Below are 195,033 nucleotides of genomic sequence, written 5' to 3'. Positions count from 1 at the left end.
GGGCTTTCCTCCGGGCGCTTCCCTTCGGTGTTTCATTTTGTCTTGCTGTCTTGCGTTTCCGACTCTATCAGACTCTTTCGTGTCCGATTTCCTCGGTGCCTTTCCGGTTCCCGCTCCGGCCTTTCGGCTTTCGCGTTTCCCTTTCCGACGAGTCCGACTCTACCAGATCCTTTCGGGCCTGATTCCCAGTCAGCGGGGTTTGTCTTTGCGGCTGTTGGGCCGTTCCGACGAGTGAGACTTTAGCGGAATCCTGGCTCCCGACCTAATCGGGGGCGTCCTTTCGAACGCGGATTCCTCATTTCGCAAAAGCGCATGAAAACGAGCAGACGACGGGGCATCGAAGATGACACGGCATCGATCGTTTGAATGGTTGTGCGGAATGGTTGTTCGGGGACCGACCAGGGGTCGGCGCTCACGCCGGACAACTCGGAGAACACTACGTACGCGGTCTAGGCGTGTCAACCCTGGTACGCGGCCCCCTGCGAGGGCTACCGTTGGGGCCGTGACTACACATGCGCATACCCAGCTGTGGTGGGCCGCCTGACGGCGGCCGTACATGCGCATGTACTCAACGGCTGCCGACCTGGCGGCCGTTTCTTGTTTCTCCCCCTGGAGGACCCGGAGCCCGGTCGTCGGGCCGGCGGGCCTGACCAGGAGGCGGAGAGATGACGAGGATCTTCAGCGGGATCAAGCCGACGGGGCACCTGACCCTGGGGAACTACCTGGGCGCCGTGCGCCAGTGGGCAGAAGTTGATCAGCACCGTGCCGAGTCGCTGTTCAGCGTCGTCGACCTGCACGCCCTGACCGTGGACCACGATCCCGGCCGGGTGCGCAGGCTCAGTCGGCAGGCCGCGACGCTGTTGCTCGCGTCGGGGATCGATCCCGGGCGAGCCACCGTGTTCGTACAGAGTCATGTGGACGAGCACGCCAGGCTGTCGTATCTGCTCGAGTGCGTCGCCACGGACGGCGAGATGCGGCGGATGATCCAGTACAAGGAGAAATCCGTCCTTGAGCGGGCGCGGGGCGGGAGTGTGCGGCTGTCGTTGCTCACCTATCCCGTGCTGATGGCGGCGGACATCCTGGCGTACGGGGCGGACGAGGTGCCGGTCGGGGACGACCAGGTGCAGCACGTCGAGCTCACCCGGGATCTGGCGGTGCGGTTCAACCAGCGGTACGGACACACGTTCGTGGTGCCGCGGGCCACGTATCCCAAGGTGGGGGCGAGGGTCATGGATCTGCAGGACCCGGCGTCGAAGATGGGGAAGTCCGGCGATGCGGGGGCCGGGATCGTCTATCTCCTGGACGAGCCGGACGTCGTGCGGAAGAAGATCATGCGCGCTGTCACGGACAGCGGGAGCGAGGTCGAGTACGACCGCGAGGCCAAGCCCGGGATCGCGAACCTGCTGGAGATCCTTGCGGCCTGTGAGGGTGGGAACCCGGAGGGCTTGAGCGGTGTATATGAAACGTACGGGGCTTTGAAGAAGGACACCGCTGACGCCGTGGTGGAGCTCTTGAGGCCCCTGCAGGAGAAGCACAAGGAGCTGGTTGCGGATCCCGCGTATGTGGAGGAGGTGTTGCGACGGGGGGCCGAGCGGGCGAGGGCGATGGCCAGGCCGACGGTGGACACCGCCTATCGCGCGATCGGGCTGCTGCCGCCGGTGGGCGTAGCGCTGTAGGGGCGTGCAGCGCTCGGGGTGTGCGGGGCCGCGTCCGGGCGCGGCCCCGGGCCCCTGTGCTCGGCGGTCAGTTGGTGTTGCCGGAGGCCAGTGCGCGGCTGCGGTCGCGGGCGGCTTCGAGGGCGGCGATGAGGGCTGCTCGTACGCCGTGGTTCTCCAGTTCGCGGATGGCACTGATGGTGGTGCCGGCAGGGGAGGTGACGTTCTCGCGGAGCTTGACCGGGTGTTCGCCGCTGTCGCGGAGCATCACGGCGGCGCCGATCGCGGCCTGGACGATGAGGTCGTGGGCCTTGTCGCGGGGCAGGCCGAGGAGGATGCCGGCGTCGGTCATGGCTTCGACCAAGTAGAAGAAGTACGCCGGGCCCGAGCCGGAGAGGGCCGTGCAGGCGTCCTGCTGGGTCTCGGGGACGCGCAGGGTCTTGCCGACGGCGCCGAAGATCTCCTCGGCGTGGGCGAGGTGGGCGGCGGTGGCCCGGCTGCCCGCGGAGATGACGGACATGCCTTCGTCCACGAGGACCGGGGTGTTGGGCATGACGCGGACGACGGGGGTGCCTTCGGCGAGGTGCTCCTCGATGAAGGAGGTGGTGATGCCGGCGGCGGCGCTGATGACCAGGCGATCGGGGGTGATGTGCGGTGCGAGTTCTTCGAGGAGGCGGCCCATGTCCTGCGGCTTGACGGCGAGGATGAGGGTGTCGGCCTGCTTGGCGGCCTCGGCGTTGCTCACGGGGTCGACGCCGTAGCGGGTGCGGAGTTCGGCGGCGCGTTCGGAGCGGCGGGTGGTGACCAGGAGGTCGGCGGGGGCCCAGCCGGCCCTGATCATTCCGCTGAGGAGGGCTTCGCCGATCTTGCCGGTGCCGAGGACTGCGACGGGCTGGGGCATGTGTGGGTCACCCTCCGGGTGCGGGTCAGCGGGTCGTTCTCTCCCGGTCATCCTCGCACTGGTGGGTCAGGCCGTGCGGCGACGGAGGGTGGCGGCGCCCAGGGCGAGGACGAGCATGGCGCAGCCCGCGACGACGACGGCGTCGCGCACGAAGTCGCCGGTGACGGAGGAGTGGCGGAGGACTTCGTTCATGCCGTCCACGGCGTACGACATGGGGAGGACGTTCGAGATCGCTTCGAGGACCGGCTGCATCGTGTCGCGCGGGGTGAACAGGCCGCAGAGGAGGAGCTGGGGGAAGATCACGGCCGGCATGAACTGGACGGCCTGGAACTCGGATGCCGCGAAGGCGGAGACGAAGAGGCCGAGTGCCGTGCCGAGCAGGGCGTCGAGGAGGGCGACGAGGAGCAGCAGCCAGGCGGAGCCGGTGACGTCGAGGCCGAGGGCCCACAGGGCGAGGCCGGTGGCGAGGAGGGACTGGATGGCGGCGAGGAATCCGAAAGCGAGGGCGTAGCCCGCGATGAGGTCGCCCTTGGCCAGGGGCATGGCGAGGAGGCGTTCCAGGGTGCCTGATGTCCGTTCGCGGAGGGTGGCGATGGAGGTCACCAGGAACATCGTGATGAGGGGGAAGATGCCGAGGAGTGAGGCGCCGATGGAGTCGAAGGTCTGCGGGTTGCCGTCGAACACGTAGCGCAGGAGGAGCAGCATCACGCAGGGGACGATCAGCATCATTGCGATGGAGCGGGGGTCGTGGCGGAGCTGTCGCAGGACACGGGCCGCGGTGGCGAGGGTGCGGTAGGTGTTCATCGGCTGCTCCTGGTGGGGGCGGTGCTCTCGGTGGGGGTGATGGTGTCGGGGGTTTTCTGGGTGCCTGCTGCCTCGTCGACCAGGTGGAGGAAGGCGGCTTCGACGGTGTCGGTGGCGGTGCGGGTGCGCAGGGCCTGAGGGGTCTCGTCGGCGAGAAGTTCGCCTTCGCGCATCAGGAGGAGGCGGTGGCAGCGTTCGGCCTCGTCCATGACGTGTGAGGAGACGAGGATCGTGGTGCCTCGGTCGGTGGCGATGGCGTGGAAGAGGTTCCACAGGTCGCGGCGGAGTACGGGGTCGAGGCCGACGGTGGGTTCGTCGAGCACGAGGAGTTCCGGGGCGCCGAGGAGGGCCACCGCCAGGGAGACGCGGCTGCGCTGGCCGCCGGAGAGGTTGCCCGCGAGGGCGTCGGCGTGGGTTGTCAGGTCGACGTCCTCGATGGCCTGGGTGACGTGCTCGTGCCGGCGGTGGGCGGCGGGGCCTCGGCCGGGGTCGAGGACGGCGGCGAAGTAGTCCAGGTTCTGGCGGACGGTGAGGTCGTCGTAGACGGAGGGGTTCTGGGTGACGTAGCCGATGCGGGAGCGGAGGGCGGGGGCGCCGGCCGGCTGGTCGAGGACCTTCAGGGTGCCGGTGACTTTGGCCTGGGTGCCGACTGTCGCGCGCATCAGGGTGGATTTGCCGCAGCCCGAGGGGCCCAGGAGGCCGGTGATCTGCCCTTTCGGGACGGTGAAGTCCAGGCCTCGGAGGACTGTGCGGGGGCCTCGAACGACGGTCAGATCCCTCGCCTCGATGGCGGGCGACTCCTCGTTATTCATCATGTGATGATTATTGCGCCTCGGAAGCCCGGGGCGTCAAGGTCGAGGGTGGGCCGCGCCTCCCCGGCCGGGGCCGCTGCTACCGCGAGGGGCGCAGGTTGCGTACGGCCGTGAGGTCCACGGCGTATGCCTCCTCCACCGTCCCGTCCGGGAAGAGGTCGAGCAGATGCGCGCGCTCGGCCGCGAGGATCGGCGCGGACTCGTCCGGGCCGAGGGCGGGGCGGGAGGGTGCCGGGGTGTGGATCCGGGTGGGCGTTTGCGGCCGGGCCTGGAGCCGCGTTTGTGGCCTGCGGCTGCGCAATGACCGACCGCGCATGATCCGCTTGTGCTCGGGCGGCTCCTGGAAGTCCCCCGTGTGCGTCGCACGGGTGCGCGCTGGCCGGGAGCGCGTCGGGCTGACGGGGGTCAGCGGGTCTTCTTTTTGCGGGAAGGGTTACCCGTGCGGCGGGATGTGCGGTTTTTGTACTGTTCGCGGGACGTCTCGTACTCCTCGCGGTGGAGTTGTTCGCCGGGGGCCTCGGTGAGGCTGCGGAAGAAGTACGCCAGGAAGACGCCCACGAAGCCGATCGTCATGAGGCCGCGCATCGACGACTGGGATGCCGGGTCGTGGCGGCGGGTGAAGCCCTCCCATGTGCGACGGAAGGCGATCGCGCTGCAGATCGAGAACATGATGAGGACGAGGAAGTTCACGAACGACCCCACGTCCGCGATCGCCATGCCCTCGTACGCGAAACGCAGTACGAAGCAGCCGGCCGCCGCGGCGAGCAGCGATCCCACCGCGACACCCGCGCGGCGCGCGCCGTAGCCGTTGTCGTGGGCGACCCAGGTCGTGCCGAAGAAGCGGAGGGGCTCGGGCTGCGGGCCGGGGGCCGTCGCCGCGGACGGGGAGGTCGCGGGGGTCGCGGGGGTGCTGGAATCTGCGCTCACCCTTCGAGTATCGCCCGGGACGGCCGCGGCGCGGCGACGCAGGGCGGGCACACAGGGCGGGCGAGCCCTATTCGTCCCCCGCCTTGCCCTGCCGTACCACTCGGCGGCTAGTTTGTGGGGCAGGACAAGTGAACGGGCCCATGCGAGAACCGGTGCACGCGGGACGGGAGGTCGGGGAGAGTGTCGCTCCGCGGAGGTGATCCAGCCGAGATCGGCGGCTACCCGCTAGAGGCACGCCTCGGCTCGGGCGGCATGGGCACGGTCTATCTGGCGCGTACGGCGTCGGGGCGGCCCGTGGCGATCAAGCTGATCCACCAGCAGTTCGCGGGGGACGAGGAGTTCCGTATCCGCTTCCGGCAGGAGGTGGCGGCGGCGCGGCGGGTGAGCGGCGCGTTCACCGCTGCCGTGGTCGACGCCGATCCGGAGGCCGAGCACCCGTGGATGGCGACGGCCTATATAGAGGGGCACACGCTCGCCCAGCAGATCGCCAAGACGGGCCCGCTGGCGGGCGCGGAGCTGCGCACGCTGGCCATCGGTCTGACGGAGGCGCTGCGTGACATCCACCGCGTGGGCGTCGTGCACCGTGATCTGAAGCCCTCGAACGTGGTGCTCTCGCCCGAGGGGCCGCGCGTCATCGACTTCGGCATCTCGCGCGCCGCGGACCAGCAGACGCTGACGATGACGGGGCGGGTCATCGGTACGCCGCCGTTCATGTCGCCGGAGCAGTTGCAGGCGCCGCGCGGCGTCGGGCCGCGGTCCGACGTCTTCTCGCTGGGCACGCTGCTGGTGTACGCGGCGACGGGGCAGGGGCCGTTCGACGCGGACAGCCCGTATATGACGGCCTATCAAGTGGTCCATGAAGCGCCGGAATTGGACGCCGTCCCCGCCGCCCTGCGTGCCGTGGTCGAACCCTGCCTCGACAAGGACCCCGACGCGCGCCCTTCGGCCGACCAGCTTCTTGAGCGGCTGCGGGACCTGCCGAACGAGATGGGGGACGCGGCGGGGCTGCGGGGCAGTCGCACTCGGGACGTCGATACGCAGCATCATCAGGGGTCGTCGCTCGGGGGCGGGGCCGCGGACGGCCCCGCCAACAGCCCGCGACCGCACCGCCGTTGGCGTCCCGCGCTCGCCGCCGCCGTCGCCGTCGCCGCCCTCGGCGGTGGGATCGCGGCCCTCCAGCTCGGCTCATCCGACTCATCCGCCGGAGACAGCGGCGAGGACGGCAAGGACCGCACGGCCGCCGCCGCCGAGGCGCCCCTGCCCGACGGCTTCCGGCCCTGGCGCACCACCGTGCCCAACGACAAGGGCATCCCGGACGAGGTGCGTTGCGTGCCGCGCGGGGACGCGTTGTTCTGCGGGGGCGGCGGAGTCGTCGCGACCCGGCTGCGGATCTCCGACGGCAAGGAGATCTGGAAGGTGAAGAGCCCCGGCGTGCCCATGCAGGGCATGCACATCGCGGGGGTCACGGACGACACCGTCCTCGGCTACCGCATCCCGGACGACGTGGCGTCATCCGGGAAGCCGGTCCAGCTGGTGGCCCTGGACGCACGGACCAGCAAGGAACTGTGGTCGCGGCCGATCAGCGGGCAGTCCCAGATCTACACCGGGCGGTCGCAGGACGCGGTCGTCTCCGGCTCCACGGTCCTGTCGGTCGAGCCGGGCCGTAAGCGGGTCGAGGCCAGGGACGCGCACAGCGGGCGCATGCTCTGGTCGACGCCGGTGCCCGCGGGCTCGGAGTGCACGCCGGTCCCGGCGGGGCAGCGGATGTACGCGATGTGCGCGCCGGTCGCCCAGGTCGCGAACATCGAGGTGCGCAATCCTGTGCTCCACACCCTCGATCTCAAGTCGGGGACGTTGGGCAAGGGCATCCCCGTCGCGGGGCCCGTGCATCCGGTGGGTGGTGGGACCGGGGGTGGGCTCGTCCTTCTTCACCAGCGGCTGAAGGGGCCCGAGTTCCTCGGGTACGACAAGGCGCTGCGGGTCGATCCGGGCAGCGGGCGGGTCTCGACCCGGCCGTTGCGGACGACGTACAACGCCACGCCCGGCACCGCCGACGGCACGGTCTACTTCGCGGAGCCGACCGGGCGGATCAGTGCGGTGGATCCCGCCACCGGGCGGCAGAAGTGGTCACGGCAGACGGGCGTCGAAGGGGCCTCGGGGCCGACGGCGAGCGGCGGTGTCCTCTACTTCAGCTCGCCCAGCGGGCGCGTGGTCGCCCTCTCGCCGCGGGGCAAGGTCCTGTGGAGCACGAATCCTCGGGCCGAGGGGCTTGGCGGTGAGGTGAACGCGAGTCCGCGGGTCGCTGTCTCGGGGCAGGTGATCTTCGTGGCGGCGGCGAAGAACACGGTGTTCTCGTTCGATGCGGGGAAGCCGCCGAAGTCCGGGTGAACTGCGGCGGCTTCGGCTTCCTCTCGTCGCGTGCGGTGGATCAGCAGCGCGGGGCCACGTAGCCGTCGCTGCCTGTGCGGACGTACGTGTCGGAGACGTAGCGGCCGCTGCCGATGCGGTCCCAGAGCTTTGATGTGCCGGTCGGGCCCGTGACCTTCTCGCCCGGCTTCTGGCACTGGATCGTCACTCGGGTTCCTGCCGAGAGGCGGCCTACCTTGCCGTACGAAGTGCCTGGGCCCGAGCGGACGTTGACGTCTGCTGCGAGGGCGTACGTTCTTGCCGCCGTGGCTTCGATTGCCTCTGCGGATTCCGGCGCGATGACGTTCTCGCTCATGCTTCTCTCCCCCGTGGAGCGGCGGGCTGGGCCGCCTGCCGCGTTTGCTTACAGGGGTGGACGCGTGGGGGTGGCGGGGCGGTTGCGGGGTGTGGGGGTTGGGGACTTTTCCTTCCCCAACCCCGCCCCTTCCCGAAAACCCGCTCTGGCGCGGGGGCCTTGGCCGCCGCGATGCACCGGCTCCGCCGAGTTCGTCCTCAAACGCCGGACGGGCTGAGATACCCCCTCGGCAGGCAAGTGCCTAGCCCAGCTTCGACACGTCCCGGACCGCGCCGCGGTCCGCGCTGGTGGCCATGGCTGCGTAGGCCCGCAGCGCTGCCGAGACCTTGCGTTCCCGGGACTTGGGGGCGTAGACGCCGCCCAGGGCCTCGCGGCGGGCCGTCAGTTCCGCTTCCGGGACCAGGAGTTCGATGCCGCGGTTCGGGATGTCGATGCGGATGCGGTCGCCGTCCTCGACCAGGGCGATCGTGCCGCCGGACGCCGCCTCGGGCGACGCGTGGCCGATCGACAGGCCCGAAGTGCCGCCGGAGAAGCGGCCGTCCGTGACCAGGGCGCAGGACTTGCCGAGGCCGCGGCCCTTCAGGAAGGACGTGGGGTAGAGCATCTCCTGCATGCCGGGGCCGCCCTTGGGGCCCTCGTAGCGGATGACGACCACGTCACCCGGCTTCACCTGCTTCTTGAGGATCTTGTCGACCGCTTCTTCCTGCGACTCGCAGACCACCGCCGGGCCCTCGAACGTCCAGATCGACTCGTCGACGCCCGCCGTCTTCACGACGCAGCCGTCCTCCGCGAGGTTGCCCTTGAGGACCGCGAGGCCGCCGTCCTTCGAGTACGCGTGGGCCGCGTCCCTGATGCAGCCGCCCGCGGCGTCCGTGTCCAGGGTGTCCCAGCGCTTCGACTGGGAGAAGGCCGTGGCCGAGCGCTCGCAGCCCGGAGCCGCGTACCAGAGGTCGACCGCCTCGTCCGACGGCGAACCGCCGCGGACGTCCCAGGTGCCCAGCCACTCCTTGATGGACTTGGAGTGGACCGTGTGCACGTCCTCGTTCAGGAGGCCCGCGCGGTACAGCTCGCCGAGCAGCGCGGGGATGCCGCCCGCGCGGTGCACGTCCTCCATGTAGTACGTGCCGCCGGGCGCCACGTTCGGGGCGACCTTGGCCAGGCAGGGCACGCGGCGCGAGACCTCGTCCATGTCGGCGAGGCCGTAGTCGAGCTCGGCCTCCTGCGCGGCGGCCAGCAGGTGCAGGATCGTGTTCGTGGAGCCGCCCATGGAGATGTCCAGGGCCATGGCGTTGTCGAAGGCCGCGCGCGTGGCGATGTTGCGCGGCAGGACCGACTCGTCGTCACCGTCGTAGTACCGCTTGGCGATCTCGACGACCGTCGCGCCCGCCCGCTCGTACAGCGCCTTGCGGCCGGTGTGGGTGGCGAGCATCGAGCCGTTGCCGGGCAGGGAGAGGCCGATGGCCTCGGTCAGGCAGTTCATGGAGTTGGCGGTGAACATGCCGGAACAGCTGCCGCAGGTCGGGCAGGCGTTCTCCTCGATACGGAGGATGTCCTCGTCCGAGACGCTCTCGTCGACCGCGTCGCTGATCGCGTTGACCAGGTCGAGTTTTCGGACCGTTCCGTCGACCAGGGTGGCCTTGCCGGCCTCCATCGGGCCGCCGGAGACGAAGACCGTCGGGATGTTGAGGCGCAGGGCCGCGTTCAGCATGCCGGGGGTGATCTTGTCGCAGTTGGAGATGCAGATCAGCGCGTCCGCGCAGTGCGCCTCCACCATGTACTCCACCGAGTCCGCGATCAGGTCGCGGGAGGGCAGGGAGTACAGCATGCCGCCGTGGCCCATCGCGATGCCGTCGTCGACCGCGATGGTGTTGAACTCGCGCGGGATGGCGCCCGCGGCGACGATCGCCTCGGAGACGATCCGGCCGACCGGCTGCAGGTGGGTGTGGCCCGGCACGAACTCGGTGAACGAGTTGGCGACGGCGATGATCGGCTTACGCCCGATGTCCGCGCCGGGTACACCGGAGGCGCGCATAAGGGCGCGTGCGCCCGCCATGTTGCGGCCGTGGGTGACTGTGCGGGACCTGAGCTCGGGCATCGTCGCTCGCTCCTTCAGAGATCGGGAGAGACATAAGGATCGACTGTTCTCGAGCGTACGCCGCCACTCCACGATCTGGACAGGCTGTCCGAATAGCGGGACAGCTGTCTCGGTGAGCGGGCCCGTGGAGAAGCGTGCTCAGGGGCCCGTCAGGTGCCCCTGCACCACCGGCGCGATCCGCGCGATGATCGCCTCCGGGTCCGCCGACGCGAGCGGCTCGACCTGGATGACGTAGCGCAGCATCGCCGTTCCCACCAGCTGCGCGGCCGCCAGTTCCGCCCGCAGCTCCGCGTCCGGTCCGCCGATACGGCTCGCCATCCTGCCCAGCAGCTGCGTCGCGATGAGGCGGCGGAAGACGGCCGCCGCCGTGTCGTTGTTCACCGCCGAGCGGACGATCGCGAGGAGCGGTACACGGGTCGCGGGGTTCTCCCAGACGCCGAAGATGAAGCGGGTCAGGCGCTCTCCGACGCCGTCGAGCGGGCCTTCCTCGATCGCGGCGGGCGCTTCGAGCGCGGGCGCGAAGGCCTCCTCGATCGCCGAGGCGAAGACCTGCTCCTTCGTGCCGAAGTAGTGGTGCACGAGTGCCGGGTCCACCCCGGCGGCCTTGGCGATCCCGCGCACGGACGTCTTCTCATACCCCCGTGCGGAGAACTCGGTGCGGGCCGCCTCCAGGATGCGGTCCCGCGTCGCGGGGCCCTTCGCCGACTGCGTACGGGAGGGACGCCCCCTGCGGCGCGGAGCCGCGCCGTCCGCTGCCGGAGCCGTCACGAGCGGGGCACCTGCACCGCGGACGCCAGATGCAGCCGCGTGAAGGCGAGGGCCTCGGCCAGGTCGGCCTCCCGCTCGGCGCTTGACATCGCGCGGCGGGTGTTGACCTCGATGACGACGTGCCCGTCGTACCCGCTCGTCGCGAGGCGCTCCAGGAGTTCGGCGCACGGCTGCGTGCCGCGGCCCGGCACCAGGTGCTCGTCCTTGGCGGAGCCCTTGCCGTCGGCGAGGTGTACGTGGCCGAGGCGGTCGCCCATGCGGTCGATCATCTGCATCGCGTCCGCGCGGGCGGTCGCGGTGTGGCTGAGGTCGACCGTGAAGTGGCGGTAGTCGTCCTTGGTGACGTCCCAGTCGGGGGCGTAGGCGAGCATTTCGCGGTCGCGGTAGCGCCAGGGGTACATGTTTTCGACGGCGAACCGGACGTCGGTCTCGTCCGCCATCCGCCAGATTCCGTCGACGAAGGCGTTCGCGTACCCACGCTGCCAGCGGAAGGGCGGGTGCACGACGACGGTCGACGCGCCCAGCTTCTCGGCTGCCGACTGCGCGCGCTGGAGCTTGACCCAGGGGTCCGTGGACCACACGCGCTGTGTGATCAGGAGACATGGCGCGTGCACGGCGAGGATCGGGATCTGGTGGTAGTCGCTGAGTCTGCGCAGGGCTTCGATGTCCTGACTGACGGGATCCGTCCAGACCATGACCTCGACACCGTCGTAGCCGAGGCGCGCGGCGATCTCGAAGGCCGTCGCCGTCGACTCCGGATAGACCGAGGCCGTCGACAGGGCGACCTTCGCATCCGGGATGCGCACCACTGGTTCTGCCACGAGGGACAGCGTACGGGCCGCGCCCGCACGCGGGGGAGGTGGTCCGGGTGGTCTCCCGCACACTCTCCCGCGCACCCGGGCCGTGTGTGACGTACGTCTACGCCCCGGTCGACGGCAGGTGGTCGAGCCTGCGCAGGATCACGCCCTCGCGCAGCGCCCACGGGCAGATCTCCAGCGTCTCGACCCCGAAGAGGTCCATCGCGCCCTCGGCGACGAGCGCCCCGGCGAGCAGCTGTCCGGCCCGCCCCTCGGAGACTCCGGGCAGCTCGGAGCGCTCGGCCGCCGTCATCGCGGCCAGCTGCGGGACCCAGTCCTCCAGGGATTTGCGCTTCAGCTCGCGCTGGACGTAGAGGCCATCGGCGGAGCGTGCGGCGCCCGCGAGCCTGGCCAGCTGCTTGAACGTCTTCGACGTCGCGACGACGTGGTCCGGGGCGCCGAAGCGGGTGAACTCCCCGACCGTGCGGGCGATCTGGGCGCGCGCGTGCCGCCGCAGCGCCTTCACGTCGGCGGGGTCCGGCGGGTCGTGGCGGAACCAGGCGGAGGTCAGCCGGCCGGCGCCGAGCGGCAGGCTGACGGCCGCGTCCGGCTCCTCGTCGATTCCGTACGCGATCTCGAGCGAGCCCCCGCCGATGTCGATGACCAGGAGCTTTCCCGCCGACCAGCCGAACCAGCGGCGGGCCGCGAGGAAGGTGAGGCGGGCTTCCTCGGCGCCGGTGAGGACCTGGAGGTCGACGCCGGTCTCCTCCCTGACGCGGGCGAGGACCTGATCGGCGTTGCTCGCCTCGCGTACGGCGGAGGTCGCGAACGGCAGCAGATCCTCCACGCCCTTGTCCTCCGCGGCCTCCATCGCGTCGCGGACGGTGCCGACCAGGCGGTCGACGCCCTCGGGGCCGATCGCCCCGGCCTCGTCGAGGAGTTGGGCCAGGCGCAGGTCCGCCTTGTGCGAGTACGCGGGCAGCGGGCGCGCGCCGGGGTGGGCGTCCACCACCAGCAGGTGCACCGTGTTCGAACCAACGTCGAGGACACCGAGTCTCATATACGGAACGCTACTGCGCGTCCGGCGCTCACTGGTGCTCGGACCGGGTACAGCGCGCATACCCTGGAGACGTGCCAAAGACGAAAAAGGCGAAGACCGACAAAACGAATTCGAAGAAGAAGTCAGGGAAGCCGGCGAAGGTGCTGACGTCGCCGCCGGACGAGAAGGGGCTCGACTTCGCCCGCGCCTGGGTGGAGTTCCCTGATCCCGCGGACGACGAGCAGGTCTTCCGCTGCGATCTGACATGGCTGACCTCTCGGTGGAGCTGCATCTTCGGCAGTGGCTGCCAGGGCATCCAGGCGGGCCGGGCGGACGACGGCTGCTGCACGCTGGGCGCGCACTTCTCGGACGAGGACGACGAGAAGCGGGTCGCCGAGTCCGTGGCGCGGCTCACACCGGACATCTGGCAGCACCACGACATCGGCACGGTGAGCGGGTGGGTGTCGACGGACGACGACGGCGAGCGCCAGACCCGGCCGTACAACGGCTCGTGCATCTTCCAGAACCGCCCCGGTTTCGCCGGGGGCATGGGGTGCTCGCTGCACATCCTGGCGCTGAAGGAGGGGCGTGAGCCGCTTGAGACGAAGCCGGACGTCTGCTGGCAGTTGCCGGTCCGCCGGACGTACGAGTGGATCGACCGGCCCGATGACACGCGCATCCTCCAGGTGTCGATCGGGGAGTACGACCGGCGGGGCTGGGGCCCCGGCGGCCACGACCTGCACTGGTGGTGCACGTCGGCGACGTCGGCGCACGGCGCCGGTGACCCGGTGTACGTCTCCTACCGCCCCGAGCTGACGGAGCTGATGGGCAAGGAGGGCTACGACCGGCTCGCGGAGCTGTGCGAGGAGCGACTTGCGTCGCAGCTGCCTTTGTTTGCGCCGCATCCGGCGGATCCTTCGCGGTAGACAGGATTTGTCCCCAACCCCGCCCCTTCCCGAAAACCCGCTGCGCGGGGGCGTCCTCAAACGCCGGACGGCTGAAGATTCAGCCCGTCCGGCGTTTGAGGACGAACTTGGCGGAGCCGGTGGTGACGGCATCCAAGGCCCCCGCGCCGAGCGGGTTTTCGGGAAGGGGCGGGGTTGGGGAGAATCAGCCCTCGCTCGGGCTCGGGTCGCCGCTGTCGCTCGGCGGGGGCGATGACTCCTCCGGTTCCGACGGCGTGGGCGTCGGGGTAGGGGTCGGATCCGACGGCGTCGGCGTGGGTGTCGGGTCCGGGGTCGTCGGGGTCGGTTTTGGCTTGGGGGGGATCGGGGTCGGGCGGGGGCCCGGATGGGTCGGGCGGCCCGAACCGCTGCCGTAACCGCCGATCGAGATGATCGCCCCCGCGGGCGCGACGGAGACCCGGGCGCTCCAGTGGCCCGCCGGCTCCCGCTCGTGGTCGACGTACACCCGGATCGTGAACGTCTCCCCCGGCGCGAGCGTCCCGGACGACCGGCTCAGGTAGAGCCAGGAGGCCCCGGTGCTCGCCGACCAGTGGACCGGCTCGCCCCCTGACGCGGTGAGCGTGATCAGCGTCGTGCCACCGCTCGGCTGCGCCGCGACGGTGAGGCGGCCGGCGCCGGTTCCCGAGCGTGACGGGGACGAACCGGCGCTGATGACCTCCACGGAGACGTCCGGTGAGCGGCTGCCCGCGGTGAAGCGGGGGTCGGGCGGCGTGTGGGCATTGCCCGCGTTCTCGTAGTCCTCGCGCCTGCGGTCGCCGTTCAGCCCGTCGGCCCCGGCCTCGCTCGCGCTGACCGAGCGGCCGTCCTGGCCCTCGCCGGTGAGCGGCGCCCCTCGATACGCCGCCCAGAGCGCGAGCACGGGCGCGGCCACCACGGTGGCGACGACCGTCGTCGTGACGGCACGCGCGCGCATGCGGTCGCGGCGGGCCGCGTGGTCCTTGGGGTCCATCGGAAATCCGTGCCGGTCGAAGCGCGGACCGCCGGCCCGCGCGCGCGGGACGTGCGCCATCGCCACGTGCACGGCGGCCCGCGGGGCCTCGATGACCGGGAGCGCGGCCGGGGAGGCGGCCGTGCCCGGCCAGGCCCCCGACCCGGCGCGCTCGGCGGTGCGGCGGCAGCGCGGGCAGTCGTCGACGTGCCGGACGAGTTCGCGGCGCAGGGCCGTGCCGAGGAGGAGTTGGTTGTCGCCGGTGAGGCGGGCGACGATCGGGCAGGTGCCGGTCTCCACGACGGCGAGCGCGGCCCGGGTGCGTTCCACCTCGCAGGCGGCGGTGGCGAGGAGGTCGCGGGTCTTCACGAGGTCCATGCCGATGACCGCGGCGACTTCCTTGGGGGTGAGCTGGTGGCGTACGGCGAGCTCCAGGGCCTCGCGCTGTTCGGGCGTCGTCCCCGCGGCCTCCGGCCAGGCCAGCTGGGCGAGTTCGCGGCGCCGCTGCCGCTCCGCCTCGTCCGGAAGCGTGTCCGAATCGTCCGCCTTCGGGGTGCGAGGAGCCGCTCCGGAGGCGTGTGCGCCGCCGCCCTGCCGCTTGCGCTTGGCGTCGGCGAGGGCGCGCAGGCAGACCCAGCGGGCGAGTGCGTAGAGCCAGGACTTCAGTTCGGCCTCGGTTTCGGGGCCGCGGGAGCCGCGGCGCTCGGCGATGGCGAGGACGTCGCCCAGGGCTGCGGTCGCGGCGTCGTGATCGCAGAGCACGGACAGGCAGTACGTGAACAGGCCGTCCAGGCAAGGCTCATAGCGTGCGGGGGGCGCCTGCGGCACCGAGCGGGGCACTACGCGCTGGCGCGCGTCACGATGCGCCCGGTGTGCGCCGGTTGCTTGGGTGGGGGTCTCCGGGCTGCTGCTCATCACCCGTGCGAAGTTAGGCGGATGATGCCGGGTCCCTCTTCCCCCTTGAGCACATTTAATCCTTACGGGTGAACAGATCCCTCAAAAGGGGACAGGAACCCATGATTACGTGACGCACGCCCGGAGCGATCCGGATCGCGTGCGCCGCTGTCAGTGCCGCCCGCTACGGTTCGGTTCATGGCCACCCGTACGAAGTCCGGCAAAGACCGGCCGTCCTATCGCTGCACCGAGTGCGGCTGGCAGACGGCCAAGTGGCTCGGCCGCTGCCCCGAGTGCCAGGCCTGGGGGACGGTCGAGGAGTACGGCGCGCCCGCCGTCCGCACCACCGCCCCCGGCCGCGTCACCTCATCCGCCCTGCCCATCGGCGAGGTCGACGGCCGCCAGGCCACCGCTCGCACCACCGGAGTCGCCGAGTTCGACCGCGTCCTCGGCGGCGGCCTCGTCCCCGGCGCCGTGGCGCTGCTCGCGGGCGAGCCGGGCGTCGGCAAGTCGACGCTGCTCCTGGACGTCGCGGCGAAGTCGGCGAGCGAGGAACACCGCACGCTCTATGTCACCGGCGAGGAGTCCGCGAGCCAGGTCCGGCTGCGCGCCGACCGCATCAAGGCGATCCACGACCACCTCTATCTGGCGGCGGAGACCGATCTCGCCGCCGTTCTGGGCCACTTGGACGCGGTGAAGCCGTCCCTCCTGATCCTCGACTCGGTCCAGACGATCGCCTCCCCGGAGATCGACGGGGCGCCGGGCGGCGTGGCGCAGGTCCGCGAGGTGGCGGGCGCGCTGATCCGCGCCTCCAAGGAGCGCGGTATGGCCACGCTCCTGGTCGGCCATGTCACCAAGGACGGCGCCATCGCGGGCCCCCGCCTCCTCGAGCACCTCGTGGACGTCGTCCTGTCCTTCGAGGGCGACCGGCACGCGCGCCTGCGCCTCGTCCGCGGCGTCAAGAACCGGTACGGGACGACGGACGAGGTCGGCTGCTTCGAGCTGCACGACGAGGGCATCACCGGCCTCACCGACCCCAGCGGTCTCTTCCTCACCCGCCGCACGGAGCCCGTCCCCGGCACCTGTCTGACGGTCACACTCGAAGGCCGCCGCCCCCTGGTGGCCGAGGTCCAGGCGCTCACCGTCGACTCCCAGATCCCCTCCCCGCGGCGTACGACATCCGGGCTCGAAACCTCCCGCGTCTCGATGATGCTGGCGGTCCTCGAGCAGCGGGGCCGCATCACCGCGCTCGGCAAGCGCGACATCTACAGCGCGACGGTCGGCGGCGTGAAGCTCTCCGAGCCGGCCGCCGACCTCGCGATCGCCCTCGCCCTGGCCAGCGCGGCGAGCGACACCCCGCTGCCGAAAAATCTCGTCGCGATCGGCGAAGTGGGCCTCGCGGGCGAGGTCAGACGGGTCACGGGAGTCCAGCGCAGGCTGGCCGAAGCACACCGTCTGGGCTTCACGCACGCCCTCGTCCCGGCCGACCCCGGCAAGGTCCCGCCCGGTATGAAGGTCACCGAAGTCGCCGACATGGGGGACGCGCTGCGAGTCCTTCCGAGGTCGCGTCGCAGAGAGGCCCCACGGGAGGACGAAGAGCGCCGGTAGACTTTGCCCTGGTCTCGCCCGTCCGTACGAAGCAGTCGTACGGACCGGGGCTTGGACAAACCCGCGACCCGAGGAGTGCAGTGGCAGCCAACGACCGGGCGTCAGCTCCCGGCAAGCCCGGCGGAAGCTCCGGTGCCGAAGGGCTGATGCGCGCCTCTCTGAGCGCGGTCGCGCCCGGCACCGGCCTGCGCGACGGACTGGAGCGCATCCTCCGCGGCAACACCGGAGGGCTCATCGTCCTCGGCTGGGACAAGACCGTCGAATCGATGTGTACGGGCGGATTCATCCTGGATGTCGAGTTCACGGCGACACGGCTGCGCGAGCTGTGCAAGCTCGACGGCGGCATCGTCGTCGACAAGGACATCACCAAGATTCTGCGCGCGGGCGTGCAGCTCGTCCCCGACCCGACGATCCCCACGGAGGAGACGGGCACCCGGCACCGCACCGCGGACCGCGTGTCCAAGCAGGTGGGCTTCCCCATCGTCTCGGTCTCCCAGTCGATGCGCCTCATCGCGCTCTACGTGGACGGACAGCGCAAGGTCCTCGAGGACTCGGCGGCGATCCTGTCCCGCGCGAACCAGGCCCTCGCGACCCTGGAGCGGTACAAGCTGCGCCTGGACGAGGTGGCGGGCACGCTCTCCGCCCTGGAGATCGAGGACTTGGTGACGGTCCGCGATGTCACGGCGGTCGCCCAGCGCCTGGAGATGGTGCGGCGCATCGCCACGGAAATCGCCGAGTACGTGGTGGAGCTGGGCACGGACGGCCGGCTTCTCGCCCTCCAGCTGGACGAGTTGATCGCGGGCGTCGAGCCCGAACGCGAACTGGTCGTCAGGGACTACGTTCCCGAGCCGACGGCCAAGCGCTCCCGCACGGTCGAGGAGGCGCTCTTCGAGCTGGACGCGCTGAGCCATGCGGAGCTGCTCGAACTGCCCACCGTGGCACGGGCGTTGGGTTACACCGGCTCTCCGGAAGCGCTGGACTCCGCCGTCTCGCCGCGGGGCTTCCGGCTGCTCGCCAAGGTGCCGCGTCTTCCCGGCGCGATCATCGACCGGCTCGTGGAGCACTTCGGGGGGCTGCAGAAGCTTCTCGCTGCGAGCGTCGACGACTTGCAGACCGTGGACGGGGTCGGGGAAGCGCGGGCCCGGAGTGTGCGCGAGGGGCTCTCACGGCTTGCCGAGTCTTCGATTCTGGAGCGGTACGTCTAGCGAGTGCTGCTGAGTGGGTGGGGGTTTCTTGCCCACCCACCGGCACTCAGCCGTCAGCTGTCCTCCAGGACGAACGACGTCTTCACCGACCCGAGGCCGGGAGACTTGGCCTCGACGAGATACGTACCGGGGGACGCGCTTCCCGCCGAAGGCGTCGCGCAGTTCGGCTCGCTCCCCCGGCGGTCCCACTCCACGGTGTGCGTGACGCGCCCGTCGCCCGGCACCCGCAGCAACAGGCTCCCGCCACCGGCGGGGCAGTCCGCGGAGGACCAGATCTCCTTGTCGCCGTCGGCCTGAGTGATCGTCAACACCGTCTTCTTGGCGCCGAGATCGACCTTGCAGGCCTTGCCTGCGCTGTTCTGGGCGACGAGTTCGAACTTCGGCTTCTCGCCGATCTCGTACCGGTTATGGACGCTGCGCAGCTTCAACTTCACGTCTCCGCTCACGCAGTTGGGCAGGCTCGACCCGGCGGGCAGTTGTCCGCCCGATCCGCCGCCGCCCTTGGCGCCGTCGTCCGAGCCGCTGCCGTCACCGCCACCGGAGTCGCCCGAGCCGTCGGCCCCCTCGGAATCACCGGAGCCACCCCCGGAGCCTCCCGAGCCGGAGTCGCCGTCGCCGTCGTCGCCCGACTCGTCGCGCCCGCCCGGGTTTTCACTGATGGCGGGCCCCGAACTGGAAGGTCCGGGAGTGATGGACGTGGCGGGGCCGGAGCCCGAAGGGCCGTCGGCGCCGTCGTTCGTGCCCCCACCGCCCATGGTGAGCACCCACACGACCAGGAGCGCCATCAGCCCGATCAAGGACAGCAGAACGGCCCTCCGACGCCAGTAGATGGTGGAGGGAAGCGGCCCGACAGGATTGCGCAGAGATCCCACGGCCCAAACCTTACGAGACATCCGCGCCTTGTCCTGCCCCACCCGCCGCCCGGAGTCACAAAGTTTACGGATCATCATCACGGAACGATTGATTCCGCTTTCCGCACCCCTGTCTTTCGTCAGGGGGTGTGACGGGACGATCGCCGGGTGTGACGATTCGGACCCACTCCGTACCGTCCGTAATCATGGACACCATGGACGACGATCTCTATCGCGATGTCACCGACTTCGCCCACGACACCCCTACCTGGTTCCAGCATCTCGCCGAGGTGTGGACGGAACTCGGACTGCTGCTCTTCGGCGTGCTCTTCATCGTCGCCTGGTGGCGGGCACGGCGCGGCGACCCGCGCGCCCTCGCGATAGCTGTTCTCGCGCCCCTGGCCACGGCGGTCGCCTACGTCTGCAGCGAGATGCTCAAGTCCGCGGTCGACGAGGAGCGTCCCTGCCGGGCCGTCGCCGGCGCGGTCACCTCCATCGTCGAGTGCCCGGCGTACGGCGACTGGTCCTTCCCCAGCAACCACTCGACGATCGCGGGCGCCGCCGCCGTCGGCCTCGCGCTCGCCTGGCCGCGGATCGCGGCCCTGACGCTGCCGATGGCCGTACTCATGGCGTTCTCACGGGTGTTCGTGGGCGTGCACTACCCGCACGACGTGGCGGTGGGCCTGCTCCTCGGCGCCGCGCTCGCCTTCCTCCTCGTACGTATGGCAACGCGCCCTGTCGGGCGGGTGGTCGAGGCGATGCGCGGGTCGTCGACGGGCGTCGTCAGGTGGTTCGCGGGGCCGGGAAGCCCGACGCCGGAGCACTCGACATCGCACCGGCGGCCCGCGACACATCGCCGCTGAGTCTCAGAGCCGCACAAGTCCCGCCTCGTAGGCGACGATCGCCGCCTGAACGCGGTTCTTGACCCCGAGCCGGTCGAGAACCGCGCTGACGTACGCCTTGACCGTGCCTTCGACCAGGTGGAGCCGGGCGGCGATCTCCGGGTTGGAGAGCCCCAGCCCGACAAGCCCGAGCACTTCGCGCTCGCGCGGGGTGAGGACCGCGGTCCTCGCGCGGGCGTCGGCGCCGCGGACCGTGCGCTGCGCGCCATAGCCGTCGATGACGTGACGGGCCACCTTGGGCGAGAGGAAGGCGGCGCCGCTCGCCACCGCGCGTACGCCCGCGATGAGTTCGTGGGGGTCACCGGACTTCAGGAGGAAGCCGGTGGCTCCGCCGCTCAGCGCTCGCGCGACGTACGCGTCCTCGGAGAACGTCGTCAGCATCGCGACGGCGGTGCCGGGCAGCGTCCGTACGATCTCCTCGCCCGCCGCAAGGCCGTCGAGGCGCGGCATGCGGATGTCGAGCAGAGCGACGTCCGGCCGGTGGGCCTGGGCGAGCGACACGGCTTCTCTCCCGTCGCCCGCCTCGGCGACGACCTCGACGTCGTCGCCCGCGGCGAGGATCGCGCGGACGCCCGCACGGATCATGGCCTCGTCGTCGGCCAGCAGTACGCGGATCACCGCACCCTCTCCTTCTCGCGCAGGGCCCCCGCTGTGGGGATCACACTCTTCTCCACGAGGGCCCCGTCCCTGAAGCAGACCCTGAAGTGCCGGACGGTGACGAAGAGTTCACCGCTGGCGCGGTAGTAGCGGCAGTCGGCGCCCGGGGGTGGCGGGGTCGGTGCGCGCTCCTCGGGCGGGTCGGTCGCGACTCTGCCGGGCAGCAGCCGTTCGGCGTCGGTCTGCGCCTGGCCTTCCTTCAGGCGGGCGAAGTCGGCCGGTTCGAGGACCGCGTTCGACCGTGAGTACGCGTACCAGGCGAAGGCGCCGCCGACCAGCAGGGCCCCGGTGGCCAGGGCGGCGCCGAAGGCCAGCAGGGTCCGCCTGCGGGCGTACGCGGGGCCGGGCGCGGGGTGCCGTGGCGGCGGGTCCGGGGTGGCGACAGCCGCGGGGAGCCGTGCGAGGACCCGGAAGCCGTCGCCGTGAGGCTCCGCTTCGAGGGTGCCGCCGAGGTCCTCGACCCTGGCCCGCAGGCCTACGAGGCCGGAGCCTGCGCCGGGGCCCGAACCCGGCCGCCGGGCGGGCCCGTTGGTGACGACGACAGCCGCTTTCCCCATCTCCACGGTGATGGGTGCGCCGGGGGCGTGTCTGGCGGCGTTGGTCAGGGCTTCCTGGACGATGCGGTAGACGGTGCGGCCGTTCTCCCCTTCTGCTTCGGGTTCGGGTTCCGCTTCGGGTTCTGCTTCGGACCCGGTCAATTCCGTACGCGGGCCCTCACCCCCCGCGATGTACCGGACCGGCAGCCCCGAGTCGGCGGCCCGCTCCACGAGGGCGCGCACGCTTTCGCCCGCCGGGGCGAGGGGCGCGGCCTCGTCGCCCTCTTCCCTGAGCAGCCCGATGATCTCGTGCAGCCGGTCCGTGGCGTCCGACGCGGCGACGCGCAGGTCGGTCACGGCGCCGCGGTGCCGTTCCGGCAGATCGGCGGCCACTTGGAGGGCGCCTGCCCGCAGCGCGATGAGGCTCAGCTCGTGTCCGAGGGAGTCGTGCATGTCCTGGGCGATCCTGGCGCGTTCGCGCAGCCTGGCCCGGTCGGCGACGATGCGCTGCTCGCGCTCCAGTTGGGCGGCGCGGGTCCATCCCGCGGCGGCCAGTTCGCGGCCCTGGCGGAGGTACCGGCCGGCGAGCCAGGGGAAGACGGCGCCGAAGAGGAGGGTGCCCGTCAGGACGAGCCACTCCACCACGGGGTCGACGTCGCGTACGGCGATTTTGGCGGTGCCGATGAGGGCGGTCGCGCCGAAGGCGAGGAGGGCGGGCTTCACGCGGGGGGCTTTGCGCCCCATGAGCAGGGCGAAGGTTGCCAGGGCGGGGCCGTACGTGAGGGTGAAGAGGGAGGGGGCCGCGGTGAGCCCCAGGGCTGCGGCCGCCGCGAAGGCTGCCGGGGGCCATCTGCGCCAGGTGGCTGCGGCCAGCCCCAGGACGACGATCCCGGCGGCCCTTTGCCACGCTGCCCGCGGCTCGTCCAGCCCCAGCTGGTCCACGCTCAACGCGGGTATGACCAGGGCTCCCCAAAGCAGGCCATCCCGCCTCCATGCACTCTCCACCCCCTGGACGCTACTGCCCCTCCCCCGGAAGGCACCCCTGCCGATCGTCATGCCTTGCCCCCCAACTTCGGCCCCCGCAAAGCTCTCCCACCCACCCGCCCGATTGCCCCGGGTCAGAGGGGGATGGGCCGGGGTGGGTGGGCAGTCCGCGGGCCCGGGGTGGGTGGGCCACCCGCCCCCATCCCGCAGTCGGCAGCGGACGCGAGGGGACGTGCCGGTATGTCTGCCCGGAGCACGGCTCGCGGCACTCCGGAGCCGAAGCAACCCCGCGGCCACCGGACGATAGCGAGGACGGACATACCGGCGCGGCCCCGCACCCACAGACGGGCAAGATCCGCAGCCCCCGAAGGGAAACGGAGTTGAGAAGGCCCCGCCTGGCCCGTCGGTCGGTGGGCCCGTGGCAGGATCGTCTTGCCATGACTGCGCCCACGAAGCCCATGCCAATGTCAGACAGCCCCGAGCCCGCCGGCGAGGCCCTGCACGGTCCCGTCATCGCCTGGTTCGACGCCCACGCCCGTGATCTGCCGTGGCGGCGGCCCGACGCCGGGTCCTGGGGCGTGATGGTCAGTGAGTTCATGCTGCAGCAGACGCCCGTAAGCCGCGTCCTGCCCGTGTACGAGCAGTGGATCGCCCGCTGGCCCCGCCCCGCCGACCTCGCCAAGGAAGCCCCTGGAGAAGCCGTGCGCGCCTGGGGGCGCCTCGGCTACCCCCGCCGGGCGCTCCGCCTGCACGGCGCCGCCGTCGCCATAACGGAACGGCACGGCGGCGACGTACCGACCAAGCACGCGCAGCTGCTCGCGCTGCCCGGCATCGGCGAGTACACCGCCGCGGCCGTGGCGTCGTTCGCGTACGGGCAGCGGCACGCCGTCCTCGACACGAACGTGCGCCGGGTCTTCGCGCGTGCCGTGACCGGCGTCCAGTACCCCCCGAACGCCACCACCGCCGCCGAGCGCAAGCTCGCCCGCGCCCTCCTGCCCGAGGACGAGCGCACGGCGTCCCGCTGGGCCGCCGCCTCCATGGAGCTCGGCGCCCTCGTCTGCACCGCCAAGAACGAGAGCTGTGGACGATGCCCCATCGCGCAGCAGTGCGCGTGGCAGACGGCCGGGAAACCCGCGCACGTAGGTCCGGCCCGCCGGGGCCAGACCTACGCGGGAACGGACCGCCAGGTCCGCGGCAAGCTGCTCGCGGTGCTTCGTGAGGCCGTCGCTCCCGTGCCGCAGTCGGCCCTGGACCGCGTGTGGGACGAGCCCGTGCAGCGGGCCCGCGCGCTGGACGGGCTCGTCGCCGACGGGCTCGTCGAACCGCTCCCCGATGGGCTCTACCGCCTGCCTCTCACCTGAGAGAAGGCGGTAGACCACCACGAAACGCCCCCCGCTTTACGCCCCGCCTACTTCTGTTACACAACCGACGGAAGGCCGTGCGCCCCCCGGCGGCTGCTCCGCACAGCCTCGTGACAACGCCTCCGTAACTTCATAGCCGTACCGCACAAGCAGCGGTGGTCGGTGAACGGAGGCGGTTGGGTATGGCGCACGGCGAGGTGCTCGAGTTCGAAGAGTACGTCCGCACTCGGCAGGACGCCCTGCTGCGCAGTGCCCGGCGCCTGGTCCCCGACCCCGTCGACGCCCAGGACCTGCTGCAGACCGCGCTCGTGCGGACGTACGGCCGCTGGGACGGCATAGCCGACAAGCGGCTCGCGGACGCCTATCTGCGCCGCGTCATGATCAACACGCGTACGGAGTGGTGGCGGGCCCGCAAACTCGAAGAGGTCCCCACCGAGCAGATGCCCGACGCCCGCGTGGAGGACTCCACGGAACAGCACGCCGACCGCGCCCTCCTGATGGACATCATGAAGGTGCTCGCCCCCAAGCAGCGCAGCGTCGTCGTGCTGCGACACTGGGAGCAGATGTCCACGGAGGAGACGGCCGCGGCACTCGGCATGTCCGCGGGGACGGTCAAGAGCACCCTGCACCGCGCGCTCGCGCGGCTCCGCCAGGAGCTGGAGAGCCGGGACCGCGAGGGCCAGGGCCGCGAGATCCGGGACCGCGAGGAGCCCGCCATCGGCGCGCTCGAACGTGAGGAGCGGGAGCGTTGCGCGGCCTAAGCACCCAGGCTGGCAGGACGATCAGGGCGGGGAGTGCGGCGGTGGTCGCGCTCGCCGCCATCGCCCTTTTCCTCACCGCCTGCTCGACCGGCGGTTCCGGCGCCCGCGACGAGGGCCCCGGCAACCGGGGCGAGACGGTGATGACTCCCTCGCCCTCCCCGACGCCGTCGACGACGTCCGCGCCCCCGCCGCCCTCCACCGGCGAGGCCGTGCGGCTCGTCAAGGACGACCCGAAGGTGAGCCGGACGGTCAAACGCGACCTGAAGCCCTGCGTCGGCGACGACTACCCCGTCGACGTCAGTTACGGCAACCTGACCGGAGGAGCCGGTTCCGATGTCGTGGTGAACATCATGACCTGCAGCGATGCCGTCGGGACCAGCAGTTACGTGTATCGCGCCGAAGGCAAGAAGTACGAGAATGTCTTCCAGGACGAGGAGCCACCCGTCTACGCGGAGATCGACCGGGGCGACCTGGTGGTGACCAAGCAGGTGTACGAGAAGGGTGACCCGGTGTCGTATCCGTCCGGCGAGGAAGTCATCACGTACCGCTGGTCCTCGAACCACTTCACCGAGACGGACCGCACCCGCAGTCACTACAGCAGCGCGGCCGGCGGCGACGCACCCGCTCCGACGGAGAACTGAGAGCACCCGATGGCAGAGCACACCCATGTCCTGTTCGTCGAGGACGACGACGTCATCCGCGAGGCGACGCAGCTCGCCCTCGAACGGGACGGCTTCGTCGTCACCGCGATGCCCGACGGTCTGCAGGGCCTTGAGGCCTTCCGCGCCGACCGTCCCGACATCGCGTTGCTCGACGTGATGGTGCCGGGCCTGGACGGCGTCTCGCTGTGCCGCCGCATCCGCGACGAGTCGACGGTCCCGGTGATCATGCTCTCGGCGCGTGCCGACTCCATCGACGTCGTGCTCGGCCTGGAGGCCGGGGCCGACGACTACGTGACCAAGCCCTTCGACGGCGCCGTCCTGGTGGCCAGGATCCGCGCCGTCCTTCGCCGCTTCGGGCACGCGAGCGGCCCCGAGTCGGGGGCGCCCGCCTCCGCCGACGGCGGTTCGCCGGACGGCGGTGTGCTGCACTTCGGCGACCTGGAGATCGACACGGAGGGCATGGAGGTCCGCAAGGACGGCGTCCCGGTGGCCCTGACGCCGACCGAGATGCGCCTGCTCCTCGAGTTCTCCTCCGCGCCCGGCACGGTCCTCTCCCGCGACAAGCTCCTGGAGCGCGTGTGGGACTACGGCTGGGGCGGTGACACCCGCGTCGTCGACGTCCATGTGCAGCGGCTGCGCACGAAGGTCGGCCAGGACCGGATCGAGACGGTCCGCGGCTTCGGCTACAAGCTCAAGGCGTGAGCCCACGACATGGCTGAAGCACCGGTTGAAGTACCGGCTGAAGCAACGAACGGTCCGGCGCGTCTCGGGGGACACATATGAGCAGGGGGACCATGGCCTCGCTGCGCGCGAAGCTGGCCTCCGGCCTGCGCACCGGCGTGCGCTGGAAGATCAGCGCGGCGATCGCGCTGGTCGGCGCGCTCGTCGCGGTGGCGCTGAGCCTGGTCGTGCACAACGCGGCGCGCGTCTCGATGCTCGACAACGCGCGCGACGTGCAGGACGAGCGGATTCTGTACGCCCAGCGGATCTACGAGACGTCCGGGCGCACGGGCCAGTTCGGCATGAAGATCGACGACCCGGAGATGCCCAAGGACCTCCTGGCGAAGGTGCTCACCGGGCGCCGCGCGACCTACGTGGAGGACCACGACGGCGGTGTGCCGGACATCTGGGCGGCGGTCCCGCTCAGCGACGGCCACATCCTGTCGCTGCACACCCGCTTCACCGACCGCAGCGCCACCGTCATGAAGGACCTCGACCAGGCCCTGGTCATCGGCTCCATCTCCGTGGTCTTCGGCGGCTGCGCGCTCGGCGTGCTCATCGGCGGCCAGCTCTCGCGACGCCTGCGCAAGGCGGCGACGGCGGCGCAGGAGGTCGCGCAGGGGCAGACGGACGTGAGCGTACGAGATGCCATCGGCGGCGTCGTACGCGATGAGACCGATGACCTCGCGCGGTCGGTGGACGCGATGGCGGACGCGCTCAAGCAGCGCCTCGAAGCCGAGCGCCGCGTGACGGCGGACATCGCGCACGAGCTGCGTACGCCGGTGACCGGCCTGCTCACGGCGGCCGAACTGCTTCCCCCCGGCCGCCCGACCGAGCTGGTCAGGGACCGGGCGCAGGCGATGCGCACGCTCGTCGAGGACGTGCTCGAAGTGGCCCGTCTGGACAGCGCTGCCGAGCGGGCCGAGTTGCAGGACCTGATGCTCGGCGAGTTCGTGACGCGGCGCATCGCGGTCCTCGACTCGGACGTGAGCGTGACGGTGGTGCACGAATCGGAGGTGACCACCGATCCGCGCCGCCTCGAGCGCATCCTGGGCAACCTCCTCGCCAACGCGGCCAAGCACGGGAAGCCGCCGGTCGAGGTCAGCGTCGAGGGCCGCGTGGTGCGGGTCCGCGACCACGGCCCCGGTTTCCCCGCGGGGCTCCTGGACGAGGGGCCGAGCCGCTTCCGCACCGGCAGCACGGACCGCGCGGGCGTCGGCCACGGCCTGGGCCTGACGATCGCCGCGGGGCAGGCGCGGGTGCTCGGCGCGAGGCTCACCTTCCGCAACGTAACTCCTGCGGGCGCGGGCCCGGAGGACCCGGCGGAGGGCGCGGTGGCAGTCCTCTGGCTGCCGGAACACGCCCCGACGAGCACGGGCAGCTTCCCGATCCTGCGGCTGCCGGACAAGTACAAGTAGCGGCGCCGAGCAGCACCGAGCGGCACCGAGCGGCACGGCAAGCGACGGGCCCCCGGCACCATCTGGTGCCGGGGGCCCGTTCAGCCGAGGGAGTGGGACCGCAGGTCAGACGGCCTCTGCAACCGCGTCCCGCGGTCCGTGCGCGGCGTCCCCAGCCGCGTCCTCGGCCGGCTTCTTGGCTTCGGCACTCCCGGAATCCCCGGAGTCCTTGGGCCCGGCGTCCTTCGGGCCGGCCCCCCGCAGGGGGACTTCCTTCACGAACACCGCAGCGACGAGCGCGACGACCCCGATGACCGCGCCCAGCAGGAACGCCGAGTGCGTACCGGCCGACACCGCGTGCTGATAGGCGTCCCGCACCGGAGCCGCCAACTGCCGCAGGCTGTCCGCGTCCAGCTGCGCCGACTGCTCGGTGACCTTGCCGCCGAGCTCCCCGGCCCGCGAGGCCATCGTGTCCTCGACCCGGCTGTTGAACAGCGCGCCCATGATCGCGACGCCGAACGAGGAGCCGAGCGTACGGAAGAGCGTGGCCGAGGACGACGCGACGCCCATGTCCTTCATCTCGACGCTGTTCTGGGCGACCAGCATGGTGATCTGCATCAGGCAGCCCATGCCCGCGCCGAGCACCGCCATGTAGAGGCCCGACGTGAACCGCGTGGTGTCGGTGTCCATCTGCGCCAGCAGGAAGAGGCCGAGGACCATCAGGATGGTGCCGGCGATCGGGAAGATCTTGTACTTGCCGGTGGAGGTGGTGAACCGCCCAGAGAAGAACGAGACGACCATCATCGAGAGCAGCATCGGAAGCAGCAGCAGCCCGGAGTTGGTGGCCGAGGCCCCCTGCACGGCCTGCTGGTACAGCGGCAGGAACAGTATCGCGCCGAACATCACGAAGCCGGTGATGAAGCCGATCACCGACATGAGCGTGAAGTTGAGGCTGCGGAAGATGTGCAGCGGCAGGATCGGCTCGGCGGCCTTCTTCTGGACGATGACGAAGCTGATGAGCGCGACCACGCCGATCGCGATGAGCTCCATGATCACGGTGGAGGTCCAGGCGTACTCCGTGCCGCCCCATGTGGTGACGAGCACGAGCGCGCTGATGCCCACGGTCAGGAGCGCCGCACCGAGGTAGTCGATGCGCCCCTTCGCCTTCTTCTTCGGCAGGTGCAGCACGGCGGTGACCATGGCGAGCGCGATCGCGCCGAGGGGCAGGTTGATGTAGAAGGCCCAGCGCCAGCCGAGGTGATCGGTGATGGTGCCGCCGACGAGAGGTCCGCCGATCATGGCGACCGCCATGACGCCGGTCATCATGCCCATGTACTTGCCGCGCTCCCGCGGCGTGACGAGCTCACCGATGATCGCCATGACGCCGACCATCAGACCGCCCGCGCCGAGCCCCTGCACGGCACGGAAGCCGATCAGCTGGCCCATGTCCTGCGCCATTCCGCTGAGCACGGAACCGAGCAGGAAGATCACTATGGAGGTGAGGAAGACGCCCTTGCGCCCGTACATGTCGCCGAGCTTGCCCCAGATGGGGGTCGAGGCCGCGGTCGCGAGCATGTACGCCGTGACGACCCACGACAGGTGCTCCATGCCGCCGAGGTCACCGACGATCGTCGGCATCGCGGGGCTGACGATCATGTTGTCCAGCATCGCGAGCAGGATGGTGACCATCAGCGCCATCATCACGACGCGCACGCTGCGCGGCTGTGGCGCTTCCTTCGCCTTCTCCCCCGGCTTGTCCTTGGTGTTCGCCATGTTCCCCACTCCCCAGATTCCCCGACTACGTGCCACTGCTTGCCGCCACTACTTACTGGCCCTACTTGTGTGGCCCTACTTACTTGCCGACCGGCAAGCTGACTACACTGAGGGAAACTAGACCCCTAACTAGCCGGGCGTCAAGTAAGTAAAATCGGGTCCAAGGATTCGAGTCGAGGGAGCCGAGGAGCAAAGCAATGGTCACGGGCAAGCAGCAGCGCCGCGGGGACACCCGCCAGCGCATCCAGGACGTGGCCCTCGAACTCTTCGCCGAGCAGGGGTACGAGAAGACGTCACTGCGCGAGATCGCGGAGCGCCTGGACGTCACGAAGGCAGCGCTCTACTACCACTTCAAGACCAAGGAAGACATCCTCACCAGCATCTCCAACGACATGACCCGGCCCATGGACGAGCTGGTGGAGTGGGGCAAGGGGCAGCCGCGCACGCTGGACGTCAAGCGGACGATCCTGACCCGCTACAGCGAGATCCTCACGGACGCGTCCCCGCTCTTCCGCTTCATGCAGGAGAACCAGGCGACGATGCGGGACCTGAAGACGGGTGAGACCTTCAAGGACCGCATGCTGAGCCTGCTCGACATCCTCAGGGAGCCGGACGCGCCCATGACGACCCAGGTGCGCTGCTTCAGCGCGCTGTTCACGATGCACGGCGGGATGTTCGTGCTCAAGGACGCCGAAGGCGACCCCGAGGAGAAGCGCAAGGCCATCCTCGAGGTCGCCATCGATCTGGTGACCCAGGCGCACGAAGGCGCCTAGTTACGCACTGCTCAGACGCTGACGCCGTTGGAGCGCAGGAACGCGACCGGGTCGACCGCCGAGCCGTAGTTCGGGGTCGTACGGATCTCGAAGTGCAGGTGCGGGCCGCTGGAGTTGCCGGTGTTGCCGGACGCGGCGATGTGCTGGCCGGTGCCGACACTCTGGCCGACGCGGACGTCGATCTTCGACAGGTGCGCGTACTGCGAGAACGTGCCGTTGTCGTGCTTGATCACGATGGCGTTGCCGTACGCGGGACCGTCACCGGCGCCGTTGCCGCCGGCCTTGACGACGGTGCCGTTGTGCACGGCCTCGACCGAGGTGCCGATCGACACGGCGAAGTCCTGGCCGGAGTGCTTGCTGGACCACATGTTGCCGCCGAGCCCGAAGGACGCGGAGAGCGTGTACTTGTCGACCGGGTCCTGCCAGGACGCGGCCTTCTTGGCGGCGGCCTGCTTGGCCTGCTGGGCCTTCTTGGTGGCGGCCTGCTTGGCCTTGGCCGCGGCCTTGGCCTGCGCGTCGGCCTGGGCCGATATCGAGTTGGCTGAGACGCCGGGCAGTGCGCTGTTCTTGGCGTCCGCGGCGGAGGCGACGCCGGAACCGAGAACGGCCGACGCTCCGAGCCCGAGGCCCGCGACGGTGATGACGGCCGTCCGCGCACGGAGCAGGGACAGGCCGGACTGGTGGGACGTGGCGCGCTTCGACAAGGCGGATTACCTCCGGGATGGGGAGCGTGTACGTGACACCGCCGCATGTCGCTGCGAGGCACGTGAGACACATAGGGACCCGGCCACACGCTTCGCTGCGTTCCGCCGGGGCCTCACCTTGGTAACCCGCACCCCGCCCGGTGCTCAAACCCCCCATCTACTACCTAAAGCCGTAGCGAACCGCCCACCTTTCGACCCCTTGACACCGACAAATCCCGACAATTACTCCTTCAACCACTTGCCGGAATCGACGGCCCGAGACAGGTTTAACCACACTTCGACAGGGCATCTCGGGCCCGCACCGACGGGTCCCGGGGATGGACTCCCCCGACGCGGCCAACGTCCCGCGGGTTGCGTGCCGAAGGTCCCGACACCCCCTCCGGGCGCCACCACTATTCCATCTAGTACCGGACAAATCGCCTGTGCGTCATGTCACCGGCCCCCGAGATCCACAACCTCCGAAATGTGACCGGGGCTACGCTGCGGCGCATGGATCCCACGGCCTTGGGCGCCCGTCTCGCCTCCGGCGTCATAGCCCCGCTGATCAAGAAACTGTTCGTACGGGAGGGGGTCGGGGCGGGCCTGGTGGAGCGCCCCGTCCGGCTGTCGGGGCTGGTCTCCTTCCGGGGCGAGAAGCGGAGGCTGACCGACGAGGACCTGGCGAAGCTGGCCGGGGAGCTGGTGCACCAGGCGGTACGGGCCTCCGGCGAGCGGGCGGTCCCCGCCGACGAGGAGCAGCCCGTCGTCGACGCCCTGACGCGCACCCTGCACGCCCTCGGTGACCTCACGCTCACGGACGTCCAGGCGGTCGAGCTCGGCCACGACGCGCTCGCGCTGCGGCTGCGCCGGGCGAGCGGGAACCCGGACCGTGACCTGTCGGCGGACGCGTCGTACTTCTACGAGCGCCTGCTCGACACGACGTGCCTGCACATCCTGAACTTCTTCACGCAGCGCTCGGCCTTCGTGGCCCGGACACTGGTGGAACAGAGCCGCCGCCAGTCCGAACTGATCGCCAGGCTCGACGAGTTGATCGCCCGCAATCCCCTGCCCGGGGCGGAGGACGTGGCGTTCGAGCGGCGGTATCTGGCGTACGTGGCGAAGAAGCACGGGAAGCTGACGATCTTCGGGATCGATCTGGCGAACTCGCCGGGGCGGTGGCCGTTGGATGCGGCGTACATGTCGCTTGAGGCGACGGAGCGGCCCGGGAGGTTCCAGCTCTCGCCGCATGAGGTGGCCGGCGCCCTGACCGAGACGGACCCCGCATACGCGCGGTGGGCGGACCAGGTCGAGGAGCCGGCCCCGAGACCCTGCCCCGCCGACCAGGCACTGGCCGACCACGACCGCGTACTCCTGCGAGGGGAAGCGGGTTCGGGCAAGACGACCCTCGTCCAGTGGCTGGCGGTGAGTGCCGCACGCCGCACCGTGGACGACGCCCGCATGACCTACCTCCAGGACCGCATCCCCTTCGTACTCCCCCTTCGCAGCCTCACCCGCCACGGCGAGCGCCTCCCGGCCCCGGCGCATTTCCTCTCGGCGGTCGGCTCCCCGCTGGCGGGGACGCAGCCCGAGGGATGGGAGTCGCGCGTACTGACCGCGGGCCGTGCGCTGATCCTGCTGGACGGCATCGACGAGATCCCGGAGTCGGAGCGCACGCGCACGCGGGAGTGGCTCGGGGACCTGATCGACGCGTATCCCGGAAACCGGTGGCTCGTGACCTCGCGTCCGTCGGCGGTGGGCGAGGAATGGCTCGCCGAAGCGGACTTCACGGAGCTGACCCTCTCCCCGATGAGCCGCGGCGAAGCGGCGGCATTCATCGGGCGCTGGCACGCGGCCGCGCGCACGGGCGCGGCGGAGGAGGACGGAGCCCTCGCCTCGTACGAGAACCAGCTCCTGGAAGCGGTGCGGGCGAAGCCGGATCTCGGCCGGCTGGCCACCAACCCGCTCATGTGCGGCCTGATCTGCGCACTGCACAGGGACCGCAGGGGGTTCCTCCCCTTGGGGCGCAAGGACCTCTACGCCGCGGCGCTCTCCATGCTCCTGGTCCGCCGGGACCGCGAGCGCCACATGGGCGTACCCGAACTGCGGGAGGAGCCGCAGATCCAGCTGCTTCAGCGACTCGCCTACTGGCTGATCCGCAACAGCCGTACGCAGATGGACCGTTCACGGGCGGAGGCCATCATCGGCGCCGCACTGCCCGCGGTGCCGGAGGTCGCCACTCTCGGTGACGCGAAGGCGGTGTACGGCCACTTCTTGCTCCGCAGCGGACTCCTCCGCGAACCGGGCCCCGACACAGTCGAGTTCGTCCACCGCACGTTCCAGGACTTCCTCGGGGCCCGGGCGGTGGTGGACGAGGGCGACTTCGGGCTGCTCGCCCAGCACGCGGCGGACGACCAGTGGGAAGACGTCGTCCGCATGGCGGTGGCACAGGCTCGTCCCCGTGAACGGGTGGAAATCATCGGGGGGTTGCTCTCCGCAGGCGACGAACACCCGGAGCAGGGCGCCCGGAAGCGGATCCATCTCCTGGCGGCGGCATGCCTGGAGCACGCGGCGGAACTGGCGCCCGAGGTGCGGGTAGCGGTCGGGCAGCGCATGAAGGCACTGATCCCGCCCCACAGCAGCCAGGACGCCCGCGAGCTCGGCGCTGTCGGAGCCATGGTGCTCGACCTGCTGCCCGGGCCGCAGGACCTGAGCGACAAGGACGCCAAGCACGTGGTGACCGCCGCGACGCACGTCCGATCGGACGCCGCGATCCCCTTCCTGGCGCGCTTCGCCCGGCATACCGCTCTCGGCGTACGCAGCCAGCTCATGTGGGCGTGGGGCCGCTACGACTGCCGTGCCTACGCGGAGCAGGTCATCGCCCATCTGGACGACGGGCAGGTCCACTTCACCCTCCGCAGCGACGAACAGGCCGCCGAGCTCGAACGTCTGCGGCTGCACCCACGGCAGCTGGACATCCGCGAGACCGTTTCGCCGGCCGCCGCGTCCCATCTGCTCGCCACCGCTCCACCCACGTATCTCTCTCTGGGGATCTCCCCCGCCCGCCTCACCGGCGAGGCGCACGACGCGCTGCTCGGCCTGGAGGACCTGCGCCTGTGGGAGATCGCCGAGCCGCACCGTCTGACGTCGATCCCGGCAGGGGCTGCCCTGCGCAGCATCGGGTTCCTCGGCGCGGACCGTCCGGAGGATCTGCACCACATCGACAGTTGGCCGGGACTGCAGTGGGTGGTCTTCGGCAGAGGCATGGGTCCCAGCTCCGCCGAGCACTGGCAGGCCTTGGCCCGTCTGCCCCGCCTCACCCAGCTGACCCTTCCCTCCGAGGCGCTCGCCTCCGCGCCCCCCGGTCTTGTCCTGCCCGGCGTGACGGACCTGCTCCTGAACCGGGCGGACGACTGGGATGTAGCGAAGACGCACATAGGAAGGCTGCTGCCACGCCTCACGCATCTACGGCTGCCGCTGCTGCCCGACGAGGACCCGGTGGACATCTCCTGCCTCCCGACGCTGCTGCCCGCCTTGACCTACGTGCGAGCACCGCAACAGGTACGGGGGGCTGCCGAGCTGCCCGCCCACATCGAGGTGGACACGTACATCCACGTCACCGATTGAAGTCACCGGTTGAACGGAGCGCACTCGCGCTGCCCGCGACTGTTCGAGACCTACTGGGCGCCGCCCTGACCCGCGCTGCCGATCGGGCCGACCTTGACCGAGGAGCCGGAGCCGTCGCTCACGGGCAGCGTGGCGGCGCCCGGCCACTCCAGGGAGTACGACTTCGTCTCACCGGGAGGGGTCACCACGAGGCCCGTGATACGGACCCCGGAGCCGCCCGTGTCGTTCATCGGGTAGCTGACGTAGAAGGACACCGACTCCCCGCCCGTGAGCACCATCTGCTCGGCCGGCTTCCCCTCGCGCGTGGCGGACAGGTCCCCCGCGTTGGTCTTCAGGTCGATGCCGGCGAACCCGGAGAGCAGGCAGCCCCGGTCACCGGGGTTCTTGAACGTCACCGCGACCGAACCCTTGTCGTCGCCGTCGATGGTGCTGTCCGTCGCCGAGATGTCGAGATCATCCGTACGGCACTTCTCGGCCCGCTCGACGTTGCCCGCACCGCTCCCGGCCGCAGCACCCTGCCCGCCCGAGCTCTTCCCGGCCGAGTCCTTGCCGCCGCCCTGCTCCGAACCGCCGCCCTGCTCCGAGCCACCGCCCTGCTCCGAGCCGCCGTCCGAGCCGGAGCCGCCGCCCGACGAGGAAGCGCTGGACGCCGCCGACGGGTCGCCCTGGCCCGTCACGTCATCGCCGTTGCAGGCCGTGAGCGAGAGGCTCGCGGCGACGGTCAGGGCGGCGGCGGCGAAGCGCAGGTTGCGGCGACGAGTGGCGGTGGCGTTGGTGTTGGTGTTGGTGCGCATGGTGGGTCCCCCGTAAGGAGTGGGTGGGTGTTCCCTCTTCGGAACAACACCGACTCTGATCGAGGCCACTAATGCCGAGCTCCCATCCGACTAACATCCGCCTAACGCGCGCGGAAGCAGCCGCCGGGGCCTGCCCGGCACGACGCCGGGCAGGCCCCTGACCTGGAGAGTTTCCCCGATACGCGGGGCTCAGCGCTTGAGCATGAAGGTGAAGTCACCGGAGAGCTTGCCGCTCAGCCGGACCGCGGAGACCAGCTTTCCCTCCGCGATCAGCCTCTCGGCCTCGGCCCGCGAAAGCCCGCAGCCGTCGGCGATCAGCCGCGCGGGCCGGACGGGTATCCGCGCCGCGAAGCGAACCGATACGTCGATCACCTCGTGGCCCAGGTGGTCCGATCCGCCGGTGTCGAGACGCCAGGCACCGTCCCAGTCGAGGGCGATGCGATTACGCCGCCGCAGGGTCGGATCCTGGAGCAACTCAGCAGCCAGAGCAGGGTCGTTGCCGTGCATGCGGTCGAGTAGTTCCACACGTACGGAGCGCACGTTCGCCCGCTCCAGAACCGTGAGCTTCGCCGTTTCCCCGCAAGCGGTGCAGAGCACGAGGAGCCAGGCGTCGAGGAGCTTGTGGTGGGCGTTGACGCGGAACTTGCCGTCCGGCCGGAAGCGCTCGGACGCGCAGGCGTGGCAACGGCGGAGGACGGTAGGCAGGCAGGTGGGCATGACCACCCAGCGATTGAGCACAGAAGTACACCGGTTTCAGTGAGAAGTCCGCAGCAAGAAGCAGCACGACGCGCAGGCGAGGCGCGACGCGCGACGAAATCAGCGCTCGGGAAAACTCACAGGGTGTACAACGGCACGTCCTTGCCTAGACGACTCGGTTCGCAGGCACGGTAGTGGCACGCAGCACGGCCACTCCACCGCTTTTCCGAGCGGCTGCGGCACCGTGGGCGCGGAATACCCCACCCCAGAACCCCGGTTGGCCCCCACATGACGACTGACGCGCACTTCGACCCCCACGCCCTGCTCGCCCGGAGCGACCTCGGCGTGCTGGCCACGATCAAGGCCGACGGGCGGCCCCAGCTCTCGCCCGTCATGCCCTCGTACGACCGCTCCGCGGGCCTCATCCGCGTATCGACGACCGCGCGGACGGCGAAGATCGCGAACCTGCGGCGCGACCCCCGCGCCGCGCTGGAGGTGACGAGCCCGGACGGCCGCGCCTGGGCCACCGCCGAGGGCACGGCCACCCTCATCGGGCCCGGGAACGACCCGCAAGGGCCCGAGGTCCAGGCCCTGGTGGACTACTACCGCGCCGCGGCCGGCGAGCACCCGAACTGGGACGAGTACCGCAAGGTCATGGTGTCCGACCACCGGGTGCTGATCACCATGACGGTCGAGAACGTCTACGGCGCCAAGCTCTCGTAGCGGCGCCCTCACGGCCTGGATGGGGCTCATCTCCACACCCGCGGGGCGGGGTTGACCTACGCTTGGCCCTTTACGACGCACAACCGGCAGACCGACACTTCACGACACACGAAATCCCACCCGCAGGGACCCTCTATGTCCATGGAGCCCGTTGTCCGCATCCCCTCGACGCTCGCCGCACCCCTCGTACAACGGCTCATCCGGCTGCCTCCCGCGCAGCCGCCCGCCGCGCCCGACCTGATCGCGGCCCTCGCCACCTGGCGCGGCGCGGACGCCCCCGCGACCCCGGACGACGTGCACCGCGCCGCCGCTGACTTCGTCCACCTCGCCGCCGAGGCGCACTCCGCCCCGGTCACCGAACTCAACGCCGTCGTCGCGGTGTTGACCCGCACACTGCTCGCCATCGGTGAACTGGACCTCACGGACGTGGACGCCGTACGCCTGGGTCCGCAGGACTACGCACGGCGGCTGCGAGGGGCCGTGCAGGGCGCGGACCGGGCGCTCTCACCCGCCGCCGCGTGGTTCCACGACGAGCTGCTCGTCGCCGTGTGTCTGCACGTCCTGTACCACTTCGTCCGGCGCTCCCCGCACATTCAGCGGCACATGGCCGAGCGTGCCAGCCGTATACGCCAGCTCATCGACCTGAACGACGCGGAGGCCTCGGCCCGGCAGCCCGAACGCTCCCAGGAGGACCGAGACTTCGAGGCCGCGTACGCCGAAGAGGTCGTACGTCAGCACGGCTGGCTCACCATCGTCGGCGTGGACCTCGCCAACGCGCCGGACCGCTGGCCCCTGGAGGACACCTACCTCAGCCTCGAGGCCGAGGAGAGCAGCGGCAGCGGCGTACCGGGCGAGCCGCGCACCGTGCTGCTCGCCGACCGGGCCCTTGAGGGGCACGAGCGGGTGCTCCTTCGCGGCGACGCGGGCTCGGGCAAGACGACCCTCGTCCAGTGGCTCGCCGTGGCCGCGGCCCGCGAGGGCGCCCGCGTGCCCTTCGTCCTGCCCGTACGCCGCTTCGCCCGCGAGGGTTTCCCGGCCCCGGACGACTTCCTGCACGCCATCCGCCACCCACTGGCCGACCAGGCACCCGAAGGCTGGGTCGTACGCACCCTCCTCGCGGGCCGCGCCATGCTCCTGGTGGACGGCATCGACGAGGCCCCGGAGGCGACCCGCGGCGAACTGCGCAACCAGCTGCGCCGCCTCCTTCGCATCTTCTCCGGCAACGGCTGCCTGGTGACATCACGCCCCTCCGCCGTCGAGGACGGCTGGCTCGCCCAGGAGCGCCTAGCCGAGGAGGGCTTCAAGGAACTCTCCCTCGCGCCGATGTCACGCGACCAGGTCACCCGCTTCGTCCACGACTGGCACGCGGCCGCGCTGAGCGACGAGCAGTGCAAGGAACAGGCGGAGCGCGACAAGCTGCGGGAGTACGAGCAGCGCCTCCTGCACTCCGTGCGCATCTACCGCGAGCTGCGCCAGCTCGCCACCAACCCCCTGATGTGCGGCCTGATCTGCGCCCTCAACCGCGACCGCTCCGGCTCCCTGCCCAAAGGCCGCAAGGAGCTGTACGACGCCGCCCTGGAGATGCTCCTCCAGCGCCGCGACCCCGAGCGCGACGTGCTGTACGCCGATGACGTACGGCTCCAGCAAGGGCCCCGGGAGCTGCTCCTGCGCAAACTGGCCCACGCGATGGTCGGTGACGGCGTCTCGGAGCTGCCGCGCGAGCGCGTGGTCGCCATCCTGGACGGCGCGCTGCCCGCCATCCCCTCCGCGCGCGCCGAGGGCGACGGCGAGAAGATCTTCCGTCATCTGCTGCACCGCACGGGCCTGTTGCGCGAACAGGCGGGCCTCTCGGTGGACTTCATCCACCGCACCTTCCAGGACTATCTGGCCGCCAAGGAAATAGTGGCCCGCGGCGAGTTCCGCACCCTGGTGGAGCACGCGCACCGCGCCGACTGGGAGGAGGTCATCCGCATGGCCGCCGCCCACGCACGCCCCGAGGAGTGCGCCGACTTCCTTGAACGGCTCCTGGCAGCCGCCCCGAACCTGCGCCGCCCGCACGTGAACCACCGGCGTCTGATGGCCGCGGCCTGCCTGGAACACGTCACCGAGCTCGACCCCGCGGTGCAGCAGCTCGTCCACGACCGTACGAAGAACCTCGTGCGCCCCACGACGGAGCTGGCCGCCCGCAGCCTCGGCTGGGTCGGCCCCATCGTCCTCGAGCAGCTGCCGGACCCCGAGCAGGTGCCGAGCGACCAGCAGGCGCTCCTCCTGGCGATCACGGCCACCCGCGTCCAGGACGACGCCGCCATCGACTACCTCGCCCGCCTGCGCCACCGCTCGGCCCTGGCCATCCGGATGGAACTGGCCCGCCCCTGGCGGCACTTCGACACCGAGCGGTACGCGCGCGAGATCATCGCCCACCTCGACCCGGTCGGCCTGTACTACCCGGTGTCCGACACGGCCGAGCTGGCGGCGCTCAGGCACCTGGGCGGGCGGCCGTGGATCCAGGTCGTGGGCGTCATCCGCACCGAGGAGCTCCTCGACGGCCTCGATCACGACCAGCTCACCCACCTGTGGATCACCGCCGAGCTGGCCGACACGGACGTCTCATGGCTCTCCCGCTTCCCGAACCTGACCGTGCTACGAGTGAACCCCCGCCTCCCCCGCATGCAAAACGTCCCGGAGGGCGTCACGATCACGTCTTAGCGCCCCGTAGGGGCGCGGGGAACTGCGCGCCCAGCCACGAGGCACCCGCAGCCGAAGACCAAAGCAAAAGGGGCTGCCCCGGACCGTAAGTACGATCCGGGGCAGCCCCCGCACTGCTCAGCGGGCCGGAGGCCTACGCCTCCTTGCTCAGGTTAGGCCCGGCGCCACCAGCCGCCTGCTCGATCGGCGGGACATCCGGAAGCGCCGCCTTCTCCTCGCCGCGGAAGGTGAACTTGGCTTCCTCGCCCTCACCCTCCGTGCCGACGACCACGATGTGGCCGGGGCGGAGCTCGCCGAAGAGGATCTTCTCCGACAGGATGTCCTCGACCTCGCGCTGGATCGTCCGGCGCAGCGGCCGGGCGCCCATGACCGGGTCGTAACCCTTCTTGGCCAGGAGCTTCTTCGCGTCACCGCTGAGCTCGATGCCCATGTCGCGGTCCTTCAGACGCTCGTCGACCTTGGCGATCATGAGGTCGACGATCTGGATGATGTCTTCCTCGGTGAGCTGGTGGAAGACCACCGTGTCGTCGACACGGTTCAGGAACTCCGGGCGGAAGTGCTGCTTCAGCTCGTCGTTGACCTTGGTCTTCATACGCTCGTAGTTCGTCTTGACGTCACCCGCGGCGGCAAATCCGAGGTTGAAGCCCTTGGAGATGTCACGCGTGCCGAGGTTGGTCGTCATGATGATGACCGTGTTCTTGAAGTCCACGACCCGGCCCTGGGAGTCGGTCAGGCGACCGTCCTCCAGGATCTGGAGAAGCGAGTTGAAGATATCCGGGTGGGCCTTCTCGACCTCGTCGAAGAGAACCACCGAGAACGGCTTGCGACGCACCTTCTCCGTCAGCTGACCGCCCTCTTCGTAACCGACATATCCGGGCGGCGAACCGAAGAGACGCGAGACCGTGTGCTTCTCGCTGAACTCCGACATGTCGAGGGAGATCAGCGCGTCCTCGTCGCCGAAGAGGAATTCGGCGAGCGTCTTGGAAAGCTCCGTCTTACCGACACCGGACGGGCCGGCGAAGATGAACGAGCCACCGGGACGCTTCGGGTCCTTCAGACCGGCGCGCGTACGACGAATCGCCTGCGAAAGCGCCTTGATGGCGTCCTTCTGGCCGATGACGCGCTTGTGGAGCTCATCCTCCATGCGCAGCAGACGCGAGGACTCCTCCTCGGTCAGCTTGAAGACCGGAATGCCCGTCGCCGTGGCGAGGACCTCGGCGATGAGCTCGCCGTCGACCTCGGCGACGACGTCCATGTCGCCGGCCTTCCACTCCTTCTCGCGCTTGGCCTTCGCCGCGAGCAGCTGCTTCTCCTTGTCACGCAGAGAGGCGGCCTTCTCGAAGTCCTGCGAGTCGATCGCGGACTCCTTGTCGCGGCGGACACCCGCGATCTTCTCGTCGAACTCGCGGAGGTCCGGCGGCGCGGTCATCCGGCGGATGCGCATGCGCGAGCCGGCCTCGTCGATGAGGTCGATCGCCTTGTCCGGCAGGAAGCGGTCCGAGATGTACCGGTCGGCCAGGGTGGCGGCCTGCACCAGCGCCTCGTCCGTGATGGAGACCCTGTGGTGGGCCTCGTAACGGTCGCGCAGACCCTTGAGGATCTCGATGGTGTGCGGCAGGGACGGCTCCGCGACCTGGATGGGCTGGAAGCGGCGCTCGAGGGCCGCGTCCTTCTCCAGGTGCTTGCGGTACTCGTCCAGCGTCGTGGCACCGATGGTCTGCAGCTCGCCTCGCGCCAGCATGGGCTTGAGGATGCTCGCGGCGTCGATCGCGCCCTCGGCGGCGCCCGCACCCACCAGGGTGTGGAGCTCGTCGATGAACAGGATGATGTCGCCGCGGGTGCGGATCTCCTTGAGGACCTTCTTCAGGCGCTCCTCGAAGTCACCGCGGTAGCGCGAACCGGCGACCAGCGCGCCGAGGTCAAGCGTGTAGAGGTGCTTGTCCTTCAGCGTCTCGGGCACCTCGCCCTTGACGATGGCCTGCGCGAGGCCCTCGACGACGGCGGTCTTGCCGACGCCGGGCTCGCCGATGAGCACGGGGTTGTTCTTCGTACGGCGGGACAGCACCTGCATGACCCGCTCGATCTCCTTCTCGCGCCCGATGACCGGGTCGAGCTTGGACTCACGAGCGGCCTGGGTGAGATTCCGGCCGAACTGGTCGAGCACCAGGGACGTGGAAGGCGTGCCCTCCGCAGGACCGCCTGCGGTGGCGGTCTCCTTGCCTTGGTATCCGGAAAGCAGCTGGATGACCTGCTGCCGCACCCGGTTGAGATCGGCGCCCAGCTTCACGAGGACCTGGGCTGCGACGCCCTCGCCCTCGCGGATCAGGCCGAGCAGGATGTGCTCCGTGCCGATGTAGTTGTGGCCCAGCTGAAGGGCCTCGCGGAGCGAAAGCTCCAGGACCTTCTTGGCACGGGGGGTGAAGGGGATGTGCCCGGACGGGGCCTGCTGGCCCTGACCGATGATCTCCTCCACCTGCTGGCGGACCGCCTCGAGCGAAATCCCGAGGCTCTCCAGGGCCTTAGCGGCGACACCCTCGCCCTCGTGGATCAAGCCCAGGAGGATGTGCTCGGTGCCGATGTAGTTGTGGTTGAGCATCCGGGCTTCTTCCTGAGCCAGGACGACAACCCGCCGCGCGCGGTCGGTGAACCTCTCGAACATCGTTAATCGCTCCTCAGAGCGGTCAGGCAGTAAGGGGGCTGTCCCCTCCCTGTCCTTCCGCAGCTTAGTCCCGCAAGCGGGGACCGCTCATTCCAACTGCCGACACCCGGCCGAGAACAAGAGGTGCCTCCTGACCCCGAACGCCGACAACTGCTCCAACCCGATGGTGCGAGACGATGTTCCCGCAGGCCAAGCACTTACCCTCACCACCACTACGCCGATGGCGAACGTGAGACGGCCTGACGCGTGTGTCGCCCCTCCCCACTAGGGATGTCTTACCCGCAACGACTGACACTCCATGCGGCGCGCGCCGGTTCCCTCCGCTACGGGCGAACACCCTTGCGCCGCCGAACACGCTTTTGCGCCCTCTTTCCGGCCACTGAGCGCAATCGCAGCGCCACTCTGCGTAACCCGAGACCCTTCCGGCCGGTTGCTCCATGCATGGCCTTCACCGTTCCCAAGCCCCGCGATCCGGTCGAGCAGAGCGACCCGGTGCGGCAGTGGTACGAGAACGAACTCGGCTGGGCGACGGATGACCGCCGTCCGGGCCTGCCGGTGCGGCTCCTGACGGGGCTCCGCTTCGACGTACTGCAGCTGCCCGCCGAGGCCGGTTTCGCCGCCCTGCGTCATCTCGGGCCCAAGGCTCCGGTGGCACTGCGGGGAGACTCGATGCGGCTCTTCGTGGCCGCGGGGAGCGCCGACGAACTGCCGGGGCTCCTGGAGTGGCTGGAGTGGGGCGGCATCCCCCTGGACCTCACGGCCATCGGTGCGGGCGGACGGATCGACGCGCCCACGCCTCCGGGGTGGTCCGGCACGCAGGGGGCCGCCGTATGGCTGCGACCCCCAGAGCCCGGGTGCGAGGTGGAGCCGACGCTGCCGGCACTGCCGTCCCTGTCGTGCGTGGGGGGTGGCTCCGTGCCCCACAGCGACCCCGCCGTGGGCTCCGGTCTCGTACGACTTGTGGACACGGCGGCAACGCAGTGCCACCGGGTCCGGTTGCGACGGACCCGGCGTCAGCCGTTGGCCTTCTCGTAGGCCTCGCGAATGGAGGCGGGGACGCGGCCGCGGTCGTTGACCTCGAAACCGTTGTCCTTCGCCCAGGCGCGGATCGCCGCGGTGTCCTGACCGCCGCTCGTGGCGGAGGCACGGGCTTTGGCGCGCCCGGCCGAACCACGGCCACCGGTACGACGACCACCCTTGAGGTACGGCTCAAGGAGACCGCGGAGCTTGTCCGCGTTCGACGTGGTGAGGTCGATCTCGTACGACTTGCCGTCCAGCGCAAACGTCACGGTCTCGTCTGCCTCGCCGCCGTCGAGGTCATCGACAAGAAGGACCTGAACCTTCTGTGCCACCGGATTTCCTTTCATCGATAACTTAGGGCTGGATCGCACGGCACGAGCCGTGGAATCGGCGCCCCCTGTTATATGCAGTACTGCAGTACGTCGGAAAGCAAACCGCTTTTGCTGGAAAAACACAAACCCCCGGGAGAGACTCGGCACCCCGAGAACCCAGGAAACATGCGCGTTTCGGACATAGGGAACCGGGGCAGCCGCCGACCCGGAATACCGGCGACGATCACAGATGCAGAAGCATCCGGCTGTTGCCCAAGGTGTTCGGTTTCACTCGTTCGAGGCCCAGGAACTCCGCGACACCCTCGTCTTTGGAACGCAGCAGCTCGCTGTAGACATCTCCGTCGACAGGCGTCTCACCGATCTCCACGAAGCCGTGCTTCGCGAAGAAGTCGACTTCGAAGGTGAGACAGAAAACCCGCCGGACACCGAGCCAGCGAGCGGTCTGCAGCAACTTGCCCAACACCTGATGACCTACTCCGCCGCCCTTGACGTCGGGGTTCACCGCGAGAGTGCGGACTTCCGCCAGGTCTTCCCACATCACGTGCAGGGCCCCGCAGCCGACGACCTCGGCGTTGTCGTCGCGTTCCGCGACCCAGAACTCCTGGAGGGACTCGTAAAGGGCGACCGTTGCTTTGTCGAGCAGGATCCCCTGACGGGCGTAGGAGTCGAGGAGGTTGCGTACGACCGGCACATCGGCTGTGCGCGCCCGGCGTACGGAGACTGCTTTAGCGCTGAGTTCAGGGGGTTCCGCTGGCATGAGCGGACGCTATCGCTCTGCTTCGGGCTCCGCATCGCCGGGGTTCTCCGGGACTGGGGTTTGAGACACCGGGCCCACGATCCGCATCGCGTCACTGAGGGCTTCGCGCTGTTCCGCCGACATCATCCCGAAGAACGCGACGAGAGCGGCGGCCGGGTTGTCGCTCTGCGACCATGCTTCGTTCATCAGTGCGGCGGCGTAGGCGGCCCGAGTGGAGACCGCCTCATATCGATAGGCGCGGCCTTCCGCTTCGCGGCGCACCCAGCCCTTCTGATGAAGATTGTCCAAAACGGTCATGACGGTGGTGTACGCGATGGACCGTTCCTGCTGAAGGTCTTCCAGGACTTCTCGAACGGTCACGGGGCGGTTCCACTTCCACACCCGTGTCATGACTGAGTCTTCGAGTTCTCCCAAGGGGCGAGGCACACCAGAACAATAGTGGGAGATGTCACTAATGGCGTGACGGACGTGGCGGAGGCGCCATTTCCCCAACAAAAAGGGCGTACGACTCGGAATGTGAGCGAGTCGTACGCCGGTCGACCCCCCGGTCGGTCCTGGGTGGGGGGTCAGGTCTCGGGGTCAGGCCTTGGGGTCAGGCCTTGGGGTCAGGCCTTGGGGGTCTGCCGGGCGCCTTCGGCGCGGGCGATCACGGCGTCGACGGCCGCGTCCTCCTTGGCCTTGTTGGCACCGCCCTGGGTCTTCACGATCGTCACGATGAGACCGCCGAAGAACACGGCCATCACTACGGGGGGCAGGAGCGCGGAGACGTATTCCATGCCCCCAGAGTAGCTAGCCCGCGGCGCGCTGGTGCGGCGGGTCCGCCGGGCGGCGCTTGGGAGGGAAGACCTCGGCCGGGGTCGGCACGGGGCGGGGCGGCTCCGGAGCGGCGGGCTTCACCGGAGGGGACTTCGGCGTCTTGGGCTTGGGCGCGGCCTGGTCGTCCGCGTCGCTCCGGCCGCCGGGGAGGGCGAGCAGGCGTGTGCGCGATGCGGGGACGAGGGGGCGGGGCGCCGGGACGGTCGCCTGCGTCCGGCCCGAGAGGCGGGCGCGTACGGCCTGCTCGGCGACGGTCCGGCAGCGGGCGAGGAGGGCGGCGGCGACCGGGTTGCCGCGCAGGGCACGCAGCGCGGCGAGATCGTCGGCGCCCGGCTGGTAGCCGGAGCCGAGGACGTCCTCGAGGAGCGCGAGGTAGCCGGTTGCGGTGCCGGGCAGGGCCGCCCGGTAGCGGGCGAGGTCGGCCAGCAGGAAGGCGCGGAGCCTGGCGCCCTCGTTCACCGCGTCGTCGACGGCGACGGCGAGGCGTAGGCAGTCCTGGACGTCCGCGTCGGAGACGGGGCTGGGATGCAGGGCGAGGGCCAGAGCGCGGCGGAGCACACGCAGTTCCTCCGCACCGAAGGCCATGCCGCCGCGAGATCCGTATGGCGTGGGCATGGACTGACGATAAGTGCAAAGTGGACAAAATCCGCTTAACGCACATGTGTGGCGTGGTTTTTTACGCGCTCACTCCGAGCGGCGGCGGATCATCGCGAAGACGACCGCGCCGACTCCGAGGGCGCCTGCCGCGGCGGCGGCGATCCAGGGGAGCACGCCCGCGCCGGTGTCCGCCATGGTGTCGTCCGGCTCGCGCCGGGGGTCGCGCTCCGCCCCGCCCGGTGAGGTGCTGGAGGCGGGGGTCGTGCTTGCGGTGGGGGACGACGTGGGCGTCGTGGGGGTCGTGCTCGAGGTGGTGGACGGGGCGGGCGTCGCGGCGGGGACGCTCACCGCGTACACGGCGTGGCCACCGCCGGGCCCGGCGTCCGTACGCGCCGTCGCGGCAGGTCCCGCGAGGCCGGCCAGCACCCCGGCGGCCACGGCCGCGACCAGTCTTCCCCTACGCCCCATTTGCTCCACGCCCGCTCGAACCTTCTCAAGTCCCGTCCCTGCGCAGACTCTTGTATGGGGCGCAGGGTTGTGTGCGCAAGCCCCGGTTATGAGCCGCCGGTTATGAGCCGGTGCTCCGGCCGCGGGTCTCGGCCGGAGCGTTCGGCTCTCAGCTCCGGGAGACGTTCCGCTCGTATACGAGACGCAGGCCGATGAGGGTCAGCCACGGCTCGTGCTCGTCGATGACCGTGGCCTCGCCGAGCACCATGGGCGCGAGGCCGCCGGTCGCGATGACCGTGACGTCGTCGGGGTCGCCGCCCTGGCCCGCGAGCTCGCGGGCCATGCGCTGCACCACGCCGTCCACTTGGCCCGCGAAGCCGTACAGGATGCCCGACTGCATGGCCTCCACGGTGTTCTTGCCGATGACGCTGCGCGGCCTTGCCAGCTCGATCTTGCGGAGCTGGGCGCCCCGCACGCCGAGCGCCTCGACGGAGATCTCGATGCCGGGGGCGATGACGCCTCCGGTGTACTCCCCGCGCGCGGAGACCGCGTCGAACGTCGTCGCCGTACCGAAGTCGACGACGATGGCGGGGCCTCCGTAGAGCTCGACCGCCGCGACCGCGTTGATGATGCGGTCGGCGCCGACCTCCTTGGGGTTGTCCATGAGGATCGGGACGCCGGTCTTGATGCCGGGCTCCACGAGGACGGCGGGCACGTCTCCGTAGTAGCGACGGGTGACTTCGCGCAGTTCGTGCAGGACGGAGGGGACCGTCGAGCAGATGGCGATGCCGTCGATGCCGTCGCCCAGTTCGTCGCCGAGCAGCGGATGCATGCCCATCAAGCCGTTGAGGAGCACGGCGAGTTCGTCGGCGGTGCGGCGGGCTTCGGTGGAGATGCGCCAGTGCTCGACGATCTCCTCTCCGTCGAAGAGGCCGAGGACGGTGTGGGTGTTTCCGACGTCGATGGTCAGCAGCATGTCGTCGTCACTCCGCCGCGCGCAGGTCGAGGCCGATGTCCAGGATCGGCGAGGAGTGGGTGAGGGCGCCCACCGCGAGGAAGTCGACGCCTGTGCGCGCGTACGCACGGGCGTTCTCCAGGGTGAGGCGGCCCGAGGACTCCAGGATCGCGCGGCCGTCGACGATGGCCACGGCCTCCTCCGTCTCGTCCGGCGTGAAGTTGTCCAGGAGGATCAGGTCGGCGCCCGCGTCCACGACCTCGCGCAGCTGGTGGAGGGTGTCGACCTCGACCTCCACCGCCAGGTCCGGGAAGGCCTCGCGCACGGCCTTGAAGGCCTGCTCCACGCCTCCGGCCGCCACCACGTGGTTGTCCTTCACCAGGGCCGCGTCGGAGAGCGACATGCGGTGGTTCACGCCGCCGCCCATCCGCACCGCGTACTTCTCCAGGGCACGGAGCCCGGCCGTCGTCTTGCGGGTGTCACGGACCTTGGCCTTGGTGCCCTCCAGTGCGTCGGCCCACGCGCGCGTGGCCGTCGCCACGCCGGAGAGGCGGCACAGGAGGTTCAGCGCGCTGCGCTCGGCGGTGAGCAGGTCGCGGGTGCGGGTGGTGACGCTGAGCAGCTTGGCGCCCGCCGCCACCTGCTCCCCGTCCTCGACGTGCCGCTCGACCTCGAAGGTGTCGGTGCAGACGAGGGAGATGACGGCTTCGGCGATGCGCAGGCCCGCGACGGTGCCGGCCTCGCGCGCGGTGAAGTCACCGGTGGCGACGGCCTCTTCGGGGATCGTGGCGACCGAGGTGACGTCGACGCCGCCGTCCAGGTCCTCCTCGATCGCCATGTGCGCGATGTCCTCGACCTGCACGGGGTCGAGCCCCGCGTCGGTCAGGAGCTGCGCGAGAGCGGGGTCGAGACCGCACTCCAGGGGGTCGTACGCGTCGTCTGTGCCGCAGCCGCAGGCGTCGCCGCAGCCGCCGCCCGTGGGGGCGAGAGGGAGGTCGTCGGGGGTGCTCACGGTCACTTCTCCTGAAGGCTGGTCGTCGGAGGGAAGTCTGCGGTCTCGGTGGTCTGCACGGCCAGGGTCCGGTCCGCGTTGAGGCGTACGACGATGTGGCGGCGCCAGGTCTCGTCATCGCGGTCGGGGCGGTCCTCGCGCCAGTGGCAGCCGCGGGTCTCCTCGCGGCGCTGGGCCGCCGCCACCAGAACGCGGGCGACGCACAGGAGGTTGGTGGTCTCCCACGTGTCGACGCCGGGCTCGGCGGTCTTGCCGTCCTCGGCGAGCGCGCCCGCGGCCTCGGCGTGGATGCGGGCGAGCCTGGCGGCGGCCTCGGAGAGGGAGTCGGCGGACCTGAGCACTCCGGCGCCCTCGGTCATCACGCGCTGGATGGCGAAGCGGGCCTCGGGGGGCAGCAGGGGGTGCGCGGGGGTGTCGGGGTGGGAGGCCGGTGCGGGTGCGGGCACCGGGACGGGCACGGCGGCGTAGAGGGCGGGGAGGGCCTTCTCCGCGTGCTGTGCCGCGATGTCCGCGGCGATGCGCTCGGCGTAGACCAGGCCTTCCAGGAGGGAGTTGGAGGCGAGGCGGTTCGCTCCGTGCACTCCGGTGCAGGCGACCTCGCCGCATGCGTACAGGCCGGGGACCGTGGTGCGGCCGTGCGCGTCGGTGCGGACGCCGCCGGAGGCGTAGTGCGCGGCCGGGGCGACGGGGATCGGCTCGGTCACGGGGTCGATGCCGTGGGCGCGGCAGGCGGCGAGGATCGTCGGGAAGCGGTTCTCCCACATGTCGGCGCCGAAGTGCCGGCCGTCCAAGTACATGTGCTCGGCGCCCTGTTCCTGCATGCGCCGCGTGATGCCCTTGGCGACGATGTCCCGGGGGGCGAGCTCCGCGAGCTCGTGCTGGCCGACCATGAAGCGCACGCCGTGCGCGTCCACGAGGTGGGCTCCCTCGCCGCGCACCGCCTCGGAGACCAGCGGCTGCTGGCCCTCCGCGTCGGCGCCCAGGAAGAGCACGGTGGGGTGGAACTGCACGAACTCCAGGTCGCTCACCTCGGCGCCCGCGCGCAGGGCGAGCGCGACGCCGTCGCCCGTCGAGACGGACGGGTTCGTGGTCGCCGAGAAGACCTGGCCCATGCCGCCGGTGGCGAGGACGACCGCGGGGGCGTGGACCGCGCCCACGCCGTCGTGCTGGCCCTCTCCCATGACGTGCAGGGAGACACCGGCGGTGCGGCCGTCCACGTCGGTCAGCAGGTCGAGTACGAGGGCGTTCTCCACGGTCGGTATGGACTGCGCGCGGACCGCTTCGACCAGGGCGCGGGAGATTTCCAGGCCGGTCGCGTCGCCGCCCGCGTGCGCGATGCGGCGGCGGTGGTGGCCGCCCTCGCGGGTCAGCTCGATGGCGCCCTCGGGGCCGGTGTCGAAGTGGGCGCCGGTCTCGATGAGGCGGCGTACGGCGTCGGGGCCCTCGGTGACCAGGGTGCGCACGGCCTCCTCGTCGCACAGGCCCGCGCCCGCCACGAGGGTGTCGTCCAGATGCTGCTCGGGGGTGTCGCCCTCGCCGAGCGCCGCGGCGATGCCGCCCTGGGCCCAGCGCGTGGAGCCGTCGTCCAGGCGGGCCTTGGTGACCACGACGGTCTTCAGACCCGCCGCCGAGCAGCGCAGCGCCGTGGTCAGTCCGGCCACTCCGGAGCCGACGACGACGATGTCGGCTTCCAGGGACCAGCCGGGCGCGGGGGCGTGCAGCCGTATTCCGGTGGCACTCATGGGGTGGCTCCGAACGTGAGCGGGATGTTGTCGATCAGCCGGGTCGCGCCGACCTTGGCCGCGACGGCCAGGATCGCCTCACCGGTATGGCCGGGCTGTACGTCCCTGAAGTCGGCCGGGTCGACCAGCGCCAAGTAGTCGAGTTCGAGCGGGGGCCGGCTGCGGGCCGCCTGGTCGAGGACGTGGCGGGCGGCGGCGCGGACGGCCGCCGGGCCGCCGGGCACGGCGGGCGTGACGGACTGGGCGACCGCGTGGGTGTCGGCGGCGGCGCGGGACTCCCCCAGTGCGTTCAGGGCGTCGGCGCGCGCGTGCGTGACGGGGGCGAGCGCCGCGCGCGCGTGGAGGGCCTCCTGCGCGGCGTGCCGGTCGCGGCCCGCGAAGAGGGCCTGGGAGAGCGCGAGTGCGGTGCGCCGCTCGGCCGGGGAGAGGTAGCGGTTGCGGCTGGAGAGGGCCAGGCCGTCGTCCTCGCGCACGGTGGGTACGCCGACTATGTCGACGCCGAAGTTCAGGTCACGCACCATGCGGCGGATGAGGGCGAGCTGCTGGGCGTCCTTCTGGCCGTACAGCGCGACGTCGGGGCGGGTGAGGTGAAGGAGCTTGGCGACGACCGTGAGCATGCCGTCGAAGTGGCCGGGGCGGGTGGCCCCTTCGAGGAGGGTGCCCATGGGTCCCGCGCTGATCCGGACCTGCGGTTCGCCGCCCGGATAGACCTCGTCGACGGACGGGGCGAACACGAAGTCCGCGCCTTCCTGTTCGGCGATCTTGACGTCGGCGTCCAGGGTGCGGGGGTAGCGGTCGAGGTCCTCGCCCGCGCCGAACTGGAGGGGGTTCACGAAGACCGTGACCACGACTTCGCCGTCGGCTCCCGCCATGTCGCGTGCGGTGCGGATGAGGGTGGCGTGGCCCTGGTGCAGGGCGCCCATGGTCATGACGACGACCCGGCGTCCGGCACGCGTGCGCGTGCGCAGCGGTTCGGCGGTGTGCACGAGGCGGGTCATCGGGCTCCTCCCTCCGCGTCGCCGGACCCGCTCCCGCCGTTGGCCAGGACTCCCAGGAGGTCCTCGGCGAGCTCGGGCTTGAGCAGTCCATGGGCGAGCGCGCGGTCGGCGGTCGCGCGGGCCATCGCCAGATAGCCGGCGACGGTCTGCGGGGCGTGCTTGCGCAACTCGGTGACGTGCGCGGCGACGGTGCCCGCGTCCCCGCGCGCGACGGGGCCGGTGAGGGCCGCGTCGCCGGACCGCAGGGCGTTGTCCAGGGCGGCGCCGAGCAGCGGGCCGAGCATCCGGTCGGGGGCGGAGACGCCCGCCTCCTTGAGCAGGTCCATGGACTCGGCGACCAGTGTGACCAGGTGGTTCGCGCCGAGGGCGAGCGCCGCGTGGTAGAGCGGGCGGGACTCCTCGGCGATCCACTCGGGTTCGCCGCCCATCTCGATGACCAGCGCCTCCGCAGCGAGACGCAGCTCATCGGGGGCCGTCACGCCGAAGGAGCAGCCCGCGAGGCGCTGCACGTCCACGGGGGTACCGGTGAACGTCATGGCGGGGTGCAGGGCCAGCGGCAGGGCTCCGGCCCGCAGGGCGGGTTCGAGCACCTGCGTGCCGTACCGCCCGGAGGTGTGCACCAGGAGCTGGCCGGGGCGGATGGCGCCGGTCTCGACGAGGCCCTCGACCAGGCCGGGCAGGGCGTCGTCCGGAACGGTCAGGAGGACCAGGTCGGCGCGCTCGAGGACCTCGGCCGGGGGGACGAGGGGGACGTCGGGCAGCAAGGCCGCCGCGCGCCGTACGGACGCGTCGGAGACCCCGGACGCGGCGACCGGGCGGTGCCCGGCGAGCTGGAGTGCCGCGGCGAGCGCGGGGCCGACACGGCCCGCTCCCACGACACCCACCGTGAGCCTCGCGGGGCGGTCCCGCGGGTCTGGCTGATGAGGTGCGTTCACGCGATGACGCCTTCCCGTTCCAGTCCGCTCGGGGTACCGGACGATTTCTCGTCATGCTAACGCGATTGGTCCGCGCCGCGTCCTCGGCTGTCCACAGGCTGTGGGTATTGGTATGACCGGCGGCCGACGGCACGCCATGCTCGGGGGATGACTTCTGGGACGAGTGCTGGAATGACTTCTGGGATGACTTCACACGACGGAGAATCCGAGGTGAGCGAGCCGGACCTGTTCGCCGCCCGCCCCCGGGCAGCCGCACTCGGCGCCACCCGCATCCTGCACCGCTGGTCGGGGCACCTCCCGCTCGCCGCACGGCTCTCGGCACTCGCGGAGGCGGCCTCGGAGGTCGTGGACCCGGACGAGCCCGCCGACATCTACGGCAACGGGGTCGTCGCCCGCCTGGAGGGCGAGGTCGCGCGGCTGCTCGGCAAGGAAGCGGCGGCCTTCTTCCCGACCGGAACGATGGCCCAGCAGGTCGCCCTGCGCTGCTGGGCGGGCCGCACCGGCAACGCGACCGTCGCCCTGCATCCGAAGGCCCATCCCGAGGTCCACGAAGGGGGTGCGCTGTCCGCGCTGAGCGGACTGCGCACCGTACATCCGACGCGGGAGCCGCGGCTGCCCACGGCCGACGAGGTGCGGGACTTCGAGGAGCCCTTCGGGACGCTGATGCTCGAACTGCCGCTCCGGGACGCCGGTTTCGTGCTGCCCTCCTGGGAGGAGCTCCACGAGGTCGTGGAGGCGGCCAGGGAACGTGACGCGGTCGTGCACTTCGACGGTGCGCGCCTGTGGGAGTGCACACCGCACTTCGACCGCTCCCTCGCGGAGATCGCCGGGCTCGCGGACACCGTGTACGTGTCGTTCTACAAGTCCCTCGACGGCCTGAGCGGCGCGGTGCTCGCGGGCCCGCACACCCTGGTGGACGAGGCGCGGACCTGGCGCCACCGGTACGGCGGCCAGGTCTTCCAGCAGTTCCCGGCCGCCGTCGCCGCCTTGCTCGGCCTGCGGAACACGCTCCCGCGGCTGCCGGACTTCGTCGCCCACGCGCGCGTGGTCGCCGACGCCCTGCGCGAAGGGTTCACGGCCGCCGGAGTGCCCTGGTCACGCGTACACCCGGAGCGGCCGCACACCCACCAGTTCCAGGTCTGGCTGCCGTACGACGCCGAAGTGCTGACCGAGGCGGCGCTGGGGCAGGCCGAGGAGACCAGGACCCAGCTGTTCGGACGCTGGTTCCCGGACGGGCCGCCCGGCCTTTCGGTCACGGAGGTCACCGTGACCGAGGCGGGCCTGGAGTGGACACCCGGCGACGTCAATGATGCGGTCGCGGAGTTCGTACGGCGGCTCCCCGGATGAGCCGGGCCACGGCGGCGCGGAACCTTCCGTGGGCGGGGCGTTCGTCGACGACGGCGCGGAAGCGGCCGTAGTCGCGCACCTCTCGGATGACCTGCCAGTCCTGCTGACCGGGGGCGGGCGGGGTGCGCTCGTCGTGCTGGGCGGCGCGGTAGCTGTCGAGCAGGAACTGCTGCGTGATGCTCATGACGGGTTCGCCTCTCAGGACAATTGTCACTTATCGGGCACCCTTGGGTCGACGGGAAGCAGAGTCGGCACAAGGGGGTGGATCTCCGGGTCCGGTCGGTTCGTCGTCCGGCCCTGTCACCACAGAATGCTCCCGCCTGCACGCCGCCGTCGCGTCGATTGACGCCGGGCGTCAATCGGCCGCCGGGTTGTCGGTGGCACGGTGCACGATGGGTCCATGAGCGTGCACATCGACATCGCGGGCCTGCCGCAGGAGCGCATCTTCTTCGACCCATCGCCCCTTGCGGAGCTGGGCGTTGCCCTGCACGCGCTGTCCGAACCCGGACACCACCCGGGGCTGCACGGCTGGGCGACGGCGACCAGCGCCTGCCTCAAGCCGGACCTCGCCGACCGGCTGTGCGAGGCCGACTTCCTGTGGCGGAACACGTTCTCGGACGTCTTCATGCCGTTCGCCGGGCTCGTCGGCGGCGACGGCAGACCGGGCGCCACGCTCACCGAGGAGCTGGACCTCCTCGACCGCCTGGACGACGACCGCTTCGTCATGGCGGCCATGGAGTTCACCTGCGGCACGACCTACAACGTGGGCGGTCCCTCGCCGCTCAGCGACCCCGTCCGGCGCGCCAGGTCCCTGGAGCTGGCCGCCACCCGCGGCACGAGGCAGCTGGACTTCGCCGAGCGCCTGCTGTCCGACCCGCACACCGTCCGGGCCTGGCTGCGCCGCCTCCTCGAGGACTGCGACGAGGCGTTCTTCGCCGACACCTGGCAGCGGGTGCGGGTCCAACTGGCCGCCGACGCGCGGCACAAGACGGAGATACTGCGGCACAAGGGCCTCGCCGAGGTGCTGACCTCGGTGTCGGCGGCGCTCTCGGTGGACGCCGACGGCCGCCGCATCACCGCGGACAAGCTGGTGCCGGGCGACACGACGGCCCTGGACCACACCCTGGGCGCGGGGCTCACGTTCGTGCCCTCGCACTTCTCCTGGCCGCACCTGATGGTCCTGCACGCCCCTGGCTGGCGCCCGGTCATCCACTACCCCGTGTCCGCCCCCGAGCTGGCCAGGCCCACCTCCGTGGAGACCCTGGAGCGGCGGCTCACGGCCCTCGCGCACCCCATGCGCCTGCGGCTCTGCCGCGACCTGGCCCGCGCGCCCTTCAGCACCGGCGAACTGGCCCACGCGATGGGCATCACGGCACCGGAGGTCTCACGGCACCTCACGCTCCTGAAGAAGGCGGGCCTGGTCACCACGACCCGGCGCGGCAGGTACGTGCTGCACCAGCTCGACGTCACCGTGGTGGCCCGCCTGGGCAGCGACTTCCTGGAGGGCATCCTGCGCTGACCCGCCCTCCCCGTAGAGCCGCGTAGAGCCCCGTAGAGCCCCGTAGAGCCGCGTCAGGCCGCCCCGCCGCCCGCCCGCACCAACCCCGTCTCGTACGCGAGGACCACGACCTGCACCCGGTCCCGCAGCCCGAGCTTGGTCAGGATGCGGCCCACGTGGGTCTTCACCGTGGCCTCGGACAGGACGAGCCGCGCCGCGATCTCCCCGTTCGAAAGCCCCTGGGCGACCAGGATCATGACCTCGCGCTCGCGGTCGGTGAGCCGCTCCAGCTCCTTGTGCTGCGGCGGCCCGCCCGCGTTCGGCAGCATCGGTGCGAAGCGGTCCAGAAGGCGCCGCGTCGTGGACGGCGCGACCACCGCGTCACCGCTGTGCACGGAGCGGATCGCGGCGAGCAGCTCCCCCGGAGGCACGTCCTTCAGCATGAAGCCGGACGCGCCCGCCTTCAGCCCCGAGAAGGCGTACTCGTCGAGGTCGAAGGTCGTCAGGATCAGCACCTTCGGAGGGTTCTCGTCCTGGCAGATGCGCCGGGTCGTCTCCACGCCGTCCAGTTTCGGCATGCGTACGTCCATGAGCACCACGTCGACCTCGGTCGTCCGCAGCGCCTGAAGGGCCTCGACCCCGTCGCCCGCCTCGGCGACGACCTCCATGTCCGGCTGTGCGGCGAGCACCATCCGGAACCCCGTGCGCAGCAGCGCCTGGTCGTCGACGAGCATGACGCGGATCGACATCAAAGGCCCTTTCGTTTCGGTGACAGGTGTCAGTTTGCGGGCTTGAGCGGGAGAAGCGCACTGATGCGGAAGCCGCCGCCGGGCCGCGGTCCCGCGTCCAGGGTGCCCCCGACCATGCCGACGCGCTCCCGCATGCCGATCAGACCGTGCCCGCTGCCGTCGGCGCCGCCGTCCTCGTACAGCTCGTGGGGTGCGCCCTTGCCGTCGTCCTCGACGAGCAGCCCCAGGCCGTCGTCGAAGTAGACGAGGCGCACGCTCGCGCCGGTGTTCTCGCCGCCGTGCTTGCGGGTGTTGGTGAGCGCCTCCTGCACGATGCGGTACGCGGTGAGCTCGACGCCGCTGGGCAGCGGACGCGGGGTTCCCTCGACCTTGAAGTCGACCGGGAGGCCGGCCGTGCGCACCTGCTCGATGAGCTCGTCGAGCTGCTCGACGTCCGGCTGCGGGACGTACTCGCCGCTCTCCTGGTGTTCGCCGGTGCGCAGCACGCCGAGCAGCCTGCGCATCTCGGCGAGCGCCTGCCGCCCGGTGCCCGAGATGGTCTCCAGGGCCTGCTTGGCCTGCTCGGGGGCCGTGTCGAGTACGTAGGCTGCGCCGTCGGCCTGGACGACCATCACCGAGACGTTGTGCGCGACGACGTCGTGCAGCTCGCGCGCGATCCGGGCCCGCTCGGCCGCCACAGCGACCTTGGACTGCGCGGCCCGCTCCTTCTCCAGGCGGTCGGCTCGCTCCTCCAGCTGCGCGAAGTAGGCGCGGCGGGTGCGGATGGAGTCGCCGAGCACCCAGGCGAGGGCGAAGGGCACCATCTGGAAGACCGTGAAGAGGATGCTGCTGAAGGTGCCTATGCTCTCCTCCGGCCAGCGCAGCGACGACAGCGGTGCCGCGCACAGGCCGCCGATGAGGGCGAACCGCGAGGCCCACTTCGTGCCCTCGACCGAGGCCGTGTAGATGATCACCAGCATCGCGAAGTCGGCCGGCATCGTCTGGATGTCGAAGATCAGCTGGGCCACACCGAGCACGGCGGCGAGGACCAGCATCTTCTCGACGTACTTGCGGCGCAGCGCCACCACGACGGACATGCCGAGGATGACGACCACGGACGAGACGGGTTCCCGGCCTTCCGCAGCGGCCATGGAGACAAGACCGATGCCGGAGACCCCGAGCAGGACGAGGGCCCAGAAGCCATCGACCCCGGTCGGGTGTCTGCGGAAGAAGTCATAGACGCGCTGCACGTAACCCAGCGTAGGCAGCGGGACGGCCCTCCGGGGTCAACCGGAGGTCCGATCCGTATCGCTCGCGTGTACTCCCCAAGGTGGAGGCCCGCTTAGCCTTCTCGCGTGACGAACGAGGTCCCAGGTGAGCGGAAAGACGCGCGGCGTGGCTGGCGGGAGGCCATGGAGGCCGCTCTCTACGGGCCTGACGGCTTCTATCTGCGCCCCGAGGGGCCCGCGGGACACTTCCGGACGTCGGTGCACGCATCGCCCCTCTTCGCGGACGCCGTGGCCCGGCTGCTGTGCCGCGTGGACGAGGCGCTCGACCACCCGGACGAGTTGGCCTTCGTCGATCTTGGCGCGGGCCGGGGCGAGTTGACCGCGGCCGTCCTCACCGCGCTGCCCGCCGACGTGGCGGCACGCACGCGTGCCTGTGCGGTCGAGCGCGCGGGGCGCCCGGCGGACCTCGACCCGCGCATCGAGTGGCGCGACGTGGCGCCCGCCGGCGTCACCGGCCTGCTCTTCGCCAACGAGTGGCTGGACAACGTCCCCCTGGACGTCGTCGAGGTGGACCCCGACGGACTGGTGCGGCACGTGCTCGTGAGCGCCGACGGCACCGAATCCCTGGGCGACCCGGTGGCGGGCGCCGACGCCTCCTGGCTGGCGCGCTGGTGGCCGCTCGCCCCGGAGCCCGGCCTGCGCGCGGAGACCGGCCGGCCCAGGGACGAGGCGTGGGCGAAGGCCGCGGCGACGCTCACGCGCGGCCTCGCGGTCGCGGTGGACTACGCGCACGACCGCGCCGGACGGCCGCCCTTCGGCACGCTGACCGGCTTCCGCGCGGGCCGCGAGGCGGCGCCGGTGCCGGACGGCACGTGCGACATCACGGCCCATGTGGCCCTCGACGCGTGCGCGCTGCCCGGAGCCCGGCTGCTCACCCAGCGCGCGGCCCTGCACGCCCTGGGCGTCAGCGGTGACCGCCCGCCGCTCTCCTTGGCCTCCAGCGATCCGGCGGCGTACGTCCGCGCCCTCACGCGCGCGGGAGAGGCGGCCGAACTGACTGCCGACGGCGGGCTCGGCGACTTCGGGTGGCTGGTCCAGCCGGTGGGGATTCCGGACCCGCTGGAGATCTGAACCGGCCTGCTACTTGCCGGGGTCGGCCCCTACCTGCCGGGGTCGGCCCCTACTTGCCGGGGACGGCCCCTACTTGTCGATGTCGCCGACCACGAAGAACAGCGACCCCAGGATCGCCACCATGTCGGCGACCAGCTGCCCCGGAAGCAGTTCGGCGAGGGCCTGGATGTTGTTGAACGACGCCGAGCGGAGCTTCAGGCGGTACGGGGTCTTCTCACCCTTGGAGACCAGGTAGTAGCCGTTGATGCCCAGGGGGTTCTCGGTCCACGCGTACGTGTGGCCCTCGGGGGCCTTGAGCACCTTCGGGAGGCGCTGGTTGACCGGTCCCTGCGGCAGCTCGGCGAGCCGCTCCAGGCAGGCGTCGGCGAGGTCGAGCGCGTTGTGGGTCTGCTCGAGGAGGCACTCGAAGCGGGCCAGGCAGTCGCCCTCCTGACGCGTGACGACCTTCAGGGTGTCCTGGAGCTCCCCGTAGGCGAGGTACGGCTCGTCACGGCGCAGGTCGAAGTCGACTCCGGAGGCGCGGGCGATGGGACCACTCACTCCGTAGGCGTGCACCGCCTGAGGGGACAGCACGCCGACGCCGCGCGTACGGCCCCGGAAGATCTCGTTGCCGAGCACCAGCTTGTCGTACACGTCCATGCGGGAGCGGACCGAGGCGACGGCCGCACGCGCGCGCGTGGACCAGCCCGCGGGGAGGTCCTCCTTGAGGCCGCCGACGCGGTTGAACATGTAGTGCATGCGGCCGCCGGAGATCTCCTCCATCACGTTCTGGAGCTCCTCGCGCTCCCGGAAAGCGTGGAACACCGGGGTGATCCCGCCCAGTTCGAGCGGGTACGAGCCGAGGAACATCAGGTGGTTGAGCACGCGGTTCAGCTCGGCGAGGAGCGTGCGCATCCAGACGGCGCGCTCGGGCACCTCCATGCCGAGCATCCGCTCCACGGCAAGCACGACCCCGAGCTCGTTCGAGAACGCGGACAGCCAGTCGTGCCGGTTGGCGAGCACCACGATCTGCCGGTAGTCGCGCGCCTCGAAGAGCTTCTCCGCGCCGCGGTGCATATAGCCGATCACCGGCTCCGCCTGCTGGATCCGCTCGCCGTCGAGGACGAGGCGCAGCCGCAGCACGCCGTGCGTGGAGGGGTGCTGCGGGCCGATGTTGAGCACCATGTCGGTGCTCTCCGCGGCGCCGCCGATGCCGAGCGTGGTCTCCGTCGTGGGGCTCATGCGCGCATTCTCTCGTACGCGCGCTCCTACGCGACTGTCACATCGGCTACGTACGCTTGAGGCATGGAAACGGGGACGGCGGGACCGGCGCGGCCTGCGCAGCCAGGAGAATCGGACGCGGAGCCGGTGTGGACCGGGCTGCCACGGGGGCTGCTGCGGATGCGGCGACTGCTGCTCGTGGTGTGGCTCGTGCCGCTCGCGGCGGCGGTCGGAGTGCTCCTGTGGCTCTTCGCCGGGCCCGCGTGGTCCGCCTTCGCGGCCGTCCCGCTGGCCTTCGTGGCGTGGGGCTGGCCGATGCTGGGGCGCAACTGGCGCTCCTGGCGGTACGCGGAGCGGGCCGACGACCTGCTGATCAGCCGGGGCGTGCTCTGGCGCGAGGAGACCGTCGTCCCGTACGGCAGGATGCAGCTCGTCGAGGTGACATCGGGGCCCGTGGAGCGGCACTTCGGCCTGGCGAGCGTGCAGCTGCACACGGCGGCGGCCGCCACGGACGCCCGGATTCCCGGCCTCATCCCCGAGGAGGCCGAGCGGCTGCGCGACCGGCTCACCGAGCTGGGCGAGGCCCGCTCGGCGGGGCTGTGAGCGGCGTACGGCAGGTGACGGGGGAAGAACACGCCCCTGGCACCGAGAACGTACGAGAACGGCGTCTGCACCCCGTCACGCCCCTGCGCCGGGCCTGGGCGCCGGTCGCGGTCCTCGTGGGCTTCGCGGTGCACGACCCGAACGGCACGCAACGGCGGCTCTCCGAGCTGGCCGTGACCCACCTGCTCGCCGGAATCGCCGTCGTCCTGCTGGGCGGCGCCCTGTACGGCTTCATGAGCTGGTGGTTCACGCACTTCTCCGTCACGGACACCGAACTGCGCATCCGCACCGGACTGATCTTCCGGCGCACCGCCCACATCCGGCTCGACCGCATCCAGGCGGTGGACGTGACGCAGCCGCTCGCGGCCCGCATCGTGGGCGTCGCCAAGCTCAAGCTGGACGTCGTCGGGACGGAGAAGAAGGACGAACTGGCCTATCTGGGCCAGGAGGAGGCCTCCGTCCTGCGGGCCGAACTCCTCGCGCGTGCGGCCGGTTTCGCCCCCGAGACGGCCGGCGAGGTCGGTGAGGCGCCGGTCAACAACCTGGTGCACGTACAGCCGCGCATGCTCGCGATCTCCCTGCTCCTGACGGGCACGACGTGGGGCATGCTCGTCGCCACGCTCATCGTGCCGCCCTTCCTGTGGTTCGCCACCCACAACCTGTGGACGGTGCTCGCGACCGGACTGCCCATGCTGGGCGGCGCGTTCGCCAGCAGCGTGGGGCGGTTCATCGGGGAGTACGACTGGAAGGTGGGCGAGTCCCCCGACGGCCTGCGCATCGACCACGGGCTGCTCGACAAGGCGCACGAGACGGTGCCTCCGGGCCGGGTGCAGACCGTGCGCGTCGTCGAGCCGTGGCTGTGGCGGCGGCGCGGCTGGGTGCGGGTGGAGCTGGACGTCGCGGGCTCGTCGAACGGCGTCCTGCTCCCCGTGGCGCCGCGGGACATCGCGGAGGCCGTGATCGCGCGGATCCTGCCGGGTGTGCTGGTACCGGCAGCGGCCGAGCTGGTGCGCCCTCCCGCGCGGGCCGCCTGGTGCCTTCCGGTGTGGTGGAAGGGGTACGGCCTGACGGTGACGGACACGGTGTTCGCGGCGCGGCACGGCCTGCTGCGCCGCCGCCTGTCGCTCGTCCCGCACGCGAAGGTGCAGAGCGTACGGCTCACGCAGGGGCCCTGGGAGCGCTTCAAGGGGGTGGCGGACGTCCAGGTCGACACGGGGGCGAACAAGACGGTGACGGCGCGGCTGCGTCCCGCCGGGGAGGCGGCTGCTCTGCTTCAGTCGCAGGCCGACCGGTCACGTACGGGGCGCAGGACCGCGCGGCCCGACCGGTGGATGGCGTGAGGGGGCCGGAGACCCGGCCCGTCCGGCGTTCCAGGACCGGAGCCGGTGATGACACCAGCCAAGGCCCAGGGGCCCGCCTACGCCCGCAGCTCCGCCACGTCGATCTGCTCGGTCTCGACGTACGGGGCGCAGGACTGCGCGTCCTGACCGGTGAATGGCGTGACGGGACGGAAATCCAGCCCGTTCGGCGTTCCAGGACGAACTCGGCGGAGCCGGTGATGACGACGACCAGGGCCCAGGGGCCCGCCTACGCCCGCAGCGCCGTCCGCAGCTCCGCCACGTCGATCTGCTCGGTCTCGTCATGCTCCGTCAGGTCGATGACCTGACCCACGGCGCGGTCCGCGCCCTCGGCGGGAGCCTTGAACTCCGCCTCGGACTCCGCCTTGTGCACGGCGAGTGCCTCTTCGCCCACCACATCCGCGAGGTCCACGTTCTGTACGGACTCCAGGGCCCCGGTGCTCGCCTCGCTCTTCGTGCCGAAGAAGTCGAAGCCGCCCTGGGCGCTCTGGCGTCGCCTCTGCGCGGGCGGCGCGACGGCGACCGCGCGCTCATGCCCGCCGTACCCCTCGGCCGCCCCGGGCTTCCCCCGCGCTTCGTCTCCGTCCGCGCGCTGCCGGGAAGCCCCGCCCTCGGGGGAAGGCTTCGGAGTCAGCCGGTCGAGCGCCATGTTCGCCCGGTCGTACAGCGACGGAGGCGCGATCGACCCCGGACGCACGACGGGAGCCGGCGCCTCCGTACGGACCGGGGCCTGCTCGCGCACGGGGGCGGGCGGCAGGGCACGGGCCGGGGCCGACGCCTCGATGGCGAGCAGCCGCCGCCCCTCCAGCGCGCTCGCCCGCTCGGTCTCCGCCGTCGCGTACCGCCGCAGCAGCGCCGCGTGTTCGTTCCGCAGGGCGGCGAGCTCGGCCCGCTTGGACCGCAGCTTCGTCTCCAGTCGGCCCCGGATCTCCCGGGACTCGTCCAGGTCGGACTCGCACTCGGCTATGCGTTCCTCGTAGCGCCACTCGTCGCTCTTGCGGGCGCGGCCCAGCTCGGCGACCTGCTTTCCGGCCGCCAGGTCCCAGCGGCGCATGACGACCGAGCCCACGACGGCGGCGGCAGCCGCGGCCGCGGCCAGGCCGCGGAGCACGACGGGTTCCGCGAACAGCCAGGCGCCGCCGGCGCAGACAAGGGAGAGACCTGCGACCGTCGAGGGAGGCAGCAGCCTGTGCAGGGGTGGGGAATGGCGGTGACGTCCACGTGGCATGGCCAGAAACTTACCGCGCGTAGGCGAACTCTGGTGCCCCGCCCGCCAAAATGACAGCGCCATAGTGCCGACTCCCCACCCTTCTCGCTCCTCTTCGGTCACTCAACTCCAGTTTCGGCCGAGTGACTTCGAGTGTGCCCGCTCCTGCCGTCGTTACTTCTTGATCAATCCCTTCGACTCCAGATACTCCTTGGCGACATCGGCTTCCTTCTGCCGCTCCACATCGACCTTCCGGTCGAGTTCCGCGAGATCTTCCGTCGTGAGGGCCTTGGTCAGCTTCCCGAGGGCGGCGGCTATCTCCTTGTCGCCCGCTTCCTTCGCGTTCACAACCGGAAGGATGTTGTCCGCGTTCTGCAGCTTCTTGTCGTCCTCAAGGGCCACAAGACCGAAGCTGTCGAGCGTCGCGTCGGTGGTCGTGGTCAGCACCACCTGGTCCGTGCCGTTCTTCACGGCCTGCTTGGACTGCGTGGTGCCGACGCCCTTGGGGTCGATTCCCGCGACATCGATGCCGTACGTCTTCTTCAGTCCCGGAGCGCAGAACGGCCGCGACTCGCATTCGTCACTCGCGGCGATCTTGACCTTCTCGCCGGACTTACCGAGATCCGAAAGCGTCTTGAGCTTGTGCTCCTTGGCGTATTCCTTGCTCACCGCGAACGCGTTCTGGTCGACCGCCTCACCGACGGGAAGCACCTTCAGGCCACGCGGTTCGGCCAGCTTCTTCAGCGCGGCCACCGTGTCGTCCACGTCATTCGAGGCGACCGGCTTCGCCTTCGGGCCGTTCTTGCCGAGGTTGAGGAACTCCGCGAGCGTCGCCGCGTATTCGGGAGCGACGTCGATCGAGCCCTTCTTGAGCTCGGGCTCGTACACCTCGCGGTTCTGGACGGTCTTGACCTCGGCGTCGTATCCGGCGTCCTCCAGGACGCCCGCATAGAGCTCGGCGAGCACCTTCTGCTCGGTGAAACGGGCGGAGCCGACGACGATCTTGCCCTTGCCGCCCGCCTTGTCGCCGTCGCCCTTGCCGTCCTTCTCCAGGCTGTCCCCGCCGCACGCGGTGAGCCCCGCGGTCAGCGCCACGACGGCCACGGCCGCCCCTGCCATCCGTCGCGCGCGACGCGTTGTGCTGTTCATCGGTGAACCACCATTCGAAAGCTGCTGGGACCACTGGCCCTTGGAAACACTGGAAACTACTGCCCGGAGATCACTGCGCGACCCCCGAGCGTGCCCGCATGGGGCTGAAGACCTTCCCCACCACGACGAGCACCAACTCCACGCAGAGCGCAAGCAGCGCCACGAGAAGCGCTCCCGCCACCACCTGCGGCGTGTTCTGCAGGTTGAACCCGGCGGTGATGATCCGCCCGAGGCCCCCCTCGCCCGCCATCGCGGCCAGCGTCGCCGTCGCCACGACCTGTACGCCCGCGGAACGCACCCCGGTCATGATCAGCGGGTACGCGAGGGGCAGTTCGACCCGTGCGAACAGCTGGCGGCCGCTCATGCCCATCCCCCGGGCGGCCTCCACCACCGCCCGGTCGACCTCGCGCATCCCGATGTACGCGTTGGTCAGCAGCGGCGGCACCGCGAACAGGACGAGCGCGATGAGCGTCGGCACGTCACCGTGCTCGCCCAGCGGGGTCAGCGTCAGCAGCACGAGCACCGCGAGCGTCGGCACCGCACGCCCGATGTTCGAGATGTTCACCGCGAGGGCGCCGCCCTTGCCGATGTGGCCGAGGTACAGGGCGATCGGCAGCGCGATCAGGCACGCGACGGCGAGACACACACCGCTGAAGTAGAGGTGCTCGGCGAGGCGGTGCCACACCCCCTTCTCGCCCTGCCAGTTGGCACCCGTGGTCAGCCAGTCGTACGCGCCGGTTATCGCGTTCATGCAGGTTCAGCCACCTTGGCCGTGCGCTCCGCGGGGGCGGTGCGCTTCGTACGTATGCGGTGCACGCGCGTCCATGGCGTCAGCCACCGCTGGAGGGCGAGGAGAAGCAGGTCGGCGACCACGGCGAGGACCACACAGAGCGCGGATGCCGTGAGCACCTGCGCCTTGAACGTCGTGTCCAGGCCGTCGAGGATCAGCGATCCGAGGCCTCCGTAGTCCACGATCGCCCCTACCGTCGTCAGGGCCACCGTCGAGACCGTGGTGATGCGGACGCCGGCGAGCAGCGCGGGAAGCGCGAGCGGCAGTTCCACCTCCCACAGCAGCCGCAGCGGGCCGTACCCCATCCCCTTGGCCGCGTCGCGTGCCTCCTGAGGCACGGCTTCGAGCCCCGCCAGGATGTTCCGCACCAGGATCGTCAGGGAGTACAGCACGAGGCCCGTGACGACCAGCGAGGCCGAGAGCCCGAAGAACGGCAGCAGGAGCGAGAACATCGCGAGCGAGGGCACCGTGTAGAGCACGGTCGTCACGCCGAGGATCGGGCCCGCGAGGAAGCGCCACCGCCGGGCGAGCAGCGCGAGCGGCAACGAGACGGCGACGCCGATGGCGACCGACGCCGCGGTGATGCCCACGTGCTGGACGGTGGCGTCGATCAACTCCTGGCTGCGGGAGCTCACGTACTCCCCGCAGATCCAGTCGTTCGTCACCAGACAGTTCTGCTCGCTCATCCCGCCCCACTCCCCCCGAGTACCGATTCCTGAGGCGCTCTGGCGACCCTAACGCGGAGCACCGACAATCGCCGAGACTCGTCGTACTGGCGCAACATGGGCTTTACACAACGCCCGCAACAATGGGGAATCATGATCCGGTTCGAGCACGTCACCAAGCGGTACGAGGGCGGCACCACGGCCGTCGACGACCTGTCCTTCGAGGTCGCCGAGGGTGAACTGGTCACGCTCGTCGGCCCGTCGGGCTGCGGCAAGACGACGACGATGAAGATGGTGAACCGTCTCATCGAGCCGACCGAGGGCCGGATATACGTCGAAGGTGATGACATATCCGCCATCGACCCGGTCCAACTCCGGCGCCGTATCGGCTATGTCATCCAGCAGGTCGGCCTCTTCCCGCACAAGACGGTCCTGGAGAACACCGCGACCGTCCCGCATCTGCTCGGCGTGAAGCGCGGCAAGGCCCGCGAGCGCGCCGCCGAACTCCTCGACCTGGTCGGCCTCGACCCCGCCACCTTCGGTGACCGCTACCCCGAGCAGCTCTCCGGGGGACAGCGCCAGCGAGTGGGCGTGGCCCGCGCGCTGGCGGCCGATCCGCCGGTGCTCCTGATGGACGAGCCGTTCGGCGCGGTCGACCCCGTGGTGCGCGAGCACCTCCAGAACGAGTTCCTCCGCCTCCAGCAGGCCGTCCGCAAGACCGTCCTCTTCGTCACGCACGACATCGAGGAGGCGGTCCGCCTCGGCGACCGGATGGCCGTCTACGGAGAGGGCCGCATCGAGCAGTTCGACACCCCCTCGACGATCCTGGGCGCACCGGCCAACGACTACGTGGCCGACTTCGTCGGCGCTGACCGCGGCCTCAAGCGCCTCTCCGTGACGCCCATCGAGGAGGGCGACCTGGAGCAGCCGCCCGTCCTGCACCTGGACGACCCGCTGCCCGCGCGGCTCGACGCCCGGTGGGCCGTGGTCCTGGACGGCGAGAACAACCTGCACGGCTGGATCTCCGCCGAGCACGCGCACGGCGGCAAGGGGACGGTCCGCGACCACGCCCGCCGCATGGAGGCGTGGCTCCCGGTGGGCGCCACCCTGAAGCAGGCGTTCGCGACGATGCTCCAGCACGACGCGGGCTGGATCGCGGTCATCGACAAGGACAGCGAGGGCCGCTTCCTGGGCGTCCTCACCCCGGCCCGGCTGCACGAGGCGCTGCGCAGGTCGACGGCGGCGGACGCGCGTGACATCGCGCGCGGGGAGGTCGAGTTGGAGACCATCACGGCCATCGGCGGGAACTGAAGCCCTACTTGCCGCCCTGAAGCCTGAAAGCCCTACTTGCCGTCTGAAGCCCTACTTGCCGTTCAACCGGCCGCTGATCCACTCCAGGGTCGCCGGGATCTCCCTGCGCCACGTGTTGAAGTTGTGCCCGCCGCTGTCGAGGGTGATCGACGAGACCCTGGTGGGCGACTTCACCTTGTCGATGAATTTCTCGGTGTCCGCGAAGTTGTCCTCTCCTTGTTTGCTGGTGGTGACAAGGAGGGACGTCTTGGGCGCGGGCATGTGGTCGAGGTACCACATGAGGTCGGCACGCTCCTCCAACTCCTTGTCGCCGTGGAAGAGATCGCCCGTGGTGACGTCGATGGGCGCCTTGTAGTACGCGGAGAGGCCCGCCCCCGCGGCGTACACATCGGGGTGGTGCATGGCGAGCTTCAGGGCGCAGTAGCCCCCCGTGGAGTCACCGATGACGCCCCAACTGCTCGCGTTCCGGCCCGCCCTGTAGTGCTCGGAGATCGCACCGGGCAGGTCCTTGGCGAAGAACGTCTCGGCCTGCGGGCCCCCGGGGACGTCCACGCACTCGGTGTCCCGCGGCGGCGCCACGGTGGGCCGCATCATGACCAGGATCATCGGCTGCATCTTGTCCCGCCTGGCCAGGCCGTGGGCGGTCTGCGGGTAGTGCAGGCCCTTGATCAGCGCCTCGGCGGTGCCGGGGTAGCCGGTGAGCACCACGGACACGGGGAACGTGCGCTTCTTGTACCGCGGCTGGAAGTACTCGGGCGGCAGGTAGACGTAGGCGGGGCTGGCTATGTCCGCCTCCTTCCCGCTGACGACCACCTTCTGGATCTGGCCGCCGGTCGACGGTCTGCCACCGCCGGGCACGTTCACCGGCCGGGTGCTGCGTACGTCGACCGGCGTCCCGCCCGTGGCGGGATCGTGGTCGACGACGACACCGGGGCTCGTCTCCTGGCCGAAGAGGTCCGCCCAGGTGGCGTAGAAGCCGAACGCCTGGTTGGCGGCTAGGCCGACCGCGGAGAAGACCGCCAACTGGGTGGCGATGAGCAGCCCGACACGGCCGGTGACGGCCCGCCAGGACTGGCGGGCGAGGCGCGGCCAGAACCACACCGTGCCGATGAACAGCACGACGGCGAGGAGCACCGCCAACGCGAGGACCTTGTTGCTCGTCAGACCCATGGGGTGTTCCGCCTGCGCTTTCTGCCTGTTCCGTCGTTCTTTTCCAGCGGTTTTCCGGTCGGGAGTGAACCCGAGCCCCAGAAGGACCGTCCTAGAGGGCGCAATGTCGCCGGATGCCGTTTTGGTGCCGGAATCAAGCTCTCTCGCAGAACCACGGGATGCGATGTCTGTCAGGATAGATGCGGAATTGTCAGGTGCGGTTCCGGACGGTGAGGGCAGCCGCCCCCAGGGACGGCGCCGTACCGACGGGCCCCGTGACGGCATCCGCAGCGGATTCAGCCGACTGCTCCGCGGGCCGCGCCCCGAAGCCGTACCGGCCCTCGTCGCCCGCGCCTGCGCCCTCGTCGGCCTCCTGAACGTGGCCGCCGGTGTCTTCCCACGCTTCCGGCACAGCCGGATGCACGCGCTCGCCGAGGTCCTGCCCGGCGCGCTCGGCCCCTTCGCCGCCGCCCTCGCGCTCAGCTCAGGTGTCCTGTTGCTGCTGCTCGCGCACGGCCTGCGCCGCCACAAGCGGCGGGCCTGGCGGGCCGCCGCGGTGCTGCTCCCGGCCGGCGCCGTCGCGCAGTTCGCCTACCGGCACTCCGTCATCGGCGTACTGATCTCGCTCGCCCTCCTGGCGCTGCTGCTCCGCCACCGGGGTGAGTTCGCCGCGCTGCCCGACCCGCGCAGCCGCTGGCGGGCGCTCGCCAACTTCGTGCTCCTCGGGGCGGGTTCCATCGCCCTCGGCCTGGTCATCGTCAGTGCGCACCCGGGCAAGGTCATCGGGGACCCGAGCATCACGGAGCGCCTCACCCACGTCCTCTACGGCCTGGTCGGCTTCGAGGGGCCGGTCGACTACTACGGGACCACGTCCTGGACGGTCGGCTACTCGCTCGGCGCGCTCGGCATGCTCACCGCCCTCACCACCATCTACCTGGCCTTCCGCCCCGAGCACCCCGCGGCGCGCCTCACCGAGGACGACGAGGCGAAGCTGCGCGCCCTGCTCGACAAGCACGGCGCCCGCGACTCGCTCGGCCACTTCGCGCTGCGCCGCGACAAGGGCGCCGTCTTCTCCCCCAGCGGCAAGGCGGCGGTCACCTATCGCGTCGTCTCCGGCGTGATGCTCGCCAGCGGTGACCCGATCGGGGACGTGGAGGCCTGGCCGGGCGCCATCGAGCGCTTCATGGACGAGGCGAAGGCCCACTCCTGGACGCCCGCCGTCATGGGCTGCTCCGAGACGGGCGGCGAGGTCTGGACCCGCGAGACCGGCCTGGACGCCCTCGAACTGGGCGACGAGGCGGTGGTGGACGTCGTGGATTTCTCCCTGTCCGGGCGTGCGATGCGCAACGTACGCCAGATGGTCAAGCGCATCGAGCGAAATGGCTACGAGACCCGCGTACGGCGCGTGCGTGACCTCGGGGAACGCGAACTGGAGCGGATACAGCGCGCCGCCGACGACTGGCGCGGCACCGACACCGAGCGCGGCTTCTCCATGGCGCTCGGCCGCATCGGGGACCCGGACGACGGCGACTGTCTGATCGCCACCGCCCACAAGGCCGACGACGAACCGGGCGACTACGGAAACCTCAAGGCCGTCCTCCACTTCGTCCCCTGGGGCAAGGACGGCGTCTCCCTGGACCTCATGCGCCGCGACCGCGCGGCCGACCCCGGCATGAACGAGCTGCTCATCGTGGCCGCCCTGCAGGCCGCCCCGAAGCTCGGCATCGCGCGCGTGTCCCTCAACTTCGCGATGTTCCGCGCGGCCCTCGCCCGCGGCGAGAAGATCGGCGCGGGGCCCGTCCTGCGCGCCTGGAGGGGCCTGCTCGTCTTCCTCTCCCGCTGGCTCCAGATCGAGTCCCTGTACAAGTTCAACGCGAAGTTCCGCCCCCGCTGGGAGCCCCGCTTCGTCGTCTACCGCTCCTCCAAGGACCTCCCCCGCATCGGCTTCGCCGCCATGCAGGCCGAGGGCTTCGTGACCCTCGCCATGCCCCGCTTCCTGCGCCGGGCGGGCGCTCAGCGCCGTCCCTGCCCGCACCGGACCACAGAGCGTGAGGTCCGGGCGGCGTAGCGCCCGCCCGCTCGGGCCTAGGCTGGAGGTATGAGTACGTTGCGCGGGCGGGGATCGGTCGAGGGGCTGCCGGAGTGGGGCCGCTGTGCGGTCATGGGGGTCGTGAACGTGACCCCGGACTCCTTCTCCGACGGGGGCCGCTGGTTCGACACCACGGCCGCCGTCAAGCACGGCATCGACCTGGTCGCCCAGGGCGCCGACCTGGTCGACGTGGGCGGCGAGTCGACCCGCCCCGGCGCCCCGCGCGTGGACGAGGACGAGGAGCTGCGGCGCGTCGTCCCCGTCGTACGGGGCCTCGCCGCCGAGGGCGTCACGGTCTCCGTGGACACCATGCGCGCCACCGTCGCCGAGCAGGCGCTCTCCGCGGGCGCCGTCCTGGTGAACGACGTCAGCGGCGGCCTCGCCGACGAGCGCATGGTCCCCGCGGTCGCCGCCGCCGGTGCGCCCTTCGTGGTGATGCACTGGCGCGGCTTCCTCACCGACATCCACGCCAAGCCCGTCTACGAAGACGTGGTCTCCGAAGTCGTCGACGAGCTCCACGCGCGCGTGCGGGCCGCCATCGAGGGCGGCATCGCCCCCGAGCGCATCGTCATCGACCCCGGTCTCGGCTTCTCCAAGGACGCCGAGCACGACCTCGCGCTCCTGGCCCGCGTCGACCGCCTGCGTGAGATCGGCCACCCGATCCTGGTCGCCGCCTCCCGCAAGCGCTTCCTCGGCCGCGTCCTCGCCGGCCCGGAGGGTGCGCCGCCGCCCGCCCGCGAGCGTGACGCGGCCACCGCCGCGGTCTCCGCCATCGCCGCCCACCAGGGCGCGTGGGCGGTCCGCGTGCACGAGGTGCGGGCCACCGCCGACGCCGTCCGCGTCGCACACGCCGTGACCAGCGCGGCGGGCGGTCCTCGGTGACCGGGGCCAGGACCGACGTCGAACAGGTCGAGCAGGCCAACACGGCCTTCTACGAAGCACTGGAGCGCGGCGACTTCGACGAGCTCTCCGACCTCTGGCTGGACGCGGAAGCGGCCCCGGAAACGGAACCCGACCCCGACGCCCGGGACGACGAGGACGCCGCGGAGGACGGCGACGAAGCCAAGATCTCCTGCGTCCACCCGGGCTGGCCGGTCCTCACGGGCCGCGGCGAGGTCCTCAGGTCGTACGCACTGATCATGGCGAACACCGAGTACATCCAGTTCTTCCTCACCGACGTGCACGTCGGGGTGGCCGGCGACACCGCCCTGGTGACCTGCACGGAGAACATCCTCAGCGGCGGCCCGCCCCCCGAGGGCGGCGGTGAACTCGGCCCGCTCGTCGGGCAGCTCGTCGTCGCCACCAATGTGTTCCGCCGCACGGTCGACGGCTGGAAGCTCTGGTCGCACCACGCCTCTCCCGTACTGGCCGAAACCGATGACGAAGAGGGCGAGGAGTCCCCCTCCTAAGTGGGTAGGTGCGGTTCCGGAAGCCCCCGCGGGCAAGAGCTGTCAGTGCGCGCAGGTAGATTCGATCGAGGCTGGTGTGCCGACCGCACTCGGTGCAGGCCTGCCGATAACGACGATTGCAGGAGTGATTCGCGTGGATCGTGTCGCGCTGCGCGGCCTCAAGGCCCGCGGGCACCACGGTGTCTTTCCGCGGGAACGCGAAGAGGGCCAGACCTTCATCGTGGACCTGGTCCTTGGCCTGGACACCCGTGCGGCCGCCGCCGACGACGACCTGGCGAAGACCGTGCACTACGGCGTCGTGGCCGAGGAGGTCGTGGCCGCCGTGGAAGGTGATCCGGTGGACCTCATCGAGACTCTCGCCGAGCGCATCGCCCAGACGTGTCTGAAGCACGAGGGAGTCCTGGAGGTCGAGGTGTGCGTCCACAAACCGGACGCCCCGATCACCGTCCCCTTCGACGATGTGACCGTCACCATCACCCGGAGCCGAGTATGACCGCGTTTTCCACGCAAGGGCAGAGCGACCCGACCGTCCAGCCGGTGCCCACCGCCGTGGTCGAGCAGGTCGACGCCGCCGACACCACCCTCTCCAACCCCAAACGCGCCGTGATCTCCCTCGGCAGCAATCTCGGCAACCGCCTGGAGACGCTGCAGGGCGCCGTCGACGCCCTGGAGGACACCCCCGGCCTGCGCGTCAAGGCTGTCTCCCCGGTGTACGAGACGGAGCCCTGGGGCGTGGATCCCGGCAGCCAGCCGTCGTACTTCAACGCGGTGGCCGTGGTGAAGACGACGCTGCCGCCGTCCTCGCTCCTGGAGCGGGCCCAGGCCATCGAGGAAGCCTTCCACCGCGTACGGGACGAGCGCTGGGCCGCCCGCACGATCGACGTCGACATCGTGGCGTACGCGGACATCGTCTCGGACGACCCCGACCTCACGCTCCCCCACCCGCGTGCGCACGAACGTGCCTTCGTCCTCGCCCCCTGGCACGACGTGGAGCCCGAGGCACAGCTCGCGGGCCACGGCCAGGTCGCCGAGCTGCTCACCAAGGTCACCCGCGAGGGCGTCGCGCCCCGTGTCGACCTGGAACTCCGTCTGCCCGAGTAATCGTTAGGGTCTATCGGACCCGCACGATCGAGATCGACGAGAAGCTCGACGAGAAGCGGGTCCGTACGACGATGAAGGGTCATCCGTGAAGCAGCTGCGCATCAGGACACTGGCCGGCCTCTTCCTGGTGGCCGGGGTGCTGTCCTGGGCGGGCGCCCGGCTGTGGGACTCCGTGGGCACGCTCCCCCGGGTCCCGCTGGCCGCGCCCATCGTGCTCGCGGTGATCGCCGCGGTGCTGCTCGCCACGGCGCTCTCCCTGCGCTCCCGGCTGCGCGCCCAGCGCGAGCGGCGCCCCGGAGCGAAGGGCGTCGAGCCGATGATGGCCGCGCGCGCGGTCGTCTTCGGCCAGGCGAGCGCCCTGGTCGCCGCCCTGGTCGCCGGGATGTACGGCGGCACGGGCGCCTTCCTGCTGGAGTATCTGGACGTCCCGGCCCGCCGCGACCAGGCCATCTACGCAGGGCTCTCCCTGGTGGCAGGCATCGCGGTGATAGCGGCCGCCTTCTTCCTGGAGCGAGTCTGCAGGCTCCCGGAGGACGACGACGAGAACGGCGGAACGGCCGCGGCCGCCTGAGCGGCCGGCGCGCGGGGCTTCGCTAGCGCGCCATGATGAGGCTCATCGCCTCGTTGCGCGTCGCGGGGTCACGGAGCTGTCCCCGCACCGCCGAGGTGATCGTCTTGGCGCCCGGCTTGCGCACCCCGCGCATGGTCATGCACATGTGCTCGCACTCGACGACGACGATGACACCGCGCGGCTCCAGGATCTCCATCAGGGAGTCCGCCACCTGCGTCGTCAGCCGCTCCTGGACCTGCGGCCGGCGTGCGTACACGTCCACGAGGCGGGCGAGCTTGGACAGGCCGGTGATCTTGCCGTCGGACGACGGGATGTAACCGACGTGCGCGACGCCGTGGAAGGGGACCAGGTGGTGCTCACAGGAGCTCTGCACCTCGATGTCCTTCACCAGGACCATCTCGTCGTGGCCGAGATCGAACGTCGTCGTCAGGACATCCTCGGCCTTGAGCCACAGACCGCCGAATATCTCCCTGTACGCCCGTGCCACGCGACCGGGCGTCTCCCGCAAGCCCTCGCGGTCCGGGTCCTCCCCGACCGCGATCAGCAGCTCGCGCACGGCGTTCTCGGCTCGCTTCTCGTCGAACTCGCCGATCGTGCCCTCGCCGTCCAGCGTCACGGGGTCGGTCATGTGTGCCTCGTTCCTAGCGTTCCACGCACCGGTTGCGTCCGTGCGTACGAAAAACTGCGCCCCCCAGGCTAGAACCTGGGGGGCGCAGCATCCATTCCGGGCCTGCTGAGGCGCTCGGGGTCAGCTCTCGGGGCGGTCCTCCGGGGCCACCTCGATGCCGGTCGCGGGCGGGGCCTCCGTGCCCGCGGTCACCGCGGGCGTGGTGCCGTTCGCACCGTTCGTCAGTGACAGCTCCCGGGGGGAGAGCACCGGCGGACGGGTCGAGGGCGTGCGCCGCGAGGAACCGGTCCACGCCGGGCGGGCCGGACGCTTCACGATGCCTGCGAAGACCTCGGCGATCTGTTCCTTGTTGAGCGTCTCCTTCTCGAGGAGCTGCAGAACGAGGTTGTCGAGAACGTCGCGATTCTCGACGAGGATCTCCCACGCTTCGTTGTGCGCGGTCTCGATGAGCTTCTTGACCTCTTCGTCGACCAGCGCCGCGACCTCTTCCGAGTAATCGCGCGGGTGGCCCATCTCGCGGCCCAGGAACGGCTCGGTGTTGTCACCGCCGAACTTGATCGCGCCGAGCCGCTCGGTCATGCCGTACTGCGTGACCATGGCACGTGCGGTCGCGGTGGCCTTCTCGATGTCGTTCGCCGCGCCCGTCGTCGGGTCGTGGAAGACGAGCTCCTCGGCCGCGCGCCCGCCCAGCATGTACGCGAGCTGGTCGAGCATTTCGTTGCGCGTGGTCGAGTACTTGTCCTCTTCGGGCAGGACCATGGTGTAACCCAGGGCCCGGCCGCGCGACAGGATCGTGATCTTGTGGACCGGGTCCGAGTTCGGAGACGCCGCCGCGACCAGGGCGTGTCCGCCCTCGTGGTACGCGGTGATCTTCTTCTCCTTGTCGGACATGATCCGCGTCCGCTTCTGCGGACCCGCCACGACGCGGTCGATCGCCTCGTCCAGTGCGTGATTGTCGATCAGCTTCTTGTCGCCGCGCGCCGTGAGGAGCGCCGCTTCGTTCAGCACGTTCGACAGGTCGGCGCCCGTGAACCCGGGCGTACGCCGCGAGACCGCGCCCAGGTCGACGTCCGGGGCGACCGGCTTGCCCTTCTGGTGAACCTTGAGGATCTCCAGACGGCCCTGCATGTCCGGGCGGTCGACCGCGATCTGACGGTCGAAACGACCGGGGCGAAGCAGCGCCGGGTCGAGGATGTCGGGGCGGTTCGTGGCGGCGATCAGGATGACGCCGCCCTTCACGTCGAAGCCGTCCATCTCGACGAGCAGCTGGTTCAGCGTCTGCTCGCGCTCGTCGTGACCGCCGCCCATACCGGCACCGCGGTGCCGGCCGACGGCGTCGATCTCGTCGACGAAGACGATCGCCGGGGCGTTCGCCTTGGCCTGCTCGAAGAGGTCACGCACTCGCGAGGCACCGACACCGACGAACATCTCGACGAAGTCGGAACCGGAGATCGAGTAGAAGGGGACGCCGGCCTCACCCGCGACAGCGCGCGCGAGGAGCGTCTTACCCGTGCCGGGCGGCCCGTACAGGAGCACGCCCTTGGGGATCTTGGCCCCGACGGCCTGGAACTTGGCGGGCTCCTGGAGGAACTCCTTGATCTCGTGGAGTTCTTCGACTGCCTCGTCCGATCCGGCCACATCGGAGAACGTCGTCTTCGGGGTGTCCTTGGTGATCAGCTTGGCCTTGGACTTCCCGAACTGCATGACCCGGGAGCCGCCGCCCTGCATCTGATTCATCAGGAACAGGAAGACAACGACGATGAGTACGAAGGGGAGCAGGGAAAGAAGGATGCCGACGAACGGGTTCTGCTTCGACGGCGAGACGGTGTAACCGTCCGGGATCTTCTTGTCCTGGTACTTGTCCTGCAAGGTCTTGGCGATGTCGACACCTTGGTTGCCGATGTAACTCGCCTGGATCTTGCTGCTGTCCTTGACCTTCTGGCCGTCCTTGAGCTCGACCTTGATGGTCGACTCGTCACCGGTGGTGAGCTTGGCGGATTCGACCTTGTCGTCGTTGATCGCCTGCACAACCTGGCCGGTGTCCACCGTCTTGTAGCCGCCGGACGAACCGACGACCTGCATCAACACGACCACGGCAAGGACGGCCAGCACGATCCACATGACTGGCCCACGGAAGTATCGCTTCACGTCCATCCATACGGAGCGATGACGCCCCGTCCCTCCTGCCATAGTGAGTTTGATAAAGACTGTTCTTCGGACGGTACCCCAGCATTGTCACCCGAAGCCGCACGGGACGGCTGACAAACCCGTCTTCGCATGCTTCAACGCCGGGAAACGGGTGAGGGTTCCCGGCCGCCCCCGCCGAGTTGGCCGTGAGGGGGCCGAGGCTCCCGGTGATCAGCCGCCGTAGACGTGCGGTGCGAGGGTGCCGACGAACGGCAGGTTGCGGTACTTCTCCGCGTAGTCCAGGCCGTACCCGATGACGAACTCGTTCGGGATGTCGAAGCCGACCCACTCCACGTCGATCGCGACCTTGGCGGCCTCGGGCTTGCGCAGCAGCGTGCACACCTTCAGCGACGCCGGCTCGCGCGAGCCGAGGTTGGAGAGCAGCCAGGACAGCGTCAGACCGGAGTCGATGATGTCCTCGACGATCAGGACGTGCTTGCCCTTGATGTCGGTGTCCAGGTCCTTGAGGATCCGCACGACACCGGAGGACTGGGTGCCCGCGCCGTACGACGACACGGCCATCCAGTCCATGGTGAGCGGGGTGGACAGCGCACGCGCGAGGTCCGCCATGACCATCACCGCGCCCTTGAGCACACCGACGATCAGCAGGTCCTTGCCCGCGTACTCCGCGTCGATCTTCGCGGCCAGCTCGGCCAGCTTCGCGTCGATCTCTTCCTTGGTGATGAGCACCGACTGAAGGTCGGTGCCCATGTCTTTCGCGTCCACCCGCATCACTTTCGGTCGTCCGTCACACCGGCTGCGTGGGACCCGGGGGTCCCTCGGTCAACAGCCTTGCCGGATCACCAGTCTGCCACCCTGGCGCTGGGCGACGACTTTGCCCGGGAGATTGATGGCTCCCTGGCCGCGCCAGCCCGTGATCAGCCGGTCGACTTCTTCGAGATGCCGGGCGAACAGCGCCCCGGCCGGGGCGCCCGCCTCGATGGCCGCGCGGCGGACGATGCGGCGGCGCACGGCGGGCGGCAGGGCGTAGAGCTTCGCGCACTCCAGGAGTCCCGCGGCGTCGCGCACGGAGGCTTCCGCCTGCGCGGCCCAGTGGTCCAGGGCGTCGGCGTCATCCCGGGACAACTGGGCCGTACGGGCGAGTGCTTCCACGACGCCCTTGCCGAGCGCCTTCTCCAGGGCGGGCAGGCCTTCGTGCCGCAGCCGCGAGCGGGTGTAGGCGGGGTCGGTGTTGTGCGGGTCGTCCCAGACGGGCAGCGACTGGACCATGCAGGCCTTGCGGGCCGTCTGCCGGTCGATGTGCAGGAAGGGGCGGCGGTAGCGCCGGTCGGCGCCCGGACCGCCGGACACGGCCGCCATCCCGGACAGGGAGCGGATGCCGGAGCCGCGGGCGAGCCCCAGCAGGACGGTCTCCGCCTGGTCGTCGCGGGTGTGGCCGAGCAGGATCGCGGCGGCGCCATGGCGCTCCGCCACGGCGTCGAGCGCGCCGTACCTCGCGTCGCGGGCAGCGGCCTCGGGGCCGCCGTCCCTGCCGACGTCGACGGCGACGGACTCGATCGGGTCCAGGCCGAGTGCGGTGAGCCGCGAGACGACCTCGGCGGCGCGCAGGTCGGACCCGTCCTGCAGTCCGTGGTCGACGGTCACGCCGCCGGCGCGGATGCCGAGCTTGGGGGCCTCGAAGGCGAGCGCGGAGGCGAGCGCCATGGAGTCGGCGCCGCCGGAGCAGGCGACCAGCACGAGTGGCGGCGTGGCCTGCTCGCGTGGAGGCTGGGCGTGAGCGGAACCTGAGGGGACGTGCTCGGGGCTGCGCTGTGCGTCGGGGCGCCGTGGAGCGGCGCGGTGGGCGTCGTCGGTGCGCTGTACGTCGGTCAGTACGTCGTGGAGTACGCGGCGGACCGCCAGGCGTATCGCCGCGACCGCAGGATGGGGACCCATGTCCGGTTCCCTTCATGAAGTTCGGGGGTGAGCCTCGGACCTGTCACTCAGGACCGCTCTCGGGGGATCGGCCCTCAGACAGATCCCACGAGGTTAGTCACTCAGAGTGTGTCGATGGTGACAGAGCCGAGCCGTTCCCCGAGCATTGCACGCCTACCCATGGCTCACGGTCCCTCGGACGGGTGATTGCGGGGGCGTACGCCTGCCATCGGCCGCAACTCGCTCCCCTGCCGGCCTCACTCTCCCTTACGGTGCACCCGCGCGACCCAGTCCGCCGGTTTGGAGATCTCCGACTTGGTGGGCAGCGTGTTCGGCGAAGTCCACACCCGGTTGAAGCCGTCCATTCCGACCTCCTCCACCACCGCGCGCACAAAACGCTCACCGTCGCGGTATTGGCGCAATTTCGCGTCGAGGCCGAGCAGCTTGCGCAGCGCCTGGTCAAGGCGGCTCGCCCCGCGGGCCCTGCGCTGCTGGAACTTCTCCCGGATCTCGCCGACGGAGGGCACCACGTCGGGGCCGACTCCGTCCATCACGAAGTCGGCGTGCCCCTCGAGGAGTGACATGACGGCCGTGAGGCGGGCGAGGATCTCGCGCTGGGCGGGGGTCTGGACCAGCTCCACGATGGAGCGGCCCCCGTCGTCCTCCTCGCCCTCGGGACGGCCGCCTGCGAGGGACTGGGCGGCTTCCCTGATGCGTTCGAGGACCGTCATCGGGTCGACCTCGGTCTCGGAGAGGAATGACTGGATCTCCCCCTCCAGGTGGTCCCGCAGCCAGGGCACGGCGGAGAACTGGGTGCGGTGCGTCTCCTCGTGCAGGCACACCCAGAGCCTGAAGTCATGGGGGTCCACGTCGAGTTCGCGCTCGACGTGCACGATGTTCGGCGCCACCAGGAGGAGCCTGCCGCCGCCGTGCTGGCCCGCGGGGAGGTCGCGGGTGGCCGGGGCGAAGGTCTCGTACTGCCCGAGGACGCGTGAGGCGAGGAAGGAGAGCAGCATCCCCAGCTCCACGCCGGTGACCTTGCCGCCGACCGCGCCGAGCACGGCACCGCCGGGGCCGCCGGAGCGCCGGTCCTGCATCTTGTCCAGGAGGGGCTTGAGGATCTCCCGGAAACCGGCGACGTTCGCCTTGATCCACCCGGCACGGTCGACGACGAGCACCGGGGTGTCGTGAATGTCCTCCGTGCCCATCCGGGTGAAGGAACGGACGTGCTCCTCCGAAGACTTCGCATGCTTCCGGAGCTCGGCGACGATGGCACGCGCCTCGTCCCGGCTCACTTCTGGACCCGGCCGCACGAGCCGGGTCGCGGTCGCCACCGCGAGATTCCAGTCGACCATCTCCACACCACCGATGCTCGTCATGCGTCAACGGTACGTGCTCGGCCCCTCCTGCGGAGGTGGTTGACCCCCGAGATTGCCCTACCCAGGGCCCGTAGGGGTCAACGGGAAGCGATTGAAATCAGACCGTCCATCGCCTGCGACTCCGAGGCCCGCTACCGGCAACCGCACTTCGCCACCGCCGACGCCATCTCGTCCAGGGCCGCCTGGGCCGCCTTGGGGTCGCTTGTGCCCGTGGTCATGAAGGCGAAGACCAGGAGGCGGCCTTCCGTGTCCACGACCGTGCCCGCCAAGGTGTTCACGCCGGTCAGGGTGCCGGTCTTGGCGCGTACGACGCCGGTGCCCGGGGAGTCCTCGGGGTAGCGGTCGACCAGGGTGCCCGTGAAGCCCGCCACGGGCAGGCCCGTCACCACCGAGCGCAGTTCCGGGTGGGCGGGGTCGGCGGCGCGGGCCAGGAGCGCGGCGAGGAGCTCCGCCGAGCTGCGGTCCGCGCGGTCCAGACCGCTGCCGTCCGCGAACTTCGTTCCGGAGAGAGGGAGTTGCGACTTCTTGAGCTGGGCCGCGATCGCCCTGCCCGCGCCGTCGAAGCTCACCGGCTCCTTGGCGGCGAGCGCCGTCTGGCGGGCCAGCGCCTCGGCGATGTCGTTGTCGCTGTGCGTCAGCATCCGCTCCACGAGCGCCGAGAGCGGCGGGGACTCGACCTTGGCGAGGGAATCGGCGCGCTCGGAAGCCTTGGAGGGACCCGGCTCCTTCTTCTCCTTGGCGCCCGCACCCGTCTGGATGCCCTCCTTCTCCAGGAGGCCCGCGAACTTCTTCGCGGCGTCCCCCGCCGGGTCGCCCGAGCGCGGGGCGGGGCCGCTGGACGAGTCGTCGAGGCGGCCCTCGTCGGCCATCAGGGCGCTGACCAGCGTGAGGTTCTCGTTCGGGCCGATGGGGTGCTGCTGCTCCCCCGAGTAGAGCGAGGTGTCGTACGTGAGGGTCACCTTGTCGACGCCGCGGTCCTTCAGGGCGCGCGCGGTGCCCTTCGCCAGTTTCCGCAGGCTCGCGGCGCTCTTCGCGTACGGGCCGTCCTTGCGGGCCGTGAGCGTCGGGTCGCCGCCTCCGACGAGGATGACCTCCTTGGAGTCCGGCTCGATGACCGTCTTCGTGGTGATGCGGTGGTCCGCCCCCGCCGAGGTCAGCGCCGCGACCGCCGTGGCGATCTTGGTGGTGGACGCCGGCGTGAGGGCGTCGCCGCCGCCCTTGCCGTAGACCCGCCGCCCGGAGCCCGCGTCGATGACGACCGCCGAGCGCTCGGGACCGAGCGCCGTGGCCTTGAGGAGCGGATCGAGGACGCCCGCGAGCGCCTTGCCGTCCGGAGCGGGCGCGGAGCCGCCGTGCGCGGAGCCCGCGCGCACGCCGAGCCCCTTGAGCACGGAAGGGGCGCTCGGCGGCGCCGCGGGCGCCCGTCCGGACGTACGACCGCCGTGATCTGTGCCACCCCCGGCCTCCTGGGAGGCCGCCCAGTCCCGCTCGGCCGTACGCTGACCGGAGGAGTCCCAGGGCCCGGCCGCGGCCACGGCACCAGCCGCGATCGCGAGTCCGACGGTTGCCGCACCCGCTGTGAGCTGCAGGGTCTTGCGCTTCGCAGGAGTCCTGAGAGCGGCGGAGATCTTGGGAGCCGACGGCTTGGGAAGCTGCCTCAGGAGCTTGCCGACCTGCTGCCGGGTCTGCTGCCAAGGCTTGAGCTCGGGCACGACGACCAGCCCCTTTCGCGATCACACATCTGCGTGAGGGACACTTAACCACCCGAAGTATGTGCTGATCATGGAGGAGCCACCCGTGGAGTTCGACGTCACCATCGAGATTCCGAAGGGTTCGCGGAACAAGTACGAGGTGGACCACGAGACCGGCCGGATCCGCTTGGACCGTCGCCTCTTCACGTCGACCAGCTACCCCGCGGACTACGGATTCGTCGAGAACACCCTCGGCGAGGACGGTGACCCGCTGGACGCCCTCGTCATCCTGGACGAGCCGACCTTCCCGGGCTGCCTCATCAAGTGCCGCGCGATCGGCATGTTCCGGATGACCGACGAGGCGGGCGGCGACGACAAGCTGCTCTGCGTCCCGGCGTCGGACCCCCGTGTGGAGCACCTGCGCGACATCCACCACGTCTCCGAGTTCGACCGCCTGGAGATCCAGCACTTCTTCGAGGTCTACAAGGACCTGGAGCCCGGCAAGTCCGTCGAGGGCGCCGACTGGGTCGGCCGCGCGGACGCCGAGGCCGAGATCGAGAAGTCGTACAAGCGTGCGGAGGCCCAGGGTCACTGAGTGCCCCTGCGAAGCCCCTGACGGGCCGCGTGATCTTCACGAAGACCACGCGGCCCGTTCGCGTATCTGTGCGCATACTGTTCGTACTGGAGGTGCGCAAGGTTCGTATGTGGGAGCGAGGCAGTGAAAGTGGCTGATCAGGAGGCCGAAGACCGTAAGCCACAGTCGGATGAGGCCCGGAGTGCGTTCACTCAGCCCACCGGTGTGATGCCGCAGCCACCGGCACCCGAGGACGAGTCGCAGACCACCTCCGAGTTTGCGCTCCCGAACGGTATGGCGAATCCCTCGTCGACCACGCAGGAGACCGAGAAGTCGGCGTTCACCACGCCGAACACCTACAGCTCCCGCAACGCGCCACCCGCGTTCACGCCCCCGCACGGCATCCCCCTGGTGAAGCTCACCAAGGAGACGCCCTGGCAGGACCAGATGCGCACGATGCTGCGCATGCCGGTCGCCGAGCGGCCCACTCCGGAAGCCACGCAGAAGCACGAGGACGAGACCGGGCCCGCGGTGCCGCGCGTGCTCGACCTGACGCTGCGTATCGGCGAGCTGCTGCTCGCGGGCGGTGAGGGCGCCGAGGACGTCGAGGCGGCGATGTTCGCCGTCTGCCGCAGTTACGGCCTCGACCGCTGCGAGCCGACCGTCACGTTCACGCTGCTCTCGATCTCGCACCAGCCGTCCCTGGTCGACGACCCGATCACGGCCTCCAGGACGGTGCGCCGAAGGGGCACCGACTACACCCGTCTCGCGGCCGTCTTCCAGCTGGTGGACGACATCAGCGACACGGACATCGAGATCACCCTGGAGGAGGCCTACCGCCGCCTCGCGGCGATACGCCGTAACCGCCACCCCTACCCCGGCTGGGCGCTCACCGCGGCCAGCGGGCTGCTCGCGGGCTCGGCATCCGTGCTCGTCGGCGGTGGCGCCCTGGTCTTCCTGATCGCGGCGGTCGGCGCGATGCTCGGCGACCGTCTCGCGTGGCTCTGCGCGGGCCGCGGGCTTCCGGAGTTCTACCAGTTCGTGGGGGCCGCGATGCCGCCCGCCGCGATGGGCGTCACGCTGAGTGTCCTGCACTCCCAGGAGGTCAACGCGTCCGCGGTGATCACCGGTGGCCTCTTCGCGCTGATCCCGGGAAGAGCCCTGGTCGCAGGCGTACAGGACGGCCTGACCGGCTACTACATCACGGCGGCCGCGCGCCTGCTGGAGGTCTGCTATCTCGTCGTGGGCATCGTCTGCGGCGTGCTGCTCGTGCTGTCGCTCGGCGTGATGCTGGACGCGACGAGCCTGCAGGCGGAGACGGCGTTCGTGGCGACCGACTCGCGCCCGGTGATCCAGATCCTGGCGTCGATGGCGCTGAGCCTCGCCTTCGCGATACTGCTCCAGCAGGAACGTCACACCGTGCTCATCGTGACCCTGAACGGCGGTATCGCCTGGGTCATGTTCGGCGCCCTCGCGCAGACGTCCCTTGAGCTGTCGCCGGTCGCCGCGACGGCCGTCGCGGCCGGCCTCGTGGGTCTGTTCGGCCAGCTCTTCTCGCGCTACCGCTTCGCCTCTTCACTGCCGTACGTCACCGCGGCGATCGGCCCGCTGCTGCCCGGCAGCGCGACGTACTTCGGCCTGCTCGCCCTGGCCCAGAACGACATGAACACGGGCATCAACTCGCTCACCAAGGCGGCGGCGACGGCCCTTGCCATCGCGATCGGCGTGAACCTCGGAAGCGAGGTCTCGCGGATGATCCTCAAGATCCCGGGGGCCACCACGGCGGCGAACCGCCGGGCGGCGAAGCGGACCCGAGGCTTCTGACCCCGGGTCCCACCGGTGACCGGCTAGCGCTTCGCGTGCCGGCCGCGGGACGCCGGGGCGGCTCCGGGGGCCTCGCCCTCGGCCGCTGCCGCCTTCTTGGACTTGCTGCGCGCCCGCAGGAACTCGATCGCGATCGGCACCACCGAGATCAGAACGATCAGGATGAGGATCGCCTCGATGTTCTTGTGCACGAAGTCGATCTTGCCGAGCCAGGCGCCGAGCATCGTGACACCGGCACCCCAGAGGATGCCGCCGATGATGTTGAACGTGATGAACGAGCGGTACCGCATGCCGCTGACGCCGGCGATGATCGGCGTGAACGTCCGCACGATGGGCACGAAGCGGGCCAGGACCAGCGACTTCGGGCCGTACTTCTCGAAGAACTCGTGCGCCTTGACCACGTTCTCCTGCTTGAACAGCTTGGAGTCCGGGCGGTTGAAGAGCGCGGGGCCGACCTTCTTGCCGAAGAGATAGCCCGCCTGGTCGCCGAGGATCGCGGCGATGCAGATGAGGACGATGCAGAGCCAGAGCGGGAAGTCGAGCTGCTTCGTCGTGATCAGCAGGCCCGTCGTGAACAGCAGCGAGTCACCCGGCAGGAAGAAGCCGATGAGCAGGCCCGACTCGGCGAAGACGATCGCGAGCAGGCCCCAGACCCCGAACGTGTTCAGGAGGTAATCCGGATCCAGCCAGCTTGGTCCGAGCGCAAGCGTCGTCACGGTTCGGGGCTCCTGTGGGTGAGAGGGCGATGCGGCGGGGGGATGGCCGCCCAAAGCTATCAACGCGGGGTGTCGTGCCCTGGTTCCACTGTTCTCCCCAGGGTGCACTGTGCGTGTTCTGGGGCAAAGCTGTGTGCCATGGGTATCGAAGACTTCGGCGGTGGCACCGATCCGCGCTCCGACGTACTGGTCGTGACGACGAACGACGTACCGGGCTACCGCGTACAACAGGTTATCGGTGAGGTCTTCGGCCTCACCGTGCGCTCCCGGCACTTGGGCAGCCAGATCGGCGCCGGCCTCAAGTCCATGATCGGCGGCGAGCTGAAGGGACTGACGAAAACGCTGGTGGAGACCCGCAACCAAGCGATGGAGCGGCTCATCGAGCAGGCACGCGCGCGGGGCGCCAACGCGGTCCTGATGATGCGCTTCGACGTCGCCGAGGCCGCGGATGTCGGCACCGAGGTGTGCGCGTACGGCACGGCGGCCGTGATCGTCCAGGAGTCATGACAGTAAGGGGCACCCGCCCATGGCGGGTGCCCCTTACTGATCCCCCTGCTCAGCCGTTCCGCGCCGCGTTCGCCACGATCGCGTCCCGCATATAGACCGCGAGCCCCGGCCGGATCGCCTCGTAGACGGCCGTGAACCGCTCGTCCGCCACGTACATCTCGCCGAGGCAGGTGTGCAGCTCGTGCGAGCAGGTGTAGTGGAAGCGCCCGATGAAGCGGCGGTGCTCCTCCGCCACGTCCATCGCCTCCACCGAGTCCGCCGGCAGATCCCGGGTGAGCAGCTCCGCCATGCGCGCGTGCACCGCGGAGAACTCGTCGTTGATCCGCTGCCAGTCCTCCTTGGTGTACGAGGCGGCCTTGCGCTGCGACTCCTTGTAGGCCTCGGTGTGGCCCCAGCGGCGTTCGACCTCGTCCGCGTACTGCTCGGGGTCGTGGTCCCCGAAGACCTCGAACTTCTCCTCGGGCGTGAGGTTGATGCCCATCTTCTTCGCCTCCATGGCGGTCTCGACGGCGGCGGCCATCTCCTGGAGCTTGGTGATCCTCGCGGTCAGCAGTTCGTGCTGACGGCGCAGGTGCACCCGTAGGTCCGTCTCCGGGTCGTCCAGGAGGGCCGCCACCTCGTCGAGGGGGAAGCCGAGCTCCCGGTAGAAGAGGATCTGCTGCAGCCGGTCCAGGTCGCCGTCGGTGTAGCGCCGGTGGCCCGTACGGCTGCGCTCGCTGGGCACGAACAGGCCGATCTCGTCGTAGTGGTGCAGCGTGCGCACCGTCACCCCGGCGAAACCGGCGACCCGCCCCACGGAGTAGCTCATGGCTTCCGCCTCTCTCTCGGTACGCACCTCAGCCTGAGTCCTCACGTCGCGTGAGGTGCAAGTGCGGACCCCGGCAGCCGCCCATATCCTCACCAACGGGGGCATGAAAGGAGACCGACCATGCCGCTCCACCGCAGCGAGGACCAGGAAGCCGACTCCAAGGGGCGCAGCCTCGCGGTGAACCCCTTCTACGGAGCAGCCGACCCGGTCAGCGGCATGACCGAGGCCCCGCCCAAGCACCGCCTGCCCGACGGGCCGGTGCCGCCCACGACGGCGTACCAGCTGGTGCACGACGAGCTGATGCTGGACGGCAACTCACGGCTCAACCTCGCCACCTTCGTCACCACCTGGATGGAACCGCAGGCCGGCGTCCTCATGGCGGAGTGCCGGGACAAGAACATGATCGACAAGGACGAGTACCCGCACACCGCCGAGCTGGAGCGGCGCTGCGTGGCCATGCTCGCCGACCTGTGGCACGCGCCGGACCCGGCGGCCGCCGTCGGCTGTTCGACGACCGGGTCGAGCGAGGCGTGCATGCTCGCCGCCATGGCGCTCAAGCGCCGCTGGGCCAAGGACGAACGCAACCGCGACCGCTATCCGTCGCCCTCCGCCCGCCCGAACCTCGTCATGGGCGTCAACGTCCAGGTCTGCTGGGACAAGTTCTGCAACTTCTGGGAGGTCGAGCCGCGCCTGGTCCCCATGGAGGGCGACCGGTTCCACCTCGACCCGGCGGCCGCCGCCGAGCTCTGCGACGAGAACACGATCGGCGTCGTGGCCGTGCTCGGCTCCACCTTCGACGGGTCGTACGAGCCCGTGGCCGAGCTCTGCGCGGCCCTGGACGCCCTCCAGGAGCGCACGGGGCTCGACATCCCCGTGCACGTCGACGGCGCGTCCGGGGCGATGGTGGCGCCCTTCCTCGACGAGGACCTGGAGTGGGACTTCCGGCTGCCGAGGGTCGCCTCGATCAACACCTCGGGCCACAAGTACGGCCTCGTCTACCCGGGCGTCGGCTGGGCGCTGTGGCGGGACGCGGACGCGCTGCCGGAGGAGCTGGTCTTCCGGGTGAACTACCTCGGCGGTGACATGCCGACGTTCGCGCTGAACTTCTCCCGGCCGGGCGCGCAGGTCGCCGCGCAGTACTACACGTTCCTGCGCCTGGGCCGCGAGGGCTACCGCGCCGTCCAGCAGACGGCCAGGGACGTCGCCCGTGGCCTCGCGGACCGCATCGAGGCGCTCGGCGACTTCCGGCTGATCACCCGCGGGGACCAGCTGCCGGTCTTCGCCTTCACGACACGGGACGACGTGACGGCGTACGACGTCTTCGACGTGTCCCGGCGGCTCCGCGAGCGCGGCTGGCTGGTCCCCGCGTACACCTTCCCGGCCAACCGCGAGGATCTGGCGGTCCTCCGCGTGGTCTGCCGCAACGGGTTCACGGCCGACCTCGCGGAGCTCTTCATGGCGGATCTGAGCAGCCTGGTGCCCGAACTGCGGGAGCAGCCCCGCCCGTTCACCCGGGACCGGGACGCGGCGACGAGCTTCCACCACTAGGCGGCACACCGCGCCCCGGAGGGGCTACTTGCTGAGCCCGCCGAACCTCCGTACCGCCAGCGGCATGAACACCCCCACGAGCACCACGGGCCACACCACGGCGAGCAGCCCCGCGTGCTCGGCGGCCCAGGAAGTACCCACCACCCCGGGGTCGTTGCCGAACAGATCACGCACGGCCGTGGCCGTCGCCGACATCGGGTTCCACTCGACCGTCGCGCCGAGCCAGCCCGGCATGTTCTGCGGGACCGTGAAGGCGTTGGAGAGGAACCCCACCGGCCAGACCAGGATCTGCACGGCTACGACCAGCTCCGGTCTGCCCGCGACCATCGCCAGGTGGATGCCGATCCACAGCATCGCGAACCGCAGCAGGAGCAGCAGGCCCACCGCGCCTAGCGCAGCGCCGAAGGAGCCGTGCCAGCGCCAGCCGATCGCGAGTCCGACGCCGATCATGACGAGCAGCGAGGCGAGCGACTGGAGCATGTCGGCGGCCGAACGGCCCACCAGGACCGCGCCGTTGGTCATCGGCATGGACCGGAAGCGGTCGATCACACCCTTGTTGAGGTCCTGGGTGACGGCGACCATCGTCGCGTCCAGGCCGAAGGCCATGGTCAGCGCGAACATGCCGGGCACCAGGAACTCGGCGTAGTCGCCCGCGATGCCCTTTCCGCCGCCGATCAGGTAGTTGAACATCAGCAGCAGCATCACCGGGAAGACCAGGCCGACCAGGACCTGCACGGGCTGCCGTGCCCAGTGCGCGAGTTCGCGCCGCGTCATGGTCCAGGAGTCGATCACGGCCCACCGTGCGGGCGCGCCGCTCGCCACCGGCATCCGGCTGCGCGTCGGTGTACCGCTCGCCATCGTCGTACTCACACGGCCTCCTTCGTACGTTCCTGGTGATCCGCCGTACGTTCCTGGTCATCCGCGCGGCCCGTCAGGCGCAGGAACACCTCGTCCAGGGTCGGCCTGCGCACCGCGATGTCCTCGGCCTCGACCCCGGCCTCCCGCAGGGCCTGTACGACCCCGGTGAGCGCCTCCATGCGGTCGACCACCGGAGCGCTCGCCAGGCGCCGGTCCACGTCCACGGTGGCGTCGCCCGGCAAGAGGCGTGCGGCAAGGTCCAGTTGAGCCGCGTCCCGAACCACCACGTCGATCCGGTCACCGCCCGTCCTCGACTTCAGCTCGTCCGCCGTGCCGTCCGCGATGACCCGGCCCCGGTCGATCACCGAGATGCGGTGGGCGAGCTGGTCCGCCTCTTCGAGGTACTGCGTGGTGAGCAGCACCGTCGTCCCGCCGTCGACCAGGGAGCGCACCGCCACCCAGACCTCCGTGCGGCCCCGGGGGTCGAGCCCGGTCGTCGGCTCGTCCAGGAACAGCACGTCCGGCTCCGTGACGAGCGAGGCCGCGAGGTCCAGGCGGCGCCGCATACCGCCGCTGTACTGCTTGACCGCCTTGCGCCCCGTATCCCCGAGACCGAACCGCTCCAGGAGCTCGTCGGCCCGCACGCGCGCGTGGCGTGCGCCCAGGTGGTGGAGCCGCCCGAACATGTCCAGGTTCTGGCGGCCGCTCAACTCCTCGTCCAGCGCGGCGTGCTGACCGAGCAGCCCGATGCGCCTGCGCACCTCGTCGGGACTGCGCCGCACGTCGTACCCGGCGACCTCCACCCGGCCCTCGTCCGCCCGCAGCAGCGTGGCGAGCACCCGCACCGCGGTGGTCTTGCCGGCGCCGTTCGGGCCGAGCACGCCGTGCACCGTGCCGCGCCCGACCGTCAGGTCGAGGCCGTCGAGCGCCCACTTGTCCCCGTACCGCTTCCGTGCGCCCTCGACGACGATCGCGTCCGTCATCCGTCTCCCTTCAAGCCCCTGCCCCACCCCCGTAGTCAAACTTGACTACGGGCCAACGCGAAGGAAGGTATCCCCGGACCGCGGATTAGTCAAACTTGATCAGCAGTACTTCTTCGCCGCCCGACACGGGCACCCCGCCGCCGGTCAGTACTCGTCCCCCGCGTGCGGCTCCCCGGTCCCGAACGGGTTCTCCTCACCCTCGGCGAGGACGCCGACGAACGGCTCACCCTCCCCCGCGAATGTGTACGCGCCGCCCTCGATCCGCGCGATCAGGCCGCGGGTCCACTCCACACCCCCGTCGGCCGTGTGCACCCAGAGGTTCATGATCTCGCCGATGTGCCCGAGCTGCTCAGGCCCTTCCTCCGGGGTGTAGTACTCCGTGACGGACCTGCGCCATTCCTCGATGCCCCGCACCCGCTGCTTCAGGAGCTCGACCGCCTCGTCGCGGGGCAGGTCGACGATGAAGCCGAGAGCCGCCGAGAGCATGTCGGGCCGCTGGTCGTACGAGACCAGGTTGGACCGGAGCAGGTTCAGGTACTCCTCGGTGCCCGCGTCCGTCATCTCGTACTCCGTGCGCGGCGGGCCGCCCGCGGTCGACGGGGCGATCTCGTGCGCGAGCAGCAGGCCTTGCTTGGCCATCTGCTTCAACGCGTGGTAGATCGAGCCGGGCTTGGCGTTGGACCACTCATGGGCGCCCCAGTACTCCAGGTCGTTGCGGACCTGATAGCCGTGGGCCCGCCCGTGCTGACGGACGGCGCCGAGGACAAGGAGTCGGATCGCCGACATCAAAGCCACCTCCTTCTAATCAATTTTGATTAGACTAGCGGAATGGCCGAGACAATGATCCCCTTGTTCCCCTGCCACGAGCTCGACGAGACCCTCGACTTCTACAAAGCCATCGGCTTCGAGGTGACCTTCCACCAGAAGAGCCCCTATCAGTACGGCGTCGTGGAGCGCGGCGACATGCAGTTCCAGTTCTTCCGCATGAAGGGCTACGACCCCAAGGCGTCCATCAGCGCCTGCTACGTCATCACCGACGACGTGGACGCCCTCCACGCCTCGTTCCGCGCCGGCCTCAAGCAGACCCTCGGCCGGATACCGACCCGCGGCCTGCCTCGCATCGGCGCCCTGAAGGACATGAGCTACGGGGTGCGGCAGTTCCTGATGACGGACCCCGCGGGCAACAACGTCCGCGTCGGGCAGCCCATCGCCGACTCCTTCGCACACTCGGCGGTACCGAAGGAGAGGTACGCGCGCGCCCTGCACCAGGCCGTACTCCTCGGCGAGTCCAAGGAGGACCCCTCGGCCGCGGCCCGCATCATCGACCACGCGCTCGCGGCGGACGGCACCCCCACCCCCGTACAGCTCGTGAAGCTGTACGTCGTGCGGGCCGAGATGGCCGAGCAGCTCGGCGAGCCGGAGCGTCCTGCCGAGTGGCTCGACCGGGCCGCGGCGGTCCGGCTGACCGAGGAGGAGCGGCAGGCGGCCGCCGACGAGCTGCTGCGGGCCGAGGATCTGCGCGGGTCCCTCTAGCCCTCGGCCACGGGAGTAAGGGGAAACCCTCAGAAGGGGAAACGGGAGCGGCCGTGCTGCACCGAGATCCACTTCTGCGTCGTGAACGCGTCCACCGTCGACTCGCCGTTCAGGCGCCCGACGCCCGAGCTCTTCTCGCCGCCGAACGGCACGATCGGCTCGTCGTGCACGGTGCCGTCGTTCACGTGGAACATGCCGCTGCGGATCCGCCGCGCGAACCGCACACCGCGCTCGACGTCGGCGGTGTGGACGGCGCCGCTGAGCCCGTACGGGGTGTCGTTGGCGATGCGTACGGCTTCTTCCTCGCCGTCGAAGGGGACGAGCAGCGCCACCGGGCCGAAGATCTCCTGCTGGAGGGTCGGCGAGTCGGCGGGCAGGTCCGTCAGGACGGAGGGGGCCACCAGATTGCCGTCGGTGCGGCCGTGCAGGAGGACCTTCGCGCCCGCGGCCACCGTCTGGTCGACGGTCTTCGCCACCGCGTCCGCCTGCGAGGAGTTGATCAGCGGGCCGATGTGGGTCGCCGGGTCCGCCGGGTCGCCGACCTTCAGGGACGCGACCTTGGCGACGAACTTGTCGGTGAACTCCGCCTGCAGCGACCGGTCCACGAGGATGCGGTTGGCGGCCATGCAGACCTGCCCCTGGTGCACGAAGCGGCTGAAGACCGCCGCGTCCACGGCGTAGTCGACGTCCGCGTCGTCCAGGACGACCAGAGCGCTGTTGCCGCCGAGCTCCAGGATCGACCGCTTGAAGTTGGCGGCGCAGACCGTGCCGACATGGCGGCCCACGCGATCCGAGCCGGTGAAGGAGATGACACTGGGCACCGGGTGCTCGATGAACGCGTCACCGATCTCGGCTATGTCGGTGATGACCACGTTCAGAACACCGGCCGGGAGGCCCGCGTCCTCGAAGAGCTTCGCGAGGAAACTGCCGCCCATCACCGGCGTGTTCTGATGCGGCTTGAGCACCACCGCGTTGCCGAGCGCGAGCGCCGGGGCGACCGTCTTCAGGGAGAGCAGGAGCGGGAAGTTGAAGGGGCTGATGACCCCGACCACGCCCACCGGTTCGCGGTAGACGCGGTTCTCCTTGCCGTCGACGGGCGACGGCAGGATGCGGCCCTCGGGCTGCAGCGCGACATGGACGGCCTCGCGCAGGAACTCCTTGGTGAGGTGGATCTCGAAGGCGGCCTTGAGCCGGGTGCCGCCCAGCTCGGCGACGATCGCCTCGGATATCTCTTCCTCGCGGTCCTCGACTATGCGCAGGGCCCGCTCGAAGACCGCGCGCCTGACGTAGGGGCTGGTGGTCCCCCAGTCCCGCTGCGCGCGATCGGCCGCTCGGTAGGCCTGGTCCACCTCGTCGGCCGTCGCCACGGTGATCGACGCCAGCTTCTCACCGTCGTACGGATTGAAGTCGATGATGTCCCAGGAGCCGGAACCGGCCTTCCACTCACCGTCTATGTATTGGTGAGCCAGGTCAGTGAAGAAGGACATGAGACCCCTTGCCGCAGACTGTGCAGACATCTGATTTGGCGTCATCCTACTGACCGGTCACGTCAGTTGGAGCAGACCTCGCAGAAGGTCTCGACTATCGGCCGGATTCGGGCTGTCGCGGCGCAGCTCGCTCACCACCCGCTCGTACTGGCCGACTTCCTCCGGCTTGTCGAGGTACAGGGCTCCGGTCAGCTGTTCCACGTACACGACGTCCGACAGGTCCGATTCCGGGAAGCGCAGCATGGTGAACGCTCCGCTCTCGCCCGAGTGCCCACCGAAACCGAACGGCATGACCTGAAGAGTGACATTCGGCCGTTCGGAGATCTCGATCAGATGCTGGAGCTGACCCCGCATCACTTCCCGGTCCCCGTACGGGCGTCGGAGCGCCGCCTCGTCGAGAACGCAGTGGAAGCCCGGGGCGCGCTCGGAGATGAGCAGCTTCTGGCGTTCGAGGCGCAGGGCCACGCGGCGTTCGATGTCCGCCTTGCTCGCGCCCTTCATGCCGCGCGCGACGACCGCGTGGGCGTACGCCTCGGTCTGCAACAGGCCGTTGACGAACTGGACTTCGTAGACGCGGATGAGCGATGCGGCGCCTTCGAGACCGACGTACGTCTGGAACCAGCCCGGCAGGACGTCGGAGTAACTGTGCCACCAGCCCGCGAGGTTGGCCTCCTTGGCGAGGGAGAGCAACGCGACCCGTTCGCCCTCGTCGGAGACGCCGTACAGCGTCAACAGGTCCTCGACGTCCCTGGACTTGAAGCTCACCCGTCCCAACTCCATGCGGCTGATCTTCGATTCGGAGGCTCGGATCGAGTAGCCGGCCGCTTCACGGGTGATGCCGCGCGATTCCCTCAGGCGCCTTAGTTGCGAGCCAAGGAGCATGCGCCGTACGACCGAGCCGCTCGACTCCCCTGCGGTCACTTCGCTCAATCCTCCCCATCACTTGGAAGCCAGCAGTCTGCCATTAAACGCTTCAGGCGGTACTCGTTCGGTTACAGAAACGGAAAGCCTTCGGAAGTCCTCCACAAGAAGTCATAGGAAGAAATGGGCCAGAAATAGCACGGGAACGACCAAGTCCGGCGCGTGCACGTGCATCTGCCCTTGCATCTGCTGTACGCATTCGGAACCATGGTCCGCGCGCCACCGCTGTATGACCGTCGCAGCGCCGCTGTACCGACCGCACCACCGCTCCATCGCTATGTACCGCGAAACCGGGGAGTGCCTCGCATGGGGACGAATGGATCGACCATGCTCGAGCCGTTACGGCAGGGGCTTCCCCCACTCGACCCCTCAGCCGTCTCCAGCGCCGCGTCCTGCTCCTTGCCCGCCCGCTATGAAGCGGTGGGCAGCGCACGGCAGTTCACCCGTAAGACGCTGGGTCAGTGGGAACTGGAAGAGCGCTTCGACGACATCGCCCTCGTCGTCTCCGAACTGGTCACCAACGCCCTCAGACATGCCCTGCCGTCGGACACCCCGCGCGACCACGGCCCGCCGGTGCGGCTGCACTTGATGCGCTGGACCTCACGCCTGGTGTGCGCGGTGCGCGACCCCAGCGACGACAGTCCGGTCGCGCGCGAGACCGACGACGACTTTTCGGCCGAATCGGGCCGCGGCCTGTTCCTGGTGGACTCGTTCAGCGACAGCTGGGGCTGGCACCCGCTCGCGGGCGCGCTGCGGGGCAAGGTCGTATGGGCGCTGTTCCAGCTGGCGTAGCTGATGTAGCCGGTGTGGCTGACGTTGCTGGCGGGTTGTGGGTCAGCCACCTATGAGGTGGTCGAACTCCCCGTCCTTCATGCCGAGCAGCATGGCCTCTATCTCGGCGCGCGTGTAGACGAGCGCCGGCCCGTCGGGGAACCGCGAGTTCCGTACGGCGACGTCGCCGCCCGGCAGTTTCGCGAACTCCACGCAGGCCCCCTGCGAGTTGCTGTGCCTGCTCTTCTGCCAGACCACCCCGTGCAGCTCCTTGGCAGCCATGCCGTTGAACACGTGATGCACAGTCGCTCCCCGGTGGTGGTGCAGTGCCTGATGTGGCTCCAGAACGCTGTGGAACGTTCTAGATGCAGTAGTCAACTGTCCCGGATCATAGCTGTGTTCACATGCCGATGCATGGGCAGATGCACGTGCACGCGCGGTGCTCCCTTGGTTACAGCTCCGTCAGCACCTGCCCCAGCCCCCGCATGACATGCGAACGCCATCCCCCGCCCATGATCTTCCTTGCCATCATCTGCGCCGGATCGTCCGGGTCGAAGCCTTCATGTACTAGGAAGAGACGCGTACCGCGCCCTTCCTGTTCCAACGTTCACGTATTGGTCCGGTCCGACGGGTTCGCGGGGTCCGCGTCGGACCACTGGACGCTGAGCATCCGCTCCACCTCGTACGCGAGAACCCGCACGTCAACGGTGCCGGAGAAGCGGTCAGCGCGCGCCAGGCCTTGGCAGGGGGTGCGGAAAGAACTGGTCCACGTGGAGGGTGGATGGTCGTGAGGTCATCGGCGCTCAGGCCTCCAGGAGGGTGTCGAAGGCGGGGGGCAGGTGTTTCCAGGCCTCGCGCCCGGCGGCGTACTCCTCGTCCGTCAACAGGCAGGACTCCAGGACCTGTTCGAGCCCTTCGCGGTCGAGGCCGGGCGAGACGAAGACCAGGTGCTGGCAGCAGTCGCCGTGCTCGGGATGCCAGTCGAGCGCGGCGGCGGCCCGCCGCACCGGCGGCACCATCTCCCACGCGGCGTCCGGCAGGGACGCGAGCCAGGGCCCCGCGCTCTCCACGCACAGCGCGCCGCCCGCCGCGTCCCAGCCGAGCAGTGTGTCCGGATGGTCGGCGAGCCAGAACCGCCCCCGGCTGCGGGCCGCCGCGCAGGTCAGGTCCTCAAGGGCCTGGTAGAGCCGCTCCGGGTGGAAGGGCCGGTCCCGGTGCCATACGAGGGTGGCGACCCCTGCCTCATCGGCGTCGGTCGGCAGCAGCGCACAGGACGGATGCTGGGCCGCGGCGGCAGCCTCGACGTCGAATCCGGCGAGCGCGGCGCCCGCCAGGTCCCCATGACCGCTGCCCGCCACATTCCCATGGCCGCCGATCGGGACCTGCCGGGCGGTCGGGTGGAGCTGGGCGAGGAGCGCGCGGTCCTCGTCGTCGGCGTCGGGCGAGTCCGCGACGGCCAGGACGGGGGCGTACTCCAGCTGGCGGGCCCAGGTGTCGGCGACCGTGCGCTGATCCGTGGCGGCCGCGGCGAGCCCGGCCTCCATGAGGTCGTCGCCGTTCCCGAGGTAGGGCAGCAGGAGCGCGGGGTCGACGGCCGTGATCACCCCGCTCAGCCGCAGCGCCTCGTGCCCCTGCGCCGTGATGATCTCCGCCATGGCCTTTGGCTCCACGGAGTCCCACAGTTCGACGACCGCGAGCCGCGTGAGACCGGAGTCCGCGAGCCGTTCGAGTTCGGGCACCAGATCCTCGCGCAGGGCGCAGCACGCACAGTCGTTGACCAGCGGGGCATCGCCGGTGGAGAGCACTCCGGTGGCGTCGCGCACCGTACGCACGACGGTGCCGTGCACGGCCGTCGCGAGGTCGTGGTGCAGCGCCACGCTTCCGGGGACGGCGGCGAGGAGCCGTTCGACGGCTTCCTTGCGGGCGTCGGAATGGAGCCCGCCGACGATGGCGATGTCCATTCGGCCTGTTTGGTGGCGGGGGCTCATGGGGTTCTCGGGGTTTTCGGGGTTTTCGGAGTTCATGGGGTTTTCGGGGTCCATGGGGTTCACCGGGTGCCGTATCGGCGTTCGAAGCGGTCCACGCGGCCCGCGGTGTCCAGGACCTTGGCCGTGCCTGTGTAGAAGGGGTGGCTCGCGGAGGAGACCTCGACGTCGATGACGGGATACGTGCGCCCGTCCTCCCAGTCGACCGTCTTGTCGCTGGTCGCCGTGGACCGGGTGAGGAAGGCGTAGCCGGCGGACTTGTCACGGAAGACGACGGGACCGTACGGCGGGTGGATGTCCTTGCGCATGAGGGTTCAGCGCTCCTCTCGGAAATCGACGTGCCGCCCGACGACCGGGTCGTACTTGCGCAGCGTCATGCGGTCGGGGTCGTTACGGCGGTTCTTGCGGGTCACGTACGTGTAGCCGGTGCCGGCTGTGGACCGGAGCTTGATGACGGGGCGGAGTTCGTTGCGAGCCATGCCGGTAGTGTATGAAAATGAATCCCGTTTTCAAAACGGTCTCCTCGGGGATTCCCTTCCCCGGGGATCCCCTTCCCCACGACCGAGAGGTGCGTCACCATGTCCGCCCACTGCCAGCTGACCGGCGCCACGCCGGGCTTCGGCAACCAGATCTCGCATTCGCACCGGCGTACGTCACGCCGGTTCGACGTCAACGTCCAGCGCAAGCGGTACTGGCTGCCCAGCGAGGGCCGCCATGTGCGGCTGCGGCTCAGCGTCAAGGGCATCAAGACCGTCGACTCCATCGGCGTCGAAGCCGCCGTCGCCAGGATCCGTGCGCGTGGGGTGAGGGTCTGATGGCCAAGAAGAGCAAGATCGCGAAGAACGAGAAGCGGCGCGAGATCGTCGCGCGGTACGCCGTGCGGCGGGCCGAGTTGAAGGAGATCCTCCGCCACCCCGGGGCCGGCGAGGCCGAACGCCGCACCGCACAGGCGGAGTTGGCGCGCCAGCCGCGGGACGCGAGTGCGACGCGCGTACGCAACAGGGACAGCGTCGACGGGCGCCCGCGCGGTTACGTGGGGAAGTTCGGCCTCTCCCGGGTCAAGCTGCGTGACCAAGCGCACGCGGGATTCCTGCCCGGGGTGCGCAAGTCGTCCTGGTAGCTTGGCGCGCGATTCATCGGCCGAGCAGATCGACTCAGTAGTTCTACTGAGTAGATCGACTGAGCAGTTCGACTGAGTAGTGACTAGGGGGACTTCAGTGCGCACGCAGGTCCGGAACGTACGTATCGGTGCCGCGGCGGCGGGTCTTGTCGCCGCTCTTGCCCTGACCGGTTGCAGCAGTGACGGCGGCGACGGGGACGAGGGCAAGGGCAAGGGCACGGACAAGGGGTCGGCGGAGTCGTCCGCTGGGGCCGGTACGCCGGATGAGGGTGCGGATTCCGGTGCGGATTCCGGTGCGGATTCAGGTGCGGATTCAGGTGCGGATTCAGGTGGCGAGGACGGCAGCTCCGAGGGCAGCTGGGTGGCCACCGCCGACGGGAATCCGCTCGCGCTGGTCATCGACGGGAAGCAGGCGACGCTGCTCGGGGAGAACGTCCTGTGCAGTGGGACCGCCGGCGCCGAGACGATCAGTCTCAAGTGCGTCAAGGGCAACTCCGACCGCACCAAGGGCACGGTCGAGTCGGTCAACGGCACGTCGATGACGGTCGCTTGGCAGGGTGCGGGCAAGGATCAGTTCACCCGGACCAAGGGCGGAAAGCTGCCGGAGGGGCTGCCTACGGCGGGGCTTCCGGAGTCTTCTTCCTGAGGCTCCGTTGCGTGTGTGACGCGGTCAGCGGGCCGTGGGACCTTGATCGGGGTCCTGCGGCCCGTTTTCCGTTCGCGTTGGTCGTGACTTCTGCGTTGTTCGTGACTTCTGTGTCGTCTGTGTGGTCTGTCTCGTCTGCGTCGTTGTTTCTGAGCCGTCCACCAGCATGGGCGGCGGTGCTGTGTCCAAGGCGTCCGACAGTTCCTCGAGGGTGGTGAGCAGGAGGCCCGCTCCTCTGCGTACGACCCGGTCGGGGACGCCCTCGCCGTCCCACTCGTCGAGAGCCTTGCGCACGGCCTCCCACTTCGGGACGCGACGCTCGCGTACGGCCTTCGCGCCGTCCTCGGTCGATTTGCGCAGGGCCTTGGCTAGGCGGTCGGCCGCGGGGACGGGGGTGGCGTCGCGGTCCGGGAGGTGCGCCTCCATCAGCATGGCCACGCGGCCCAGTTGGGCGAGGGTGTCCTCGGCGTCGGCGGCAGCGGCTCGGGAGAGGCCGCGGTGGCGTACCGGTTCGTTCTTGGCGCGGGCGGCGGCTTCCTGCCAGGCGATGCGGGCGTCACGGGCGGCGAGCAGCGCCTCGCGGACGTTCGGGCAGGAGCTGCCCTGGGGGTCGGCGTAGCGGCTGACGACGGCAGCGGCGTAGCGGCCGTCCGCGATCAGCCAGTCGGCGAGGCGGTTGCGCAGGCGCGGGGTCTCCCACGCCGGGTACACGGCGTACGCGATCATCGCGAGGACGCCGCCGAGGAGGGTGAGGACGACGCGCTCCGGCACGGTCTGCGTCCACTGCTCGCCGCCCATGCCGAGCAGGAACACGACGTACGCGGCGACGCAGGCCTGGGCGGCGACCTGGCCCGTGCGCATCAGCAGGTACATCATCCCGGCGCAGAGAACGGCGAGTGCGGCTGAGAGCTCTGTGTCGGGATGAGCGAGTTGCACCAGGCCCGTGGCCAGGGCGACGCCCACGAGCGTGCCGCCGAAGCGGGCCACCGCGCGGGAGTACGTCTGCGAGAAGTCCGGGCGCATCACCATCACGGAGGCCATGGGGGCCCAGTAGCCGTGGCCGAGGGGGAGCCAGGTGCCCAGGAGGTAGCCGGCGGCGGCCACGGCGGTGACGCGGATCGCGTGGCGGGTGACGGGGGATTCGTGACGGCGGCGGAGCTCGCCTCTGATGGCGCGGAGGGCGGCGGGGAGGAGGGCGGGGAGGGTGGGGCGGAGGAGGGGGGTGGGGGTCTCGGGGGTGTCGGGGGTGTTGGGGGTGTTGGGGGACTCGGGGGTGTCGGGGGTGTCGGGGGTGTCGGGGGTGTTGGGGGTGTTGGGGGACTCGGGGGTGTCGGGGGTGTCGGGGGTGTCGGGGGTGTCGGGGGTGTCGGGGGTGTTGGGGGTGTTGGGGGACTCGGGGGTGTCGGGGGTCTCTGGGCCGGGGGGCTTGGTGGGTCGGCCTTCGGGGGGCCTGCCTGCCGTTTCGACTACGTCGCGGAGCAGGGCCGACAGGCGTTTCGCCGCTCTCTGTGCCGGGCCCGTGAGGATCGCGCCGGTGTCCGCGCTCCGGAGTGTGGCCACGCCCGCGGGCGGGATCTTCACCGGTTCGCCGTGCCGGATGGCTCTGGCCGCCGCGTCGAGGATCGCGGCCGCCGCGGCCAGGATCTCGCGTACGCGGTCGCGTTCGGGGCCCTCTTCCGGTGCACCCACCGCGGGGTCGGCCAGGGAGGCGAGTACCGGACGGATCCGTTCCGCCACGCCGCGGGCGCCGTGGAGTTCGGCGGGGCGGGTGCGGGCCTGGCGCGGGGTGATGGTCGCCGCGTCGCGGGCGGCCATCAGGGGTTCCGGGTCGAAGTCGGCGTGGGGGTCGTGGCGGAGGCGGCGGGCGTAGTCGGCCTCGGCGGCGAGGGCGTCGGCGAGGGCGTCTCGGTGGGCGCCCCATCTGCGTACGGGGAACAGGACCACGAGGGCGGCCTGGACGGCGCCGCCCACCACCATCATCGCGGCGTGGCCCGCGGCGGCGGCCAGGGAGCCGGGGAGGGTGACCGTGACCAGCATGATCGCGACGTTGGAGGAGGCGATGATGCCGATGGTCGGGCCCGCGGCCCAGCTGAGGCCCGAGAGGAAGGTCCAGAGGGCGAGCAGGGCGAGGAAGAGGAGGGTGTGGGAGCCGGTGAGGTAGCCGAGGAAGGTGGAGATGGCGAGGCTCGTGCCGGAGGCCAGGGCGAGTTCCGGGCGGGGGCGCCAGCTGCGTTGGAACGTGGCGATGGCGGCCTGGTAGGCGCCGAAGGCCGAGCTGGCGGCTACGGCCGGGCCGAAGAGGGTGAGGCTCACGCCGATGACGAGGGCGAGGCCGGCTGCGCCGCGCAGCGCGATGAGCGGCTCGAGCCGCTTCCGCTCGACGGTCAGCCCCGAGCGAGCGGTCTCTTTCAGCGCTCGAAGCCAGGTCACTCTGTGATGATACGGGGCATATGGGGCGGAGCTGGGCCGGTATGTCTCGCTAACGTCCGGTGACCGCGGGGCTGCTGCTGCCTCGGCCCCCGAGTCCGCGAACCCTGCTCCGGGCAGCCAAGCGGAGCCGGCCCACCTTCGGGTGCGGGGCCGTGCCGGTATGTCCGTCCTCGCTATCGTCCGGTGACCGCGGGGCCACTTCGGCTCCGGAGCCTGCGGGAACCGTGCTCCGGGCAGACATACCGGCACGTCCCCTCGCGAGCGCTGCCGACTGCTGGAGCGCGCGGCTGCGGAGCTGGTCCGTCTCCGGGTGCGGGGCCGCGCCGGTATGTCCGTCCTCGCTATCGTCCGGTGACCGCAGGGCTACTTCGGCTCCGGAGCCTGCGGGAACCGTGCTCCGGGCAGACATACCGGCACGTCCCCTTGCGTGCGTTGCCGACTGCGGGTGCGTGCGGGCGGGCGCGCGGAAGCCAGGGTTTCTGTGACAGGTCACCCCGCGCCTCACCGCAATGCGCCGGCCCAACCCCGAGCCTGACGGAAGCCAGGGTGTCTGTGACTGGGCACGCCCGGCCTTACCTCAATCCATTGGCCCACCCCCGGGCATGAACGTCCCCCACCCACACCCCCTGACACCGCGGGGCAATCGGGCGGGTGGGCGGGAAAGGCCTGTTCGGGCACTGGTGGATGCGGGGTGATCGGGCGGGTGGGTGGGAGAGGCCTGTTCGGCAGGGAAGGCTGCGGGGATCGGCCGGGGGGAGGTCCGTGCGGGGAGTGGTTGATGCGGGCGGGGCCTTGCGAGGAGAGGCGTGGCTTCCGCGCCGGGGGAGCTAGGGCGCACCCGGGGGTGTCATTCTTGCCCTGTCCGCTGCCGCCGCGCCCTCCGTCCACCCCTCCGCATCCACCACCCCCCGCACCCTGGTGGTAGTCGTCGCGGGAAACATCTGCTCGGCACGGGACGTGACGGCCACATCCCGGGCCGCGAGGACGGGCAGCAACTCCCCCGCATCCGGGGACTCGATCGCCACGCTCTCCGCCGCCGCGGCAAGCCGCCCCCCGAGCCGATCCGCGTACGCCAGCAGGAAAGCCTGACGGAACGTCTTCGTACGCTTCCGGCCGCCCGCCCGCTGCCCCGCCTCCGCCTTCGTCATCGCCGCCGTCCCCTGCACGAGGAGGGAGGTGTGGAGGAGTTCGACCACTTCCAGGTCGGATTCGAAGCCGACGACGGTCGAGAAGCCGTACGCCTCGTTCCACACCGCCCGGCAACGATTGGCGGTGGCCACCGCGTCCAGGAGAATCGCCTTCGCCGTCTCGTACGGGGCGTCCACGCCGATACGGCAGGCACCGGGAGTGTCCTTGGCGTGGGTGCGGGACGCGAGCAGGGCCTCGTCGATGGTGTGCCTGGCCATCAGCTCCTGCGCCTTGGCGGTGAGCGCCTCGGCCTCCTCGGGGAACCCGGTGGCCTCGGCCTTCGCGAGCAGAGCGCGGATACGGGTGAGGATGCGGGGCTCCTCATGCCCAGGAGGCGGCGCCGCGTGCAGCGGGGAGCCGGGGGCCGGGCCGACGGGCTCGATCGCGGGGAGCCGCAGGAGAAGTCGGTAGAGGCCGAGGGTGACGGTCGCCCGGGAGAAACGGTCGAGCCTCGGGGCGTCCGGGAGGGCGAGTTCGGCAAGCTGCGCGTTCCAGCGGGGCGGGAGCGTGTCGCCGTACCGCCTGGTCTCCGTGGTGATCAGCTCGGCGGCCAGCCGCGTCAGGTGGGTACGGTCGGCGGCGGCGCCGGTGCCGGTGCCGTGCGCGAAGGCGCCCTCACCCTGCGCGCGCCCGACCATGCGTATGACGTCCGCCGGCTGCCACCCCCGCTCCCACGCCCTGCGCACCAGCTCCTCGCCCCTGCGCCACAGCTCCGCGTCGGCGTCGGGCGTGGCCGCGAGGAGGGACGCGCCGGTGTCGAGGCCCTCGTCGCCGTCCGCGTAGAGCGCCGCCGCGAACGCCTTGTCGATCACCTCTGTCGCCTCTGTCCCCGCTGTCGCCTCGGTCACCGGATCGTCCATACGACAAGGGTATGGCTGGCCATACCCCCAGGACGCCCCCCAGTGGTCGTGCCCGGCGAGGGCGCGGACGGTTGAGTTGAGGCATGACCTCAACTGCCGTACGGCTCACCGCCGTCCGCCGCCTCTACCGTGACGTGACCGCCCTCGACGGCGTCGACCTCGCGATACGTGCCGGCACCTTCACCGCGATCATGGGGCCCTCCGGCTCCGGCAAGTCGACACTGCTGCAGTGCGCTGCGGGGCTCGACCGCCCGACATCCGGCACGGTCGAGGTGGGCGGCACGGAGCTGACGGGACTGAGCGAGCGGCGGCTGACCCTGCTGCGGCGGGACCGCATCGGCTTCGTCTTCCAGTCGTTCAACCTCCTTCCGTCACTGACCGCCGCCCAGAACGTCGCCCTGCCGCTGCGGCTCGCGGGCCGCAGACCCTCGCGTACGGAGGTGGGGGGTGCGCTGGACCGCGTAGGCCTCGCCGACCGTGCCCGGCACCGGCCGGGAGAACTCTCGGGCGGTCAGCAGCAGCGGGTGGCGCTGGCGCGGGCACTCGTCACGCGGCCCGCGGTCCTGTTCGGCGACGAGCCGACCGGCGCACTGGACACGACCACCAGCCGTGAAGTGCTCGCGCTTCTGCGGGAGTTGGTGGACGGGGAAGGCCAGACGACGGTGATGGTCACACACGATCCCGTGGCGGCGTCGTACGCGGACCGGGTGGTGTTTCTGGTGGACGGCCAGGTGACGGACGAGGTGCTCGCGCCGGACGCGGGTGAGGTGGCGCGAAGGATGGCAGGGCTCGAGGCGGGCCGCCGGAGGGCGGGTGGATCTGGGCCGGGTGGATCCGGGCTGGGTGCATCTGGGCTGGGTGGGCTGGCGCCTGGTGGGCTTGAGCCGGGTGGGCTGGCGCCTGGTGGGCTTGAGCCGGGTGGGCTGGTGTCTGGTGGGCTGGTGTCTGGTGGGTTGGTCCCGGGTGGGTTGGCCTCGGAAGCCGCGGCCTTGGGCGGGCCGGCCTCAGGTGACCCCGGCTTGGGTGGGCCGGTCTCGGGCAGACCGGTCTCGGGTGCGCCAGCCTTGAGCAGGCCGGACTCGGGCGGACCGGGCTCGGGTGGCACGGGCTCGGGTGGGCCGGGCTCGGGTGGGCCGGGCTCGCGTGGGCCGGGCTCGCGTGGGCCGGTAAGGGGAGCGTCGGGCTCCGGAGCGTTGGTATCCGGAGCGTTGGTATCCGGAGCGTTGGTATCCGGAGCCTTGGGCTCCGCTTGTGGAGAGGTGGCCGGGCGATGATGTTTCTTGCTTCCCTTCGTACCCGCTGGGCCGGGCTTCTCGGCGCGTTCGTCGCCGTCGCGCTCGGCGTTGCGCTCACCGCCGCGATGGGGCTCGGGCTCGCCTCGACGTTCAGCGCGCCGGAGCGGGAGCCCGTGCGGTTCGCCGGGTCTCCCGTGGTCGTCATGGGGCAGAACACCCTGACGGTCCCGGTGAAGCGTGGACCGAACACCGCCCACGTATCGAAGCCGCTCGCTCATCCACACCCTGTGGATATCGAACTTCTGCGCGAGCTTCGACGCCTCGGTCCCGTGCGGGTGGACGGGGCGAAGAGGGACGCGGTGGGGGTGAATGCCCCGGTTGGGGAAGTGCGGGAAGTCGTCGGGTCCCGGGCGCGTGTCCTGACCGGAGCTGACCGTCGGCTCGCCGATCCGGAGCCGCCGGCGCGGGACGCGGAAGCGCTCGTGGCGGTGAACTCGTTCCTGGGGACGGCGGGCGGGGTGTCCGCGTTCGTGTCCGTTTTCGTCACCGCGTCCACCTTCGCCTTCGTCGTGGCGCTACGGCGGCGGGAGTTCGGGCTGCTGCGGATGGCCGGAGCCACGCCGGGGCAGGTGCGCAGGATGCTGCTCGCGGAGTCGCTCGCGGTGGGTGTCGCGGCCTCCGGGGTGGGATGCGTGCTGGGCGCCCAGGGTGCGCCGGTGCTCGCCGAGGCCTTGGTGGAGGCCGGGATCGCTCCCGAGTGGTTCGGGATCGGCGGGGCGGTCTGGCCGTACCATCTCGCGTTCTGGGTCGGGGTGTCGGTGGCCTTCTCGGGGGCGTGGATCGCCTCGCGGCGGGCGGGGCGCGTGGGTCCCGTCGAGGCGCTGCGGGACGCGTCCGTCGATACGGGCGTCATGCCGTGGAGCCGACGGATCGTGGGAGGTGCCCTGCTTGCGGCGGGGGTCGGGCTGCTGGCGTGGACGCTGTGGAGCGATCCGTCGGCGCTGATGAAGCGGAAGACGTACACGACGCAGCCGATGATCCTGATCACCGCGTTCGCCGCGCTCACTCCTCTTCTCGTACGTCCCGTCCTGCGCGCCGTCCGGCTGCCCGGCGCGATCGGGCTGCTGGTCCGTGAGAACTCCGCCGCGTCCGTGCGGCGCACCGCGGCCGTCGCCGCGCCGGTCCTGGTGACGGTGGCTCTCGCGGGATCGCTGCTGGGCTCTGCGGAGACGACGGGCGAGGCGAGGGCGGCGGAGGCCCGGGAGCGTACGGGTGCCGAACTGGTGGTGACCGGGCGGGAGTTGGGCTCGCTTTCGCTCGAGACAGCGAAGGTGGACGGGGTGAAGGTGGCAGCGGCGTCGGCGGCCACGGCCGTGTTCGTACGGGAGGAAGGCACGGCGCTGGTCCGTTCGGAGGCGCGGGCGGTGAGCGATCCGGCGGCGTTCGCCGCGGTGACACGGCTTCCGGTGGTGGCGGGGGACGTACGCGATCTCGACGACGGGTCGATCGTCGTCAACGAGGAGTGGGAGCGGCGGCGGGTCGGCGAGCGGGTGGACGTCTGGCTCGGGGACGGCAGGCCCGCGCGGCTGCGGATCGTCGCGGTGCTCGCGCGGGGGACGGGGGATGCCGGGGCGTACGTCACGTCGGCTACCGCCGGTTCTGCCGCCGCGGTGGACCGCGTTGACGTGGGGCTGCGGGACGGGGCGGACCGGGGTGAGGTGGCGGAGGCGCTGCGGGCGGCTCCTGGCGCGGGCGAGGGCGGCCGGAGCGGTGACGGGGGCTTGCGGGTGAGGTCGGCGGAGGAGTGGCTCGCGGACACGCATCCGGCGACGAAGCCGCAGACGCGGCTGGGGCTGTTGATGCTGCTGGGTATCGCGTTGATCTACACGACGATCTCCCTCGCGGGAACGCTGCTGATGGCGACTTCCATACGGGGCCCTGAGCTGCGCTCGCTGCGGATGGCCGGGGCTACCGGGGGCCAGGTCAGGCTGGTGGTGGCCGGGGAGGCGTTGCTGGCGGTGGGGGTCGGCGCGGTACTGGGCCTGGCAGTGACCGCACTGAACCTGGGCACACTGAGCGCGGGCCTGACGCGTCTGTCGGTGCCGGCGGGGGTGGCTGTGCCTTGGGAGATGGTGGGGGCGGCTGCGGGGGTCTGTGCGGTTGTGGGGGTGGGGGCGGGAGTTCTGGGGGTGCGGCGGCGGGGGTGATATGTCTCGCTGTGTCTCACTGCGTCTCGCTGCGTCTCGCTGCCGGCTGCGGGTTCGTGGGGTCCGCGGGGTTGGTCCGTGGGTGGGAGCGGGGCCGCGCCGGTATGTCCGTCCTCGCTATCGTCCGGTGACCGCGGGGCTACTTCGGCCCCGAAGCCTGCGGGAACCGTGCTCCGGGCAGACATACCGGCACGTCCCCTCCCGTCTCACTGCCGACTGCGGACGCGACGGGGCTTGGGTCTCGTGGCTGAGGCCCGTCGCGTCTCACCGCCGCAATGCAATGCGCTGACCGCGGGGCAATCGGGCGGGTGGGCGGGAAAGGCCCGTTCGGGCAGGAAAGGCTGCGGGGTGAGCGGGCCGCCGAGAGGGGAACCGTTACCCCACCGGCGGCTGCCGGGTAACGGAGAGGCCCCGCCGCCGCGCCCAGCGGCGGCACAAGAAACCGCCCGGCCCGCCGCAAGGCGCAGGCGTTAGCTGTCACCGCCCTCATCGATGAGCCGACGTACCTCCCGGTCGACCAGGCCCAGCCGCGCCTCAGCGACCAGCGGCACCGCCCGCCGATGCCGCCGCGCCTCATGGACGTCGATGTCCACCGTCACCAGCCCCGGCTCCCACTTCGGCGCCTGCGCCACCACCGTCCCCCGCGGGTCCACCACCCTCGAACCGCCCCAGAACGACGCCCCGTTCTCGTTGCCGACCCGGTTCACGAACACCACCCAGCACTGCAGCATGCGGGCCGTGTAGGAGAGCAGCGTGTCCCAGTACAGGCCCGTGTCCATCGCCTCGGGATCCAGGCTCGCCGCGCTGTTCGTGGGGACGATGATGACCTCGGCACCGTCCTGCACGGCCAGCCACGGCAGCACCGGCTGCCACGCGTCGTTGCAGACGAGGGTCGCGGCACGGCCCTGCCCGCCCGGCAGGTCGTACGCCCGCAGGTGCTGGCCGGGACTGACGTGCTTGCGCTCCTCCCAGGCCAGGTAGTTCGGCAGGTACAACTTGCGGTGCGCATGGAGGAGTTGGCCACCCGCGTAGTACGCGGCCGTGTTGTACGCCCGCAGGCTCGTGTGCTCGTGCAGGCCGACGATGACATCGGGCCCCGTGGTGGAAAGCTCCCGGAGGCGATGGTCCGTCGCCTCCAGCGACGTGTCACGCTCCAGGCCGCCCAGGTGGTACCCGTGCAGACTCAGCTCGGGGAAGACGACGAGGTCGGCGCCCTGCGCCGCCGCCTGACCGATCTGGTCCCGAGCCTCCGCCAGGTTCTCCTCCACCTCTCCGAGGACACAGTCGGTCTGCGCAAGGGCCACTCTCATGGCTCCGAGCCTCGCAGCGCCCGTCACCCCCCGCATGTCGGGACACCCGGACGAGCACCCACGCCGTAGAACGAGCAAGGGCCGCCCCGGCGGCAAAAGCCATCCGCCTCATTGTCAGTGCCTGCTGACACACTCAATCGCATGACCGAAAGGTGGGCCATCGCCGCCACCGAGGCCGGCGGCGCCACCCTCGCCCCCCTCGGGGAAGACGGCCTGCCCGCAGGGCCGGTGCGGCACGAGCGGGACCTCGCCGCGGCCGTCCGGGCCAGACCCGACGTCAGCCGCTGGGTCTGGCGCTCCACCGCCGCGATCTATCCGGCGCTGCTCGCGGCAGGCGTCCGCGTGGTGCGGTGTTACGACGTCGAGGACGCCGAGCTGCTCCTGCTCGGTCACGAGGGCCGCCTCGGCGAGCCCCGCTCCGCAGCTGCCGCCTGGGCGCGCCTGCACAACGCCCCGGTGCCGACCGACCCTCCCCCCAGAGCTGCCTCCCCCGGCGCCCAGGACTCCCTCTTCGAGCCGTCCCCCGTGACCTCCCTCCCCTTCGACGCCCTCCTGGAGGTCTATGCCGCGCAGCAGCGAAGACATGAGGCCGCCGAGCACCCCGGCAGGATGCGGCTGCTCACGGCGGCCGAGTCGGCGGGCATGCTGGTGGCCGCCGAGATGAACGTGACGGGCCTGCCCTGGCGCGCCGACGTCCACCACGCCCTGCTCACCGAACTCCTCGGCGAGCGGTATGCGGGCGGCGGGAGGAACGCGGGCGCGGCCGAACCGCGCCGCCTCGCCGAGCTCGCCGACGAGATCTCCGCCGCGTTCGGCCGCCGCGTCCGCCCCGACCTGCCGAACGACGTCATCAAGGCCTTCGCCCAGGCCGGCATCCGGATCAAGTCCACCCGCCGCTGGGAGCTCGAGGAACTCGACCACCCGGCCGTGCGGCCCCTCGTCGAGTACAAGAAGTTGTATCGGATCTGGACGGCGCACGGCTGGAGCTGGCTGCAGGACTGGGTGCGCGACGGCCGCTTCCGGCCGGAGTACACCCCGGGCGGCACCGTCAGCGGGCGCTGGACCACGAACGGCGGCGGCGCGCTGCAGATCCCCAAGATCATCCGGCGGGCGGTCGTCGCCGACCCGGGCTGGCGGCTCGTCGTGGCCGACGCCGACCAGATGGAGCCGCGCGTCCTCGCCGCGATCTCCCGTGACCGGGGCCTGATGGAGGTGGCCGGGAGCCACGAGGATCTGTACACGCGCCTCTCGGACCGCGCGTTCTCCGGCGACCGCGACCACGCCAAGATCGCGCTCCTCGGCGCCGTGTACGGGCAGACGTCGGGCGACGGCCTGAAGAACCTGGCGGCACTGCGCCGCAGATTCCCCGCCGCGGTCGCGTACGTGGACGATGCGGCGAAGGCGGGTGAGGAGGGCAGACTCGTACGGACCTGGCTGGGTCGTACGAGCCCGCCGGCGGCCGGTGCGGGAGACTTCGACGAGGCGGGCATCCCGCAGGAGGACCCCGCTGAACCGCCTTCCCAGGAGGGCGAGTTCACTCCTGGCTACGCCTCCAGCAACACCCGTGCCCGTGGCCGCTTCACCCGCAACTTCGTCGTCCAGGGCAGCGCGGCCGACTGGGCCCTGCTGATGCTGGCCGCGCTGCGTCAGTCCATCGCCGCGGCCGGACTCCGCGCCGAGCTGGTCTTCTTCCAGCACGACGAGGTCATCGTGCACTGCCCGCAGGAGGAGGCCGAGACGGTCACGGCGGCGATCCGCGCGGCGGGGGACCTGGCGGGACGCATCGCCTTCGGCGAGACGCCGGTACGTTTCCCGTTCAGCGTGGCGGTGGTGGAGTGCTACGCGGAAGCGAAGTAGGCGTCGGAGACGGAAGCTTCGGGCCGCGAACGAACACCCGGAGCGGCCCTGCGGGAGGCGGAATCAGCCTGGCGCGGAGCCGAGGGCTGGGGCTGTCGGTGAGCCCGTAGAAGAGGTTGCCGACGAGACCGTGGGTAAGGCGGTCGGTGAGCCCGACGCCGAGACCGTGGGCTAGCCCGTCGGCGAGACTGAGGGTGAGCCCGTGGGTGAGCCAGACGGCGAAACCATGGGCGAGCCAGTGGGCGAGGCTGTCGGCGAGTCCGCAAGTGAGCCCGACGCCGAGACTGCGGGTAGCCGGCCGTTGAGCGCGCCGTTCAGCCCGCCGTTGAGACCGCCGTCACGCCCGCGAGCAGGCTCTTCAGTTCTCCCACCACCTCGCTGCTGTCCGTGCCGTCCAGTGATTCGAGCGCCGACTTCCATTGCGCGTACGCCTCTTCGGCGCGCCCCTCGCCGTACAGCAGGAGCCCTCGCTGGTGGCGGGCGAGACCCGCCATGTGGGCGTCGGCCCGCTGCTCCGCGCGCTCCAGGAGGTCGGCGCACTCGCGCGCTGCGTCCTGCGTGCGGGACGTCTCGCGCAGGGCGCGGACCATGCCGAGGCGCACCTTGGACTCGTTGTGCCAGTCCTCGGCCTCGCCGTGAATACGCAGGCTCTCCTCGAAGTGCCGGAGCGCCACGTCCGGTTCGCCGAGGACGAGGTAGGCCTTGCCCATGTCGCAGTGGATCTCCTGGCGCAGGCCGATGTGCCCGAGCGTCTCGCCGATCGCCAGGCTCCGCTCGTAGTAGGAGATGGCGGCGCGCGCGTCGGTGTGCTCGTAGACGTTGCCCAGAGTGCTGAGCGCGAACGCCTCGCTCAGCGGGTCGTCCATGGCCGTGGCGAGATCCAGGCTCTGGCGCAGCGCGTCGGCGGACTCCTCGTAGCGGCCGAGCGCTTCGAGGAGGAGGCCGCGGTTGATGACGCCGCGGTGGACGCACGACATGCGGTCGAGCCTCCGCCACAGGTCGAGGGCCTCGTCGATCAGGCTGAGCGCCGTACCGCTGCGGCCCGACACGTAGTTGAGGCCCGCGAGATCGGTGAGGGCCTGGGCCTCGGCCGCGGTGTCCTTCCAGCGACGGGCCGCGGTCACCGCGAGGCGGTTGAGGAGGTCCGCCTCGGCGAGGCGGCCACGGCGCTTGAGGTACGAGAAGAAGCAGCGGACCAGCAGGGGCAGGAGGGGGGACTCGCGGCCGTGGCGGTCGGCGAGTGCGATGACGTTGGCGAGTTCGGTGTCGCCCCAGGCGAAGGCGTCGTCGGTGGACATCGGTGGCACGGCCGGAACGGGACAGCAGTCCGCGTCGTCCCTGGCGTCCGCGCCGCCGTCGGGCGCGTGCCGGGGCAGCAGCGTCTCGGGTACGTCCCCGAGACGGTCGTCGCGGTCCAGCCCCTCCGGCATGATCGCCAGCAGGCTCTGCCGCGCCGACTCCGCGTACCACCGCAGCGCCGACTCCACGACGTCCTTCGCCCCCGCCCCGTCCTGGTGGGCCGCTTCGCGGGCGAAGTCGCGTACGAGGTCGTGCGGGGCATAGCGGCCGTAGGCCGTCTCGTCGAGGAGCGCGACGTCGACGAGACGGTCGAGTGCGGCCCCCGCGCGCCATTCCGCCACGCCCAACAGGCGGGCGACGAGCGGGACTCCGTACGCCGGGAGGTCCAGCGCACCGATCGCGGCGAGGGCGGCGGCCGCGTCCCGGTCGGACTCGCGCTCCGAGGTGCGCAGGGCGTCCAGCGCCACGGCAAGCGAGCGCCGGACGCTGAGGTCGTCGTGCTCCAGGTGGTGCAGGCGGCCGCCGCTGACGGTGAGGAGTTCGGCGAGGGCGTCAGGGGTGAGCGCGCGGCGGGCGGCGAGGCGGGCGGCGATGATCCGCAGGGCGAGGGGCAGCCGGCCGGCGAGTTCGACCAGGGGGTGCCCCGCGTCGAGCGCCGCGCGGCCGGAGACCGCGCGCAGCAGGGCGGCGCTGTCTCCCTCGGAGAGCGGGTCCAGCGGGAATCGGCCCGCGCCGTCGAGCGCGGTGAGCGGTGAACGACTGGTGACGATGACCGCGCAGCCGGGGCCCGCGGGCAGCAGCGGACGCACCTGCGCGGCGGTGGCGGCGTCGTCCAAGACCACCAGGGTGCGGGTGGGCGCGAGCAGGGAACGGAGCAACGCGGCTGCGGCGTCCGGGTGTTCGGGGCTGTGACTCGACTCGATGCCGAGGTCCCGGAGCAGGGCGGCGAGCGCCTGGCTCGGCGTGAGGGGCGTCATGCCGGGGGTGGCGCCGCGCAGATTGACGTAGAGCTGCCCGTCGGGGAAGTGCTCGCGCAGCCGGTGCGCGACATGCAGAGCGAGCGCGCTCTTCCCCACACCTGCCATGCCGGACAGAACAGCAAGGGCAGAAGTACCCCTACGGGCCCCCTGCCCGCCGGGTCCAGCACTCTCACCCCCCGCAAGAAGCCGCCCCAGGGAACGCACCACGTCCTCGCGCCCGGTGAAGTGGGGTGGCGAGGGGGGAAGTTGGGCGGGGCGGGTGGATATGCGTGGGGGGCTTGGGAGGGGAGGTGGGGTGGGGGTCGGAGTTGAGGTTGGGGTGGGGGCTTGGGCCTGCGAGGCGGAGGAGGAGTTTTGGGCCTCCGACCGGGCCGAGGCCCCGGACGCTGGATCGGCGAGGGTTGGGGCTTCCGGGCCTGCGGGGGCTGGGGTCTCCGGCCGGGCGAGGGCTGGGGCCTCCGGCCCGGCGGAGGACGGGGACTCCGGTCCGGCGGAGGACGCGGACTCCGGTCCGGCGGAAGCCGCGGACTCCGGTCCGGCGGAAGCCGCGGACTCCGGTCCGGCGGAAGCCGCGGTCTGCCACCCAGCGGACGCTCGGGATGGCGGTTCGGCAAAGGCCGAGGACTGCCGATCAGCAGAAGCCGAAGCCTCCGGCCCAGTGAAATCCGGAGACTGCCGACCGGCGGACGCCCGGGACTCCGCCCCATCGAAATCCGAGGACGGCCGACCACCGGAAGCCGAAGCCTCCCGCCCGCCAGAAGCCCCGGACGCCGGCCCACCAGAAGCCGAAACCCGCCGCCCAGCGGGCGCCCAGGACGAACGCCCAGGATCCACCATGCCGGAAGCCGAAGCGCCCGCAGGCTCCTGCAATACCTCCCGATGCGCTTCCCGTACCGAGGCGCCCGGTTCCACGCCCAGTTCGTCCACCAGCCTGCGCCGCAACTCCCGGTGGACCGCGAGTGCTTCCGCCTGGCGGCCCGTGCGGTGCAGTACCAGCATCAGCTGCCGGTGGAAGGCCTCCCGCAGCGGATACTCGGCGACCAGCTCCGCCAGCTCCGGCACGAGGCCCCCGCCACCGGTCCCGGCCGCGATCTCGGCGTCGTAGCGCAGTTCGAGGGCGAGGAGCCGCGCCTCCTCCAGGCGCGGTACGAGCGCGTGGCCCGCCGCGTCCGCGGGCAGTCCGCCCAGCGGGGCTCCGCGCCACAGGGCGAGCGCACCGGACGCGGCCGACACACAGCCCGCCCAGTCACGTTCCGCGTGCGCGGCCCTGGCCCGCGCGACCAGCTGCTCGAAGACCCGTACGTCCAACTCGCCCTCGGACACCCGCAGCCGGTACCCCGGAGGCACCGCCCGCAGCCGGTCCGGGTCGTCAAGGAGCCGGCGCAATCGCGTGACGTGGTTCTGCAGCGAGGCGCGCGCGGAAGCGGGCGGAGCGCCACCCCACAGCGCGTCCTCGATGGCCCCGACGGAGACCACCCTGCCCGGTTCGAGCAGCAAGGCGGCCAGCAGCGCACGCCCCTTGGCGCTCTGCACGGGCTGCGGCTCACCCTCGGCGTCGTACACGGCCGGCGCGCCCAGGAGCCCGAACCGCAACCCGTCGCACCGCACGTCCACGCCATCTCCCGCCAACCGTTGGCCTCATGTTAGCGATCGGTTGGCGGGCCCTGATGGGATCAGAACATCGGGCCCGGCCCCGCCGGTACTCGCGCCAAGCGCGTAACTCGGGGGAGTGTCACCGTTGTGGCCGGGCCCGCTCAGTTTCTGCGAGGCACCCTTAACTTCCTTACGGGGTGGGGAAGTTAAGGTGCTCGCGGAACGAGAGCAGCCCCGCGCCCGACTCAGTATCCGCGCGGGCGGCGCCGTATCGACGCGGGAAGCTCCGCCTCACACACCTCGGGCCCACGCTCCGGACTCCGGATTCCGGCACCAAGTGCTCACGGATTTCCCACCATTCGCCCACCCCACGCGCACGCGGTCGGGCCGCGCACCAAAACCCCCGGCACGGTATCCCCAGGTAACACCAGCCACCCCCGCTCCCACACCCACGCCCCCACCCACCTCTGCACCCATCACTCCGCCGGCACCCGCACCGTGAACACCGCCCCCTCCCCCGGCGCACTCCGCGCCGTCACCGTCCCGCCGTGACCCTCCACCAACTGCCGGACGATCGCGAGGCCGAGCCCGCTGCCACCCGTCGCCCGCGTACGCGACTTGTCCGCGCGCCAGAACCGGTCGAAGACGTACGGCAGGTCATCGGCATCGATACCGCTCCCGGTGTCAGCGACTTCCACCACCACCGCGTCGAGCGTGGCCCGGCAGCTGATCGTGACGCTGCCGCCGTCGGGGGTGTGCCGGATCGCGTTGGAGACCAGGTTGCCGATGGCCTGGCGTAGCCGGAGCGGATCGGCCGTGAAACACGGATCGCCGAGCGTCGACGCGCTCAGCCGTACGCCCGCCGCTTCGGCACCCGCCTGGTGCGCCGCCGCTACCTGGTCCACGACGTCGGACGCGTGTACGGGCTCGCGGTGCAGCCGGAGCGTACCGGCGTCGGCGGCGGCGAGGTCCTGCAAGTCGTTGACGATGTGCTGGAGGAGCACGGCCTCTTCGAGGAGCGATGAGACCAGTTCCGGATCGGTGGCGACCACACCGTCCTCAGCCGCCTCCAGCCAGCCCCGGATGTTCGAAAGCGGCGTACGCAACTCGTGCGCGACGTCACTCACCATGGCCTGGCGCTGATCCTCAAGAGCCTTGCGGTGCGCGGCCATGTCGTTGAAGGCGTCGGCGAGTTGGCGGATCTCGCCCGCCGACCCGGCCGAGCGCGCCGTGACGGGTTCGGCCGCCTCGCCCGTCTTCATCCGCTGCGTCGCGGCGGTCAGCGCCCGCAGCGGGCGCGTCAGCCGTGACGCGGCGAAGGCGGTGACGGCGACGGTCACCGCGAGGATGCCCGCCGAAAGTCCCGCGAGACGTGCGGTGTTGGCGCCGGAGAGACTGAACCCGGCGTTCTCTCCCGCGCGGGCGGCCGCGGTGCGCGAACCGTCGGAGGCGGTGACGAAGAGAAGCACGGGCGCGGAGACGTACGGACCGAGCTGCTCGCGCCGGGCACTGCCCACGCAGGCGGCGGTCTTGGTGTCGAACTCGCTGTCGACGCGACTGACACCGCCCGACGGCTCGACGGAGTACGACGATTCCGCGGGCGTACTCGTGGGCGTACCCCGCCCCTTGCGCGGAGCGCTCGGCACCGGGGCGGCACCCTGTTCGGCCCGGTCACCCGGCTTGGCGGGCGGGGTCGTGTCGGTGGGCGATTCCGTGCCGGTGGGCGGGTTCGCGTCGGTGGGCGGGTTCGCGTCGGCAGGCGGGACTGTTCCCGTAGGCGCCTCCGTATCCGCAGACGGTTCGCTTGGAGAGACGTAGCCCTCGGTTCGCCGGTCGAACTCCCCCACAGACTGCCACCACGTCAGATCGAGTCCGACCTTGACGGGCGGGGCGTCCCCGCGTCGCAGGCACGCGTTGGTGAGGTCGTTGAGCCGGTCGAGCGCCTTGCTCTCGGTACGGGTGGGCATGTCGAGCCGGTAGTCGCGGCAGCTGGAGTCGAGGAAGTCGGAAGGGTCGTTGGGAGCCTCGACGCGCGGACGCCCACTGGGCCCCTGCACTGCATGGGCGGAAACCCCGAGGTCACGCATACAGCCAACGACGCCGGCAGCCACCTTCGCCAGCTCTTCGCGCTCCGCCCCCGGCAGCCGGAAGGGCCCGACCGCGCGCGGATCGATGCGGTCCTGTCCCCCGCCCCCGGCCGCCGCGTCCGCACGCCCCGCACCGGCGGTCAACGCCCCGTCGACGGCGAGCGGATCGACGCCGGCGGACGCCTTGGACGGCAACCCGACCCCGGCGGCCCCCTTGCCGTCCTCCCCGGCCACGGCCCCCTTGCCGCCGCTGTCGCCGCTACCGCCCCGCGAGTCGGCGATGACCACACGGTCCTGCGTGGTCAGGGCGATACGCCGCCCGGTCTTCCGGGCCAGTTCCCGTACCGACTTCTCGGCGTCCCGCCACCCCGGCGCACCGGCCGCGAGACCGAGCAACTCGTCGTAGACACGGGCGTCGTCGGCAAGCACCTGCCCCTGCTCCTGCCGGATCGCGCCGGACGTGGTCTGCGCGGCGAGCCAGGCGGTGGCCGCGATCGAGACCAGGGAGACGAGCACGGAGACGGCGAGCAGCCGGGGCAGCAGACTCTTCCGGAACGGTATGTCACGCACCTCGACGCGCCGCCGCCCCGAGGGCCGCGTCAAGGCCGGCGCCGAGGCCCGCGTCGAAAGCCGCACCGGACGCCGCACTAGCCACCTCACCGGACACCGCACCGGACACCGCACCGGACACCGCACCCGTGAGCTTGTATCCGACGCCGAAGACCGTCACCAGATGTCGCGGCCGGCGCGGATCGATCTCGATCTTCTTACGCAGATTCAGTACGTGTACGTCGACCGTGCGCACCGATATGTACCCGGACGACCCATGAATACGATCAAGCAGCTGGGGCCGCGTGAACACCCTCTCAGGCTCCGCCGCAAGCGCCGCGAGCAGCTCGAACTCCCCCGGAGTGCACTCGACGAGCCGCCCGTCCACGGTCACCTCGTGCCGTACCGGGTCTACGGAGAGCCCGCCCACCCGCAGCACACGCGGCGCGGCCTCGGCACCGTCGACCAGGGGATGGTGCGTGCCCTGGGAGCGCCGCAGCAGCGTACGGACGCGGGCCATCAACTCGCGGGGGCTGTAGGGCTTCGTCAGATAGTCATCGGCGCCGAGATCGAGCCCGAGCAGCAGATCGTCCTCGGTCGTCCGGGCGGTCAGCATCAGAATCGGAATGCCGGGCACAGGCCCGCCCGCGTTCCCGCCCCGCAGGACGCGCGTGACGCCGAGTCCGTCGACCCGCGGCATCATCACGTCGAGCACGAGCAGATCCGGCGGCCTGCGCCGCACCTCGTCGATCGCGGCGCGCCCGTCGTGGACGACGGCGACCGTGTGGCCCTCACGCTCCAGATAGCGGCGGACCAGCTCGGCCTGTTTCTCGTCATCCTCCGCGACCAGGACAAAAGCGCACATGGCGTCGAGCATAAGCGGGGCGGTACGGGCCTGACCGGATACGGACAGCGGCCTGACAGGATCCTCATAACTCCCGGCAGGCTGCCTACGCCTCGTACGGCACGACCACGACCTGGACGTCGTCCTCGTAGACGACCCGCCCCGGATCCGAGGACCGCACCGCCCGGCACTCGATGCCGTGCGCTTCCAGAATCTCCAGATAGCCGGGTACGCGCTCGATGAGATGGGTGGCGGTGACCTTGAACCAGGCCACGGCGCCGGGCGTGTGATCGTCGTCGTAGACGGTGGGGTCCACCTTCGACGGGGTGGGGTAAGCGGCGTCGTACCAGTCGTTGTTGGCCCGCCGGAACCGCTCCTGCTCCGGCGTCAACTTCCCTTCCCGAGCAAGCCCGTTGACGAGGACGAAGACCCCGGGGAAATGCCCGCGCGGGTGGCGCGAGGGCGACTCGTACCGTACGTAGGCGGCAGCACCGTCATCACTCATCGCGGCATCCTCCCACCCTGCGGGGGGCTCGTGAACACCGTCTCTCCCACGCGCTGCCCGATTGCCCCGCAGCCTCACCTGACCGAACAGGCCTTTCCCACCCACCCGCCCGATCACCCCGCATCCACCCTGAACGAACAAGCTCTCCCGCCCACCCGCCCGATTGCCCCGCAGTGCCACGACCCCAACAACCGTCCCCCCGCAGTCGGCAGTGAGACGGGAGGGGACGTGCCGGTATGTCTGCCCGGAGCACGGTTCGCGGCGCTCCGGAGCCGAAGCAGCCCAACGGCCACCGGACGATAGCGAGGACGGACATACCGGCGCGGCCCCGCACCCACACACGGACGAGACCCGCAGCCGCCCCAGCCCCGCAGGGACCCCGCACCCATACGGCCCGCCCCACCTCGCGCCCACCCCCCCACCACCCCGAAGGTGGTCCGCATGACCCGCACCCGCACCCGCACCCGCCGCGCACCCCGCATCGCCACGGAAGCCGCCGCGTCCAAGATGGCCGACGTGAAGGACGGCGTGGACGCGAAGGGTGACGTCAGGGTCGACGGCTCCACCAAGTCCGACGGCGACCGGACAACGGCCGAGATCACGGCCACCAACAAAACAACCAAGAAGGCGGACTACACCATCTCCGTCAACTTCCGAGACGGCGACGGCAACCTCCTGGACACGGCCGTCCTCAACATCACCGACATCGACCCCAACCAGTCGAAGTCGGCAACGGCCCGCAGCAACCGTTCCCTCTCCGGCACCCCGAAGGCAGAAATCAGCAGGGCCCTACGCCACTGACACCACGCCAAGAACGACCTCAAGCCACGATCGACCGAAAGATCCGCTCCGGCAGAACCCCCGCAGCCTCATCAAGATCGACGTCATCGAACCCGGCCAACCAACGCCGCGCGGTCGCGACGACGGGCCCCAGGACCAGCCCCTCGATCAAGGGCATGGGAAGCGGAGCAACCTCACCCGAGTCGACGTGCTGCTGCATCCAGGCGGTCAGCGGAGAGAGCCTGGCCTCCTGCGCATCACGGAGCTGCCGGGCCTGAGCCATCCCGAGCCGGTCGGCGTACGAGGAGTGCAAGAGGCGGGCGCCGTCAGGGTTCTCCCGGATGAAATCCAGGTAGGCCCGCACGAGAGAACGGACACCGGTACGGGCCGTACGAGACCGCTCCACGGAAGCGGCGAGCTCGGCAAGGAGCCGCCCGAGCCAGCGCAGCAACAACGCGTTCATGAGGCCGTCGACGCTGCCGAAGTGGTGGTAGAGGCTACCGAGACTGACACCACTCGCCTTGGTGAGCGCACCGACAGTCACGCCCTGCTCGCCGGATTCGGCGTACACCCGGAGCGCGGCATCCAGGAGTCGACCGGCGGTCTCTTCACCGCGCTGCTGCTTGGGGCTCATGGTCCGCCCAGCCTAGAGCAACCTGGAGGCCCTCATTCCTAAAACCCGTTTCTAGAAAACCCTTCCACTAGAGCACCCACCAGAGCACCCCGGAAGCCACAACGCACACCCACCTGACTCACCCACCCGAAACCCAATGACCGCCAAGCGGCCCCCAGACAAAGCAAAAGCCCCAGGTCACGGCGAGTGAGTCCTGGGGCTTCCACAGAGCCGCCTTCGGGATTCGAACCCGAGACCTACGCATTACGAGTGCGTTGCTCTGGCCATCTGAGCTAAGGCGGCACGCGTCCCGCACCTATGGTGCGATCAGCAGCGACGCCAAGTCTACACAGTTTCCGGGGGTGCTCCGTCCACCCCCGGCGGGCGGCACCTCCGGGCCCGCGTCACCCCTGCGAGCAGCGCTTTCCGTCGTCCGGGGCCTTGCCCTCCAGCAAGTACGCGTTGATCGCGGAGTCCACGCACTTGCTGCCGCGTCCGTACGCCGTGTGGCCGTCGCCCTCGTAGGTGAGCAGCTTGCCGGAGGAGAGCTGAGCGGCCAGGGCCTCGGCCCAGCGGTAGGGGGTCGCCGGGTCGCGCGTGGTGCCGACCACGACGATCGGGGCCGCGCCTTCCGCCTTGATGCGCTGCGGCTCGCCCGTCGCCTTCACCGGCCAGTACGCGCAGTTCAGCGAGGCCCAGGCCAGACCTTCGCCGAAGACCGGGGAGGCCTTCTCGAAGTCCGGGAGTGACTTCTTCACATCGGCGGCCGAGTCGAAGGCCGGGGGCAGGTCAAGGCAGTTCACGGCGGCGTTGGCGAACATCAGGTTCGCGTACGTCCCGTCGCCGTCACGCTCGTAGTAACTGTCCGAGAGGGAGAGGAGGCCCGCGCCGTCCTTGTCCCTCATCGCGGTGGCCAGCGCCGTGCGCAGCTGGGGCCAGGCCCCCTCGTCGTACATCGCGGCGATCACGCCCGTCGTGGCGAGTGCCTCGCCGAGCTTGCGGCCGTCGGTGTCACCGGTCGGGATCGGCGCGCGGTCCAGCTCGTCGAAGAAGAACTTGAGGCGCTTGCCCGCGTCCGTCTCGCTCCCCGTGCCGAGCGGGCAGTCCGGCTGGCCCACGCAGTCCTTCGCGAACGACCGGAACGCCGTCTCGAAGCCCGCCGTCTGGTCACGGTTCATGCGGCGCGCCGGCAGCGACGGGTCCATCGCGCCGTCCAGGACGAGGCGGCCGACGCGGTCGGGGTAGAGCCCTGCGTAGGTCGCGCCCAGGAACGTGCCGTACGAAGCGCCCACGTAGCTCAGCTTCTCGTCGCCGAGCGCCGCGCGCAGGATGTCCATGTCGCGGGCCGCCTCGACCGTGGAGACATGCGGCAGCACCTCGCCGGACCGCCTCTCGCAGCCCGCCGCGAACTTCCTGAAGGAGAGCGACAGTTGGCCGGCCTCGCGCTCGTCGTCCGGGGTGACGTCCGTCTGCGTGTACGCGTCCATCTGCTTGCCGTCGAGGCAGGTGACGGGCTCGCTGCGGGCCACGCCGCGCGGGTCGACCGCCGCCATGTCGTACTGGGCACGGACCTCTTCGGGGTAGCCGAGGGCCGCGTACGACTGGAGGTAGCCGATCGCCGAGCCGCCGGGGCCGCCCGGGTTGACCAGGAGCGAGCCGAGGCGCTTGCCGGGTCCCGTGGCCTTCTTCCGGGAGACGGCGAGCTTGATCGCCGGGCCGTCCGGCTTCGCGTAGTCCAGCGGCGCCCGCATCGTGGAGCACTCGAAGCCGACGACGCCGCACTCGCGCCAGCTCAACTGCTGCTCGTAGTACGGCGACAGCTCCTGCGGGGTGGCGCGGGGCAGCGCGGCCATGGACACGTCCGCCGTCGTGCTCCCGGCCGAGCAGCCGGAGATGAGCAGTCCGGCGGCCAGGAACGCGGTCGCGGGGGTGCGGAGTCCTCTGATGCGCATCACGTGAGCGTAACGCCATGCGTTGGATCGGTGACGCAAGGTGCCCGTACGGGTGACTCCGTCAACCGGTCGGCACGGTCGGCGGCGGCGGCTCGGGCGGCGCGGTCACCTCAGGCGGCCCAACCAGCTCGATCGGCTCAGGCGGCTCACTCGGCCGCCGACGTGCACCCCCGCTAACCCGCCCGCAGCGCCACCGTCATGGCCTCCACCGCGAGCAGCGGCGCCACATTGCGGTCCAGTGCCGTGCGGCAGGCGCCGATCGCCTCGATGCGGCGCAGGGTGGACTCGGGCGATGTGCCGCGCGCGAGGCGCTCCAGCATGTCGAGCACCTCCGTATTGGCGAGCGCCACGCGCGAGCCGAGCTGGAGGGTGAGCACGTCTCGGTAGACACCGGTCAGCTCGATGAGCGCGAGGTCGAGACTGTCGCGCTGGGTGCGGGTCTTGCGGCGCTTCTGCCGGTCCTCGAGTTCCTTCATGACGCCCGCCGTGCCGCGCGGCATCCGGCCGCCCTTCTCCGCGCCGAGCGCCGCCCTCAGGTCGTCGGTCTCCTTGACGTCGACCTCCTCGGCGACCTGCTTCGCGTCGTCGCCCGCGGTGTCGATCAGCTCCTGCGCGGCCCTGAGGCAGCCGCCGATGTCCTCCACCCGCAGGGGCAGCTTGAGCACGGCGGCCCGGCGCTCGCGTGCCCGCGGGTCGGTCGCGAGCCGGCGGGCGCGGCCGATGTGTCCCTGGGTGGCACGCGCGGCGGCTGCGGCGACATCGGGCTCGATGCCGTCACGCCGGATGAGCACGTCCGCCACGGCCTCCACCGGAGGCGTACGCAGCGTCAGATGGCGGCAGCGCGAGCGGATGGTGGGCAGCACGTCCTCCAGGGAGGGCGCGCAGAGCAGCCATACGGTGCGAGGGGCGGGCTCTTCCACGGCCTTCAGGAGGACGTTGCCCGCGCCCTCGGTGAGACGGTCGGCGTCCTCCAGGACGATGACCTGCCAGCGGCCGCCGGCGGGCGACAGCTGGGCCCGCCTGACCAGCTCGCGGGTCTCCTTGACGCCGATGGACAGCAGATCCGTACGCACCACTTCGACGTCGGCGTGCGTGCCGACCAGGCTGGTGTGGCAGCCGTCGCAGAAGCCGCAGCCGGGGGCACCGCCGAGCGCGCGGTCCGGGCTGGTGCACTGGAGCGCGGCCCCGAAGGCGCGGGCGGCGGTGGACCGCCCGGAGCCGGGCGGTCCGGTGAATAGCCAGGCGTGCGTCATCTTCGACGCCTCGGGCACGGGGGTGCCTGCGGCCACGGCGGTGACCAGCGTGTCGGCGTCCCGGGCGGCGGCACCGAGCTGCTCACTCACCCGCTCCTGGCCCACCAGGTCGTCCCACACGGTCATCGGTCACCGCCTCCGCCCTGCTCTGTACTTCCCGCGTCGCACGTCGCGGGCCTTCGGAACTCATTGTGGAGCACGCCACTGACAACGCGAACTCGGCAGAGGCTCAGCGGTTCAGCGCTTCGGCACTTCAGCGCCTCAGCACCTCAACGCCTGTTCCGCCCCCGGCCGCCGCCCCGGCCGTCCTCGTCCTCGTCCCGCTCCCCCAGCAACTCGTCCGCCAGCGAAGGCAGATCGTCCAGCGGAGTCTCCTCCGCCCAGTCCGAGCGAGACCGCTGACGCGGCTCTCCGTGCTCATCGACCTGGGGCAGTTCACGGGTGCGGTCGTTCCCGCCGTCGGGCGAAGGCGCGGGGCGCTCGTCGCGGAAGTAACCCGGCGGCACCTTGTCCTCCCGTACGGAAGGCAGCACGGCCGTCTCGTCGGCGGCACCCGGAACGGGCGGCTGCGGCAGCACCTCGGTCTCCTCCGCAGCGGAGGTTTCCCGCACCTGCGGAAGCACCGCGGTCTCGTCGGCCGCACCCGGCTGCACGATAGGCGTGGGCACAGTCGTCTCGTTGTCCGGAACGGCGTCCGAAGGCGCCGCGGACGGAGCCGACGGAGCCGCAGGCTTCGCAGCCGGAGCAGGAGCCGGAGCCGACGCAGCCTTCGGAGCAGGCGCAGGAGCAGGAGCAGGAGCAGGCGCAGGCGCCGCAGCCGCCGCGCTCGAAGCAGCTGCCGCCGCGGCCGCGGAAGCCGCCGCCAGGCGTCGCGCCTCCTCGGCCCGCAGCAGCGCCTCTTCGGCCTTGCGCTGCTTCTCGACGCGGCGCGCCTCGGCCTCGGCACGCAGCCGCGCCTCTTCCTCCGCCTCCTGGCGGCGCCGCTCCTCCTCGGCAGCCCGCACCTTCTCCCCGGCGAGCAGTCGCGCCTGCTCCTCCTCGGCACGGCGCTTCGCCTCCTCGGCGCGCTGCCTTGCCTCCTCCGCCTGCCGTTCGGCCTCGCGGCGCTGCGCCTCCTCCAGCTCGCGGCGCTTGCGCTCCTCCTCCTCGGCGCGGAGCTTGGCGAGCTGCGCCTGGCGCTCGCGCTCGACCCGCTCCTCCTCGGCCTTGCGCGCGGCTTCTTCCTCGGCCTTGCGGCGCGCCTCTTCCTCGGCGGCCTTGCGGGCCTCTTCCTGTGCCTTCACCTCGGCCTCGGAGAGCGGCAGCATCAGGTCGAGCCGGTGCCGGGCGACGGTCGTGACCGCCTCCGGCTCCTGCGCGGCGTCGATCACCAGATAGCGCCCCGGGTCGGCGGCGGCGAGCGTCAGGAAACCGGAGCGCACGCGCGCGTGGAACTCCGCGGGCTCCGACTCGAGTCGGTCGGGCGCCTCGGTGAAGCGCTCGCGTGCCGCCTCCGGGGAGACGTCGAGCAGCACCGTCAGGTGCGGCACGAGCCCTGCCGTCGCCCACCGGGAGATGCGGGCGATCTCGGTCGGGGACAGATCGCGTCCCGCGCCTTGGTAGGCGACGGACGAGTCGATGTACCGGTCGGAGATGACGACCGCGCCCCGCTCGAGGGCGGGTCGTACGACCGTGTCGACGTGCTCGGCGCGGTCGGCGGCGTACAGAAGTGCCTCGGCGCGGTGCGAGAGGCCGGCCGACGAGACGTCGAGCAGGATCGAGCGCAGCCGCTTGCCGACCGGGGTCGCCCCCGGCTCGCGCGTCACGACGACCTCGTGGCCCTTGGCCCGGATCCACTCGGCGAGCGCCTCGGCCTGCGTGGACTTGCCGGCGCCGTCGCCGCCCTCGAGGGCGATGAAGAAGCCCGTGGCCGCTATCCCCTGCTCGGGGTCGTCGCCGCCGCGCAGCGCGTCCCGCAGGTCGTGGCGCAACGGCACACCCTGCCGGTCGTCGATCTTGGCGAGGACCAGCGCGGCCACCGGCAGGAGCAGCGCGCCCACCAGCATCAGCGTGAAGGCGGCGCCTCCGTGGTCGAAGACGAACTTGCCGTTGACGAAGCGGTGCGGCCCGATCGCCGCCGCGACCACCGGGGCGATGAGCGCGCCGAGCGCGATGAAGAGGCGTACGACCGCCTGGAGATGTTCCGTCGTGCGCGCCCTGCGGTAGTCCTCGACCTCTTGGTCGAGCAGCGCGTGCCCGGTGTGCGCGGCGATGCCCGCGGCCACCCCGGCCAGCGCGAGGAGCAGCAGCACGGTCGTCACGTCGGGCACGAGGCCCGCGGCGAGCAGCGCGACACCGGTGAGGGCGATCGCGAGCGCGAGCAGCCTGCGGCGCGAGAGCGAGGGCAGCAGCGACGGCGAGGTGCGGATCCCGACGGCCGTGCCGCCGGTCAGCGCGAGGACGATCAGGCCGTACGTCACGGGCCCGCCGTTCAGGTCCTTGGCGTGCAGCACGGCGACCGCGACGGAGGCCGCGACGGCCCCGGCGATCGCGGCGCAGGCGGCGACGAGCAGCGGGATCGCGCCGGTGCGGCCCCTGTCGGTGCCGCTGCCGGTGCGCGGCCTGCGCAGCCCTTCGAGCGGGCTACGCGCGCGTGGCGTCTGTGTGGCGGGAAGTTCGAGGAAGTAGACGATCGACAGCGAGGCCGCGAAGAGCCCGGCGGCCACGAACGAGGCGAGCCCCGCCTGGTGCACCTCGAACCAGTCGATCCCGGCGCCCAGCAGATTCCCCACCAGGGTGATGGCGACGAGCGCGGCGGCCGCGATCGGCAGCGCGATGAATCCCGTACGCAACGACAGGCGCCGTAGCGCGTCCATGTGGTCCGGCAGCGGCCGCACCGTCGCGCCCTCCAGGGGCGGGGCGGGCAGCAGCGCGGGCGCCGCGCTCTCGCGGCAGACCGTCCAGAAGCGCTCGGCGACGCCGATCACGAAGGCGGTCACGAGCAGCATCGCGAGCGCGTTGTCCGGGGTCCAGACGATCCACAGCGGCGCGACGATCAGGAGCCCGGCCCGCAGGCCGTCCGACACGACCATCGTCCAGCGCCGGTCCAGTGGCCCGTCCGGTGAGGTGATCGAACTCAGCGGCCCGAGAAGCACCGCCCCGAAGAGCAGCGTCGCGAGAACGCGTGCTCCGAAGACGGCGGTGACCGCGAACGCGACCCCTCGATAACCGCCCCCGAACGCCGCCTCGGCGATGGCCGCTTGAAGGGCGAGCACCACCAGGACAAGCAGGGCGAGGGCATCGCCGACATTGCCGACGAGCTGGGCGCTCCAGAGCCTCTTCAGCTGCGGCACGCGCAGCAAGGCGCGGACAGCACGCTCTCGGGAATCTGCGACCAGGGCGTCGTCGGGGGCCGGGTTTCCGGCCGTTGGCTGCTCTGCACGCGTCATCCGTCCAGCCTATCCGCACGGTGTGACACTCCGAAGGGGCGCCCGAACAAACGGGCGCCCCTTCGGTTCACACATTCACAGCGCCGTCACCAGGTGACGTACGCGGCTGCCTACTCGGCGTCGGACGCCTTGGTGGCCGAAGCCGCTGTCTTCTTGGCGGCGGCCGTCTTCGTAGTGGTCTTCTTCGCGGCCGTCGTCTTCTTGGCAGCCGTTTTCTTGGCGGCGGTCTTCTTGGCAGCGGTCTTCTTCGCGGGAGCCTTCTTGGCCGCCTTCTTGGCGGTCTTCTTGGCCGGACCCTTCGCCCGCTTCTCGGCGAGCAGTTCGTAGCCCCGCTCGGCGGTGATGTCCTCGACGCTGTCGGCGGCCCGCAGGGTCGCGTTCGTCTCGCCGTCCGTGACGTACGCCCCGAAGCGGCCGTCCTTGACGACGACGGGCTTCCCGCTGACCGGGTCCTCGCCGAGCTCCTTCAGCGGCGGCTTGGCGGCGGCCCGCCCGCGCTGCTTGGGCTGGGCGTAGATCGCGAGGGCCTCTTCCAACGTGATGTTGAAGAGCTGCTCCTCGGTCTCGATGGACCGCGAGTCCGTGCCCTTCTTCAGATACGGGCCGTAGCGGCCGTTCTGCGCGGTGATCTCCACGCCCTCGGCGTCCGCCCCGACCACACGCGGCAGGGACATCAGCTTCAGGGCATCCGCGAGCGTCACCGTGTCGAGCGACATGGACTTGAAGAGCGAGGCCGTGCGCGGCTTGACCGCCTTCTTGCCGGTCTTCGGGGTGCCCTCGGGGAGCACCTCGGTGACGTAGGGGCCGTAACGGCCGTCCCTGGCGATGATCTCGTGGCCCGACGTGGGGTCGGTGCCGAGCGCGAAGTCACCGCTCGGCTTGGCGAGCAGCTCCTCGGCGTACTCGACGGTCAGCTCGTCGGGCGGCAGGTCGTCGGGCACGTCGGCGCGCTGGTGGCCCTCCGCGTCCTTCTCGCCGCGCTCGATGTAGGGGCCGTAGCGGCCGACGCGGAGCACGATGCCGTCGCCAACGGGGAAGGAGGAGATCTCCCGGGCATCGATCGCGCCCAGGTCGGTCACCAGCTCCTTGAGCCCGCCGAGGTGGTCGCCGTCGCCGTTGCCCGCGCTGGAGGCGACACCAGAGTCGTCACCCTCGCCGAAGTAGAACCGCTTCAGCCACGGCACGGCCTGCGCCTCGCCCCGCGCGATGCGGTCGAGGTCGTCCTCCATGCGTGCGGTGAAGTCGTAGTCGACGAGCCGCCCGAAGTGCGTCTCCAGGAGGTTGACGACAGCGAAGGACAAGAAGGACGGCACAAGAGCCGTGCCCTTCTTGAAGACGTAACCGCGGTCGAGGATCGTGCCGAGGATCGACGCGTACGTCGACGGGCGGCCGATCTCGCGCTCTTCGAGCTCCTTGACCAGCGAGGCCTCGGTGTAGCGGGCCGGCGGCTTGGTCGCGTGGCCGTCGACGGTGATCTCGTCGGCGGACAGCGCGTCGCCCTCGCTGACCTGCGGGAGCCTGCGCTCTCGGTCGTCGAGCTCGGCGTTCGGGTCGTCCGCGCCCTCGACGTAGGCCTTCATGAAGCCGTGGAAGGTGATGGTCTTGCCGGACGCGCTGAACTCGGCGTCGCGGCCGTCGGAGGCCGTGCCACCGATCTTGACCGTGACGGAGTTTCCGACCGCGTCCTTCATCTGGGAGGCGACGGTCCGCTTCCAGATCAGCTCGTAGAGCCGGAACTGGTCGCCGGTCAGGCCGGTCTCGGCGGGCGTGCGGAAACGATCGCCCGAGGGGCGGATCGCCTCGTGCGCCTCCTGCGCGTTCTTGACCTTCCCGGCGTACGTACGGGGCTTGTCCGGCAGGTAGTCGCCGCCGTACAGCTGCGTGACCTGCGCGCGAGCGGCGGTGACCGCCGTGTCGGACAGCGTCGTGGAGTCCGTACGCATATAGGTGATGAAGCCGTTCTCGTACAGCTTCTGCGCCACCTGCATGGTCGCCTTCGCGCCGAAGCCGAGCTTGCGGCTGGCCTCCTGCTGCAGCGTCGTCGTACGGAACGGCGCGTACGGAGAGCGGCGGTAGGGCTTGGACTCGACGGAGCGGACCGCGAAGCGGGTGTTCTCCAGGGCCGCGGCGAGCGCGCGGGCGTTGCTCTCGTCCAGGTGCAGCGTGTCGGACTTGAGCTGTCCGACCGAGTTGAAGTCGCGGCCCTGCGCGATGCGCTTGCCGTCGACCGTGGTGAGGCGCGCCACCAGCTGCGAGGGGTCGGAGGCGTCCCCGGCGCGGCCGGTGCCGAAGGTGCCCGTCAGGTCCCAGTACTCGGCGGAGCGGAAGGCGATGCGCTCGCGCTCACGCTCGACGACGAGACGGGTCGCCACGGACTGGACACGGCCGGCCGACAGGCGCGGCATGACCTTCTTCCACAGGACCGGCGAGACCTCGTAGCCGTACAGACGGTCGAGGATGCGGCGGGTCTCCTGGGCGTCGACCATGCGCTTGTTGAGCTCGCGCGGGTTGGCGACGGCGCCCTGGATCGCGGCCTTGGTGATCTCGTGGAACACCATGCGCTTGACCGGGACCTTGGGCTTCAGGACCTCGAGGAGGTGCCACGCGATGGCTTCGCCCTCGCGGTCCTCATCGGTGGCGAGGAAGAGTTCGTCGGAGTCCTTCAGGAGGTCCTTGAGCTTCTTGACCTGTGCCTTCTTGTCGGAGTTCACGACATAGATGGGCTCGAAGTCGTTCTCGACGTCCACGCCGAGACGGCGCACCTCGCCGGTGTACTTGTCGGGGACCTCCGCGGCGCCGTTCGGAAGGTCGCGGATGTGCCCGACGCTTGCCTCGACTACGTAGCCGGGGCCGAGGTAACCCTTGATCGTCTTCGCCTTGGCAGGCGACTCGACGATGACGAGTCGGCGGCCGCCCTTTGCGGTCTCGCTGGTCGGGGACAACTTCGCTCTTCTCTCCGGTCGGTACTCGGGGCCGTGCTCTGTGGCCTCGCTCGGTGCGCTTGAGTTGCGCTGACGCTGCGGAGTGTGACGGTACATCCCGCCCCCGTGTCAAACGGGAAAAGCCCGCAACGGCCACTCGAACGGTAACCCGACTACCGCCATTCCTGCCGCCCGGAGTGGCGACCTGCCCTGTGACCACCGGCTTCACCACCGGCCCGGGGGCCGGCGCCGGGCCTACGGCCCGTACGCGCCCCGCGGCCACCGACCGTATCCGGTCAGAGGCGAGTGAAACACCACACTCCGAGCACCAGTGCGCCCGATCCCGCGAGCGCGGCGAGTGTCGCCGATGCGACGGGGTTCACACCGTCGGCGACGGGCGCGCGGTGCGCCACGCGCGCGCCGGTCCACAGCAGCAGTCCCGCTCCGAACAGCGCGAACACCGTGCCCGCGAAGATCGCTGGTCCACTCTCCATGTCATTGCCTCCCCGTGCTGAGTTCCCGGATCGGCAAACTGACACGCCCGGGAAACCGCGGCACGAACCCCGGGTGAACGGAGGGCTCCCGGCTCGCCGACTCCTCGAATATCGGGGGGCCGACTCCTCGAAACGTACGAGACACGCCGTACGCGTACCGCCAACGGACCGTCGCCCGCGGCTCCGGGTGAGCGCCTTACGCGTCGGCCGGCACCAGGAAGCCCTGCTCGACGAGGAGCCGGATCTGCGCGGGCGTGCGGTCCCGCAGCAATACGGGGTCCTCCCCGACCAGTTGCGCGATCGCGTCGAGAATCCGCCCCGCGCTCAGCGTGCCGTCGCACACCCCGGCGAAACCCGCGCCCACCGTGTCCACCTTGGTGGCCCGTCGCATCCCGCGGTGCTGGCGCAGCACGACATGCTCCGGGTCCTCGGCGCCGGGCAGTCCGACCTGCTCCTGGACGACCTCGTCCGCGAGCTTGAAGTGCCCCGCGAGCAGCGCGGCGTCGTCGTGCGTCCGCAGGAAGTCCTGGCGCGCGAAGAACTCCCGCACCGTCTCGCCCAGCGGCTGCTCGACCGGATGCGGCCACTCCTCCACCGTCACCGACGGCTCGGCCGCACCGGACTTGCGCAGGGTGATCCACCCGAACCCGACCGCGCGCGTCTTGCGGGCCTCGAACTCGTCGAGCCACGCGTCGTACCGCGCCGCGTACTCCTCCGGGTCCGTGCGGTGGTCCCCGGCGTCCCGCAGCCACAGCTCGGCGTACTGCGTGATGTCCTGCACCTCGCGCTGCACGATCCACGCGTCGCACCCGCGCGGCACCCAGGAACGGAGCCGCTCGGTCCACTCCTCGCCGTCCACGTGCTGCCAGTTGGCGAGGAAGTGCGCATACCCCCCTTCGTTCAACCTCTCCCCCGCCTGCTGAACGAGCGACCGGCACAGATCGTCCCCGCCCATCCCGCCGTCGCGGTAGGTGAGCCGCGCTCCGGGCGAGATCACGAAGGGCGGATTGGACACGATCAGGTCGTACGTCTCCTCGCCCACGGGCTCGAAGAGGGAGCCCTCCCGCAGGTCCGCCTCCGGAGCGCCGGACAGCGCCAGGGTGAGCCGTGTGACGTGCAGCGCCCGGGGGTTGAGGTCGGTGGCGGTCACCCGGGTCGCGTACTGCGCGGCGTGCAACGCCTGGATCCCGGAGCCGGTACCTAGGTCAAGAGCGCTGGCCACAGGTGTACGCACCGTGAGTCCGGCGAGCGTCGTCGATGCCCCGCCGACGCCGAGTACGACGCCTTCGTCATGGCTGCCGATGCCTCCGGCTCCGCCGACCGCGCACCCCAGGTCCGAGACGATGAACCAGTCCTCGCCGCTCGGCCCGCCGTAGGGCCGCACGTCCACCGTCGCCCGCAGCGCGCCCTCACCGTCCGCGGCGGTCAGCCAACCGCCCTCCAGTAGCGGGCCGACCGGCAGAACGGCCGCCACGCGCGCGTGCGGCACGGAACGCTGCAGCAGGAAGAGCCGTACGAGCGTCTCCAGCGGCCCGTCGCCGCGGGTGGCCCGCAGCGCGGGCACGGTCTCGCTGCGGGCGAGCGCCGTGTAGGCGGGCGCCCCGAGCAGCTCGAGCAGCCCGTCAGCGGTGAAGTCGGCCGCCAGCAGGGCTTCCCGCAACTGGGCGGAGACGTCGGCACGATCGGACGAGGGCAGGGGGGCGCTAGCGATACTCACCCCTTCATTGTGACCCGCATACGCTCGTATACGCCGCTGCCCCGACGCCGGGGGATCTCTCCCAGGGCTCCGGGGCAGCGGGCAAGAAGGGGGGCAACCCCTAGGCGGCGGAAGGCGTAGCGCTGGCCGACTTGCAGCTGTCCTGCTTGCCCATCGCCTTGCCCACCTCACCCTCCTGCAACTTCTCCAGTGCCTCGTTGCCGCTCTTGCTGAGCTTGTCCAGCTCTCCCGCGACCGTCTTCAGCCCGTCCGCGAAGTCCGCCTGGTTCTTGGTGTCCAGGCCGTCGACCTTCTTCTTCAGGTCGCCGTACGACTTGGAGATGGCGTTCAGTTCCTTGACCGCGTCGTCGGTCTTCTTCTGGCCACCGTCGACCGGCGGGGCGCCCGCGTCCTTCACGGCGGTACCCATCGCCTTGTAGGCGTCGGACATGTCCTGGAACGCCTTGGAGTCGGTCTTCTGGACGTCCTCCGGCGAGCTGTTGTCCGACGTCTCCTTCTGGATGGCCGCGTTGGCGGAAGCGATCTTCTTCGACTGCGGCTGAACCGAGTCACAGACGTCCTTGGCCCAGGAGTCCAGCTTCTCGTTGCCGTCGTCGCTGCAGCCCGACAGCGCCAGTACCAGTACCGCACCGCCGGACAGTGCGGCTGCAAGCTTCTTGTTCACCGGATTGGTCCCTTCCATGGCTCTCGGCCCCGGAACTTACACGCCAACTGGGCTACAACCGCATGCCGGGGGTCCGGTACCACCCCTATTAAAGCCATTTGCACCAAGCAGATGGCGCATGAGAAGGCTCACCAGACAGCTCACGGCACACACGAAGGGCGGACGCCGCGTCAAAACGCGCCGCCCGCCCCTGTGTTGGGCAGAGTCTGACCCGGTGTTACGAAACCACGGCCGGGTCAGGCGAGTTGCCTACTCGCTCCGCACCACCTGCCTCCTCGTCACCCACGGCGATGCCTCGCCTCTTGGACACGTACACCGCGCCGACGATGACCAGGATCGAGAGCACCGCGATCACCGCCCGCACTCCCGCGCTCGCGTCGTCCCCGTAGCTGAACTGGACGACCGCGGGCGCGATGAGCAGCGCCACCAGGTTCATCACCTTCAGGAGCGGGTTGATCGCCGGACCCGCGGTGTCCTTGAACGGGTCACCGACGGTGTCACCGATCACCACCGCGGCATGGGCTTCACTGCCCTTGCCGCCGTGGTGGCCGTCCTCGACGAGCTTCTTCGCGTTGTCCCAGGCGCCACCGGAGTTGGCGAGGAAGACCGCCATCAGCGTGCCGGTGCCGATCGCGCCCGCCAGGAACGAGCCGAGCGCGCCGACGCCGAGCGAGAAGCCGACCGCGATCGGCGTGAGCACGGCGAGCAGACCTGGCGTGGCCAGCTCGCGCAGCGCGTCCTTGGTGCAGATGTCGACGACGCGCCCGTACTCCGGTTCCTCGGAGTAGTCCATGATCCCGGGGTGCTCGCGGAACTGCCGCCGCACCTCGTAGACCACCGCTCCCGCAGACCTCGACACCGCGTTGATCGCGAGCCCCGAGAAGAGGAACACGACCGCGGCGCCCAGGATCAGGCCGACCAGGTTGTTGGGCTGCGAGATGTCCATGACCAGGTTCATGGGAGCGCCGTCGCCCATTTTCTCGCCGACGTCCTTGGCCGCGGTCGCGATGGCGTCGCGATACGAGCCGAAGAGCGCGGCGGCCGCGAGGACGGCCGTGGCGATGGCGATGCCCTTGGTGATGGCCTTGGTGGTGTTGCCGACGGCGTCCAGGTCGGTGAGCACCTGCGCGCCGGCGCCCTCGACGTCGCCGGACATCTCGGCGATGCCCTGCGCGTTGTCGGAGACCGGACCGAAGGTGTCCATGGCGACGATCACACCGACCGTGGTGAGCAGGCCGGTTCCGGCGAGCGCCACCGCGAACAGGGCGAGCATGATCGACGTACCGCCGAGCAGGAACGCCCCGTACACGCCGAGCCCGATCAGGAGCGCGGTGTAGACGGCCGATTCGAGGCCGATGGAGATGCCGGCCAGGACGACGGTGGCCGGGCCGGTGAGCGACGTCTTGCCGATGTCCTTGACCGGGCGCCGGGTGGTCTCCGTGAAGTACCCGGTGAGCTGCTGGATCAGCGCGGCCATGACGATGCCGATCGCGACGGCGATGACCGCGAGAACCCGCGGGTCTCCGTCGTGTCCGGCGATCGCCGCGTCCGTGACGCCGTCCAGGTCGGCGTACGAGCCCGGCAGGTAGACGTAGACCGCCGCGGCCACGAGGGCCAGCGAGATGAACGCGGAGATGAAGAACCCGCGGTTGATGGCGGTCATGCCGCTGCGGTCGGAGCGCCTGGGCGCCACCGCGAAGATCCCGATCATCGCCGTCACGACGCCGATCGCCGGAACGATCAGCGGGAAGGCGAGTCCGGAGTCGCCGAAGGCGACCTTGCCGAGGATCAGCGCGGCGACCAGGGTCACGGCGTACGACTCGAAGAGGTCGGCAGCCATGCCCGCGCAGTCGCCGACGTTGTCGCCCACGTTGTCGGCGATGGTCGCGGCATTCCTCGGGTCGTCCTCCGGAATGCCCTGTTCGACCTTGCCGACCAGGTCGGCGCCGACGTCGGCGGCCTTGGTGAAGATGCCGCCGCCGACACGCATGAACATCGCGATCAGCGCCGCCCCGAGGCCGAAACCTTCGAGGACCTTCGGCGCGTCGGCCGCGTAGACGAGCACCACACAGGAGGCGCCCAGCAGGCCGAGCCCCACCGTGAACATGCCGACAACGCCGCCGGTGCGGAAAGCGATCTTCATGGCCTTGTGCGAAACGGCGGTGAGATCCTTTTCGGGTTCACCTTCCGCGGGCGTGGCCTCTCGCGCGGCTGCCGCCACGCGGACATTGCTGCGTACGGCGAGCCACATGCCGATATAGCCGGTGGTCGCCGAGAACACCGCACCGATCAAGAAGAAGATCGATCGGCCGGCACGCTGATTCCAGTCGTCTGCGGGCAGCAGCATGAGCAGGAAGAACACCACGACGGCGAAAACACCGAGAGTGCGCAACTGCCTGCCCAGATAGGCATTGGCGCCCTCCTGGATCGCCTTCGCGATCTTCTTCATGCTGTCGGTGCCCTCGTCGGCAGCGAGCACCTGGCGTACCAGCACCCAGGCGACCGCGAGGGCAGCGACCGCGACGGCCGCGATCACCATCACGATGAGGCGGTTGTCGTCGGTCAGTACTGCAGCTGCGAAGGTTGAGGGGTGGTCAAACTGATGAGGGGTAGAAAGCCCCGCCATTCGTCCTCCTTGACGCCTGGGGTGAGCTCAAGATGTGGACGGATTGTAGGGAGCGGAACCTGATCAAAACAGAGTGCCGCAAACGGAATTGGCGCGAGTTTGCTCCCCAGCAAATGATCGCGAGCACAGATTGACCCCGAAAGCGGTAATGCCCCAAAACCGTTGACGCCGGTCGGCAGTCCCGAGGCAATTGACTGGGGCAATGATCCATAAATGAAAAAAGGCCCTGCTCCCGGGGTGGGAGCAAGACCTTGGTGTGGCTGTTGCGTCGGGGCAGGGGGCCCACAGGATCAGAGAAGCGGCGCCGGGGTCGTGGGCCACGTCATCCGGATGAGACCGCCGCCCTCGCCCGCGGTCACCTCCACGTCGTCCACGAGCCCGCTGATGACGGCGAGACCCATCTCGTCCTCACCCTCGGCCTCCAGATCGTCGACCGCGCCGGACCCCGAGCCGGAAGCCCGGTCCCCGGGAGTCGCGTGGGGGGCCTCGTCGCCGACCTCGATGGAGAACTGCTTCTCGTCCTCGATCAGGGCCACGCGCACCGGCGCCGATACGCCGTTGCTCTGGTGCAGCCCGACCGCACGCGTGCAGGCCTCACCGACAGCGAGCCTGACCTCGTCGAGGACGGCCTCGTCCACTCCGGCCCTGCGCGCGACCGCCGCCGCCACGAGCCGAGCGGTCCTGACGTGCTCGGGCAGCGCGCTGAAGCGGAGTTCAACGGTGGCCATGTATCCCCCTCGGACGTACGCGCGTGCTGTCAGGGGGCCGGGCCGAGGGCCCGGTCCCCTGCTGTTCTGCCACACCCGGGCCGAACGAGCGGCCGACCCGGGACATCCGGCTCTCAGTCGGTGGCCGCGACCGCTTCCTCGACCGAGGTGTGAATGGGGAACACCTTGGTCAGGCCGGTGATGCGGAAGATCTTCAAAATACGTTCCTGGTTGCAGACCAGGCGCAGCGAGCCCTCATGGGCACGCACCCGCTTCAGGCCGCCGACCAGAACGCCGAGCCCGGTGGAGTCGAGGAAGTCCACGCCCTCCATGTCGACGACCAGATGGAAACTGCCGTCGTTCACCAACTCGACCAACTGTTCGCGCAACTTTGGCGCGGTATAAACATCGATTTCGCCACCGACCTCGACGACCGTACGATCGCCGACGGTACGGGTCGACAGGGACAGGTCCACGGATCCTCCAGCACCTTGCTATCGAGCGGTCATCCCTCGGGACACCTCGGCAGAGCCCCCAGGACGGATCGCCAGCCGCGATGGCATTCAATCACTTACCGGCAGGCGTGCACGACGCCTTGGGACCATTGTCCATCCCGCCAGTGACACACTCGGTGCCGATGGCCAACTTTTCTCCGCCGGGAGGACCCTCCACGGGCGCCCCGGTACGCACGTCTCCACGGACGGTCCTGGACCGGCTCACCGCGGGGCCGAGCCGTGCTTCGCGCGTCACTCATACGGAGCACTTGCCCCCGCGCGAGGCTCGATATGCAGTCTGGCCTGATCGCATCCGTTCGGAAGTGGTCGCCGCGGTCCAGTCGGCCGGGATCGAGCACCCCTGGGCCCACCAGGCACTCGCCGCCGAGCACGCCCTGGACGGCGAGTCGGTCATCGTCGCCACCGGAACAGCTTCGGGAAAGTCGCTGGCCTACCTCACGCCCGTGCTGTCGGCCCTCCTGGACGGCTCCGAGGCCCCGAACGGACGCGGCGCGACCGCGCTCTACCTGGCCCCCACAAAGGCCCTGGCCGCCGACCAGCGCCGGGCCGTACGTGAGCTCGCCGCGCCGCTGGGCAACGCGATCCGCCCCGCCGTGTACGACGGCGACACCCCCGTCGAAGAACGCGAATGGGTGCGTCAGTACGCCAACTACGTCCTGACCAACCCCGACATGCTGCACCGCGGGATACTCCCGTCCCACCCCCGCTGGTCCTCCTTCCTGCGCTCCCTGCGCTATGTCGTCATCGACGAATGCCACACCTACCGCGGCGTCTTCGGCTCCCACGTCGCCCAGGTCCTGCGCCGCCTGCGCCGCCTCTGCGCCCGCTACGGCTCCGACCCCGTCTTCCTCCTCGCCTCCGCCACCTCCGCCGACCCCGCCATCGCCGCGGAACGCCTCACCGGGCTCCCGGTGAAGGAGGTCTCCGACGACGCCTCACCCCGCGGCGACCTCGTCTTCGCCCTCTGGGAACCCCCGCTCACCGAGCTCCACGGCGAGAAGGGCGCACCCGTCCGCCGCACCGCCACCGCCGAGACGGCCGACCTCCTGACGGACCTGGCCGTCCAGGGCGTCCGCTCCGTCGCCTTCGTACGGTCCCGGCGCGGCGCCGAGCTGATCTCGGTGATCGCCCAGGAACGCCTCGCGGAGGTCGACCGCTCCCTCGCCCGCCGCGTGGCCGCCTACCGGGGCGGATATCTCCCCGAGGAACGCCGCGCCCTGGAGCGAGCGCTGCACTCCGGGGAACTTCTCGGCCTCGCCGCCACCACCGCCCTCGAACTCGGCGTGGACGTCTCCGGCCTCGACGCCGTGATCATCTCCGGCTACCCGGGGACCCGTGCCTCGCTCTGGCAGCAGGCGGGCCGCGCCGGCCGCTCCGGGCAGGGCGCGCTGGCCGTCCTCGTCGCCCGCGACGACCCGCTGGACACGTATCTCGTCCATCACCCCGAAGCGCTGTTCCGGCAGCCGGTGGAGTCGACGGTCCTCGACCCCGACAATCCGTACGTCCTCGCGCCCCACCTCTGCGCGGCGGCCGCGGAACTCCCGCTCACGGACGACGACCTGGCCCTCTTCGGCCCGGCCACCGAGGACCTGCTCCCGCAGCTGGAGGCCGCGAAGCTGCTGCGCCGCCGCACGAAGGCCTGGCACTGGACCCGCAGGGAGCGGGCCGCCGACCTCACCGACATCCGCGGCGGGGGCGGGAAGCCCATCCAGATCGTCGAGGAGGGCACGGGCCGGCTGCTCGGCACCGTCGACGCTTCCGCCGCGCACACCGCCGTCCACGAGGGCGCGGTCCACCTCCACCAGGGCCGTACGTATCTCGTGCGCCGCCTGGACCTGGAGGACTCGGCGGCCCTGGTCGAGGAGGCTCAGCCGCCGTACTCCACGACCGCCCGCGACACCACGGCCATCTCCATCCTGGAGACGGACACCGAGATCCCCTGGGGCTCCGGCCGCCTCTGCTACGGGTCCGTCGAGGTCACCAACCAGGTCGTCTCCTTCCTGCGCCGCAGGCTGATCACCGGCGAGGTGCTCGGCGAGACCAAGCTGGACCTGCCGCCCCGCACGCTGCGTACCCGCGCGGTCTGGTGGACGGTCACCGAGGACCAGCTCGACGCCGCCCGCGTCAATCCGGAGATCCTCGGCGGCGCGTTGCACGCCGCCGAGCACGCCTCCATCGGCATGCTGCCGCTCTTCGCGACCTGCGACCGGTGGGACATCGGCGGCGTCTCCGTGCCGCTGCATCCGGACACGCTCCTGCCGACGGTCTTCGTGTACGACGGCCATCCCGGCGGTGCGGGCTTCGCCGAGCGGGCCTTCCACACGGCCCGCGAGTGGCTGACGGCCACCCGGCAGGCCATCGCCTCCTGCGAGTGCGAGGCCGGCTGCCCCTCCTGCATCCAGTCCCCGAAATGCGGCAACGGCAACGACCCCCTGCACAAGCGCGGCGCGGTCCGCCTCCTCACCACCCTCCTCGCCGACGCCCCCACCTCCTGAGAGACGTCGACCGCCCACTGCGGCGCTACCACCTGTCGGCGGCGCTAGCCCCGGGGGCGGGGCTGGAGGACTGATGCCTGCCCCCTGCGGGGCGGGCTCCGGTCGGCCTGGCCCCCGCAGGGCACGCTCCGGCCGGCCTGTCCCGCGCGGGGCAAGCTCCGGCCCACCTGTCCCCCGCGGGGCAGGCTCCGGCCCGCCTGTCCCCCGCGGGACAGCAGGCCCCGCCACCGCGAGGGCCGCACGTGCCGCCTGCGGGGCAGCAAGCCCCGCGACCGCATGTGCCGCACCGCCTGCCCCTGACTCCGAAGCGAGGCCCGGACGCGCCACAAGGGGGCCTGGCGGGCCTGCGGCGTGTCGCGACAACCCCACGTCCGGGCGCCACCCGGCATGCGCCGCAGCACCTGCCCCTGGCTCGGGAGGCCATCCCGGACGCGACCCACCAGGGCCCGGCGGGCCTCCGACAGCTCGCGCCAACCGCACCTCCGGGCGCCACCCGGCGTGCGCCGCGCTGCCTGCCTCCGGAGCCGGGCCCGGCGTGATCGGGCCCGCCGGGCCCGCCGGGCCAGCGCGGGATCTGACCTTCGTTTCGAACGGGCCTGAGCCCGCCGCCGCGGTGACGTCCGCGATCTCGCCCCGTAGCGCGCAGCGCACGAGGCGCGTTCCCTGTGCCTCCGCCACCCGTCCGGCTTTGGCGCACGCCCCGGAGCCGCCCTCCGTCCAGTGATCCGCGGCAGCAAGCGCCGCCAAGTCGGCTGCTCCGCCTGCCCGGTGGCGGGCGACGATCACCTGGCCCATCGCGAGGACGGCGCCGCAGATCACGCACAGCACAGCCATCACGACCACCACCCAGACCGTGGCCGCACCCCGGTCCGCCCCGCCCCCGGCAACAGCCCGCCCCCTCACGCGCCCACCCCCACCGTCTCCTCCGCCGACGCCACCGCCTCCGACCGCAGCCGCAGCCCGAGCCCCAGTGCTCCAGGACCCGGCGAGTCCGCCACGACCTCCACCCGCACCAGGTCGCCGTCACGCCGCACGGCCACCGCCGCACCACGCGGCGCCGCCTGTCGAGCCGCTGCCACCGCCGCGCTCTCGGGGTCCTGCCTGGCCATCGCGCGCGCCCCGGCCCGCGCCGCGTCCACGCACTGGATCTGCGCGGACGCGGTCAGCAACGCCCAGACCAGCGCCATCGTGAACAGCACCAGCGTGGGCAGCACCACGGCCGCCTCGGCCGTCACGAAGCCTCGGTCCCCGCGACGGCTCCGGCCGCCCCACCCCCGCTCAGAACTGGACATCGAGCGCCTTCTCCACGACCGCCTGCAACGCCGCCCTGACCTGCCCGCTCGTCACCACCTTGTAGAGCAGGCCGGCGAACCCCACCGCTGCGATGAGCCCCATCGCGTACTCCGAAGTGACCATCCCCGCGTCCTCCCGCATCGCACGCGCCCTGAGCCGCAGCGCCCGTGCACACAGCTGTCCCCACATATCAACCCCCGTGAAATTTCCGTATGTTCATGTCTCAGCAGCTCTTCTTCACGAAGCCGCCGTTCAACTACCAAGCCGTCGAGCCGTTCAGATGTCGCTCAGACGCCGCTCAACAACCCACCCGCCAGGCCGATCACCACAGGCAGCACCCCCACCGCGATGAACGCGGGCAAGAAGCACAACCCCACCGGCGCCGTCATCAGCACCCCGGCCCTGCGTGCCGCCGCCGTCGCCGCACGGCCCCGTTCCGCCCTGCAGTCCGCTGCCAGCCGGGCCACCGGCTCCGCCGCCGGAGCCCCCGACTCCCCCGCCCGCTCCAGCAGGCGGGCCAGCCCTCCCGCGCCCGGTATCGCACCCAACCTCCGCCACGCGTCGACTGGTTCACCACCGAGCCGCACCTCCGCGGCCCCCTGCGCCAAGCGATCCCCGACGGGCCCCTTCAGCGCCTCACCAACAGCCTGAGCCGCCACGACAGGCCCCGCGCCCGCAGCGACACAAGCCGCCAACAAATCGGCTGCCAAGGGCAGTTGACGCGCCGCCTCCACCGCGTCGAAGTCAGAGACCTGTACGCCCCGCCCCCGCCACCAACGCCACGCCCCGTACCCGGCACCCACCCCCACCAGGCACCCCGAAACCCCGCCCACCAGCACCCACCCGGCGCTCACCGCCCCGGCCACCACCAGCCACCCCCGCACCGCACCCGGCCACCGCAGCCACTGCCTCCGCGAACCCCCCGGCCGCCGGTCCACCACGCCCAGTACGACCCCTGCACGCCCCCGCACCGCCCCTTCACGCCGCGCCGCAAGGGCGGCCGACATCAACCACAACACGGCCGCCCCACCCCACACGGCCACCCCCAGTTCGTGGACAACAAGGCTCATCGCTCCTCCGCCCCTCGCACGATCCGCAACGCCCACCACACGCCGACCCCCTCCAACGCCCCGCCCACCGCCAGGCACCCGAGCCCCGCCCCCGTATGCAGCAACACCCGCAGGGGCGACGCACCCAGCGCGCTCCCCATGAGCAGCCCGAGGACCGGTAACCCCGCGAGCATCACCGCCGTCGATCTCGCTCCCGCCAACTGGGCCCGCAGATCGGCGCGTTGATCCCGCTCCGCCCGCAACGCGCCCTCCAGCCGCTCAAGCCCCGCCGCGAGTCCGGCGCCACGGTCCACCGCCACCCGCCAGCACGCCGCGAGCCCCACCAGGCCCCGCGCCCCCGGTGCCCGCGCCGCCTCCTCCAGCGCTCCCGGCACATCCCCGCCGAACCGCGCCGCCGCCAGCACCCCGGCGCGCGCCTCCCCAAGCCCGTTTCCAGCTCCAGTTCCGGCGAGCCCGGGACCATCCCCGCCCGCTGCGGCCCGCAACGCCTCCCCCGGTTGCCGTCCGGCCCGCACCTCACCCGCGAGCTCCCCGCACAACGCGATCACCGCCGTGGCCACGCGCTCCTTCTCGAGCCGCGCGTCCCTGCGCCGCCGTACGCGCCGCATCAACGGCACCCCGGCAGCCCCCAGGAGCAGCGGCAGCACGGACTCCCCGAGCAGCGCGACCGCCGCCCCGGCCGCCAGGACCCACCACTCGTGCCGCACCCGGCCGCCGACCAAGCCCACCGCCCGCTGCCACGCCGAAGTCTCCGAACGGGGCGTGGCGCCGCCCGCGAGCACCGCGCTCGCCCGCCATCGCCCTCGGTCCCGTCCGACCACCAGCCAGGCCGCGCCTCCCGCGCACACAGCCGCCGCCACCCCCACCACGCTCATCCCTCATCACTCCAACCACCGTTCAGCAGCAGCGATTTCAGCCGCTCCCAGCCCTGCTCGCGGACAAATTCCTTCTCGCCCCACCGCAGGGCCGGCACCGTCACCACCAGTCCGGACGGATCGCGTTCCAGGACGTGCACCTCGGCGATGCGCCGCCGCCCGGCCCGGTCCCGTACGAGATGGAGCACCACGGACAGCGCTGCCGCCAACTGGCTGTGCAGGGCGGCCCGGTCGAGGCCCGCAGCCGTCCCCAGCGCCTCCAGGCGCGCGGGCACGTCCCCCGCGGCGTTGGCGTGGACCGTGCCGCAGCCGCCCTCATGGCCGGTGTTCAAGGCGGCAAGGAGGTGAACCACCTCCGCGCCCCGCACCTCACCCACGACCAGCCGGTCCGGGCGCATCCGCAGCGCCTGCCGCACCAGATCGTCGAGTCCGACCTGCCCGGCCCCCTCCTGGTTGGCCGGTCTGGCCTCCAGGCGCACCACGTGCGGGTGGTCGGGGCGCAGCTCCGCCGAGTCCTCGGCGAGCACGATCCGCTCCCCCGGCCCGACGAGACCGAGGAGCGCGCTCAACAGCGTCGTCTTGCCCGAACCCGTCCCGCCGCTGATCAAGTAGGAGAGCCGGGCGTCGAGCAGCGCCCGCAGGACCCGGTGCCCGCCCGGCGGCACCGTGCCCGCCGCGGTCAGTTCCGCGAGGGTGAAGGCCCGGGGCCGTACGACGCGCAAGGAGAGGCAGGTCGACCCGACGGCGATCGGGGGCAGCACCGCGTGCAGACGGGTGCCGTCCGGGAGCCGTGCGTCCACCCAGGGCCTGGCGTCGTCGAGTCTGCGCCCTGCCACGGCCGCGAGCCGCTGTGCGAGCCGCCGCACCGCCGCCGCGTCCTCGAAGGACACCCCGGTCAGCTCCAGGCCGCCGCCGCGGTCCACCCACACCCGGTCGGGTGCCGACACCAGCACATCGGTGACCGAGTCGTCCGCGAGCAAGGTCTCCAGAGGGCCCGCGCCCACCAGCTCCGATCGCAACCGCGCCGCCGCGCCCAGGACTTCCGCGTCGCCGAGCACCCTGCCCTGGGCCCGCAACGCCTCGGCCACGCGGGCCGGGGTCGGCTCCGTCCCGTTCTCCGCGAGCCACTGGCGCACCCCGTCCAGCATCCTGGCCCCGACGACGGCGCTCATGAGCCGCCTCCGGTGGCGTCGACCGGAACCCGGTCCCAGAAGGCCGTGCAGAAGCGCGCCAGCGGGCCCCGCGCGACACCTCCGGGCGGCATCCCCCCTGCCTGGGCCGCCAAGAGCCCTGCTTCCCGCGGCAGTTCGCCGACGAGCGGCAGCCCGAGCAGTCGCGCCACCTCCTCCGCGTCGAACGCGCCGAGGCCGTCGAGTCCGCCCCCGGTGCGGCCCGCGCCGGCCCTGCCGACCACCACGCGCAGGTCCCGCAGCACCATCCCCACCGCCGAGGCGACCCGTCGGGATCCGGCCACCGCGCGCAGCTCCGGAGGCACCACGAGGAGCCCCAGATCCACTTGGGCCAGCGCCTCGGCCACTCCTTCGTCCACGCGCCGCGGCAGGTCCACGACGACCACCCCGCCCCGCCTGCGGGCCGCTGCGATTACCGCCCGCATGGCATCGGGCGCAATGACCACCGCGTCGCCCCGGTCCCAGCTCAGGACCCGCAGGGAGTGCAGCTCAGGCAGCGACTCCTCCAGCGCGCCTCCGCCGACCCGGCCCCTGGACTGCGCGAAGGCGGGCCATCGCAGTCCGTCGGCCGCCTCGCCGCCGAGCAGCACGTCGAGCCCGCCGCCGAGCGGATCGGCGTCCACGAGCATCGTGCGCCGGCCCGCGCGGGCGGCGGTGACGGCCAGCGCGCACGCCAGCGTCGAGGCCCCGGCTCCCCCGCTCCCGCCGATGACCCCCACCGTGAGAGCGGGCCGCCCCACGCCCTCGGCGACATCGGCGATGCGGTCCACGAGCCATCGCTCGCCGTCGGGCAGCACCAGGACATGGTCGGCCCCGATCTCCACCGCGCGTTGCCAGACCCCCGAGTCGTCCTGATCGCGCCCCACCAGCACGACCCCGCGCCTGCGCCCGGCTCCCCGCACCCGATCCACCGCGTCGTCCCCGACCAGGATCAGCGGCGCCGCGTCCCAGCCGCCTCTGCGCTCCGGCACGCCGTGCTGCACCTCGGGCCGTGCCCCCGCCGCGGCGCACAGCCGAAGCAGGTCGTCCAGCAGGTCCACATCTTCCGTGACGATCAGCGGTCCGCCTTGCCGTCCGTCGGACGACGGCGGCCCGTCACGTGTAATCACTCCAGCCACGATCTCCAGCCCCCTCTCACTGCAAGCCCGTTGAATGCCGCGTTCCACATGAGCGATGAGCCGGCCAAAGCAATCCGGCCATGAACTTCGCGTGCAGAACGAGCGGAATCAGCGTGCAGCGATCCGGGATAACGTGTGGATCTTGGTCAATAACTGTGGACAAGGCGGGGACTGTGAATATCCCCATCACCCATACCGGTGACATCTCAAGGACTTCCACAGAGCAGCACAACGACTACACACAGTGACGGATCTTGGGCATGAAAAAAGATCGCCACAACGGCGGCCGGATGGCGCCTGGCGATCGAATGAGGGTCGTAAGAGGCCCGGAAAACCCATCCGGACATGCGACGACCCCCGCCGGGGGGGAGAGCGGGGGTCGTCCCCACGGTCCGACTCGGGGGGGGAGGAGCCAGACCGGGTTAGCACGGTCGCGAACGATCCGTGACTTCCATGGTGTACCCGAGAGCCTTCTCAGGCAAACCCACGCGCCTCACCTTACGCCGAATGGTGGGCGCCTATGCTCGACCTCGTGGAAAACCACTCCTTGCCTCGCACAGCTGCCTTCTTTGACCTGGACAAGACGGTCATTGCGAAGTCGAGCACACTCACCTTCAGCAAGTCGTTCTACCAAGGCGGCCTGATCAACCGCAGGGCAGTACTGCGTACCGCATATGTGCAGTTCATCTTCCTCGCCGGCGGAGCCGATCACGATCAGATGGAGCGGATGCGCGAGTACCTGTCCGCGCTCTGCCGCGGATGGAACGTGCAGCAGGTCAAGGAGATCGTCGCCGAGACGCTGCACGACCTGATCGACCCGATCATCTACGACGAGGCCGCGTCCCTCATCGAGGAGCACCACACCGCGGGCCGGGACGTCGTCATCGTCTCCACGTCTGGCGCGGAGGTCGTCGAGCCGATCGGCGAAATGCTCGGCGCGGATCGGGTGGTGGCGACCCGGATGGTGGTCGGCGACGACGGCTGCTTCACCGGAGAGGTGGAGTACTACGCCTACGGCCCCACCAAGGCGACCGCGATCAAGGAGCTCGCCGAGTCCGAGGGATACGACCTCGGCCGATGCCACGCCTACAGCGACTCGGCGACCGATCTCCCCATGCTCGAGTCCGTGGGCCATCCGCACGCGGTGAACCCCGATCGCGCTCTGCGCCGCGAGGCTCTCGCGCGCGGGTGGCCGATTCTCGACTTCCACCGCCCGGTCCGACTCAAGGAGCGGCGCCGGAAGCCGTCGCGGCCCGCAGTCGTCGCGGCGGCGGCCGTGGGCGCCGCCGCGGCCACGGCGGGCCTGGTGTGGTTCGTGAGCCGTCGCCGGACCACGCGTGACCGATTCGCCCTTATTTGAACCCAAAAGTAAAGAAGTACTGCCAGGGCTTCCGCTTGCCCCAGGACAGGAGTACAAAGGAGTCAACGGCCCGCGAGACCAAGGACATCCGAGAGGATTACCTTTAAACGCAATCACGGCCCCACGGACCGGAGCATGAACACCGAGCACCCACGCGACGTCGACCCGTCGATTACGGGCCAGCCGCACCAGGTGACGGGCTAAGTTCCCGACCTGATGGGCATCTCTCGAGGACGCTTGGTAACACGGTGAACATGCCAGCGGCGGTGCGAGACGTTTCGTACCGCCGCATCTCTGCGCAGGCTCCGTGCAGGCCTTCAGGGTGCAGGCCCTCAGGCCGCGCCGCGCTGCATCGCCTCACAGACCGCCGTCGACTCCCTGGCCCCCAGTTCGACCGCGCGCCCGCAATGGGCGATCCAGGCGGCCATCCCCTCCGGCGTCCCGGACGCGTAGCCGTCGAGCGCCCCCACGTAAGCCGCCCGGCCCTGTTCCGCGTGCCCGGCCTCCGCCGGGCAGACGGACTTCGGGTCGAGCCCGCTGCCCACCAGGACGATGCGCTCGGCCGCCCGCGCGACCAGGCCGTTGTGCGAGCCGAAGGGGCGCAGGCTGAGGAGCTCGCCGTGCACCACGGCCGCCGTCACGAGGGCCGGCGCGGAGCCTCCCGCGATGATGAGCCGCGAAAGGCCCTCCAGGCGGCCGGCCACCTCGTCGGAGTCCGGCACGTCCAGTTCGACGAGCGGCTCGTCGACCGGTTCGCCCGCCAGGCGTGGCCGCCCCGCCGCCTCGTCGCTCTCCGCGGCGGCCACCAGATGGAGGCGCGCGAGGACCCGGAGCGGTGACTGCCGCCAGATGGACAGGAGTTGGCCGGCCTCCGCGGTCAGCCGCAGGGCCGCGCCGATCGTGCGGGCCTCGCCCTCACCACTGAAGTCGCTGCGTCGGCGTACTTCTTCGAGCGCCCAGTCGGCACCGGAGAGCGCCGCCGAGCCGCGAGCGCCGCGCAGCGCCGCCTCGGAGGTGATCTCGTTGCTGCGGCGCCGCATGATCCGGTGGCCGTAGACGCGGTCCACGGCCTTGCGCACGGAGTCCACGGAGTCGGCCACGCCGGGCAGTGCGCCCAGGGCCGCGAGCGGATCGGCTGTCGTACTCATGAGTACGACCCTACGCACCCCTGGCGGCCACCCCACGAAGGAGTGGTCTTCTTCACGCCGCATCGATACGGCAGGTGATCGTCCCACTACTCTTGGTGAACATGAAGATCGCTTTCGTAGGGAAGGGCGGCAGCGGCAAGACCACGCTGTCCTCGCTCTTCGTCCGCCACCTCGCCGCCACCGGAGCGCCGGTCCTCGCGGTGGACGCCGACATCAACCAGCACCTGGGCCCCGCGCTCGGCCTAGACGAGGCGGACGCCGCCGCGCTGCCTGCCATGGGTGCGCACCTCCCCCTGATCAAGGAGTACCTGCGGGGCTCCAATCCGCGGATCGCCTCCGCCGACACGATGATCAAGACGACACCGCCCGGCGTGGGATCGCGCATCCTGCGGGTGCGCGAGGACAACCCCGTGTACGACGCGTGTGCGCGGCCGGTGGAACTCGACGACGCGGCCGTCCGTTTGATGGTCACAGGGCCGTTCACCGAAGCCGACCTCGGTGTCGCCTGCTACCACTCCAAGACGGGGGCGGTGGAGCTGTTCCTGAACCATCTGGTCGACGGACGCGACGAGTACGCGGTCGTCGACATGACCGCGGGTTCGGACTCCTTCGCGTCCGGCATGTTCACCCGCTTCGACATGACGTTCCTGGTGGCCGAGCCGACCCGGAAGGGGGTCTCCGTCTATCGCCAGTACAAGGAATACGCACGGGACTTCGGCGTCGACCTCAAGGTCGTCGGCAACAAGGTGCAGGGCCAGGACGACGTCGACTTCCTGCGCGAGCAGGTCGGTGACGACCTCTTGGTGACGGTCGGGCACTCGGACTGGGTGCGCGCCATGGAAAAGGGCCGCCCGCCCCGGTTCGAGTTCCTCGAGGACGACAACCGCCGTGCCCTGCAAGCACTTCAGAGCGCCGTCGACACCTCGTACGACCGCAGGGACTGGGACCGCTATACCCGTCAGATGGTCCACTTCCACCTGAAGAACGCACAGAGCTGGGGCAATGAGAGGACGGGTGCCGACCTGGCTTCCCAGGTCGACCCCGCCTTCGTTCTGCGTGAGCAGGCCGTCGCAACGGCCTGAGCTCTACGACCTGAACTCTGCGAAGGGAGTCAGGACTTGGACGCCGGGGCTCCCGGTACGCCCTTCGGGGCCGGAGCGGGCTGGGCGGAGAGGAAGGACGTCCAGCCCTCCTTCGGCGCCTTGCCGACCGGGAGCTTGGTGAGGCGCTCCACGGTCTGCGGGTCCTGGGCGTCGAGCCAGTCGGCGAGTTGACGGAAGGAGACGCAGCGCACGTCCCGCTTGGTGCAGACCGACTCGATCGTCTCCTCGATGGCGCGCATGTACGTGCCGCCGTTCCAGGACTCGAAGTGGTTGCCGATGATCAGCGGGGCACGGTTGCCCTTGTAGGCGCGGTCGAAGCCCTCGAGCAGGCCGTCGCGCATCTGGTCACCCCAGTACTCGTGCTTGCTGGGGTCGCCCTGTGATGTCGTGCCCGACTGGTTGACCATGAAGTTGTAGTCCATGGTCAGCGTCTCGAACTTGCGGCCGGGCACGGGGACCAGCTGCATCGACAGGTCCCAGAGGCCTTCCTTCTTCTTCGGCCAGACCTGGTTGTTGACGCCGCTGGTGTCGTAGCGGAAGCCCAGTTCGCGGGCCGCCCGCATGAAGTTCTTCTGCCCTTCGAGGCAGGGCGTGCGGGCGCCGATGAGTTCCTTGTCGTAGTCGAAGGGCAGCGGCTGCGCCTTCTTCATGCCCGTGTTCGTCTTCCAGGACTTCACGAAGGACTTGGCCTGCTTGATCTCGCTCTTCCAGTCGTCGACCGACCACTCGCCCACACCCCGGCCGGCGCCGCAGAAGTGGCCGTTGAAGTGGGTGCCGACTTCATTGCCCTCCATCCAGGCTCCGCGGAGCTGCTCCACGGTGTCCTTGATTCCCTCGCGGTCGTTGAAGCCGATGTCCGAGCTGCCGGACTGGTGTTGCGGCGGGTCGTAGAGCTTCCGTTTCGCCTCGGGGAGCATGTACACGCCGCTGAGGAAGTACGTCATCGTGGCGTCGTTCCGCTTGGCCACCTTGCGGAAGTGCGAGAAGAGCTTCTGGCTGTCCTCGCCTGCGCCGTCCCAGGAGAAGACGACGAACTGGGGCGGCTTCTGGCCGGGTCTCAGGCGGGTGGGCTCGGGCAGGTTCGGCTGCCGGCCGGTGAAAGCGGTGGAGCCGTCACCGATCATGCGGACGGCGCTCTTGGGGGCCGGGGCCGGGGATGCCTTCTTGGCGCCCGGCGCGCCTTCCTTGCTGCCGGTGTCGCCGCTCGAGCAGCCGGCCAGTACCGCGACGCATGCCACGAGGGCGGTGGTGCCCGCGGCGATCCGCTGGATCCTCTGGGTGGCGGCCATCTTCCGCCCACCTTCTTCCTTCAGTCGGCTTCGAACCGGGGCACGGCTGCAGGCGAGCTGCAGGGGAGCCCACGGGGGCACGCCAGAGGTCACCACCGGGAGGGGTTTGGGCAGCAATTGCCCGGAAATGACCCATGGCGACGCCAACGTCGCACGAAGGCATTAGGCAGATGTTCCGACAAGCCGATGAATAGTTTTAATCACCCTCCGGGGTGATCTAGTGCCCCATTTGCCCCGCTTGTCTATCCAATGTCTTTACTCTGCATTACGATTCGTTTACCGAGAGTGGAGATATCCCGCCGCTGCAACGCCGTGACCCACGGCCGCGACCCGCCCTCCGGAAACCTCCGGAGGACCCCTTGTCCCGCGACCGCGCTGCCCCGGAGGAGACGGGAAACCATGTCTGCCTGCGTCCCCACCCATGCCGCCGAATCGGCACACGCCTCACGCGACCACGAGCCCCACGCTCCGCCGCCCGGCAAGTTCCGCAAGTTCCGTAAGTTCCGCATCGCCGGCGCCGACGTCTCCGCGTCGATCGCCGTCTTCCTGATCGCCCTGCCGCTCTCCCTCGGCATCGCGCTCGCCACCGGAGCACCGCTCCAGGCGGGCCTCGTCGCCGCCGCCGTCGGCGGTCTGGTCGCCGGATGGGTCGGCGGATCGCCGCTGCAGGTCAGCGGCCCCGCCGCAGGGCTCACGGTCGTCACCGCCGACCTCATCCACCAGTACGGCTGGCGGACCACCTGCGCCATCACCGTTCTCGCCGGATTCGCCCAACTCGGCCTCGGCTGCCTGCGCGTGGCACGCTCGGCGCTCGCCGTCAGCCCGGCCGTCGTGCACGGCATGCTGGCCGGCATCGGCGTCGCCATCGCCGTCGCCCAGCTGCACATCGTGCTCGGCGGCACCCCGCAGAGCGCCGTGCTCGACAACCTCCGCGCACTGCCCGCCCAGTTGGCCGATCTGCACCCGGCCGCGCTCTCGATCAGCGTGCTGACCCTGGCGGTGCTGCTGCTCTGGCCGCGGATTCCCGGCCCGGCGGGCAAAGCCCTCCGTGTCGTCCCGGCCCCCCTCGTCTCCGTAGCCGTGGCGACGGCCGTCGCCCTGTTCGCCGGGCTGAGCGTGGCCAGGGTCGACCTGCCGTCCTGGCGCAGTCACGCACTGGTCGGCCTGCCCGAAGGGCCCGCGCTCGGGCTCGTCGCCGCCGTCCTCACGGTCACGCTGGTCTGCAGCGTGCAGTCACTGCTCGGCGCCGTCGCCGTGGACAAGCTCGCCTCCGGGCGACGCGACCCGAGCGCCGGCGGCATCCGCTCCGACCTCAACCGCGAACTGCTCGGCCAGGGCGCCGCCAACGCCGTGTCCGGGGCGCTCGGCGGGCTCCCCGTCGCCGGTGTCGCGGTGCGCAGCACGGCGAATGTGCGGGCCGGCGCCGTCAGCCGGAACTCCACGATGCTGCACGGCGTTTGGGTAGTAGTGGCCGCCCTGCTCCTGGTCCCCCTCCTGGAGCTGATCCCGCTCGCCGCGCTCGCCGCCCTGGTGATGGCGGTCGGCATCCAGATGGTGAGCCTGAACCACATCCGGGTCATCACCCGCCACCGCGAGATCCTCGTGTACACCACCACGACCCTCGGCGTCGTCTTCGTCGGTGTGCTCGAAGGTGTGGCCATCGGCGTCGCCGTCGCCGTGGCCGTCGCGCTGCACCGCCTCGCCCGCACCCGCATCACCCACACCGAGGAGGGCGGGGTCCACCACGTGCGCGTCCGCGGGCAGTTGACCTTCCTCGCCGTGCCGCGCCTGAGCAGGGCTCTGCATCTCGTGCCCCAGGGCGCGTCGACCATCGTCGAGTTGGACGGCTCGTTCATGGACCACGCGGCGTACGAAGCGCTGCAGTGCTGGCAGGACGCGCACACCGCGCAGGGCGGCACCGTGGAGGTGACCGGGCGGGCCGGGACGCGGATCACCGAGCCCGCCAGCTCGTCGCACTCCTGCTGCCGGCCCTGGACGGCCTGGCGCAACCACCACTGCGACCGGCCCCAGGAAGCACCCCGGGGCGAGGGACGGCCCAGCGGGCATCAACTGGAAAGCGGCATCAGCGCCTTCCAGCGGAACACCGCCCCGCACGTGCGAAGCGAGCTCGCCCGGCTCGCACGCGAGGGCCAACAGCCCTCACAGCTCTTCCTGACCTGCGCCGACTCCCGTCTCGTCACCTCGATGATCACGTCGAGCGGCCCCGGCGACCTCTTCGTCGTCCGGAACGTCGGCAACCTGGTTCCACTGCCGGGTGCCGAGAGCGGCGACGACTCGGTGGCCGCAGCAATCGAGTACGCCGTCGACGTACTGAAGGTGCGGTCCATCACCGTGTGCGGACACTCCGGGTGCGGGGCGATGCAGGCGCTGCTCACCACCCCGCCCGGGGGCGCCCAGACGCCCCTGAAGAGGTGGCTGCGGCACGGGGCGCCGAGCCTGGAGCGCATGGCGGCCCACAAGAAGGAGGGCTGGGCGCGGCTCGCCGGGCGGGCACCGGCCGACGCGGTCGAGCAGCTCTGCCTGACCAACGTGGTCCAGCAGTTGGAGCACCTGCGCGGCCACGAGGCCGTGGCGCGCCGCATGGCCGAGGGCGCCCTCGAACTGCATGGCATGTACTTCCATGTCGGCGAGGCCCAGGCCTACTTGCTCACCGGTAGCCCGGAGGCCGTATTCGACCAGGTGACGCCGTCACCGCACCAGGGAACACCACGTGAGGAGCCGCCCTCCCGAGTAAAGGTCTAAACCAATTTTCGGCAGGCTCTTGTCACCAGGGGTTCGCGTCTGATGAGCTCCCATACGGCCACGGGGACCGCGTACGGGGCGATGTCCTCGCCGTCGGCGACCTTCACCTTCGGGTACACCCACACGCCGCGAGACAGCGTGCGCAGCATGGTCCGTGAGCCGGTCGCGCTCACGCGTGTAACTGTCCTCGGGGATGATGCCCCGTGAGAACAGGCTCGTTTGCGTGTCGAGTTCGGTCTCGATTTGGCCGCCTCCTGGTCCGCGAGCTTGGCGGCCTCGGCCTCGATCTCGGCGGGCCCACTCTGCGAGGCGTTCGAACACTTTGGCTTCTATGGCGGTGCGGAGGATGTAAACGCCGTCACAGGTGGCGTTGTCCTTGTGCGCGCTGCATCGGAAGACGTATCCATTCTTCCGGATGAGCACCTTGCCCGCGCCGTAGGGGGATCCTCCCAACCGGGCCCGCGGTTCGTGCGCGGCGCGGCCGAGACCATGCTCATCAAGGGCGAAGCCGGGCAGACCCTCGCCGGATACACGGGCCACGGCAACGTCACGATCGAGGGGGGCGTCTGGGACTGTCAGGGGACCGCGCCGGGCCTGACCGCCGCGGCCATGTGCATCAGTATCGGGCACGCCCGAGACGTCACCATTCGGGACCACGGGAGTGTTCGGCGGATTCGGTCCCTACGGCCACACTGCGTGCGAAGACGTCTTGATCAGCGGCTGCTACTTCGGAGCATCCGGCACGAACCTGACCACGGCGTGGCCGCGCGGGGTCGGCAGTCACTCGGCCATCATCACCAAGTACCACCGGCGCGTACGCGTATCCGACTGCACGTTCGAGGGGGTCACGCAGTACGCCGTATCGGCCTACAAACCGTGTCGATGGAGAACGCGGACAACGGCGCGGTGACCGGGAACCAGATCTACACCCCCGGCGCGCACGGCCTCACCGCCGTCACCTGCACCCACACGTCGTTGACCGGGAATCAGGTCCTCTAGCCGGGTGGAAACGGCGTCCTGGTGCAGGACGGCAACAACATCCACATCCGCGACAGCTACCTCAAGAGCCCCGGACGCTCGGCCAATGCGACGTACTACGGCATCCGCCTGAGTAGTACCGCATCGTCCATCTTCCTGTCCGGGAACAAGGCCCGCCCCAACGGGTCGGGTGCCGAGGCGATCAACGGTTTCTCCGTGACGAACACGTGCAGCCTCATTGCCCGCTACGGCAACGACTGGCGCGGTACGGAGTTCACCGGCGGCGCCCTCGACGACAAGTCACCGGCCCCGCAGACCCTCGCGACCGACCTCGCCTGAACACAACGGCGGAGGCCGCGATCAACGACGCGGCCAGGTCACACGTACGGACGGCCCAGCACCCGCAAACGGCCCATGATCGTTTTATCTGCATGCCGAAACGGCGATACCTGGCACCGGACAGGCCCGATCCCCCACCGGGAGGTACCCCATGCGGATTCGCACGATCCTCGCCACCGCCGCCCTCGCTACCGCCACCGTCGTCTGCGGCGCCGGCACCGCCACCGCAGACGACGGCCCCGGTGCCGACGCCATCGGCGCGGCATTCAACTCACCCGGCGTCGTCAGCGGCAACCCGGTTCAGGCTGCGATCGACGTTCCCGTCAATGCGACCGGCAACACAGTCACCGCCATTGGGGCCCTCAACCCCACGTTCGCCAACGATGCCGAGGATGGCGAGGACAGATGACCCGCGCCGAGTTCGCTACCACGCCCCACGAACAGGCCGTATCGACTCACTACTGAACGGCTCACCGCCCCGTCGCGTGCACGTGCGACGGGGCTTCCTCAGGTCTGGAGTCTTCCCCTTGGCACGCATGCCCGGCGCCATATGGCTCCCCAGCAGGATCAACTTCACCAACGACGGACAGGCCCAGGTGCGCGGCGTCGTCGTACACATCATGGCCGGGACGCTCGCCGGCACGGATTCCTGGGATGGGGCGTGTCCATAGACCTGTGGGCGCCGCCCTCGGACGAGATGCTCGTGTCTGTGGCCGCGAATTGTCAGCACGCTCCGGAATGCACGATCCGTCCCATGCCGACACCGCAACCCCCCGTGACCTGACGGTGGAGGTGTCGCATGGCCGACGAGTGGATCAACCCTCGTTACGCGGAACTGGTCGCAGCGTGGAAGCGCGCGCAGCAACCGGCATCGCGTGACCCTGAGCCCAAGCCGGTTCGAGGATTCATCGTTCCGTCCAAGGGCTGAGTAGAACGAGCGACCCCGGCACCATGACCACGGTGCCGGGGTCGTCTGCGTTTCCCCCACCGCGCAATTCCGCAGGCCACGCCGCACGTACCGCGTAGCGGCGGAGCCGTAGGGCAGTTGGACGACACGTGTCGCGAGGGCTTTACCCCCCTGTACCCCGAGCCGTCGCGAGTGCCAGGATCGACAGGGGTTGACCAGCACTCACAACCGCAGAAGAATCCAAGCGGTTGCGAGATTGGTCTAAACCACGAGCCGGAATTGTCTGCATGTTGTTGGGAGCCCACCAGTGAACGAGCGTCCGTCCATCGCCAACATGCTTAAAGAAGAGCGAAGGTTCGCGCCGCCGGCCGACCTGGCGGCCAACGCCAACGTCACCGCGGAGGCGTACGAACAGGCCAAGGCTGACCGGCTCGGCTTCTGGGCCGAGCAGGCCCGCCGGCTGACCTGGGCCACCGAACCGACCGAGACGCTCGACTGGTCGAACCCGCCATTCGCGAAGTGGTTCGCCGACGGCAAGCTGAACGTCGCCTACAACTGCGTCGACCGCCACGTCGAGGCGGGCCACGGCGACCGTGTGGCGATCCACTTCGAGGGTGAGCCCGGCGACAGCCGGGCCATCACCTATGCCGAGCTCAAGGACGAGGTCAGCCGGGCGGCCAACGCGCTGACCGAGCTGGGCGTCGGACAGGGTGACCGCGTCGCCGTCTATCTGCCGATGATCCCCGAGGCCGTCGTGTCGATGCTGGCCTGCGCCCGCATCGGCGCCGCGCACTCCGTGGTCTTCGGCGGCTTCTCCGCCGACGCCATCGCCGCGCGCGTGAAGGACGCCGACGCCAAGGTCGTCATCACCTCCGACGGCGGCTACCGCAGGGGCAAGCCCGCCGCCCTGAAGCCCGCGGTCGACGACGCCGTCTCGCGCGAGGGCAGCTCCATCGAGCACGTCCTCGTCGTGCGCCGCACCGGCCAGGACGTGGCGTGGACCGAGGGCCGCGACGTCTGGTGGCACGAGCTCACCGAGCGCCAGTCCGCCGAGCACACACCGCAGGCGTTCGACGCCGAGAACCCGCTCTTCATCCTCTACACGTCGGGTACGACGGGTAAGCCGAAGGGCATCCTCCACACCTCCGGCGGCTATCTCACCCAGGCCGCGTACACCCACCAGGCCGTCTTCGACCTCAAGCCGGAGACCGACGTCTACTGGTGCACGGCCGACATCGGCTGGGTCACCGGGCACTCGTACATCACGTACGGCCCGCTGGCGAACGGCGCGACGCAGGTCATGTACGAGGGCACGCCCGACACCCCCCACCAGGGACGCTTCTGGGAGATCGTCCAGAAGTACGGCGTGACCATCCTCTACACCGCGCCGACGGCGATTCGTACGTTCATGAAGTGGGGCGACGACATCCCCGCGAAGTTCGACCTCTCCAGCCTGCGGGTCCTCGGGTCGGTCGGTGAGCCGATCAACCCCGAGGCCTGGATGTGGTACCGCAAGAACATCGGCGCCGACAAGTGCCCCATCGTGGACACCTGGTGGCAGACCGAGACCGGCGCCATGATGATCTCGCCGCTGCCGGGCGTGACCGAGACCAAGCCGGGCAGCGCCCAGCGCGCCCTGCCGGGCATCGCCGCGACCGTCGTCGACGACGAGGCGCGCGAGGTGCCGGACGGCGGTGGCGGCTACCTCGTCCTGACCGAGCCGTGGCCCTCGATGCTGCGGACCATCTGGGGCGACGACCAGCGGTTCATCGACACCTACTGGTCGCGCTTCGAAGGCAAGTACTTCGCCGGGGACGGCGCCAAGAAGGACGACGACGGCGACATCTGGCTGCTCGGCCGCGTGGACGACGTGATGCTCGTGTCCGGGCACAACATCTCCACCACCGAGGTCGAGTCCGCGCTCGTCTCGCACCCGTCGGTCGCCGAGGCGGCGGTCGTGGGCGCGGCGGACGAGACCACCGGCCAGGCCATCGTCGCGTTCGTGATCCTGCGGGGCACGGCGAACGCCGACGACGAGGGGCTCGTGGCGAACCTGCGGAGCCACGTGGGCACGGCCCTCGGCCCGATCGCCAAGCCGAAGCGCATCCTTCCGGTGGCCGAGCTGCCGAAGACGCGGTCCGGGAAGATCATGCGGCGCCTCCTGCGGGACGTCGCCGAGAACCGCGAGCTGGGTGACGTCACCACGCTCACGGACTCCTCCGTGATGGACCTGATCCAGACGAAGCTGCCGGCCGCGCCGAGCGAGGACTAGTCAGACCCGAGGCATCGAAGGGCACCCGGCACCGCGCCGGGTGCCCTTCTTGCGCATAAAGTGACGATCACCGGATACGTCCGGACGCACGTTAGGTACGCTAAGGACCGCGTCAACAACGCAACAAGAAGACACCACAACGAGACGCGACAAGAAGTACTGGGTGCGCCGGGAAGTCTGGTCGGCAAGCGATTCGTCCTGCCCACCGACCGGAGGTCGACCCCCGTGGCCGCGCCCGCACCCAGCAACGCACCCCGCAACAACCGCAAGGTCCTCGGACGGCTCTCGCTGCCCGAGCGGAACTTCGTCGCGAACGCGCTGCGCACCGAGACCGTCGGCGGTGTCCTCCTCCTCGTCGCCGCCGTCACCGCGCTGATCTGGGCGAACACCGCCAACGGCTCGTACGAGTCCGTGAGCGGCTTCCATCTGGGGCCCGGCGCCCTCGGCCTCGACCTCTCCATCCAGCACTGGGCGGCCGACGGACTGCTCGCCGTCTTCTTCTTCGTCGCCGGCATCGAGCTCAAGCGTGAACTCGTCGCGGGCGACCTGCGCGACCCGAAGGCCGCCGCGCTGCCCGTCGTCGCCGCGCTCTGCGGCATGGCCGTACCCGCTCTGGTGTACGTCCTGGTCAACACCGTCGGCGGCGGTTCGCTCGACGGCTGGGCGGTGCCGACCGCCACGGACATCGCCTTCGCGCTCGCCGTCCTCGCGGTCATCGGCACGTCGCTGCCCTCCGCGCTGCGCGCCTTCCTGCTCACGCTCGCCGTCGTCGACGACCTCTTCGCCATCCTGATCATCGCGGTGTTCTTCACCAGCGACCTCGACTTCGCGGCCCTCGGCGGCGCGGTCATCGGCCTCGCGGTCTTCTGGCTGCTGCTCCGCAAGGGCGTACGCGGCTGGTACGTCTACGTTCCGCTGGCCCTCGTCATCTGGGGGCTGATGTACAACAGCGGCATCCACGCCACGATCGCCGGTGTCGCGATGGGCCTGATGCTGCGCTGCACCCGCCGCGACGGCGAGGAGCACTCACCGGGCGAGCACATCGAACACCTGGTGCGCCCCCTTTCCGCCGGACTCGCCGTGCCGCTGTTCGCGTTGTTCAGCGCGGGTGTCGCGGTATCGGGCGGCGCACTGGGGGACGTGTTCACCCAGCCGGAGACACTCGGGGTCGTACTCGGTCTCGTGATCGGCAAGGCGGTCGGCATCTTCGGCGGCACCTGGCTCGCGGCCCGCTTCACCAAGGCCGAGCTCAACGACGAACTCGCCTGGCCGGACGTCTTCGCGGTCGCCTCGCTGGCCGGTATCGGCTTCACCGTCTCGCTCCTGATCGGTGAACTCGCCTTCACCGAGGACCCGCTGCTCACCGACGAGATCAAGGCAGCGGTCCTGATGGGCTCTCTCATCGCGGCCGTGCTCGCCGGGATCCTGCTCAAGGTGCGCAACGCCCGCTACCGCGCCCTTTACGACGAGGAGGAGCGCGACGACGACCTCGACGGCATCCCGGACGTGTACGAACAGGACAAGCCGGAGTACCACCTGCGGATGGCCGAGATCTACGAAAAGAAGGCGGCCGAGCACCGCAGGCTTGCCGAAGTGTCGGCCGGGGCACGCACCGATGACGACGGTCCGGCATGATCTGAGCAGACTTGACTGCTCGGCATGGGCTGGGCGGTCGTATCTGGACAGACGTAGGCGAGCACGCCCGCGCAGACGTACGCAGACACACGCAGTCTTACGGAGAAGGGGAGAAGCGATGAGCACACCCGACGGGCCCGTCGGCACCGAACGCAGCCTCGGCCAGCTGGTCTCCACGGCGACCAGCGAGATGTCCGCGCTGATGCACGACGAGATCGCGCTGGCCAAGGCCCAGCTGCGCCAGGACGTCAAGCGGGGTGCGGTCGGCGGCGGCGCGTTCGCCGCGGCGGGGGCGGTGCTGCTCTTCTCGCTGCCGATGCTGAGCTTCGCCCTCGCGTACGGCATCCGCACCTGGAGCGGGTGGAACATGGCGATCTGCTTCGTGCTCTCCTTCGCGGCGAACGTGCTGGTCGCCGGGGTGCTCGCGCTGATCGGCGTCGTCTTCGCGAAGAAGGCCAAGAAGGGCAAGGGTCCGCAGAAGGCCGCCGCCTCGGCCAAGGAGACGGCTGCCGTACTGCAGAACGTCAAGCCGCACCCGCGTTCGATCGGCCCCGCGCCCATCACCGGTGCCACCCTCGACCGTGGCAGTGAGAAGGCTGCGGCTGTGGCACGCTCGTCTTCATGACGGACCCCGCCACGCCCGCCCCCCATCCGGCCCAACCGACGTCACTCGTACGCATCGAAGGACCGTGGACGCACCGGGACGTCGCCGCCAACGGCGCCCGCTTCCACATCGCCGAGATGGGCGACGGGCCGCTCGTGCTGCTCCTGCACGGCTTTCCGCAGTTCTGGTGGACCTGGCGGCACCAGATGGTGGCACTCGCCGACGCCGGCTTCCGTGCGGTCGCGATGGACCTGCGGGGCGTGGGCGGCAGCGACCGTACGCCGCGCGGCTACGACCCGGCGAACCTCGCGCTCGACATCACGGGCGTCGTGCGGTCGCTCGGCGAGCCGGACGCCGCGCTCGTCGGGCACGACCTGGGCGGGTACCTCGCGTGGACGGCGGCCGTGATGCGGCCCAAGCTGGTGCGCCGCCTCGCCGTATCCTCGATGCCGCACCCGCGGCGCTGGCGCTCGGCGATGCTGTCGGACCGCAAGCAGACCTCCGCCGCCTCGTACGTGTGGGGTTTCCAGCGGCCGTGGGTGCCGGAGCGTCAACTCGTCGCGGACGACGCCGCTCTGGTGGGGCGTCTGGTGCGGGACTGGTCGGGGCCGCGGCTCCCGGACGACGAGGCGGTGGACACGTACCGCCGTGCCATGACGATCCCGTCGACGGCGCACTGCTCGGTCGAGCCGTACCGCTGGATGGTGCGGTCAATGGCCCGTCCTGACGGCATCCAGTTCAACCGGCGCATGAAGCGCCCCGTACGGGTCCCAACGCTGCATCTGCACGGCTCGCTCGACCCCGTGATGCGGACGCGCAGCGCGGCGGGCTCGGGCGAATACGTCGAAGCGCCTTACCGGTGGCGGCTGTTCGACGGCCTCGGGCACTTCCCGCAGGAGGAGGACCCCGTCGCCTTCTCCACCGAGCTGGTGAACTGGCTGAAGGATCCCGAGCCGGACCGGTAGGGGAACACCTGTCCTTCGAACGGCCAATTGCCTCCCGCATAGGCCAATTGGGGCCCGTGGGCGCGATTACCGACCTTGGGGCACGGGCAGACGTCCGGGTATGGGCTGGACGCACGACTACAGTGACGCAGCACGCAACCGCCGCTCGGCCACAGCGCTGAACAGCCGTGAGAGGGGCGCTCCGCATGATCAGGGCCATGAGGGCCCCGCTCAAGCCATCGGCATTCCCCGCATCCTGCGCCGCAGGGCCCGCTGGGTCTCGGCGCGGCTGAGGCATACGCGCGCCTGACCCGGCCCGTCCTCCGGCTGCGCGCCGTCTAGAGCGCGCAACCCTCGCTGTCGACCTCTTGGTTGGCGGTGCGGCCTGCCTTGATGTCCTCGCGGACCTCGTCGGCGGTGAGGGCGTATCCGGTGTCCGGGTCGTCGAGCGACTTCGCGAACACCACGCCGTAGACCTTGCCTTCGGGCGTGAGCAGCGGGCCGCCGGAGTTGCCCTGGCGGACGGTCGCGTAGAGCGAGTACACATCGCGGCGAACGGTGCCGCGGTGGTAGATGTCCGGGCCGTTGGCCGTGATGCGCCCCCGCACGCGCGCGGGCCGGACGTCGTACGGGCCGTTCTCCGGGAAGCCCGCGACGATCGCGTTGTCACCGCTGGTCGCGTCCTTCGACGTGAACTGCAGCGCGGGCGCGTCGAGCGTCGGCACGTCCAGTACGGCGATGTCGCGCTCCCAGTCGTAGAGCACGACCTTGGCGTCGTACGTCCTGCCGTCCCCGCCTATCTGCACCGTCGGCTCGTCCACGCCGCCGACCACGTGCGCGTTGGTCATCACGCGACGCTCGGAGAAGACGAAGCCGGTGCCTTCGAGGACCTTGCCGCAGCCGCGGGCCTCGCCCTGCACCTTCACGATGGAGCGCCTGGCCTTCGTGGCGACCTCGCTCTTGGCGAGCTTGGGGTCGGGGGCCTGGACCTCGGTGATGGGCTCGTTCGAGAACGGGCTGAAGACCTGCGGGAAGCCGTTGCGCGCGAGGACCGACGAGAAGTCCGCGAACCAGGTGTCGGCCTGGTCGGGCAGGGTGCGCGAGACGCCGAGCAGAATCTTCGAGTTGCGTACTTCCTTGCCGACCGTCGGCAGCGTCGTACCCGCGAGGGCGGATCCGATCAGCCAGGCGACGAGGAGCATCGCCAGTACGTTGACCAGCGCGCCGCCCGTGGCGTCCAGGGCGCGGGCGGGCTGCCAAGTGATGTATCTGCGGAGCTTGTTGCCCAAGTGCGTGGTGAAGGCCTGGCCGATGGAGGCACAGACGATCACGATGACGACGGCGACGACGGCGGCCGTCGTGCTCACCGCTCCCTCGTCGTCCGTGAGGGCGCCCCAGATGACGGGCAGCAGGTACACCGCGACGAGTCCGCCGCCCAGGAAACCGATCACCGACAGGATGCCGACGACGAATCCCTGGCGATAGCCGACGACCGCGAACCATACGGCGGCGACCACCAAAAGGATGTCCAGCACGTTCACCGATTCAATCCTCGCCTCGCATCGCGGTCGCCACGTCCCCGCAACCTTGTCATGCGCGCCAGTCGAGCGGCACCTGCTTGGTGCGGTCCCAGGGGCGCTCCCAGCCTGCGAAGTGCAGGATTCTGTCGATCACACCGGCCGTAAAACCCCAGACCAGAGCGGATTCGACGAGGAAGGCCGGGCCTTGGTGGCCGCTCGGGTGCACCGTCGTCGCGCGGTTCCCGGGATCCGTGAGATCGGACACGGGGACCGTGAAGACGCGGGCCGTCTCGGCCGGATCGACGACGCCGACGGGGGTGGGCGTGCGCCACCAGCCGAGCACCGGGGTCACCACGAAGTCGCTCACCGGGATGAAGAGCTTGGGCAGCACGCCGAAGAGCTGGACGCCTCGGGGGTCGAGGCCGGTCTCCTCCTCGGCCTCGCGCAGGGCGGCGCGCAGGGGGCCGTCGGTCAGCGGGTCGCCGTCCTCGGGGTCGAGGGAGCCGCCGGGGAAGGAGGGCTGGCCCGCGTGCGAGCGCAGGCTTCCGGAACGCTCCATCAGGAGCAGCTCGGGGCCGTGTGTGCCCTCTCCGAAGAGGATCAGTACGGCGGACTGGCGTCCGGCGCCGCTCGCCGGGGGCAGGAAGCGGCTGAGTTGGGTCGGCTGGACCGAGTCGGCGGCGCGGGCGACGGGGTCGAGCCAGGCGGGGAGTCCTTCGGTGCTGAGGCGCACGGGGCTGAGGCGCTCGTGTCCGTTGGGGCTGAGGCGCGTGTGTCCGTCGGGGCTGCCTGGTCGCCCGGGTTTTTGTCCGGGCCTCTGGCCGTGGCCCTCGAAGCCGTTCCCGTCGCTCATGTGCGTATCGCTCGTGTCCGTCGTCTGGCTCGTGTCGCTCGCGTGCGTCATCGGCACCCCCGTCCAACTGTGGACAACGCCTGTGGGCCCTCGGTTGGTTCCTCGCTCATGCGGCGCCCAGCGGGGGCGCGGGCTTCCCGGGATAGTCCGGCGGGGGCTTGAGGCGCTGGCCCGGCAGGCCGCCCATCTCGTACTTCAGGAGCTTCTTCGCCTTCTCCGGGTCGGTCTCGCCCTCTCCGTACGACGGACAGAGATCGGCGATCGGGCAGGCGCCGCAGGCGGGCTTGCGGGAGTGGCAGATGCGGCGGCCGTGGAAGATCACTCGGTGCGAGAGCATCGTCCACTCGCTCTTCGGGAAGAGGTCGGCGACGGCGGCCTCGACCTTCACCGGGTCGGTCTCCTCGGTCCACTTCCAGCGCCGGACGAGCCGCCCGAAGTGGGTGTCCACCGTCAGGCCGGGGACACCGAAAGCGTTCCCGAGCACGACGAACGCGGTCTTGCGTCCTACGCCGGGCAGCTTGACCAGGTCCTCTATGCGGCCGGGGACCTCGCCGCCGTGGTTGTCCCTGAGGGCCGTGGCGAGCCCCATGATCGACTTCGTCTTCGCCCGGAAGAACCCGGTCGGCCGGATCAACTCCTCGACCTCGTCGGGGTTGGCGGCAGCGAGGTCCTCCGGGGTCGGGTACGCGGCGAAGAGGCGCGGAGTCGTTTGGTTCACCCGCAGGTCGGTGGTCTGCGCGGAGAGGACCGTGGCGATGAGCAGCTCGAAGGGGTTCTCGAAGTCCAGCTCGGGGTGGGCGTACGAGTACACCTCGGCGAGCTCGCGGTTGATGCGGCGGGCTCGGCGGACGAGGGCGGCGTGGGACTCGGGTTTGGCGCCGGCCTTGGCTTTGGGCGTGGGCGCGGGCGCGGACTTCTTCGCGGGGGCGGTCTTCTTGCTCGCGGGGGCGGCCTTCTTGGCCGCGGCGCTCTTCTTGGCGGGGGTGGATTTCGCCGCGGCCGGGGTGGCCTGTTTCTTCTCCGAAGGCTTCCTCACCGGTGGCACTTTTGTCCCTTTTGTCGCATTCTCTGGTTCAGCGGAAGCCTGTTCGCCCACAGCGGAATCCGGGCGGGCTTTCACCTTCCCAGCGCTCCTGGCCTGTGTGCTCACCGGCTTTTTGGACACCCGGCCAGCCTAGAGCCCGACACTGACATCCGCCCTGGACCCTATGGATCGGCCCCCAATTGGCCCCCTCCCGCACAGCTTGCGACGCCGGTGCGGCAGACTTGTGACTGATCACACTGTTTGGACCGTCCGGCAAAATGGGGGGTCACAGACCCCTGATGCAGGCCGACAAGGAGAGAACTCGTGGACGACGTTCTGCGGCGCGCCCCGCTCTTCGCGGCGCTCGATGACGAGCAGGCCGCGGAGCTCCGCGCCTCCATGAGTGAGGTGACGCTCGCGCGCGGGGATGCGCTTTTCCATGAGGGTGACCCCGGAGACCGCCTTTATGTGGTCACCGAGGGCAAGGTGAAGCTTCACCGCACCTCACCCGACGGCCGCGAGAACATGCTCGCGGTGCTCGGCCCCGGCGAGCTCATCGGTGAGCTCTCGCTGTTCGACCCGGGTCCGCGTACGGCGACCGCTTCCGCGCTGACCGAGGTCAAGCTGCTCGGCCTGGGCCACGGCGACCTTCAGCCGTGGCTGAACGCGCGGCCCGAGGTGGCCGCGGCGCTGCTGCGTGCCGTTGCCCGGCGCCTGCGCAAGACGAATGACCAGATGTCCGATCTGGTCTTCTCCGACGTGCCCGGGCGTGTGGCCCGCGCTCTCCTCGACCTGTCGCGCCGCTTCGGTGTGCAGTCCGAAGAGGGCATCCACGTCGTGCACGACCTCACGCAGGAAGAGCTGGCCCAGCTGGTCGGCGCGTCCCGCGAGACGGTCAACAAGGCTCTGGCGGACTTCGCGGGGCGCGGCTGGCTTCGGCTTGAGGCGCGTGCGGTGATCTTGCTGGATGTGGAGCGGTTGGCCAAGCGGTCACGCTGACGCGGTTTCGTTGACGCGGTTTCGCTGACGCTGTTTCGTACGCGGATGGGTCCCGCCTCGTTTGGGGCGGGGCCCATCCGTGCTTCCGCACAAACTTTCCCGCCCACCCACCCGATTGCCCCGCGGTCGAGGGCCTCGTCGGCGGCTAGATCAAGCCGTGTTCTCGCAAGTAGTCCAGCTGCGCCCTCACCGACAGTTCCGCTGCCGGCCACAAGGAGCGGTCCACGTCCGCGTAGACGTGGGCGACCACGTCCGACGGGGCCGCGTGGCCGTTCTCCACGGCTGTCTCGACCTGGGCCAGGCGGTTCGCGCGGTGGGCGAGGTAGAACTCGACGGCACCCTGGGCGTCCTCCAGGACCGGGCCGTGGCCCGGCAGAACCGTGTGCACGCCGTCGTCGACCGTCAGGGACCTCAGGCGTCGCAGGGAGTCCAGATAGTCCCCCAGACGCCCGTCAGGGTGCGCCACGACCGTCGTACCGCGGCCAAGGACCGTATCCCCCGTCAGGACCGCCTGATCGGCCGGGAGATGGAAGCAGAGGGAATCCGCGGTGTGGCCCGGCGTCGGGACCACCCGGAGCTCCAGGCCGCCCGTCGTGATCGCGTCACCCGCGCCCAGACCCTCGTCACCGAGGCGCAGCGCGGGGTCGAGGGCCCGCACCTTGGTGCCGGTCAGCTCGGCGAAGCGGGCCGCGCCCTCCGCGTGGTCGGGGTGGCCGTGCGTGAGGAGGGTCAGCGCGACCCGCTGCCCGGCCTTCTCGGCCGTGGCGATGACGTTCCGGAGGTGTACGTCGTCCAGGGGCCCCGGGTCGATGACGACCGCGAGCCCGGAGTCCGGCTCGGACACGATCCAGGTGTTGGTCCCGTCCAGCGTCATCGCGGACGCGTTGGGTGCCAGGACGTTGACCGCGCGGGCGGTGGCGGGACCACTGAGCACTCCGCCCCGGGGCTGGCCGGGAAGAGCGGCGGCTTCGGTCATGCGGAACCCCTCGTAGGGATGTGCTTGGTGAACTCCTCGTGGCCCGGCCACGTCAGTACCAACTCGCCCTCCTCCAGGCGTGCCTGGGCCAGGACCGGGGTGAGGTCCGGGGCGGCAGCGAGGGCGTCCGCGGCCGAGCCGTAGGGGGTCAGTTGGCGCAGGGTCGCGATGGTGGGCGGCATCATCAGGAGGTCGCCCTTGTCGTACCCCGCCGTGGCCTCCCCCGGAGCGATCCACACCGTACGGTCGGCCTCCGTGGAGGCGTTGCGCGTGCGCTGCCCCTCCGGGAGAGCCGCCACGAAGAAGAACGTGTCGTAGCGCTTCGGCTCGAACTCCGGGGTGATCCACCGGGCCCAGGCGGCGAGCAGGTCACTGCGGAGGATCAGGTCCCGCCGGTCGAGGAATTCCGCGAAGGAGAACGCGCGGGCCACCAGCGCCTCGCGGTCCGCCTCCCAGTCCTCGCCCGTGGTGTCGCCGACCACGGTCGACGGGGTGGGCCCGGCGAGCAGCACGCCCGCCTCCTCGTACGTCTCGCGGACAGCGGCACAGACGATCGCCTGGGCGCCCGGCTCGTCCACCCCGAGACGCGCCGCCCACGTAGCGCGCGAAGGGCCCGCCCAGCGCACGAGGTGGTCGTCGTCCCGCGGGTCCACACCGCCACCCGGATACGCGTACGCGCCTCCGGCGAAAGCCATGGAGGCGCGTCTGCGCAGCATGTGTACGGCGGGGCCCGTCACGGAGTCCCGCAGGAGCATGACCGTGGCCGCCCGGCGCGGAGTCGCGGGTGTCAGTTCACCGCTGCTCAGCGCACGGATGCGGTCGGGCCACTCCGGGGGGTACCACTGCCCATTAGCCATGGGCGGAGGCTATCCCCTAGTGGGCGGATGTTCGAGAGGCAACTATCGGGTGCCAGAAGGCAGCCGACAGGGCGCCGGTCACGCCTCGGTCAGCTCCACCTGGATCTCGACCTCGACCGGCGCGTCCAGCGGCAGGACCGCCACGCCCACGGCGCTGCGGGCGTGCACGCCCTTGTCGCCGAGGACCTCACCGAGCAGCTCGCTCGTGCCGTTGATCACGGCGGGCTGGCCCGTGAAGTCCGGGGCCGACGCCACGAAGCCGACGACCTTCACGACCCGCGCGATCCGGTCGAGGTCACCGGCGACGGACTTCACCGCGGCGAGCGCGTTCAGCGCGCACGTGCGGGCCAGTTCCTTGGCCTCCTCGGGGGTCACCTCCCCGCCGACCTTGCCGGTCATCGGAAGCTTGCCGTCCACCATCGGGAGCTGGCCCGCGGTGTAGACGTACACACCGGACTGGACAGCCGGCTGGTAGGCGGCGAGCGGCGGCACGACCTCGGGCAGCGTCATGCCCAGCTCGGCCAGCTTCGCCTCGACATTGCCGCTCATGCCTGCTTCTCCCGCTTCAGGTAGGCCACGAGCTGCTCAGGGTTGTTCGGCCCGGGGACGACCTGGACGAGCTCCCAGCCGTCCTCGCCCCAGGTGTCCAGAATCTGCTTCGTGGCATGGACGAGCAGCGGCACGGTTGCGTATTCCCACTTGGTCATATGGCCGACTGTAGCCGTTGTGAGGCACTGCTCACGGTGGCCTCCTGCTTAGTCCGTACGGCGACTGGTTAGGCTCGGAAGTGTGAGCAGGCTCCAGGTCGTCAGCGGCAAGGGCGGTACCGGCAAGACCACGGTTGCCGCCGCACTCGCGCTCGCCCTCGCGACGGAGGGCAAGCGCACTCTCCTCGTGGAGGTGGAGGGCAGACAGGGCATCGCGCAGCTCTTCGAGACCGAAGCGCTGCCGTATGAGGAGCGGAAGATCGCCGTCGCTCCCGGGGGCGGGGAGGTGTATGCCCTCGCCATCGATCCCGAACTGGCGCTGCTCGACTACCTCCAGATGTTCTACAAGCTGGGCGGCGCCGGACGGGCGCTCAAGAAACTCGGCGCCATCGACTTCGCCACCACCGTCGCGCCGGGCCTGCGGGACGTCCTGCTGACCGGCAAGGCCTGCGAGGCCGTACGCCGCAAGGACAAGAGCGGGCGTTACGCGTACGACTGCGTGGTGATGGACGCGCCGCCCACCGGCCGCATCACACGCTTCCTGAACGTGAACGACGAGGTGGCCGGGCTCGCCAAGATCGGGCCCATACACAACCAGGCACAGGCCGTGATGCGCGTCCTCAAGTCACCGGAGACAGCGGTCCACTTGGTGACGCTCCTCGAAGAGATGCCCGTCCAGGAGACCGCCGACGGGATCGCCGAGCTGCGCGCCGCGGGGCTCCCCCTGGGGCGCGTCATCGTGAACATGGTGCGGCCCGCGCTGCTCGACGAGGACGCCCTGGAGCACGGGCTCGGGCAGACACCTCGTACCGCCATCGCCAAGTCCCTGTCCGCCGCCGGGCTCGGCGGGGCGCGTCGAGGAGGCGTCGCCGAGCGTCTGGTCGACCCGCTCCTGGAGCAGGCCGCCGAGTACGCCGAGCGGCACGCCCTGGAGGGCTCCCAGCGGGCCGTCCTGGGTGAACTCGGCCTCCCCCTGCACGAACTCCCGCTGCTGGCCGGGGGAATGGACCTGGCGGGGCTCTACGAACTCGCGACGCAACTGCGGAAGCAAGGGATCGCATGACCTCGGACCCGGCACGGAACGCGGAAACGGCACGCCCCCTGGACCCGGCCCGCACGCTCGACGCGGACGCCCTGCTCGACGACCCGAAGACCCGCATCGTGGTGTGCTGCGGCTCCGGAGGCGTCGGCAAGACGACCACGGCGGCGGCACTCGGCCTGCGCGCGGCCGAACGGGGCCGCAAGGTCGTCGTCCTGACCATCGACCCGGCGCGCCGGCTCGCCCAGTCCATGGGGATCGACTCGCTCGACAACGTCCCGCGCCGGGTCAAGGCCATCGAGAGCTCGTCCGGCGACGGCGAGCTGCACGCCATGATGCTCGACATGAAGCGCACCTTCGACGAGATCGTCGAGGCGCACGCGGACAAGGAGCGGGCGAGCGCGATCCTCAACAACCCCTTCTACCAGTCGCTCTCGGCGGGCTTCGCAGGCACGCAGGAGTACATGGCGATGGAGAAGCTGGGGCAACTGCGCTCCCGCGACGAGTGGGACCTGATCGTCGTCGACACGCCGCCGTCACGCTCGGCCCTTGACTTCCTCGACGCGCCGAAGCGCCTCGGCTCCTTCCTGGACGGGAAACTGATCCGGGTGCTCATGGCACCGGCGAAGGTGGGCGGCCGGGCCGGGATGAAGTTCCTGAACGTCGGGATGTCGATGATGACGGGGGCCCTGGGCAAGCTGCTCGGCGGTCAACTGCTGCGGGACGTCCAGACGTTCGTCGCCGCGATGGACACCATGTTCGGCGGGTTCCGCACCCGCGCGGACGCCACGTACCGGCTGCTCCAGGCGCCGGGCACGGCCTTCCTCGTGGTGGCCTCGCCCGAGCGTGACGCGCTGAGGGAGGCGGCGTACTTCGTGGAGCGCCTGGCGGCGGACGACATGCCGCTCGCCGGTCTCGTGCTCAACAGGGTGCACAGCAGCGGCGCCGCTCAGCTCTCGGCCGAGCGGGCGCTTGCCGCCGCGGAAAATCTTGATGAGCGCCGCATTGTGGATCAGGAGGACGGGAAGGTTGCAGTTCGTAGCCCCAGCGAGGCTTCCCCCGAGGCACACGAGGCTCCCGCCGAAGCACCCGAGGCTCCCGCCGAACCCCACGACACTCAGCAGTCCGACCCTCAGCGGCCCGATGCCCAGCAGCCCGATGCCCAGCAGCCCGTGGACCAGCTGACCGCCGGTCTGCTGCGACTGCACGCGGAACGCATGCAGCTGCTCGCACGCGAACAGCGCACGCGCGACCGCTTCACCGCGCTTCACCCCGAGGTGGCCGTGGCCGAAGTGACGGCGCTGCCCGGTGACGTGCACGACCTGGCAGGCCTTCGGGCCATCGGCGACCGACTCGCGGGCGGTACGGACGGCGATCCGGCCGGAGCTGTATGAACGCCGGGGCCGTATGAACGGCGGAGCCCGCAGGAACGCCGGAGCTTTATGAACGCCGCAGCGCATGAACGCCGGTGCTGCCTGCACAGCGAGGCCGGCCCACCGCCAAGCGGCCGATGGGGCCTCCCCCCGAAGGGGTTGTGCCTCCCCCGCGGGGCACCGCCACGCGGCTGACGGGCGCTAACCCACCGCCGCGTAGCTCTCGTACGTCTCGTCGTCCTCCAAGTCCACGGGCAGCAGGCCCGCGCCGCGCTCGTACTCGGAGCGCGCCGTCTCCAGGAGATGGCGCCACGAGGTGACCGTGGGACGCCTGCGCAACAGTGCGCGGCGCTCCCGCTCAGTCATGCCACCCCACACGCCGAACTCGACGCGATTGTCCAGCGCGTCGGCCAGGCACTCCGTGCGCACCGGACAGCCGGTGCACACCGCCTTGGCCCTGTTCTGCGCTGCTCCTTGAACGAACAGTTCATCTGGATCGGTAGTGCGGCAGGCCGCCTGCGCACTCCAGTCGGTTACCCAGCCCATACCGGCGCCGTCCTCTCCCGAATCGAGGCTCCCCCACGGCGGCAGCGGCATATTCACCGCCGCCAGTTGAGGACGTTACGGAAGGTGGGCACAGCGCAACACCCCCTTCGGGCCCAATCTTGAATGGCCCGAACGGACTATGCGTAAGCGGCAGATCACCCGACGGAGTGAGCTGGCGACATGCGTGATTAACCCGTCAAATGCGGGCACTTCAGCTGAGTCACAACGGGCATCGAATGCCGCATGAGGCGAATTCGGACACACTTTCCCTGGCGCTTGGAGAGCATGGGAAGACCCCACTCGGGATTCGGGACCGACGGAGGGGTTGTTGCCAAACCGCAGTGCTGTGACAGTTGAGAGCAGCTTAGGCCAAGGCATTGAGGCCTGTCCGGCGAATCAGAACGTAGGCTGCCCCCATGGGAAAGAAGCGCTCGGGCGGTGGTCTGTCACCAACTCAGCAGGCCGCGAAGTTCCTAGGTGTCAGCGTGCTCGCGGGAGCCGTACTGGCAGGTATCGCCCTGCCCGCGGCCGGCGCGCTCGGCCTCGCGGCGAAGGGCTCGGTGGAGGAGTTCGACGAGATCCCGTCCAACTTGGAGCAGCCGCCGCTGAGTCAGCGCACGACGATCCTCGACAGCGAGGGCGGCTCCATCGCCACGGTCTACTCGCGTGACCGCACGGTGGTCCCCCTCACGGAGATCTCGCCGTACATGCAGAAGGCGATCGTCGCGATCGAGGACTCCCGCTTCTACGAGCACGGCGCGGTCGACGCGAAGGGCATCCTGCGCGCGCTGAACCAGAACGCGCAGAGCGGCGGCGTCTCCCAGGGCGCGTCCACGCTCACCCAGCAGTACGTGAAGAACGTCTTCGTCGAGGAGGCGGGTGACGACCCGACGAAGGTCGCCGAGGCCACGCAGCAGACCCTCGGGCGCAAGATCCGCGAGCTGAAGTACGCGATCCAGGTCGAGGAGAAGCTCGGCAAGAAGCGCATCCTCAGCAACTACCTGAACATCACCTACTTCGGGCAGCAGGCGTACGGAGTCGAGGCCGCGGCCCAGCGTTACTTCTCCAAGCCCGCCAAGGACCTGCAGGTCCAGGAGGCCGCGCTGCTGGCCGGCATCGTGCAGTCCCCCAGCCGTTACGACCCCGTCAACGACACCGAAGAGGCCACCAAGCGCCGCAACGTGGTGCTGCAGCGGATGGCGGAGACGCACGACATCACGCAGGCGGAGGCCGAGGAGGCGAAGGCGAAGCCGCTCGGCCTGAAGGTGAGCAGGCCCAAGAACGGCTGCATCACGGCGGTCAGCGGCGCCGGGTTCTTCTGTGACTACGTACGCGAGGTCTTCCTCTCCGACCCGGTCTTCGGCAAGACCAAGGAGGAGCGGGCCAAGGTCTGGAACCAGGGCGGTCTGCGCGTCAAGACGACTCTCGACCCGAAGGCACAGCAGTCCGTCCAGGCCTCGATAAAGGATCACGTCAACCAGTCCGACGACGTGGCGACGGCCGCCACCATCGTCGAGCCGGGGACCGGCAAGATCCTCGGCATGGGCCAGTCGCGGCCCTACGGCTTCAAGAAGGACGAGACCACGATCAACCTCTCCGTGGACGACTCCATGGGCGGCGGCGCGGGCTACCAGCCGGGATCGACGTTCAAGCCGATCGTGGCCGCGGCCGCCCTGGAGGGCGGGATGCCGCCCACGAAGAGCTACGGCTCCCCGTACGAGATGCCGTATCCGGACAGCGTCGCGGCGTGCGACGGCAAGAAGTGGGCGAACACCGGGAACTGGAAGCTCACCAACGAGAACGAAGCCGAGGTCGGCCCGTACGACATGCGGGAAGCGACCGCGAAGTCGGTCAACACGTACTACGTGGAGATGATCGGCGACATCGGGATCTGCCCGGTGACGCAGATGGCCGAGAAGATGGGCGTCGAGCGGGCGGACGGCCGGAAGATCGACCAGGCGCCGTCGATCGCGCTCGGCACCCAGGAGATGTCGCCGCTGACGATGGCGGGCGCGTACGCCACGTTCGCGGCGCGCGGCAAGCACTGCACGCCCGTCGCCATCGAGTCGATCGCCGGGCCTGGCGGAAAGTCGCTGCCCGTGCCGAAGTCGACGTGCTCGCGCGCCATGACGGCGAAGACCGCGGACACGATCAACACCCTCCTGAAGGGCGTGGTCGAGGACGGAACCGGCAAGCAGGCCGGCCTCGGCTCCCGCGCGAGCGCGGGCAAGACGGGTACGACCGACTTCCGCTACGCCGCCTGGTTCGTGGGCTACACCCCGAACATGTCGGGCGCGGTCTGGGTCGGCGACCCGCAGCACAAGCGGCGGATGGTCGACATCCCCATCGGTGGAGTCCACTACGACAAGGTCTTCGGCGGTGAGGTCCCCGGTCCGATCTGGCGGGACGCGATGAGCGGCGCGCTAGCGGGCAAGCCCGCGCCGGGCTTCAACACGGTCCACATCCCGGACGGCAACAAGGACAAGGACGAGCACCACGACGACAACAAGCCGCCGGGTAACGGCAACGGCGGCGGTGGCGGCGGCAATGGTGGTGGCGGGGGCAACAACGGCGGCGGTGGCGATCCGTGGCCGGACATCTCGCTGCCGCCGGAGGTCATCGGCGGTGGCGGTAACGGCGGGAACGGCATCGGAGGCGGTGACGGTGGCGGGATCGGCGGCTGGGGCCGGTAGGCGGCGGCTGGGCCGGTAGGCGGCTGGGCCGGTAGGGGCCCGGTCACTCCCTGTCTCCGGTACGTGAGTGGGGGGCGCCCCCTGATCATCAGGGGGCGCCCCCCACTCACGTACCTGCGTGTCCGGCTATCCGCCTACCCGCCTACCCGCCTGCTCAGCCCGCGAGCAGCTGCTTCACCACGGCCGCGACGCGGCCGCCCTCCGCGAGGCCGGCGACCTTCGGGTTCACGATCTTCATGACCTGGCCCATGGCACGCGGCCCCTCGGCACCGGCGGCCCTGGCCTCCTCGACGGCCTGGGCGACGATGGCCCGAAGCTCGTCGTCGGAGAGCTGCTTCGGCAGGTACTCGGCGAGGATCTCGCCCTCCGCCTTCTCCTTCTCGGCCTGCTCGGCGCGTCCGCCCTGGGCGAAGGCCTCAGCGGCTTCGCGGCGCTTCTTCGCCTCGCGCGCGATCACCTTCTGCACTTCATCGTCGGAGAGCTCGCGGGCCGTCTTGCCCGCGACCTCCTCCTTCGTGATGGCGGTGAGGGTCAGCCGGAGCGTCGAGGAGCGCAGCTCGTCACGCCCCCTGATCGCGGCGGTGAGGTCATCCTGAAGCTTCGACTTGAGCGTGGTCATGCCGTGATTGTCGCAGGTGCGTACGGCCCGACGCCCGCAGATTTACGGGGCCTTCGGGTCTGACACCATGGGTGGATGCGCGCGCGATACGCAGTACCTCTGGGAATCACGGCGACGGCCGCCGCCGGACTGGCCTACTCGGTGGGCTTCGAAGCCCGCTCCTTCCGACTGCGACGGGTCACGGTGCCCGTCCTTCCGCCGGGGATGCGGCCGCTCAGAGTCCTCCAGGTGTCGGACATCCACATGGTCTCCGGGCAACGCAAGAAGCAGCGCTGGCTGCGCTCGCTCGCGGGCCTGCGCCCCGACTTCGTGATCAACACCGGGGACAACCTCTCCGACCCCGAGGGCGTACCGGAGACGCTGGACGCGCTCGGCCCGCTGATGGAGTTCCCCGGGGCGTACGTCTTCGGCTCGAACGACTACTACGGTCCCAAGCTGCGCAACCCCGCCCTTTACCTCCTGGAAAAGGCGCAGGGCAAGCACGGCCTGAACGGCAACCCACCCGCCGTCGGCGTCATCCACAACCCGTGGGAGGACCTGCGCGACGGGTTCGACGCCGCGGGCTGGGTGAACCTGACGAACACGCGGGGCGCCCTGAAGATCGAGGGCTACGAGATCGGCCTCACCGGTGTGGACGACCCGCACATCAAGCGCGACCGGTACGCGCGCGTGGCGGGCGGTCCCGACGCGGGCGCCGACTTCTCGATGGGCATCGTGCACGCCCCGTACCTGCGCGCCCTTGACGCCTTCACGGCCGATGGCTACCCCTTGATCCTCGCGGGCCACACCCACGGCGGGCAGGTGTGCATCCCCTTCTACGGGGCGCTGGTCACCAACTGCGACCTGGACACGGAGCGCGTGAAGGGGCTGTCGAAGCACGAGGCGGATGGCCGCACGTCCTTCATGCACGTCTCCGCGGGCTGCGGCGCGAACCGCTACACCCCCATGCGCTTCGCGTGCCCCCCGGAGGTGACGCTGCTGACCCTGACGGCAGCATCCCCGGAGGCCACCGAAAACCGGATTTCGTCTCCGGCCGCCGGTCCGCTAAAGTAATCGATGTCGCCACGGCCAGCAGCAATGCGGGCAGGTGGAGCAACGACATCGGGGTGTAGCGCAGCTTGGCAGCGCGCTTCGTTCGGGACGAAGAGGTCGTGGGTTCAAATCCCGCCACCCCGACAGCTAAGCAGCAGGTCAGAGGGCCGGTACTGGATTCAGTACCGGCCCTCTGGCTTTGTGCGTGTTTCTTTGGCTACGGCGCCGTTGCTGAGCCGTCGTAGATGTTCTTGGGGGTGGCGACCGTTGTGATGGCGCGGGCCAGCAGTGTGGAGGGTTCCTGGCCCTGGGTGGTGATGTCTGTGTTCATCATGACGACCAGCGTGGCCTTCTGGGAGGGCAGGTAGACCGTCACCGTCTCGTAGCCCGGGATGGAGCCGTTGTGGCCGATCCAGCCGTTGGTCTTGAAGATGCCGAGACCGTAGGTGGTGCCGGGGATGCCGGTGGGGAGCGTCTTGAGGCGTTGCTTTTGGGTCTTCTCGCTGAGCAGTTGTCCGGTGGCCACGGATTTGGCCCAGTGACGCAGGTCGTGCAGGTTCGAGATCATCGCGCCGGCCGCCCAGCCCCAGCTGGGGTTCCAGTTCGTCGCGTCCGCGACCTCACCGTTCAGGGTCTGGTTGGTGTAGCCGCGCGGGTGCGGGTCGGGGAACTCGTTGCCCCGCGGGAACAGGGTGTGGCGCAGGTTCGCCGGGCGCAGTACGCGGTGGTGGATGACGTCGGCCAGGGGGCGGCCGGTCACCTTCTCGATCACCAGGCCCAGCAGGACGAGGTTGGTGTTGGAGTACTGGAACTTCTTGCCCGGGGCGGAGGTGTTGCGGTGCTTGAAGCCGTACGCGAGGGACTGGCGCGGGGTGAACGTGCGCTGCGGGTCGCTCAGGAGGTCGTGGATGAAGCCGGCGTCCTCGGTGTACGGGAACAGGCCGCTGCGCATCTCCGCGAGCTGGCGCAGCGTGATGTGGCGGCCGTTGGGCACGCCCTTGACGTAGGTGGAGATCGGCTCGTCCAGCTTGACCCGGCCTTCGTCCACGAGCTGGAGCAGCGCGGTGACGGTGAACGTCTTGGTCTCGCTGCCGATCCGGACGAAGGAGTCGGCGGCCATCGGCTTGCCGGTCCTGAGGTCGGCGACGCCCATGGACCGGACGTAGCAGCCCTTGCCCGGCATCCACAGGCCGACCACGGCCCCGGGGATGTCCGCCTTCTTTCCGACGTCGTTCATGGCCTTGTCGAGGCGGGACGTGAGCTTGCGTCCCAGGCTCTTGGGGCAGTCGCCCTTGTCGGGGTGAGCGGCGACGGGCCGCTGGTCCGCCGCGGCGGGTTGGGCCGTCGTCGGCGCCCACAAGGACGCGGCGAGCAGCGCGGCACAGAGGGCACGGCGGGAGGTGGAACGGGAACGTCTCATTCGGAGGCGCCTCTTCCGGGCAGGGGGGCGGACCTCACGAACATCACCACCTCTGCCCGCGCCAAGGGCCCGCCCACCCGGCCCCGCGTGAAGGAGTCCACTCGTTCGGAGCCACCGCACATCGATCACCCGGGCGACCCCGCCCCCGAATCCCGGGCGCACCACGTCGTTTCGGTGCCGGTCCCTCCCCTGTGGGGACCGGTACCGAACGACGCGGGCCGCATCGATCCGCGCCATGTCGGCGTATCAGCGCGGATCGAGGAAAGACGGATCCGTAGTCCGCGTGACAACGGTCCGGAGGTGATCGGCGAAAACCAGCCGTGGCCATGCGGCGTCGCGAGTCTCCTCAGCGGGTCACCCCGAGCCGATGACCTGCCCTGACGCTGCGCGGTTGGTTCGCTACCGGTTTTGGATCCTGCCAGTTAGGGCCACGGAGGGGGAGGTTCCGTCATCATCCGGAGCCCTTAACCGCAGGTCAGCCGTATAGGGTGAGTTTTCCGGACCGGATGCTCAGGCGCGGAGGAAGTAAGGGGTGGAGGCCTTGAGTCCCGACTCAGGGGCACGCACAGCCTTCGCGGAACGTCTCGCGCTGCTGTACAAGGAAGCCGGCAATCCTCCCCTCCAGCGCGTGGCCGAGGCAGTCGTACGGCATCAGCGGGTCGACGAACGTGGGCGGCCCGTGCGGGTGTCCGCCCAGCGCATCAGCGACTGGCGGCGGGCCAAGAACGTGCCCGCACAGTTTGCCGCCCTCTCGGCGGTGCTCCATGTGCTGATACCCGAAGCACGGCGCGAGCAGCCCACGCCCGTGTCCACCGGTCTTTACGACATGGCCCAGTGGCAGCTCCTGTGGGAGCGCGCGGTGGCCGACCCCGCCGGTGGCCGCGCCGCCTCTGCCACGGAGGACGAGGAACGGCTGCAGGGCGAGGCCGCGGCCGCCGTCCAGGGTGTCTGTCCTTACCGAGGCCTGGCTTCGTATCGGCAGCAGGACGCGCGGTGGTTCTTCGGGCGGGAGCGGAGTACCGCCGCCCTCGTCGCTCAGCTCCGCGCGGTGGAGAGGACCGGCGGCCTTGTCATGCTCGTCGGCGCTTCGGGGGCAGGGAAGTCATCTCTGCTGAACGCCGGCCTGGTGCCCACCTTGCAGAACGGCGCCCTGAGCGACGACGGCTCTCCCGCGGGCCCGGTGCTGCAGCTCGTGCCGGGCAGTGATCCCCTCGGCGAGCTGACCCGCCAGATACCCGAGCTCGCGCACGTCATCTCCGCCGACGGTGAGGGGCCCGGGGTGCCTGGGACGCTCGGGGTGCGTGGGGCGGCGCCTGGGGCTCCCGGGGCGCCGGAGGCACCCGCGTCACCCGCAACGCCCGCATCACCCGCCGCCGAAGGCCGTAGGACCCCGCAATTCGCCCACGCCGTGCGGGAGTCCGTCACGGCGTGGGCGCGACGCCAGGCCCCCTCCGCCGCCCACGATCACCCCTCCGCCGGCCGCCCCGTCATCATCGTGGACCAGTTCGAGGAGACGTTCACCCTCTCCTCCGACGACGCGAGCAAGCGCACCTTCATCCAGCTCCTCCAGGCCGCCTGCTCCCCCGGACCCGGGCCCGGCCCCGACGCCGGCCCCGACGGCGCCAGTGATCCCGCCGCCGCGCTCGTGGTCCTCGGCGTACGCGCCGACTTCTACGAGCAGTGCCTCCGGTTCCCCGAACTGGCCGACGCGCTGCAGCACCGGCACATGGTCCTCGGGCCGCTGACCACATCGGAGTTGCGCGAGGCCGTGACCAGCCCGGCCAAGGCCGTGGGTCTCGAACTCGAACCGGGGCTCGCCGAGCTGATCGTCCGGGAAGTGAGCACGGACGGGCCCCGCGGGGCGCACGACGCCGGAGTGCTGCCGCTCCTCTCCCATGCGCTGCTCGCCACCTGGCAGCGGCGGAAGACCGGCAGGCTCACGCTGGCCGGCTACCGCGCGGCGGGCGGAATCCAGGGCGCGGTCGCGGCGAGCGCCGAACGCGCCTGGTCCGACCTCGACCCGGCCGCACGCACGGCCGCGCGGCTGCTCCTCCTCAGGCTCGTCAGGCTCGGCGAGGACACCCAGGCCACACGCAGGCGGGGGGCGCGGCGCCAGTTGGCCGAGGAGTCGACGGACCCCGGCAAGACCGAGGAATCGCTCGAAGCCCTCGTACGGGCGCGCTTGGTGACGCTCGACTCGGACACCGTGGAGATCACCCATGAAGCGCTGCTCCACGCCTGGCCCCGGCTGCGCGACTGGATCGACGAGGACAGGAACGACAACCTGCTGCGGCAGCGCCTCGAGGAGGACGGCAGGACCTGGGAGGACTCCGACCGCGACACGTCACTCCTCTACCGGGGCTCCCGCCTCGAACAGGCCCGCGCCTGGCGGAAGACCGCCGGTGGCACGTTCCTGACCAAGGGCGCGGTGGAGTTCCTGGCTGCCTCGGCCAGACTCCGTAAGCGGACGGTCCTGATCACGCGGGGTGCGGTGGCCGCGCTGGTCGTTCTCGCCATGGTGGCCGTCGTCGCGGCCGTGGTCGCATGGCAGCAGCGGGACGACGCGGTGTTCGAGCAGGTGGTGGCCGAGGCTGACCGCGTCCAGGACACGGACCCCTCCCTGTCCGCCCAACTCGACCTGGTCGCACACAACCTGCGACCGGGCGACGAAGGCACGGAGAACCGGCTGCTCTCGATCGTGAACGCCCCGCTGGCCACCCCGCTCCTCGGCCACAAGGGCGCCGTCTACCTCACCTCGTTCAGCCCCAACGGACGGGTCCTCGCCACTGCCAGCTACGACCGGACCGTACGGCTGTGGGATGTGTCGGACCCGTCGCACGCCAAGCCGCTGGGCAAACCCCTCACCGGGCACAAGAGTTGGACGAGCAGCGCCGTCTTCAGTCCGGACGGCGACACACTCGCCACCGCTTCGGACGACGGCACGGTCCGGCTGTGGGACGTGCGGGACCCCGCTCACCCGCGCTCGTTGGGTTCGCCGCTGACCGGGCATGACGGCGCGATCTACCTGGTCGCCTTCAGTCCGGACGGGCGCACTCTGGCCTCCGCGAGCGACGACCACACCGTTCGGCTGTGGGACGTGGACGACCCGGGCGGGGCGAAGGCGCTCGGCACGCTGACCGGCCACACCGCCGCCGTGCGGTCCGTGGCCTTCAGCCCGGACGGCCGGACCGTGGCCGCCGGTGGTGACAACGGCACGGTCAGGATGTGGAACGTGGCCGATCCGCGCCGCCCCAAGCCCATCGACAAGGCACTGACCGGCCATGCGGGGACGGTGCACTCCGTGGCCTTCAGCCCTGATGGCCACACTCTGGCCACCGGCAGCAGCGACAACGCGATCCGGCTCTGGAAGGTGACAGAGCCGCGCCGTGCGAAGCTGCTGGGCGTGCCGCTCACCGGCCACACCGGCCCCGTGTGGTCCGTCGCCTTCAACTCCGCCGGGACGATGCTCGCGGCCGCGAGCGCGGACAGCACGGCGAGCCTGTGGAACGTCCGTGATCCGGCGCACCCCTCGCAGGTCGGTGAGCCCCTCGCGGGCAGCAGCGGGGAGATGTACGCGCTGGGCTTCAGCCCCGACGGAAGCATGCTCGCCACGGGCAGCGGTGACAACAAGGTCCGCCTGTGGTCGATACCGACGTCGGACATGATCGGCCGGATCGGAGCGTTCCGCCCCGATGGGAAGGTGCTCGCCACGGCCGGGCGTGACGAACGGGTCCGGCTGTGGAACGTGGAGCGTCCCAGTCGGCCCGTGGTACTGGGCAGACCCTTCAAGACCGCGGAAGGGGAGGTGCGTTCGCCGGTCTTCTCCCCCGACGGCAAGACCCTCGCGGTCCTGACGGGGAGCCGAGCGGTGCAGCTGTGGAACGTCGCCGACCCGGCTCACCCCGTCCCCCACGGGCCGCCCGTCGCCCTGCGCACACGGTTCGCGGCGGCGCTGGCCTTCAGTCCGGACGGGCGCACCCTGGCGTCCCCGCTCACCGACCGCACCATCCAGCTGTGGGACGTCAGCGACCCGTCGCGTCTCCGTCGGCTCGGCGAGCCCCTCACGGGCCACGAGGGTTACGTCAACTCCCTCGTCTTCAGCAAGGACGGCCGGACTCTCGCCAGTGGCAGCGCGGACGGCACCATCCGGCTCTGGAAGGTCTCCGACCCGCGTCACGCCGCCCGGCTCGGCAGGCCTCTCAAGGGGCACCTCGGCCCCATCAACGAGCTCGCCTACAGCCCGGACAGCGACACGTTGGCCAGTGGCAGCGACGACGGGTCGGTCCGGCTCTGGGACATCAACGACCCCGCTGAGGCGACCCGGTTGGGCTCGCCCCTCACGGGCCACACCGACGCGGTGGTGTCCCTGACGTTCAGCGCGGACGGCCGCACGGTGGCGAGCGGCGGCAACGACAACACCGTGCGGCTCTGGGACGCCTCCGACCCCTCCAGCGCCTCCCCCATCGGGCAGTCGATGAGCCCCAACGCCAAGACCGGCAGCTTCCTGTTGTTCAGCCCCAAGGGAGAGATGCTCGGAGTTTCGAGCGGCACGGATACGGTCCGGCTCTGGAACTTGGACATCGACAAGGCGATTCGCCGCATCTGCTCGACCACTCGGGGCGTCCTTACGCACGAAAAGTGGCAGGAGTATCTGCCCCGCCTCTCGTACGAGCCGCCCTGCGAGGAGTAGCGGTCGCCTGCACTCCCCTATGGATGACGTTGCGTGATTCCGATCACAACTCCACATCTGGACGGAGTAGTTGACTCCCCTTACGGGATCGGCCTTGTTACGGTTGGCCACAGCCCGATCGCTGGTGCATCCCCCGTCGCCAGCGATCGGGCGTTTTCATGCTCCCGTCGGGCGCCGGCTGCCATTAGTCCCTTTTCATTGGAGCGGGGCTCGCATAACGCGGTCCGCATTCCTTGAATCTTCAGCTTGTACGCGGGCCTCTACGCGGGGCGCTCACACGCCGAGGCGATTGCGGACGACGTAAGACCTCCTGAAGAGTCATAGGCTGACCTCCGTCCGGCAGGAGGGTGTGCACCAGTGGCCAAGGCCTACGAGAAGATGCACGGCCGCGGGACCAGTTGGGGCTGCCTCCCGGGACTGCCGTACTCGTCACACGTAAATCCTTGTACGACACGGACAACCGCCTCGTCGAGATGTCCCGCGCCACCCTGCCCGGAGACCGCACGCGAATGCTCTTCACGACTCACCTGGAAAGGTGGTGAGCCGTGAGCCGGCGCATCATCATCGTCACGGCCGTCCACGCACCGTCGGCGCATTTCCTCGCTGACGCGTACAAGTCCCTGTGCGCGCAGGAGTTGCCGGCAGGCTGGCAGTGGCGCTGGCTGATCCAGGAGGACGGGACGACCGACCAGGTCGCGCCGCACGTCCCCGACGACGAGCGGGTCACGTTCAAGCAAGGGCGCCCGGGAGGCCCCGGGGTCGCGCGGACCATGGCCTTGGCGAGTGCGGACGGCGAGTACGTGAAGGTCCTGGACGCGGACGACCAGCTCGCGCCCGGCGCGCTCGCCCGCGACCTCGCGGCTCTCGAAGCTGACCGAAGCATCGGCTGGGCGACGTCACGCGTGCTCGATCTGCTCCCCGACGGGTCCACCGAAGGTTTCCCCGGCGACCCCGGGCACGGGCTGGTCGAGCGCCGGGAAGTGCTCGACTACTGGGCCGGTCACGGTTATCGGCTGCCGATCCATCCGGCCACGCTCTTCGTCCGCCACGAGCTGCTCGTGGCCCTGGGGGGTTGGATGGCTCTGCCGGCGTCGGAGGACACGGGGCTGCTGCTCGCCCTGAACGCGACCTCGCGCGGCTGGTTCTCCGCCGATGTGGGCTTGCTCTACCGCAAGTGGGAGGGGCAGGTGACGGGGCAGGCGGCGCACGTCGACACGGCGGAGCGCGATGCGCGGATGGCGGTCGTCGAGGCCAGGGCGCGAGCGCTTGAGCACTTCCAGTGGCGTTATCCCCTCGGCTCTGGCTGACCGGGGCTTCGTAACGGGGCTTCGCAGTAGGGCCTCATAGTGGGGCCGCGCGTGGCCGGTAGCATCCTGCCGATCTTGCCCCGGCCGCGGCGGACTCGTACGGTCACGGCTATGCCTCCCGCCATCCCCCGCCGCGCGTCGGAGCTGCTGGCCACCCTCGGTCGCGGCTACGTGCGCAACGCTCCCGGTTCGCTGCTCAAGGGCCCGCTCTCGGCCCGGTACCTCAACCCGTACCTGCGCGACCACCCGCGGCAGCGTGTGGTCGAGGCGCGGTTCGACGCCCGCTTCGCCTGTGACTCCCGCGACCTCATCCAGCGGTTCATCAGCCTCTACGGCGTGTGGGAGCCCCACATGACACGGTGGCTGCAGGGTCGCCTCGGCGCCGGAGACACCTTCGTCGACGTGGGAGCCAACGTCGGCTACTTCGCCGTCCTGGGCTCGCGCCTCGTCGGCAGCACCGGCCGGGTGGTCGCGATCGAGGCATCGCCCACGTTCCACGACCGCGTGCTGCAGCACATCGGTCTCAACGACTGTGCCAACGTCCGCGCCGTCAACGCGGCGGTCTCCGACAGCCACAAGACGCTGACCTTCGTGCTCGCCAGCTCGAACAACATGGGCGCCAACTCGATCGTCCCGTACGACGGTCCGGCCGAGTCCAGCTTCGAGATGGCGGCCCGGCCCCTGCCCGAGATCCTGAACGAGGACGAACTCAGCAGGGCCCGTGTGATCAAGATCGATGTGGAGGGCGCGGAAGGCGGCGTCATCCGCGGCCTGGCCCCCGCCCTGGGAGAGCTTCGCCCGGATGTGGAGATCGCCGTGGAGGTCACCCCGGACCGCATGTCCCAACTGGGCGACTGCATCGATGAGTTGATGGAGACCATGGCCCGGCACGGCTTCCACACCTACCGGCTGCCCACCGACTACCGGCCCGAGAACTACCCGCACGCGATCCGTCACCCGGAGCCGCCGGTGCGGTGGCGCGGCCCCATCGTGGGCGAGAGCGAGCTGGTCTTCTCCCGCGTGGACGCCGAGACGCTGCGCTGACCCTGTTCACTCTCAGCCCCCGCTCTCCCGCCTCCCGCTTCCCGCCTCCCGCCCGGTGGTGGAGCCGGATCCTCCCGGCCCACCACGAGTGGACCCTCTCCGAGGTTCAGAGGGCCCGGTCGAACGGCAGGTCCAGCATCCGGATCGCGTTCCCGCGCAGCAGCTTGTACGCCACCTCCTCGGGGAGATGGCCGACGTGGTCCTCGGCCACCGCCTTCGTGTGCGGCCACGTCGAGTCGACGTGCGGGTAATCGGTCTCGAAGGTGGCGTTGTTGACGCCCACGGTCTCGATCGAGGCGACGCCGTGCTTGTCCCGGAAGAAGCAGCAGAAGATCTGCCGGTAGTAGTACGTCGACGGAGGCTCCGGGATCAGGTCCTTGACCCCGCCCCAGGCGCGGTGCTCCTCCCAGACGTCGTCGGCGCGCTCCAGGGCGTACGGGATCCAGCCCATCTGGCCCTCGCTGTAGGCGAGTTTGAGGCGGGGGAACTTCACCAGGACTCCGGAGAAGAGGAAGTCCATCATCGAGGCCATCGCGTTGTTGAAGCTCAGGGAGGCCTGAACGGCCGGGGGCGCGTCGGGAGAAGCCGCCGGCATCTGTGACGACGAGCCGATGTGCATGTTCACGACCGTGCCGGTCTCCTCGCACGCCGCGAAGAACGGGTCCCAGTAGCCGGAGTGGATCGAGGGCAGCCCGAGGTACGTCGGGATCTCGCTGAACGTCACGGCCCGCACGCCGCGGGCGGCGTTGCGCTTGATCTCGGCGACGGCGAGATCCACGTCCCAGAGCGGGATGAGGCACAGCGGGATCAGCCGTCCGCCGCTGTCACCGCACCACTCCTCCACCATCCAGTCGTTGTACGCCCGGACGCAGGCGAGGCCGACCTCCTTGTCCTTGGCCTCGGAGAAAGTCTGGCCGCAGAAGCGGGGGAACGTCGGGAAGCAGAGGGACGCCTCGACGTGGTTGATGTCCATGTCCTTCAGGCGGGCCGCCGGGTCCCAGCAGCCGCGGCGCATCTGCTCGCGCGTGATGCCGTCGAGCGTCATCTCGTCCCGCGAGAAGCCGACGGCGGCGATGATGCGCTTGTACGGGAAGATCTCTCCCTCGTACTCCCACCAGTCGGTGACCTGCCCTTCCGGGTCCGTCGTGAACTTGTACTTGCCGCCGATGTACTCCAGTTCGCCGATACCCGCCGTGAAGGGTTTCGGGCCCCGGTCGCGGTACTTGCTCGGGAGCCACTTCTCGAAGAGGTGCGCGGGTTCGATCACGTGGTCGTCCACGCTGATGACGCGGGGGAGCTCCTTGGCCCCGACCTCGTTGTTGTCCACTGCTGTGCCCCCTACTACCTGCCGGTTTCCCATACACGCATCTGACGGACCATCAGATTGAGGTTATGGGCTCGCACCGATGACGGCAACAGTCCGCTTGAAACTCGACCCCTTGCGCGATCGGGCGCGATCCGCTGAACTGACGCTCCGTCAGGTTGGGGCAGGGCAGGCTGAAGGAGGACGCTCGATGCAGACGATGTGGCTCAGCGGGGCCGAGTGGCTGGCCGTGCTCCGGATCGGGCTCGGCCTGTGGTGGCTGGAGAGCTGGCGTCACAAGGACAAGAAGACGTGGTTCACCGGAGGGGGCATCGGCTGGGCTGTGGGCATCGCCGAGAAGCACCGCTGGCAGTTCGTCCGGTCCGGCTTCGACCTGACGGTGAAGCCCCGGCCCCGGCTCATGGCCTACATCGTGGCCTACGCGGAGCTGGCGCTCGGGCTCGGCCTCATCTTCGGCTTCCTCACGCCGATCGCGCTGATCGGCGGCCTCGTACTCAACCTGATCTATTTCGTGCTGATGATTCACGACTGGGCCGAGCAGGGTCAGAACCTGATGATGGCGCTCATCTCAGTCGTTGTCCTCTTCGCCATGGGCTGGCAAGTCTGGTCGCTGGACGATGTGTTGGGGCTTTTCCAGTAGACCAGAACCAGGACAGTGGTTGGGCGGGGGAAATTGCCCTGTTCGTGCATGGCCCTGGTCTGTTGTGCGGCAACGTGCCACCCTGCCCGGCACATCCGCTGTGCGCACGAAGAGCCGCAGGAGGTGCCGGTGAACGAGCACGAGCACGGCCACGTAGAGCGGGAGCCGCTGGCCGCGTCCCTCAAAGCGCTGCACGCCACCCGGGCCGAGAGTGCGGCCGCGCGGGCGGCAGCTCTCAGCCGCTACGTCGAGCAGCATGCCTCCCAGGACCAGGCGGACGCCGTCTGGAAGGCGGCTCACGCAGCCCGCGTGGCGGCGCAGGCCCTCGCCGTACTCTCCGAGAGCGAGCCTGATCCCGCGGCGGATTCACGTTGCGCCCGTAACGCGGCTTCGTCCGCGGCGCAGGCTTCCCAGATGGCACAACTCGTAGACGGGGCAGTTGCGTTTGCCGCTGCGGCCTGCAAGGCCGCCCTGAAAGCCTCGCTGGCCGCCGGAACAGCGTCCGGGGCGAAGGCCCTGGGCGCCGACGAGGGCCTGAACTCCGAGGCCGACATGGCGGAGAGGGCCGCCGTCACCGCGGCCGAGGACGCGGGGTGGATCCGGCCCGGCGAGGAGGTGCCCGGTGTGGCGACCGGCGTGCGGAGTCCTGAAGTGATGGCCATGATGCATCTCTGACGGCGGCCAACGATTGCCCCGGTTTCCCCGGTTGCCCCGTACTTAGAGACGCCGCTAGATTTATAGCCCTCTCTAAGTTCGGGGAAGGCGTGCGTCATGCAGGCAAGCGAACCGGGTGAACCAAGCGAACCAAGCGAATCAGGCGAATCAGGCAGCGGCGGACTGCGTCAGCGCCGCAAGGCCTTGCGGCGGGCACGGATTCTGGAGGCTGCTCGTGAACTCCTGCGTGACCGGCCGGATTCGGTGGTCAGCACCGAGCGGATCGCCGAGCGGGCGGACGTCGCTCCTGCCACCGTCTACAACCTGATCGGGCCGCGCGACAAGATCTGGGAGGCGCTCGCCGACGGGTTCATGGACGAGCTGGAGCGCCGTCTGATGGCGCCAGATCTGATGGCGCTCGACGGCTGCGGTCCGCGGGAGGTCGTCGAGGCGACCGTCCAGCTGTTCGTGAGCGACCCAGTCGTCTCGCGTCGCATGGTGCGTGAGTGGGCGGAGAGCGGCCTCGTGTTCGGCCGCAGCGCGCTCACCCCGCTCCGCCGGGCGATGGCGGACGCGCAGGCACAAGGCCTGCTGCGCGGTGACATCGACACCGACGCGTTGGCCGCCGTGGTGGGCGCCTCGTGCATGGGCGCGCTCCATCAGTGGGTCGCCGCCCTGATCGACGACGACCGGTTCCTCGCACGTTCCCTGTACGCGCTCGACGTCGCTCTCGCCGCCGCGGCTGCCGACGCCTCCCGAGAGCAGTTGCTCGCACCGCTGCGAACCGGTGGTGCGGTGTGATGGCCGGCGCGCAGCCGCGGACCCGGAGTTTCGTGGGCGGCGGCGGAACCCTCCTCGCGGCGGACGTGTGGGGCGAGGCCTCGTCGCCGCCCCTTGTCCTCCTGCACGGCGGCGGCCAGACGCGGCATGCCTGGAGCCGCACCGGGCCCCGCCTGGCCGCCCTGGGGTGGCAGGTCATCGCCCCGGACCTGCGGGGGCACGGCGCCAGTCAATGGTCAGCCGATGGCGACTACGACCTCGGCCTGTTCGCCCAGGACGTCCGGGCCCTGGCCAGTGAACTCGGCCGCCCGCCCGTACTCATCGGAGCCTCGCTAGGAGGCCTGAGCTCGCTGCTCGCCGCAGGCGAGGCGCCCAGGGCCGCGATCCGTGCCCTGGTCCTCGTCGACATCGCCCATCGTCCCGACCCCCGGGGGTTTCACCGGATCGTCGAGTTCATGCGCCGCCGGCCGGACGGTTTCGCGAGCCTCGCGGAAGCGGGCGCCGCGGTCTCCGCCCATCTGCCGCACCGCCCCCGCCCGGAAGCCCCCGAGGGGATACGGAACAACCTGCGGCGCCACGGCGACCGCTGGGTCTGGCACTGGGATCCCCGGCTCCTGGACAGCTTCGAGGGACGGATGGATCCCCCCGGCATGGCGGAGCGCCTCCTCGACGCCGCGCGCGACACCGAAGCCCCGATTCTGCTCGTACGCGGCGGGATGAGCGACGTGGTGCGCGAGGACGTCGCCGAGCAGTTCTGCGAACGGGTGCCCCACGCGCGGCGCGTCGACGTGGCCGACGCGGGACACATGGTGGTGGGCGACAGGAACGAGCACTTCATCGAAGCCGTCCTCCCGTTTCTGGAAGAGGTCGAGCCTTCGAGGGGCCAGGACTGCGGGCGTTCGTGACGTAGGAGGGCCGTGACTTCGGGCGGTCGTGACACGCCCCGTTCCGCTCTCCGTTCCGTGGTGTCACCATGCGGAGTCCATGGGTGTCGAGGGGAGTCGAGGGGAGTCCTCGACGGGGGCGGGCGGAGGAACGAATGGCAGAGGTGTTCTTGCGAAGGCTGAGCCGGTGGCAGGCGGAGCAGCAGCGCGAAGCGATCGCCGACGTCTACGTCGAGGCCTACGAAGGAGACGCGGGCGCCGAGTACCGGGACCGGCAGGGGTTCCTGCGCCTCTTCGAGAGCACCGTGCAGCGGCCCGACTTCGACATGGTCGTCGCCGACGCCGGAGGTCTGGTCGGCTGTCTCTACGGCTACCGCGCGGCGCGTACCGGCGACTGGTGGGAGGGGTTCCGCGGCGTCCTGCCCCCGGAGGTGGAGGAACGCACGGCATCGGGGCGGGTGTTCGTCCTGGCCGAGCTGATGGTGGTGCCCGCCTACCGTCGCCAGGGCGTCTCGGAGCGCCTGCGCACGCTGCTGCTCGTGCGGCACGCCGCCGATCTGGTCGTCGCGGTCATCAAACGGGACGACGACCTGGGGCGTGAGGTCCTGCGCTCGTGGGGCTGGACCAAGCTCGGTGAGTTCGATCCGGTCGGCCCGGGATCGTCGGCACCGTCCCGCCGGGGAGAGCGCGAGGCGGCGCTGCCCGACGGGCTGGTGTGGGAGGGGTGGATGCGGCCGACGGCGATGTGAGGCGTGCTCAGCGTGGCCTGCTTGCCCGCAGGGAGTACATGAGGGGGATGCGGGGGCGGTTCACCGGGAACCGGTAGACCCCGTCGCGGGATTCGAGGGCGCCGAAGCGTTCGAAGAGCGTGGTGTCGTGTTCGTGGAGGAAGTCGATCCGCAGGCCGGCCGCCGCCAGGGCCGAGACGACCTCGCCCACCGGGTGCTGCCACTCCACGGTGCGGTTGTGGACCGTGGGGGTGGTCGTGTCCGCGTAGCCGCCGGGGGCGTCTTCGATCCAGGCGTCGCGGGCGAAGTAGTCGTGCTCGATCCGTGACCCCGTCGCGTCGTCCAGGATGTCCGCGAGCGGATGGAACTCCGAGAGGTAGAGGAAGCCGCCGGGCGCCACGAGCGCGGCGGCCGTCTCGGCCCACCGCTGGATGTCGGGGAGCCAGCACAGGGCGCCCACTCCGGTGTAGACGATGTCGTACGAGGAGTCCGGCACCGCACTCGCGGCGTCGTACACGTCGGCGGCCACGAAGGACGCCTGGTCGGCGCTGAGGCCGAGCTCGGCTGCGAGGTCGCGCGCCGCTTCCACGGCGGGCTCGGAGAAGTCGAGGCCGACCACGCGGGAGGCCCCGTGCCGGGCCCAGGAGAGGGTGTCGAGGCCGATGTGGCACTGGAGGTGGAGCAGCGAGCGCCCGGTGACGTCACCGACCTCGGCGAGCTCGAAGGGGCGCAGCGGGTCCTTGCCCGAGCGGAAGGCTTCGAGGTCGTAATAGTCGCTGGCGAGGTGGAGGGGGACTCGTTCGTCCCAGCGTTTTCGGTTGGCCTCGCGCCAGTCGGATGGGGTCGGTGAGTACATGTCCAGAAAGTTATCCACAGGCTGGGGACCCTCGCCAGCGGATTGTCGGCGTGGGCGTGCACTATGGGGTCCATGAGCGACTTGGGTGCGGGTGCAGTGGAGACGACCGGCGATGCGGGCGGGGCCGCGGAGATGCCGGACTGGGAGAAGCGGTTCCGTGCGCCGCGGGTGTCCCTCCCCGACTGGGCGGAGGACGCCCCCGACCGTTCGTTGTTCGTGTCGAACGCGACGGGGACGTACGAGCTGTACGCATGGGACCGCGCGACCGGCGAGCAGCGCCAGGTGACGGACCGGCCGAACGGCACGACGGACGGCCTGGTCTCGCCGGACGGCGAGTGGATCTGGTGGTTCAACGACACGGACGGCGACGAATTCGGTGTGTGGATGCGCCAGCCCTTCAAGGGCGGCGCCGCGGACGAGCCCGCGGTGCCGGGCCTTGAGCCGTCGTATCCCGCGGGCCTCGTCCTCGCGCGGGACGGACGCATGTCCGTCATCGGCCGCTCGACGGACGACGAGGGCTCCACGATCCATGTCGTACGGGCCCCGGGCGCGGACCCCGTCGAGATCTACCGCCACCGCGAGTCCGCGGGCGTCGGCGACCTCTCCCACGACGGCACACTGATCGCCGTCGAGCACACGGAGCACGGCGACGCGATGCACTCCACCCTCCGCGTGGTCGAGCCGGACGGTTCCACGGTCGCCGAGCTCGACGACACCAAGGGCGGCACGGTCGAGCTCGGCCTTGAGGTCCTCGGCTTCGCGCCGGTCGACGGGGACGCGCGGCTGCTCGTCGGGCATCAGCGGCGGGGCCGCTGGGAGCCGATGGTGTGGGACGTCGCGTCCGGCGAGGAGACGGACCTGGCGCTCGACCTGCCGGGTGACGTGAGCGCCGAGTGGTATCCCGACGGCTCGGCCCTGCTCATCGCGCACAGCTTCGAGGCCCGCAGCGAGCTGTTCCGGTACGACTTCGCGTCGCGTGAGCTGATCGAGGTCGAGACACCCAAGGGCTCGGTGTCGGGGGCGACGGCGCGGCCGGACGGCAGCGTGGAGTACCTGTGGTCGTCGGCCGCCGAGCCGCCGGTGGTGCGCTCGACGTCGGGTGGTGTGGTCCTCGACCCGCCCGGCATGAAGGCCCCGGCGTCCGTGCCGGTGGAGGACGTGTGGGTGGAGGGTCCCGGCGGCCGGGTGCACGCCCTCGTGCAGAAGCCCGCCGACGCGACCGGCCCCCTCCCCACGGTCTTCGAGATCCACGGCGGCCCGACGTGGCACGACAGCGACGCGTTCGCCGCGGGCCCGGCAGCCTGGGTGGACCACGGGTACGCGGTGGTGCGCGTGAACTACCGCGGCTCGACAGGGTACGGCCGGGAGTGGACGGACGCCCTCAAGCACCGGGTCGGCCTGATCGAGCTGGAGGACATCGCCGCGGTGCGGGAGTGGGCCGTGACGTCCGGCCTCGCGGACCCGGACCGCATCGTCCTGGCCGGCGGCTCCTGGGGCGGGTATCTCACGCTCCTCGGCGTCGGCACCCAGCCCGACGCCTGGGCGGTGGGCCTGGCCGCGGTCCCCGTCGCCGACTACGTGACGGCGTACCACGACGAGATGGAGGCCCTGAAGTCCATGGACCGCACGCTCCTCGGGGGTACGCCGGAGGAGGTCCCGGAGCGCTTCGAGGCCTCGTCCCCGCTGACGTACGTGGACGCGGTGAAGGCCCCGGTCTACATCTCCGCGGGCGTGAACGACCCGCGCTGCCCGATCCGCCAGGTCGAGAACTACGTGGACCGGCTCAAGGCCCGGGAAGCGGTGCACGAGGTGTACCGGTACGACGCGGGGCACGGCTCGCTCGTCGTGGACGAGCGGATCAAGCAGGTGCGGTTGGAACTGGACTTCGCCGAACGCCACCTCCGCTAGCCGGGGCCCGGCCGCGGGGAGGCAGGCCGCGGGGGCGGTGGCTTCGCCAACCCCGCGGCCTGCCTCCAGGGGACGCCCCGTACCGTGGGGGTGTGTACCGGTTCCTGCTGACGCCCCGCTGGTGGGGGATCAACGTCTTCGTACTGCTGGCCATCCCCTTCTGCATCTTCATGGGGTCATGGCAGCTGGGGCGTTTCGAGGACCGCGTCGAGGCGCATGACGCCGCACAGGAGCAGGCGGACCGGCAGGCATCGCCCGCCAGCTCCCAGGAGGAGCCCCGGCCGCTGGACTCGATGCTCCCCGTGGACAAGGAGACGTCCGGGGAGCAGGTGTCGGCCACCGGGCGGTACGGCAGGCAACTGCTGGTGCCCGGCCGGGAGTTGGACGACAAGTCCGGTTACTACGTGCTCACGCTGCTGCACACCGGCAGCGGCAAGGACCTGCCGGTCGTCCGCGGCTGGCTCCCCGGGAAGGCGAGTGCGGCGAAGGCTCCTGCGGCGCCGTCCGGCGAGGTGACCGTGACGGGCGCGCTCCAGGCCTCCGAGAGCCCTGGTTCGAACGGGGTCAGCTCGGCCGGCGGGCTGCCGACCGGGCAGCTCGGCGCCATCAGCGCGGCCTCGCTGGTGAACGTGGTCCGGGGCGATGTGTACGACGCCTGGGTCACGCTGGCCAAGGGTGACTCCGGGATGAAGGCGGTCCCGGCGTCCGAGCCGGCCAACTCCGGGCTCGACCTCAAGGCGTTCCAGAACCTCGGCTACACCGGGGAGTGGTTCGTCTTCGCGGGGTTCGTCGTCTTCATGTGGTTCCGGCTGTTCCGGCGGGAGCGGGAGTTCGCGCGGGACACTCAGCTGGGGCTACTGCCCGAGGGATAGCCCTCGCGACCTCTCACCCTCTGTGAACGCCGGACGGGCTGGACATTCCAGCCCGTCCCGGGGGTCAGCCGCGCGTCGCCTCACGACGCCGACAGCATCCCCGTGTGGTAGACCGTCCCCGCGCACGCGTTGGTGATCGTCGCGCCCGCCGCGGGCGAACCCTCGGTGGCCGTCAGGGACACCGTCACACCGCCGTCAAGGACGCCGCCCTCCTCGCGCACCATCTGCGGCTCCGTGCCGCCCGGCGCGCCGCTGTCCGCGCCGCCGCCCTCCGTGGGGGACGGGTCGGGCGAAGGCTCACCGCTGTCCGTCGGGCACGCCTCCGAAGGCACCCAGGCGAACTTCACCTCGTACGCCGCGCCCGGCTGGAGGACCAGCGAGCTGACCGCCTGTGCCGGGTCCGGAAGGCCCGTCGCCGCGTCGCCCGCCACGTGGCCGGTGACGGCGATCCTCGTGGGGTCGGCCGCCCCCGTCGTCGCCGTGCTCACGCTGCCCGGGGCGCTGACCGTACAGCTGCTGCCGGAGACGTTGGCGATGCGGAAGCTGCCATACACCTTGCCGTCGGCCTCGGGCGCGCCCGCGCTACCGCTCGCGCTGCCGAGCTGGTCCACCGCGCAGGCGGGCGAGCCGGCGGATTCCGTGCCCGCCGGGTCGGGACCACCGGTCGCGCCGCCGCTGGCCTCACCCTTCCCCTTGCCGTCCTTCTTGCCCTTCTTGTCTTTCTTGTCCTTGGACTTGGAGGGGCCGGAGTCGCTGTCCTTGCCCTTCTCCCCACCGTCAGGACCCTTGCCGCCCTGGCTCGAACCGCCCTGCGTCTGCTCGCTGTTGCCCGCTATCGACGGCCGGTCGTCCGAGCCCCCGGCGGAGTTCGTGACGTGCACCAGAGCGGGGATGGCGGTGCCGATGAAGAGCGCGGCGGCCGCCATGCCGACCACGGCCTGGCGCTTGCGCTGGCGGCGCGCCGGCACCGCGTGCCGCAGACGCTCCAGAGCGCGGTCTCCCGGCTCGATCTCCTGGACGGCCGAACGCATCATCCTGCGCAGCGCCAGCTCGTCGGAGCCGTCCTCACCACCGAAGACGGAACCCGGCGCCTCACCGCTCGGACGCTCCGCCGCGGGCGGCTCGTCGGGTTCGGCCGCGGTGGGCTCAGCAGGCTCCGCCGCGGCGGGCTCGTCGGGCTCGGGTGCGGTGGGCTCGGGTGCGGTGGGCTCGTCGCCCTGGCCGTGATTCACAGTTCCGTCCCCAGCGTGCTGCTCAAACTCGGCGCTCTCGTCATGCTCGCGCCCGTACTCGTGCTTGCTCATGCCGGTGCCTCCATGGCGACCCGCAGAGCCGCGATCCCGCGCGAGCCGTACGCCTTCACCGACCCGAGCGATATGCCCAGGGTCTCGGCGACCTGCGCCTCGGTCATGTCCGCGAAGTACCGCAGGACCAGAACCTCTCGCTGGCGGCGCTGGAGGCCACGCATCGCCTTGATCAGCTCGTCACGCTCAAGGAGGTCGTACGCCCCCTCCTCGGCGCTCGCCATGTCGGGCATCGGCTTCGAGAGCAGCTTCAGCCCGAGGATGCGGCGGCGCAGCGCGGAACGCGAGAGGTTCACGACCGTCTGCCGCAGATAGGCGAGTGTCTTCTCCGGGTCCCGCACGCGTTTGCGCGCCGAGTGCACCCGGATGAACGCCTCCTGCACGACGTCCTCGCAAGAGGCCGTGTCATCGAGAAGCAGCGCCGCCAGACCGAGGAGCGACCTGTAGTGGGCGCGGTAGGTCTCGGTCAGGTGGTCGACTGTGGTGCCCGCGCTCATCGCCTCCTCAGCGCCCTCGCGCTGCGTCGGGATGCGGGCCGACCTCGTGGTGGGCATGGGGGCGATCACCGGCATGCCGGCGGGCGCACGGGGACGGCGAGGCGGGCGCAGGGCCGCGCCCCTCGCCTGAACCGCTGTGAAATCGAGAACCTCTGCCACGCCTGTTGGACACGCCTACCCCCTTGAGGGTTGTACGCATCGCGCGGCGCGTTTGCGGCGGGCATCGTCGCCAGTGGTGACGATGCATCAAATGCCCCCATGCGTACCAGCTCTTCCCCTATGCCCAGTTTTCGCAGCGCTCAGGTCACGCCCCCTGGAGGGCGATCGCAAAGACGCGCCCCGCCCTGCTGCCGGTTGCAGTGGACGGGGACGAATATTGCGAATCTTCGAACGCGGCAATGGTCCAGATCAAGCGATTCTGGCCACCAAGTTGGACACAGAACTTACACAGACCCTTCAAAGACTTCCGCCTCGGGGAGCCTTCGGGGCTCGTTCTGCCCGCCCGCATGCACCTTTCTGCGGGTTTTTGTACCTACTGCTGACGCCCGGTGAGCTCCCCGGCCACCAGCTCCGCGATCTGGGCCGTGTTCAGGGCGGCCCCCTTGCGGAGGTTGTCCCCGCACACGAAGAGCTCAAGAGCCGTCGGATCGTCCAGGGCGCGCCGCACCCGGCCGACCCACGTGGGATCGGTCCCCACCACGTCGGCCGGGGTCGGGAACTCACCCGCGGCCGGGTTGTCGAACAGCACGACACCCGGAGCGGTGGCCAGGATCTCGCGCGCGCGGTCCACCGTGACCTCGTCCTCGAAGCGCGCGTGCACGGTCAGGGAGTGGGTGGTCACCACCGGCACACGTACGCAGGTCACCGCGACCTTCAGGTCGGGCAGGCCGAGGATCTTGCGGGACTCGTCCCGCACCTTCATCTCCTCGGACGACCAGCCGTCGTCCCGCAGCGTCCCGGCCCACGGCACGACGTTCAGCGCCACGGGCTCCGGGAAGGGACCGGTGTCGTCGCCGACAGCGCGTCGTACGTCACCGGGGCTCGTGCCGAGATCCGAACCGGCCACCAGCTTCAGCTGGCGGCGCAGAGTCTCCACGCCGTCCCGACCGGCGCCGCTCACGGCCTGATACGAGGAGACGATCAGCTCGCGCAGACCGAACTCGGCATGCAGCGCGCCGATGGCCACGATCATCGAGAGGGTCGTGCAGTTCGGGTTGGCGACGATGCCGCGCGGGCGTACGCGCGCGGCGTGCGGATTGACCTCGGGGACGACCAGCGGCACGTCCGGGTCCATCCGGAAGGCGGCGGAGTTGTCGACCACCACGACGCCCTTGGACGCGGCGATGGGCGCCCACTGCGCGCTGACCTCGTCGGGAACGTCGAACATCGCCACGTCGACGCCGTCGAAGGCGTCCTCGCTCAGCGCGACGACCTCGACCTCCTCACCGCGCACGGCCAGCTTCTTGCCGGCCGAGCGCGGTGAGGCGACGAGTCGGATCTCGCCCCAGATGTCGGCGTGCTGCGACAGAATCTGGAGCATGACCGCGCCGACGGCCCCGGTCGCTCCGACGACCGCGAGCGTCGGCTTTCCGGTCATCGCCCGGTGCCTCCATAGACCACGGCCTCGTCCGTGTCGGAGTCGAGGCCGAAGGCGGTGTGCACGGCGCGCACGGACTCGTTCGCGTCATCGGCGCGGGTCACGACCGAGATGCGGATCTCGGAGGTCGAGATCAGCTCGATGTTCACGCCCGCGTCGCTGAGCGCCTCGAAGAAGGCGGCGGTGACGCCGGGGTTCGTCTTCATGCCCGCGCCGACCAGGGAGATCTTGGCGATCTGGTCGTCGTAGCGCAGGGAGTCGAAGCCGATGGCCGAGCGCGTCTTCTCCAGCGCGTCGATGGCCTTGCGGCCCTCGGCCTTGGGCAGCGTGAACGAGATGTCCGTGAGTCCGGTCGAAGCGGCCGAGACGTTCTGGACGATCATGTCGATGTTGACCCCGGAGTCCGCGATGGCGCGGAAGATCGAGGCGGCCTCGCCCGGCTTGTCCGGCACGCCGACGACCGTGATCTTGGCCTCCGAGGTGTCGTGCGCGACACCGGAGATGATGGCCTGCTCCACCTTGCGGTCCCCTTGCGGTTCGTTGCTGACCCACGTGCCCTGAAGCCCACTGAAGGACGAGCGCACGTGAATCGGGATGTTGTAACGGCGGGCGTACTCCACACAGCGGTGGAGCAGCACCTTGGACCCGGAGCTCGCGAGCTCCAGCATGTCCTCGAACGAGATCCAGTCGATCTTCTGGGCCTTCTTCACCACACGGGGGTCGGCGGTGAAAACGCCGTCCACGTCCGTGTAGATCTCGCAGACCTCCGCGTCGAGCGCGGCCGCGAGGGCGACAGCGGTCGTGTCGGATCCACCACGGCCGAGCGTGGTGATGTTCTTGCCCTCCTGGCTGACGCCCTGGAACCCGGCGACGATGGCGATGTTGCCCTCGTCGACCGACGTCCTGATCCGCCCGGGGGTGACATCGATGATCCGCGCCTTGTTGTGGACGGAGTCGGTGATGACACCGGCCTGGCTGCCCGTGAACGACTGGGCCGCGTGACCCAGGTTTTTGATCGCCATGGCAAGCAGCGCCATGGAGATCCGCTCCCCGGCGGTCAGCAGCATGTCGAATTCACGCCCGGCAGGAATCGGGGATACCTGCCCTGCAAGATCGATCAACTCATCCGTCGTGTCACCCATGGCCGACACCACGACAACGACCTGATGGCCGTTCTTCTTGGCGTCGACAACCCTCTTGGCGACCCGCTTGATGCCCTCGGCATCGGCTACGGAGGAGCCTCCGTACTTCTGCACGACAAGGCTCACGTGCGCTCCTCGCTCAGTCCGTCTTCACCGCACTGCTGCGGTCGGCTCAGTCTAACGAGCGGCCGAAATTCGCCTCACGAATATCACATGGTGAGATGTCCCGCCCACTACGTGATCAACGTCGGCATACGCTCCCGCTGCTCGGGGCGTACGTTCCGACCGCTCGGCTTGGCACATGCCCAGCGGGGAGTCGGACACTCCGGAAAGTGGGGCGGGTCACAACCGCATGTCACAGCCGCGGGGTCACAGCCGCAAGGTTCACGGCCTCCGAGGTCACTGCACGGAGCGCAGGCCCAGGGGCCCGGCGATCTCCTCCGCCATCACCCTGCCCGCGGCCTCCGCGAGCGCGTCCTCGGCGAGGTCCTCGTCCGTGTCCAGGCCGTTGAGGTCCTCGAGAGGCTGGTTCAGGCGGACGTGGGCCACCAGGGACTGGAGGGCGCGGAGGGTGGCCGAGGCCGTGGAGCCCCAGTTGGAGAAGTACGAGAACTGCCACCACCACAGGGCCTCGGTCGTGCGGCCCGCGCGGTAGTGGGCCAGGCCGTGGGAGAGGTCCGCGACCACGTCGGCGAGGTCGTCCGAGATGCGGGCCGCCACCGGGGCCTTGCGGGGCTCGTACGGGTCGAAGACCTCGGAGTAGACGTCGATCGGCTCCAGCATGGCGGCGAGGCGTTCACGCAGGTCGTCGACGTCGCGCTCCGGGCCGAGGTCCGGCTCGTAGCGCTCCTCGGGGAGGATGTCCTCGTGCGCGCCCAGGCGGCCGCCGGCCAGGAGGAGTTGGGAGACCTCCAGGAGGAGGAAGGGGACGGCCGAGTCGGGCTCGTCGCCCTTCGCGACCTCCGTCACCGCGACGATGAAGCTCTCGATCTGGTCCGAGATCTGCACCGCGAAGGAGTCCGGGTCCTGGACGGCCGTGTGCAGGAGAACCGTCGCCTCGGGGGCGATGATCGGCTCGGGGGTGAAGATCGGCTCCGGGGTGACGGTCATCTCCGGGTCGAGCTTCGCTTCCGGCTGCGTGGACTTCTCTTGCTGCTTCTTAGACATCTAGGAGTCGTCTCCCCTCGAAGGCGCGGCCCAGGGTGACCTCGTCCGCGTATTCCAGATCTCCCCCGACAGGGAGCCCGCTGGCCAGGCGGGTGACCTTCAGGCCCATGGGCTTGATCATGCGCGCGAGGTACGTCGCCGTCGCCTCGCCCTCCAGGTTCGGGTCCGTGGCCAGGATCAGCTCGGTGACCGTGCCGTCCGCCAGGCGCGCGAGGAGTTCCCGTATGCGCAGGTCGTCCGGGCCGACCCCTTCGATCGGGCTGATCGCTCCGCCCAGAACGTGGTACTTCCCCCGGAACTCGCGCGTACGCTCGATCGCCACGACATCCTTCGGCTCCTCGACCACGCAGATGACGCTGAGGTCGCGGCGCGGGTCGCGGCAGATGTTGCAGAGCTCTTCCTGCGCGACGTTCCCGCAGGTCGCGCAGAAGCGGACCTTGTCCTTCACCTCGAGGAGGGAGTGCGCGAGGCGCCGCACGTCCGTCGGCTCCGCCTGCAGGATGTGGAAGGCGATCCGCTGCGCGCTCTTGGGACCGACGCCGGGCAGCCTGCCCAACTCGTCGATGAGGTCCTGAACCACGCCTTCGTACACGGGGTGCCTTGCCCTTTCCTGTTCTCGCTCCCGGCCTCGGTCGCTGTCACGTTCACGATCCCTGTCACGGTCTCGATGTCGCTCCGGCCGAGTGTCACGCGTTGGTACGTACGGTAGTTGGCCCGTGGCCCTCTTAGAAGGGAAGGCCCGGGATGCCTCCGCCGCCCAGGCCCTGCGCGAGCGGGCCCAGCTTCTCCTGCTGGAGCGCCTGCGCGTTCTCGTTCGCCGCCTGGACCGCCGCGACCACCAGGTCCGCGAGGGTCTCGGTGTCCTCCGGGTCGACCGCCTTGGGGTCGATCACCAGGCCGCGCAGCTCACCGGATCCGGTGACCGTCGCCTTGACGAGGCCGCCGCCCGCCTGACCTTCGACCTCGGTGCGCGCGAGCTCCTCCTGCGCGGTCGCGAGGTCCTGCTGCATCTTCTGGGCCTGCTGGAGCAGCTGCTGCATGTTGGGCTGGCCACCACCGGGGATCACGATCAGCTCCTGTCTCGGTAGGTCGTCGGTTTTTCCACCTTCAATGAGCCTACGTGGTTGAGGGTGGCCTCGCCCCAGCACTCTTTCGAGTGAGATCGGCCGTCTTCCTATACCTGATCAAGCAGCTCTTCCGGGCGGAAATACCGTGAAAAGGGGCTCATGGCCACCCATTGGGCGGTAGGACTGGGGCTGCGCATGAGCAGATGACATCAGCCGCGTCAGCATCATCAGCACCAGCTGTCACAGCGCGCGCACCGTACGGAATCGCCGCGGGGGAGAGTGCCGCAGGAGCCGTGCCGCAGGAAGTGCCGCAGGAACAGTTCAGGGATCTCGTAGAGGTAGGAGTGCCGGGTGAGCCAGCCGGAGATGCAGCCCGAGGGGGTGCCCCATGAGGAGCAGGGGGCCGGGGCGGGTGCGCAGCAGGGCGTTCCCGGTGGTGATCCTGGTGGTGGTCCCGGTGGTGGCCCTGGTGGGGGTCCTGGTGGTGGGGGCGGGTCTCGGCTCGGGGATCTGACGGGGCGGGCCTTTCCCCTCGGCGACTGGGGTGAGCCGGCGCAGCGGCTCGACGAGTTGTACCGGTGGGTGGAGCGGGGCGCGCTCAACACCGCGGAGTGGTACTTGTCCGACCGGGCGTGGAAACGGCGCGGGGCGCGGGTCTCGCGGGCGGGGGCGGCGGTGGGGGTCGTGGGCGCGGGGGTGTTTCCGCTGCTCGATCTGGCGGGGGCGGTGGGGGGCGTCGCGAACTGGGGGTTCGTCTCGCTGCTCGCGGGGGCGGCGTGCGTGGCGTGCGATCGCTTCTTCGGCCTCACGTCCGGGTGGATGCGGGACGTGGCGACCGCGCAGGCCGTGCAGCGACGGTTGCAGGTGCTGCAGTTCGACTGGGCGTCGGAGAGTGTGCGGGAGGTTCTCGGGCCCACCGAGGGGACTGCCAGTGAGGCTGCCGATCGGTGTCTTGGGGTGCTTCGGCGGTTCTCGGAGGATGTGACGGAGCTTGTGCGGGCCGAGACCGCGGACTGGATGGTGGAGTTTCGGTCGGGGCCGGCGCCGTTGGCCATGCAGGCCATGGTCCCGGCCTCCCGCGGGGAGGCGGCTGTCCCCGTCCGCGCCGCGTTGCCGCCTGGGGCGCGCCCGAACATGCCCCGCCAGCGGCCGCCGGAGCCGCGGTGAGGGGGGTGGGGGGCGCCGGGGGGGACCCTGCGGGGCTCTCCCCAATCCCACCCCTTCCCGAAACTGGGGCTCCGCCCCAGACCCCGCTCCTCAAACGCCGGAGGGGCTGAAAAATCACCCCCGGCTGCCGGGTGCCGGGTGGGTGGGTGGGAAAGGGGCGGGCCAGCCGGGCGGGGCTGGG

The 195,033-nt window shown here is 70.5% G+C and carries 172 protein-coding genes, 2 tRNA genes and 2 pseudogenes; 72 read left to right on the top strand and 104 right to left on the bottom strand.

Annotated features, from left to right (window positions below):
• Positions 1-665 precede the first annotated feature (665 nt).
• Positions 666-1,676, top strand: coding sequence for a tryptophan--tRNA ligase (gene trpS, locus ACIBCK_RS36330; RefSeq protein ID WP_399397272.1), 1,011 nt, complete (start codon positions 666-668; stop codon positions 1,674-1,676).
• A gap of 67 nt (positions 1,677-1,743) precedes the next feature.
• Here the strand turns inward: trpS and proC are convergent, their stop codons facing one another.
• From proC to ACIBCK_RS36305, 5 genes are all read right to left on the bottom strand, one after another.
• Positions 1,744-2,556 (bottom strand): pyrroline-5-carboxylate reductase, encoded by an 813-nt coding sequence (proC, locus tag ACIBCK_RS36325; RefSeq protein ID WP_399397270.1) that lies wholly within the window; start codon positions 2,554-2,556, stop codon positions 1,744-1,746.
• Positions 2,557-2,622: 66 nt separating this feature from the next.
• Positions 2,623-3,360, bottom strand: coding sequence for an ABC transporter permease (locus ACIBCK_RS36320; RefSeq protein WP_399397269.1), 738 nt, complete (start codon positions 3,358-3,360; stop codon positions 2,623-2,625).
• Positions 3,357-4,175, bottom strand: coding sequence for an ABC transporter ATP-binding protein (locus ACIBCK_RS36315; RefSeq protein WP_399397267.1), 819 nt, complete (start codon positions 4,173-4,175; stop codon positions 3,357-3,359). Before ACIBCK_RS36315 ends, ACIBCK_RS36320 begins: the two co-directional genes overlap by 4 nt.
• Positions 4,176-4,251: 76 nt before the next feature.
• Positions 4,252-4,488, bottom strand: a complete 237-nt coding sequence (locus ACIBCK_RS36310) for a hypothetical protein (RefSeq protein WP_399397265.1) — start codon at positions 4,486-4,488, stop codon at positions 4,252-4,254.
• Between the two features lie 89 nt (positions 4,489-4,577).
• A complete protein-coding gene (locus ACIBCK_RS36305) occupies positions 4,578-5,099 on the bottom strand; it encodes an EamA/RhaT family transporter (RefSeq protein WP_399397263.1) in 522 nt (173 codons plus the stop codon).
• A 180-nt stretch (positions 5,100-5,279) separates the two neighbouring features.
• Between ACIBCK_RS36305 and ACIBCK_RS36300 the strand changes: the two genes are divergently transcribed.
• Positions 5,280-7,487, top strand: coding sequence for a PQQ-binding-like beta-propeller repeat protein (locus ACIBCK_RS36300; RefSeq protein WP_399397262.1), 2,208 nt, complete (start codon positions 5,280-5,282; stop codon positions 7,485-7,487).
• A gap of 40 nt (positions 7,488-7,527) precedes the next feature.
• Here ACIBCK_RS36300 and ACIBCK_RS36295 read toward each other — a convergent pair whose 3' ends face one another.
• The 5 genes from ACIBCK_RS36295 to ACIBCK_RS36275 form a co-directional block, all read right to left on the bottom strand.
• A complete protein-coding gene (locus ACIBCK_RS36295) occupies positions 7,528-7,821 on the bottom strand; it encodes an SH3 domain-containing protein (RefSeq protein ID WP_399397260.1) in 294 nt (97 codons plus the stop codon).
• Between the two features lie 241 nt (positions 7,822-8,062).
• Positions 8,063-9,916, bottom strand: coding sequence for a dihydroxy-acid dehydratase (gene ilvD, locus ACIBCK_RS36290; protein ID WP_399397258.1), 1,854 nt, complete (start codon positions 9,914-9,916; stop codon positions 8,063-8,065).
• Between the two features lie 138 nt (positions 9,917-10,054).
• Positions 10,055-10,684 (bottom strand): TetR family transcriptional regulator, encoded by a 630-nt coding sequence (locus ACIBCK_RS36285; RefSeq protein ID WP_399397257.1) that lies wholly within the window; start codon positions 10,682-10,684, stop codon positions 10,055-10,057.
• Complete coding sequence (locus ACIBCK_RS36280; RefSeq protein WP_399397255.1) at positions 10,681-11,505, bottom strand: sugar phosphate isomerase/epimerase family protein; 825 nt, start codon at positions 11,503-11,505, stop codon at positions 10,681-10,683. The genes ACIBCK_RS36285 and ACIBCK_RS36280 overlap by 4 nt, the downstream gene beginning before the upstream one ends.
• A 97-nt stretch (positions 11,506-11,602) precedes the next feature.
• Entirely contained in the window at positions 11,603-12,541 is a 939-nt protein-coding gene (locus ACIBCK_RS36275) for a Ppx/GppA family phosphatase (RefSeq protein ID WP_399397253.1), read from the bottom strand.
• A gap of 71 nt (positions 12,542-12,612) precedes the next feature.
• Between ACIBCK_RS36275 and ACIBCK_RS36270 the strand changes: the two genes are divergently transcribed.
• A complete protein-coding gene (locus ACIBCK_RS36270; protein ID WP_399397251.1) occupies positions 12,613-13,446 on the top strand; it encodes a hypothetical protein in 834 nt (277 codons plus the stop codon).
• 184 nt (positions 13,447-13,630) lie between these two features.
• Here the strand turns inward: ACIBCK_RS36270 and ACIBCK_RS36265 are convergent, their stop codons facing one another.
• Positions 13,631-15,331: a hypothetical protein gene (locus tag ACIBCK_RS36265; protein ID WP_399397249.1), complete on the bottom strand. Its 1,701-nt coding sequence runs from the start codon at positions 15,329-15,331 to the stop codon at positions 13,631-13,633.
• A 174-nt stretch (positions 15,332-15,505) separates the two neighbouring features.
• Between ACIBCK_RS36265 and radA the strand changes: the two genes are divergently transcribed.
• Together radA and disA are read left to right on the top strand one after the other, a co-directional pair.
• Positions 15,506-16,915 carry a DNA repair protein RadA gene (radA, locus tag ACIBCK_RS36260; RefSeq protein WP_367044076.1) on the top strand — a complete coding sequence of 470 codons (1,410 nt, stop codon included), beginning with the start codon at positions 15,506-15,508 and terminating at the stop codon, positions 16,913-16,915.
• Between the two features lie 80 nt (positions 16,916-16,995).
• Positions 16,996-18,120 carry a DNA integrity scanning diadenylate cyclase DisA gene (gene disA, locus ACIBCK_RS36255; RefSeq protein WP_249588570.1) on the top strand — a complete coding sequence of 375 codons (1,125 nt, stop codon included), beginning with the start codon at positions 16,996-16,998 and terminating at the stop codon, positions 18,118-18,120.
• 53 nt (positions 18,121-18,173) lie between these two features.
• Here disA and ACIBCK_RS36250 read toward each other — a convergent pair whose 3' ends face one another.
• Positions 18,174-18,992, bottom strand: a complete 819-nt coding sequence (locus tag ACIBCK_RS36250) for a hypothetical protein (protein ID WP_399397246.1) — start codon at positions 18,990-18,992, stop codon at positions 18,174-18,176.
• Between the two features lie 185 nt (positions 18,993-19,177).
• Between ACIBCK_RS36250 and ACIBCK_RS36245 the strand changes: the two genes are divergently transcribed.
• The gene (locus ACIBCK_RS36245; protein WP_399397244.1) at positions 19,178-19,834 is read left to right on the top strand and encodes a phosphatase PAP2 family protein; all 657 of its coding nucleotides are present in this window, start codon (positions 19,178-19,180) and stop codon (positions 19,832-19,834) included.
• A gap of 3 nt (positions 19,835-19,837) precedes the next feature.
• On the opposite strand, the gene ACIBCK_RS36240 is transcribed toward ACIBCK_RS36245, so the two are convergent.
• Positions 19,838-20,491: a response regulator gene (locus ACIBCK_RS36240; protein ID WP_399397242.1), complete on the bottom strand. Its 654-nt coding sequence runs from the start codon at positions 20,489-20,491 to the stop codon at positions 19,838-19,840.
• Positions 20,488-22,008, bottom strand: a complete 1,521-nt coding sequence (locus ACIBCK_RS36235; RefSeq protein WP_399397240.1) for a sensor histidine kinase — start codon at positions 22,006-22,008, stop codon at positions 20,488-20,490. The genes ACIBCK_RS36240 and ACIBCK_RS36235 overlap by 4 nt, the downstream gene beginning before the upstream one ends.
• A gap of 479 nt (positions 22,009-22,487) precedes the next feature.
• On the opposite strand from ACIBCK_RS36235, the gene ACIBCK_RS36230 reads away from it, so the two are divergent.
• From ACIBCK_RS36230 to cseC, 5 genes are all read left to right on the top strand, one after another.
• Positions 22,488-23,411 carry an A/G-specific adenine glycosylase gene (locus tag ACIBCK_RS36230; protein WP_399397238.1) on the top strand — a complete coding sequence of 308 codons (924 nt, stop codon included), beginning with the start codon at positions 22,488-22,490 and terminating at the stop codon, positions 23,409-23,411.
• 182 nt (positions 23,412-23,593) lie between these two features.
• Positions 23,594-24,172, top strand: a complete 579-nt coding sequence (locus tag ACIBCK_RS36225; protein ID WP_399397236.1) for a SigE family RNA polymerase sigma factor — start codon at positions 23,594-23,596, stop codon at positions 24,170-24,172.
• A complete protein-coding gene (locus ACIBCK_RS36220; protein ID WP_399397235.1) occupies positions 24,160-24,813 on the top strand; it encodes a hypothetical protein in 654 nt (217 codons plus the stop codon). The genes ACIBCK_RS36225 and ACIBCK_RS36220 overlap by 13 nt, the downstream gene beginning before the upstream one ends.
• A 9-nt stretch (positions 24,814-24,822) precedes the next feature.
• Positions 24,823-25,536 (top strand): two-component system response regulator CseB, encoded by a 714-nt coding sequence (gene cseB, locus ACIBCK_RS36215; RefSeq protein ID WP_399397233.1) that lies wholly within the window; start codon positions 24,823-24,825, stop codon positions 25,534-25,536.
• A 77-nt stretch (positions 25,537-25,613) separates the two neighbouring features.
• Positions 25,614-26,972 carry a two-component system sensor histidine kinase CseC gene (gene cseC / locus ACIBCK_RS36210; RefSeq protein ID WP_399397231.1) on the top strand — a complete coding sequence of 453 codons (1,359 nt, stop codon included), beginning with the start codon at positions 25,614-25,616 and terminating at the stop codon, positions 26,970-26,972.
• 105 nt (positions 26,973-27,077) lie between these two features.
• Here cseC and ACIBCK_RS36205 read toward each other — a convergent pair whose 3' ends face one another.
• A complete protein-coding gene (locus ACIBCK_RS36205; RefSeq protein ID WP_399397229.1) occupies positions 27,078-28,724 on the bottom strand; it encodes an MDR family MFS transporter in 1,647 nt (548 codons plus the stop codon).
• 197 nt (positions 28,725-28,921) lie between these two features.
• On the opposite strand from ACIBCK_RS36205, the gene ACIBCK_RS36200 reads away from it, so the two are divergent.
• On the top strand, positions 28,922-29,497 hold the full coding sequence (locus tag ACIBCK_RS36200) for a TetR/AcrR family transcriptional regulator (protein WP_399397227.1): 576 nt from the start codon (positions 28,922-28,924) through the stop codon (positions 29,495-29,497).
• 11 nt (positions 29,498-29,508) lie between these two features.
• Here ACIBCK_RS36200 and ACIBCK_RS36195 read toward each other — a convergent pair whose 3' ends face one another.
• Complete coding sequence (locus ACIBCK_RS36195) at positions 29,509-30,201, bottom strand: M23 family metallopeptidase (RefSeq protein WP_399397225.1); 693 nt, start codon at positions 30,199-30,201, stop codon at positions 29,509-29,511.
• Positions 30,202-30,690: 489 nt separating this feature from the next.
• Here ACIBCK_RS36195 and ACIBCK_RS36190 point away from each other — a divergent pair, with 489 nt between their 5' ends.
• Positions 30,691-33,804: an NACHT domain-containing protein gene (locus ACIBCK_RS36190; protein WP_399397223.1), complete on the top strand. Its 3,114-nt coding sequence runs from the start codon at positions 30,691-30,693 to the stop codon at positions 33,802-33,804.
• Positions 33,805-33,854: 50 nt separating this feature from the next.
• Here the strand turns inward: ACIBCK_RS36190 and ACIBCK_RS36185 are convergent, their stop codons facing one another.
• Complete coding sequence (locus tag ACIBCK_RS36185; protein WP_399397221.1) at positions 33,855-34,598, bottom strand: DUF4232 domain-containing protein; 744 nt, start codon at positions 34,596-34,598, stop codon at positions 33,855-33,857.
• Positions 34,599-34,787: 189 nt separating this feature from the next.
• Positions 34,788-35,336, bottom strand: a complete 549-nt coding sequence (locus ACIBCK_RS36180; RefSeq protein ID WP_399397219.1) for a DUF1062 domain-containing protein — start codon at positions 35,334-35,336, stop codon at positions 34,788-34,790.
• 246 nt (positions 35,337-35,582) lie between these two features.
• On the opposite strand from ACIBCK_RS36180, the gene ACIBCK_RS36175 reads away from it, so the two are divergent.
• Together ACIBCK_RS36175 and ACIBCK_RS36170 are read left to right on the top strand one after the other, a co-directional pair.
• The gene (locus ACIBCK_RS36175) at positions 35,583-36,017 is read left to right on the top strand and encodes a PPOX class F420-dependent oxidoreductase (protein WP_399397217.1); all 435 of its coding nucleotides are present in this window, start codon (positions 35,583-35,585) and stop codon (positions 36,015-36,017) included.
• Between the two features lie 141 nt (positions 36,018-36,158).
• Positions 36,159-38,723, top strand: coding sequence for an NACHT domain-containing protein (locus tag ACIBCK_RS36170; RefSeq protein ID WP_399397216.1), 2,565 nt, complete (start codon positions 36,159-36,161; stop codon positions 38,721-38,723).
• A gap of 133 nt (positions 38,724-38,856) precedes the next feature.
• Here ACIBCK_RS36170 and ACIBCK_RS36165 read toward each other — a convergent pair whose 3' ends face one another.
• Positions 38,857-41,382 (bottom strand): ATP-dependent Clp protease ATP-binding subunit, encoded by a 2,526-nt coding sequence (locus ACIBCK_RS36165; RefSeq protein WP_383267724.1) that lies wholly within the window; start codon positions 41,380-41,382, stop codon positions 38,857-38,859.
• Between the two features lie 441 nt (positions 41,383-41,823).
• Here ACIBCK_RS36165 and ACIBCK_RS36160 point away from each other — a divergent pair, with 441 nt between their 5' ends.
• Positions 41,824-42,417: an SCO3374 family protein gene (locus tag ACIBCK_RS36160; RefSeq protein ID WP_399397214.1), complete on the top strand. Its 594-nt coding sequence runs from the start codon at positions 41,824-41,826 to the stop codon at positions 42,415-42,417.
• Here ACIBCK_RS36160 and ACIBCK_RS36155 read toward each other — a convergent pair.
• The 11 genes from ACIBCK_RS36155 to ACIBCK_RS36105 all read right to left on the bottom strand — a co-directional run bounded on the left by ACIBCK_RS36155 (position 42,396) and on the right by ACIBCK_RS36105 (position 50,993).
• Positions 42,396-42,734 (bottom strand): Lsr2 family protein, encoded by a 339-nt coding sequence (locus ACIBCK_RS36155; RefSeq protein ID WP_351171837.1) that lies wholly within the window; start codon positions 42,732-42,734, stop codon positions 42,396-42,398. The two genes, ACIBCK_RS36160 and ACIBCK_RS36155, sit on opposite strands and share 22 nt — an antisense overlap.
• A 223-nt stretch (positions 42,735-42,957) precedes the next feature.
• Complete coding sequence (locus ACIBCK_RS36150; RefSeq protein ID WP_399397211.1) at positions 42,958-43,491, bottom strand: amino-acid N-acetyltransferase; 534 nt, start codon at positions 43,489-43,491, stop codon at positions 42,958-42,960.
• 9 nt (positions 43,492-43,500) lie between these two features.
• Positions 43,501-43,917, bottom strand: coding sequence for a BlaI/MecI/CopY family transcriptional regulator (locus tag ACIBCK_RS36145; RefSeq protein WP_399397209.1), 417 nt, complete (start codon positions 43,915-43,917; stop codon positions 43,501-43,503).
• A 179-nt stretch (positions 43,918-44,096) separates the two neighbouring features.
• The gene (locus ACIBCK_RS36140; RefSeq protein ID WP_399397207.1) at positions 44,097-44,267 is read right to left on the bottom strand and encodes a hypothetical protein; all 171 of its coding nucleotides are present in this window, start codon (positions 44,265-44,267) and stop codon (positions 44,097-44,099) included.
• 13 nt (positions 44,268-44,280) lie between these two features.
• On the bottom strand, positions 44,281-44,892 hold the full coding sequence (locus tag ACIBCK_RS36135) for a hypothetical protein (protein WP_399397282.1): 612 nt from the start codon (positions 44,890-44,892) through the stop codon (positions 44,281-44,283).
• 99 nt (positions 44,893-44,991) lie between these two features.
• The gene (locus ACIBCK_RS36130) at positions 44,992-45,381 is read right to left on the bottom strand and encodes a hypothetical protein (protein ID WP_399397205.1); all 390 of its coding nucleotides are present in this window, start codon (positions 45,379-45,381) and stop codon (positions 44,992-44,994) included.
• A 139-nt stretch (positions 45,382-45,520) separates the two neighbouring features.
• Positions 45,521-46,327, bottom strand: a complete 807-nt coding sequence (locus ACIBCK_RS36125) for a type III pantothenate kinase (protein WP_399397203.1) — start codon at positions 46,325-46,327, stop codon at positions 45,521-45,523.
• Between the two features lie 7 nt (positions 46,328-46,334).
• The gene (gene nadC / locus ACIBCK_RS36120) at positions 46,335-47,318 is read right to left on the bottom strand and encodes a carboxylating nicotinate-nucleotide diphosphorylase (RefSeq protein WP_399397201.1); all 984 of its coding nucleotides are present in this window, start codon (positions 47,316-47,318) and stop codon (positions 46,335-46,337) included.
• Positions 47,319-47,320: 2 nt separating this feature from the next.
• Positions 47,321-49,060 (bottom strand): L-aspartate oxidase, encoded by a 1,740-nt coding sequence (locus ACIBCK_RS36115; RefSeq protein WP_399397199.1) that lies wholly within the window; start codon positions 49,058-49,060, stop codon positions 47,321-47,323.
• A complete protein-coding gene (gene panC / locus ACIBCK_RS36110; protein ID WP_399397197.1) occupies positions 49,057-50,058 on the bottom strand; it encodes a pantoate--beta-alanine ligase in 1,002 nt (333 codons plus the stop codon). Before panC ends, ACIBCK_RS36115 begins: the two co-directional genes overlap by 4 nt.
• Positions 50,055-50,993, bottom strand: coding sequence for a Rossmann-like and DUF2520 domain-containing protein (locus ACIBCK_RS36105; RefSeq protein WP_399397195.1), 939 nt, complete (start codon positions 50,991-50,993; stop codon positions 50,055-50,057). Before ACIBCK_RS36105 ends, panC begins: the two co-directional genes overlap by 4 nt.
• Before the next feature lie 183 nt (positions 50,994-51,176).
• On the opposite strand from ACIBCK_RS36105, the gene ACIBCK_RS36100 reads away from it, so the two are divergent.
• A complete protein-coding gene (locus ACIBCK_RS36100) occupies positions 51,177-52,340 on the top strand; it encodes a threonine aldolase family protein (protein WP_399397193.1) in 1,164 nt (387 codons plus the stop codon).
• On the opposite strand, the gene ACIBCK_RS36095 is transcribed toward ACIBCK_RS36100, so the two are convergent.
• Positions 52,297-52,524: a hypothetical protein gene (locus ACIBCK_RS36095; protein WP_399397191.1), complete on the bottom strand. Its 228-nt coding sequence runs from the start codon at positions 52,522-52,524 to the stop codon at positions 52,297-52,299. The two genes, ACIBCK_RS36100 and ACIBCK_RS36095, sit on opposite strands and share 44 nt — an antisense overlap.
• A gap of 222 nt (positions 52,525-52,746) precedes the next feature.
• Here ACIBCK_RS36095 and ACIBCK_RS36090 point away from each other — a divergent pair, with 222 nt between their 5' ends.
• Complete coding sequence (locus ACIBCK_RS36090; protein WP_399397280.1) at positions 52,747-53,859, top strand: DUF5937 family protein; 1,113 nt, start codon at positions 52,747-52,749, stop codon at positions 53,857-53,859.
• 53 nt (positions 53,860-53,912) lie between these two features.
• Here the strand turns inward: ACIBCK_RS36090 and ACIBCK_RS36085 are convergent, their stop codons facing one another.
• Complete coding sequence (locus tag ACIBCK_RS36085; protein ID WP_399397189.1) at positions 53,913-54,587, bottom strand: response regulator; 675 nt, start codon at positions 54,585-54,587, stop codon at positions 53,913-53,915.
• 29 nt (positions 54,588-54,616) lie between these two features.
• On the bottom strand, positions 54,617-55,816 hold the full coding sequence (locus ACIBCK_RS36080; RefSeq protein WP_399397187.1) for a sensor histidine kinase: 1,200 nt from the start codon (positions 55,814-55,816) through the stop codon (positions 54,617-54,619).
• 162 nt (positions 55,817-55,978) lie between these two features.
• On the opposite strand from ACIBCK_RS36080, the gene ACIBCK_RS36075 reads away from it, so the two are divergent.
• Positions 55,979-56,926, top strand: a complete 948-nt coding sequence (locus ACIBCK_RS36075; protein ID WP_399397279.1) for an SAM-dependent methyltransferase — start codon at positions 55,979-55,981, stop codon at positions 56,924-56,926.
• 69 nt (positions 56,927-56,995) lie between these two features.
• On the opposite strand, the gene ACIBCK_RS36070 is transcribed toward ACIBCK_RS36075, so the two are convergent.
• The gene (locus tag ACIBCK_RS36070) at positions 56,996-58,147 is read right to left on the bottom strand and encodes an NADH-quinone oxidoreductase subunit D (protein ID WP_399397185.1); all 1,152 of its coding nucleotides are present in this window, start codon (positions 58,145-58,147) and stop codon (positions 56,996-56,998) included.
• Between the two features lie 63 nt (positions 58,148-58,210).
• Between ACIBCK_RS36070 and ACIBCK_RS36065 the strand changes: the two genes are divergently transcribed.
• Positions 58,211-58,729 carry a PH domain-containing protein gene (locus tag ACIBCK_RS36065; RefSeq protein ID WP_399397183.1) on the top strand — a complete coding sequence of 173 codons (519 nt, stop codon included), beginning with the start codon at positions 58,211-58,213 and terminating at the stop codon, positions 58,727-58,729.
• A gap of 14 nt (positions 58,730-58,743) precedes the next feature.
• Positions 58,744-60,069 carry a PH domain-containing protein gene (locus ACIBCK_RS36060; protein WP_399397181.1) on the top strand — a complete coding sequence of 442 codons (1,326 nt, stop codon included), beginning with the start codon at positions 58,744-58,746 and terminating at the stop codon, positions 60,067-60,069.
• A 247-nt stretch (positions 60,070-60,316) separates the two neighbouring features.
• On the opposite strand, the gene ACIBCK_RS36055 is transcribed toward ACIBCK_RS36060, so the two are convergent.
• The 4 genes from ACIBCK_RS36055 to ACIBCK_RS36040 all read right to left on the bottom strand — a co-directional run bounded on the left by ACIBCK_RS36055 (position 60,317) and on the right by ACIBCK_RS36040 (position 63,919).
• Positions 60,317-61,315 (bottom strand): hypothetical protein, encoded by a 999-nt coding sequence (locus ACIBCK_RS36055; protein WP_399397179.1) that lies wholly within the window; start codon positions 61,313-61,315, stop codon positions 60,317-60,319.
• A gap of 153 nt (positions 61,316-61,468) precedes the next feature.
• Positions 61,469-62,443, bottom strand: coding sequence for an ABC transporter substrate-binding protein (locus tag ACIBCK_RS36050; protein WP_399397177.1), 975 nt, complete (start codon positions 62,441-62,443; stop codon positions 61,469-61,471).
• A 70-nt stretch (positions 62,444-62,513) separates the two neighbouring features.
• Positions 62,514-63,194 carry an ABC transporter permease gene (locus ACIBCK_RS36045; RefSeq protein WP_399397175.1) on the bottom strand — a complete coding sequence of 227 codons (681 nt, stop codon included), beginning with the start codon at positions 63,192-63,194 and terminating at the stop codon, positions 62,514-62,516.
• Entirely contained in the window at positions 63,191-63,919 is a 729-nt protein-coding gene (locus ACIBCK_RS36040; protein ID WP_399397173.1) for an ABC transporter permease, read from the bottom strand. The genes ACIBCK_RS36045 and ACIBCK_RS36040 overlap by 4 nt, the downstream gene beginning before the upstream one ends.
• 132 nt (positions 63,920-64,051) lie before the next feature.
• Between ACIBCK_RS36040 and ACIBCK_RS36035 the strand changes: the two genes are divergently transcribed.
• A complete protein-coding gene (locus tag ACIBCK_RS36035; protein WP_399397171.1) occupies positions 64,052-65,209 on the top strand; it encodes an ABC transporter ATP-binding protein in 1,158 nt (385 codons plus the stop codon).
• 51 nt (positions 65,210-65,260) lie between these two features.
• Here the strand turns inward: ACIBCK_RS36035 and ACIBCK_RS36030 are convergent, their stop codons facing one another.
• On the bottom strand, positions 65,261-66,379 hold the full coding sequence (locus ACIBCK_RS36030; RefSeq protein WP_399397169.1) for an alpha/beta hydrolase: 1,119 nt from the start codon (positions 66,377-66,379) through the stop codon (positions 65,261-65,263).
• A 163-nt stretch (positions 66,380-66,542) separates the two neighbouring features.
• On the opposite strand from ACIBCK_RS36030, the gene ACIBCK_RS36025 reads away from it, so the two are divergent.
• The 6 genes from ACIBCK_RS36025 (at position 66,543) to ACIBCK_RS36000 (ending at position 71,528) form a co-directional block, all read left to right on the top strand.
• A complete protein-coding gene (locus ACIBCK_RS36025; protein ID WP_399397167.1) occupies positions 66,543-68,426 on the top strand; it encodes a phosphatidylglycerol lysyltransferase domain-containing protein in 1,884 nt (627 codons plus the stop codon).
• Between the two features lie 30 nt (positions 68,427-68,456).
• A complete protein-coding gene (gene folP, locus ACIBCK_RS36020; protein ID WP_399397165.1) occupies positions 68,457-69,329 on the top strand; it encodes a dihydropteroate synthase in 873 nt (290 codons plus the stop codon).
• A complete protein-coding gene (locus ACIBCK_RS36015; protein WP_399397163.1) occupies positions 69,326-69,856 on the top strand; it encodes a nuclear transport factor 2 family protein in 531 nt (176 codons plus the stop codon). The genes folP and ACIBCK_RS36015 overlap by 4 nt, the downstream gene beginning before the upstream one ends.
• A 133-nt stretch (positions 69,857-69,989) precedes the next feature.
• Complete coding sequence (gene folB / locus ACIBCK_RS36010; RefSeq protein ID WP_160506392.1) at positions 69,990-70,349, top strand: dihydroneopterin aldolase; 360 nt, start codon at positions 69,990-69,992, stop codon at positions 70,347-70,349.
• The gene (gene folK, locus ACIBCK_RS36005) at positions 70,346-70,957 is read left to right on the top strand and encodes a 2-amino-4-hydroxy-6-hydroxymethyldihydropteridine diphosphokinase (protein WP_399397161.1); all 612 of its coding nucleotides are present in this window, start codon (positions 70,346-70,348) and stop codon (positions 70,955-70,957) included. Before folB ends, folK begins: the two co-directional genes overlap by 4 nt.
• An 85-nt stretch (positions 70,958-71,042) precedes the next feature.
• Positions 71,043-71,528: a DUF3180 domain-containing protein gene (locus ACIBCK_RS36000; RefSeq protein ID WP_399397159.1), complete on the top strand. Its 486-nt coding sequence runs from the start codon at positions 71,043-71,045 to the stop codon at positions 71,526-71,528.
• Positions 71,529-71,550: 22 nt separating this feature from the next.
• Here ACIBCK_RS36000 and folE read toward each other — a convergent pair whose 3' ends face one another.
• From folE to dacB, 6 genes are all read right to left on the bottom strand, one after another.
• On the bottom strand, positions 71,551-72,156 hold the full coding sequence (folE, locus tag ACIBCK_RS35995; RefSeq protein ID WP_399397157.1) for a GTP cyclohydrolase I FolE: 606 nt from the start codon (positions 72,154-72,156) through the stop codon (positions 71,551-71,553).
• A gap of 120 nt (positions 72,157-72,276) precedes the next feature.
• Entirely contained in the window at positions 72,277-74,310 is a 2,034-nt protein-coding gene (ftsH, locus tag ACIBCK_RS35990; RefSeq protein WP_367044020.1) for an ATP-dependent zinc metalloprotease FtsH, read from the bottom strand.
• Between the two features lie 204 nt (positions 74,311-74,514).
• The gene (gene hpt / locus ACIBCK_RS35985) at positions 74,515-75,075 is read right to left on the bottom strand and encodes a hypoxanthine phosphoribosyltransferase (RefSeq protein WP_135330538.1); all 561 of its coding nucleotides are present in this window, start codon (positions 75,073-75,075) and stop codon (positions 74,515-74,517) included.
• Between the two features lie 51 nt (positions 75,076-75,126).
• Entirely contained in the window at positions 75,127-76,239 is a 1,113-nt protein-coding gene (gene tilS / locus ACIBCK_RS35980; RefSeq protein ID WP_399397155.1) for a tRNA lysidine(34) synthetase TilS, read from the bottom strand.
• Positions 76,240-76,475: 236 nt separating this feature from the next.
• Positions 76,476-77,597 carry a zinc-dependent metalloprotease gene (locus tag ACIBCK_RS35975; RefSeq protein ID WP_399397153.1) on the bottom strand — a complete coding sequence of 374 codons (1,122 nt, stop codon included), beginning with the start codon at positions 77,595-77,597 and terminating at the stop codon, positions 76,476-76,478.
• Positions 77,598-77,728: 131 nt separating this feature from the next.
• Complete coding sequence (dacB, locus tag ACIBCK_RS35970; protein WP_399397151.1) at positions 77,729-79,309, bottom strand: D-alanyl-D-alanine carboxypeptidase/D-alanyl-D-alanine-endopeptidase; 1,581 nt, start codon at positions 79,307-79,309, stop codon at positions 77,729-77,731.
• Between the two features lie 85 nt (positions 79,310-79,394).
• On the opposite strand from dacB, the gene ACIBCK_RS35965 reads away from it, so the two are divergent.
• A complete protein-coding gene (locus tag ACIBCK_RS35965) occupies positions 79,395-79,883 on the top strand; it encodes an inorganic diphosphatase (protein WP_135330561.1) in 489 nt (162 codons plus the stop codon).
• Between the two features lie 129 nt (positions 79,884-80,012).
• Positions 80,013-81,686 (top strand): threonine/serine exporter ThrE family protein, encoded by a 1,674-nt coding sequence (locus ACIBCK_RS35960; RefSeq protein WP_399397149.1) that lies wholly within the window; start codon positions 80,013-80,015, stop codon positions 81,684-81,686.
• 23 nt (positions 81,687-81,709) lie between these two features.
• On the opposite strand, the gene ACIBCK_RS35955 is transcribed toward ACIBCK_RS35960, so the two are convergent.
• Positions 81,710-82,402 (bottom strand): DedA family protein, encoded by a 693-nt coding sequence (locus ACIBCK_RS35955; protein ID WP_399397147.1) that lies wholly within the window; start codon positions 82,400-82,402, stop codon positions 81,710-81,712.
• Positions 82,403-82,540: 138 nt separating this feature from the next.
• Between ACIBCK_RS35955 and ACIBCK_RS35950 the strand changes: the two genes are divergently transcribed.
• Complete coding sequence (locus tag ACIBCK_RS35950) at positions 82,541-82,909, top strand: YbjQ family protein (RefSeq protein WP_399397146.1); 369 nt, start codon at positions 82,541-82,543, stop codon at positions 82,907-82,909.
• Between the two features lie 49 nt (positions 82,910-82,958).
• Here the strand turns inward: ACIBCK_RS35950 and ACIBCK_RS35945 are convergent, their stop codons facing one another.
• Positions 82,959-83,717: a MerR family transcriptional regulator gene (locus ACIBCK_RS35945; protein ID WP_399397144.1), complete on the bottom strand. Its 759-nt coding sequence runs from the start codon at positions 83,715-83,717 to the stop codon at positions 82,959-82,961.
• A 120-nt stretch (positions 83,718-83,837) separates the two neighbouring features.
• Here ACIBCK_RS35945 and ACIBCK_RS35940 point away from each other — a divergent pair, with 120 nt between their 5' ends.
• The gene (locus ACIBCK_RS35940; protein ID WP_399397142.1) at positions 83,838-85,265 is read left to right on the top strand and encodes a glutamate decarboxylase; all 1,428 of its coding nucleotides are present in this window, start codon (positions 83,838-83,840) and stop codon (positions 85,263-85,265) included.
• Positions 85,266-85,289: 24 nt separating this feature from the next.
• Here ACIBCK_RS35940 and ACIBCK_RS35935 read toward each other — a convergent pair whose 3' ends face one another.
• The 3 genes from ACIBCK_RS35935 to ACIBCK_RS35925 form a co-directional block, all read right to left on the bottom strand.
• The gene (locus ACIBCK_RS35935; protein WP_399397277.1) at positions 85,290-86,093 is read right to left on the bottom strand and encodes an ABC transporter permease; all 804 of its coding nucleotides are present in this window, start codon (positions 86,091-86,093) and stop codon (positions 85,290-85,292) included.
• Positions 86,094-86,131: 38 nt separating this feature from the next.
• Positions 86,132-87,106: an ATP-binding cassette domain-containing protein gene (locus ACIBCK_RS35930; protein ID WP_399397140.1), complete on the bottom strand. Its 975-nt coding sequence runs from the start codon at positions 87,104-87,106 to the stop codon at positions 86,132-86,134.
• A 144-nt stretch (positions 87,107-87,250) separates the two neighbouring features.
• Positions 87,251-87,892, bottom strand: coding sequence for a PadR family transcriptional regulator (locus ACIBCK_RS35925; protein ID WP_399397139.1), 642 nt, complete (start codon positions 87,890-87,892; stop codon positions 87,251-87,253).
• A gap of 42 nt (positions 87,893-87,934) precedes the next feature.
• Between ACIBCK_RS35925 and ACIBCK_RS35920 the strand changes: the two genes are divergently transcribed.
• On the top strand, positions 87,935-88,639 hold the full coding sequence (locus ACIBCK_RS35920; protein ID WP_399397137.1) for a bleomycin resistance protein: 705 nt from the start codon (positions 87,935-87,937) through the stop codon (positions 88,637-88,639).
• A 29-nt stretch (positions 88,640-88,668) separates the two neighbouring features.
• Here ACIBCK_RS35920 and ACIBCK_RS35915 read toward each other — a convergent pair whose 3' ends face one another.
• Both ACIBCK_RS35915 and ACIBCK_RS35910 read right to left on the bottom strand, forming a co-directional pair.
• Positions 88,669-90,126 carry an aldehyde dehydrogenase family protein gene (locus tag ACIBCK_RS35915; protein ID WP_399397135.1) on the bottom strand — a complete coding sequence of 486 codons (1,458 nt, stop codon included), beginning with the start codon at positions 90,124-90,126 and terminating at the stop codon, positions 88,669-88,671.
• Positions 90,127-90,183: 57 nt separating this feature from the next.
• On the bottom strand, positions 90,184-91,047 hold the full coding sequence (locus ACIBCK_RS35910) for a helix-turn-helix domain-containing protein (RefSeq protein ID WP_399397134.1): 864 nt from the start codon (positions 91,045-91,047) through the stop codon (positions 90,184-90,186).
• A gap of 306 nt (positions 91,048-91,353) precedes the next feature.
• Here ACIBCK_RS35910 and ACIBCK_RS35905 point away from each other — a divergent pair, with 306 nt between their 5' ends.
• A complete protein-coding gene (locus tag ACIBCK_RS35905; protein ID WP_399397132.1) occupies positions 91,354-91,839 on the top strand; it encodes an ATP-binding protein in 486 nt (161 codons plus the stop codon).
• A 42-nt stretch (positions 91,840-91,881) separates the two neighbouring features.
• Here the strand turns inward: ACIBCK_RS35905 and ACIBCK_RS35900 are convergent, their stop codons facing one another.
• The 4 genes from ACIBCK_RS35900 to rpmG form a co-directional block, all read right to left on the bottom strand.
• A complete protein-coding gene (locus tag ACIBCK_RS35900; protein WP_367044006.1) occupies positions 91,882-92,121 on the bottom strand; it encodes a DUF397 domain-containing protein in 240 nt (79 codons plus the stop codon).
• 500 nt (positions 92,122-92,621) lie between these two features.
• Complete coding sequence (locus ACIBCK_RS35895; RefSeq protein WP_399397130.1) at positions 92,622-93,779, bottom strand: CobW family GTP-binding protein; 1,158 nt, start codon at positions 93,777-93,779, stop codon at positions 92,622-92,624.
• Between the two features lie 86 nt (positions 93,780-93,865).
• Positions 93,866-94,111, bottom strand: a complete 246-nt coding sequence (locus ACIBCK_RS35890) for a type B 50S ribosomal protein L31 (protein ID WP_399397128.1) — start codon at positions 94,109-94,111, stop codon at positions 93,866-93,868.
• A gap of 6 nt (positions 94,112-94,117) precedes the next feature.
• The gene (gene rpmG, locus ACIBCK_RS35885) at positions 94,118-94,282 is read right to left on the bottom strand and encodes a 50S ribosomal protein L33 (protein WP_003999141.1); all 165 of its coding nucleotides are present in this window, start codon (positions 94,280-94,282) and stop codon (positions 94,118-94,120) included.
• 99 nt (positions 94,283-94,381) lie between these two features.
• Between rpmG and rpmB the strand changes: the two genes are divergently transcribed.
• The 3 genes from rpmB to ACIBCK_RS35870 all read left to right on the top strand — a co-directional run bounded on the left by rpmB (position 94,382) and on the right by ACIBCK_RS35870 (position 95,569).
• Positions 94,382-94,618 carry a 50S ribosomal protein L28 gene (gene rpmB / locus ACIBCK_RS35880; protein ID WP_399397126.1) on the top strand — a complete coding sequence of 79 codons (237 nt, stop codon included), beginning with the start codon at positions 94,382-94,384 and terminating at the stop codon, positions 94,616-94,618.
• Positions 94,618-94,923 (top strand): 30S ribosomal protein S14, encoded by a 306-nt coding sequence (gene rpsN, locus ACIBCK_RS35875; RefSeq protein WP_399397124.1) that lies wholly within the window; start codon positions 94,618-94,620, stop codon positions 94,921-94,923. Before rpmB ends, rpsN begins: the two co-directional genes overlap by 1 nt.
• Positions 94,924-95,020: 97 nt before the next feature.
• Positions 95,021-95,569 (top strand): hypothetical protein, encoded by a 549-nt coding sequence (locus tag ACIBCK_RS35870; RefSeq protein WP_399397122.1) that lies wholly within the window; start codon positions 95,021-95,023, stop codon positions 95,567-95,569.
• Between the two features lie 24 nt (positions 95,570-95,593).
• Here ACIBCK_RS35870 and ACIBCK_RS35865 read toward each other — a convergent pair whose 3' ends face one another.
• Positions 95,594-97,999, bottom strand: a complete 2,406-nt coding sequence (locus ACIBCK_RS35865) for an FUSC family protein (RefSeq protein ID WP_399397120.1) — start codon at positions 97,997-97,999, stop codon at positions 95,594-95,596.
• A gap of 827 nt (positions 98,000-98,826) precedes the next feature.
• Entirely contained in the window at positions 98,827-100,047 is a 1,221-nt protein-coding gene (locus ACIBCK_RS35860) for a DUF2786 domain-containing protein (protein WP_399397118.1), read from the bottom strand.
• Between the two features lie 83 nt (positions 100,048-100,130).
• Here ACIBCK_RS35860 and ACIBCK_RS35855 point away from each other — a divergent pair.
• Together ACIBCK_RS35855 and ACIBCK_RS35850 are read left to right on the top strand one after the other, a co-directional pair.
• Positions 100,131-100,868 (top strand): annotated as a pseudogene (locus ACIBCK_RS35855) (ABC transporter ATP-binding protein); the annotation flags it as partial.
• Between the two features lie 449 nt (positions 100,869-101,317).
• Positions 101,318-103,489 (top strand): FtsX-like permease family protein, encoded by a 2,172-nt coding sequence (locus ACIBCK_RS35850; protein ID WP_399397117.1) that lies wholly within the window; start codon positions 101,318-101,320, stop codon positions 103,487-103,489.
• Positions 103,490-103,959: 470 nt separating this feature from the next.
• Here ACIBCK_RS35850 and ACIBCK_RS35845 read toward each other — a convergent pair whose 3' ends face one another.
• Positions 103,960-104,799: a nitrilase-related carbon-nitrogen hydrolase gene (locus tag ACIBCK_RS35845; protein WP_399397116.1), complete on the bottom strand. Its 840-nt coding sequence runs from the start codon at positions 104,797-104,799 to the stop codon at positions 103,960-103,962.
• A 141-nt stretch (positions 104,800-104,940) separates the two neighbouring features.
• On the opposite strand from ACIBCK_RS35845, the gene ACIBCK_RS35840 reads away from it, so the two are divergent.
• Positions 104,941-106,656 carry a bifunctional 3'-5' exonuclease/DNA polymerase gene (locus tag ACIBCK_RS35840; protein WP_399397114.1) on the top strand — a complete coding sequence of 572 codons (1,716 nt, stop codon included), beginning with the start codon at positions 104,941-104,943 and terminating at the stop codon, positions 106,654-106,656.
• A gap of 314 nt (positions 106,657-106,970) precedes the next feature.
• Here ACIBCK_RS35840 and ACIBCK_RS35835 read toward each other — a convergent pair whose 3' ends face one another.
• The 4 genes from ACIBCK_RS35835 to ACIBCK_RS35820 form a co-directional block, all read right to left on the bottom strand.
• On the bottom strand, positions 106,971-110,549 hold the full coding sequence (locus ACIBCK_RS35835; protein ID WP_399397112.1) for a BTAD domain-containing putative transcriptional regulator: 3,579 nt from the start codon (positions 110,547-110,549) through the stop codon (positions 106,971-106,973).
• A 455-nt stretch (positions 110,550-111,004) separates the two neighbouring features.
• A complete protein-coding gene (locus ACIBCK_RS35830; RefSeq protein WP_399397110.1) occupies positions 111,005-113,185 on the bottom strand; it encodes an ATP-binding protein in 2,181 nt (726 codons plus the stop codon).
• Positions 113,178-114,029: a response regulator transcription factor gene (locus ACIBCK_RS35825; protein WP_399397108.1), complete on the bottom strand. Its 852-nt coding sequence runs from the start codon at positions 114,027-114,029 to the stop codon at positions 113,178-113,180. Before ACIBCK_RS35825 ends, ACIBCK_RS35830 begins: the two co-directional genes overlap by 8 nt.
• Positions 114,030-114,114: 85 nt before the next feature.
• Complete coding sequence (locus ACIBCK_RS35820; protein WP_399397107.1) at positions 114,115-114,513, bottom strand: hypothetical protein; 399 nt, start codon at positions 114,511-114,513, stop codon at positions 114,115-114,117.
• Between the two features lie 441 nt (positions 114,514-114,954).
• Between ACIBCK_RS35820 and ACIBCK_RS35815 the strand changes: the two genes are divergently transcribed.
• Complete coding sequence (locus ACIBCK_RS35815; RefSeq protein ID WP_399397106.1) at positions 114,955-115,314, top strand: FxLYD domain-containing protein; 360 nt, start codon at positions 114,955-114,957, stop codon at positions 115,312-115,314.
• Positions 115,315-115,333: 19 nt separating this feature from the next.
• On the opposite strand, the gene ACIBCK_RS35810 is transcribed toward ACIBCK_RS35815, so the two are convergent.
• The 12 genes from ACIBCK_RS35810 to bldG form a co-directional block, all read right to left on the bottom strand.
• Positions 115,334-115,927: a TetR/AcrR family transcriptional regulator gene (locus ACIBCK_RS35810; RefSeq protein ID WP_399397104.1), complete on the bottom strand. Its 594-nt coding sequence runs from the start codon at positions 115,925-115,927 to the stop codon at positions 115,334-115,336.
• Positions 115,928-116,135: 208 nt separating this feature from the next.
• Positions 116,136-116,209: transfer RNA gene (locus ACIBCK_RS35805), tRNA-Thr, on the bottom strand.
• Between the two features lie 101 nt (positions 116,210-116,310).
• Positions 116,311-117,858 carry an alpha/beta hydrolase gene (locus ACIBCK_RS35800; protein WP_399397103.1) on the bottom strand — a complete coding sequence of 516 codons (1,548 nt, stop codon included), beginning with the start codon at positions 117,856-117,858 and terminating at the stop codon, positions 116,311-116,313.
• Between the two features lie 173 nt (positions 117,859-118,031).
• Positions 118,032-119,237: a DNA polymerase III subunit delta' gene (locus ACIBCK_RS35795; protein WP_399397101.1), complete on the bottom strand. Its 1,206-nt coding sequence runs from the start codon at positions 119,235-119,237 to the stop codon at positions 118,032-118,034.
• Positions 119,238-119,380: 143 nt separating this feature from the next.
• On the bottom strand, positions 119,381-122,539 hold the full coding sequence (gene tmk, locus ACIBCK_RS35790; RefSeq protein WP_399397099.1) for a dTMP kinase: 3,159 nt from the start codon (positions 122,537-122,539) through the stop codon (positions 119,381-119,383).
• Between the two features lie 110 nt (positions 122,540-122,649).
• Positions 122,650-125,481 (bottom strand): type I DNA topoisomerase, encoded by a 2,832-nt coding sequence (gene topA / locus ACIBCK_RS35785; protein ID WP_399397097.1) that lies wholly within the window; start codon positions 125,479-125,481, stop codon positions 122,650-122,652.
• A 275-nt stretch (positions 125,482-125,756) separates the two neighbouring features.
• Positions 125,757-125,954: a hypothetical protein gene (locus tag ACIBCK_RS35780; RefSeq protein ID WP_363210556.1), complete on the bottom strand. Its 198-nt coding sequence runs from the start codon at positions 125,952-125,954 to the stop codon at positions 125,757-125,759.
• A gap of 196 nt (positions 125,955-126,150) precedes the next feature.
• Positions 126,151-127,671: a methyltransferase gene (locus tag ACIBCK_RS35775; RefSeq protein WP_399397094.1), complete on the bottom strand. Its 1,521-nt coding sequence runs from the start codon at positions 127,669-127,671 to the stop codon at positions 126,151-126,153.
• 100 nt (positions 127,672-127,771) lie between these two features.
• Positions 127,772-128,353 (bottom strand): small secreted protein, encoded by a 582-nt coding sequence (locus ACIBCK_RS35770; RefSeq protein WP_399397092.1) that lies wholly within the window; start codon positions 128,351-128,353, stop codon positions 127,772-127,774.
• Between the two features lie 199 nt (positions 128,354-128,552).
• Positions 128,553-130,961 carry a sodium-translocating pyrophosphatase gene (locus ACIBCK_RS35765; RefSeq protein ID WP_399397091.1) on the bottom strand — a complete coding sequence of 803 codons (2,409 nt, stop codon included), beginning with the start codon at positions 130,959-130,961 and terminating at the stop codon, positions 128,553-128,555.
• A 290-nt stretch (positions 130,962-131,251) separates the two neighbouring features.
• The gene (locus ACIBCK_RS35760) at positions 131,252-131,689 is read right to left on the bottom strand and encodes an ATP-binding protein (protein WP_399397090.1); all 438 of its coding nucleotides are present in this window, start codon (positions 131,687-131,689) and stop codon (positions 131,252-131,254) included.
• 113 nt (positions 131,690-131,802) lie between these two features.
• Positions 131,803-132,144 (bottom strand): anti-sigma factor antagonist BldG, encoded by a 342-nt coding sequence (bldG, locus tag ACIBCK_RS35755; RefSeq protein ID WP_003975386.1) that lies wholly within the window; start codon positions 132,142-132,144, stop codon positions 131,803-131,805.
• An 80-nt stretch (positions 132,145-132,224) separates the two neighbouring features.
• On the opposite strand from bldG, the gene ACIBCK_RS35750 reads away from it, so the two are divergent.
• A complete protein-coding gene (locus ACIBCK_RS35750; protein WP_399397088.1) occupies positions 132,225-134,678 on the top strand; it encodes a DEAD/DEAH box helicase in 2,454 nt (817 codons plus the stop codon).
• A 618-nt stretch (positions 134,679-135,296) separates the two neighbouring features.
• On the opposite strand, the pseudogene ACIBCK_RS35745 reads toward ACIBCK_RS35750, so the two are convergent.
• The 7 genes and pseudogenes from ACIBCK_RS35745 to ssd form a co-directional block, all read right to left on the bottom strand.
• Positions 135,297-135,512, bottom strand: a pseudogene (locus ACIBCK_RS35745) (Rv3654c family TadE-like protein); the annotation flags it as partial.
• Positions 135,513-135,577: 65 nt separating this feature from the next.
• Positions 135,578-135,970, bottom strand: a complete 393-nt coding sequence (locus ACIBCK_RS35740) for a TadE family type IV pilus minor pilin (RefSeq protein ID WP_399397086.1) — start codon at positions 135,968-135,970, stop codon at positions 135,578-135,580.
• A complete protein-coding gene (locus ACIBCK_RS35735) occupies positions 135,957-136,160 on the bottom strand; it encodes a DUF4244 domain-containing protein (RefSeq protein ID WP_399397084.1) in 204 nt (67 codons plus the stop codon). Before ACIBCK_RS35735 ends, ACIBCK_RS35740 begins: the two co-directional genes overlap by 14 nt.
• Positions 136,161-136,258: 98 nt before the next feature.
• Entirely contained in the window at positions 136,259-137,041 is a 783-nt protein-coding gene (locus tag ACIBCK_RS35730; RefSeq protein WP_399397082.1) for a type II secretion system F family protein, read from the bottom strand.
• On the bottom strand, positions 137,038-137,916 hold the full coding sequence (locus ACIBCK_RS35725) for a type II secretion system F family protein (protein WP_399397080.1): 879 nt from the start codon (positions 137,914-137,916) through the stop codon (positions 137,038-137,040). The genes ACIBCK_RS35730 and ACIBCK_RS35725 overlap by 4 nt, the downstream gene beginning before the upstream one ends.
• Positions 137,913-139,088, bottom strand: coding sequence for a TadA family conjugal transfer-associated ATPase (locus ACIBCK_RS35720; protein WP_399397078.1), 1,176 nt, complete (start codon positions 139,086-139,088; stop codon positions 137,913-137,915). Before ACIBCK_RS35720 ends, ACIBCK_RS35725 begins: the two co-directional genes overlap by 4 nt.
• On the bottom strand, positions 139,085-140,224 hold the full coding sequence (gene ssd / locus ACIBCK_RS35715; protein ID WP_399397076.1) for a septum site-determining protein Ssd: 1,140 nt from the start codon (positions 140,222-140,224) through the stop codon (positions 139,085-139,087). Before ssd ends, ACIBCK_RS35720 begins: the two co-directional genes overlap by 4 nt.
• A 520-nt stretch (positions 140,225-140,744) precedes the next feature.
• Here ssd and ACIBCK_RS35710 point away from each other — a divergent pair.
• Complete coding sequence (locus ACIBCK_RS35710; RefSeq protein WP_399397074.1) at positions 140,745-141,584, top strand: HAD family hydrolase; 840 nt, start codon at positions 140,745-140,747, stop codon at positions 141,582-141,584.
• A 332-nt stretch (positions 141,585-141,916) separates the two neighbouring features.
• On the opposite strand, the gene ACIBCK_RS35705 is transcribed toward ACIBCK_RS35710, so the two are convergent.
• Positions 141,917-142,732, bottom strand: coding sequence for an oxidoreductase (locus ACIBCK_RS35705; protein ID WP_399397072.1), 816 nt, complete (start codon positions 142,730-142,732; stop codon positions 141,917-141,919).
• 101 nt (positions 142,733-142,833) lie between these two features.
• On the opposite strand from ACIBCK_RS35705, the gene ACIBCK_RS35700 reads away from it, so the two are divergent.
• Positions 142,834-143,814, top strand: coding sequence for an ATP-binding protein (locus ACIBCK_RS35700; RefSeq protein ID WP_399397070.1), 981 nt, complete (start codon positions 142,834-142,836; stop codon positions 143,812-143,814).
• A gap of 29 nt (positions 143,815-143,843) precedes the next feature.
• Here ACIBCK_RS35700 and ACIBCK_RS35695 read toward each other — a convergent pair whose 3' ends face one another.
• Positions 143,844-145,124, bottom strand: coding sequence for a hypothetical protein (locus ACIBCK_RS35695; RefSeq protein WP_399397068.1), 1,281 nt, complete (start codon positions 145,122-145,124; stop codon positions 143,844-143,846).
• Positions 145,125-145,523: 399 nt separating this feature from the next.
• On the opposite strand from ACIBCK_RS35695, the gene ACIBCK_RS35690 reads away from it, so the two are divergent.
• Positions 145,524-147,887, top strand: a complete 2,364-nt coding sequence (locus ACIBCK_RS35690) for a bifunctional SulP family inorganic anion transporter/carbonic anhydrase (RefSeq protein WP_399397066.1) — start codon at positions 145,524-145,526, stop codon at positions 147,885-147,887.
• Here ACIBCK_RS35690 and ACIBCK_RS35685 read toward each other — a convergent pair.
• Complete coding sequence (locus ACIBCK_RS35685; RefSeq protein WP_399397064.1) at positions 147,884-148,060, bottom strand: hypothetical protein; 177 nt, start codon at positions 148,058-148,060, stop codon at positions 147,884-147,886. The genes ACIBCK_RS35690 and ACIBCK_RS35685 overlap by 4 nt on opposite strands.
• An 847-nt stretch (positions 148,061-148,907) precedes the next feature.
• On the opposite strand from ACIBCK_RS35685, the gene ACIBCK_RS35680 reads away from it, so the two are divergent.
• The 9 genes from ACIBCK_RS35680 to ACIBCK_RS35640 all read left to right on the top strand — a co-directional run bounded on the left by ACIBCK_RS35680 (position 148,908) and on the right by ACIBCK_RS35640 (position 155,876).
• Positions 148,908-149,204 (top strand): hypothetical protein, encoded by a 297-nt coding sequence (locus ACIBCK_RS35680; RefSeq protein WP_399397062.1) that lies wholly within the window; start codon positions 148,908-148,910, stop codon positions 149,202-149,204.
• 151 nt (positions 149,205-149,355) lie between these two features.
• Positions 149,356-149,613: a chaplin gene (locus ACIBCK_RS35675; protein ID WP_399397060.1), complete on the top strand. Its 258-nt coding sequence runs from the start codon at positions 149,356-149,358 to the stop codon at positions 149,611-149,613.
• A 127-nt stretch (positions 149,614-149,740) separates the two neighbouring features.
• Positions 149,741-149,875 carry a hypothetical protein gene (locus ACIBCK_RS35670; protein WP_399397058.1) on the top strand — a complete coding sequence of 45 codons (135 nt, stop codon included), beginning with the start codon at positions 149,741-149,743 and terminating at the stop codon, positions 149,873-149,875.
• A gap of 128 nt (positions 149,876-150,003) precedes the next feature.
• Complete coding sequence (locus ACIBCK_RS35665; RefSeq protein WP_399397056.1) at positions 150,004-150,132, top strand: hypothetical protein; 129 nt, start codon at positions 150,004-150,006, stop codon at positions 150,130-150,132.
• Positions 150,133-150,445: 313 nt separating this feature from the next.
• Complete coding sequence (gene acs, locus ACIBCK_RS35660; protein WP_399397275.1) at positions 150,446-152,383, top strand: acetate--CoA ligase; 1,938 nt, start codon at positions 150,446-150,448, stop codon at positions 152,381-152,383.
• A gap of 225 nt (positions 152,384-152,608) precedes the next feature.
• Complete coding sequence (nhaA, locus tag ACIBCK_RS35655; RefSeq protein WP_399397054.1) at positions 152,609-154,018, top strand: Na+/H+ antiporter NhaA; 1,410 nt, start codon at positions 152,609-152,611, stop codon at positions 154,016-154,018.
• A 118-nt stretch (positions 154,019-154,136) separates the two neighbouring features.
• Positions 154,137-154,643 (top strand): phage holin family protein, encoded by a 507-nt coding sequence (locus ACIBCK_RS35650; RefSeq protein WP_399397052.1) that lies wholly within the window; start codon positions 154,137-154,139, stop codon positions 154,641-154,643.
• Positions 154,640-155,587, top strand: a complete 948-nt coding sequence (locus ACIBCK_RS35645; protein ID WP_399397051.1) for an alpha/beta fold hydrolase — start codon at positions 154,640-154,642, stop codon at positions 155,585-155,587. The genes ACIBCK_RS35650 and ACIBCK_RS35645 overlap by 4 nt, the downstream gene beginning before the upstream one ends.
• Before the next feature lie 100 nt (positions 155,588-155,687).
• Positions 155,688-155,876 (top strand): hypothetical protein, encoded by a 189-nt coding sequence (locus tag ACIBCK_RS35640; RefSeq protein WP_399397050.1) that lies wholly within the window; start codon positions 155,688-155,690, stop codon positions 155,874-155,876.
• Positions 155,877-155,904: 28 nt separating this feature from the next.
• Here the strand turns inward: ACIBCK_RS35640 and ACIBCK_RS35635 are convergent, their stop codons facing one another.
• The 3 genes from ACIBCK_RS35635 to nth form a co-directional block, all read right to left on the bottom strand.
• The gene (locus ACIBCK_RS35635) at positions 155,905-157,107 is read right to left on the bottom strand and encodes a MarP family serine protease (RefSeq protein WP_399397048.1); all 1,203 of its coding nucleotides are present in this window, start codon (positions 157,105-157,107) and stop codon (positions 155,905-155,907) included.
• A 49-nt stretch (positions 157,108-157,156) separates the two neighbouring features.
• Positions 157,157-157,939 (bottom strand): NUDIX hydrolase, encoded by a 783-nt coding sequence (locus ACIBCK_RS35630; RefSeq protein ID WP_399397273.1) that lies wholly within the window; start codon positions 157,937-157,939, stop codon positions 157,157-157,159.
• Positions 157,940-158,045: 106 nt separating this feature from the next.
• The gene (nth, locus tag ACIBCK_RS35625; protein WP_399397046.1) at positions 158,046-159,059 is read right to left on the bottom strand and encodes an endonuclease III; all 1,014 of its coding nucleotides are present in this window, start codon (positions 159,057-159,059) and stop codon (positions 158,046-158,048) included.
• A 228-nt stretch (positions 159,060-159,287) separates the two neighbouring features.
• Between nth and ACIBCK_RS35620 the strand changes: the two genes are divergently transcribed.
• The gene (locus ACIBCK_RS35620; protein WP_016642758.1) at positions 159,288-159,962 is read left to right on the top strand and encodes a Crp/Fnr family transcriptional regulator; all 675 of its coding nucleotides are present in this window, start codon (positions 159,288-159,290) and stop codon (positions 159,960-159,962) included.
• A gap of 145 nt (positions 159,963-160,107) precedes the next feature.
• Here ACIBCK_RS35620 and ACIBCK_RS35615 read toward each other — a convergent pair whose 3' ends face one another.
• From ACIBCK_RS35615 to ACIBCK_RS35600, 4 genes are all read right to left on the bottom strand, one after another.
• On the bottom strand, positions 160,108-160,938 hold the full coding sequence (locus ACIBCK_RS35615; RefSeq protein ID WP_399397044.1) for an MBL fold metallo-hydrolase: 831 nt from the start codon (positions 160,936-160,938) through the stop codon (positions 160,108-160,110).
• Positions 160,935-161,795, bottom strand: a complete 861-nt coding sequence (locus tag ACIBCK_RS35610) for an NUDIX hydrolase (protein ID WP_399397042.1) — start codon at positions 161,793-161,795, stop codon at positions 160,935-160,937. Before ACIBCK_RS35610 ends, ACIBCK_RS35615 begins: the two co-directional genes overlap by 4 nt.
• Positions 161,796-161,873: 78 nt before the next feature.
• Positions 161,874-162,344, bottom strand: coding sequence for a RidA family protein (locus tag ACIBCK_RS35605; protein ID WP_367043957.1), 471 nt, complete (start codon positions 162,342-162,344; stop codon positions 161,874-161,876).
• Positions 162,341-162,502, bottom strand: a complete 162-nt coding sequence (locus tag ACIBCK_RS35600; protein WP_003975360.1) for a DUF4177 domain-containing protein — start codon at positions 162,500-162,502, stop codon at positions 162,341-162,343. The genes ACIBCK_RS35605 and ACIBCK_RS35600 overlap by 4 nt, the downstream gene beginning before the upstream one ends.
• Positions 162,503-162,584: 82 nt before the next feature.
• Here ACIBCK_RS35600 and ACIBCK_RS35595 point away from each other — a divergent pair, with 82 nt between their 5' ends.
• Together ACIBCK_RS35595 and ACIBCK_RS35590 are read left to right on the top strand one after the other, a co-directional pair.
• Positions 162,585-163,565, top strand: coding sequence for an ArsA family ATPase (locus ACIBCK_RS35595; RefSeq protein WP_399397040.1), 981 nt, complete (start codon positions 162,585-162,587; stop codon positions 163,563-163,565).
• Positions 163,562-164,935: an ArsA family ATPase gene (locus ACIBCK_RS35590; RefSeq protein WP_399397039.1), complete on the top strand. Its 1,374-nt coding sequence runs from the start codon at positions 163,562-163,564 to the stop codon at positions 164,933-164,935. The genes ACIBCK_RS35595 and ACIBCK_RS35590 overlap by 4 nt, the downstream gene beginning before the upstream one ends.
• 180 nt (positions 164,936-165,115) lie before the next feature.
• Here the strand turns inward: ACIBCK_RS35590 and ACIBCK_RS35585 are convergent, their stop codons facing one another.
• Positions 165,116-165,460 (bottom strand): WhiB family transcriptional regulator, encoded by a 345-nt coding sequence (locus ACIBCK_RS35585; RefSeq protein ID WP_361829254.1) that lies wholly within the window; start codon positions 165,458-165,460, stop codon positions 165,116-165,118.
• A gap of 416 nt (positions 165,461-165,876) precedes the next feature.
• Between ACIBCK_RS35585 and ACIBCK_RS35580 the strand changes: the two genes are divergently transcribed.
• Positions 165,877-168,153 carry a transglycosylase domain-containing protein gene (locus ACIBCK_RS35580; protein ID WP_399397038.1) on the top strand — a complete coding sequence of 759 codons (2,277 nt, stop codon included), beginning with the start codon at positions 165,877-165,879 and terminating at the stop codon, positions 168,151-168,153.
• Positions 168,154-168,307: 154 nt separating this feature from the next.
• Here ACIBCK_RS35580 and ACIBCK_RS35575 read toward each other — a convergent pair whose 3' ends face one another.
• On the bottom strand, positions 168,308-168,772 hold the full coding sequence (locus ACIBCK_RS35575; RefSeq protein ID WP_399397036.1) for a GatB/YqeY domain-containing protein: 465 nt from the start codon (positions 168,770-168,772) through the stop codon (positions 168,308-168,310).
• Positions 168,773-168,847: 75 nt separating this feature from the next.
• On the opposite strand from ACIBCK_RS35575, the gene ACIBCK_RS35570 reads away from it, so the two are divergent.
• Together ACIBCK_RS35570 and ACIBCK_RS35565 are read left to right on the top strand one after the other, a co-directional pair.
• A complete protein-coding gene (locus tag ACIBCK_RS35570; RefSeq protein ID WP_399397034.1) occupies positions 168,848-169,825 on the top strand; it encodes a metallophosphoesterase in 978 nt (325 codons plus the stop codon).
• 49 nt (positions 169,826-169,874) lie between these two features.
• A tRNA-Pro gene (locus ACIBCK_RS35565) sits at positions 169,875-169,948 on the top strand.
• A 73-nt stretch (positions 169,949-170,021) separates the two neighbouring features.
• Here ACIBCK_RS35565 and ACIBCK_RS35560 read toward each other — a convergent pair.
• Positions 170,022-171,224, bottom strand: a complete 1,203-nt coding sequence (locus ACIBCK_RS35560) for a serine hydrolase domain-containing protein (RefSeq protein ID WP_399397033.1) — start codon at positions 171,222-171,224, stop codon at positions 170,022-170,024.
• Positions 171,225-171,756: 532 nt separating this feature from the next.
• On the opposite strand from ACIBCK_RS35560, the gene ACIBCK_RS35555 reads away from it, so the two are divergent.
• The 4 genes from ACIBCK_RS35555 to ACIBCK_RS35540 all read left to right on the top strand — a co-directional run bounded on the left by ACIBCK_RS35555 (position 171,757) and on the right by ACIBCK_RS35540 (position 178,265).
• The gene (locus ACIBCK_RS35555) at positions 171,757-175,914 is read left to right on the top strand and encodes a hypothetical protein (RefSeq protein WP_399397031.1); all 4,158 of its coding nucleotides are present in this window, start codon (positions 171,757-171,759) and stop codon (positions 175,912-175,914) included.
• Positions 175,915-176,261: 347 nt separating this feature from the next.
• Positions 176,262-176,456, top strand: a complete 195-nt coding sequence (locus ACIBCK_RS35550) for a UTRA domain-containing protein (protein ID WP_399397029.1) — start codon at positions 176,262-176,264, stop codon at positions 176,454-176,456.
• Positions 176,457-176,459: 3 nt separating this feature from the next.
• Complete coding sequence (locus ACIBCK_RS35545; RefSeq protein WP_399397027.1) at positions 176,460-177,221, top strand: glycosyltransferase family 2 protein; 762 nt, start codon at positions 176,460-176,462, stop codon at positions 177,219-177,221.
• 111 nt (positions 177,222-177,332) lie between these two features.
• Entirely contained in the window at positions 177,333-178,265 is a 933-nt protein-coding gene (locus tag ACIBCK_RS35540) for an FkbM family methyltransferase (protein WP_399397025.1), read from the top strand.
• Positions 178,266-178,371: 106 nt separating this feature from the next.
• Here the strand turns inward: ACIBCK_RS35540 and ACIBCK_RS35535 are convergent, their stop codons facing one another.
• On the bottom strand, positions 178,372-179,592 hold the full coding sequence (locus ACIBCK_RS35535; RefSeq protein WP_399397023.1) for an amidohydrolase family protein: 1,221 nt from the start codon (positions 179,590-179,592) through the stop codon (positions 178,372-178,374).
• A 187-nt stretch (positions 179,593-179,779) separates the two neighbouring features.
• Here ACIBCK_RS35535 and ACIBCK_RS35530 point away from each other — a divergent pair, with 187 nt between their 5' ends.
• The 5 genes from ACIBCK_RS35530 (at position 179,780) to ACIBCK_RS35510 (ending at position 183,296) form a co-directional block, all read left to right on the top strand.
• Complete coding sequence (locus tag ACIBCK_RS35530; RefSeq protein WP_399397021.1) at positions 179,780-180,229, top strand: DoxX family membrane protein; 450 nt, start codon at positions 179,780-179,782, stop codon at positions 180,227-180,229.
• Between the two features lie 129 nt (positions 180,230-180,358).
• Positions 180,359-180,904, top strand: a complete 546-nt coding sequence (locus tag ACIBCK_RS35525; protein WP_399397020.1) for a hypothetical protein — start codon at positions 180,359-180,361, stop codon at positions 180,902-180,904.
• Between the two features lie 96 nt (positions 180,905-181,000).
• Positions 181,001-181,684 (top strand): TetR/AcrR family transcriptional regulator, encoded by a 684-nt coding sequence (locus ACIBCK_RS35520; RefSeq protein WP_399397018.1) that lies wholly within the window; start codon positions 181,001-181,003, stop codon positions 181,682-181,684.
• Positions 181,684-182,568, top strand: a complete 885-nt coding sequence (locus tag ACIBCK_RS35515) for an alpha/beta fold hydrolase (RefSeq protein ID WP_399397017.1) — start codon at positions 181,684-181,686, stop codon at positions 182,566-182,568. The genes ACIBCK_RS35520 and ACIBCK_RS35515 overlap by 1 nt, the downstream gene beginning before the upstream one ends.
• A 134-nt stretch (positions 182,569-182,702) precedes the next feature.
• Positions 182,703-183,296, top strand: a complete 594-nt coding sequence (locus ACIBCK_RS35510; RefSeq protein ID WP_399397015.1) for a hypothetical protein — start codon at positions 182,703-182,705, stop codon at positions 183,294-183,296.
• A 7-nt stretch (positions 183,297-183,303) separates the two neighbouring features.
• On the opposite strand, the gene ACIBCK_RS35505 is transcribed toward ACIBCK_RS35510, so the two are convergent.
• Positions 183,304-184,131: a class I SAM-dependent methyltransferase gene (locus tag ACIBCK_RS35505; protein WP_399397013.1), complete on the bottom strand. Its 828-nt coding sequence runs from the start codon at positions 184,129-184,131 to the stop codon at positions 183,304-183,306.
• Between the two features lie 72 nt (positions 184,132-184,203).
• Between ACIBCK_RS35505 and ACIBCK_RS35500 the strand changes: the two genes are divergently transcribed.
• Complete coding sequence (locus tag ACIBCK_RS35500; RefSeq protein ID WP_399397011.1) at positions 184,204-186,039, top strand: S9 family peptidase; 1,836 nt, start codon at positions 184,204-184,206, stop codon at positions 186,037-186,039.
• 92 nt (positions 186,040-186,131) lie between these two features.
• A complete protein-coding gene (locus ACIBCK_RS35495; protein ID WP_399397009.1) occupies positions 186,132-186,911 on the top strand; it encodes an SURF1 family protein in 780 nt (259 codons plus the stop codon).
• Between the two features lie 80 nt (positions 186,912-186,991).
• Here ACIBCK_RS35495 and ACIBCK_RS35490 read toward each other — a convergent pair whose 3' ends face one another.
• From ACIBCK_RS35490 to ACIBCK_RS35460, 7 genes are all read right to left on the bottom strand, one after another.
• Positions 186,992-188,215 carry a hypothetical protein gene (locus tag ACIBCK_RS35490; protein WP_399397007.1) on the bottom strand — a complete coding sequence of 408 codons (1,224 nt, stop codon included), beginning with the start codon at positions 188,213-188,215 and terminating at the stop codon, positions 186,992-186,994.
• Entirely contained in the window at positions 188,212-188,871 is a 660-nt protein-coding gene (locus tag ACIBCK_RS35485) for a SigE family RNA polymerase sigma factor (protein ID WP_160506274.1), read from the bottom strand. Before ACIBCK_RS35485 ends, ACIBCK_RS35490 begins: the two co-directional genes overlap by 4 nt.
• A gap of 373 nt (positions 188,872-189,244) precedes the next feature.
• A complete protein-coding gene (locus tag ACIBCK_RS35480; RefSeq protein WP_399397006.1) occupies positions 189,245-190,309 on the bottom strand; it encodes an aspartate-semialdehyde dehydrogenase in 1,065 nt (354 codons plus the stop codon).
• Positions 190,306-191,577 carry an aspartate kinase gene (locus ACIBCK_RS35475; protein WP_399397004.1) on the bottom strand — a complete coding sequence of 424 codons (1,272 nt, stop codon included), beginning with the start codon at positions 191,575-191,577 and terminating at the stop codon, positions 190,306-190,308. The genes ACIBCK_RS35480 and ACIBCK_RS35475 overlap by 4 nt, the downstream gene beginning before the upstream one ends.
• A 273-nt stretch (positions 191,578-191,850) precedes the next feature.
• Positions 191,851-192,618: a DUF5063 domain-containing protein gene (locus ACIBCK_RS35470; protein ID WP_399397002.1), complete on the bottom strand. Its 768-nt coding sequence runs from the start codon at positions 192,616-192,618 to the stop codon at positions 191,851-191,853.
• Positions 192,611-193,210 (bottom strand): recombination mediator RecR, encoded by a 600-nt coding sequence (gene recR / locus ACIBCK_RS35465; protein ID WP_367043882.1) that lies wholly within the window; start codon positions 193,208-193,210, stop codon positions 192,611-192,613. The genes ACIBCK_RS35470 and recR overlap by 8 nt, the downstream gene beginning before the upstream one ends.
• A gap of 133 nt (positions 193,211-193,343) precedes the next feature.
• Entirely contained in the window at positions 193,344-193,685 is a 342-nt protein-coding gene (locus ACIBCK_RS35460) for a YbaB/EbfC family nucleoid-associated protein (protein WP_367043881.1), read from the bottom strand.
• Between the two features lie 351 nt (positions 193,686-194,036).
• Between ACIBCK_RS35460 and ACIBCK_RS35455 the strand changes: the two genes are divergently transcribed.
• On the top strand, positions 194,037-194,852 hold the full coding sequence (locus ACIBCK_RS35455; RefSeq protein WP_399396999.1) for an SLATT domain-containing protein: 816 nt from the start codon (positions 194,037-194,039) through the stop codon (positions 194,850-194,852).
• Positions 194,853-195,033 lie beyond the last annotated feature (181 nt).

This window comes from Streptomyces sp. NPDC051218 (assembly GCF_044455475.1).
Lineage (GTDB): Bacteria > Actinomycetota > Actinomycetes > Streptomycetales > Streptomycetaceae > Streptomyces.
The sequence above is the reverse complement of the archived record's forward strand: the minus strand, read 5'-3'. Positions and strand labels throughout refer to the sequence as shown.

Excerpts from the sequence above, each read along its gene's own strand:
- ACIBCK_RS35760 (WP_399397090.1), bottom strand. The coding sequence starts at position 131,689 with ATGGCCACCGTTGAACTCCGCTTCAGCGCGCTGCCCGAGCACGTCAGG.
- ACIBCK_RS36125 (WP_399397203.1), bottom strand. The coding sequence starts at position 46,327 with ATGCTGCTGACCATCGACGTCGGAAACACCCACACCGTCCTCGGCCTC.
- hpt (WP_135330538.1), bottom strand. The coding sequence starts at position 75,075 with ATGCGGGTGGACGCGAAAGACATGGGCACCGACCTTCAGTCGGTGCTC.
- ACIBCK_RS35575 (WP_399397036.1), bottom strand. The coding sequence starts at position 168,772 with ATGACCACGCTCAAGTCGAAGCTTCAGGATGACCTCACCGCCGCGATC.
- ACIBCK_RS35915 (WP_399397135.1), bottom strand. The coding sequence starts at position 90,126 with ATGTCCTTCTTCACTGACCTGGCTCACCAATACATAGACGGTGAGTGG.
- ACIBCK_RS35540 (WP_399397025.1), top strand. The coding sequence starts at position 177,333 with ATGCCTCCCGCCATCCCCCGCCGCGCGTCGGAGCTGCTGGCCACCCTC.
- rpsN (WP_399397124.1), top strand. The coding sequence starts at position 94,618 with ATGGCCAAGAAGAGCAAGATCGCGAAGAACGAGAAGCGGCGCGAGATC.
- ftsH (WP_367044020.1), bottom strand. The coding sequence starts at position 74,310 with ATGGACGTGAAGCGATACTTCCGTGGGCCAGTCATGTGGATCGTGCTG.
- ACIBCK_RS36050 (WP_399397177.1), bottom strand. The coding sequence starts at position 62,443 with ATGAACAGCACAACGCGTCGCGCGCGACGGATGGCAGGGGCGGCCGTG.
- ACIBCK_RS35650 (WP_399397052.1), top strand. The coding sequence starts at position 154,137 with ATGAGCACACCCGACGGGCCCGTCGGCACCGAACGCAGCCTCGGCCAG.
- ACIBCK_RS35795 (WP_399397101.1), bottom strand. The coding sequence starts at position 119,237 with ATGACCGTGTGGGACGACCTGGTGGGCCAGGAGCGGGTGAGTGAGCAG.
- ACIBCK_RS35800 (WP_399397103.1), bottom strand. The coding sequence starts at position 117,858 with ATGCGCATCAGAGGACTCCGCACCCCCGCGACCGCGTTCCTGGCCGCC.
- ACIBCK_RS35700 (WP_399397070.1), top strand. The coding sequence starts at position 142,834 with ATGAAGATCGCTTTCGTAGGGAAGGGCGGCAGCGGCAAGACCACGCTG.
- ACIBCK_RS36170 (WP_399397216.1), top strand. The coding sequence starts at position 36,159 with ATGGAGCCCGTTGTCCGCATCCCCTCGACGCTCGCCGCACCCCTCGTA.
- ACIBCK_RS36025 (WP_399397167.1), top strand. The coding sequence starts at position 66,543 with ATGTCTGTCAGGATAGATGCGGAATTGTCAGGTGCGGTTCCGGACGGT.
- ACIBCK_RS35905 (WP_399397132.1), top strand. The coding sequence starts at position 91,354 with ATGGGGACGAATGGATCGACCATGCTCGAGCCGTTACGGCAGGGGCTT.
- ACIBCK_RS35780 (WP_363210556.1), bottom strand. The coding sequence starts at position 125,954 with ATGGAGAGTGGACCAGCGATCTTCGCGGGCACGGTGTTCGCGCTGTTC.
- ACIBCK_RS36055 (WP_399397179.1), bottom strand. The coding sequence starts at position 61,315 with ATGCCACGTGGACGTCACCGCCATTCCCCACCCCTGCACAGGCTGCTG.
- ACIBCK_RS35815 (WP_399397106.1), top strand. The coding sequence starts at position 114,955 with ATGACCCGCACCCGCACCCGCACCCGCCGCGCACCCCGCATCGCCACG.
- ACIBCK_RS35935 (WP_399397277.1), bottom strand. The coding sequence starts at position 86,093 with ATGCCGGTGGCGAGCGGCGCGCCCGCACGGTGGGCCGTGATCGACTCC.
- tilS (WP_399397155.1), bottom strand. The coding sequence starts at position 76,239 with ATGGGTCCCCATCCTGCGGTCGCGGCGATACGCCTGGCGGTCCGCCGC.
- ACIBCK_RS35770 (WP_399397092.1), bottom strand. The coding sequence starts at position 128,353 with ATGGAAGGGACCAATCCGGTGAACAAGAAGCTTGCAGCCGCACTGTCC.
- ACIBCK_RS35930 (WP_399397140.1), bottom strand. The coding sequence starts at position 87,106 with ATGACGGACGCGATCGTCGTCGAGGGCGCACGGAAGCGGTACGGGGAC.
- ACIBCK_RS36065 (WP_399397183.1), top strand. The coding sequence starts at position 58,211 with ATGGAAACGGGGACGGCGGGACCGGCGCGGCCTGCGCAGCCAGGAGAA.
- ACIBCK_RS35750 (WP_399397088.1), top strand. The coding sequence starts at position 132,225 with ATGGCATTCAATCACTTACCGGCAGGCGTGCACGACGCCTTGGGACCA.
- ACIBCK_RS36075 (WP_399397279.1), top strand. The coding sequence starts at position 55,979 with ATGGAGGCCGCTCTCTACGGGCCTGACGGCTTCTATCTGCGCCCCGAG.
- ACIBCK_RS35530 (WP_399397021.1), top strand. The coding sequence starts at position 179,780 with ATGCAGACGATGTGGCTCAGCGGGGCCGAGTGGCTGGCCGTGCTCCGG.
- folE (WP_399397157.1), bottom strand. The coding sequence starts at position 72,156 with ATGACCGACCCCGTGACGCTGGACGGCGAGGGCACGATCGGCGAGTTC.
- ACIBCK_RS36310 (WP_399397265.1), bottom strand. The coding sequence starts at position 4,488 with ATGCGCGGTCGGTCATTGCGCAGCCGCAGGCCACAAACGCGGCTCCAG.
- folK (WP_399397161.1), top strand. The coding sequence starts at position 70,346 with ATGACCGCGTTTTCCACGCAAGGGCAGAGCGACCCGACCGTCCAGCCG.
- ACIBCK_RS35510 (WP_399397015.1), top strand. The coding sequence starts at position 182,703 with ATGGCAGAGGTGTTCTTGCGAAGGCTGAGCCGGTGGCAGGCGGAGCAG.
- ACIBCK_RS36040 (WP_399397173.1), bottom strand. The coding sequence starts at position 63,919 with ATGAGCGAGCAGAACTGTCTGGTGACGAACGACTGGATCTGCGGGGAG.
- ACIBCK_RS36175 (WP_399397217.1), top strand. The coding sequence starts at position 35,583 with ATGACGACTGACGCGCACTTCGACCCCCACGCCCTGCTCGCCCGGAGC.
- ACIBCK_RS35765 (WP_399397091.1), bottom strand. The coding sequence starts at position 130,961 with ATGGCGGGGCTTTCTACCCCTCATCAGTTTGACCACCCCTCAACCTTC.
- ilvD (WP_399397258.1), bottom strand. The coding sequence starts at position 9,916 with ATGCCCGAGCTCAGGTCCCGCACAGTCACCCACGGCCGCAACATGGCG.
- ACIBCK_RS35490 (WP_399397007.1), bottom strand. The coding sequence starts at position 188,215 with ATGAGCAAGCACGAGTACGGGCGCGAGCATGACGAGAGCGCCGAGTTT.
- ACIBCK_RS35515 (WP_399397017.1), top strand. The coding sequence starts at position 181,684 with ATGGCCGGCGCGCAGCCGCGGACCCGGAGTTTCGTGGGCGGCGGCGGA.
- ACIBCK_RS35560 (WP_399397033.1), bottom strand. The coding sequence starts at position 171,224 with ATGAGACGTTCCCGTTCCACCTCCCGCCGTGCCCTCTGTGCCGCGCTG.
- ACIBCK_RS36295 (WP_399397260.1), bottom strand. The coding sequence starts at position 7,821 with ATGAGCGAGAACGTCATCGCGCCGGAATCCGCAGAGGCAATCGAAGCC.
- ACIBCK_RS35845 (WP_399397116.1), bottom strand. The coding sequence starts at position 104,799 with ATGAGAGTGGCCCTTGCGCAGACCGACTGTGTCCTCGGAGAGGTGGAG.
- ACIBCK_RS35630 (WP_399397273.1), bottom strand. The coding sequence starts at position 157,939 with ATGAGCGACGGGAACGGCTTCGAGGGCCACGGCCAGAGGCCCGGACAA.
- ACIBCK_RS35695 (WP_399397068.1), bottom strand. The coding sequence starts at position 145,124 with ATGGCCGCCACCCAGAGGATCCAGCGGATCGCCGCGGGCACCACCGCC.
- ACIBCK_RS35705 (WP_399397072.1), bottom strand. The coding sequence starts at position 142,732 with ATGAGTACGACAGCCGATCCGCTCGCGGCCCTGGGCGCACTGCCCGGC.
- ACIBCK_RS35610 (WP_399397042.1), bottom strand. The coding sequence starts at position 161,795 with ATGGCTAATGGGCAGTGGTACCCCCCGGAGTGGCCCGACCGCATCCGT.
- ACIBCK_RS36085 (WP_399397189.1), bottom strand. The coding sequence starts at position 54,587 with ATGTCGATCCGCGTCATGCTCGTCGACGACCAGGCGCTGCTGCGCACG.
- cseB (WP_399397233.1), top strand. The coding sequence starts at position 24,823 with ATGGCAGAGCACACCCATGTCCTGTTCGTCGAGGACGACGACGTCATC.
- ACIBCK_RS35605 (WP_367043957.1), bottom strand. The coding sequence starts at position 162,344 with ATGAGCGGCAATGTCGAGGCGAAGCTGGCCGAGCTGGGCATGACGCTG.
- ACIBCK_RS35580 (WP_399397038.1), top strand. The coding sequence starts at position 165,877 with ATGGGAAAGAAGCGCTCGGGCGGTGGTCTGTCACCAACTCAGCAGGCC.
- ACIBCK_RS35740 (WP_399397086.1), bottom strand. The coding sequence starts at position 135,970 with ATGTCCAGTTCTGAGCGGGGGTGGGGCGGCCGGAGCCGTCGCGGGGAC.
- ACIBCK_RS35505 (WP_399397013.1), bottom strand. The coding sequence starts at position 184,131 with ATGTACTCACCGACCCCATCCGACTGGCGCGAGGCCAACCGAAAACGC.
- ACIBCK_RS35810 (WP_399397104.1), bottom strand. The coding sequence starts at position 115,927 with ATGAGCCCCAAGCAGCAGCGCGGTGAAGAGACCGCCGGTCGACTCCTG.
- ACIBCK_RS35840 (WP_399397114.1), top strand. The coding sequence starts at position 104,941 with ATGACCGAAAGGTGGGCCATCGCCGCCACCGAGGCCGGCGGCGCCACC.
- ACIBCK_RS36275 (WP_399397253.1), bottom strand. The coding sequence starts at position 12,541 with ATGAGACTCGGTGTCCTCGACGTTGGTTCGAACACGGTGCACCTGCTG.
- ACIBCK_RS36140 (WP_399397207.1), bottom strand. The coding sequence starts at position 44,267 with ATGGAATACGTCTCCGCGCTCCTGCCCCCCGTAGTGATGGCCGTGTTC.
- ACIBCK_RS36150 (WP_399397211.1), bottom strand. The coding sequence starts at position 43,491 with ATGCCAGCGGAACCCCCTGAACTCAGCGCTAAAGCAGTCTCCGTACGC.
- ACIBCK_RS36320 (WP_399397269.1), bottom strand. The coding sequence starts at position 3,360 with ATGAACACCTACCGCACCCTCGCCACCGCGGCCCGTGTCCTGCGACAG.
- folP (WP_399397165.1), top strand. The coding sequence starts at position 68,457 with ATGAGTACGTTGCGCGGGCGGGGATCGGTCGAGGGGCTGCCGGAGTGG.
- ACIBCK_RS35950 (WP_399397146.1), top strand. The coding sequence starts at position 82,541 with ATGGGTATCGAAGACTTCGGCGGTGGCACCGATCCGCGCTCCGACGTA.
- ACIBCK_RS36225 (WP_399397236.1), top strand. The coding sequence starts at position 23,594 with ATGGCGCACGGCGAGGTGCTCGAGTTCGAAGAGTACGTCCGCACTCGG.
- ACIBCK_RS35860 (WP_399397118.1), bottom strand. The coding sequence starts at position 100,047 with ATGGACGATCCGGTGACCGAGGCGACAGCGGGGACAGAGGCGACAGAG.
- ACIBCK_RS36245 (WP_399397244.1), top strand. The coding sequence starts at position 19,178 with ATGGACACCATGGACGACGATCTCTATCGCGATGTCACCGACTTCGCC.
- ACIBCK_RS36230 (WP_399397238.1), top strand. The coding sequence starts at position 22,488 with ATGACTGCGCCCACGAAGCCCATGCCAATGTCAGACAGCCCCGAGCCC.
- ACIBCK_RS35735 (WP_399397084.1), bottom strand. The coding sequence starts at position 136,160 with ATGTGGGGACAGCTGTGTGCACGGGCGCTGCGGCTCAGGGCGCGTGCG.
- ACIBCK_RS36100 (WP_399397193.1), top strand. The coding sequence starts at position 51,177 with ATGACTTCACACGACGGAGAATCCGAGGTGAGCGAGCCGGACCTGTTC.
- radA (WP_367044076.1), top strand. The coding sequence starts at position 15,506 with ATGGCCACCCGTACGAAGTCCGGCAAAGACCGGCCGTCCTATCGCTGC.
- ACIBCK_RS36165 (WP_383267724.1), bottom strand. The coding sequence starts at position 41,382 with ATGTTCGAGAGGTTCACCGACCGCGCGCGGCGGGTTGTCGTCCTGGCT.
- acs (WP_399397275.1), top strand. The coding sequence starts at position 150,446 with ATGCTTAAAGAAGAGCGAAGGTTCGCGCCGCCGGCCGACCTGGCGGCC.
- ACIBCK_RS35725 (WP_399397080.1), bottom strand. The coding sequence starts at position 137,916 with ATGAGCGTGGTGGGGGTGGCGGCGGCTGTGTGCGCGGGAGGCGCGGCC.
- ACIBCK_RS35570 (WP_399397034.1), top strand. The coding sequence starts at position 168,848 with ATGCGCGCGCGATACGCAGTACCTCTGGGAATCACGGCGACGGCCGCC.
- ACIBCK_RS36200 (WP_399397227.1), top strand. The coding sequence starts at position 28,922 with ATGGTCACGGGCAAGCAGCAGCGCCGCGGGGACACCCGCCAGCGCATC.
- ACIBCK_RS35825 (WP_399397108.1), bottom strand. The coding sequence starts at position 114,029 with ATGTGCGCTTTTGTCCTGGTCGCGGAGGATGACGAGAAACAGGCCGAG.
- ACIBCK_RS36205 (WP_399397229.1), bottom strand. The coding sequence starts at position 28,724 with ATGGCGAACACCAAGGACAAGCCGGGGGAGAAGGCGAAGGAAGCGCCA.
- ACIBCK_RS35520 (WP_399397018.1), top strand. The coding sequence starts at position 181,001 with ATGCAGGCAAGCGAACCGGGTGAACCAAGCGAACCAAGCGAATCAGGC.
- ACIBCK_RS36095 (WP_399397191.1), bottom strand. The coding sequence starts at position 52,524 with ATGAGCATCACGCAGCAGTTCCTGCTCGACAGCTACCGCGCCGCCCAG.
- rpmB (WP_399397126.1), top strand. The coding sequence starts at position 94,382 with ATGTCCGCCCACTGCCAGCTGACCGGCGCCACGCCGGGCTTCGGCAAC.
- ACIBCK_RS35895 (WP_399397130.1), bottom strand. The coding sequence starts at position 93,779 with ATGGACATCGCCATCGTCGGCGGGCTCCATTCCGACGCCCGCAAGGAA.
- ACIBCK_RS35675 (WP_399397060.1), top strand. The coding sequence starts at position 149,356 with ATGCGGATTCGCACGATCCTCGCCACCGCCGCCCTCGCTACCGCCACC.
- ACIBCK_RS35820 (WP_399397107.1), bottom strand. The coding sequence starts at position 114,513 with ATGAGTGATGACGGTGCTGCCGCCTACGTACGGTACGAGTCGCCCTCG.
- ACIBCK_RS36135 (WP_399397282.1), bottom strand. The coding sequence starts at position 44,892 with ATGGCCTTCGGTGCGGAGGAACTGCGTGTGCTCCGCCGCGCTCTGGCC.
- tmk (WP_399397099.1), bottom strand. The coding sequence starts at position 122,539 with ATGACGCGTGCAGAGCAGCCAACGGCCGGAAACCCGGCCCCCGACGAC.
- ACIBCK_RS35850 (WP_399397117.1), top strand. The coding sequence starts at position 101,318 with ATGATGTTTCTTGCTTCCCTTCGTACCCGCTGGGCCGGGCTTCTCGGC.
- ACIBCK_RS35585 (WP_361829254.1), bottom strand. The coding sequence starts at position 165,460 with ATGGGCTGGGTAACCGACTGGAGTGCGCAGGCGGCCTGCCGCACTACC.
- ACIBCK_RS35720 (WP_399397078.1), bottom strand. The coding sequence starts at position 139,088 with ATGAGCGCCGTCGTCGGGGCCAGGATGCTGGACGGGGTGCGCCAGTGG.
- ACIBCK_RS35890 (WP_399397128.1), bottom strand. The coding sequence starts at position 94,111 with ATGCGCAAGGACATCCACCCGCCGTACGGTCCCGTCGTCTTCCGTGAC.
- ACIBCK_RS36115 (WP_399397199.1), bottom strand. The coding sequence starts at position 49,060 with ATGAGTGCCACCGGAATACGGCTGCACGCCCCCGCGCCCGGCTGGTCC.
- ACIBCK_RS36160 (WP_399397214.1), top strand. The coding sequence starts at position 41,824 with ATGGCCTTCACCGTTCCCAAGCCCCGCGATCCGGTCGAGCAGAGCGAC.
- ACIBCK_RS35480 (WP_399397006.1), bottom strand. The coding sequence starts at position 190,309 with ATGACCGGAAAGCCGACGCTCGCGGTCGTCGGAGCGACCGGGGCCGTC.
- ACIBCK_RS36190 (WP_399397223.1), top strand. The coding sequence starts at position 30,691 with ATGGATCCCACGGCCTTGGGCGCCCGTCTCGCCTCCGGCGTCATAGCC.
- ACIBCK_RS35600 (WP_003975360.1), bottom strand. The coding sequence starts at position 162,502 with ATGACCAAGTGGGAATACGCAACCGTGCCGCTGCTCGTCCATGCCACG.
- ACIBCK_RS35470 (WP_399397002.1), bottom strand. The coding sequence starts at position 192,618 with ATGTCTAAGAAGCAGCAAGAGAAGTCCACGCAGCCGGAAGCGAAGCTC.
- panC (WP_399397197.1), bottom strand. The coding sequence starts at position 50,058 with ATGACCCGCCTCGTGCACACCGCCGAACCGCTGCGCACGCGCACGCGT.
- ACIBCK_RS35975 (WP_399397153.1), bottom strand. The coding sequence starts at position 77,597 with ATGACGAGCATCGGTGGTGTGGAGATGGTCGACTGGAATCTCGCGGTG.
- rpmG (WP_003999141.1), bottom strand. The coding sequence starts at position 94,282 with ATGGCTCGCAACGAACTCCGCCCCGTCATCAAGCTCCGGTCCACAGCC.
- ACIBCK_RS36315 (WP_399397267.1), bottom strand. The coding sequence starts at position 4,175 with ATGATGAATAACGAGGAGTCGCCCGCCATCGAGGCGAGGGATCTGACC.
- ACIBCK_RS35670 (WP_399397058.1), top strand. The coding sequence starts at position 149,741 with ATGCCCGGCGCCATATGGCTCCCCAGCAGGATCAACTTCACCAACGAC.
- ACIBCK_RS36030 (WP_399397169.1), bottom strand. The coding sequence starts at position 66,379 with ATGGGTCTGACGAGCAACAAGGTCCTCGCGTTGGCGGTGCTCCTCGCC.
- ACIBCK_RS35500 (WP_399397011.1), top strand. The coding sequence starts at position 184,204 with ATGAGCGACTTGGGTGCGGGTGCAGTGGAGACGACCGGCGATGCGGGC.
- ACIBCK_RS35925 (WP_399397139.1), bottom strand. The coding sequence starts at position 87,892 with ATGTCGGCGATCCGACTCCTTGTCCTCGGCGCCGTCCGTCAGCACGGG.
- proC (WP_399397270.1), bottom strand. The coding sequence starts at position 2,556 with ATGCCCCAGCCCGTCGCAGTCCTCGGCACCGGCAAGATCGGCGAAGCC.
- ACIBCK_RS36045 (WP_399397175.1), bottom strand. The coding sequence starts at position 63,194 with ATGAACGCGATAACCGGCGCGTACGACTGGCTGACCACGGGTGCCAAC.
- ACIBCK_RS35590 (WP_399397039.1), top strand. The coding sequence starts at position 163,562 with ATGACCTCGGACCCGGCACGGAACGCGGAAACGGCACGCCCCCTGGAC.
- ACIBCK_RS36185 (WP_399397221.1), bottom strand. The coding sequence starts at position 34,598 with ATGCGCACCAACACCAACACCAACGCCACCGCCACTCGTCGCCGCAAC.
- ACIBCK_RS35690 (WP_399397066.1), top strand. The coding sequence starts at position 145,524 with ATGTCTGCCTGCGTCCCCACCCATGCCGCCGAATCGGCACACGCCTCA.
- ACIBCK_RS35945 (WP_399397144.1), bottom strand. The coding sequence starts at position 83,717 with ATGAGCTACTCCGTGGGGCGGGTCGCCGGTTTCGCCGGGGTGACGGTG.
- ACIBCK_RS35920 (WP_399397137.1), top strand. The coding sequence starts at position 87,935 with ATGGCCGAGACAATGATCCCCTTGTTCCCCTGCCACGAGCTCGACGAG.
- ACIBCK_RS35615 (WP_399397044.1), bottom strand. The coding sequence starts at position 160,938 with ATGACCGAAGCCGCCGCTCTTCCCGGCCAGCCCCGGGGCGGAGTGCTC.
- ACIBCK_RS35940 (WP_399397142.1), top strand. The coding sequence starts at position 83,838 with ATGCCGCTCCACCGCAGCGAGGACCAGGAAGCCGACTCCAAGGGGCGC.
- ACIBCK_RS35730 (WP_399397082.1), bottom strand. The coding sequence starts at position 137,041 with ATGAGCCTTGTTGTCCACGAACTGGGGGTGGCCGTGTGGGGTGGGGCG.
- ACIBCK_RS35640 (WP_399397050.1), top strand. The coding sequence starts at position 155,688 with ATGGGCTGGACGCACGACTACAGTGACGCAGCACGCAACCGCCGCTCG.
- ACIBCK_RS35710 (WP_399397074.1), top strand. The coding sequence starts at position 140,745 with ATGCTCGACCTCGTGGAAAACCACTCCTTGCCTCGCACAGCTGCCTTC.
- ACIBCK_RS35645 (WP_399397051.1), top strand. The coding sequence starts at position 154,640 with ATGACGGACCCCGCCACGCCCGCCCCCCATCCGGCCCAACCGACGTCA.
- ACIBCK_RS36070 (WP_399397185.1), bottom strand. The coding sequence starts at position 58,147 with ATGAGCCCCACGACGGAGACCACGCTCGGCATCGGCGGCGCCGCGGAG.
- ACIBCK_RS36035 (WP_399397171.1), top strand. The coding sequence starts at position 64,052 with ATGATCCGGTTCGAGCACGTCACCAAGCGGTACGAGGGCGGCACCACG.
- trpS (WP_399397272.1), top strand. The coding sequence starts at position 666 with ATGACGAGGATCTTCAGCGGGATCAAGCCGACGGGGCACCTGACCCTG.
- ACIBCK_RS35665 (WP_399397056.1), top strand. The coding sequence starts at position 150,004 with ATGGCCGACGAGTGGATCAACCCTCGTTACGCGGAACTGGTCGCAGCG.
- cseC (WP_399397231.1), top strand. The coding sequence starts at position 25,614 with ATGAGCAGGGGGACCATGGCCTCGCTGCGCGCGAAGCTGGCCTCCGGC.